A 224,518-nucleotide genomic window follows, 5' to 3' on the forward strand; every position below is an offset into this window, starting at 1 on the left:
AAACCTGACCGTTGGCTTCGCAGCGATAGTCGTAGGTCGGCATGGTTTTCCCCTCGTTTGTTGCGCAGATCGGCTCAGGGCTCCGTTGCCCGGCCGCGGATGGCGCACGATTGTACGAGCAAATCCGTCCCGCACTCAGCTCCTGCCGCGCTGCGCCGCGCCGCTCGGCGCCCTCGCCGGCAGAAACTTGCGGACGGTATCCACAAATGGCAACACGATCAGGCTGTAGAGCGTCAGATAGCGGTGCGCGTCCTGCTCGGCGGTGCCGAAGCGGATGTCCTCTGGTGTGCTATTGGTGACGTAGAGCGTGCCGAACATCCAGTCCCAGATGGACAGGTTGGTGCCGAAGTTCTTGTGAAAATGTCGCGGCGCGTCGCTGTGGTGGATCTGGTGCTGCGCCGGGCTGTTGAAAATGTGCTCGAGCCGCGGGCCGAACGACAGCCAGACATGGCTGTGCCGCAGATTGGAGGCCAGCGCGTTGAAGATGAATACCAGATAGGTCACGCCGAACAGGGTGTAGCGACTGATCTCGCCGCCGCAGGCATACCAGAACACGCCGGCGTAGAGGCCGAGCAGCACCAGGTCGACCAGCCGGCCGACGATCTTCTCCAGAAAGTGCACCCGGCTGGCGGTCAACGGGACCATCACCGGTGCCGAGTGGTGGACCTTGTGGAACTCCCACAGCCAGCCGCAGTGAAACGCGCGATGCACCCAATAGCTGGCGAAGTCGCTGATGATGAACACGCCAAGCCCGTAGAGCAGCGACAGTGACAGATGCTGTCCCAGCTGCGGCCGCGCGCCCCAGAGATTGGTGAAGAATGCCGCGTAGTCGCCGGAGCGCAGGATGTATGGGTCGACCAGCGCAACCACAGGCACCACCAGCGCGACCTTTAGTACGCCCCGCGCGAAGTAGTAGCGATAGTCCAGGCGGGCCGATGGATGCCAGTGCACCTGCCAACCCCCGAGAAAGCGCCAGAACGACGCGGCCTCGGTCAGGCCGAGGCGCTTTCGATAGCGGAACAGCAAGTAGGCAACGGCATAGGACACCCCGAGGAAAAGCAGGCCGAGCCGACCGTTGAGGTCGAACAGGCTGCTGAACTGCAGCAGGATCGGGTCAAGAACATAGTGCTGGAATGATTCGGAAACGCCCACGCCCGGCCGCCTCGGAAAAAAGGTGGCGGATTATAGAAGCGTGCGGAACCATTCGTATATGCGAACGCTTATCAGACAAAAGTTGCAGACAACTTGCTCGTCTCGGCGCGGTTACCCATCAGCACGCGGCAATGGAAACAGCCCCGCCGTAGCCGGGCTGCGGGTGATTCGGCAGGGAGCGCCGGCCTTCCACGAAACGCGAACAGCGCTTACTTGCTCATCACCAGGGCAAAGCCCACCAGGATGCCGGCCAGGGCAATCAGCCAGCCGATCCGGTGGGCGCGATTCTTTTCTGCTTGCCGGACGGGGTCGACGGGCTTCTTCTTTCTCACGATGGGGCTGCCTCCGTTGAACACTGCTGCTGCGCAGCGCGCCTTTTTAGGCTGGGCAGCGCCAATTGTCCAGTCGGGGTGCCATGCGTCGAGCAGCCTGGCCGAGGATTATCCGAGCGGGCTTTGACCCGGATTCGCTTCTTCGCCGGAGTCGTCATCCGGCTCGGTATCGTTCTCGCCCGAATCCGGAACATCGCCGTATTCGTCGTAGTCCGGCGGCGTCAGGCCGTCCTTGAGCGGGTCGTCTGGGTCGATCATGGCAACGGGCCTTTGCTGGTGCGTGTACATAGCCTTGGAGCCGCCGATCGCGCCGGAGGTTCGCCAGAACCGGCAACACTCATCCATCAATCGGCCGCCGAGAGCGCTTCGATGATGCGGCACTCGCGGACCGACGACTCGCTGCAGCCCGCCAGGCGCTGCAGCTCCGCTTCGAGCCGCTGCAGGTCGGCGATGCGTTGACGTACCTGCACCAGATGCGTCTGTACCAGGCGATCGACGTCGGTGCAGGCATGTCCCGGCTGGTCGGCCAGCTCGACCAGGGTGCGGATTTCGTCGAGGGAAAACCCGAGCTCCCGCCCGCGCTTGATGAAACGCAATCGGGCGGCGTCCTGCTCACTGTAGGTACGGTAGCCGGACGACGTCCGCGCCGGCGCCGCGAGCAGCCCGATGCGCTCGTAATAGCGAATGGTTTCCACGTTCACCGCGGTGGCCTGACTGAGCTTGCCGATGGTTAGAGGCATGACTTGACCCTGTAGCTGCTACAGGGTTTAGCGTATCGCCATCGACAACTGGAGGCGATGTCATGGCGGGAAATTGTTGCGGCGGCGGTTGTGCCAGCACGGCGGCACGCGGGCGCTATCGGCGCATTCTCTGGATCGCGCTGCTGATCAACCTGGCGATGTTCGCTGTCGAGGTCGGCGCCGGCGTGCGGGCCGGGTCGGTGTCGCTGCTGGCCGACTCGCTGGACTTCTTCGGCGATGCGGCCAACTACGGTGTCAGCCTGTTCGTGTTGGGTCTGGGTGTGGTGATGCGCGCGCGAGCGTCGCTGGCCAAGGCGCTGACCATGGGTCTGTTCGGCGTGTTCATCCTGGTGGTCGCGATCGGCAACTTCATCGATGCCAGCGTGCCGCAGGCCACGACCATGGGTATCGTCGGCACGATCGCGCTGCTGGCCAACGTCGCCGTGGCGCTCATGCTCTATGCCTACCGTGAAGGCGACAGCAACATGCGCAGCGTCTGGCTGTGCAGCCGCAACGATGCGCTGGGCAATATCGCCGTAATGCTGGCGGCGCTGGGTGTGTTCGGAACCGGCGCGGGCTGGCCGGACCTGATCGTGGCCAGCATCATGGCGCTGCTCTCGATCAGCGCAGCCGTGCAGATCACCCGCCACGCCCTCGACGAACTGCGCACCGAACGATTGGCCGCCAGCGAACTGGAGCGAGGTGCCTGATTGCTGGCGTCACGACCCTCTATAGATCGCTCTACGGCCGGTTGCGCTCGCGAAGGAAGGCCACCGGCGCCGAGCCGTCGGCGTTCAGCTGGAGGATCTGCCGCGGCCTGCCCTGCTCGTCCAGCACCAACAGGCCGATGCCCGAGCCGTTCCACAGCCGCTCGCCGGCCTGACTGCGGTCCGGTACGCGCGGCACGACTTCCAGCCGACGCCGCTTGGTCAGCCAGTTCAGTGGCGACCAGGGCGCGTAGAGCCAGCGGTTGAGGCGATCGAACCAGTCCAGCAGGCGCCGCGGGAACTCGTTTTTCACGCCACTGCTGGTGATCTGCCACAGCTGAGGTGCGGTATCGCGACCGCGAATATGCACTTCGTAGACGAACGAGTAATGCACGTCGCCGGAGAGGACCACGTAGTTACCGGGCGTACGTGAATGGCGGAAGATGTTCATCATTACGTGGGCCGCGCCGCGGTGCGCCATCCAGTTCTCCGCATCCACCAGCAACGGCTGGCCGGCCCAGCTGAAAACCCGCTGCACCGCCTCGATCAGCTTGACGCCGAACATCGGCGCCGGCGACACGATCAGCACCGCCGGCTTGTCGAGGATGTTCTGCTGGAATTCGCTCAGCGCCTCCCAATCCATCAGGCCGGACGGTCGGCTGAGGTTGCGCTCGCTGCGCCAGCGCCGGGTGCGGGTGTCGAGCACCACCAGCGGCGGCTCGGTCGGAAGTTCATAGCCCCAGCCGTCGAGATGCAGCAGGGTGTCGATGAAGCGGTTCTGCTCGACGCAATCGAGCCAGCCGTAATCCACACTGGTCAACAAGCGCTGCATCTGTTCCAGCAGCCTGACGAATCGCTCCGGCTGGTTGCCCCAGGCCTGGCACAGCAGGTAGGCGATCAGCGCGTTGCCGATGATGCGCCGCGAGAATGGGTGCTCATAGGCGGTTTGCTCCCAGCGGGCCGACAGGTTCCAGTCGTCAGTGATGTCATGGTCGTCGAAGATCATCAGCGACGGCACGTGCGCCAACGCCCGCGCCACCCGCGGCAGGCCCTGGCGGAACGTCAGCAGGCAGCGCTCTTCGCAGCCATAGCGCTCGGCGTGCTCTGGCTCCAGCGCAGGCATGACCGGCGCGATCAGCGACCAGGGCGTCGGCGACCAGACCAGCAGGTACAGCGCCATGACTTCAGCCAGGCTGATGAGGTGGTTCTGGCCGTTGGCAGTGGTGAACACCGGCTTGTCGACGCCACCGAAGAAGCGCTCGCGCAGCGCCTCGTTGGATTTGAACGCCGGCAGCAGCAGCTCGCGGTGGTAGTAGGTCGCCGGATGCGCCATCAGCTCGTCGCTGTCATCCACGACGGCACCTTCGAGACGCTCGCCGTAAAGGCCGAGACGGCGCACCAGCGCATGGATGGCTACCAGCATCGGCCCGGCGACGTCGTCGGCATAGACCTGGTCGCCAGTCATCAGCAGCACGGCCGGGCGCGCCGCCGGATCGTCCAACGCATCGTGCAGCAACTCATCCACGCACAGCAGGCCATCCGCGGCGGCGTGGTGCGGTTTGCGGCAGGAGCCGTGCAACAGGCGGTCGAGCCGCGACTTGATGACGAAACTCGGCGCTGTTGCGTCGCCGTAGAGCAGATGCGGTGCCCAGTCGGCGATGCCCTGCTGCGTTGAGCCGGTGTGGATGAGCAAGTCGTAAGCGATCAGGCAGTCGCTGGGCAACGGCGCCGGTGGCACGGCCTGGATCAGGTGCAACACCGCGTGTTCACCGATTGCCAGGCGCTGGCAATCCAGCTCTTGCGGGGGTATGTGGCACTGCAGCTCCCCAGCCGGGCTTTCGAGCAGCAGCGAGAGCTTCAGCGATCGCGAAGCGACCAGCCACAACACGATCCGGCCAGGCTCGACCCGACGCAGCAGCGGACCGGCAAGCACGGGCGGGAGGTCATGGGTTGGGGGTATATCGCTCAAGGGTAGACCTGATTGCGGGAACGAGGACTCTCTGACAGTGGGCCGCTGCCGAACGCTCCGCGGTGGAACGGCCGCCAGCGTCGTCGATCAGGGCGCACCGAACATCGCCGTCCAGTAGATGGCCGCATCGCTCTGCGGATCGACCGCATAAGCGGCACCAAGCTCGGTGAACTGCGGGTTCATCAGGTTCGCGCAATGCCCTGGGCTGGCTAGCCAACCCTCCAGTACCTTGCGGGGGGTCGGCAGCGCGGCGGCGATGTTCTCGCCCACCAGCCTGCCCGTGTAGCCGGCCAGTTCAGCGCGATCGCCAGGGGTGCGCCCGTCCTCGCCCAGATGGCTGAAGAAATTGCGATTGGCCATCGCGCGGCTGTGCGCTTCGGCCGTGCTACCGAGCGTCTCGTTCCAGCTCAGCGGCCCGGCGGCGGCGAAGTCCTGCGTACCGCAGCGCCGGGCCGATGCCCGCGCCGTATTGATCTGTTCCAGCAACTTCTGCCCTTCGGCCTGCCAGTCGCCGAGGCGACCATCAAGCAGCGGCCGCGCCACCACGATGCGCCAGTCGCGACCTTCGCGGCTGACGCCGATATCGGTGAACTGAGGATCGAGGATCACCCGGCAGAAGCTTTCGCGCAGCGCCTGCATCGCCGCCTGGGCATCCCGCGGACCGGACAGCGTGATCGCCTGCACCGTGACCATCGGATAGCCAGCGCGGGACAAGGCATCCTGCAGGTCACCGGCGGCGCCGACCGGCAAGTTCAGCCGCGAGTCGGCCGTGAGTGGCGGCAATTCCTCGCTGGCCTTGCTGCCGCAGCGCTGCACCTCGCCACGGTAGGCATTGATCGACTCGACCAGCCGGGCCTCCTCGGCCGCAGCGGTGCCGGCAACGCAAAGGGTCGCCAGCAGCAGGACGGATGACAGAACACGCATGACAGTTCTCCAGCAATTCCCTGACGGAACGACGCGCACCCGGCGCGGAACAGGCGCCATGGTGCGCGACGCGGCCCAGCTTGTCATCACCAGCCAGCACAACGCCACCGGCTGGGCGCCTTGCCCTGCCTTGGCTATGATCGAACGCCATGAACGATCATCCACCGCTTCGCCAATCCTGCCCGCCCGGCACCTGCACCTGCCGGCGCGACGAACTGCTGGAAACGCCCGGAGCGGACGTGCGTATCCTGCGACTGACCCGTCACGAGGAACGCCGCCTGCTGGAGCGACTCGAGAACCTGCAGAGCCTGGAGGACCTCGAACGACTGCAGCAGCGCATGTTCGATCAGTTGGGCATTCGCGTCAGCGTGAGCCCTGGGCACAACGAAGTGCGCAGCATGCGCGGCATCGCCATCGAGTTCGCCGAGCAGCCAGGCCTTTGTCGCAAGACTCGCCCGGCCATCGCGGCCGCCATTCGCCGGGGTCTGGAAACGCATCCGGAAGTCGCGTGGCGCCTGCTCGATGCGCATGACTTGCTGGGTGGGCTCTGAGCAGCGTGCGTCCCACCACGATCACCCTGCCCTCGCTGTCATGCACGGTTTCATAGCCAAGCCTGCCGCCCGCCCCCCCTTCGAAAAAAAATCCGTTCCTGCCGCTTGACCCTCACGCAGCGTCAGCCCCGACGATCCCTGCCGTGCGAAACGAAAAGGAGACATCAATGTTGCTCAAGGTAGGCGAACTGGCCAGGCGCTCCGGCGTGACCGTCCGGACGCTGCATCACTACGACAACCTTGATCTGCTCAAACCGTCCGCACGCTCCGATGCCGGTTATCGGCTCTACGACCGCAAGGACGTCGAGCGCCTGCATCACATCCAGGCACTGCGTGGCCTTGGCCTGTCGCTGACCGACATCGGAGCCCTGTTGAACCAGCGCGCGGTTTCCCTGCCCGGACTGATCGACCAGCAATTGCTGCAGCTCGATCGCCAGTTGCAGAGCCTCCAGCGCCTACGCAGCCGATTGCACAGGCTGCGCGAGCGCTACGTCCTGGGCGAGGAACCCGCGCTGACCGACCTACTGGATACCCTGGGATCGATGATCATGTACGAGAAGCACTTTTCCGCCGACGAACTGGCCAGGCTGGCCTTTACCGAACGCCTCGACCAAGGCACCAGTGCGTGGCCCGCCCTGGCTGAGCAGGCCAAGGCACTGATGGAGGCCGGCGTACCGACGCAGGCTGAACAAGCACAGCGGCTGGCGCGTGACTGGATGATCCAGCTCGAGCGCGACACAGCGCAGGACCCGACCCTGCTGACCCGGCTCGACACCATGCACGCAGCCGAGCCAGGGCTGCAGCAGCGAACCGGCGTCAGCCAGGCCATGCGCGACTATGTGCTGGCGGCGTTCGCCGAACACCGCCTGGCGATCTACCGTCGCCACCTGACGGACGACGAGTTCGCCCGCATGCGCACCCATTACGCCGCAAGCTTGCGCCAATGGCCGGAACTGCTCGCGCAGCTTCAGCGCTGCCGTAGCGAGCGTCTCCCGCCGGAGCACGAGCGGGTGATCGCACTGGCACGCCGCTGGGGTGAGTTGTTCAGCGCCTACGCCGGCCCGAACGCCGACACCCAGCGCCGAATCCAGCAGGCCGAGCAGCAGGAACCGGAGTTGCAGGCCGGTACCTGGGTAGCGCCCGAGCTGATCGACTACCTGCGGCAGGCCATGACGGCCCTGATGCAGCACGCCCGCAACTAGACAGACCGCCGGCGACGAGCCTGCGTGCCGGCCACGCAGGCTCCCCCGTTCGGCCGGCAACAGATCGTCGCCAACGGAGGCGTTGCGCATGGACGCTGCGCGGCAAGTCTTTACAATGCACGACCTCGAAACACAGCCGGTCCGTGCCCATGTCCCTTCCCAAGCACCATCTCGAACTGCTCGCCCCTGCCCGTGACGCCAGCATCGCCCGCGAGGCCATCCTGCATGGCGCCGATGCGGTGTACATCGGCGGCCCCAGCTTTGGTGCCCGGCACAACGCCGAGAACAGCGTGGCCGACATCGCCGAGCTGGTGAAATTCGCCCATCTGTTTCACGCGCGGGTATTCGTCACGCTTAACACCATCCTGCACGACGACGAACTGGAAGCCGCGCGCGCACTGATCCAGCAGCTGTACGAGATCGGCGTTGACGCGCTGATCGTGCAGGACATGGGCATCATGGAGCTGGATATCCCGCCCATCGAGATCCATGCCAGCACCCAGACCGATATCCGCACGCTGGAACGGGCCAAGTTCCTCGACAAGGCTGGCTTCTCGCAGCTGGTTCTCGCCCGCGAGCTGAACCTGCAGGAAATCCGCGCGATCTACGACGAAGTGGATTCGACCCTGGAGTTCTTCATCCATGGCGCGCTGTGCGTGGCGTTTTCCGGGCAGTGCAATATCAGCCACGCGCAGACCGGGCGCAGCGCCAACCGCGGCGACTGCTCGCAGGCCTGCCGCCTGCCCTACACGCTGAAGGACGATCAGGGCCGCGTGGTGGCCTTCGAAAAGCACCTGCTGTCGATGAAGGACAACAACCAGAGCGCCAACCTGAGCGCGCTGGTGGATGCCGGCGTGCGCTCATTCAAGATCGAGGGGCGCTACAAGGATGTGAGCTACGTGAAGAACATCACCGCTTACTACCGCCAGCGCCTGGACGGCATTCTTGCCGAGCGCCCTGACCTTGCCCGCGCCTCCAGCGGCCGCACCGATCACTTCTTCGTGCCGGACCCGGACAAGACGTTCCACCGCGGCAGCACCGACTACTTCGTCACCGACCGTAAGATCGACATCGGTGCCTTCGATTCGCCGACCTTCACCGGCCTCGCCGTGGGTGAAGTGCTCAAGGTCGGCAAGCATGACCTGACCGTGCAGACCCGCGAGCCGCTCTCAAACGGCGACGGCCTCAACGTGCTGATCAAGCGCGAGGTGGTGGGTTTCCGTGCCAGCGTGGTCGAGCCGCTGAAGCAGTTCGAGGAGGACGGTCAGCCGTTCTGGCAGTACCGCGTCGAACCCAACGAAATGCCCGCCGCGATGCGCCAGGTGCGTCCGAACCACCCGCTCAACCGCAACCTGGACCACAACTGGCAGAACGCACTGCTCAAGACCTCCGCCGAGCGCCGCATCGGTGTGCGGTGGCTGGCAAAATTGCGCGCCGATGAGCTGGAGCTGCATGTCACCAGCGAGGAAGGCGCCTATGCCACGGCCACCCTGCCCGGCCCCTTTGGCGAAGCGAAGAAGCCCGAGCAGGTGCCCGGCCAGATCGCCGACCTGCTGAGCCAACTGGGCACCACCATCTACCACGCCGAAGAGGTCGAGGTGGATGCGCCGCAGGCGTTCTTCATCCCCAACTCGCAACTCAAGGCGCTGCGCCGCGAAGCCATCGAGGCACTGACCGAAGCGCGCGAAGCCATCCGCCCGCGCGGCGGGCGCAAGCCGGTCAGCGTGCCGCCGCCGGTCTATCCAGAATCGCACCTGTCGTTTCTCTACAACGTCTACAACGAGAAGGCCCGGACCTTCTATCACCGTTACGGTGTGCAGCTGATCGACGCGGCGTACGAGGCCCATGAGGAAACCGGCGAAGTGCCGGTGATGATCACCAAGCACTGCCTGCGCTTCTCCTTCAATCTGTGCCCGAAGCAGGCCAAGGGCGTCACCGGCGTGCGCACCAAGGTCGCGCCGATGCAGCTGGTGCACGGTGACGAGGTGCTGACGCTGAAGTTCGACTGCAAACCCTGCGAGATGCACGTGATCGGCAAGATGAAGGGCCACATCCTCGACCTGCCGCAGCCGGGCAGCGCCGCCAGCGTGGTCGGGCACATCACGCCGGACGACTTGCTCAAGACCATTCGCCACAAGCCGGCGTAACCCGCTGGCCGGCGGCACAGGCGTTTGTCATGGACGCCTGTGCCGCTGATCGAATCTCGTCGCGAGAAGCTACGGCGATGCGACGCCGTATGAGCGTCACGTCCTGAAACGCAGAGCCATATGGTTGAGGTCGGTGGCCAGTCTGGCCAGTTCATCGCTGGCGACCGCAGTCTGATCGGCGCCAGCCGCCGACTGAATGGAGAGGTCCCGTATGGCCATCAGGCTGCGGTCCACTTCCCGAGCGACTTGTGCCTGCTGTTCGGCGGCTGTCGCGATCATGACGGTGCGCTCGTTGATGATCGCTACCGAGGCGGCAATGTTATCCAGCATGGCCCCTGCCTCACGAGCCACACCCAAGGTTCTGCCAGCCTCTTCCGTACTCAGGGCAGTAGCCTTGACCACGCTATCGGTACCGGCCTGGATCGCCGCAATCATCAGTTCGATTTCCTGAGTCGATTGCCCCGTACGGTGAGCGAGCGCCCGAACCTCATCGGCGACCACGGCAAAGCCACGCCCCTGGTCTCCGGCACGTGCTGCTTCGATAGCGGCATTTAGGGCAAGCAGGTTGGTCTGCTCGGCGATGTTGCGTATCACATCGAGCACCTTGCTGATATCCCGCGCCTGTCCAGCAAGACCCTCGACATGCCCGCCGGTGTCACTGATGCGCGCCGATAGGCTATCGATCGCCTTGACCGTATCGTTGACGTGATGGCGGCCCGCCTCGGCAGCAGCCGTCGAGTCACGCACGCTGTCAGATGTCGAGGCCGCATTGCTCGCTACCTCTTCAATGGCAGCCGTCATCTCGTTGACCGCTGTCGCCGCCAGCTCAACCTGCTCATTCTGCCGCTGCAGGCCGCGTTTGCCTTCGTGTGCAACGCTGGTCATCTCTTCCGTTGCCGTCGCCAGCTGGGTCGAGGAATCGCCTATGTGCTTAAGCGTCGCGCGCAACGTCGCCTGCATCGTGGCCAGGGCGGCCAGCAGGCGGGCAGGCTCGTCGGTACCTTCCATTTCGATTGGCTGGCTCAGGTCAGCCCCGGCGATGCTTTCAGCCACCTGCACCGCTTGCCCCAGCGGCTTGGTAATGCTGCGCGTGAAGCCGATCGCCAGGCCCAACGTAGCCAGGATCGCGAAACCCATCGCGCCAAGCAGGACCCACAGACTGCGGGTGTAAACCGAACCCGCCGTTACGCTGGATGCCTTGGCGCCCTCGTCGTTATAGGCCGTCAATGCCGCGAGTGCCTCGTTGATATCCGTTCCCTGCTGCCGCATGTCACCGTTGAACAACGCGATAGCAGCAGGCGCGTCGTCACTTTCGAGCGACGCCAGCAGACGATCGAGCGACTGGCCGTAACGCTCGACGGCACCCTGCACGCTCCGTAGCAGCTGCCGTTCACGCTCGTCGATGACCGGCGAGGCCAGATACGCGCCGATCTCCTGTTCGATATGTGACCGGCGCTGACCGATTTCACTACTGGCCGCGGAGGCTGAGCCATCCTCGGCCGGAATGAGGGATCGCCCCACCGTCAATCGCAGTTCCAGCACATCCGCCCGCAGCCGACCAGCATCTCTAACACCGGCCAGCCAGTTGGTCTCGATGGTCTGCTCCGCTTCTCGCAGCGCCTGGACCTGAACCAGTGAAAAGCATCCGACAAACAGCAACAGCAATGCGATGGCCGAGAAGCTGGCAGCAGCTCGGGTAGATACGTTCATTGAGCGGAACATGGGAGGCACCGTGAGGGGAGGCTTCGGAGCCGGGCGGCCCAAAGTGATACAGAGTGTTTCACCGGCCCAATAGCTGTACAAGATCCATCCATCGATATCACTACGACATCAGACCAAAGAAGTAGAAGCCCGTCTCCCACTCTGCGGGCGCCGATGCCCCGTCGCGCTTAGTAAATACGGAACCATCCTGCGGATCGCAGCGCCCAACAGCCAGTAGGTATGCACCGTCCCGCCCGTGGCCGAGAGGCCAATGGAAAACAACCTCAACTCGTGCACTCGACAAGATAGGTGAAGCCATGCCCCAGATACTGATTGCCGCGTTTGACCACTATGCCGAAGCGGAGCAAGTCAAAGCCGAACTCGTGAGAGAGGGTGTCTCCCATGACGACATCCAGCTGTCGGCGTCCATGAATCCCAAGCAGGTCGATAGCAGCCGCGTGGAGGTGGTTGGCGAGGAGCCCGCCCCGGATGCCACCGCGGCCGAACATATCGGCAATTTCTTCCGCAAGGTCTTCGGCGATGGTGCCGCCGCCCACGCTGGTCGTTACCCCGAGGCGGCGCGCCGCGGATCGACGATCGTGACGGTATCGCTTGAGGATGAAGCGCGGGTGCCGGCGGTGGAGCGGATCATGGAGCACAACGGCGCCATCGATATCGACGAGCGCAGCGCAACCTGGGGCGACGACGCCACGCCGGTCACCGCCAGCACCGAGACGCTGACCACCGGCTACCCGGACGCCACCTCCATCAGCGTCGACGAACGCGAGCTGGACGGCACGGCGACGCCTGAGCGCGGCCAGGAGTTCGCCAGCATCCCCGGTCGCACCGAGAACGAGAAGGCCGCGCGGCGCGACAACACCGCCGGGCGCGTGCGGATCATTCCGCGCTGAGCCGGCGCAACATCACCTGGAGCGTCAGCGCATTTTCCAGCGCGGCGCCGCTGGCGGTGTTGTCGAAGATGCACCAGCAAGGCACACCCAACCTCGCGCAGTCTTCCAGCTGTTCGGCCAGGCTTTGCAGCCACTGGTCGGCGTAGGACGAGTGGTAGACGCGTGGCGAGCCGTGCAACCGGTAGTAGCGCATACCCAGCCAACCACCCGGCTGGCCGCCACCCGGGATTGGCGAAGGGTCCGCGGCGACCCGCGCAATACGCCAGTGGGCCAGCTGCGCATCGGCGGCGAGCCAGCTGGCATGCCGCGGCTCCAGCGCCAGGGCACCGCCGTAGCGCTTACGCAAGTCGGCAAGGAAACCCTCGACCAGCGGACGCTCGTAGACCAGCGACGGCGGCAGCTGCAGCAACAAGCAGCCAAGGCTGGCACCCAGCTCGCTGACTTCAACGAGAAAGCGCTCGAGTTCTTCCATGCCCCCGTGCAGGCGCTTGTCATGACTGATCTGTCGCGGCAGCTTGGCGCAGAAACTGAACCCGGCCGGCACGCTGGCGGCCCATTTGCGGTAGGTCGCCGGGCGATGCGGGCGGTAGAAGGATGAATTGATTTCCACCGCCGGCAGCCGCCGGGCATAGCGCTCCAGATGCGTGCCGTCTCCAGTGAACTCCGGCCAGACGCCACGCGGCAGACTCCAGCCGGCGCAGCCGAGACGAATGGCTTCGCTCGGGTTCATCGACACTTCACGCCTTCCGGTCCGGCGCGAAGTCGGCGCTGTGCTTTAAACTTCGGCGCTTCTCCGCCATATCCACATGGTTCACTCATGAAACATCGCCTCGTCACGCCCTTCCAGATCCTGATTCTGGTGCTGTCGATCTATGTGGTCGGTGCGCTGATGGCCGATCTGCTGCTCGATCTTCCCGACGACATCTCGACACTGCTTGGCTATCTGGACAACATCGTCTGCTTCTTTTTCTTTCTCGATTTCTGGATGCGTCTGCAGCAGGCCGAGAGCAAGCGGCAGTTCATGCGCTGGGGCTGGATCGATCTGTTGGCCAGCATTCCAGCCGGCGGCTTCCAGGCGGCGAAGCTGTTCCGCGTGTTCCAGCTTTTGCGGGTGCTGCGCGCGATCAAGTCGGTGCGACTGATCTGGCGAATCCTGTTTCGCAATCGCGCTGAGGGCATCGTCGCCTCCGCTGCCACCGCGACCATGCTGCTGGTGGCGTTCGGCGCGCTGACCATGCTGCTGGTCGAGGCGCCCAATCCACAGAGTTCGATCAATACGCCGGAAGAGGCGCTGTGGTGGGCGTTCGTCACCGTCACCACGGTCGGCTACGGCGATTTCTACCCGGTCACCACCGAAGGCCGTATCGTCGCGGTGCTGTTGATGGTCTCCGGGGTCGGGCTGTTCGGCAGTTTCGCCGCCTATATCGGTTCACTGTTCGTCGCCGACCGGAGCGCGGAGGACAACCGGCGATCAGCCGATGGCGAGATGCTGCAACGCCTGCTGCTGCAAGTAGAGGCACTGACGGAGGAAGTACGCAGCTTGAAACTGCAGCTGGAAGATGGTCGTTGCGGCGACGTCGAGCAACGGCCTGGCGGGCAATCCCCGCGGTAGCCTTCGCGCCGCCAGGTCGAAGGCTGCCAGCTGGGTGAATCAGTTGGCGAAATACGCCTGGGCGCGCGCCACTTCAGCCGGGGTCGGCTTGTACACGGTCCACTGATCGGCTTCTTTCTTCTTGTAGCGGACCTCGCCCTTCTCCACGTCGAACTCGTAGAACGGATAGACCTCGCGCAGGTTGTAGAAAGCGGCGGGTGCAAAGAAGAGGATGTCGGCGACCAGGTAGCCGCTGTTGAACTTCAGCGGAATAAGACCGTACATGGGTTCCATGCCGGGCTTCTCGGCGCGGAAGCGATACTGGCCGAAGCTGGTGGCCTTGTAGGTCTTGCTGACCGGATTCTTCAACACCAGCGGGGCGTCCTGGTTGATCTTGATTGCCAGATCAGGATCGGTGGCGCGAAGCGAAGTGGTGGCGGTACAGGCGGAAAGCAGTGCAGCAGTAATGGCTACTGCCAGAACGTGTTTGGCATTCATCGAATTGGTCCCTTGTGTGTCTGTCGAGCAGTGACAGCTCTATTTCAGTCCGGGCACAGCCGAACTGTTGGCCATCCATTGCGGCGCGCACTATAGGGCACCGAAGGACTAATGGCCAACAGCCATACCGACCAGCGGCAGGCTTTCTTGATCATGGTCACGCCGGCCTCAACGTCGGCTCAGAAACGCCACCGCGCCCTCTATAATCGCCTGCCGGCCGAGCAAATGGCCGTAGCGCGAGTCGTAACAGAACACTGATCAGCAAAGGCGTCGATCATGGCCAAGGCCGGGGGCAAGCAGTTCAAATCCGTCAGGCTCGAGCGCCTGGCGCGGTTCATCGAGTGGGCAACGGCGCGTTATCCGGATTTCGTGCCGAAGAAACACCATCAGGAAAAGTGGTTCGCGCCCTATATCGGCTACCCGATGCCGGGCCTTGGTCGGGCGGCGAAAGCCTTCTGGCTGGGCTTACATGCACCGGCAGTCGATCAGTTGATGGCCGAGCCCGCGGCGGATGAGCGGATCGAGCGGATCGTCAGCCGCGACCTTGGCGAGATCCCCTGCCACGTCGATGTGTTCGGCAGCGAGAAGACCTTCACCCTGGGCTCGCCCGCTCATCTGCTGGAGCCGGAGTGGGCGCTGCGCCTGGCCGACAGCCCACAGCGCGACGACTTCCCAGGCAATCTCCAGGCGGCCGTGCAGCAGTACGTGCTGGGCCGTCTGCAGTTGCTCGAGCGCCCCTTCGCCGAGATGGACGAAGAGGACCGCCAGCGCTGCCTGGCGCGTGTCCGCCCGGAGCTGTCGCGGCTCGAGGAGTTCCTGCAACACGCGGTCGCCACGGTGAACGAGATCCGCCACGAGCTGCGCTATCTGGTGACGCTGCACCATGGCCCGCTCGAGCTGGAACTGCAGCGGCGCATTCCTGCCGAGCAGGATCACCTGCTCAGCGACGCGGAAGTCGAAGCCTGGCAACGTCAGGACCGAGCCGACCTGCAGGCCAGCTTCGATCGTCTGCTCGAGCTCGCCGGCGACTTCGACCTGCAGCAGCTCGGCCACAAGCGGCTCACCGAACTGCTGATGCTCGAACCCGGCCGCATGCGCAAGGCTGTTCGCGCCGCCCGCCGCGAGCATGAAGAACGCATGGCGTTTGCCGTGCTGCTGGAGAACAACCCGCGCTTCGTTCACTACCACAAGCTCTATCCGGCGCGCCGTCTGACCCGACGCTGGATCGCCCTGCTCGGCCCCACCAACAGCGGCAAGACGCACCGTTCCATCGAGGCGATGGCAGCCGCCGAACACGCCATCTACCTCTCACCGCTGCGCCTGATGGCGCTGGAGAATCAGGAGCGCATCGAGTCGATGGGCGTGCCCTGCTCGCTGGTCACCGGCGAGGAGGAAATCATTCGCGAAGGCGCCACGCACTTCTGCTGCACCGTGGAGGAGTTTGCCCGCTTCCGCCATCAGCACTGGGACGTGGTGGTGGTCGACGAGGTGCAGATGATGGCCGACCCGCAACGTGGCTGGGCCTGGGTCGATGCGTTGGTCAGCGCGCATACGCCGAAGCTGATGATGACCGGGCCGGCGCTGATCGAGCCATCGCTACGCACGCTCTGCGAGCTCTGCGAAGACCAGCTGCAGGTGCAGCGCACCAAGCGTCTGTCGCCAGTGGAAGTATCCAAGCGCTCCACCACGCTGGAGCGCCTGGAACCCGGCTCGCTGCTGGTGGCGTTCAGCCGCAAGCTGGTGCTGGAACTCAAGGGCATGCTCGAGAGCGTCGGCAAGAGCGTCTCGGTGGTCTACGGCGCGCTTTCGCCGGAGGTGCGTCGCGAGCAGGCCCGCCGCTTCCGCGAAGGCGAGGCGGACATCATGGTCGCCACCGACGCGGTGGGCATGGGCCTCAACCTGCCGGCGCACACGCTGTGCTTCTATACCGACGAGAAGTTCGACGGCATCCAGAACCGTCAGCTCAAGGTGCAGGAGGTCAAGCAGATCGGTGGCCGCGCCGGGCGCTTCGGTCACCACGACAGCGGCGAGATCACCGCGCTGGACCCGCAGACGCTCAAGTCCATCCGCCGCCTGTTCAACAGCCCGGATGCGCCGGTGGACCTGAGTCAGTTCCAGGTGCGCCCATCCATCGATCACCTGTCCGCCATTTCCGAACTGATGGGCGAGCCGAGCCTGCTGCGCGCCTGGCTGACCTTCAACCGCAACATCAATTACGGTGAGGCGTTCATCTCGGTGCTGCCGGACGAACTGGCCGAATGGATCGAACTGATCGACGATCCGAAGATTCCGCTCTGGCTGCGCTGGACGTTCGCCTGCACGCCGATCCGCGGCGGCTTCGACAGCCCGGCCAGCCAGCATGCCCAGCGCTGGATCAAGCGCGTCGCCGAAGGCCACGCCATTCCGATGCCCAAGCTGCTGCTCGGCAGCGACTTGTCCAGCCTGGAAAGTACCTTGCACGTGGTGGAAACCTACCTGCACCTGTCCCGCAGCTTGCCCGAGCATTTTCCCGAGCACGACGACGGTGAAGACGCGCGCAAGCTGCTCAACGATGCCATCACCCGTGAACTGTCACGCCAGCGCAAGCCACGGGCAGCACGACGCGGCGGCCGCAAGGCCGGACGGCGACGCTGAGACTTTTCGCCAACCACGATCCAGCCAGGTCGGCCGCTCTATAATCGCCGCTTTGCTGCCGAACGCGAGCCTGCCATGCCGATCAAGTACGCCCGTCGTCTGACCGATCGTCGACGGACCGTCCATAGCAATCGCCAGCTTGGCCTGTGCCTCGCCTTCGTAGCGGGGGCCGCCAATGCCGGCGGGTTCATCGCCGTTCAGCAGTACACCTCGCACATGACCGGTATCGTTTCGGCAATGGCCGATAACCTCGCGCTCGGCGCCACCGACCTGGCCCTGGCCGGCTTCGGCGCACTGCTCTCGTTCATCCTCGGCGCGATGTGCTCGACGCTGATGATCAACTTCTCGCGGCGGCGCCGGCTGCACAGCCAGTACGCGCTACCGCTGGCGCTGGAAGCCGCACTGTTGCTGCTGTTCGGCATCCTCGGCGCGCGGCTGATGTTGGTTCCCGGGTTTTTTGTGCCGCTGACCGTGGTCCTGCTGTGCTTCATCATGGGCCTGCAGAACGCGATCATCACCAAGCTTTCCAACGCCGAGGTGCGCACCACCCATATCACCGGGATGGTGACCGATATCGGCATCGAGCTGGGCCGGCTGATCTACTTCAACCGCAATCGTCATGACGACATGCCACCGGTGCGGGCCAACCGGCAGCGCCTGCGTATCAACCTGCTGATGGTGATGAGCTTCTTCGTCGGCGGCTTGAGCGGCGCCATCGGCTTCAAGCATTTCGGCTTCATCGCCACGGTCCCGCTGGCCGCCTTGCTGTTGGCACTGGCGCTGGTGCCGATGGCTGACGATCTGCTGCTCGGCTGGCGCCTCTGGCGGCGTCGGCGCTAAGACACCGACGGTTTCCAACGCCCTCCTGGTCGGCAAGGCTTCATCGGTCACGGCGATGACTCGGACCGAGGCGACAGCAAGCACCATCATTTGTTCCCGCAGCGCGCCCGTAAAATGTTCGAATTTTTACTTTGACAGCGGCTTTTATTGCCTCTAAGTTTTCGTTTCCGAACAATTCCGAACCAACGCAGTGCTCGGAATAAAACAAAAACAAACGAACGAGGCTCCGCGCATGAGTACGCCCATCGTCCCGACGCTCAAGGGACAATGCATCGCCGAATTTCTCGGCACTGCCCTTCTCATTTTCTTCGGTACCGGCTGCGTCGCAGCGCTCAAGCTCGGCGGTGCCGACCTGGGGCTGTGGGAAATCAGCATCATCTGGGGCATCGGCGTTTCGATGGCGGTGTACCTCGCCGCCGGCGTCTCCGGTGCCCACCTGAACCCGGCCGTCACCATCGCACTATGGCTGTTCGGCACCTTCGAGCGGCACCGAGTGCCGGCCTACATCCTGGCGCAGGTGGCGGGCGCTTTCTGTTCTGCGGCGTTGGTCTACGGACTGTACAGCAGTCTGTTTTTCGATTTCGAACAGGCCCAGCAGATGGTTCGCGGCAGTGTCGAGAGTCTCGAGCTCGCCTCGATCTTTTCCACCTATCCGCACGCCTCGTTGTCGTTCGGTCAGGCATTTCTCGTGGAGGTCGTCATCACCGCCATTCTGCTGGCGATGATCATGGCCATCACCGACGACGGCAACGGTCTGCCCAGCGGCCCGCTCGCACCTTTGCTGATCGGCCTGCTGATCGCCGTGATCGGCGGCGCAATGGGACCGCTGACCGGCTTCGCGATGAATCCCGCGCGGGATTTCGGGCCTAAACTGATGACCTTCTTTGCCGGCTGGGGTGACGTGGCCTTCACCGGCGGGCGAGACATCCCGTATTTCCTGGTTCCGATCTTCGCCCCGATTCTCGGTGCCTGCCTCGGCGCTGCAGGTTACAAGGCTCTCATCTGCCGACACTTGCCAGGCGTCGGATCGGCCGCCTGCGATGCACCGAAACCCAAGGAAAAGGCCTCTGCCGAAATGGGCTCCGCCCAGCCCGATATCAGCAAAGTTCGCTAAGGAAACGACGCCATGAGCAATCAGAACAAGCAATTCATCGTCGCCCTCGACCAGGGCACCACCAGCTCCCGCGCCATCGTGCTGGACCGCAACGCCAACGTGGTGACCATCGCCCAGCGCGAGTTCGCGCAGATCTACCCGCAACCGAGCTGGGTCGAGCACGACCCCATGGAAATCTGGGCGACCCAGAGCGGCGTGTTCGTCGAGGCGCTGGCCCAGGCCGGCATCACCAACGAGCAGGTGGCGGCCATCGGCATCACCAACCAGCGCGAGACCGCCATCGTCTGGGACAAGATCACGGGCCGGCCGATCTACAACGCCATCGTCTGGCAGAGCCGCCAGAGCACGCCGATCTGCGACCAGCTCAAGCGCGACGGCATGGAAGAGCACATCCGCAAGACCACCGGCCTGGTGATCGACCCCTATTTCTCTGGCACCAAGATCAAGTGGATTCTCGACCACGTCGAGGGCAGCCGTGAGCGCGCCCGCCGCGGCGAACTGCTGTTCGGCACCGTCGACTGCTGGCTGATCTGGAAGATGACCCAGGGCAAGGCCCACGTTACCGACTACACCAACGCCTCACGCACCATGCTGTTCGACATCCACAAGCTGGACTGGGATCCGGTGATGCTCGAAACGCTGGATATCCCGCGCGAAATGCTGCCGGAAGTGCGCTCCTCGTCGGAGATCTACGGCCACGCCTATATCGGCTCCGGCCAGAGCACCGGCATTCCCATTGCGGGCATCGCCGGGGATCAGCAGGCCGCGCTGTTCGGCCAGATGTGCGTCGAGCCGGGGCAGGCCAAGAACACCTACGGCACCGGCTGCTTCCTGCTGATGAACACCGGAACCAAGGCAGTGCAGTCCGAACATGGCCTGTTGACCACCATCGCCTGCGGGCCGCGTGGCGAAGTGAATTACGCCTTGGAAGGCGCCATCTTCAATGGCGGCTCCACCGTGCAGTGGCTGCGTGACGAACTGAAGGTACTCAACGAGTCACTGGATTCGGAGTACTTCGCCACCAAGGTGCCGGACAGCAACGGCATCTACCTGGTGCCAGCCTTCACCGGCCTTGGAGCGCCCTACTGGGACCCACGCGCCCGCGGCGCACTGTTCGGCCTGACCCGCGGGGTCAAGGTCGACCACCTGATCCGTGCGGCGCTGGAGTCCATCGCTTACCAGACCCGCGACGTGCTCGATGCCATGCAGCAGGACGCCGGCGAGCGCCTGCGCGCCCTGCGCGTGGACGGCGGCGCAGTGGCCAACAACTTCCTCATGCAGTTCCAGGCCGACCTGCTCGGCACCCAGGTCGAACGCCCGCAGATGAAGGAAACCACCGCCCTCGGCGCGGCCTACCTGGCCGGACTGGCGACCGGTTTCTGGAGCGATCTCGACGAGTTGCGCAGCAAGAGCAGCATCGAGCGGGTGTTCGAACCGGCGTGCGGAAGTGAACAGCGCGAAGCGCTCTATCGCGGCTGGCAGAAGGCGGTTGACCGTACGCGCAACTGGGCCGAAGACTGATCTGACGGATAACAGGCCTGCCTCTGAAGGGTTTCGGAGGCAGGCCTGGCATGCGCGAATTCGAACAGGCAGCGCTTTAAACGAACGCCAGACTACGGCATGCTTCCCGCACAACAGCGAACAAGGAAGCCTCATGAGCCTGGCGCCCCGACAGCAGAACATTCTGGAACTCGTGCGCGAGCGCGGCTACGTGAGCATCGATGAGCTGGCGCGGCATTTCGCCGTCACCCCGCAAACCATCCGCCGCGACATCAATCAGCTGGGCGATGCCGGCCTGCTGCGGCGCTACCATGGTGGCGCGGCCTACGACTCCAGCGTACAGAACACCGCCTACAGCCAGCGCGCGCACCAGATGCGCGACGAGAAACTGCGCATCGCCGCCGCCATGGCCGCGCGCATCCCCGACCAGGCGTCGCTGTTCATCAATATCGGCACCACTACCGAGGCGATCGCCCGCGCCCTGCTCAACCATCGCGATCTGAAGATCATCACCAATGACCTGCACGTGGCGAGCATCCTCAGCACCAAGGAAGACTTCGACGTGCTGATCGCCGGCGGCAACGTGCGCAGCGACGGCGGCGTGGTGGGCCAGGCCACCGCCGATTTCATCAGCCAGTTCAAGGTCGATTTCGCCCTGATCGGCATCAGCGGCATCGACGAGGACGGCACCCTGCTCGACTTCGACTACCAGGAAGTCCGCGTCTCCCAGGCGATCATCCATAACGCACGCAAGGTCTTCCTCGCCGCGGACTCCAGCAAGTTCGGCCGCAGCGCCATGACGCGCCTGGGCTCGCTGGAACAGATCGACTGCCTGTTCACCGACTCGGCACCTTCCGAGGTCTTCGCCGAGCTGCTGTCCCGCCACAAGGTGCAAGTGGAGATCGCCGACTAGGTTTGGCAGCAGCTCGTGCGCGGACAAGTCCGCTCGCACCGGGATGCCAGAACGCTCGGATGACAGAACACTCGTAACGAATTCAAGCGCTTACGGGCAGGCTGAATCTAGCCGGGCGACGCTATGCGACCCCTCACGACTGCCGAACAGCGACAACCAACCAAAAGCACAAGGTTCGAATATTTTCTTTTTTATCTATTTTCGAACATTTTTACTTTCGCGCGGATTCTTTTGCGAATAGCATGTTCAAAACCGAACATGACCTTTCGTTTTCGAGGAGAAGCCCGTGCCCCATTCCGCCCAGCCCGTCTCCGAGCTCTATGACGTCGCCGTGATCGGCGGCGGTATCAATGGCGTCGGTATCGCTGCCGATGCAGCTGGTCGCGGGCTCTCTGTGTTCCTTTGCGAACGCGACGACCTGGCCAGCCATACGTCATCAGCCAGCAGCAAGCTCATCCACGGTGGTCTGCGCTATCTGGAGCACTATGAGTTCCGCCTCGTCCGCGAGGCACTGGCCGAGCGTGAAGTGCTGCTGGCCAAGGCACCGCATATCGTCAAGCCGATGCGCTTCGTATTGCCCCACCGTCCGCACCTGCGCCCGGCGTGGATGATCCGTGCCGGTCTTTTTCTTTACGACAACCTGGGCATGCGCAAGAAGCTGCCGGCATCGCGAGGTTTGCGTTTCGGAAGCGATAGCCCACTCAAGCCGGCGATCACCCGTGGTTTCGAATACTCGGACTGCTGGGTCGACGATGCGCGGCTGGTGGTGCTCAACGCCATGGCGGCACGGGAGAAAGGCGCGCACATCCATACCCGAACCCAATGTCTGAACGCCAAGCGTGCCGGCGGCATCTGGCATGTCGAGCTGCAGCGCGAGGACGGCAGCCGCTTCTCGCTAAAGGCCAAGGCACTGATCAATGCGGCCGGCCCCTGGGTTGCGCAGTTCATCGGCGAAAACCTGCAACAGCGCTCGCCTTACGGCATCCGCCTGATTCAGGGCAGCCACATCATCGTGCCCAAGCTGTATGAAGGTGAGCAGGCCTACATCATGCAGAACGAGGATCGGCGCATCGTCTTCGCCATTCCCTACCTGGATCGTTACACCATGATCGGCACCACCGACCGCGAATATCGTGGCGACCCGGCCAAGGTGAGCATCAGCGAGGAGGAGATCGCCTACGTACTGGGCGTGGCCAACACGCACTTTCGCAAGCAGCTCGAACCCAAGGATATCGTGCATACCTTCGCCGGCGTCCGGCCGCTGTGCGATGACGAATCGGATAACCCGTCCGCGGTCACCCGCGATTACACCCTGTCGCTGGCGGCGGAAGAAAAGCAGGCGCCGCTGCTTTCGGTGTTCGGCGGCAAGCTGACCACCTACCGCAAGCTCGCCGAGTCGGCGATGGCGCAGCTCAAGCCGTTCTTCCCGGCCATGGGTGAAAGCTGGACGGCGCACGCCCCACTACCCGGCGGCGAAGGCATGAGCACGGCCGATGCGCTGGCCGAAGAGTTGGTGGCCAAGGTGCAAGGGCTGAAACTGCCGCTGGCCAAGCGCTGGGCAACCCTCTACGGCAATCGGGTATGGCGCATGCTCGGCGAAGCGCGCTCGCTCGATGCGCTGGGCGAAGACCTCGGCCAGCAGCTGTATACGCAGGAAGTCGACTACCTGCGGCGCGAGGAGTGGGCAACCCAGATGGATGACATCCTCTGGCGCCGCACCAAACTCGGGCTGGCCTTCAGCGAGCCGGAAAAGGCTCGCCTGCAGCGTTACCTGACAGAGCGGCCGGTCAGCGAAAACACGCGCAGCAGCGACGCCGCCTGAGGCAGCCGCTCAGCCCTGCGCCGCGAGCTGCTGATTGATACGGGCAACGCTGGCGGCGATGCGTTGCTCGACATTCTGCATCTGCTCGTTCTGTTGCAGCAGCGGCACGCAGAGATTCAGTGCGGTCAGCACCAGCAGCTTGTCACCCGTGGCGTGGGGAAACTGCCGCTGGCTGTCGGCCAGATGCTGCTGCAGCATGGCCGCTGCCTCCTGCAGCAGAGCATCCTGGCTGGGCGGTGCGCGGAACGAATATTCGCGGCCGAATACCCTGAGCACCTGAACCCCATCCGCCGTCATGCGGCGCTACTGCCAGCTGCACGCTCCACCAGCGCCTGCAGCCGCGCCAGGGTAGCGCCCTGCCGGTCTTCCTGCTCCAGCGCAGCCAGTTGCAGATTGTCGTTTTCCTCACGTGCCTGCTGCAGCTGCTGCTCGAGCAAGACACAGTGCTCGCTGAGGCTCTGGTTGCGCTGCAGCAGATCGTTGATGACGTTTTCAAGTTGCGCAAGGGTGCTATCAAGCATGGAGCGTTTTCCGGGTCCGATGAAAAAGCGCGCGAGAGTACCCGAAAGGAAGGTCGCCGGGGGCCTTCATTCAGCCTTCAATGCCACGCGGCCCGGTCGCCAATACCACAGGTTTGCGGTAGCCTCGGCAGCCTGTCTGAAGAGGAGAGTCCCCATGGCACGCGCTACCGCCCGCCACATCCTGGTTTCCACCGAAGCCAAGTGCAATGAACTGAAAGCCGCCATCGAAGGCGGTGCCGACTTCGCCGAAGTCGCCAAGGAAAACTCCACCTGCCCATCCAGCCGTCAGGGCGGCGACCTGGGTTCGTTCGGCCCCGGCCAGATGGTCAAGGAATTCGACACCGTCGTGTTCAGCGCCCCGCTGAATCAGGTGCAAGGCCCGGTGAAGACCCAGTTCGGTTATCACCTGCTGGAAGTGACCAGCCGCCAGGACTGATTGAAGCGTCTCCCCGCGCCTGCTGCGTGGGGAGACGCCAGGCTGCGCCCTCCCTTCCCCTCGCGGTTCGTCATTTCCGGCCTATCCTCTAGAGCAGACCCAACTGCGAGGAAAGGCTCATGTTCCGAGTGACACGCGTCGCCCCCGACCGTATCGATGTCATCCTGTCCGGCAGGCTTGACAGTGACGCCATGCGCGCAGCGCTGGACGACCTGTTGTTCAAGTCCGAGGGCATCAATCACGGGCGGATGCTGTATCGCATCGACGAATTCGACCTACCGACCCTCGGTGCGGTGGCGGTCGAACTGTCACGGCTGCCGCAACTGTTTCGCTTCATCCGCCGCTTCGATCGCTGTGCCGTGATCGCCGGCAAGGACTGGTTGCGCCGGATCAGCGAAGTCGAGGGGCTGCTGATTCCCGGGCTGACCATCAAGGCGTTCGACTTGCATCAGGAAAGCGACGCCCTGACCTGGCTCGAACACGGCTGAACGCCCGCAGGGGTTCATCCGACCTGTGGCTACGAATGGGTTGCCCCGGTTCGCTGTCGAACGCTCACACTCGACAGCACGGAGGAACCGCCCCATGGGACTTTTCGACACGATCAAAGCAAAGCTTGGCCTCGGCGACGTCTCCAACGAGGCGCAGCGCAAGGCGGACGTTCCCCCGGCCGATGCCGGACGGTCGAACGCGGAGGGCATCACGCTGGACAACGACAGGCCCTCTACCACAAGCAATGCCACAACCGCCCCGAACATGGACCTGAACAGCCCGTCGGCCACACAAAAGGGGGTGAATGTCGTTGCACAGCTGGAAGGCAAGGCAGCTCAGCACCCGGAAGCTCTGAACTGGCGTACCTCGATCGTCGACCTGCTCAAGCTGCTTGGCCTCGACAGTAGCCTGGAGGCCCGTCGGCAGCTGGCGACCGAGCTGGGCTGCCCACCGGAGCAGATGGCCGATTCGGCTCAGATGAACATGTGGCTTCATCGCGAGGTGATGAAGCGCCTCGCCGAGCATGACGGCAGCATACCGCCTGAACTATTGGGTTGATTAGCGAAGGGCCTTCCGCATGGAAGGCCCTGATCGGGAGGGTTATGCGTTGCGGACCTGCTCGTCCGCGAGGAAATCTTCCTCGAGCAGTGCGTCACGGCCCGATGCGACGCCGTCGATCATTTGCGGTTGCGCACCGGAGCGCTTGCTGCGCAGCTTGCCAAACTGGTGACCGAGCGCGTTGTTCAGCTTATCGACGGCACCATCGAGTGCCAGCTCCAGGGACTCGGCCTTGTGCGTCACGGAAATCGGCTGCAGCCCCTTCGGTCGTGCTTCGATCTGGCAGCGCTTGTCGTGCGCGCCTGCCTTGTCTCCGTTTTCGTCATTGAGATGAACAACGACTCGCGTCAGCTCGTCATCGAAGCGATCCAGCCGGCTGGCGACACTGGCGCTGACCCAGTCGGCGAGACGGGCACTGCCTTCGATGTGGTTATCGCTGTGAACCTGGATTTGCATAAGTCGTCCTTACTTCCGCTTATGAGCACCACCGTTGCCGGTGGCTTGCTGATAGCTATGCCACCGTTTGGATCATTAAGCAATGCGCCAAATGTCGCCGAACCTTTCCTGGGCCATGGCGCGACACGGCGTTGCACTCCATAAGGTCGTGGGATCGCTGCCGTTCTCGGCATTAGTTTGAACAATGCCGACAGGGCAGCCTCGCCCGGAGAGTGCAGCGGAGGCAGAGCGAAGTGCTATTGGCGTGATCCAGGGCAACGAAAGACGCACCGGACGAAACCGTCCGGTGCGCGGTAGCGCAAGCGTCAGGCAGCTTTCTGAAACAGCTCACGCCCATGGTCGAGGTGCTGATCCACCAGCCATTTGCCGTGGGCAATGGACAGCCGCTGGGCCTTGTCCAGTTCGTCCATGAACGCATGTTCGAGTGGCAGCGGCATGCGTCGAGTGACGTGCCCATCGGGCGCGGTAATCCGGCAACCGCCGGCCCAGGGCGTCGAGGTGCCAGGATATTCCATCACTTCGGCGGTGATGATGTGATCGCGGTAGGTGCATTGCATCATGGTCATGATCGTTACCTCGCTATGTGCGGGCAGCCATCGATCATGCAGGTTGACTCGGGCCTGATGGCTGCCGGAATTCCCCCCTTGTCAGAGCGGGCCAGGCGGATAGGCTGGCCCTCGGTGCGTCACATCGGTATAGCACAGTCCGCCGACCGCGCCTGCGCGGATCGACGAACGTGCCGCTCATGCATCCAGCGAAGGGCCGATCAGTTTGGCCAGCTGGCTGTATACCCCGGGCGCCGCCACCAGATATGGATTGCCTCGCAGCAGACCGTCGTTACGGAAGAAGTCGTTGCGCAGGCCACCCGCTTCGGCCACCAGCACCAGCCCGGCCAGGCAGTCCCAGCTCTTGAGCTCGGTCTCGTAGTAACCAATCAGGCGACCCGCAGCGACGTAGGCGGTCATCAGCGCGCCGGAGCCGTTGCGGATGAACATGCCGCCTTCGGCCAGCAGTTTTTCCAGAAACGGAATGAAGTGTTCCTTGCCGCGCGGATGGAAGGTGCCAGCGCCGGTCAGCCCCTCGCACACGTGGGTCGCGGTGCTGGCTCTGAGCGGCGTCTCGTTGACGTAGGCACCGCGGCCGAGGCAGCCATGGAAGAGTTCGTCGTGATTCGGATCGGCGATCGCGCCGACGTGCGGTTCGCCGTCGACCAGCAGGCCGATGGAGACGCACCAGTTGTGCAGGCCGTTGACGAAGCAGGCGGTGCCGTCGATCGGGTCGATGACCCAGACGCAACGTGCCTTAAGGTCGGCCGAGCCGCTCTCCTCGCCGAGAAAGCCGTCTTCGGGAAAACGTTCGGCGAGCCGCCCGCGAATGAAGTCCTCGATGCGCTTGTCGGCGATGCTGACCACGTCCTGGCGATCGCTGCCCTTGTGCTCCACATCCAGTGTCTCGCGCTGACGGTAATAGGTCATGCCGAGCTGCGCAGCTTCCAGTGCAAGGCTCTTGGCGCAGGCGTAGCGGGCGTCGATGTCGAGGTTGCTCATGGCGGGTTTCCCGGGCAAAAGCGGCATTCTAGACAGGCGTGGAGCACAGCACGAGGGCGGCGGGCGCGGCGAGCCAGTCTCAACCTCGAGCTTGGCGGACGCACCGCTCGCTTCAGGCGCGACTAATCGAAGCGCCGGCGGTCCCAATTGCGAGCAACGGCTCACGTATCCACGCAGACAGGAGAATATCCATGGGCTTGTTCAATTCGATTCTGGAAAAGATCGGCATCGGCCGGACGCACGCCACGCCTGACAGCAGCGCACCCACGACCCCGCCGGAAGCGTCCACCGGCGGCGCCGGGGCGCCCACGACGCCTGCCGTGGATCAGGTTGACGTGGCGGCCAAGCTCGACGGCATGGCCAACAACCACCCGGAAAAGCTCAACTGGCGCACCTCCATCGTCGATCTGCTCAAGCTGCTGGGCCTGGACAGCAGCCTCGCAGCGCGCAAGAAGCTGGCCACCGAACTCGGCTGCCCGGCGGACAAGATGGGCGACTCGGCGCAGATGAACATGTGGCTGCACAAGGCGGTGCTCAAGCGGCTGGCCGAGAACGGCGGCAACGTGCCGGCCGATCTGCTGGACTGAGCGGGAGGAACGCAAGCTGCGGTCGCTGCCGCAGCCTGCGAGGCGATCAGTGCTCGTGCAGACGCACGTTCAGCTCGTCGACGATGGGCGCCCATTCGGCGTCCTCGACCCATTCGTCACGCAGGAGCGCGCGCTGCGACTCGTTCCAGAACGGCGCATCAGCCAGACGGACATCCTCCGGCAACCGACCGTGCTTGGCGATGAAGGCATCGATGCTCGCCGGATCGGATTCCAGGCCGAGCTGTTCGAACAGGGTGCCGAGGTCTTTGTTGGGCAGTTCCATGGGATTCTCCTTGGGCTTGGTCAATTGAACGGACGCCACTTGCGCGCTCCGTGACTTGCCTATTCAGAGACTCCGCGGCTGACTACAGTTCCGCTTCGCCCACCTGGAGCCATTCAATGGACCTATTGCTCTGCGGCAGCTTCGATAGCGACGAACGCGATGCCTGGCTCGCCGAACTGCAACGCGCCCTGCCCGATGCCTGCTGGCACCTGCAGATCACGCCAGAGAATGCCGAGCGCATCGTTGCCGCCGTGGTCGCCAACCCGCCGCCGGGCGCGTTGCAGGGCCTGTCCAGACTGTGCCTGATCCAATCGCTGTGGGCCGGTGTCGATCGGTTGCTGGACGACCCCAGCCTGCCGGACGTGCCTCTGGCGCGCATGGTCGACCCGGCCATGAGCACGGCCATGGCGGAAACTGCCTTGTGGGCGACACTTTCGCTGCATCGCCGCTTCTTCGACTATGCGCAACAGCAGCGCGATGGCGACTGGTACCCCCTGCCGCAGCAGCGTGCCGACGAGATCGAGGTGACCGTGCTGGGCATGGGCCAGATGGGCCGGACCTGCGCACGGCGGCTGCTGGAAACGGGTTACCGGGTGACCGGCTGGAACCTGCACGGCGGCGCCTTCGCCGGCCTGGTGTTGGAACACGGCCTGGAAGCGCTGTGGCCGCTGCTGGCGCGCAGTGACATCGTGATCAACCTGCTGCCTCTTACCGCACAGACCGCCGATCTGCTGGACCGACGGTTCTTCGCCGCCATGCGCCGCGGCGCTGCTCTGGTCAACCTCGCCCGGGGCGGGCACCTGGTGGAAGCCGACCTGCTAGAGGCGCTGGACAGCGGCCAGCTCGCCCGTGCGGTGCTGGATGTGTTTCGCCAGGAGCCGCTGGCGACGAACCATCCGTTCTGGTGCCACCCGCGCGTGACGGTCCTGCCGCATATCGCCGCCGCGACGGACATGCGCAGCGCCGCGTCGATCGTCGCGCAAAACCTGCAGGCTCTGCGCGACGGCCGGCCGATCAGCTATCTGGTGCAGCGCAAGCGCGGTTATTGAGCCGTGGCTTGCGCCAGCACAGCGGCTCAGTCGTGGCTGAGCGCGCCGATGCGGTGGATCGAGAGGTCCGCCCCGTTGAATTCTTCCTCCTGGCTGAGGCGAATGCCCATGGAGTGCTTGAGCAGGCCGTAGACGCCGAAGCCACCAACCAGTGCCACCAGCATGCCCAGACCGCTGCCGATCACCTGGCTGATCAGGCTGACGCCGCCGAGCCCGCCCAACGCCGCCTGGCCGAAGATGCCGCAGGCGATGCCGCCCCAGATCCCGCACAGACCGTGCAGCGGCCATACACCCAGCACGTCGTCGATTTTCCAGCGGTTCTGCGTGGCGGTGAACGCCCAGACGAACAGCGCCCCGGCAATCGCGCCGGTGGCCAGCGCGCCGACCGGATGCATCAGATCGGAGCCGGCGCAAACCGCCACCAGCCCGGCCAGCGGGCCGTTGTGCAGGAAGCCCGGGTCGTTGCGGCCGGCCAGCCAGGCCGCGGCGGTGCCGCCCACCATCGCCATCAGCGAGTTCACTGCTACCAGGCCACTAATGCCCTCGATGGACTGCGCACTCATCACGTTGAAGCCGAACCAGCCGACGATGAGAATCCACGAGCCCAGCGCCAGAAACGGGATATTCGACGGGGCGAAGGCCACCAGCCGGCCGTCGCGGTAGCGGCCGTTGCGACGTCCGAGCAGGATGACCGCACCAAACGCCAGCCACCCGCCCATGGCATGCACCACCACGGAACCGGCGAAGTCATGGAAGGGCGCACCGAACTGGTGCTCCAGCCAGGCCTGGAAACCGAAATTGCCGTTCCAGATCAGCCCTTCGAAAAACGGATAGACGAACGCCACGATCAACAGCGTCGCGCACAGCTGCGGACCGAAGCGCGCACGCTCGGCGATGCCGCCGGAGATGATCGCTGGAATCGCCGCGGCGAAGGTCAGCAGAAAGAAGAACTTCACCAGGGCATAGCCGTGGTCGGCGACCAACTGGTCGGCCGGATGCATGAACGTGACGCCATAGGCGATCCAGTAGCCGATGAAGAAGTACGCCAGGGTCGATACGGCGAAGTCGGTGATGATCTTCGACAAGGCATTGACCTGGTTCTTCAGGCGCACGGTCCCGACTTCGAGAAAGGCGAAGCCGGCATGCATGGCCAGCACCATCACCGCGCCCATCAGGAGGAACAAGGTATTGGAGCCATGGACCAGGGTTTCCACGGCGCTGTTGAGGTTTTCCATGGGTTACTTCAGCCTCAGCGGGTAATACGCACCAAAACGGTAATCGTCGGGGTGCGCATGCACCGAGATGCATCACTTCACCGTGAGCGACTACCGTCACCTGCAGCCGGAGCCTGCCTCGGTAGAATTGCCGAGGCACCATGAAACCTTTGTTTTCAACGGGTTATGGAAACTGCCGGGTTTTCATCATGCGCCATTGCGGGGCTTGCACGACGACTGCTGCACCAAGCCGTAGCAATGCCTGTACCAAGCGCAGCGCTGAGCGCTGCCGAGACCGGCTTCAGCCTCATCGATCGACCAGGGCTCAGAGCGCCGACAGCGCGCGGTACTCGTCCTGGGCAAGCTGGTCGGTCATGCCGCTGATGAAGTCCTGCAGCATGCGGTTGCGGTAGTAGAACTCCCACAGCGGGCGATCGGCCGACGTCTCGGCATGGGGCTTGAGCGCCTCGTGATAGGCCTTGACCAGCTGATTGGGCAGCCGCCGCGCCAGCATCTGCAGATGCGGCTCGCTGCGACAGCCGCCCAAGGTAAGCGCGTCGAACACCGGCGCCGGCACACGCAGCAACGGCGCATAGAAGTCCAGCAGTCCCTGGAGGATGCGATAGCCCTGCAGCTGCAGCGTTTCCACCTCGCGGTGGCAGAACACCTTGTCCATCGCCACATCCTTGAAGGTCTGCACGATGGCGTTGGGCAGGCTTTCGTCCTCGAGCAGGGCGCGGTCCAGCGTGCCGTGGTAGACCGCTTCGATGTTGTCGATGAACTGACGGGCAGCGTGCTGCACCAGCGGGTGGATCATGTTCACCCGCAGCCAGATGAAGAACTCCCCGGCCTTGTTGATCGGCTCCTTCTGCGCCCGCTCCAGGGCGTAGCTGACCATGCTGCGGAAACTGCGCTCCGGACCGGGCACGGGCGCATCGACGTCGCCATGCAGGGCGAACTTGTCCAGCAGCAGCTGTGCCAGCTGCTCGATGCTGAAGATACCCTTCTCCACCGAATCCTCGATGTCAGCCAGGCAGTAGGCAATGTCGTCCGCCGCCTCCATCACGTAGGCCAGCGGGTGGCGCGTGCAGGGCTGCATCTCGAGGGCCGCCTGCAAGGCACGTACGAAGGGTTCTTCGGAAAGGTAGAAGCCGGGCTTCTTCTGCAGATAGGCACCCGGCGTGCCTTTGTCCGGTCGCGGCATGTAGGCCGGGCGGACGTACTTGAGCAGCCCGGCGGTCTGGGTGTAGGTCAGGTTCAGGCGCTGCAGCGACACCACCAGACGAATCGCCTGGGCGTTGCCTTCGAAGTGGTTGAGGTCATTGAGCATGCGCTTGCGCAGCGCGGTGTCGCCCTGCCCTGGCGGCACGGCAGCGGCGAACAGTTCATCCAGGTGACGCTCGAACCATTCGCCGATGGCGTATTCCCCGAAATGGCCGAACGGCGGATTGCCGATGTCATGCATCAGGCAAGTCATCTCCACCAGACTCTCCAGTGCCGTCTCCAGCCCATCCAGGCCGAACGCCGCGGCACGGCTGCCAAGCTGTTTGTAGAGCGTACGGACGATGAAGCGGCCGGTCTGCTGCACCTCCAGCGAGTGGGTCAGGCGGCTGCGCACCGCGGCGTTGCGCTCCAACGGAAAGACCTGCGTCTTCTGCTGCAGGCGCCGCACCGCCGCGGAATTGATGATGCGCCCGCGATCGCTTTCCAGCTGATCCAGCACGGCATCGAGATTGCAATCTTTGGCCCGCAGGCCCGCCTCGGCCTTGCCATAGGGGCGCTGGCGGGAGATTTTGTGCTTGAAGTTCACGGAAGCCGGCATGCATCGTTCTCGCGGCGTAAAAAGAATAGCCATCGAGCCTAACGCGAGCCTTCCGGGTTTACCATCGCTGCCCCTTTCATCGCCAACTACGGCGACGGAGACCATTCGTGAGTCGAGCAGATTTCCATCAGAACAACGCCGAGCGCGCCCGCGCCGAAGCCCAGCGCCTGCTGGGTCAGCAAGCTGCCCTTGGCTCGCGCTGGCTGGCCTGGGTCGCAACCGAGCTGTATCAGCTCAGCCCGCCGGAATACACCGCCATGGTCCGCCGCGAACTGGAGCAGCTCAACCGAGCGCAGCAGCCGTGACCCAGCAGACGTCACGCACCGTGCTCGGAGCCTGGGCCGTTGACGGCCCGCTGCTGTGCCGTCAGTTCTCGCCGCTGGCGGACAGCCGCAAGGCCACCGCCATGGACAAGCAATTCAGCGACGGCCCGTTGTGGCTGGGCCCGGATGGGCTGCAAGGGGATCGGATCGCCGATCGACGCTTTCATGGCGGGCCGGATCGCAGCCTTTGTCACTACCCGAGCCAGCATTATCAGTACTGGTCGCAGCGCTTCCCGCAGCTGCGTTCGCGGCTTGGTCTCGGCGCCTTCGGTGAGAACCTCGGTAGCCAGGCGCTGGGAGAGGAGCAGGTATGCATCGGCGATCTCCTTCGCTGGGGTAGCGCGCTGATCCAGATCAGCCAGCCGCGCTCGCCCTGCATCAAGCTGGACAAGCGTCATGGCGTGCGTGGCCTGGCACGGGAGCTGTCGGCGAGCGGCCGCACCGGCTGGCTCTACCGGACCATCGAGCCAGGCAGCGTGCGTTCTGACGACACGTTGCAGTTGCTCGATCGCCCGCACCCGCAGATCAGCGTCGCGCACCTGTGGCGCTGCTTTCTCGATCAGAATCTGGCTGAAGACAGCCTGCAGCAACTGGCGAAGCTACCTCCTCTGGCCTTGCATTATCGGGCGATCTTCCGCCAGCGCTACGACGCCCTTCGTGGCCGACGCGACCAGCACAGCCTGTTCGACTGATACCAAGGGGTCTGCTCCGTTTCGTGCGCGGCAAATGGCGCCATGCGGCGTTGCGGGACTTGGCAAGGGAACCACCATTATCTGCGTCCCGCGCCTGCGGAACGCCGCCCGGCCATGGCGCTATTTGGCGCAGCAACGCGGCTTGCGACGAAACGGGAACAGACCCTAAGCAAAGCAATGCGTGCAATGCAGCCCAGCAGTGCCATACTGCAGCGGTCATGGAAGACACAGGCCGGAAGCAGGCTTCGCTCCAGCAGCGACAGTCAGGCCTTTGCACATCAGGACATGTCCAGCCAGCAATCAGAGGTGAACACCATGAGCAAGGGAATGGACGCAAAGAAGAACGGCAAGAAAAAGCCGATGAAAACGGCGCAAGAAAAACGGATGGCCAAGCGCGACAAGAAGAGTGGCTCCGGCACTACGCTGCTCGGCGCCCACGCTGCCACCCATTGAGCCTGATCGCTGCGACGCCCGGTCTGATACCGGGCGTTTCAGACCCTGGCCAGGCGCAGCCGGCCGAACAGCCAGCCTCCCCAGACATTGACTGCCAGCCCGATCATCACCAGCAACGCACCGGCCAGCTGCAACAGGGCCAACCGCTCGCCTAGCAAGATACTGGCCGAGGTCAGCCCCACCACCGGCACCAACAGCGAAAACGGCGCCACCTGGCTGGCCGGATAGCGCGACAGCAACCGGCTCCACAGGCCATAACCGAGAATGGTCGCGCCGAAGGCCAGGTACACCAGAACCAGAATCGTCTGGCAGCCGATACCACGCAGCGCCGCTTCGATCACGCCCGGGCCTTCCAGCCATAACGACAGCGCGAGAAACGGCAACGGCGGCACCAGGCTGCCCCACACCACCAGCCCGACCAGATTCACCTTGCCGACCTTGCGCGTGACGATGTTGCCCAGCGCCCACATCGAGGCGGCACAGATCGTCAGGAGAAATCCGCCAAGGGTCATGCCCAGCCCACTCTGCGCGCCGATCAGTGCGAGGCCGCAGGCCGCGATCAACAGGCCCAGCAGATTGGCCGCCCGCAAGCGCTCGCCGAGAAACAGCGCAGCGAAGAACAGCGTGAAGAACGCCTGGGACTGCAGCACCAGCGACGCCAGGCCTGCGGGCATGCCGTGCTTCATGGCGGTGAAGAGAAAGGCGAACTGGCCCAGCGAGATGGTCAGCCCGTAGGCCAGCATCCAGCGCAGCGGCACCTGCGGCCGTCTGATGAAGAACACCGCCGGCACCGCCGCCAGCATGAATCGTAGGGCACCGAGCAACATGGGCGGCACGTCGTGCAGGCCGACCATGATGACCACGAAGTTCATTCCCCAGACGACGATGACTACCAGTGCGAGCAGCAGGTCCCGAGGCGACATGACGACGCACCCTGTTACGAAAACATCCATTAGAGCGGCGCGATGGCTGTACCGCTCCATACAGTGAGCAGCGAATTGGCCGGCACAGTCCGGCTTGGCCGTCGATCGGCCCAAGCTCATCCTCGCCCAGCACCGGCGACGAAACCCGCGGTGACGCTATAGAATTCGCGCCTGGTTCCCTCACATCAGACGAGTACGAGCATGGGCGCACAGTGGAAAGCGAAGCATAAGGAAGCGGCGGCGAACGCCAAGGGCAGGATCTTCGGCAAGCTGTCGAAGGAAATCATGATCGCGGCCCGCAGCGGTGCCGACCCGGACATGAACCCGCGCCTGCGTCTGGTGGTCGAGCAGGCCAAGAAGGCTTCTATGCCCAAGGACACCCTGGAGCGCGCCATCAAGAAAGGCGCCGGCCTGACCGGCGAGGTGGTGAACTACGAGCGCACCCTCTACGAAGGCTTCGCTCCGCATCAGGTGCCGCTGATCGTCGAATGCCTGACCGACAACGTGAACCGCACCGTTGCCGAGATCCGCGTGCTGTTTCGCAAGGGCCAGCTGGGCTCTTCCGGGTCGGTGAGCTGGGATTTCGACCATGTCGGCATGATCGAAGCCGCACCCGCAGGCGACGCCGACCCGGAAATGGCCGCCATCGAGGCTGGTGCTCAGGATTTCGAGGCTGCCGACGATGGCGCCACGCTGTTCATTACCGAGCCGACCGACCTCGATGCCGTGTGCAAGGCCTTGCCGGAATTCGGCTTCACCGTGCAATCGGCGCAGCTGGGCTATCGACCGAAGAATCCGGTCAGCCTTTCCGGTGCCGAGCTGGAAGAGGTCGAAGCCTTCCTCGAGGCCATCGACGCCCATGACGACGTGCAGAACGTCTATGTCGGCTTGGCGGGCTGATGGCCCATCGTCTTTACTAGGCCCTGTTGGCGTTCGGTTCGCGGCCACGCCGTGACCGGATGTCACCGACCAACCCAAGCAGCCGGCGAGTACTCATCATGAGCAGCAACAAACCCACCACGCCCTACAGCCAGCGCGAGCAGGGCTATCGGGAAAAGGCACTGAAGATGTATCCCTGGGTCTGCGGGCGGTGCGCTCGGGAGTTTTCCGGCAAGCGCCTGAGCGAGCTGACGGTCCATCACAAGGACCACAATCACGACAACAACCCCGAGGACGGCTCCAACTGGGAGCTGCTCTGCCTCTACTGTCACGACAACGAGCATTCCCGCTACACCGACAACCAGTACCAGGCCGAAGCCCGGCCCGGCAGTGATCTGGGCCCGAAGGAAACCTTCAAGGCCTTCGCCAACCTGGCCGACCTGCTCAAGGGCAAGCAGGGCTGATCGGCCAGGCCGGATGCCTCCTTCTATTTGACCAGCAGAACCGGAACCGACACCTCGTGGATCACCCGGCTCGCCACCGAGCCCAGCACCAGCCCGGTGAAGCTGCCCAGGCCGCGAGTGCCCATCACGACCGTGTCACAGCCCAGCCGCTTGACCGCATCGTTGATCTGTTCGGCCACGTTGCCCAGCTGGGTGTGGGTCTCGCATGTCAGCCCACCGGCCTGCAGCATCGCCGCCGCCTCGTCGAGCACGCTACGGGACTTGGCCATCAGGCTGTTGTTGAGCTCATCGATCATGGCCGAGGTGACGTACTCGCCATAGATGATCGGCTCGTGTTGAACATTGACCACGTGGACCTGCAGCGCCATCCCGGTGTCCCGGGCCAGATCGACGACATACTGCAGGGCGCGCTTGGAGTTGTCCGAACCATCGTATGCAACCAGAAGCCTGCGCATTTCCTGTCTCCGCTGTTGGGTAGGTTTTCAGCTTAGACCAGCTACCGCGGCGTTGTGGCCACTGCTTGCACTTGTCTTGATCTGGCACAAGCGCGCATCATCCCGCGCCCCGTTTGCGAGCCAGAGGCGCACTATGAATCCCGATCAACGTCCCGTTTTCGGCGTCGGTGACGCCTCGTTCCAGGCAGCCGGTGGCGAAGCCGGCCTGCAGCGGCTGGTGGCCGATTTCTATCGGGTGATGGACGAAGCGCCCGAGGCCGCGAACGTCCGCGCGATGTACCCAGCGGACGTCAGCGAAGCCGCCGATCGACTGGCCAGCTTTCTGTGCGGCTGGTTGGGTGGGCCGAAACGCTACGCCGAGAAATATGGCGCCATCAGCATCCCGCAATTTCATACCCGCTGGCCGGTCGGCGAAGCCGAACGCGATGCCTGGCTGTTCTGTATGGAGCAGGCGATCGCCAGGCAACCCTACAGCCCGGACTTTTCCGAGTACCTGCTACGCCAGCTGCGCGTGCCGGCCGAGCGTATCCGCCAAGTGCAGGCCGCCTGCCCTGCCCAAACGGGCCACGGCTGAATACATCGGCGACGCCTGCCGCGCGGCGGCAATGAAGCCAAAGAGCCGCAAACCGAGCGCACCCTCTTGGCTGAAATCCGCCGCCGAGGAGAACCGAGCCCTCCCCCTTGCGTCATACAAGCATGGGTAGACCAACGCGACACCCGTTCGCTGCGCAACCGGAGCTGGCTCGTTCGATGAAAATCCGCTTCGCGTCCATCAATCAGCAGAAGATCCGCGAGGTTCGCGAGATCCTCGAGCCCAGTGGAATCGAGGTGAAGCCCTTCCCGATCCGCATCGAGGAGTTGCGCACCGAGGACCTTTACCAGCTGGTCAGCGACAAGCTGCTGGTGGCGTTCAAGATGATCGGCAAGCCGGTGTTCGTCGAACATACCGGGCTGTTCATCAACAGCCTCAACGGCTTTCCCGGCGGCCTGACCCAGATATTCTGGGATCGCCTGCAAGCCGAGCGCTTCTCCGAGCTGATCGGAAGGCTCGAGGACCCAGCGGCCGAAGCGCGAACCCTGATCGGCTACTGCGATGGGCGCAAGCGGCACTTCTTCGAAGGCGTGGTTCCGGGCCGCATCTCGCCGTCGCCCGCCGGTCATGGCGGCTTCGAGTGGGACGACGTGTTCATCCCCGAAGGTCAGAACCAGACGTTCGCGCAGCTGGGCACGCAGAAGAACGGCCTTTCCATGCGCCGCCGGGCGCTGGATGCCTTCGTTGCCTTTCTGCGGGAGTCCTGAAGCACATGGACCAACTGCGTGATGCCTACCGCAACAACCGGCTGATTCTCTTCGTCGGCTCCGGCGTCTCGGCCAACATCGGTCTGCCGCCATGGAAAGAGCTGATCGACGAGATCGCCGTGCAGCTCGACTACGACCCGGAGGTCTTCAACACCTACGGCAATTTCCTCGCCCTGGCCGAGTACTACCGGATCAAGAAAGGCAGCATCGGCCCGCTACGCAGCTGGATGGACCGTGAGTGGCACCGCAACATCGAGATCCGCGACTCCGAGATCCACCGGCTCATCGTTCATGGCCGTTTTCCGGCGATCTACACCACCAACTACGACCGCTGGCTGGAATATGCCCATGACGCCTACGCGGTGGACTACATCAAGATCGCCAATGCCAGCGACCTCACCAAGGCGCGTGATGGCGTCCGGCAGATCGTCAAGTTCCATGGCGATTTCGATGACGATGCCTCGATCGTGCTCGACGAGACCAGCTATTACCAACGGCTGCAATTCGAAACGCCATTGGATATAAAACTGCGCGCAGACACGCTGAGCAAGGCTGTCCTGTTTATCGGTTACAGCCTGTCGGATACGAATATCCGCCTGCTTTTCCACAAGCTGTCGAAGATATGGAACGAACATGAAACGTTGGGCGTTCGCCCTATTTCATATGTCTTCTCGCACAAGCCGAACCCGGTTCAGGAAGAAGTGTTGCGACAATGGGGGATTCGCATGATCGCATCAGAGGATGACGAACCTGGCATTGCACTCAGGAACTTTCTGCAACAGTTGGTAGAAAGCTAACTCAAGAAACAGAACAAGCGAAACGGCAACGGTAGAACAACTAGCGCGACGCCGTCGAGGCGCCGCGCAGGCTTCGATCAATAATTGAAGCCGATACCGATACTGTAGAGGAACACGCCGTCATCATATCGATCCTGCGCATCGCTGCCGCTCTTGAACAGGAACTGATATTCCGCCATGGCGGTAATGAAGGTCTTGTCCTGCACCCAATACTTGAAGCCAACTTCCGGCCCCGCCATGAACGTCTCGTCCACCCGATCACCGTAGACACCGCCGATGCTGGCACCAATGAAAGGTCGCGCCTTGCCGGTACCGAAGTGATAGTCATAGAAGACCCGGGTCGAACCGTCGAACTTCACGCTCTCACCCTCGGTATCGCGCGCATTGACGGTTTGCCTTACACCCCACAGGGACGCTTCGCTCAAATACTGACCCCAACTTCCCTGTACGGAAAACACAGTATCGTCAAAGTCTTTGTCGCTGCTTCCTGCGCCACCCAACGTGATTTCCTTGTCGCCGGTCATGGGTGCCGCTCCGGCAATAGCCGGAAGCATTGCGACAACCATTAAGGAAGTTTTGAAAAGTCGATTCATGACGGCACCTCTTATGCTTGTTTTCAATTACGCATTAACTCTGCGTAGGGGTGAGACAAGCATGTAAACCGGATGGTTGCCGAAAGAATCGACGAATGACCTGCATTTCATCAGAAATCACAGGAAAGTGCTTTAACAGGATGATTCTTATCGATTTATGACCTAAACAAATATCAATAAGCCATCAATTCCAATACGGTCAATTACGGCTTTGACTCTTCAGCGCGCCACATCCGCATCTTCCGTATGTACTTCGGACGAGTGCTCGTCAGACTGTCGGTCGAAGTAATGGCTGAAAGCCAGATATATCCATACCGGCATCAACGCAAGCCCGACGACTACGCACGTCCAGGCCAGCACAGCACTGCCTTCGGGATCCGGAAACAGCAAGCGCCCGATGCCGACCAACAGGGTATATACGGACAGTGCCGTGACCGCGACGGCGAACAACCTGACGCCCAGCGCCTTGAGTGATTCCCTACGATCAAAGCCACAGCGCGCCGCGGTTTTGCCCCAGAACCCGAAGGGCCGAACACGCCGATAGAAGCGGTCAAGGGTTTGCGTATCGGTTGCAGGCGTGACGAAGCTCACCAGAACCGCCGCACTGCAGGTCACGAGCGACATGATGCTCAGACGGACCCACTCGCGCTCCGGATCCGTGCCGAGGAAGTACAGCAGCAGGGGCGCGGTGATCAGCGAAAACACCATGGCCGTCAGCTCGGAATACAGGTTGATCCGCTCCCATAACCAGCGCAGCACCAGCACCGAGCCCATGCCGGCTCCAAACAGCAGCGAGATGAACCAGGCGGTCTGGATCGAACCGAGGTTAGCCATGATGATCATCGCGATCAGCAGGATGAGCACGTTGGACAGCCGCGCCACCAGCACCAGCTCCTTGTCCTTCGGCTTGCGCTTGAGCAGTTTCGGCGCAACCACGCCGCCGTAGACGTCGTTGCTCCAATAGGAGGCGCCCCAGTTCAGATGCGTGTCCACCGTCGAGGCGAGCGCCGCCAGCAGCCCCACCAGCATCAGGCCACGGAAGCCCGGCGGCAGCAACTCATCGATGCCGGTGACGAACAGCGCCTCGCGAGCGGCAGTGAAGCCGTCCCCGCTCATGTCTTCGGGGCTGAACGGATAGAGCACCAGCAGGCCGATGGCGATCGCCAGCCAGAACAGGCTGCGCAGGAAGATCTGCAACCAGGTGAACACCAGCCCGGCGATGCGCGCTTCGCGGTCGGTCGGACAGGCCATGCTGCGCTGTGCCAGATAGCCGGTGCCATCGGAGTTCATCTGAAACAGCCACTGCAAACCGACGATCATCAGGAACGGCAAAAGCGCCTCGCCAGCATTGCTGGGCGGTGCGAACGACAGCATCTTGCTGGCCTGCTCGCTACCGTACAGCTCGACGACACGGTCGGTAAGGCCGCCTAGCCCGCCGGCGGCATCGACCACGAACCAGGCGTAGGCCAACGTGCCCAGCATCGCCACACTGAACTGCATGACGTCGGTCTGCACCACCGCGCGCAGGCCGCCGGTGATCGAGTACATGGCGGTGAATGCCAGAATGAGCAGAATCGAGATGAGGTTGTTGGTACTGGTGGTCAGCTGATCGAGGTCCGTGATGCTCTCGCCCAGTTCGATGCCGCTTGCCTGAACCGCGCTCTGAATCATCCCGTAGGTGCCGCCCGGCAGCCATTCGTGCCAGGGCAGGAATACCTCGGCGATACGGATAGCGGCGACCAGTACCATCGCCAGCACCACGCAGTTGATTACCGTGCCGTAGTAGATCGCCTTGAACAACCGCAGCGGCACCACGGCTGGACCGCTGTAGCGCACACGTGTCAGCTCCGCATCGGTCAACACGCCAGCACGGCGCCAGCCAGAGGCAAACACCCAGGCCAGCAGCAGAAAGGCCAGACCGTAGATCCATAGCCGCCAAAGCGCAAACACACCGGCGGTGGCGACCAGGCCGCTGACCAGCAACGGCGTGTCGGCTGCGAATTGCGTCGCGGACATCGACACACCCGCGCGCCAGCCTTTGATGGTTCGGCCGGCCAAAAAGTACTCATGCAGACTCTGCGATGCCTTGCTGCGGGCGCGCATGCCCGCCGACAGGCCATAGAAGACAAACGCGAGCACGATCACTAAGTCCAACATCTTGTTATTCCTGTCGTTGGCGTACCTAAAGGGTGAGAGCCCGACGACCTGGGAAAAGATGCAGTGAGCGGATGAACGGCATGCCAGCGGGACAGGCTTTGGCGAACAAGTGGCAGGCGCTAGACTGGCGTGATCGAAAACGCCCCGGACGTCCATGCCTGTACTTGAGTACCAGCGCTTACCCCAGCCGCAGAAGCCTCTGCTGGTCAAGTTCTATCGAACCCACCACAACCGCAACCGGGTGCGCCCCGAAGCCAGTTGCTGGGTTGCCAGATGTGGCGAGATCATCGCCGGCCTTTGCCTGACGCCGGTTGCCGATGGCCATTTTCTGACCGGACTACTGGTCAGCCCTGCCGAGCGCGGCCGCGGGATCGGTCAGGGGCTGGTGCGCCGGGCGCTGCGTTGCGTCTCGGGGCCGGTCTGGCTGTTCTGTAAACCGGAGCTGCAAGAGTTTTATGCCCGGCTCGGTTTCAGCGAGGCAGTACAGCTACCGCAAATGCTGGAAGATCGTCTTGCCCGTTATCGCCGCAGCAAGACCTTGATCGCTCTGACTCATCGCCAGAAGGAAGACGCCATGCCCGACGCCACCCTGAATATCGCAATTGCCTGCCTGTTCGACGAACACGGACGGTTGCTGGTGGTACGCAAGCGCGGTACGCGCTTCTTCATGTTGCCCGGCGGCAAGGCCGAGCCAGGCGAAACCGCCTTGCAGACGCTCAGGCGGGAGCTGGCCGAGGAGCTGGCGCTCTCCCTGGAAGATCGAGATCTTGAGTCGCTAGGACAATTCCGGGCGCCGGCAGCCAACGAACCGAACCATCAGGTCCAGGCGCAAGTGTTCGTTGGACGCCTTCCGCACCCCGTCAGCGTTCAGGCAGAAATCGAAGAGATGGGCTGGCTGGATCTGGAACCCTGCCACCGTGATGACGTTGCGCCACTGTTACGGACGCAGGTTCTGCCGGCCTTGCTCGAGCGCGCAGCCGCGCGCGCATGATCTGCCGAGCGCCAGCTCAAGGAGAGATCGGATCGCTGGCCGGGAAGGTTTCCTCGATGGCCTCGTCGAGCTGCTCTTCGTCCGCCTCGTCGGGGCGCCGGGCTGCATCGTCCCGGTCCTCAGGCGACTGGTCATGCTGCTGATCACCGTTCATGTTGACCTCCGTGATGGCTGTTGAGCCTTAGGCCGTGCGAAGGCAACTCGGTTCAGTCCACTTTTCTCAAGGCAAAAAAAGGGGCGGGATACGATCCCGCCCGCCTCCTTCCCTGTTCCCTTGATCCCTTCTCATCGTCCTGATGGCACCGCGTCCTGCGATGATCCCTGACCTTCATCCTGAAGGCCGTGCTAATCCCTGAGCACGTGGGCGATATTAATGATCGCAGGGCCAAGGACAACTGCGTCAGGTCGCCACATTGCCCGCATCCCGCGCCGAACAAACGACTAAAACCCCTTAAAAATCAAATACTTACCAAGATACTCACAAGTGAGTAGCGGTTCAGCGAGGCTGCTACGTTGGCTTTGCTTACATCGCTTGTAAGTGAATGCTTACAAACGATATCGAAGAAGTGGAAACTCAGGACGATTGGCTTAAGTCGATCGCACGAAGCCATTACCTTCTGGGCAAGCGTACGAACAAGCCGCTGCGCCGACCGGGGCCTCCGGCCGGCGCAGCGTTGCGCTCACTGGAAAAGCGCGTCGCTGGACAACCCGTTGCGCTCGAGAATCTCGCGCAGGCGGCGCAACGCCTCGACCTGGATCTGGCGCACGCGCTCGCGTGTCAGGCCGATCTCCTGGCCGACTTCCTCCAGCGTCGAAGCCTCGTGTCCACGCAACCCGAAGCGACGGATGACGACCTCGCGCTGCTTCTCGGACAAATCCGACAGCCACTGATCGATACTGGCCGACAGATCGTCATCCAGCAGCAGCTCGCATGGGTCGGTTGGTCGATCGTCGGTCAGCGTATCGAGCAATGTCTTGTCGGTATCCGGTCCGAGCGAGACGTCCACCGAGGTGACCCGCTCATTGAGGCCGAGCATGCGCTTGACCTCGCCGACCGGCTTCTCGAGCAGGTTGGCGATCTCTTCCGGGCTGGGTTCGTGATCGAGCTTCTGCGTCAGTTCGCGAGCTGCACGCAGATAGACGTTCAGCTCCTTGACCACATGGATCGGCAGACGAATCGTCCGGGTCTGGTTCATGATGGCCCGCTCGATAGTCTGCCGGATCCACCAGGTCGCGTAGGTCGAGAAACGGAAGCCGCGCTCCGGATCGAATTTCTCCACCGCACGGATCAGCCCGAGATTGCCCTCCTCGACCAGATCAAGCAGGGAAAGGCCGCGGTTAACGTAGCGCCGGGCGATCTTGACCACCAGGCGCAGGTTGCTCTCGATCATCCGCTTGCGCCCCGCCGGATCGCCTTTTTGCGCAAGACGCGCGAAATGCACTTCTTCTTCGGGCGTCAGGAGGGGAGAGAAACCGATTTCGTTGAGGTACAACTGGGTCGCATCTAGCGCACGGTTGTAATCGATGAACTTGTGTTGTTTGCTGGATGCGGCCTTGGGTCTGCCTGCACCGGCAGCCTTGGTCACTTTGTCTTTCTGGTCGAAGTGGATGGGCGTTTCCATGAGCAGAACCGCATCGTCGACGTCAAACTCCAGCGCTTGGTCTTTAAGTGCCATTATTCTTGTCCTGTTCCGAGTTCGACAACAGGCCCAAGCGACGCGGGTCCTTGGCTACGCTCAAGCCTAACCTAGTGCTGGAACAGGCAGGCGACAGGTCAACGTCTTGGCAGATATTGCAGCGGGTCTACGGGTTTACCCTGGCGACGAATTTCGAAATGCAGCTTCACCCGGTCGGTTCCCGTCGATCCCATCTCGGCAATACCTTGCCCAGCCTTGACTTGTTGGCCCTCCCGCACCAGCAGCCTGCGGTTGTGTCCGTAGGCGCTTACATAGGTATCGCTGTGCTTGATGATCACAAGTTCGCCGTAACCCCGTAATCCACTGCCGGCGTACACAACAGTCCCATCAGAAGCAGCTAGAACAGGCTGTCCTAATTCCCCAGCGATATCAATTCCTTTATTCAAACTACCGTTTGAGGAAAAACGACCGATGATCGTGCCGTTCGCCGGCCATGCCCAACCGCTCGCCGAGCGGGCTACAGGGGTGACTGGCGTACGTGCCTGCGGATTGGATGGCGGGCTTGGCTGAGTGCTGATCGCCGGCTGACGGGGAACCGGGTTGGCGACCACCACCGGGGAAGATGGCGCCGGCTTGGGTGCTGGCTGGGGCCGTGGCGCGGCGGCCGCTACTCGAGCGCTGCTGCCACTGAAGCGGATCTTTTGTCCGGGATAGATAACATGCGGTGGCTGGATGCCGTTCACCCGTGCCAGCTCACGCCAGTCCCAGCCGAAGCGGAACGCGATGGACCAGAGCGTATCGCCGCGCCGCACGATGTACTGGCCGCTGGTGACCTTGTCACGCTGGTTGCGGTCGACGACCTGAACGCCGCCGCCCTGGGGCGATGAGGCACAACCGACCAGCGTTCCGGCTATCACCAGAACGCCGAGCATCGAACGGACCATGGGGTCGCGCATCCACCGCGGTACTGCTGTGAGCCTCAATGCCCGCTCCCTTTCATAGACAAGTGCGTCAGACGCCTTCAGTCATCGGCTGGCGCCGGCCGGCAAACCACTCGAGCCCCAGGACCAGAACGATACCACCCACGGCCAACAGTACGGCCAGCAGCAGCTGAGGGTCCTGCCCGGTCAGGTCGCCATAGGCGCCAGGCAGCAGATTGTGCTGCAGGACCGGAACGTTCTCGCCACTGGAATTGGTGCGCCAGGTCAGCGTTTCCTTCCATGGCCAGACCTTGTTCAGCGAGCCGAGCATCAGTCCGGTCAGAAACGCCAGGGTCAGGTCGCGCCAACGCTTGAGCAGCCAACTGAGGAACTTGGCGAAGCTCAACAAGCCTACCAGGCACCCCGCGGCGAAGACCGCCATCACACCGAGATCGAACCCCTTCACCGCGCCCAGAACCACCGGGTACAGCCCCAGCAGCACCAGGATGAAACTGCCGGAAATGCCCGGCAGGATCATCGCGCAGATGGCAATCGCGCCAGCAAAGAAAAGGCTCAGGCTGCTGCTGCCCCACTGCACCGGCGCAGCTACGGTAATCCAGTAGGCAAAACCGATACCCAGGCAGAAGCTCACCAGACGCGACAGGTTGCGGCGCTGAATTTCCTTGCCCACCAGATGGACAGAAACCAGGATGAGGCCGAAGAAGAAGGACCAGACGGGAATCTGATGCTCTTCCAGAAGATAGGTAATCAGCCTGGCCAGGCTGAGAATGCTGGTCAGGATGCCGGCGAACAGCACCAGCAGGAAGCTTGCATTGGCGGTTTTCCAGGCCTCGGCGAAACGCCCCCGCAACAACGGGCCGACCGCATATGGCACGGCGCTGATGGAGCGCAGCAACTCATCATAGATACCGGTGATGAACGCCACGGTACCGCCCGAGACACCGGGCACCACGTCCGCAGCCCCCATCGCCATGCCTTTGGCGTACAACAAAAAAGCGTTTTTCATGCTTCCTTCCGCTGAATGATCAAATCACGGGTCCATTGAGCAGCGGCACGAAACGTACGGTATCCAGAAGATGGCGCGAAAAGCCGTTTTCCTCTCGAATGATCAGCATGAGTTGCTGGACCTCGCCGGCACCCACCGGAATCACCAGACGCCCGCCGGGCGCCAGCTGATCAAGCAAGGCCTGCGGCACATCGGTTGCCGCCGCGGTGACGATGATGCCGTTGTAAGGCGCCAGTGCAGGCCAGCCCTCCCAACCATCGCCCCAGCGAAAGACCACATTGCGCAGCTTGAGTTCGACCAGTCGTTCCTTGGCCCGGTCCTGCAGCGCCTGGATGCGCTCCACCGAAAACACCCGCTCGACCAGCTGAGCCAACACCGCGGTCTGGTAGCCGGAGCCGGTGCCGATCTCCAGTACCTTGTCCAGCGGACCGTCGGCCAGCAGGAGTTCGCTCATCCGGGCGACCATGAACGGCTGGGAAATCGTCTGGTTATGGCCTATCGGCAACGCGGTGTCTTCGTAGGCACGGTGTGCCAGCGCCTCGTCGACGAACAGATGACGAGGGGTACGGCGGATCACTTCGAGCACATGGGCGTTGGACAGCCCTTCTTCGTAGAGCCGCTGAATCAGACGGTCACGTGTGCGCTGTGAGGTCATCCCCGAGCCGTGCAGCAGGCTGTCTTGTCCGCGGTGTATCACAGCACGTTCTCCAGCCAGCTCTCGAGACCGTGGAAGGCCTCACGGAAGGTTCGATCAAGCTGCAGCGGGGTTATGGAGACATAACCCTGCATGACTGCATGGAAATCGGTGCCCGGACCGCCATCTTCGACATCACCGGCCACGGAAATCCAGTAGCCTTCCTTGCCACGCGGATTGGCCTGCTTGACCGGCGGTTTGGCCCTGCTGCGATGGCCCAGACGCGTCAGCTGGATGCCGCGGATATGGTCCAGCGGCAGATTGGGCACGTTGACACTGAGGACGGTGCGCGGCGGAAGCTCCAGCTGGTCGTGCTTCTCCACCAGAGCCCGAGCGATGTAGGCAGCGGTTGGCAGGTTGTCCGGCAAACGGGAGACCAGCGAGAAGGCGAAAGCCGGCCGACCGGTGAAGCGCCCTTCGATGGCCGCGGCAACCGTTCCTGAATAAAGCACGTCATCGCCCAGATTGGCACCGAGATTGATACCCGAGACCACCATGTCCGGCGTTTCCTCGAGCAATCCGTTGAGGCCAAGGTGAACGCAATCGGTGGGCGAGCCATTCAGGCCGATAAAGCCGTTGGGCATGGTCACGGGATGAAGCGGGCGGTCCAGGGTAAGCGCGCTGCTGGCGCCGCTCATGTCCTGGATCGGGGCAACCACCTTGCACTCGGCATAGCCGCCCAGCGCGTCATAAAGCGCGGCGAGCCCGGGTGCATACACCCCGTCGTCGTTGGCGATCAGAATACGCATCAGATGTCCGTCTGCCCTGCCAGGCTGACCAGCTCACGCACCACGGCGGTGGCGAAGCATCCGGTCGGCAGGACGAATTCCAGTTGCAGAATGTCAGGCCCGGGATAATGCCACGACAAACCGCTGATGGGGAGGCGGAGAATGCGCCGTTCGTGCTTCATCCCTGCCTGCGCCAACCAATTGGCGACAGCCGATTCATTTGTAGCGACGGCGTCTTCCAGTGCCTGTATTTCGTCACCTGCTGGCGACCCCCCAACGCCCCATAAAGGGCCGGTCGGATGCAGATCCAGAATCCTCAGGCGCGGGTCTGCGCACTCGTCCGGCCCGGCGGGGAAAAAGCTGCGACTGTCGGTGAATGCCAGCAGATCGCCCACTCGTGCCTGATCCCAGCTGCCATCAGCAACCCGTTCGGCGAGCACACGGTTGAACAGGTAACTGCGGCCAGCCGAAAGCAGGCGCGAACGCATGTTGCGCTGCTCCGGCAGCTCTCCTTTCGCCGCGAAGTGGCGCGCCCCGTGGAGGTTGCCACCTTCATAGCCGAAACGCTGCAGGCCGAAGTAGTTCGGCACCCCCTGCAGCTTGATCCGCTCCAGCCGCGCGTCGAGCTGCGTATGATCGGCATGCAGCTCGGTCAGACGCAGACGAAACCCATTGGCCGAATGCGCGCCGCGCTGCAACTTGCGCTGATGACGAACGCACTGGAGCAGCCGCAGGCTGCCGTCTTCGGCGGCGCTCAGATCGGGGTCGGCCTTGCCCGGCAGATGCAGGCTGAACCACTGCCGGGTCAGCGCCTGGCGGTCCTTCAGGCCCGCATAGCTGATCATCTTCAGCGCCACGCCAGCGGCGCGGGCGATACGTTTGGCGGCTTCCTCGGTGTTCAGATTGCGCTTTTCAACCCACAACCAGAGGTGTTCACCCTCGCCGGACAGCGGGATATCGAGCACCTCATCGACCTGAAAATCCTCGGCGACCGCTTTCAGCACCGCACTGCCGCAAGGCTCGCCATGGGCACGCGGCCCGAGCAGCTGATCTTCGGTCATGCGCGGACCAGCAAGGCAACCGCGTGAACGGCGATCCCCTCCTCGCGCCCGGTGAAGCCGAGCTTCTCGGTGGTGGTGGCCTTGACGTTGACCTGATCCAGCTCCACCTGCAGGTCTGCGGCGATCAGCGCACGCATGCTTTCGATGTGCGGCGCCATCTTCGGGGCCTGGGCGACGATCGTCGCGTCGACATTGCCGACCATGTAGCCCTTGGCCTGCACCTGCGCCAGCACATGGCGTAGCAGCACGCGGCTGTCGGCGCCCTTGAATTGCGGGTCGGTGTCCGGGAAATGCTTGCCGATATCACCCAGCGCTGCGGCACCGAGCAGCGCGTCACTCAGGGCATGCAGCAGTACGTCGCCGTCGGAATGGGCGAGCAGCCCGAACCGGTGTGGAATCCGCACGCCGCCAAGCGTGATGTGGTCGCCTTCGCCGAAGCGGTGCACGTCGTAACCGTGGCCGATACGCATAGATCAAACACCCTGGAATAACTCGAGGCGGCGATTCTACAGGAGGCGGATGTCCCTGAGCGGATCGCCGCGGCGCGCCCGTACATCGACGCCGCCGATAACCACCATCAGCCGAATCGATCTTGTATCGTCAAACACCGATATATAGTTCGCCTCAAACCGATATAGGCAGCTGAAGACCATGCCGGACGACTTCGACGACATCATCAAGGCCCTCGCCCATCCGCTGCGCCGCGACATCCTGCGCTGGCTCAAGGAGCCGCAACGCTATTTCGCCGAGCAGCACCATTCGTTAGAGAACGGCGTGTGTGCCGGTCAGATCGATCAGCGCGCCGGCCTGTCGCAGTCAACCGTATCGGCCCACCTGGCGACCCTGCAGAAAGCCGGATTGGTGACCAGCCAGAAGGTCGGCCAGTGGCATTTTTTCAAGCGCAACGATGCCCTGATCCAGACCTTCATCGAGCGCATCGGCCAGGAACTCTGAACTTACGAACCACCACCTGAACAGGAGCGGTATCGCTATGCCCACACTCTTCGACCCGATCAAGATCGGCGACCTGGAACTGAACAATCGCATCATCATGGCGCCGCTGACCCGCTGCCGAGCCGAGCCCGGCCGCGTGCCAGGCGACCTGATCGCCGAGTACTACGCCCAGCGCGCCGACGCTGGCCTGATCATCAGCGAAGCCACCTCGGTCACGCCGATGGGTGTGGGCTATCCGGACACTCCGGGCATCTGGTCGGCCGAGCAGGTTCAGGGCTGGAAGAAGGTCACCGATGCCGTGCATGCCAAGGGCAGCAAGATCGTCCTGCAGCTCTGGCATGTCGGCCGCATCTCCGACCCGATCTACCTCGACGGCCAGCTGCCGGTCGCGCCCAGCGCCATCAAGCCCGCCGGGCACGTCAGTCTGGTCCGCCCGATGAAGGATTACGAAACGCCTCGCGCCCTTGAGATCAACGAGATCCCCGGCATCATCGAGGCCTACCGCAAGGGTGCCGAGAATGCGAAGGAAGCCGGTTTCGACGGTGTCGAAATCCATGGCGCCAATGGTTACCTGCTCGACCAGTTCCTGCAGGACAGCACCAACAAGCGCACCGATGCCTACGGTGGCTCGCTGGAGAATCGTGCACGGTTGATGCTCGAAGTGACTGACGCAGCGATCTCGGTGTGGGGCGCGGGGCGCGTCGGTGTGCACCTGGCACCGCGCGCCGACGCCCACGACATGGGCGATTCCAACCGTGCCGAGACCTTCGGCTACGTAGCCCGCGAGCTGGGCAAGCGCGGCATCGCCTTCATCTGCACCCGCGAGAAGGCCGGTGAAGACAGCCTCGGCCCGCAGCTCAAGCAGCTCTTCGGCGGCGTCTACATCGCCAACGAACGCTTCACCAAGGAACAGGCCAACGCCTGGCTGGCGGAAGGCAAGGCCGATGCGGTGGCCTTCGGTATTCCGTACATCGCCAATCCGGATCTGGTCGAGCGTCTGCGTCAGGACGCACCGCTGAACGAGCCGAAACCCGAGCTGTTCTACGCCCAGGGCCCGGCTGGCTATACCGATTATCCGTCGCTCTAAGCTCCTGGCGATGGAAAGGCCCGAGCGGCATGTCCGCTCGGGCCTTTTTTATGTCCTGCCGTCCCTGGCAGTAGACGTGCGCAAGAGGCTGCGCGGCCAACGTCCTACGCCTTCAGCGCGCGCTGTGCGGCCTCGTAGGGTGGAAAACCGCGAAGCGCTTTCCACGCGAGCAGGGTCATGCAAAACACCCCGGTGCCGACCGAAACAGCCGCGTGGATGAGGCTGTGCCGTCATCCACCCTACGCGCTCAGTGCTTCGGCATGATGGCGCAGGTGATCGTCGATGAAGCTGGCGATGAAGTAGTAGCTGTGGTCGTAGCCCGGCTGGATGCGCAGGGTCAGCGGGTGACCGGCCGAATCCGCAGCGGCGCGCAGCGCCTGCGGCTTGAGCTGGCCGTCCATGAAATCATCGCGATCACCCTGGTCGACCAGAAGCGGCAAGCGCTCGCGGGCCTCGGCGATCAGCGCGCAGGCATCCCACTCCCGCCAGCGCGAACGATCCTCGCCGAGATAGCGGCCGAAGGCCTTTTCACCCCAGGGACAGTTGATCGGGTTGCTGATCGGCGCAAAGGCCGATACCGAGCGATAGCGGCCAGGATTTTTCAGCGCGCAGATGAGCGCCCCGTGTCCGCCCATGGAGTGCCCGCTGATGCCGCGGCGGTCGGAGACCGGGAAGTTGGCCTCGACCAGTGCCGGCAGTTCCTCGACGACGTAGTCGTACATCCGGTAGTGCTGGGCCCAGGGCTCTTGCGTCGCATTGAGATAGAAGCCCGCGCCCAGGCCGAAATCCCAGGCGCCATCGGCGTCATCCGGCACGCCTGGGCCGCGCGGGCTGGTGTCCGGCGCGACAATGATCAGGCCGAGCTCGGCAGCAAGCCGCAGCGCCCCGGCCTTCTGCATGAAGTTCTCTTCGGTGCAGGTCAGGCCGGACAGCCAGTACAGCACCGGCAGCTTCTCGCCCTGTTCTGCCTGTGGCGGCAGATATACGGCGAATACCATGTCGCAGTTCAGGGCGTTGGAGCGGTGGCGGTAGCGCTTGTGCCAGCCACCGAAGCTCTTGTTGCTGGAAACGATTTCAAGGGTCATGAGCGGCCTCGCGCAAGGTGGAAACCGCGCAGGCCTCCACCGGTCGAGGTGGACAAGCCGCCGAACGGCATTGCCCACCCTGGGGTCAGAAGTGGATGACGGTACGGATGCTCTTGCCTTCGTGCATCAGGTCGAACGCTTCGTTGATCTGCTCCAGCGGCAGGTTGTGGGTGATGAAGGTGTCCAGCGGAATCTCGCCGCTCTGCGCCTTTTCCACATAGCTCGGCAGCTCGGTACGCCCCTTCACGCCGCCGAACGCCGAACCGCGCCATACGCGCCCGGTGACCAGCTGGAACGGACGCGTGCTGATTTCCTGGCCCGCGCCGGCTACGCCGATGATGGTCGACTCGCCCCAGCCCTTGTGGCAGCACTCCAGCGCCGCGCGCATCAGCTGCACGTTGCCGACGCATTCGAAGGAATAGTCGACGCCGCCATCGGTCATCTCGACGATTACTTCCTGGATCGGCTTGTCGTGGTCTTTCGGATTGACGAAGTCAGTGGCGCCCAGCTCTTCGGCAATAGCGAACTTGCCCGGGTTGATGTCGATGGCAATGATCCGGCTGGCCTTGGCCATCTTCGCACCAATGATCGCCGCCAGACCGATGCCACCCAGGCCGAAGATCGCCACGGTGGCGCCCTCTTCCACCTTAGCGGTGTTCAGCACGGCACCGATCCCGGTGGTCACCCCGCAACCGAGCAGGCAGACCTTTTCCAGCGGAGCTTCCTTGGGAATCTTGGCCACCGAGACTTCCGGCAGCACGGTGTACTCGGAGAAGGTCGAGCAGCCCATGTAGTGGTAGATCGGCTCACCGTTGTAGCTGAAGCGCGTGGTGCCATCGGGCATCAGGCCCTTGCCCTGGGTGGCGCGCACGGAGCTGCACAGGTTGGTCTTGCCCGACTTACAGAACTTGCACTCGCGGCATTCGGCGGTATAGAGCGGAATCACGTGATCGCCGACCGCCACCGAGGTGACGCCCTCGCCCACCGCCTCGACGATGCCGCCACCCTCATGCCCGAGGATGCAGGGGAATACGCCTTCCGAATCCTCTCCGGAGAGGGTGTAGGCGTCGGTATGGCAAACACCGGTGGCGACGATACGGATCAGGACCTCGCCAGCCTTGGGCGGGGCGACATCCACTTCAACGATCTGCAGGGGCTGGTTGGGGCCGAAGGCAACGGCGGCGCGCGATTTGATGGTCATGAACATCACTCTCGACTGATGCAGGAAAAACAGAGAGTGTAATTCACGACTCCGTGGGGATTGACCGGCGTCCAAGGAAACATTGTTGCGGTACAGGGACAATCAGCAAACATCAGGCTAGGATTCGTATCTGTTTCACTGCTGTACCCATTTTGCGGAGCCAACATGAATCGCTGGGAAGGCCTCGATGAGTTCGTCGCCGTGGTCGAGTGCGGCAGTTTCATGCGCGCCGCCGAGCGACTGCGTATTTCTACCTCGCACGTCAGCCGCCAGATTGCTCGTCTGGAAGAGCGCCTGCAGGCCCGCCTGCTCTACCGCACCACTCGCCGCGTGTCGCTGACCGAGGCCGGCCATACATTTTTTGCACGCTGCCAGCGATTGATCGAGGAGCGTGACGATGCCTTCCTCGCCATCAGCGACTTGCACAGCGCGCCGACCGGCCTGCTGCGCATGACCGCCGCAGTCGCCTACGGCGAGCGCTTCATCGTGCCGCTGGTGAACGAGTTCATGGCGCGTCATCCACAGCTGCGTGTCGATATCGAGCTATCCAACCGCACCCTGGATCTGGTCCAGGAAGGCTACGACCTGGCCATTCGCTTGGGCAGACTCGGCGAGTCACGCCTGGTCGCGACGCGCATCGCGCCACGCGCCATGTACCTGTGCGCCGCGCCGGGCTACCTGGAGCGCTATGGCCGCCCGCACACGCTCTCCGAGTTGGCCCGGCACAACTGTTTGATCGGCACGAGCGACACCTGGGTATTCCAGGTCGATGGGCGCGAGCAGCATTTCAAGCCCAGCGGCAACTGGCGCTGCAACAGTGGCGAAGCGGTGCTCGACGCCGCCCTGCGCGGCTTCGGTCTTTGCCAGCTGCCGGACTACTACGTGCAGAAGCCGTTGCGCGACGGTGAGCTGGTCTCGCTGCTGGAACACAACCAGCCGCCAGACACCGCGGTCTGGGCTGTCTACCCGCAGCGACGTTACCTGTTGCCGAAGGTGCGCCTGTTGATCGAAGCACTCAAGGACGGTCTCGCCCGGCGTTCCGAATATGCCGAAAGCGCGAGCTGAGCGCCGTTGGACCGCGCGTCCGAGGTCGGCATCGAGGTGGAACCCGCCCCTGCCCGCCACGTCGTACGTTGTGTAGCTGCGACGCTTGGCGCCGCCAGCGCCTAACGCGCGCAGCGCTGCAAATCAGGAGGAGACCATGCAGGTTCTGGTGAACAGTAACCACAGCATCAGCGTTACCGCCGACCTCGAAGAACGGGTCAAGGCGACGGTCGAGACCGAACTGGAACGCTTCGATGACCATCTGACCCGAATCGAAGTGCATCTGAACGACGAGAACAGCAACAAGAGTGGGCCGCACGACAAGCGCTGCCAGATGGAGGCGCGGGTCAAGGGCCATGAACCCCTCTCAGCGACCCACAAGGCCGAGACATTGGAATTGGCTATCAACGGGGCAGCGGAAAAGCTCAATCACGCCCTCAGCCACGCCCTGGACAAGTTCAACCGCCACTGACCTGGCCACCGATGGCCATTGAACGCGCCATCGTCACTTCTGCGAGGGACCGAACCACACCACTGGAGGCCACGCATGAATCGACTGCTCGATCGTGAAACCCTGACCCAACTGCTGAAACACCGGGACGGCCCCTGCCTTTCGCTGTACCAGCAAACGCATCGCAGTTTTCCGGAGCGCCAGCAGGACCCGATCCGCTTCAAGCAGCTGGTCAAGCAACTGGAGGATTCGCTCAGACAGCAGGGCCATGCCGACCAGGTGCAAAGCCTGCTCAAGCCCTTCTACGCGCTGATCGATGACAACGATTTCTGGAACCACAGCCTCGATGGCCTAGCGGCGTTCGGCGCAAAGGACTATTTCCAGGTCTATCGGCTGCAGCGCAGCGTGCCAGAGATGGCTGTCGCCAACGACCGCATGCATCTCAAGCCGCTGGTGCGCATTGCACAATCGGCCGATCGCTACCAGATTCTCTGCCTGTCACGCGACTCGGTGCGCCTGTTCGAGGGCAACCGGGATGCTCTGGATGAGGTGCCGCTGCATGAAGCGGTGCCCAGAACGCTGGCCGATGCACTCGGTAGCGATCTGACCGAGAAAGGTCAGAGCGGCTTCCCCCAGGGCTACAGTCGCGCCAGCGAACGGGGCGATCCGATGCAGGTCGAGGCTGGCGGCAGCGGCAAACAGGCGGAGATCGACCGCGACCGTGACCGCTATTTCCGCGAGGTCGATCGCGCAATCACCGAACACCACTCCCGGCCGTCCGGCCTGCCGCTGATCCTCGCGGCGCTGCCGGAACAACAGCCACACTTCCGCCGCATCAGTCACAACGAGTACCTGCTACCGGAAGGCATCGAGAACGGGCAGCGCGCCTTGGGCGTCGACGAACTGCGGGACAAGAGCTGGATGGTGATGCAGCCGCGCTATCTGAAGCGGTTGGAAGGCTTGCTGAATCAGTTCGGCGCCTCCCATGGTCAGGGCCTCGCCTCGGACCAGCTCGAAGACATCGGTCAGGCGACCCGCCAGGGTCGGGTTGCCACGCTGTTGGTCGAAGCAGAGCGGCAGATCCCCGGACGGGTCGACAAGAACGAGGGAAGCGCTGTTTCGGCCAGCGCCGAGGCTGCGAACACGCCCGACGTGCTGGACGAGCTGACCATCTGGACGCTTGAGCAAGGCGGTGAAGTCGTCGTGGTGCCGACCGAGCGGATGCCGACCGGCACCGGAGCAGCGGCAATCTACCGCTTCTAACGAGGCTGGCGGGCAACGCTGGTTGCCCGCCGCGCTTCAGGCGTGACGCTCGCCTTGCCAGCAGCGCTCCAACCAGGCGAGATCTTCAGGCCGGGTGACCTTGAGGTTATCGGCGCGACCTTCGATCACGCGCGGTGAATGGCCGGCCCACTCCATTGCAGACGCCTCGTCGGTCACCTGCAGCCCACCGGCGAGCGCCGAGTCCAACGCCGCGCGCAACATACCCAAGCGGAACATTTGCGGCGTAAAGGCTTGCCAGATGACGCTGCGGTCCACCGTTTCCACGACCCGCCCCTGCGGCCCTACACGCTTGAGCGTGTCCCGCGCAGGCACAGCCAGCAGTCCCCCAACCGGATCATCGGCAAGCTCGACGAGCAGGCGATTCAGATCGTCGCGCGCCAGATTGGGTCGGGCGGCGTCATGCACCAGCACCCAGTCGTCCGCGCTCGCTCCCGCCTCGGCAAGGCGCTGCAGGCCGTTGAGTACCGAATCACAACGCTCGCGCCCACCCGCCGCCCGCAGGATGCGCGCATCCCTGGCGTAGTCCAGGTTCGACCAGTAGGGATCGTCGGACGCCAGACAGACCACCAGTCCGGCCAGGGCCGGGTGGTCGATGAAACGATCGAGGGTATGCTCGAGAATGCAGCGCCCAGCCAACCGCAGGTACTGCTTGGGACGGTCTGCACGCATGCGACTGCCGATCCCTGCTGCCGGAATGACGACCCAGAATTTCGACAACTGGACTTGGCTCATTCGACGAACTGGTAGAGGGTTTCGCCCTCTTTGACCATGCCCAACTCCTGACGCGCACGCTCCTCGACGGTTTCCATGCCCTGCTTGAGCTCCAGGACTTCAGCTTCGAGGATTCGATTGCGCTCCAGCAGCCGCTCGTTCTCGCCCTGCTGGTCGGCAATCTGCTTGTTCAGACTGTTGACCTGCGCCAGGCTGCCCTCGCCCACCCAAAGACGGTACTGCAGCCCGCCGAGAAGCAGGATCAGCACGACGAACAACCAGTAGGGGCGACGCATAGCAGGCATGAAACGACTTCGGCGGCAGTTCGAATGAGGAAGACAACACAGCAACGACTATCTTGGCGCGGGAGTGATCGCCCACCAAGACGATGCCGATTGAAACAAAAAAGGGCGACTCGCGCCGCCCTTTTTTAATGCTGCAGGATCAGCCGCGGAATTCGGCACGACCGTTGTACGGTGCCTTGCCGGCCAGCTGCTCTTCGATACGCAGCAGCTGGTTGTACTTCGACACGCGGTCGGAGCGGCACAGCGAACCGGTCTTGATCTGACCAGCGGCAGTGCCGACGGCCAGGTCGGCGATGGTGCTGTCTTCGGTCTCGCCGGAACGGTGCGAGATCACCGCGGTGTAACCGGCCGCCTTGGCCATCTGAATGGCTTCCAGGGTTTCGGTCAGCGAGCCGATCTGGTTGAACTTGATCAGGATCGAGTTGCCGATTTTCTCGTCGATGCCGCGCTTGAGGATCTTGGTGTTGGTCACGAACAGGTCGTCACCGACCAGCTGAACCTTCTCGCCGATCTTGTCGGTTAGTGCCTTCCAGCCAGCCCAGTCGGACTCGTCCATGCCATCTTCGATGGAGATGATCGGGTAGCGCTGGGTCAGGCCCGCCAGGTAATCCGCGAAGCCCTCGGCGTCGAACACCTTGCCTTCACCGGCCAGGTCGTATTTGCCGTCCTTGTAGAACTCGCTGGAAGCGCAGTCCAGGGCCAGCGTGACGTCACTGCCCAGTTTGTAGCCGGCCTTCTCGACCGCCTCGGCGATGGCACCCAGCGCATCCTCGTTGGAGGCCAGGTTCGGCGCGAAGCCGCCCTCGTCGCCCACAGCGGTGTTCAGGCCACGAGCCTTCAGCACGGCCTTCAGGTGATGGAAGATCTCGGCACCCATGCGCAGCGCGTCAGCGAAGGTCTTGGCGCCAACCGGCTGGACCATGAATTCCTGGATGTCGACGTTGTTGTCCGCGTGTTCGCCGCCGTTGATGATGTTCATCATCGGAACCGGCATCGAATACTGGCCAGGGGTGCCATTGAGGTCGGCGATGTGCGCGTAGAGCGGCACGCCCTTGGCTTGGGCAGCGGCCTTGGCAGCCGCCAGGGACACGGCGAGGATCGCGTTAGCGCCGAGCTTGGCCTTGTTCTCGGTACCGTCGAGCTCGATCATGGCGTGGTCCAGGGCCTTCTGATCGGCCGGATCCTTGCCCAGCAGCAGATCGCGAATCGGGCCGTTGACGTTGCCCACGGCCTTCAGCACGCCCTTGCCCAGGTAGCGGCTCTTGTCGCCATCGCGCAGTTCCAGAGCCTCGCGCGAACCGGTGGATGCACCGGACGGCGCGCAGGCGCTGCCGATGATGCCGTTATCGAGGATCACATCGGCTTCCACGGTGGGGTTGCCACGGGAGTCGAGAACTTCACGCCCCTTGATGTCGACGATCTTTGCCATTGTTGTTAACACTCCATAGATAGCTGCAAGGCTTTCAAGCAGTTTCGATTGGCGGGAAATTCTTGACCAGATCATCCAGCTGCTTGAGCTGGGTGAGGAAAGCTTCGAGCTTGTTCAGACGCAGCGCGCACGGACCGTCGCACTTGGCATTCTCCGGTTCCGGATGCGCCTCCAGAAACAGCCCGGCCAGCCCCTGGGACAGGCCGGCCTTGGCCAGGTCGGTGACCTGGGCACGCCGCCCACCAGCCGAGTCGGCGCGACCGCCCGGCATCTGCAGGGCATGGGTGACGTCGAAGAACACCGGGTATTCGAACTGCTTCATGATGCCGAAGCCGAGCATGTCGACGACCAGATTGTTGTAGCCGAAGGACGAGCCGCGCTCGCAGAGGATCAGCTGGTCATTACCAGCCTCCTCGCACTTCTTCAGGATGTGCTTCATCTCCTGCGGTGCGAGAAATTGCGCTTTCTTGATGTTGATCACCGCACCGGTCTTGGCCATCGCCACCACCAGGTCGGTCTGCCGCGAGAGGAAGGCCGGCAGCTGGATGATGTCACAGACATCGGCCACCGGCTGCGCCTGCCACGGCTCGTGTACGTCGGTGATGACCGGAACGCCAAAGGTCTTCTTCACTTCCTCGAAGATCTTCATCCCCTCTTCCAGACCGGGGCCGCGGAACGAGGTGATCGAGGAACGGTTGGCCTTGTCGAAGCTCGCCTTGAAGACGTAGGGAATGCCGAGCTTCTCGGTCACCCGCACGTATTCTTCACAGGCCTGCATGGCCAGGTCCCGCGACTCGAGGACGTTGATGCCGCCAAACAGCACGAACGGCTTGTCGTTGGCGATGTCGATGTTGCCTACGCGAATGGTCTTCTGGCTCATGCCTTCTTCGCCTTGTATTCCAGCGCTGCGTTGACGAAGCCGCTGAACAGCGGATGACCGTCGCGCGGCGTGGAGGTGAACTCAGGGTGAAACTGGCAAGCGACGAACCATGGATGATCCGGAGCCTCGACCACTTCCACCAGCGCACCGTCTCCGGAGCGCCCGGTGATCTTCAGTCCGGCTGCCTGCAGTTGCGGCAGCAGGTTGTTGTTCACTTCATAGCGATGACGATGACGCTCGACGATGCGCTCCTGGCCATAGCATTCGAACACCTTCGAGCCCGGCTCCAGACCACATTCCTGCGCACCGAGGCGCATGGTGCCGCCGAGGTCGGAGCTATCGCTGCGGGTCTCCACCGCGCCGCTGGCATCTTCCCACTCGGTGATCAGACCGACGACCGGGTGACCGCTGTCCTTGTCGAACTCGGTGGAGTTGGCATCGGTCCAGCCCAGCACATCGCGAGCGAACTCGATGACCGCCACCTGCATGCCCAGGCAGATACCCAGATAGGGGATCTTGTTCTCGCGGGCATAGCGCACGGTGGCGATCTTGCCTTCAACGCCGCGCAGGCCGAAACCGCCCGGCACCAGAATGGCATCGACGCCTTCCAGCAGGCCGGTGCCCTGGTTCTCGATGTCTTCGGAATCGATGTAACGCAGGTTCACTTTGGTCCGACTCTGGATGCCAGCGTGGCTCATCGCCTCGATCAGAGATTTGTAGGCGTCCAGAAGTTCCATGTACTTGCCAACCATGGCGATGGTGACTTCCTTCTCCGGATGCAGCTTGGCATCAACGACACGATCCCATTCGGAGAGATCGGCGCCACGGCATTCGAGACCGAAACGTTCGACGACGTAGTCATCGAGACCCTGAGCATGCAGGATGCCCGGAATCTTGTAGATGGTGTCGGCGTCCGGCAGGCTGATTACCGCGCGCTCTTCGACGTTGGTGAACAGCGCGATCTTGCGCCGCGAAGACACGTCGATGGCGCGATCCGAACGGCAGACCAGCACGTCGGGCTGCAGGCCGATGGAGCGCAGCTCCTTCACCGAATGCTGGGTTGGCTTGGTCTTGGTCTCGCCGGCGGTGGCGATGTAAGGCACCAGCGTCAGGTGCATCAGCATGGCGCGCTTGGCGCCGACTTCGACACGCAACTGGCGGATGGCCTCGAGGAAGGGTTGCGACTCGATGTCGCCCACGGTACCGCCGACCTCAACCAGGGCCACGTCAGCGTCGCCGGCACCCTTGATGATGCGACGCTTGATCTCGTCGGTGATGTGCGGGATGACCTGGATGGTTGCGCCCAGGTAGTCGCCCCGGCGCTCTCGGCGAAGCACGTCTTCGTAGACGCGACCAGTGGTGAAGTTGTTGTTCTGGGTCATGCGGGTGCGGATGAACCGCTCGTAGTGGCCCAGGTCGAGGTCGGTCTCGGCGCCGTCATGGGTGACAAACACCTCGCCGTGCTGGAACGGGCTCATGGTGCCCGGATCGACGTTGATGTAAGGGTCCAGCTTGAGCATCGTGACCTTCAGGCCCCGCGCCTCCAGGATGGCCGCCAATGAAGCCGAGGCGATGCCTTTCCCCAATGAAGAAACAACACCACCCGTGACGAAGATGTAGCGCGTCATGAAAAACCCTAGAAGTCTGCGTTAAGCGGCCGGCGCCGCCGGGGGAAAGCGAAGGTGCCATTGCGCGGATCGGCAATAGCGCAACTGCCGCGGATTCGAAGAAACCGCAGAAGCTGTATTGAGACGGGAGCGTAGTCTACCGGAAAGCCCCTATCAGCTCAAACCACTTAGCAGCCCGGCGCGCACCACTTCAGGGCACACCGACCAGCGCTCAGTTGCGGAAGGTTGGCCACGGCGACCAGTTGTTCATCGCAATACAGCAAGGGCAATCGGCCACGGGCAAACGCAGGAACCCCAGCTTCATTCAGCAGGCGCTTGAGGTCTCGCCGGCCGCGACCGGACACATCCATCACTTCACCACCGGTTCGATAGCGAATCTGCAGCCTGCCAATGGGCGGCGCCCCCTCCAGCCGAAGCGAGCCATTGCCGGGAAGCTGCAGCTCGTCGGACGGGTCGAGCCAGTCGACTGGCCCGCCAACAGACGCAAGCCAGCCGTCCGGCAGCCACCAGACGCGCTCGCCACTGCGCTGCAGCTCACCACCTGCCAGTCGCCAGCGAGGCGTGGCATCCGCCCTGGCGTCACGCAGACACTCCCAGCCGGCCCAGTGATTCTCATCCGGCGCCAGGGCTCGCCCTGCCAACCAATGACGCAGCGCATTGCGCTGCCGCGCCGGCGTCAGCTCGCGCAACGGCGCAAGAGCAAGACTCGGCAGATTCAGCCAGTCGAAATTAATGTCGGCTTGGGCATCCGCGAGATCCTGCTGCGCCAGCTCATCGAGCAGCTGCTGCGCGTCAGCCATATGCACTGCCGTGCGTGCCAGGCTGGATGAAACCTGAGGCCAGCGCTGCTGCAGCAGAGGCAGGACCTGCCGACGCAGAAAATTGCGTGAATACTCCAGCTGCTGATTGCTGGGATCCTCGACCCAGGAGAGACCATTGGCGCGCGCATAATCCTCCAACTCGGCCCGGGAGACATCCAGCAACGGCCGAACCAGGCTGCCGCGCCCCATCGATCGCACACCCGGCATCGCCGACAGCCCGCGCACACCGGCGCCGCGCAACAGGCGGAACAGCAGCGTCTCGGCCTGGTCATCGCGATGCTGCCCGGTCAGCAGCAGCTCACCCTCCCCTACACAGGCGCTGAACGCCTGGTAGCGGGCATCGCGCGCAGCCCGCTCCAGACTGGCACCGGGAACAACCCGCACACGCACGATTTCCAGCGTGACGCCGAGCCGGTCGCAGACTCGCTGACAGTGTGCCGGCCAGTCATCACCAGCGGCTTGTAGGCCATGATGCACATGGATCGCACGAATCAACGGCAGCGCCTGACGCTCAGACAGCCGCGCCAACGCATGCAGCAAAACGGTGGAGTCGAGACCGCCGGAAAACGCCACCCACCACGCCGATGAGCCGCGCCACGGAGCAAGACGGGAAAGGAGAAGAGAATCGAGGGACATGCGGGCGCTTCGAAAATCGAGAATGCCGGCAAGCATAAGGCTCAGGAGCGAAAGCCGCGAGCGAAGGCCCGACAGCGAATCCTGGCGTGCCTCGCTCAGAGAGGCGAAGCACGCACAGGGATGACTCAGGCGATACCGTAGCTCATCAGACGCTCATAGCGACGCGCCAGCAGCGCATCGGTATCCAGCGACTTGAGCATGTGCAACTGGCTGTTGAGCTGCTCGCGCATGGCCGCAGCCATGACGGCCGGATTGCGATGCGCGCCGCCCAGCGGCTCGGGGATCACCTTGTCGACGATGCCCAGATCTTTCAGGCGCTCGGCGGTGACACCCATGGCCTCGGCGGCCTCCGGCGCCTTCTCGGCGGTACGCCAGAGAATCGAGGCGCAACCTTCCGGCGAGATCACCGCGTAGGTGGAATACTGCAGCATGTTCAGCTGGTCGCAGACGCCGATCGCCAGCGCACCGCCAGAACCGCCCTCGCCAATCACGGTGGCGATGATCGGCGTCTTCAGTCGCGCCATCACGCGCAGGTTCCAGGCGATGGCCTCGCTCTGGTTGCGCTCTTCGGCATCGATCCCCGGGTAGGCGCCCGGAGTATCGATGAAGGTCAGGATCGGCATCTTGAAGCGCTCGGCCATCTCCATCAGACGGCAGGCCTTGCGATAGCCCTCCGGACGCGGCATACCGAAGTTGCGACGCACCTTCTCGCGTACTTCACGGCCTTTCTGATGACCGATGATCATCACCGGCTGGCCGTCCAGACGCGCCGTACCACCAACAATGGCCGCGTCGTCGGAGAAATGGCGGTCACCGTGCAGTTCTTCGAACTCGGTGAACAGGTGATTGATGTAATCGAGGGTATAGGGCCGCTGCGGGTGGCGAGCCAGACGGGCGATCTGCCAGCTGGTCAGGTTGCCGAAGATGCTTTCGGTGAGCGACTCGCTCTTGTCCTGCAGGCGGGCAATCTCATCGCCGATGTTCAGCGAATTGTCGTTACCAACCAGGCGCAATTCTTCGATCTTGGCTTGCAGGTCGGCGATCGGCTGTTCGAAATCCAGAAAGTTCGGGTTCATAGGCATCCGTCATGCGTCGACGGCCAGGCGGCCGGGAGGCTGTTCCGTTTTTTGCGCCTTACCTTACGGGAGCGGCGCATTCAGGTCGAACAAAAATTGTTCTGAAACCATGACCCGGTCAGCACCGGGCCGTTCAGGCCTGACTCGGAAAGCACATGTCGATGAACTTTCCGGGCCCGGCCCTCTATCGGTATTGCAGGAAGACGTTGTCGCGTCCGAACTGGTCACGCAATGCCTGAATCAAGTTGTCCGCCGGATCGATTCGCCAGTCCTCGCCGAACTGCAGCAGCGCCCGCGCATCGCGACCGGTGTACTCCAGCGTGATCGGGCAAGCGCCGCGATGGCGGCCGCAAACCTCGGCCAGCCAGCGCATGCGTTCGCCCTTGAGCGCCTCGCCGGCGACCTTGACCCGCAGGCTCTCGGCCAGACCGGTACGCGCTTCCTCCAGACTCATCACACGCTTGGCGCGCAGGCGCAGGCCGCCGGAAAAGTCGTCGTTGCTCACCTCACCTTCCACCACCACCAGGGCATCGGTCTGCAGCAAGGCCTGCGCCGTGTTGAACGCCTCGGCGAACAGCGAAGCCTCGATGCGCCCCGAGCGGTCATCCAGGGTGATGAAGCCCATCTTGTCGCCTTTCTTGTTCTTCATGACCCGCAGGTTGACGATGAGGCCGGCAATGGTCTGTTCTCCGCGCGCCGGGCGCAGGTCGACGATGCGCTGACGAGCGAAACGACGCACCTCCCCCTCGTATTCATCGATCGGGTGGCCGGTGAGATAGAGACCGAGGGTGTCCTTTTCGCCTTTCAGACGCTCCTTCAGCGAAAGCTCGCGCGCCTTTCGGTGATTGGCGTAGACGTCGGCCTCCGGCTCGGCGAACAGGCCGCCGAACAGGTCCATGTGGCCGCTCTCGGCGCTGCGTGCGGTCTGTTCGGCGGCCTGTACCGCCTCTTCCATCGCCGCCAGCAGCACTGCGCGGTTGCGGTCGATGTTGGCCTGGTAGGCCTTGGCCTCTTCGAAGAAATACGGTCCGAGGCGATCCAGCGCACCGGAGCGGATCAGTGCTTCCAGGGTGCGCTTGTTGATGCGTTTGAGGTCGATGCGCGCGCAGAAATCGAACAGGTCTTTGAACGGACCGCCCGCGGCGCGGCATTCGGCGATGGCCTCGACAGGCCCCTCGCCCACACCCTTGACCGCGCCCAGGCCATAGACGATGCGGCCGTCGTCATTGACGGTGAACTTGAACTCGGAGACGTTAACGTCGGGCGGATCGATGCGCAGCTTCATGCTGCGGCATTCCTCGATGAGGATCACCACCTTGTCGGTGTTGTGCATATCCGCCGAGAGCACGGCTGCCATGAACGGCGACGGGTGATGAGCCTTGAGCCAGGCCGTCTGGTAGGACACCAGGCCGTAGGCGGCCGAGTGCGATTTGTTGAAGCCGTAGCCGGCGAACTTTTCCACCAGGTCGAAGATGTTGCCCGCCAGGTCCGCATCGATCCCATTATTGGCGCAACCTTCGATGAAGCCGCCGCGCTGCTTGGCCATCTCCTCGGGCTTCTTCTTGCCCATGGCGCGGCGCAGCATGTCTGCGCCACCAAGGGTATACCCGGCCATGACCTGAGCAATCTGCATCACCTGCTCCTGATACAGGATGATGCCGTAGGTGGGCTTGAGTACCGGCTCCAGCCCGGCGTACTGGTAGTCCGGGTGCGGGTAGGAGACTTCGGCCCGCCCGTGCTTGCGGTTGATGAAGTCATCGACCATGCCCGATTGCAAAGGTCCGGGACGGAACAGCGCCACCAGTGCGATCAGGTCTTCCAGGCAGTCGGGCTTGAGCTTTTTGATCAGCTCCTTCATACCGCGGGATTCGAGCTGGAATACCGCAGTGGTTTCCGCCTTTTGCAGCAATTGGTAAGTCGGCTTGTCATCCAGCGGGATGAAGTCGATGTTGATCGGTTCCAGGCCCTTCTTGGACTGTTCGCGGTTGATGGTTTCCAGCGCCCACTTGATGATGGTCAGCGTGCGCAGGCCGAGGAAGTCGAACTTCACCAGGCCGGCCTGCTCGACGTCGTCCTTGTCGAACTGGGTCACCAGGCCGCCGCCTTCCTCGTCACAGGCGATCGGCGCGAAGTCGGTGAGCTTGGTCGGCGCGATCACCACACCGCCGGCGTGCTTGCCGGTACCGCGGGTGATGCCTTCGAGCTTGAGCGCCATATCCCAGATTTCGCGGGCGTCCTCGTCGACGGCGAGGAAGTCGCGCAGCGGCTCCTCCATCTCATAGGCCTTCTCGAGGGTCATGCCCACCTCGAAAGGGATCATCTTCGACAGACGGTCGGCAAGACCATAGGACTTGCCCTGGACCCGCGCCACGTCACGCACCACCGCCTTGGCCGCCATGGTGCCGAAGGTGATGATCTGGCTCACCGCATTGCGCCCGTACGCCTCGGCTACGTAATCGATGACCCGGTCGCGGCCGTCCATGCAGAAGTCGACGTCGAAGTCGGGCATGGAAATACGCTCGGGGTTGAGGAAGCGCTCGAACAGCAGGTCGTAGGCCAGCGGATCGAGGTCGGTGATCTTCAGCACGTAGGCCACCAGCGAGCCGGCACCCGAACCGCGGCCCGGGCCGACCGGCACGCCGTTGTTCTTGGCCCACTTGATGAAGTCCATAACGATCAGGAAGTAACCGGGAAAGCCCATCTGAATGATGGTGCCCAGTTCGAACTCTAGGCGGTCGATATAGACCTGCTTCTTCGCCTCGTAGTCCGGCGTGTCCTTGGGCAGCAGGACTTCCAGGCGCTCCTCCAGGCCCTCAAACGAGACCTGACGCAGGTAGTCGTCGATGGTCATGCCTTCGGGTACCGGGAAATTCGGCAGGAAGTAGGTACCCAGCTGCACTTCGATGTTGCAGCGTTTGGCGATCTCGACGGTGTTTTCCAGCGCCTCGGGCAGGTCCGCGAACAGCTCGGCCATCTCCTCGGGCGTCTTCAGGTACTGCTGATCGGAATAGGTGCGCGGGCGACGCGGATCATCCAGGGTACGGCCTTCACCGATGCAGACGCGGGTCTCGTGCGCCTCGAAGTCATCCTGCTTGAGAAAGCGCACGTCGTTGGTCGCCACCAGCGGCGTGCCGCTGCGCTCGGCCAGCGCCACGGCGGCATGCAAGTGTTCTTCGTCGTTGACCCGATTGGTGCGCTGCACTTCCAGGTAGAAGCGATCGGCGAATACCTCACGCCATTCGGCGAGACGCGCTGCCGCCAGCGCATCATCGCCATTGAGCAGGGCCTGACCAATTTCTCCCTCCTTGGCACCGGACAGCGCGATCAGCCCTTCGGCTGCTTCTTTCACCCAATCGCGCTCGATGATGACCAGATCGTTGCGCTGGCCTTCAGTCCAGCCGCGAGAAATCAACTCGGTCAGATTGCGATAACCCTTGGGGTTCATCGCCAGCAGCGTCAGGCGGCTGAGCGGACCATCCTCGTCGCAGCCGGCCAGCCAGATATCGGCGCCACAGATCGGTTTGATTCCGGCACCCTGGGCCGTCTTGTAGAACTTCACCAGCGAGCACATGTTGCTCATGTCGGTCACCGCCACCGCCGGCATTCCGCCCGCCGCCACCGCCTTTATTAGCGGCTTGACCCGTACCAGGCCATCGACCAGCGAGTACTCGGTATGCAGACGGAGATGGACGAAGGAAGCAGGCATGTACAGACCTTGAGCTGGCAGAACGACAAGCGCGGGATTGTACCGGAAAGCAATCGTCCGCTGGCGAACGTACCGACCGCCCGAGCCATCGCAAACCGTGACCGCAGAAGCGCATGAAGGCAGAGCGGAACCTCTGCCCGTGGCAGCCGGTGAGCCCTAGACCAGCAGGACGCTGGTCGGAACCTCTACCTCGCTGCTCACCTGTTCGAGCATCGCGCGGACGGGTGCAAACGAGCGACGGTGAATGGGCGTTGGCCCGAGACGACGCAGCGCTTCAAGGTGGCTCGGCGTCGGGTAGCCCTTGTGGCCGGCCAGCCCATAGCCCGGATAGCACAGATCCAGCGCCTGCATTTCGCGGTCGCGGCTGACCTTGGCCAGGATGGACGCGGCCGCGATGGCCGGAACCTGTGCGTCACCCTGGATCACCGGCGCGCTGGGCACGGCCAGCTTAGGGCAGCGATTGCCGTCGATCAGCGCCAGCCGCGGTGTGACGCTCAGTCCTTCGACCGCACGCTGCATGGCCAGCATGGTGGCATGCAGGATATTGAGCTGGTCGATCTCCTCCACCTCGGCGCGTGCGATGCACCAGGCGACCGCTTTCTCCCGAATTTCGTCGAACAAGGCCTCTCGGCGAGCCTCGGTCAGCTTCTTCGAGTCATTCAGCCCTTCGATCGGCCGTGCCGGATCGAGGATCACGGCCGCCGTCACCACAGGACCACACAGCGGCCCACGGCCCACCTCGTCGACACCGGCAACCAGCTCTTCCACGAGATTGAAATCGAGCCCGAACTGCATCAGCGTGCTTCCACCAACCGCAGAACCGCATCGGCGGCCTGACCCGAGGCGTCACAGCGCAGCGTGCGATGGATGCTGTCGAATCCCTCCGTCTGCACTTCGCCATCATCCAGCAGGGGCGACAACGCCTGGGCCAGCGCCTCCGGTGTCGCCGCATCCTGCAGCAGCTCCGGCACCAGCAGGCGCTGCGCCAGTAGATTGGGTAATGCGACGTAAGGGCTTTTCACCAATCGGCGCAAGATGCGATAGGTCATCGGCGCCACGCTGTAGGCCACCACCATGGGCCGCTTGAATAGCAACGCCTCGAGCGTGGCGGTACCGGAGGCGATCAGCACCGCGTTGCAGGCGGCCAGCGCCTCGTGGGATCGGCCGTCGAGCAGCGTCAGCGGCAAGTCGCGGGCTGCCAGCATCTGTTCCAGCTGCAGCCGGCGCTCCGGGCTGGCGCAGGGCATGACGAAACGAATGCCGGGACGCATGGCGCGCAACCGCTCGGCAGCGCTAAGGAACAGTTCGCCCAGACGGGATACCTCACCACCGCGGCTGCCCGGCATCAGCGCGACGATCATGCCCTGCTGCGGCAAACCGAGCGCCTCCCGTGCGGCTGCGCGGTCGGCACAAAGCGGAATGGTATCGGCCAACGGATGGCCGACGAAGCGCACCGGCACCTGATGCTCGTCGTAAAACCTGGCTTCGAAGGGGAACAGCGTCAGCATCAGATCGCAGGCTTCGCGAATCTTCAACACTCGCTTCTGCCGCCACGCCCAGACCGACGGGCTGACGTAGTGGACCGTCTTGATCCCGGCTCGACGCAGCTTGAGCTCGAGCCCCAGATTGAAATCCGGGGCGTCGATGCCGATGAATACATCTGGCCGCTGCGCGATCAAAGTGCTCACCAGACGCTTGCGGCGAGCAAGGAGCTCCGGCAATCGGCCAAGCACTTCGACGAGCCCCATCACCGCCAGCCGTTCCAGCGGAAAGTAGGACCGCAGCCCTTCAGCCTGCATGCGCGGACCACCTACGCCGATGAACTCGACATCGGCATGTTGCGCCTTCAGCGCCTGCATCAGGCCCGCGCCGAGAATGTCACCAGAGGATTCCCCGGCAACCAGCGCAACCCTGAGCGGTCTGCTCATTTCAGCGGGTGATGCCACGAGTCGAAGCCTGGATCGAGTCGCGGAAAATCGCGACCTCGGGGAATGCCGCTGCACTCTCGGCCAGTTCGCTGAGCGCTGCCTCGACCGTCAAGCCTTTGCGGTAAACGACCTTGTACGCATTGCGCAAGGCATGCACGGCTTCGGCGCTGAAGCCGCGACGACGCATGCCCTCGAAGTTCATGCTGCGCGCCTCGGCCGGATTTCCGAACACGGTGACGAATGCCGGCACATCCTTGCCAATCGCCGTCCCCATACCGGAAAAACTGTGCGCACCGATATGGCAGAACTGATGTACCAGGGTGTAGCCGGAAAGAATCGCCCAATCCCCAACGTGCACGTGCCCGGCCAGCGCGGTGTTGTTGACCAGGATGCAATGATTGGCGATGACGCTGTCGTGGCCGATGTGCGCATAGGCCATGATCAGGTTGTGATCACCGATGGTGGTTTCGGAACGATCCTGCACGGTGCCGCGATGGATGGTGACACCCTCGCGAATCACGTTGTTATCCCCGATCACCAACCGCGTCGGTTCGCCCTTGTATTTGAGATCAGGAGTGTCTTCGCCGACCGAGGAGAACTGATAGATGCGATTGTTGCGACCGATGCGGGTCGGTCCCTTGATGACCACGTGCGACGCGATCACCGTACCCTCGCCAATTTCGACATCCGGGCCGATGATCGACCAGGGCCCTACCTGGACGTCATCCGCCAGCCGAGCCGCGGGATCGATAATGGCGCGAGGGTCGATCAAACTCATATTTCCTGTTCCGCGCAGATGATTTCAGCCGAGCAGACCGGCTTGCCATCGACGGTAGCGCGACAATCGAACTTCCAGATGCCGCGCTTGTTGCTCAGGAAGGCCGCCTCGAGAACCAGTTGGTCACCTGGACGAACCGGCTGGCGGAAACGCAGCTTGTCAGAACCGACGAAATAGTAAAGCGTGCCATCGGATGGCTTGACGCCCATCATCTTGAACCCCAGCAAGCCAGCCGCCTGGGCCATCGCCTCGATGATCAGCACGCCCGGCATGATCGGATGCTGCGGGAAGTGACCGTTGAAGAACGGCTCGTTGATGGTGACGTTCTTGTAGGCGCGAACGCGCTTGGCCTCGATATCCATCTCCGTCACCCGGTCCACCAGCAGGAAGGGGTAACGGTGAGGCAAATATTCGCGAATCTCGTTGATGTCCATCATGTCAGGAAAGCGCCTGTAAGAAAGTAAAGGGCCGCCTGCGCCGAAAGCTCGCGCCAGCATTCACAGACAGCACCCCGAAAAAAACCGGATCAGACGGTAAGCTCAGGCATCAGAAGTCGGATTCAGATCCTGAGTCACGGCTGCCAGGCTTTTCTCCAGCTGCTGCAGCCGGCGAGCCATGTCGTCCAGCTGACGAATACGCGCGGCACTCTTTCTCCAATCGGCCGCGCTCTGCATCGCAGTGCCCGATGAATAGCTGCCGGGCTCGGTGATTGAACGAGTGACCATCGTCATACCGGTGACGAACACGTTGTCGCAAACCTCGATGTGGCCGACCATGCCGACGCCACCGGCGATCATGCAGTTGCGCCCGATCTTGGTGCTGCCTGAAATCCCCGCACAACCCGCCATGGCGGTGTTATCACCAACCTGCACGTTGTGCGCGATCATGATCTGGTTGTCGAGCTTTACGCCGTTGCCAATCAGGGTATCGGAGAGCGCACCGCGGTCGATCGTAGTGTTGGAACCGATCTCGACGTCATCCCCAATACGCACGCCGCCGATCTGAGCGATCTTCTGCCAGGCACCTTTTTCCTTGGCGAAACCGAACCCCTCGCCGCCGATCACCGCACCCGATTGAATGACGACACGCTTGCCGATCAGAACGTCGTGGTACAGCGTGACCCGCGGCGCAAGGCGTCCACCCTCGCCAATGCGGCAGCGTGCGCCGATGAATGACTGCGCACCGATCACCACATCCTTTTCGATGACCGCGCCGGATTCGATCACCACATAAGCGCCGACGCTGGCAGACGCATCGACATCTGCATCATCGGCCACTATTGCCGTGGGATGGACCCCAGCGCGGACAGCCGGACGCGTCTCGAACAGATGGGAAGCACGTGCGTAGGCAAGATAGGGGTCACTGACGACGATCGCCGAACCACCGAAACTCCCGGCATCCTCAGCTGACAGCAATACCGCTGCGGCGCGGCTGGTCGACAGATACTTGCGGTACTGGGCATTGGCGAGGAAGCTCAGCTGCGTTGGCCCCGCCTCCTGCAGCGTCGCCAAGCCATCGATGACCTGCGCAGCGTCGCCGCGCAGACTGCCACCCAACACCTCGGCCAGCTGACCGAGCGCGAAAACTGCACCGACCATATCAGCGCAGCTGATTCATGCGCTCGATGACCTGGCGGGTGATATCGAACTGCGGTTTGACATCCACCACGGCACCGCGCTCGAACACGAGATCGTAATTGCCCTTCTTGATCACCTCTTCGACAGCCTGGTCCAGCTTCGGCTTGAGCTGCTTGAGCATGTCGCGGTCAGCCACGGCCTTGGCCTCGTTCAGCTCCTTGGACTGGAACTGGAAGTCACGAGCCTTCTGCTTGAATTCGAGTTCCAGACGCTCGCGCTCGGCCTGCTGCATCTTGTCGCCATCCTTGACCAGACGGTCCTGGATACGCTTGGCATCGCTTTCGAGCGACTTGAGTTTGCTCAGCTGGGGGCCGAACTTCTTCTCGGCATCGACCGCATAGCGCTTGGCCGCGTCGGACTCGAGCAGTGCCATCTGATAGTTCATGACGGCAATCTTCATTTCGGCAAACGCGGGAGTCGCTACCAGCGCGGCAACGACGAGAAACAGTTGAGTCAACTTACGCACGGTAAACACCACTCCTGAAAGAAAGCACTGAAGCATGGCGCCCCAATGTTAGAACGTTTGTCCCAGCGAGAACTGGAATACCTGGGTGTCGGCCTCGTCCGGCTTGACCACCGGCATCGCCAGACTGAAGCTCAGCGGACCCATCGCGGTGATCCAGGTCAGCCCAACGCCCACCGAACTGGCCATGTCACCAAAGTCGATATCGCTGCAGTTCTTCGATTCCGAAGGACAATTGGTGTTGTAGACATTACCCACATCCCAGAACACGGAAGTACGCAGCGAACGCTGATCCTTGACGAACGGCATCGGGAACAGCACTTCAAGACCACCCTGAATCAGCACGTTACCACCGAACGGCAACGGGTCCTGGTCCGGGTCGGCAATGGTGCCAGGCCGCGAACCGTCGCTCGGAGTACTGCGCGGGCCAAGACTGCTATCTTCGAAACCTCGGACGGAATTGAAACCACCCGCGTAATAATGCTCGTAGAACGGCAGGCTTGAGGTCGAGCCGTAGGCATCGCCATACCCGAGGCGGGTGTGCATGCGCAGGGTATAGTCCTTGGTCATCGGCACGAACAGCTGGCCGTTGTAGTCGAGCTTATAGAACGACAGATCGCTTCCGGGGATGGTCGTTTCGAAAACCAGGCTCTGCGAGTGACCACGTGTGGCCAGCACGCCGCGATTGAGGGTCGATTCCGACCAGCCGGCCGATGCCTTGAAGTTGAGGAAGCTATCGCCCTCCTCTTCCATGAACGTGAAGATCTCGTCCACCGTATAACGACCGGTGTCCAGATCATCCTGCTGCAATGTAAGGCCGAAGGACAGGCGCGATGTTTCGCTGATCGGATAGCCGATATTGATACCGCCACCCAGGCTGTCCACCGAATAGCTGGATACGTCGTAGTCCAGCTCATCGTAGTCGGTGGTGCGGTAGAAAGCGTTGTAGCCCAGGCTGACGCCGTCTTCGGTCCAGTAGGGGTCAACGAAGCCGAAGTTGTAGCGCGACTGGTACTCGCTGCGGGTCAAGCCCAGCGAAACACGGTTACCGGTACCGAGGAAGTTGTTCTGACTGATCGAGCCACCAAGGATCAGGCCGGCGTTCTGCGCGAAGCCGATACTGGCCATGATCGAGCCGGACGGCTGTTCCTCGACGCTGTAGTTCACGTCGATCTGGTCGTCGGTGCCAGGCACCTGCGGCGTTTCGACGTTAACCTCCTTGAAGAAACCCAGGCGCTCGAGGCGAGTCTTGGATTGATCGATCAGATAGGTCGACGCCCAGCCACCTTCCATCTGGCGCATCTCGCGACGCAGCACTTCGTCTTCGGTTTTGGTGTTGCCACGGAAGTTGATGCGATTGACGTACGCGCGCTTGCCCGGATCGACCACGAAGGTGATCGAGACAGTATTGTCTTCGTCATGGGCTTCCGGAACGCCATTCACGTTGGCGAAGGTATAGCCCTCGTTACCCAGCCGCCGCGTGATGAGTTCGGAAGTGGACGTCATCACCTTGCGGGAGAATACCTGCCCTTCCTTTGCCAGCAATAGCGCCTCGATCTCTTCCTGCGGAACCTTGAGATCGCCACTGAGCTTGACGTCGCGGACCGTGTAACGCTCACCTTCGTCGATATTGACCGTCACATAGACGTGCTTCTTGTCCGGCGTGATGGATACCTGGGTCGAGGTGATATCCATGTTGATGTAGCCACGGTCCAGGTAATAGGAACGCAAGCGTTCCAGATCGCCGGACAGTTTCTCGCGGGCATACTTGTCGTCGTTGCGGAAGAAGGAAAGCCAGTTGGTGGTCTTGAGCTCGAACAGGTCGACCAGATCCTCGTCCGGAAACACCGAGTTACCGACAACGTTGATGTGCTTGATGGCCGCGACCGAGCCCTCATTGATCTTGATTTTCAGCGCGACACGATTGCGCGGCTGGGCGACCACTTCGGTTTCGATGGTGGCCGAATAACGACCCTGAGCGACATATTGGCGCTGCAGTTCGTTGCGCACGCCTTCGAGCGTCGCACGCTGGAAAATCTCGCCCTCGGCGAGCCCTGACTGCTGCAGCCCAGACAGCAGATCCTCGGTCTTGATCGCCTTGTTGCCCTCGATCTCGATCGCCGAAATAGATGGGCGCTCGACTACGCTGATGACCAGCACGTCGCCGTCACGACCAAGCTGGATATCCTGAAAGAAGCCGGTACGAAAGAGCGCGCGGGTCGCTTCAACGAGACGGCTGTCGTCTGCAGCCTCACCCACATTCAACGGCAGCGCACCAAAGACGCTGCCGGCAGAAACCCGTTGCAGACCATTGACGCGGATATCGGAGATAGTGAAGGACTCAGCGTGAACTTCGGCGATCATCAATGCGGAGATAACCGCAGGTAGCAGCAGACGTTTCATGAAGTCCTTTCTTATTCAAACCTGATGAATGAACCGGCAATTGGGCACGGCGACACTATGGATTCGGCGTTACAGACGGCCAAGGTCGTTGACCAACGCAAGCAGCATCACGCCAACCACCAGGCTGATGCCGATCTGTACTCCCCATCCCTGCACCCGCTCCGACAATGGACGACCACGCACCCACTCAACGAGATAGAAGAGCAGATGCCCGCCGTCGAGCACCGGGATAGGCAATAGATTGAGAACCCCCAGACTAATGCTCAGGTAGGCGAGGAAATTGAGGAAATCCCCCAGACCGGACTGGGCAGAAGCGCCCGCCACTTTAGCAATGGTTATCGGGCCGCTCAAGTTTTTTACCGACAGCTCCCCGAACAGCATTTTCTTCAGTGAATCGAGCGTCAGCAGACTCATGGTCCAGGTGCGTCTGACACCTTCAGCCACCGCTTCGAGCGGGCCGAAGCTGACCTCGCGCAACATTTCAGCTGGCCACTCCCCTCCCTCGACGCCAGCTCCAAGATAACCGCGCCGCACTTCGCCCTCGCCGCGGGTGGCCAGTGTTAGCGATACATCCAAGCGCTGCCCTTGCCGCTCGACCTGCAACGAAACTGGCTCGCCAGGCAGAGTCCTTACTGCATCGATGACCTGCTGCCAGTCATCCAGAGGCTGCTGATTCAGGCTGAGCAGACGATCACCGAGACGGATTCCCGCTGCCTGCGCCGGCCCCTCTGGGTCCAGCTGCGCGATCACCGGGACAATCTGCGGCCGCCATGGCCTGATACCGAGCGAGGTTATGGGATCGGGCTCCTCGACCCCCTTCAACCAGTTCTGCAGGGAAATCTGCAGATGTCTCTCGCTGGAGCCGCCCACATCACGCACCGTAACGTCGAGCTGCCCGCTCTCCCCCAGGCGCCTCACCAGCTGCAGATTGACCTCACCCCAACCGCTAACCGGCTTACCGTTGACCGCAACGATTTCCTGGTCAGCGGACAACCCGGCCTGAGCAGCGAGACTGCCCGGCTCGACCGCGCCGATAACTGGACGAATCTGCTCGCTACCAAGCATGGCCAGCAGCCAGAAGAACACCAGAGCCAGGAGGAAATTGGCGAGCGGACCTGCGGACACGATGGCAAACCGCTGACGGACGCTCTTTCGGTTAAACGCGCTGTCGATCAGCGCCGGCGGCACGTCCCCCTCGCGCTCGTCCAGCATCTTGACGTAGCCACCCAGGGGTATCGCAGCGATGACGAACTCGGTGCCCTGACGGTCATGCCAGCGGAACAGCGGGCTGCCAAAGCCGACGGAAAATCGCAGCACCTTTACACCGCAACGACGCGCAACCCAGAAATGCCCAAACTCGTGGAAAGTGACCAACACCCCGAGCGCCACGAGGGTACCAATGATCATGTAAAGCGCGCCCATAACTATCCTCCGGGGGTGGGTCTGGTGCTGATATCGCTGCCGGCCGCAGGCCAGCAGACCCCTATCGCCCGTTGCGGTCGAGCCACTGTCCAGCACGTTCCCGTGCACATCTGTCAGCCGCCAACACATCTTCGAGGCAGCCTACGGCCACTGGCGCCTCACGGCTCAATACGTCGTCGATGATACTCGCGATCTCGGTGAAACGGATGCGTCGATTGAGAAACGCCTCGACCGCCACTTCGTTCGCCGCATTCAGCATCGCGGGTGCGGTACCACCGTTTTCAGCTGACTGACGAGCCAGCTGCAGGCAAGGAAACCGCGAATCGTCCGGCGCCTGGAAGTCGAGCCGACCGATCTGCAGGAGGTCCAATGCCGAGACTCCGGACTCGATCCGCTCCGGCCATGCAAGCGCATGTGCGATCGGGGTACGCATATCCGGATTTCCCAGCTGCGCCAGTACCGAGCCATCGACGTAATCGACCATGGAATGGATGACACTCTGCGGATGAATCACTACCTCGACCTGACTCGGGTGAGCGTCGAACAACCAGCAGGCTTCGATCAGCTCGAGCCCCTTGTTCATCATGCTGGCCGAGTCCACCGATATCTTGCGTCCCATCGACCAGTTGGGGTGGGCACAAGCCTGTTCCGGCGTCACATCGATAAGCCGCTCCGGCGCAAACTCGCGGAAGGGCCCACCGGACGCAGTCAGCAGGATACGTCGTACGCCAACCGAACCGAGCCCTTGGGAATAGGCGGACGGCAGACACTGGAAGATCGCGTTGTGCTCGCTATCGATGGGTAACAGCACGGCCCCACTGTCGCGCAACGCCCGCATGAACAGGGCACCGGACATCACCAGCGCCTCCTTGTTGGCGAGCAGCACCCGCTTACCGGACTGTACTGCGGCCAGCGTCGGCTTCAGGCCCGCAGCACCCACGATGGCGGCCATGACCACGTCCGTCTCGGGATGTGCTGCGACCTCGCTCAGACCGCCCTCGCCACTCATGACCTGAGTCGTCAGACCATCTTCGCGCAGCTGCTGCTGCAGAGCTCTGGCCTGGGCCTCGTCAGCAGCCACCGCGAAGCGCGGACGATGGACAAGACAGAGCGCCCTCAGCTCGGCAAGACGGCTGAAACCGGTGAGTGCGAAGACAGCGTAACGATCCGGGTGACGCGCAATGACATCCAGCGTGCTGAGACCGATCGAACCAGTAGCGCCAAGAACGGTTACCTGTAACGGTCGATTCACAGCGCGCCCCAACCTGCTAGCCACAACAGCACAGCGAACACCGGGATCGCAGCGGTGAGGCTGTCGATACGATCCATCACGCCGCCGTGCCCCGGCAGCAGCTGGCTGCTGTCCTTGATGCCGGCACTGCGCTTGAACATGCTCTCAGTCAGATCACCGACGACCGATATCGATACCACAAGTGCGGCGCCGAGCAGAGCTAGAACCAGTTCGCGAGCCGTCCAACCGCGATACACACCGACCGCGAGCGTGACGAGCAAGCTGGTCAGCAGCCCGCCAACCAGCCCCTCCCAGCTCTTGCCAGGGCTCACCTTCGGCGCCAGCTTGCGCCTGCCGAAAGCCTTGCCAGAGAAATAGGCGCCGATATCCGCCACCCATACCAGAATCATCACTGCCAGAATCAGCCAATTGCCCAGTTGCCATTGCTTGAGCACCACAAGACCCTGCCAGGACGGCAAAAGCACCGCCAGGCCGATCAGCAGGCTGCCGCCACGACCGCCCCACAGGCGACTGCTCTCCGGGTAGGTCAGCACCAGATAGGTTGCGACCAGCCACCAGAGCACAGCCAGGGCCAGCATCCAGGGCGCCAACGATGGAAACTGGTAGAGCACACCAAGCAGCAGTGCCACCAACAGCGCGTATCCGACCCGTAACCCCTGACCGGCAAAACCAGCCAGCCGGGCCCACTCCCACGCCCCCAAGACCACAACGAGGCCGATGAAAAGCGCGAAGGCGAGTCCTTGGAGAAGAAAGAAACCTACGATCGCAACAGGCAGAAGTATCGCTGCGGTGATGATGCGCTGCTTCAGCATTCGACCTTGACCTCGCTTTCGACCTGTTCGCCGGTCTTGCCAAAGCGCCGCTGTCGTGTAGCGAAATCCGCGAGAGCCTTACGCATGGCGACGTGCTTGAAGTCCGGCCAGTAAAGATCGGAGAAATACAGCTCCGCGTAAGCCAGCTGCCACAACAGAAAATTACTGATGCGCCGTTCGCCGCCGGTTCGGATGCAAAGATCCGGCAAAGGCATGTCCCCCGTCGCCAGATAGCTTTGAAACAAGGCTGGGGTGATTTCGGCAGGGTTCAGCCGCCCGGACTGAGCCTCGCTGGCAAGATGCTGAGCCGCCTGCAGGATGTCCCACTGACCACCGTAATTGGCGGCCACCTGGAGCACGAAGCGGTGATTGGCTGCAGTCATTTCCTCGACTTCGAGCATTGCCGCCTGCAGTTCTGGATGGAAACGAGTGCGGTCTCCGATGATGCGAAGCCGAATGCCGTTCTCGTCAAGCTTGCGCGCCTCGCGACGCAAGGCAGAAAGGAACAGCTCCATCAACGCGCCAACCTCGTCGGCCGGACGCTGCCAGTTCTCGCTGGAGAAGGCGAACAGTGTCAGCACCTCGACACCGGAATCGGCGCAGACCTCGATCACCGCTCGAACAGCATCGACGCCCGCCTTGTGCCCGGCTACACCAGGCAGCAGGCGCCTCTTCGCCCAGCGGTTGTTGCCATCCATGATGATCGCTACGTGACGGGGAATTTTCCGCCCGGCAATCTGCCTGACCTTTTCCATGAACAACTCTACTTGCGCTAGAACACGCTGCAAACAAAAGAAAAAGCTGCCAGCAACAGCTTCCAGGCACCGCTGCCGCCGCCCACAGCGACCGAAGTCGACTGCGGCCACGGCGGCAACTATCCAATAGCGGTCAAACAGCCATCAGATCGCTTTCTTTGGCCTCGAGGGCCTTGTCGATCTCTGCGACGTACTTGTCGGTAAGCTTCTGGACGTCATCGTGGCCACGGCGTTCCTCGTCCTCGCTGATTTCCTTCTCCTTGACCAGATCTTTCAGCTGAGCGATGGCATCGCGACGGATGTTGCGAACCGCAACACGAGCATTCTCGGCTTCGGCCCGCGCCTGCTTGGTGTAACCCCTGCGCGTCTCTTCGGTCAGAGCCGGCATCGGCACACGGATCGTGGTACCCGCCGTAGCCGGATTGAGGCCCAGATCAGAGGTCATGATGGCCTTTTCGACGGCCTGGATCATGCTCTTGTCAAACACAGTAAGCGCCAGCGTGCGGGAATCCTCGGCCACAACGTTGGCCACCTGGCGCAACGGCGTATCGGCGCCGTAATAGGAAACCATGACGCTATCGAGGATGCTGGGATGAGCCCTACCGGTGCGAATCTTGGCAAAGGCGTGATCCAGCGATTCCAGGGTTTTCTTCATGCGCTCCTGCGCGTCTTGCTTGATCTCGTTGATCATTCGTTCGATTCCTCGATCAGTGTTCCTTCGGCGCCACCCAGCACAATATTGAGCAGGGCGCCGGGCTTGTTCATGTTGAACACACGCAGCGGCATGTTGTGATCGCGGCACAGGCAGATGGCGGTCAGATCCATTACCCCGAGCTTGCGATCGAGCACTTCATCGTACGTGAGCTCGGCGAACTTCTCGGCGTTCGGATCCTTGAAGGGATCAGCCGTATAGACGCCGTCAACCTTGGTCGCCTTGAGCACGACATCCGCCTGGATTTCGATCGCGCGCAGGCAGGCCGCCGAATCAGTGGTGAAGAACGGGTTGCCGGTTCCGGCAGAGAAGATCACCACTTCGCCGCTCTTGAGATGACGCATGGCCTTGCGGCGGTCGTAATGGTCGGTGACACCGACCATGGAAATGGCAGACATGACCAGCGCCGGGATATTCGAACGCTCGAGCGCATCACGCATGGCCAGCGCATTCATGACCGTTGCGAGCATGCCCATATGATCACCGGTAACCCGATCCATTCCCGCTGCGGAAAGCGCCGCGCCACGGAACAGATTACCCCCACCGATCACCAGGCCGACCTCGACACCAATGCCCACCAGCTGCCCGACTTCCAGAGCCATGCGATCAAGCACCTTGGGATCGATTCCGAAGTCTTCGGAACCCATCAAGGCCTCGCCGCTTAATTTGAGCAGAATGCGTTTATAGCGTGGGTTGCGTGCACTCATCTGCTGAGCCATTGGCGTTCTATCTCCTGCGGCGTGGTGTGACTAAGACTGGCCGAACCCGGCCAAAAAATATCTGCGCTTTGACAGCGCAACCAGCGGTTGGTGCCAAGCGACGAATATAACGTGACGAAAAAATTTCGGCCGCCCCATTCGACAAAGAGGCCGCACGCGTGAGCGGGCAGCCTCTTCGGGAACCGGCTAGCAGTCCTTACTTCTTGGTTGCAGCCACCTGAGCGGCAACTTCGGCAGCGAAGTCGACCTCGGCCTTCTCGATGCCCTCGCCCACTTCGTAACGAACGAAGGATACGATTTCGGCACCGGCTTTCTTGGCCAGATCGCCAACTTTGACTTCCGGATCCTTGACGAACGGCTGCTCAACCAGGCTGGCTTCGGCCAGGAACTTGTTGATGCGCCCCTTGATCATGTTCTCGACGATGTTCTCAGGCTTGCCGGCGATCTTGTCAGCGTTCAGCTGCAGGAAGATTTCCTTTTCCTTGGCAACCAACTCTTCGGAAACGTCGGCAGGGCTCAGAACGGCGGGGTTGCTGGCGGCTACGTGCATAGCGATGTCCTTGGCCAGCTCGGCGTCACCGCCTTTCAGAGTCACCAGCACACCGATGCGATGGCCATGCAGGTAGGCGCCCACCACATCGCCTTCAACGGCAGTCAGGCGACGGATGTTGACGTTTTCGCCGCACTTGGCGACCAGCGCCTCACGAGCGGATTCGCGAGAAGCGATCAGCGGAGCCACTTCGGTCAGCTTCTGCTCGAAAGCCTCGTCCAGGCTTTCCTTGACGAAGGCCTTGAAGTCATCCTGCAGAGCCAGGAAGTCGGTCTGCGAGTTGACTTCGATGATCACACCGCGGCCACCCTCGACACGAACGGCGATCGAACCTTCGGCAGCGATGTTGCCCGACTTCTTGGCAGCCTTGATGGCGCCGGAAGCACGCATATCGTCGATGGCCTTCTCGATGTCACCACCGGCGGCAACCAGAGCCTTCTTGCACTCCATCATGCCCTGACCGGTACGCTCGCGCAGTTCTTTGACCAAGGCTGCAGTGATTTCTGCCATGTTGGGAATCCTCTCAATTTGGTTTCTAAACCACTCACCCTTCGCACGGGTGATCAATTCGCAAGAGACAAAAAGGGGGCCTAGCCCCCTTTTTGTTCATCGGGTGTCACGCTGCAATGCGCCGCACTTAGCCCTGAGCCGCTTCGGAAGCCACTTCCTCGACGAACTCGTCAGCACCGCCAGCTGCATTCTGACGGCCGCGCAGAACGGCATCAGCCATGGAGCCGAGGTAGAGTTGCACGGCACGGATGGCGTCATCATTACCAGGAATGATGTAGTCGACGCCTTCCGGGCTGCTGTTGGTATCGACGATGCCGATAACCGGGATGCCCAGCTTGTTGGCTTCGGAGATGGCGATGCGCTCGTGGTCGACGTCGATGACGAACATGGCGTCCGGCAGGCCGCCCATGTCCTTGATGCCGCCCAGGCTGCGCTCGAGCTTCTCGAGGTCGCGGGTGCGCATCAGCGCTTCTTTCTTGGTCAGCTTCTCGAAAGTACCATCCTGAGACTGGGATTCCAGCTCACGCAGACGCTTGATGGAAGCACGGATGGTCTTGTAGTTGGTCAGCATGCCGCCCAACCAGCGATGATCGACATACGGCGAGCCGCAACGAGCAGCTTCTTCGCGAACGATCTTGCCAGCGGAACGCTTGGTACCGACGAACAGAATCTTGTTCTTGCCTGCAGCCAGCTTCTCAACGAAACGCAGGGCGTCGTTGAACATCGGCAGGGTCTTTTCCAGGTTGATGATGTGGATCTTGTTACGCGCACCGAAAATGTATTTGTCCATTTTCGGGTTCCAGTAACGGGTCTGGTGGCCGAAGTGCACACCGGCCTTCAGCATATCGCGCATGGTGACTTGAGACATGATAAGTCCTCGAATAAGTCGGGTTAGGCCTCCACGCGTCCCGATATCCAACTCTTTCGAGCACCCAGGATACCGTGTCGACACGTGTGTGGGGTTAAGCGCAACGGGGTGTCCCCGTCGAGCGGCGCGTTTTATAGCATAAAGACCACCGACAGGCTACTGCTTTGGCTAACCGCCGCACGCTCAGCTGCCTGAGCGGCCCTTACCTGCAGGGCATGGGCGCTTTGGTTTATCATCGCAGCTTTCCGTTTATTGCCTTCGCCTGCGGGCGCACCAAGAGGTTTGCATGACAGTCACAATCAAGACGCCCGAAGATATCGAGAAGATGCGCGTAGCCGGGCGTCTCGCTGCCGAGGTTCTCGAAATGATCGGCGAGCACGTCAAACCGGGCGTCACTACCGAGGAGCTCGACCGCCTGTGCCACGAGCATATCGTCAACGTCCAGCAGGCCATTCCCGCCCCGCTGAACTACAAGGGCTTCCCCAAGTCGATCTGCACTTCGATCAACCATGTCGTCTGCCATGGCATTCCCAATGACAAACCCCTGAAGGACGGTGACATCCTCAACATCGACATCACCGTTATCAAGGACGGCTACCACGGCGACACCAGCAAGATGTTCCTGGTCGGCAAGGTACCGGAATGGGCCGAGCGCCTCTGCCAGATCACTCAGGAGTGTCTATATAAAGGCATCGAACTGGTCCGTCCCGGCGCCCGCCTCGGCGACATCGGCGAGGTGATCCAGAAGCATGCCGAGAAGAACGGCTTCTCCGTGGTGCGCGAGTATTGTGGTCACGGTATCGGCAAGGTGTTCCATGAAGAGCCGCAGGTGCTTCATTACGGGCGCGCCGGCACCGGTCTGGAACTCAAGGAAGGCATGACTTTCACCATCGAGCCGATGATCAACCAGGGGCGTCCGGAAACCCGCCTGCTCGGCGATGGCTGGACCGCCATCACCAAGGACCGCAAGCTCTCGGCGCAGTGGGAACACACCATTCTGGTGACCGCCGATGGCTACGAGATCTTTACCCTGCGCAGCGACGACACCATCGCCCGCACCTCGGCCTGAAATCCGCAGCCGCAGCCCAACCGGAGGATGTCCGTATGCCCCAGGTCGACCCGGAACTGTTCGATCGTAGCCAGTTCCAGGCGGAACTGGCGCTCAAGGCCAGCCCCATCGCTGCCTACAAGAAGGCGATCCGCCAGGCGCGCCAGGTGCTCGACGAGCGCTTCAGGGCCGGCCGTGACATCCGCCGGCTGATCCAGGACCGGGCCTGGTTCGTCGATCAGATCCTGTGCTCGGCATGGAACCGCTTCGAATGGGACAAGGGCACCGATATCGCGCTGGTTGCAGTCGGCGGCTACGGACGGGGCGAGCTGCATCCCTATTCCGACATTGACCTGCTGATTCTGCTAGACGAAAGCGACCAGGAAGTCTTCCGTGATTCGATCGAAAGCTTTCTCACGCTGCTCTGGGATATCGGCCTGGAAGTCGGGCAGGCGGTACGCTCTGTCGCCGAGTGCGCCGACGAAGCACGTGCCGATCTGACGGTCCTCACCAACCTGATGGAAAGCCGCACGATCGCCGGGCCCGAACGCCTGCGCCAGGCCATGCTCCAGGTCACCAGCCCTCAGCAAATGTGGCCGAGCAAGGAGTTCTTCCTGGCCAAGCGCGAAGAACAGCGCGCACGCCACGCCAAGTACAACAACACCGAGTACAACCTGGAGCCCAACGTCAAGGGCTCCCCGGGTGGACTGCGCGACATCCAGACGATCCTCTGGATCGCACGCCGTGAGTTCGGCACGCTGAATCTGCAGGCCATGGTGGATCAGGGCTTTCTCACGGAAGGCGAACACAGCCTGATGACCGCTGCGCAGGAGTTTCTCTGGAAGGTCCGTTACGGCCTGCACATGCTCGCCGGACGCGCAGAGGACCGCCTGCTGTTCGATCACCAGCGCAGTCTTGCCGCACTGCTCGGCTACGAGGACAGCGACGCCAAGCTGGCTATCGAACGCTTCATGCAGAAGTACTACCGGGTGGTCATGAGCATTGCCGAGCTGGGCGATCTGGTCGGCCAGCATTTCGCCGAAGTGATTCTCTGGGAAGGTGAGTCCGGGCCGATCGTGCCGTTGAACAGTCGCTTCCAGGTCCGCGACGGTTATCTGGAAGTCAGCAACCCGGCGATCTTCAAGCGTACGCCATTCGCCATCCTGGAAACCTTCGTGATGCTGGCACAGCATCCCGATATCCAGGGTGTGCGCTCCGACACGATCCGCCTGCTACGTGACCACCGCTACCTGATTGACGACAGCTTCCGCGAGGACCTGCGCAACACCAGCCTGTTCATCGAGCTGTTCAAGTGCAAGGAAGGCATTCACCGCAATCTGCGGCGCATGAATCGCTACGGTATTCTCGGCCGCTACCTTCCCGAGTTCGGCCATATCGTCGGCCAGATGCAGCATGACCTTTTCCACATCTACACGGTCGATGCGCACACGCTCAATGTCATCAAATATTTGCGCAAGCTGACCAAACCAGGCGTTGCAGAAAAGTACCCACTAGCCAGCAAGCTGGTCGAACGCCTGCCCAAGCCTGAGCTGATCTACATCGCCGGCCTCTACCACGATATTGCCAAGGGCCGCGGCGGTGACCACTCCGAGTTGGGGGCGGTCGATGCCGAGCAGTTCTGCAGCCGACACAAGCTCCCGGCGTGGGACACCCGACTGGTGGTCTGGCTGGTGGAAAACCACCTGGTAATGTCCACCACGGCTCAGCGCAAGGACCTGTCGGACCCACAGATCATCAACGATTTCGCTCAGCTGGTTGGCGACGAGACGCACCTGGACTATCTCTATGTGCTCACTGTTGCCGACATCAACGCCACCAATCCGACGCTATGGAATTCCTGGCGCGCCAGCCTGCTGCGCCAGCTGTACACAGAGACCAAGCGCGCACTCAAACGTGGATTGGAAAACCCGCTGGGTCGCGAAGAACAGATCCGCCAGACGCAGCGCGCAGCACTCGACGATCTGGTACGCCACGGCACTGATCCGGACGATGCCGAGCAGCTCTGGGCGCAACTGGGCGACGACTACTTCCTGCGCCACACCGCTACCGACGTTGCCTGGCATACCGATGCGATCATCGAACACCCTGCCGATGGCGGTCCGCTGGTGTTGATCAAGGAGACCACCCAGCGCGAATTCGAGGGTGGCACGCAGATATTCATCTACGCGCCGGACCAGCATGATTTCTTTGCCGTGACCGTGGCGGCCATGGACCAGTTGAACCTGAACATCCATGACGCGCGCATCCTGACGTCCAGCAGCCAGTTCACCCTGGATACCTATATCGTGCTGGAGGCCGACGGCAGCCCGATCGGCAACAATCCGGAGCGCATCGAAGAAATCCGCAAAGGTCTGATCGCCGCGCTGCGCAACCCGGATGATTACCTGACCATCATCCAGCGGCGCGTTCCTCGGCAGCTCAAGCACTTCGCCTTCCCGCCGCAAGTGACCATCCACAACGACACTCAGCGGCCGCAGACGATTCTCGAGATCATTGCCCCGGATCGGCCAGGCCTGCTGGCGCGCGTCGGCCAGCTGTTCCTCGATTTCGATTTGTCCGTGCAGAACGCCAAGATCGCTACCCTCGGCGAACGCGTGGAAGACGTGTTCTTCGTTACCGACGCGAACAATCAGCCACTTTCCGATCCGCAGTTCTGCCTGCGCCTGCAACAGGCGCTGGTCAAGGAGCTGCAACAGGAGAACGAGCAACAGCCCTCACCGAGCAGCATCGTCATCTGAGGCTGGGGCGCGCGTCCGACCCTCTGGAACAGGGCTTGTCGCGCCTCAGTCCCAGGGCTTGCCGCGCGTCTGCTCGACAGCAGGCAGCTTCTGCTGCATGGCAGCCTTGGCTAGCATGTGCGCACTGACCGGCGCGGTCAGGAACAGGAACAGGGTGATCAGCAGCTCGTGCACGCTCAGGCCGTCGTTGTGGCTGCTGAAAAAGATCATCGAGGCGATGATGATGCCACCAACCCCGAGCGTCGTTGCCTTGGTCGGCCCGTGCAAACGGGTATAGAAATCCGGCAGCCGGTACAGGCCAATCGCACCGATCAGAGCGAACAGGCTGCCAACGACCAAGAACAGACTTACCAGCGCTTCAATCCAGAATGGCATGTCGCCTCCTCAGTCGATGATGTCGCCGTGCAGCAGGTGTTTGCCCACGGCCACGGTACTGACAAAACCCATCACGGCAATCAGCAGCGCAGCCTCGAAGAACAGGTCGGAGGCCAGCCAGACGCCGAACAGCACGATCAGCGCCAGCGCGTTGATATAAAGGGTGTCGAGTGCGAGCACCCGGTCAGGCATGTCCGGGCCCTGCACCAGGCGGACGACGTTCAGCACGGCGGCCAGTCCCAGCACCGCCAGGCAGAACGGAATCACGTACGCGAGCATTCGAAAATCTCCAGCAGCGGGGCTTCATAGTTGCGCTTGACCTCGGCGACCAGGGCATCGATGTCCGGTGCATCCAGGGCATGCACCATGAGCATCTTGCGATCAGGACTCAGGCAGGCGGAGACCGTCCCAGGTGTCAGCGAGATGATGCTCGTCAGCGTAGCCAGAGCGAATTCGTTGTCGATGGCCATCGGGATCTCGACGAACGCTGGCCGCAGGCTCTTTCGGGGCCCGAGCACCAGCTTGGCGACGTGCACGTTGGCCACCACGATATCCCGAAGAACTTTCAGCGTGAACAGCACAAGCTTCACAGGCTTGCGCACGCGAGGCACTTCGATGAGAAAACCGCTCACGAGCAACGGTATCGCCCAGCCGAGAAACAGTCCAAGCAACAGCTGCCCGAAACTCAGGGTGTTGTTGAGCAGCAACCAGAGCAGCGTCAGCAACAAGGTCAGGGCCGGATTCGGCAACCAGCGCGCCTTCATGCCGCACCTCCCTGAACGATCTGCAGATAAGGCCGGAGGTCCAGCAGCTGTGCAGCCGTGGCCTGCATGAATGTCTGCAGCGGCCCGGCCGCGGCAACCAGGACCAGACTGCCGAGCAGCAGTCCCGTGGTGGCCAGCAGGCGTACAGGATCCGCCTTGTGCCCCTGGGCTAGTGCGCTGGCCCGCCAGAACACCAGACTGCCGGCCCGGCTCAGTGCGATAAGCATACCCAGCCCGCCAACCAAAACCACCGCCCACAGCGCTACCGCTTCCGCGCCGGGCTCGATCGCGCGAAGCAGCATCAGCTTGCCGAGAAAACCGGAGAACGGCGGCAAGCCCGCCACGGAAATCGCGCCGATGAAGAACAGCGTGCCGAGCAGCAGCGGTTGTTGCAGCGCAGGAGCTGTAATCAGATCGGTTCCCAGGTCACCGCGCTGACGCGCAATCAGATCGGCAAGCAGGAACAACGCACCGGCAATCAGGGTGCTGTGCACAAGGTAATAGAGCGCTGCCGCGAGGCCCGCCTCACTGCCGAGCGCTATGCCGGCCAGCAATGTACCTACCGAAACGACCACCAGATAGGCGAGCAGCACCTGCAGATTGCGCGCAGCCAGTGCACCGACTACCGCAGCACCAAGCGTCAGCAACGCCAGCGGCCAGAGCCAGGCATCGACCATGTGGCTCAACTCCCCCGCCTCGTTACCGAAAATGAGCGTGAAGACCCGCACGATTGCGTACAACCCAACCTTGGTCATGATGGCGAACAGAGCGGCGACCGGCGCGGTCGCAGAGGCATAGGCGCGCGGCAACCAGAAGTACAACGGCAGGATCGCGCCCTTCAGCGCGAACACCACCAACAGCAGGTAGCCAGCCGCAGCCAGCAGAGGCCCATCCGCGGGATCGGCGGCGCTTACCCGCGCAGCCAGGTCGGCCATGTTCAGCGTACCGAGCAGCCCATAGAGCATGCTCACACCAATGAGGAACAGCGAAGACCCGAGCAAATTCAGCACGACATAGTGCATGCCGGAGCGCACCCTGCGCTGGCCGTGCCCATGCAGCAACAGGGCATAAGATGAAATCAGCAGGATTTCGAAGAAGACGAACAGGTTGAACAGATCCCCGGTCAGGAAGGCCCCGTTTATGCCGAGCAACTGGAACTGATAGAGCGCGTGAAAGTTGGGGCCTCGCTCGTCATCACCGCGGCAGGCATAAAGCACGGCGAAACCGGCGAGCACTGCGGTGACCAGCAGCATCAGCGCGCTCAGGCGGTCCAGCATGAGGACGATGCCGAACGGCGGCTGCCAGCTGCCCAGCGCATAGACACGCAGTTGCCCGTCGTCCGCCAGCACCAGCAGCCAGATCGCGAGAGGCACCAACGACCAGGTCGCAAGCAGCGACAGGGTGCGTTTGCTCGAGCGTCCTAAGTAATGGGCGAACAGCAACAGGGCTCCGGTAAACAGCGGCACCAGCAGCGGCAGAATCAGCGCATGATTCATTGGCGCGGCTCCTGACCATCGACATGATCGGTCCGCAGCTCGCCAATACTGCGCAGCGCCAGAACCACCACAAAAGCGGTCATGGCGAAGCCAATGACGATCGCGGTAAGCACCAGCGCCTGGGGCAAGGGATCACCATACTCGGCACTTCTGCCGATCACCGCAGGAACACCGGTAGCGAGCCGGCCCATTGAAAAAATGAACAGGTTGACCGCATAAGAAATCAGCGTCAGCCCCATCACCACGGGAAAGATGCGAGCACGCAGAAGCAGATAGACACCGCTTGCTGTCATGACCCCCAGGGTAATCGCGAACAACGCCTCCATTACAGCACCTCCCTGTCCGAGTCGTCCTGGCTCACCTGGCCAATATTGGAAAGGATCAGCAACGTCGCCCCCACCACCACAAGATAAACCCCCAGATCGAACAGCATTGCCGTGGCCAGCTCGAACTCACCGACGAGGGGCAGATGGAAATGACCGAACGACGAGGTGAGGAACGAATAGCCGAACACCAGACTCCCCAGCCCGGTCAGGCCGGCGATGAGCAGCCCTGCTCCGCAGAGCCTGTGGTAACTGATGGGTTGCCGCGCCTGCGCCCAGCTGACTCCGTGGGAGATGTACTGCAGGATCAATGCGACCGCCGTTATCAGACCGGCGATGAACCCGCCGCCAGGCAGGTTGTGCCCACGCAGGAAGATGAAGACCGAAATCAGCAGCGCCATCGGCAGCATCGCCCGGGCCAGGAGATCCAGCACCATGGGGTGCCTGTCGACGGACCAGAGCCGACCACCGTAATCGCGAACCGGGTGAGGCAGGCGCAAGCCCTTTAGCAGCCCGAAGATGCCGACCCCCGCGATTGCCAGCACAGCAATCTCGCCAAGGGTATCGAAGCCGCGGAAATCGACCAGAATGACGTTCACCACATTGGTGCCGCCCCCGCCAGACACACTGTTTTCCAGAAAGAACGAGGCAATGCTGTCATAAGGCCGCGTCAGCACCGCATAGGCCAGCAGCGCAACCATGGTGCCGCAGCCCGCCGCCAGCACGAAATCACGAAAGCCACGCAGGCTGCTCGACTCGGCCGGGGTACGGTCCGGCATGAAGAACAGCGCGAGGATCAACAGGATGATGGTCACCACTTCGACTGACAGCTGAGTGAGCGCCAGATCAGGCGCCGAATAGCGGGCAAAGCCCAGCGCCACCATCAGCCCGACCACGCTGAGTACCATCAGCGCCACCAGCCGTCGGCGATGAAACAGCACGGTCAACAACGAGGTGAGTGCCAGAATGGCCATGCCCAATACAGTGATGCCATCCAGCGGCGTCAAGGGAACCGGACCGTGCAGAGTATCCAGAGGCGTCAGCGCGAACACTACCAGCACCAACGTGCTGAACAACATCATAGCCAGGTAGCGCTGCAGCGAGCCGTTGTCCAGCAGGCAGGTCAGATGGCGAGCGCCGAGCGTCAACCCGCCCATTACCCGTTCGAACACTTCCAGCGAATCCACCGAGGGGAGTCCCTCGTACCAGCGGAATGCCCACTTGCGCAGTGAATAGATGACGATGCCTCCGACCAGCGCAACAAAACTCATCGCCAAAGGCAGATTGAAACCGTGCCAGATCGACAGGCTGTACTCCGGCACGACACCGTTGAGCGTGCCAGACACCGCCGCAGCCAGAAGCGGCCCTACCGTGAAAGCCGGCAGCATGCCGACCAGCAGGCAGAGCAGCACGAGGATCTCCACGGGAATCTTCATGTAGCGTGCAGGCTCGTGAGGCGGGTACTTGGGCAGGTCGATGGGCTCGCCGTTGAAAAACACGTCGTGTACGAAGCGCAGCGAATACGCCACGGAAAAGGCGCTCGCAAGCGTTGCCACCACCGGAATCGCCCAATAGAAGCTGCCCAGCAGATGCTGATCGAGTGTCTCGGCGAAGAACATTTCCTTGCTGAGGAAGCCATTGAGCAGCGGCACACCTGCCATCGCCAGAGAAGCCACCATGGCGAGTGCCGCCGTATGCGGCATGTACTTCCACATGCCGTTGATACGTCGCATGTCGCGCGTGCCGGTCTCGTGATCGATGATTCCTGCGGCCATGAACAGAGAGGCCTTGAATGTGGCGTGGTTAATGATGTGGAAGATTGCCGCCACTGCCGCCAGGCGGGAATCGAGGCCGAACAGCAAGGTAATCAGGCCCAGGTGACTGATGGTGGAATAGGCGAGCAGTCCCTTCAGGTCGTGCTGGAAAAGCGCCATCACAGCGCCGATCAACAAGGTCGCCAGCCCGGTGATGCTCACCAGATAGAACCACCATTCGGATTCCGCCAGTGCCGGATAGAGTCTTGCTAGAAGAAATACCCCGGCCTTGACCATCGTCGCTGAATGCAGGAAGGCCGATACAGGCGTAGGCGCAGCCATTGCCTGCGGTAACCAGAAATGGAAAGGAAACTGCGCCGACTTGGTGAATACGCCGAGCAAGACGAGAATCAGCGTCAGCGGATACAGGGAATTACCGCGAATCAGATCGCCCGATGCCAGAATCGTCGTCAGCTCGAAGCTGCCGACGATGTAGCCAATCAGCAAGACCCCAGCGAGCAGCGCCAGACCGCCACCACCGGTAATCGCCAGAGCCATGCGTGCGCCCTGGCGGGCGTCGGCCCGATGGCTCCAGTAACCGATCAGCAGAAACGACGACAGGCTGGTCAGCTCCCAGAACATCAGCATCAGCAGCAGATTTTCTGACAGCACGACGCCGAGCATGGCCCCCATGAACAGTAGGAAGAAGCCATAGAAGCGGCCCATCGGATCCTTCTTCGACAGGTAGTAGCGTGCGTAGAGGATGACCAGCAGGCCGATGCCGAGAATCAGCAAGGCAAAGAGAAAGCCCAACCCATCGAGACGCAGGCTGAGGTTGAGCCCAAGCCCGGGCAGCCAGCTGTAGTGGACGATTTCCGTCTGACCGGCAAACACATCGGCACGCTTGGAAAGCAGGAGGATCAGCGCCGTCAGCGGCGCGATACCTGCGCCGAAGGCGCATGCGGAGCGACCAAAACGCTCCAGAAGCAGAGGCAGGCAGATGCCCAGGAATGGCAAAGCGATAATCAGCGCAAGCGCCATGAACGAGACCCCTTAAGCCGCCGATCCGGAGGCATTCTTATCCTTGGCAGGCGAAGTAACTGCCTGAAGCTGCACACAAATGTGCGCCCGATTATCCATACGGATGATGCCGTCGTCATGAATTCATGTATTTCGAAAAACAAAAGGCGCCGCCTCCGCTCCTTTCGGAACGGAAGGCGGCGCCTGGACGTACAGCGCTATTCGCCGGTCTCGATGGTCAAGGCGCCACGCGACTTGTCCCACTGACGGTCAGGATGCGGACACGTTGGCCGACGCGAAACACCTGGTTGGGCTCCACGGCTTGCACGTAGGCGCGGACATTTCCGTCATCCTCGCGCACGGTGATCTCGACGCCCTGCGTACGGGTAATTCCCTCTTCCGCCGCCGCTCCGAGCATTCCGCCGGCCACCGCCCCGATGACCGCAGCGACAGCACTGCCGCGACCGCCACCCACCCCACTACCGGCCACCCCGCCTACTATCGCTCCGGCACCGGAACCGATCGGCGTCTTGGTTCCCTCGATCTTCACCGGCCGTAGCGACTCGATGGTGCCGTAACGCACGGTCTGAACGGCACGCGCCTCATCACGAGAATAGGTATCTCCGGTCAGGCTGGAGGCACACCCGCCCAAGGTCAGCGCCACGGCAGCAAAGGAAGCAACGAAAAAGGAATTGCGCATAGAAAATTCTCCTGCAGACAGCTGTTCGTTCCGGCGGAAGCGGCAGCTGGTGGCGACAAAAAAGCGCTTGGCATCTTCAGCGTCCTGACTCAGCATCTAGCAACAAGCCTAGGTATGCGAGTCGAACCGGCCCTGCCGGGTTCCTTCCAGCGAGATTACCCCCATGGATTACTTCATCATAGCCATCACCACCGTGGCCGGCCTGGCTTTTCACGGCTGGCTGATCGTACGCTTCCGCCGCTGGGCAGACCGCGATCTCGCGCTATCGATCGCCGGTGGCGATCCCGCGAAGCGCGCCTGGATGCTGCAACAGCTTGCCGAAGCGAAAGCCCAAAAGATCCGTCGCAAGGAGCTTCAGCCCTGGCTGGAACAACAGGCCCAGCGCTATACCGAAGCCTGAACCTGAGCCGACTCCGGCTCGAACGGCCAGCAACATCACCAGGCCGCCCGTAGCCAGGCATCGCCACCTGATCAGGGGGCGAGACGTTCGCGCTGCCAGCTGTTGGCGACCAGACGATATTCGAGCCGGTCATGTAGACGGCTGGCACGCCCCTGCCAGAACTCGATGCGCTCTGGCAGCAGGCGATAGCCACCCCAGTGCGGCGGACAATGGGGGGCCTTGTCCAAGAAGCGCTGCTCGGTCTCAGCCAGCAACCGCTCCAGCTCGGCCCGATCACGGATGACCTGACTTTGCGGCGAGGCCCAGGCACCCAGGCGGCTACCCAGCGGGCGCACCTGAAAATAGGCATCCGACTCTTCAGGGCTCACCTTCTCAACCCGCCCTTCGATTCGCACCTGGCGTTCGAGCGTAGGCCAGAAGAAGGTCATGGCGGCAAAGGGCGCCTCTTGCAGTTGCTGGCCCTTCGCACTGTCGTAATTGGTAAAGAAGGTAAACCCACGCTCGTCCAGCGCCTTGAGCAGAAGAATCCGGCAGTGTGGCCGACCCTCGGCATCCACGGTGGCCAGCGACATCGCGTTAGGCTCGACCGGTGCTTGCTCGGTCTTCATCGCCTCACCGAACCACTGCTGGAACAGACCAAAGGGCTCGGCGGGCGCATTGACCTCGCTAAGACCGTCACGGGTATAGTCACGGCGCATATCGGCCAGGGTCTGAATCATCGAGGGGCTCCTTTGATGGAAAAGCGGATTCCAGCGTATCAGGCGGCTGGCAAGCAGACGACCGAAACCGGAACCTGACACCCTTGAAAGCATATCCGCGTCAGGGCTCGATACGCTTGATTCAAGGCAACCTCGCCAAACGAAAACAGGCCCACTTGCGGGCCTGTTTGGTCTGACAATGCAGCGCCTTTACTTCTTCGCCACCTCGGCCTGGGCCACCTGGGTTGCAGGTTGTGCCGGCTGATCGTATTGAGCGACAAGTGCGAGCATAGTGGTTTGCGGCGCCAGCACCATCTCGACGCGACGATTCAGGGCTCGCCCTTCCTGGCTGTCGTTGGCTGCACGCGGCTTGTCAGAGCCCAAACCCCGAATTCGCAGCCGGTCATGCTTGAGACCGCTCAGACGAAAAATGGCGGCCACGGCCCCTGCCCGCTCGCGGCTGATGGTCCGATTGACTTCATCGGAGCCCGTGCTGTCGGCGTGCCCCAGGACCACCACAGAAGTCTTGTCATCCTTCTCGACCAGCTTCGCCACCCGGGTGATCGGTCCGAGCGTCACCGGCAGGAGCATTCCCGGCCGATCTGGGTTGAACGAGGAATCCACCGGGGCGGTCACGATCAGCAGACCGTCACGCCGCTCGACCTCGAAGCGGCTGTCCGCGAGCGCTTCACGCAGGCGCGGCTCGTAGTCGTCGAGCCAGGCCGAATCGACCTTCGGCACCACTGGAGGCTCCACCTCACTTGGCTTTTCATTCTTCGAGCTGCAACCGGCAGCCACGAGCAAGCAGAGAATCAGCGAGGCGCTCTTCAGAAGGTTCATGAGCCAGGGTTCCATCACCAGATGCGTTCAGGGAAAAGCGAACGGACGTAGCCAGATCACACGTGAGTTCGATTCGAAATTGTGGACGCAAGTCCCTCTTTTGGAAAGCCTGCCTGACCAGAAGTGACGAGTGGTTCAACCCAAGCAAACTACAACGCTGCGAGCCAGAGACTGCGCGCGCGGATCCATCAGCACATAGGGCCCAAGCGTGTTGGTTACGAACCCGAACGCCAGTTCGCGTTCCGGATCGGCGAACCCGACGCTACCGCCCGCCCCGGGGTGGCCGAACGCCCTTGGGCCCATACCGAACGTGGCGTTGGCCAGATCAGGCTGATCGAGCCAACAGCCCAGCCCGAACCGGGTCTGCGCCAGCAGGACGCGATCTACCCCAATGCTCTGCTCGCGGGTCATTTCGGCCAGCAGCGCGCGATCCAACAACTTGCCCTGCAGCAAGCCGGTATAGAACCCGGCCAGCGACCGTGCATTGCCGTGGCCATTGGCCGCCGGCTGGGCCATGCGTCGCCACTCGGGCTTGTTACCGCTGCTCATGATGGATGGCGGATTATTGAAAGCACGAGCGCTGACAGAGTCAGGTTGCGTCATCAGCGCCTTGAACAATCGCTGTGCAGCCGCATCGCCGAAATCGTTCTTGAAGCGCGTCAGATAAGCGACCCGATGCGCTTCACCGTCATCCAGGCCGACATGAAAGTCAAGGTCGAGAGGCCGTGCCGTGCGCCGGACGATCGATTCGCCTGGCCCGCAGCCATCGACACGACGCAACAGTTCCCCGACCAGCCAGCCATAGGTCATTGCGGCGTAGCCCTGGTCAGTGCCTGGTGCCCACCAGGGCTCCTCGGCAGCGAGGGCACCGGCCATGGCGGCCCAGTCGTACAGAGCCTCCGGCGGCATCGACTGGCGTATCGCCGGTAGCCCGGCCCGATGACAAAGCACCTGGCGCAGTGTGATCGCGGCCTTGCCGCCGACCGCGAACTCGGGCCAGATCCGTGCGACCGGGTCATCCAGCTCCAACTTGCCTTCCTCTACCAGTTGCAGCAACGCGACTGCGGAGAAGGTCTTGGTGCAGGAGAACAGATTGACCAGCGTATCGCTGTGCCAGACCTGCTCACCCTGATTGTCCGCTGCACCGGCCCACAGATCGACGACCGTCTCGCCGCCAATCTGCACGCAGAGCGCGGCGCCGCGCTGCTGAGTGCCATCGAACAATGCGGCGAACGCATCGCGTACCGCTTCGAAACGAAGATCGAAGAATCCCTGAACCTGCACGCTGTCACCTCTCGAATCCGAAGTCCGCCATTCTGGCAACCGCATCGGGCCAGGAAAACCTCACGACGCCACGCTGATGCCTGCTCATCGCAGCCGCTTATCCCGCGCCGGCTGGCTAGTCGATCTCGCGCCGAAACGGCGGCAGCGCATTGAGAATCGCTTTGCCGTAGCGCTGGGTCACCACCCGCCTGTCCAACAGGGTGATAGCACCGCGATCCGCCTCGGTGCGCAGCAGCCGACCACACGCTTGCACCAGCCGCAGCGAGGCATCCGGCACTGCAATCTCCATGAAAGGGTTACCGCCACGCGCTTCGATCCATTCGGCCAGTGCAGCCTCGACCGGATCGTCCGGCACGGCGAACGGGATCTTGGCGATCACCACGTGCTCGCAATAGGCACCGGGCAGATCGACCCCCTCGGCAAAGCTGGCCAACCCGAAGAGGACGCTCGACTCCCCATCGTCCACCCGCGCCTTGTGCTTGTTCAGCGTCTCTTGTTTCGACAGGTTTCCTTGAATGAGCACCCGGCGGCGCCAGTCACGCTCCAGGCCATCGAACACGTCCTGCATTTGCCGGCGTGAGGAGAACAGCACCAGCGTGCCGCGCGATCCCTCGACCAGCTGCGGCAACTCGCGGACGATGGCCGCAGTATGCGCGGCGGCATCACGTGGGTCGGCGTTGAGATCAGGGACGCGGAGCACTCCGGCGTCCGCGTGATGGAACGGGCTCGGAACCACCGCAGTTACCGCAGCCTTGGGCAGGCCGGCGCGCATCCGATACCGGTCGAAGCTGTTCAACGCCGTCAACGTCGCGGAAGTCACCAGAGCACCGAAGGCGACATTCCAGAGGTTGCGGCGCAGCGTTTCGGCCGCCAGGATCGGGCTGGCGTTGACCTCGATATCGAACAGCGCGCCGCCTTCGGCCAACGTCAGCCAGCGCGCCATCGGCGGGCTGTCTTCCGGATCCTCGACGGTAAAGGCCGTCCACAGGTCCCAGTTGCCCTGCGAGCGCGTCAGCAGGCTGCCGAACAGCGGGTACCACTCCTCGGCCTGGTGGCTGGCGATGCCGCTGCCGGTCTCACCATCCATCGCTTCCTTGAGCAGTTCGGCGATGCGAGTGAAGAGATCGGTCAGCTTGGCGAATCCTTTCTTCAATTCGGTGCCAAGTTCGACCAGGTGCTCCGGCACCACGCCACCGACGAAACGGTGTCGCGGCCGCTCGCGTCCCTCCATGTCCTCCCCGGCCTTGAAGTCGGCCACCTGCTCGCAGGCGCTGAACATGAACTGCTGCTGGGTACGCAACTCCCGGGCGATCTCTGGAATGCCTTCGACCAAGCGCCCCAGCTCGCCCGGTAGCGGATGCTGGGCGAGCAGCTTGGTCAGGTTCTTTTCCACCTGTCCCAGCCAGTCGGCCGTCGAGCGCAGCCGGGTGAAATGCGCGAAGTGGCCGATGGCCTTGTCAGGCAGGTGATGGCCTTCATCGAACACGTAAATGGTGTCGCGAGGGTCGGGCAGCACGGCTCCGCCGCCGAGCGCGAGGTCGGCCAGTACCATGTCGTGGTTGGTGACGATGACATCCACCTTGGTCATGCCCTCGCGCGCCTTGTAGAAGGCACACTGCTGGAAGTTGGGGCAATGTCGCCCGGTGCACTGGCTGTGATCAGTGGTCAGTTGTGACCAGTCCGCATCGCCCAGCTCTTCCGGCCAGCTGTCCCGATCGCCATCCCAGCGATTGCCGGCCAGCTTTTCGATCATGCTGGTGAATAACTTCTGGCTGCGCTCGTCGACCTCGATGCGAAAGCCTTCCTCTTCGAACAGCTGCGCGGTGGCGCTCTGCGCCTGGCCTTCCTGCAGCAGCATGTCCAGCTTGGACAGGCACAGATAGCGCCCCCGCCCCTTGGCCAGAGCGAAGCTGAAATTGAGTCCGCTGTTGCGCATCAGATCAGGCAGGTCCTTGTGCACGATCTGCTCCTGCAGCGCGACAGTCGCGGTGGCAATCACCAGCCGCTTGCCGGCAGCCTTGGCCGTCGGAATCGCGGCCAGGCTGTAGGCGACGGTCTTGCCGGTGCCGGTACCCGCCTCGACGGCAACGACCGCCGGCTCGCTGCTGCGCCGACCTTCATCGTCGACCTTGACGGTGCCCAGCACCTTGGCCACTTCGGCGATCATCAGGCGCTGGCCATAACGGGCCTTGAGCCCCTTGGCTTCGAGGAAACGGGTATAGGCGCCCTGGATCTGGGACTTGAGTTCGGTGCTGAGCATGGGCGCGGAGCTGTATATATTTTCAGTACTTCGATCGGGCGGCTATGATAGCGCGCGTTCGCTCAACCGCCACCGGAGATTTGCCCATGACGCCTTTCGCCATGCTCTACGCACTGCACGTACTCGCCGCGACAATGTGGGTCGGCGGCATGTTCTTCGCCTGGATGGTGCTGCGACCAGCGGCCGTGGCGGTGCTGCAGGCACCGGAGCGGCTGCGGCTGTGGACCGATGTATTCCGCCGCTTCTTCGTCTGGGTATGGGTCGCGGTGCTGGTGCTGCCGATCAGCGGCATCGGCATGTGGCACATGCGATTCGGCCCGCTGGAGAACGCGCCGCGCTATGTGCACATCATGACGGGGCTGTATCTGGTGATGCTGGCGCTGTTCCTGCGCATCCAGCTGCTGCAGCTACCCTCGCTCAAAAGGGCCATCGAAGGCGAGCAATGGCCAGCGGGTGGCGCTGCGCTGGGAAAGATTCGCCGACTGGTGGGCGTCAACCTGATCCTGGGCCTGTTGGTGATTGCCCTGGCCAGCGCGCGTCCGCTCTTCTGACTGCACAAAAAAACAGCCGGGCGCGGAGCCCGGCTGGATCATTGCTCACCCGACCAATCAGGGACGCGCTTCGACCTCGGCTTCCACGCGACGGTTGATCGCACGGCCTTCCTCGGTGGAGTTGTCGGCGACCGGGCGAGACTCGCCATAACCGACTGCATTTACGCGATTGCCCTCGACACCGAGCTCATCCACCAGCACGTTGCGCACGGCGTTGGCACGACGCTCGGAAAGACGCTGATTGTAAGCGTCGGTGCCGACCGAGTCGGTATGGCCTTCCAGTACAGTAGTGGTCTGGCCATACTCCTTCATGAAATCGGCCAGGTTCTGTATGTCGCTGTAGCTGTCCGGCTTGACCACAGCGCGGTCGAAGTCGAACTTGACGTCCAGCTCGACGCGCACCGGCGCAGCAGCGGGCTCCGGTTCAGGCTGGGTCTGCGGCATCGGCTCGACCGTTTCAACGACCGCAACGGTTTCCTCTTCCATGCCGTTGGCCCAACAATAGGCCGCTGCGACGCCACCACCGATCAGCGCACCCCAACCGGCGTAGCTGCTGCTTTCGATGGCCCCCAGCGCGGCACCGGTCACGCCACCTACGGCTGCACAGGTCGGCCAGTCCTGCTTCTGCACGCCTGCACAACCTGCCAGGAACGTGGTCATGACAATAACGGGTACTGCTGTCCGTAATGTACTCATCGATCAAAACCTCCAGTATGAACATTCAGCCAGAATCGCCACGCATGGGAATCCAGGCGGCTCCGGTTACTTTCAGACTAGGCCGACAAACGGCACCGCGCTAGTCTTCACCTTTGAAACGAGGATTCTCTGTTGAGCGAAAACCCTGTACCGCTGCACACACCACAGCAAGCGCTTGCGGCAATGCTCGACCACTACGCTCCAACGCGCGTGTTGCTCGTGGGGCGCAGCGATCAACCTGCTCTGACTGCCTACACCGAATGCCATCCGGAGTGCCAGCTTGATCGCGCCGATCCCGCACCGCTGCCTGAAGATCTGGCCAGCCAGCGCTACGACCTGGCTATGTTCGTCGACTGCCTCGAACACCTCTCCAAGCGTAACGGCCTGGAGCTGCTCGGCAGCATCCGCAATCTGAATACCAGCCGGATGGCGGTACTCGTCGATCTCGACGCATGCGAATGGCTGACTACGGACTTCTATGCACTGGCACTGCAGGTCAGTGAACGCTTCCAGCGCGACGAACAGACCTTGACGCTATTCACATACGACCTACTGCAATACAAGCAGGTTCCGGACTGGCTCAATGCCAGGTTCTGGGCCAATCCGGAAATGTTCGGCAAGTACTGGTGGTGACATGAGCGAACCGCGTCCAACCGACCTTAACTGCCCTTGCGGCAGCGGTGATGCCCTCGCCGAATGCTGCGGGCGCTATCACGCCGGCGTGGCTGCGCCGAGCGCCGAGCTACTGATGCGCTCGCGCTACAGTGCTTATGTATTGGGGCTGGTGGACTATCTACAGGCCACTACGCTCCCTGCACAGCAGGCTGCGCTGGATGTGGAAGGGATGCGTCGCTGGAGCCTGGAGAGCACCTGGCTGGGGCTGGAGGTGAACGAGAGCAGCGTACTGGGCGGCAAGCCCGAGCACGCCCTGGTGACCTTCACCGCGCGCTGGCACGACCAGAGCGGAGAACATGCCCACCAGGAGCGCTCGGCTTTCGTCCAGCGCGACGGGCGCTGGTACTTCATCGACCCGACGGTACCGCTCAAGGAAGGTCGCAACGATCCCTGCCCCTGCGGCAGCGGTCTGAAATTCAAGAAATGTTGTGCGGCTTATCTCTAGACCGCGTCTAACCCTTCCCTGGCGCCGCTGAGCAATTGCAGCGGCACCGGTTTCGATGGTTATTTCTCGACGAAGGCTCGCTCGATCAGGTAGTGCCCCGGATCGCCCATGCGCGGCGAGACCTTCAGGCCGAAGCTGTCCAGCACCTGGCTGGTTTCGTCCAACATGCTCGGACTGCCGCAGATCATGGCGCGATCGTCCTCGGGATTGATTGGCGGCAGGCCGATGTCGCTGAACAGCTTGCCGCTGCGCATCAGATCAGTCAGGCGGCCCTGGTTCTCGAACGGCTCACGGGTCACGGTCGGGTAGTAGATCAGCTTGTCCTTCACCGCTTCGCCGAAGAACTCGTTTTGCGGCAGGTGTTCGGTGATGAACTCGCGGTAGGCGACTTCATTGACGTAGCGAACGCCGTGCACCAATACGACCTTCTCGAACCGCTCGTAGGTCTCCGGATCCTGGATCACGCTCATGAACGGCGCCAGGCCGGTGCCCGTGCTAAGCAGATAGAGGTGCTTGCCGGGCAACAGGTCGTCCAGGACCAGCGTGCCGGTCGGCTTGCGGCTGATCATGATCGAATCGCCTTCCTGCAGATGCTGCAGCCGGGAGGTCAACGGGCCGTCCTGCACCTTGATGCTGAAGAACTCCAGGTATTCTTCGTAGTTCGGGCTGGCAATGCTGTAGGCCCGCATCAGCGGGCGGCCCTCGACCTCCAGGCCGATCATGACGAACTGACCGTTCTCGAAGCGCAGGCCTGCGTTGCGCGTGGTCTTGAAGCTGAACAGCGTGTCGTTCCAATGATGCACACTGAGAACGCGCTCTACGTTCAGATTGCTCATGCTACGGCTTCCTCATTGTGTCGCGACGGACATCGTTACGTGGCGCCAGTGTAACGACGCCTGTTATATTCGTTAAACAGATAATAAAGATATATGTTATCGGTTATATAGATATGCATTTTACGCTCCGCCAAATCGAAGTGTTCGCCGCTATCGCACGCCAGGAAAGCGTGTCGCGGGCTGCCGAAAGCCTGTCATTGTCACAGTCGGCCACCAGCACCTCGCTGGCGGAGTTCGAACGCCAATCGGGCTGCCAACTCTTCGACCGCGCCGGTAAACGCCTGTGTCTCAATGCACTTGGCCAGCAACTCCTGCCACAGGCTGTCGCCCTGCTCGACCAGGCACGTGCCATTGAGGACCTGCTAAACGGCAAGAGCGGGTTCGGCTCGCTGGCGGTCGGAGCAACACTGACCATCGGCAACTATCTCGCCACGCTGCTGATCGGCAACTTCATGCAGCGCCACCCGGAATGCCGGGTCAAATTGCACGTCCATAACACCGCGCATATCGTGCATCAGATCGCGCAACACGAACTTGATCTTGGTCTGATCGAGGGTGACTGCCAGCATCCCGAGCTGGAAGTCCAGCCCTGGATCGAGGACGAACTGGTGGTGTTCTGCGCGCCGCAGCACCCGCTGGCGAAGCGCGAGGTGGTGGACCTCGACGAGCTATCCAGGGAAGCGTGGATTCTTCGAGAGCAAGGGTCGGGAACGCGCATGACGTTCGAGCAGGCGGTGCGCCACCGGCCTGGGAAGCTGAATGTGCGACTCGAACTGGAACATACCGAGGCAATCAAGCGCGCCGTGGAGTCGGGCCTCGGCATCGGTTGTATCTCGCGGCTGGCGTTACGCGATGCCTTTCGCCGCGGCAGCCTGGTTCCGATCGTCACGCCGGCGCTGGATCTGCGACGCCAGTTTTATTTCATCTGGCACTCGCACAAATACCAGACAGCCGCGATGCTCGAGTTCGTCGAGCAATGTCGGGCGCTGACTTCCGGTATTCGCCGCAGCGACCAGATACAGCTGCCGCCGATCGCCTGAAGCGCCGGCGGTGCAGCTGGTTCAGCTGGTGGGGATGGACCCCATCTGCTGCAGCAGCAACGCTGCCTGGGTCCGGGTGCGCACGCCGAGCTTACGGAAGATCGCGGTGACATGGGCCTTGATGGTCGCCTCGGACACGTTCAGCTCATAGGCGATCTGCTTGTTCAGCAAACCATCGCAAACCATGGTCAACACGCGGAACTGCTGCGGCGTCAGGCTGGCCAAGCCGGCGCTGGCGGCTTTGGCTTCGTCACTGACATTGGCTACGTCCTGAATATTGCTCGGCCACCACACGTCGCCATCGAGAACGGCCCGCACCGCCTCCTGGATGGTTTCAAGCGAACTGGACTTTGGAATGAAACCGCTGGCGCCGAACTCGCGCGAGCGCGCAACGACCGCTGCATCTTCCTGCGCTGAGATCATGACGACCGGAAGGTGCGGATACTGCCCCCTCAGCAGCACCAAGCCGGAGAATCCGTATGCTCCCGGCATGTTCAGATCCAGCAGCACCAGATCCCAGTCGGCGCTCTGGGTCAGAAAACCTTCCAGCTCGGCGATGCTGGCCGCCTCTACCAGATGGACATTCTCACCCAACCCCATGGTCAGGGCTTGCTGGAGGGCACTACGAAACAACGGGTGATCATCGGCGATGATTATTTGGTAAGCAGCCATTGGCAGACCTGTAATTTTTATTGGCGCTTTTTCATCGGCTTGAGCAGCCGATGCCGACAAGATGACGGCAAAGACCCGAGAAGTCGCCCCGGGGACGGTCCGATGTGAATATTCTGGACGGATTGGCGAAAAATATCGGCCGCCCGTCGCGACAAATCAAGCGGCGCAAGCATGCCCACCCAGGAATAAGTGGTCAAGCGCAACGCTTTGTAGCAAAGTCTGCGGCTTTCTCCGAACGAGCCGAAACATGCGTAGCCAAGCCCTCCGTGCCGATTTCCTGATGTTGATCACCGCGATGATCTGGGGCACCGCCTTCGTTGCGCAGCGCGTCGGCATGGACAATATAGGCCCGTTCCTTTTTACCGGGCTACGCTTCGCCCTCGGCGCCCTCGCACTGCTCCCGCTGGTGATCCACCAGGGACGGACGGCGGCCCGGCATGAGCCTTTTCTGCAGCGCGGCCTGTTGCTGGGCGGCATGAGCATGGGCTTGGCGCTGACGGTGGGGATCAATCTGCAGCAGGTTGGGCTGTTGTTCACCAGTGTGACCAACTCGGGATTCATCACCGGGCTCTACGTCATCGTCGTGCCGCTGCTGGGCCTGGCCATTGGCCACAAGACCGGCCTCGGAACCTGGCTCGGTGCCTTCCTGGCGGTCGCCGGCATGGCCTTGCTTAGCATAGGTGAAGACTTCACTGTAGCCTCCGGCGACTGGATCCAGCTCGCTGGCGCCTTCGTCTGGGGCGTGCACGTACTGCTGGTCAGCTTCTTCGTCAGCCGTCACGACGCCATCCGCCTCGCATTCCTGCAGTTCGCGACCTGCGCGCTGGTCAGCCTCCTGCTGGCGCTGGTGTTCGAAGAGATCGATCCCGCGAACATCTGGCTCGCCGGCCCTGCCCTTCTTTATGGCGGGCTCTTCGCAGTGGCGGTCGGCTACACGCTGCAGGTGGTCGCCCAGAAACATGCAATCGCCAGTCACGCGGCGATCATTCTTTCGCTCGAAGCGGTGTTCGCGGCCATCGCAGGGGCGCTGTTCCTCGATGAAAGCCTGACATTGCGCGGCTATCTCGGCTGCGTATTGATGTTCATCGGCATGCTGGCAGCCCAGCTATGGCCGCGCAGGCCCGAGCCGGCCGGCCAGACCTCATGACCGTTGCGTCAGTACCTGATGTGCGGCGTTCTGCAGATCCGGCGCGCGATGGTACTTGGCCCCAAGGTAATGCTCGGTGAATACATCGAGCCAGGCATCCAGCGTGGTCGCCGCCCCTGCATCGCCTGCCAGCTCCAGACAGAGTGCGGCGACCTCGGCGGTGCACAGGTGATCGCCGCGCTTCGAACGTCGCAGTCGGTACCGTGACAACGCCTCGGGCTGCAGGCTCAACACCGGCAGCCCGTCGAGATAAGGACTCTTGCGGAACATCTTGCGGGCCTCGGTCCAGGTCGCATCGAGCAGAATGAACAGGGGACTCTTGCCTGGCAGCCGCTCGACCTGCTCGACCACCCTGTCCGAAGTCGCATACTCGCCCGGAAAGACCACCACGGGCTGCCAACTAGGATCGGCGAGCAGCGCCATTAGCCGCGGGTCCGCCCCTGTGCGTTGCCAGGTGAATGCGAAGGTGTCGGCCACCACATCGGCGATCAGCCAGCCTGTATTGCTTGGCTTCAGCGGCTCGATGTCGTGCATCAGCAGACAGACACCGCATTGGCTGGCGGCCCGCGGCAGCCAAGCACACAGACAGTGACTATGCGGTACGCGGCAGCGCGTGCAGCGCGGTGCGCGCGAACCACGTGCAACGAACGGCTTGAGGCTTCTCGCCAGGCGCTCCTCGCGCAGGCGGGCTACGGCATGGGGCATCGATCGACTCGGGCAGATAAGTAAGCGTGCCAGTCTACCAGCCTGCGCCGCAAAGGCCGCAGGACCGGGAATGAACCGTGCACCGGCCTACCGGTCGAAATAGCGCAGCCAAAAGGAGACCGCCATGTACCGCCTGACCGCCCTGCTCGCTCTGAGCATCGCATTTCCCGTTGCTCACGCCGCTTCGCTGCAGGAGCAGCAGCTCAGTCAATTGCTCGATCAGGTTGCCCGCCAGAGCAGCGTAGGCACGCCTCGCGCGATCAACGAGGACATCCTCGACCAGGGCTATACCGTGGAAAACAATGTCCTGGTCAACCATCTCAGCGTCCAGCCACGACACGCCGCGCAGATGCGCGACAACCCCGCCGACGTACGTAGCCAACTGGCCGCCAGCGTCTGCGGGAATGAAGGGTTGCGCAAGTTGATGAGCCAAGGTGCCGAGCTGCGTTACGACTTCAGCGAATACCAGAGCAACAAGCCCATCACCAGCGAGCGCTACACGGCCGCAGACTGCGGCCTGTAGTCGCTGGCGGGGCCTTGGGTGAACTTATCCGCGCAGTATCTGCGGATCACCCTTGCCAGCCACCGCCGCAGCCTCCTCTCGGGTCAGCAGGGCTGTGCGCGGCACGTTGCGCAGGCGCGCGCAAGCAGCGAGCACGTTGGCCCAGCTGGCGCGGTTGGCGAATTGCATGCCGAACTCATCCAGCGTGCCGCCACGATTGCGATAACCGAGCGCCGAGCATTTGCGCGCATCAGGCAGGATGGGCCATAGGTGTCCACGTGCCACTTCTGGCCGCATGTGAGTCAGCAGCACGCGCATTTCCATCGAATCGGGGAACAGCTGCGCCACCACACCATCGCTGGCGCGCGCCTCGACCTCCCAATGATCGCGCGGCCCGCGGAAGCAACCCGGCTCCTGCAGGTATACCAATCGATAGGCACAGTCGGCTTCCTTGAGCCGCTGGGCAGCGCGGAGCATTTCGCCCAGTTGGTAGCTGCCATTGGCGATCAGCAGCAGCGGTTCGTTACCCGCCACTTCCTCCACCACGATGGCACCGTCGCGCGCCAGCTGCTCGGCCTGGGCACGATCGAAGTAGCACGGTCTGTCACGCTTGGGCATGACCAGACAGGCCAGCTCGCCACGCGCCTGGTAGATCGACGGGAGCAACGCCAGGGCGCTGTTGTGATCGGCCGGAAACAGCACGCGGACCATGTCGCTCATCTCACCGAGCAGGGCCTCGCAGAAGGTCGTGTCCTGGTGTGATTGCTGGTTCTTGCCGTTCTCCCAGGTGTGCGAAGTAGCAATCAGGGGCCAGCCGAGCCAGCCAGCCGGCCGGCCTATCTCCTTCTGTTGGCGCGAGAAGATGATGCTCTGGCGCACCACGCCAAGCATCTTCACGCAAAAGGCTTCGTAGCTGGCAACCAGATTCAGCCCGCCCTGATTGGCAAGGCACGCTGACACCACGGCTTCTTCGTTAAGTGCGGTAATGATGGCGCCATCGATTGCTTCCAGCTCGCTTTCCGGTTCGATCACGCGGTGCTTGAGCGCCTTGAGCACGCCCCCGAGGCGATTGCTCGCCAGCTCATCCGGGTTGCCGACCCGAGGCCGCAATGCCGGGTTGGCCTCGGTAAGTTCGACGAAGAAGCGATCTACCGCAGCCATCGGCGAGCAGGCATCGTCTCGGTAGCTGAGTTTAGGAATGACCGGTGCTGGCGGCCGGCGCGCCGCCAGTGGATTGTCCCGCTCGAGCACCCGGCCCTGGCGGCTGCGAACGAACAACTCCAGAGCGTCATCGAGATCCTGCTGCGCAACGAAGAGGCGCGCCGCATGTTCGTTGAACAGTTCGCGCGAAGTTTCGTCCAGGCGTGGATTATCCGGCAGCGGCAGGTTATGAGCGGCATTGCTCCCTGCACCGTAAAAGCCAAAGCCTTTAACCGTCTCGGCGATACCGTATGGCATCGGCAGCGGATAGTTGAGGATACCCCGCTCCTTCTCCTCCACACGGCGCTGCAGGCGCAACTCCATTTCCCAGAGGGTCGCGACGAAGGCGGCCGGATCGCGACCGTCGAACGGCATCGGATCGAAGCCACACTGACTCAGATGCTGGCGGAAATCCTCAAGGCCCTGCTCCGTCCCCAGCGCCGTACGCTGTTCGATGCGCCTGCCATTGGCGATCATCACCGGCAGTGCTACGCCACAGTCCTCGGCTCGCCACCAGCGTGGTATCCAGTCGCTTCCGCGTTGCTCCTCGGCCGCACCATCGGAAAGAAACGCCACCAGCGTCTCACCCGGCAGCGGCATATGCGCATATTGCAGTTCGGCGAAGCCCAGGTAGCCCCCTTCGGCAATGCCACCCGCGGTGTGCGGATTGACATGGCTGCCCAGCGGCGCGAGCGGGCTGCCATCGGCCGCCTGACGATAGCCGTAGAAATCCTGCAGCAGACGATTGATGCGCTTTTCGCCGTCGCCGTAGGCCTGCGTCTGCTCGGGGTGCAAGTTGCCTGTCAACAAATTGAGCGCGTCGACAGCCGCCACGCAATGGCCCTGCCCCATCAGCCAGGCACGCGTGCGGCCGGTCAGGGCATTGAGCGCCAGGTAACCGGCGTATGCCGGCACCATGTTCAACGCCCCGCCGGTATGGCCTTCGGGGTTTCGCTTGAAGTCGTCGGCAGCTAATGGCGTGCCATCCAGATTCGCCTTCTGCGCATAGGTCATGTGGACTACCAGCCAGAGCCCGGCGCTGGCGACTCGATCGACGGCCTGCAGCAACCGGTACACGCTGGCCAGATCCGGCTGGTGCCCAGCCTGTACCAGCTGGTGGGCCAGACGGAACACCGCCGCCTGGGTCTGCGCGGCATGCTCGAACGGACCGAAGCCACCACGCCAGGTGGCGAACTCCGGTTCGGCTTGCGCGTGTTGATCCAGCTCGACGAGGCTGGGCAGTAGCTGACTCATGGGTTCACTCCGTTGGTAAGCGGGATGTGCTGTAGTCTAGGCAGGGCTCGTTTCGCTATCTCTGATATGTATCAAGTGGTCACGGCAGCCGAGCGAGCACAGTGGACATCATCGTATAGACAGGAAGGCAGTATGGCTTTGCTCAGTTTTCTCGGTGCCATTCAACAGGTGACCGGCTCTTGCTACCTCATTGAGACCCACGACGGCGTAAGGGTTCTGCTCGAATGCGGCATGCACCAGGGCCGTCGCGAGGAGGAAAGCGATAATCGCGGGCCGTTCGCTTTCGACCCCAAGAGCTTGCATGCCGTCGTGCTTTCGCATGCGCATATCGACCACAGCGGCCTGCTGCCCCGACTCGTGGCGCAGGGCTACCGAGGCCCTGTGCATTGCACCGACGCCACGGCCGAGCTGGTCGAGCTCATGCTGCTGGACTCTGCTCAGATCCAGGAAAAGGACACCGAGTGGGAAAACAAGTGGCGGGCACGCATCGGCAAACCGATGATCCAGCCGCTGTACACCCGTGAAGACGCCGAACGGATGCTCGCCCAGCGCAACCCCCATGCCTATGGCGAGACGTTCGAAGCCGCCCCTGGCGTCGCGGTGACCTTCCACGACGCCGGGCATATTCTCGGATCAGCCATCGTGCAGATGGATGTGCGCGATCACGGCAGAACCCGTCGCCTGGTGTTCTCGGGTGACCTCGGGAACACCTGCTCGCCGTTGATGCACGCGCCTGCCGTGCTCAAGGAAGCCGACGTCGTGCTCATGGAGTCGACGTACGGCGACCGTGACCATCGCAGTCACGAAGCGACCATCGAAGAGTTGGCCGCTATCCTGCAAGAAGCGCATCGCGATGGTGGCAACGTACTGATGCCCTCGTTCGCAGTCGGCCGCACCCAGGACCTGATCTACTACCTGGGCCGCTTTTACCGCGAAGGACGGTTGCCCCAGCAGGCGGTATTTCTGGACAGCCCAATGGCGATCAGGGCCAACGCCATTTACGCGCACTACAAGGATCAGCTGGATCTCAACGGCCTCGATTCGTCCATGAGCGGTGTCAGTGGCAAGCTCTACGCCGAACGCTGGTTGCCGATTTTGAAATCGACTCCGACCCCTGAGGAATCCATGGCGATCAACCGCTTCAAGAGCGGCGTGATCATCATTGCCGGCAGTGGCATGTGCACCGGCGGGCGCATCCTGCATCATTTCAAGCACAACCTATGGCGCGGCGAGTGCCACCTGGTGATTCCAGGGTTCCAGGCGCGCGGCACACTTGGCCGCGTGATCGTCGACGGCGCCAAGAGCGTCAAGCTGCTTCATCAGCGCATCGCGGTGAATGCCAAAGTGCATACCCTCGGCGGATTTTCCGCCCACGCCGGACAATCCGAATTGATCGACTGGGTGAGCAACTTTGAAAATCGCCCGGAACTCTACCTGGTTCACGGCGAGCTGGAGAAGATGCTGATCCTGCAACGGACCATCCGCGACCGCCTCGGCTGGGAGGCACGGATACCGGAACCCGGTGACCGCATCGCACTCTGAAACGCAGCAGGTCGGGCCGCCGGCGGCCCGGCCTGCCAGCAATCGGCTTGAGCCTGCCGAGTGCACCCTATAGCCTGAACGCGACGCTCATACATGGAGATGTTGTATGTCCTTTGAACCGGATGACTACCTGTCGCGACACTTCCAGACCAGCGGCGCCGACCTGGAAAGCAAGCTCGACGAGCTGGCCGGAATGGTGGTCCCCGCCAACAGCCCAAACCTACCGCTGTACCGAGAAATGCTGGTGACCGTCGTTCGCATGGCGCAGGCCGACCGCAGCCGTTGGGATGCCAAGATCCTGCTGCAGACCATGCGCGAGATGGAGCATGCCTTCGGTCGCCTCGACCAGTTCAAGCGTCGCCGCAAGGTCACGGTATTCGGCTCAGCGCGCACACCGGTCGAACATCCGCTCTACGCTCTGGCACGTCAGCTGGGCGCGACGCTCGCTCACTTCAACTTCATGGTCATAACTGGCGCCGGTGGCGGCATCATGGCGGCTGCCCATGAAGGCGCCGGGCGCGACAACAGCCTGGGCCTGAACATCACACTGCCCTTCGAACAGCATCCGAACGCAGTGGTTGGCGGCACCGAGAATCTGCTGTCGTTCCATTTCTTCTTCGTCCGCAAGCTGTTCTTCATCAAGGAGGCCGATGCCCTGGTGCTCTGCCCGGGGGGGTTCGGCACGCTGGACGAGGCACTTGAAGTGCTCACTCTGATTCAGACTGGCAAGAGTCCACTGGTGCCGATCGTACTGCTCGACGAACCGGGCGGCACTTACTGGAAGGATGCGTTGCGGTTCATGCGCAGCCAGCTGGAGGAGAATCGCTACATCCTTCCCAGCGACATGCGGCTGATGCGGCTGGTGGAAAACGCCGACGAGGCGGCGAAGGAGATCGCCAATTTCTACCGCAACTTCCACTCCAGTCGCTGGCTGAAAGAGCACTTCGTGTTGCGAATGAACCATCCGCTCAATCAACAGGCGATGGAATACCTGAACGAGGAGTTCGCCGACCTGTGCGTGAATGGAGGCTTCGAACAGCAGAACTGCTGCGAGCTGGAACTGGACGAACCGGAACTGCAGCGCCTGCCGCGTCTGAGCTTCGCCTTCAACGGGCGCAACCACGGTCGACTGCGGGAGCTCACCGACTATATCAACGAGCCCGGCAACTGGGCGCGTCCGCTGGCCAGCGAGGATTGAGGGACAACGGTGCAACCGAAACGCCGCAAGGCAAGCGCTGAAGCGCAACGACGTGACGTTTGCCGAGCGCGTTAGCAGTCAGCCGAGCTGCCACCTCGCAACAATCGGCTGATCAGCTCCAGGGGATAGCCACGATAACTGAGAAAACGACCCTGCTTGGCGCGCTCTCGCGCATCGGCAGGCAGGCGGCCGGCGAATTTTCGCTGCCATAGCTCACGCAACTGTGCATTCCAGTCGAACCCACTGTCACGCAGCGCCTGCTCGATATCCGCTCTAGACAGCCCGCGCTGAGCGAGCTCTTCGCGGATGCGCAACGGCCCGTAGCCGGCATTGGCCCGGCTTCTGACAAAGCTTTCGAGATAACGGGACTCGGACAGCAGGCCCTGTTCGCAGAGACGATCCAGAGCCTGCTCAATCAGATCAGGCGGGGCGCCACGCTGGCGCAACTTGCGGGCCAGCTCGACACGACCGTGTTCGCGGCGAGCCAGCAGGTCCATCGCAGCCCGCCGCACCGCGACGGGATTATCGAGCACGGCGGCCATGCGGATCAGAGGTCGGCGTCAACCAGGTCTTCGCTGACCGCGTTCGCCTTGCTGCCACCGGAAACCACGAGCAGCTTGTCGCGGATCTGCTGCTCGATCTCGCGGCCGATCTCCGGATTGTCTTCCAGGAACTTGGCGGCGTTGGCCTTGCCCTGGCCGATCTTGTTGCCCTTGTAGGCGTACCAGGCACCGGACTTCTCCACCAGCCCCTGCTGCACGCCGAGGTCGATGATCTCGCCGTTGCGGTAGATACCCTTGCCATAGAGAATCTGGAACTCGGCCTGGCGGAACGGCGGGGCCACCTTGTTCTTCACCACCTTGACGCGGGTTTCGCTGCCGACCACCTCGTCGCCTTCCTTCACCGCGCCGGTACGGCGGATATCCAGACGAACCGAGGCGTAGAACTTCAGCGCGTTACCGCCGGTGGTGGTTTCCGGGCTGCCGAACATCACGCCGATCTTCATGCGGATCTGGTTGATGAAGATGACCAGGCAATTGGCGTTCTTGATGTTACCGGTGATCTTGCGCAGCGCCTGGGACATCAGGCGGGCCTGCAAAGGAAGCAGTATTTGGAGGGGTTCAGGTAGGGTCGCTCTTACGAGGCCAACGCGCTGCAAAGCCATACTGTTCATGCCTTTCACCCTTGCGGAAGCCAAATCCCCATCTACGCTTCCTATCTGAACCAACTTCAGGTAGGAACGTGATGAGCGGGAAGCTGGAAAATTTCCTGAATGGTATCAAAACCTGCTGCCCGAAGGACATCCTGACCTGGGTGGAAAAGCATCCTCCAAAGCGTCGGGCGCCCTTCATCCGCGAATTTTTCATGATCGCTCACGACCTTGATCCGGAATGGCATCGGAACTCTGGGGTGATTACCAATGCATGTCGGACATTTCTCTTTCATCGCCGTAGTGCAATATCAAAAACCACAGGCAAGCCGGTCAAAGAAGTTACCGTAATCTCTGACTACACAGCAGTTAGTCATTACTTAAACAGGCTTCAAAAAGCCAAGAAACTGCCTAGCAATGCGCTGATCCCCCCAATCCCCAAATCGTCAGACGTATTCTCGGAAAAAGAATGCAATATCCTTGGTTATCTGACTTTGGAACATGCCGTTCAAGCAGCCTCCATGGAAATCGCTCTGAGCGAAATTGCACAACAAATCGAAAAACATAGAGCTGTCATTCTCTCCAAATGCAAACATGTTGTTGCAGAAAGTTTTGCGCGTTATTTAAAAACCCCAGACATTATTCGCAGAAGCGATGTAATTGCTATTCGACTAACAAAGGACAACTTAGATCCTAACCTGAGAGGCTTTGGCACCGGCCAACATATTAGTTTTTTCTCACCTTCCCACCCAAATGGCTTCATTAACTCTGTTGCGTACCTAGCCACAGAACAAGACGGCCTTTTTACTCGCAAATCATTTCCTGGATCACATCACATTTATTCCTGGTCTTCAATGAAAATTAAATCATACTTGGGAATCACTGACGAATTTGCTGTTGCGGCGATGTGCATCATTATTGATGAGCTTGGAATTAACGTCATCGACTTGGCAAACGCCCAAGTAAAGAAAACGAAAGATGGGCAATTCGTCACCATCCGCGAGGATGGCGGGATCACCGTCACTACCCTTAAACCCCGGGCTAACAAATTAATTGAGCGCCATGCACCAAAAGCTTCGAACGAGATTAAAGTCGATGCAGAAAGTATAGACGCTAATACTACGCTATGGATGCTGTTACAAATGAGAACTCAGCACTCCAAGGCTTTGAACTCCAACTATCTTTTCGTCATGGATGGGTCTAGCCCCACTCGTCAATGGGATGAGCATCTCTACCGTATCTTAGACACGAGACGAAAAAGCACTTTCAAGGCAATCATTGATTCGCTTCCCCCATGGGTAGCTGAAGCTAAGCCTACCATGCCCAAAATCAGAGTTTCACGTGGCCTGCTTAAGTGGATCGAGAGCGGTGGCGACACTCTGGAAACAAGTCTATACCTTGGCAACTCGTTACTGACTGCCTTGCGAAATTACGTACCACCGTCAATCCAAGAGTTTGTATACCGAAAAAAACTCCGTGACCATCAAAATATTCAGCTACTTATAGCCGAAGAAATCTCCCCCTCTACAAGCCACCCCAGTAGTGAAAGTTATGAGATATCCCAAGCCCAGCTCATTAACGCCGTGAAGCAAATCAGAGCCACCCCCCTCCAAGCAGCAGAAAGTAATCCAAACCATATGATTTACTTTCTCTGCTCGCCTCAAACGATTGAGCTTGTCGTCTCATATGCAACATTCGGGAAAGACAACAATCTTATTTCAACATGCAAGACGATTATCACAAAGATCCAAGAAGAAGGCAGTCGCAAAATGATTAAACTGCTTGCCGATGCCAAACCTAAACGCATGGACTTTGCTCTCCTCGAGGTATCCGTTAATGAATAACGAGGAAGCTCAAAAAATCATACCATCGGCACCGTCATCCCAAGCCGTTCTTCCTAATTGGATTCACCCTGTCTCCACAAAGACAGAATGGTATGTGCCAAAAACCGGAACAAGAGTGTCCACCTCAGATGATCCAAACACTAGACACTATGTAAAGATTAGCTTCGACTATAAGCTATTCGACGAGTCATCCACAGCAGACCCAGTGTGGAACTTGTTTATCAGGGACTTACAGTCATCAGCCATTGCCCTGATTGAAAGCTCAAAATCGAAACGACCGAATGCACTTGCTTCATTTGTGAGGACAGCCTTTGAAATTGCCGATCATGTGTACGAGGCACGGGCTCGCTCAAGCCAGGCTCCTAAGATCGTAACCTTGGCTGACATCACTCTGGACGATGTGAAAACCTTCCTAGAAGCCCATGACTTAAAATTCATGGGCATAAATATTGCCAAGCTTGATTCAGAATTAGGATCAGCATCCAGAGGACTGACAAATATTGCTCCCTTGATCTCAAATATGGGGATCCCCCCTATTACTAAAAAGATCATTATTCAGAAGCTCAAGAACAACAAGTTTGATATCTGCCGAGAATTCGTCTGCACCTATGCTGCAAACGAAGAGGATGACGAAGATAGCCTCAGCATTTGCACACTACAAAACAAATGCACCAACCTAGCTTACCTGCACTCCACAAAGGAACAGCAATCTCATCCTTTTGAGGTTGGAGCAGATGATATTTCAGACATTCTAAACAACATGCCCGGGAAATTTATCGAGAAAAACCAAACCCCATTGATGCCTACAAACGTAGCATTCCACTACATCAGCAACGCGATTGTCTTTCACCGCGACTATGCACCACATATCCGAAAATACATTAAAAGGCTTGACGACTACTACAACAAGGAAATTATTGGACGGTACGCGGCCAGCACAATCAGATCAAACGTACACACCTTCAAGAAACAGACCTTAGAGGCGATACCAATCCCTAAGGCATTACGACACCTCAATATCAGAACGTATGGGAAATGCGGCAGAACCAGAGGTGGAATCAGCTGCAATTCTATTTTGCGAGAGCACATTTCTACTGACGAGCTGATTGATTTCTACGCCATTACAACCCGAATCCTGATACATACTTTTTCAGCTTGCCGCGTGTTGAGCGCCTCCTTGCTTGACGCCAATTGCCTAACAATATCAAAACTGGATGGCTTATGGGACTTGAAACTTAAGATCCCGAAAGCCAGCAACAGCCATGAGCTTGAAATTATTAAGCGACCAATCCCTAAAATCATTTGGGACTTTATTTACGAATATATCGAGTTTATGGAGGATCGCCATCCAGGGATGACTTCAATCTGGCCCTCTGGCGCACAGAAAGGGAAAGACCGAAACGAGACAACTTTTCGTAAAATACTTGACCAATACTCTGATTGGATTCAAACACCAACCACAGGCGAAACACGATGGTATGCACGTCCTCATCAATTCAGACGTTTCTTCGCAGCCTTCTTCTTCTACTTGAGCGGAAGCACTGAAATTGAACCGTTGCGATGGATGATGGGACACATCGAACCGAATGTAACACTCTACTATGCTGACATCTCGAACCAACCTGAATGGGAGCGAGATACTCTCGAATTTCTAACTGACTTCTTGGAGGGCCACGTAGGCAAGGATGTCTTGGTCGACGAAGAATTACTTGACGTTTTCTCCAAATGTGAACAAGAAGTAAAACTAGGGGATCACACTTTGTTGTCTGAACACCTCCAAGAACTGGCAAACCATCACGACATCAAGCTAAAGATTATGAACAACCAAAAAATCTTTATATATGCGAGCAGATAACATGAACCGCTATTCGAAAGGCGAAACATCAGCAGCTAAACTAAAGGAAAAACAAGCCAAAACACAAAGCCTGCTTAACAAAATTATACTGCTTAGGAAAGCAGTTCGAGACAATCAAAAAATTCCGACACTAGACGCACTCAAGAGCAAGAGGGGCATCCCCTTCAAAGCCGCGTTAGCGTGGGAGGACGCCACTCTAGAAGTATCATCCTGCTCATACAACACCTCACAAGAACCCTACAACAAAGAATATGCAGAACAACTTTCTGTAGCCCTCAAAGCATATAACAATTTGGCCACCGTCGCCGAAGCGCCCCCACATCAAAAACGAACGACAAAGCGCTCACAGCAAGAAGAAATCACCATTTTAAAAAACCAAATCGATTACCTTACCAACACAGTTGCTGAAATGTACCGCGCATACATTCAATTAACCTCAAGAGTAGACGAGCAAACGCGTCAAGACCTTAGATACCAGCAAGTTCTAAAGAGCCATACCCAAGCCCTTGATAGAGCGCACTTAATGCTGGTGAAACCATGATACATACAGCAAAATCTCCCCATCTTGATTTTCTTTTCAACCATGGTCATACCCCCCCACCACTACCTCTTCTATTTGACTCAAAGGGCAATTTTTGTTGGGAGATCAACAACTACCTAACACAGTATGGTGGCGGGCCCAACAGCTACGGAGCACGCCCGTCACCCAAGACCGTATTTAGTCGAGCAGAAACATTAAATGTCTTTCAAGGCTATCTTGAGTCTAACAAGCTAACCATCTTCGACGTCACCGACGAAACATTGTACGACTTTGTTACACACAAACAAAAACTTGAAAAGTCAAATTCCACCACCTTAAAAAGAATTGTTAGGTACATACTACTCCTGCTGGAACACACCCAACAGGAAAACAAATTTTCAAAGCTCCTCACAACCGACACTGGCGCCCATGAGTTTCAGATTAACGCTACAGAAGATCATTACAATTTCCAGAGGCGAAAGGTACGGTTTCTAACACACCCATGTATAGAAAACCTGAAAGACACACCAACCGAACCAATAAGCTTTATTCGTAACAACGAGCTAAGCGCGTGGCACGATGCTATTCATGACTACACATCCAATCAGTACATCATTGATAGATGGTACGTGCTTTCCACCCTTCTGGAATTTACAGGATGCCGGATCGAAGAAGCGATAAATATCCCCGCGAGCTCAATCATTCACGCCTTCAAAAACAACGATCTCGTCAGAAACATCCCAGTTCTCAAAGGCAAGTACAAGGGATGCTTGCGGAAAGTTTTGATCCCTAGACCTGAGCTACAAGAATTATACAAGTTCGTATCGCTTACCCATAGCCTGCATCCACACAGCCTGCTTCATGACAGAATATTTGTTAGCGAAGACAGCGGCCTCCCAATGTCACGCACGACCTTCAACTCGTATTATCGAGTGGTTGCCAATTCATCCAAACACAAGGATTTACTTCAAGGAGTTTCTTACCACAATTTCCGCCACCGCTACTTCACAATTCTGGTTGCGAAAAACATCAGCAAACTTTCGAAAATATCCCAGGTGAACATCTTGGATGTGGCAATGGCAATTGTGCGTAAGGATTCATACCATGCTTCTAAGGACACCCTTTCGACCTACATTCACCTTACACAAGATCCAGAAATCCAGGTTATTCTCAAAGCAGAACCTAACGCTTCTGCGACTCTAACGGCAATAGAAAAACTTTTGAAGACAGACGACGGTAGATCACCCGAAGAGAAGCTGGCCGGAATAATGGCATTGATCAACGCCAAGTCTCCCTGAGATTTGCATTTCTTGGCGCCTGCGAATACAGTAAAACTGATCTCTAAAAGTAGGAATAACTATGTCGAAAAAGTCGATATGGACGGACGTATGGACATCGACTCTAGGCCTGAATATACGTGGTTTTAGGCACTCGCCATACAAGTCCATATGGACATCAAGCTGATGTGGACAGAAACGCGATCAATGTCCATATTCTATGTATTCTCGCTCTTCATCCTTGGGAGACTGTGGCGGAGCGGCCCGGTCACTGTTTTTCATTTACCGCTACTGGCGAGGATTGAGGCTTTTCGTGTTGAGGTTAGCAAGGATTCCGGTTCGTCGCACACGGAAAGAGTTGAACGCTTGGAAGGGAAGTTGGCGCTTTCAAGAAGGAGCTTGAAATGGTTCGTGCGCAGCGTGACCGAAGTGCTTTCGCAAAATCTACAGTTATGGGAGCGCGTGAGGGAGTTAGAGCGTAAGCGTCCGACCAACTCGACTTGTATTAGATTACCCACCTAGAAGTTTATCGGTCTGGTCAGAGTTGGTTCCGAGACCTTTGAACAGGTCTGAACATTGTCCGCTTGGGAAATTTCTAGCAGAACGGAAATCGCCCAGAAACACCGTTACCGGCTACCTTCGCACGGGTAGGCGGTAATGGTATAGAGAATTCAACTCTGCATCGGGTGAACGCTAGCGCCTTGTATTCAAAGCTTGCTCGTGGTCTTCGCTAGCGCGTAAACGTTGAGCTGAATACGGGGCCGAGCGCTCCAATTGGCAATGTATCTGCGAGCTCTTCAATCCGACCGGCCAAAAGCATGTCACTCCGGCTTGGGTAATGACGTAGGAGGAAGCGAGCATCGCGCCGAACACGTTCGGGTAGAGATGTGTCACGAGAAAGCTCGACCAGAAAGTCGTGTGTCTGTACCACCGCCCGGGTGCGTTCGTAGGGCATGGTCATTTTTCCCTCCAGGCATGCATAGCTTAGGGTCTCGATCTCGGCTTATGAGATCGAAGGTCTTTACTTCGGCAGATGCAACGCCGCAGAAAAGATCGTGTGATTGTTCAGTTGTCCGTCTGGTAGCTGGTCTGCTGAGACGGAATACGTTCGGCCTCCCTCCACTAGATACTCGTACCCAAGTTCCTGACCTTGCTTGTTACGGATCGCGGCGACCTCCAGCAACGGCTCCATCAGCCAGCGGCCCGTCTTATTTATATGAGCTGGGGTCACGAGTTGAGCCTTTTCCAGCCATGCATAATCATTTACCGCAGCCACGATCTGCTCAAGCAGAGCCGGTGTGGGAACCATCAGCATGCTTCGAAAGGCTTCCCTGTTATCTTCCTCGACCATTTGGAGGTAGAACCAAGGGCACGCCATATCTTGCTCGATAAATGACCAGAATTGCACGCCATCTGGGCTATGGGAGAGCCTAGGAAACAATTCCGCATTGCGATTTGTTTTAAACACTCTTCGCTCACTGATGAGATATAGTCAATAGTTAATGTTGCTGCGGTTGTTTTATGTTTAATAACGCTTCATGTTTTAACTTTTCTGGGGCGTGAAGTTTGCGTCAAGAATCGTTTTCTTATGGGTTTTGGATCATCGGGGCAGCCGTTTCGTTAGACTTGGTCGGTAATTCGTAGCGGTGTGACCGCCGCCAAGCTTAGGGTGCATAGTTAATTGCGTGAAATTTGGATGTTTTTAGTAAAAAAATAGTTAGCCGCACTGGCCTCCTATTAATCGAATCTTAATGCTGTAGTCCATATGGCGTTCAGTTTCATGTAGGTCCTTTGGTTTGAAGTTGCGTCGAGAAAAATTAACGATTTCTGAATCAGAGAATCCATACTCCTGCATCCTCTTCAATGTGCACGAACATAGTGCAGGTGATGTCCCTTGTGCTTTAGAAGCGGACTCGCACCTTTTAACAAGCTGCTGAATTCCAGTTTCCCCAGCAATGGCTCCTGACTGCAGAAGCATTGCAAGTGCAACAGAAGCAGTTATGCCAATAGCCCTCATGTCTATATATCCTTTTTTAACTGATTGCTTATCGGGAATTAATCGTTTTTATTTGAGTTACAGCGGATTGAGAGGCCGGCATTTGTAGGAAGGTGACCCTTCAATTCGGTGGAGGGTGGCGCCATCTCATGGGGGCATGTTTTACCAAATTCACAGTATACTGTGAAGACCTGGAGCGGCGCCGCCCAGATAGTCCTCCCTTTTGGGGGGCATCTGTGGAAGTCGAACTGGCGTTCGGAAAGGTCCTGCGCAGACGTCGTGTCGAAGCAGGGCTCACCCAGGAGCGATTGGCTCATGAGGCAGAATTGCAGCGTAACTATGTCAGCCTGATGGAGCGGGGCATCCATCAGCCAACGATCACCACCTTGATCAAGCTGGCCATCCCCTTGGGCTGCACGGCAGCTGAGATCGTCGACGAGGTGGAAAGGATCGTGGCAGACCAACGCTCAACACCTGCTGTTTAGGTCTATCAGCGTTCGATCTTTCAGAAGACGCACAGGTCCTAGAAGGCTTCCATGTCTGTCGCACAAGCCATCTCAAATCGAGTCAAGCGCATGAAGAAGGGCAAGCCTTTCGTGCGCAACCTCTTCGCAGAGTTGGGTTCGCGTGCAGCGGTCGATAAAGCACTCTCCAGGCTGGTGCAAGCAGGCCGTCTGGAGCGCGTAGCTCGTGGCGTTTATATGCGACCAAAGCTGAGTACCTACGTCGGCTGGGTAAGACCGAGCCCGATTACCATCATGCATATTCTCGCCAAGGCGAATGGTGAGACGATTCAGATACACGGAGCTGAGGCCGTGCGCAGGTTGGGGCTCAGCACGCAGATGCAGGTGGTGCCGGTCTACTACACCAGCGGCAGAACCCGAGAAATCAAGGCCGGCAATGCTGTGGTTCGTCTCAACCATGTTTCCAGTGATCGTTTGCAGCATGCCGGGAACAAGGTAGGCTTGGCGCTCACGGCGCTTTACTACCTCGGTAAAGATGGGGCGTGTCCCCATGCGCTTTCCAAAATAGCCGATACCCTGAGCCCGGACGAATTGACCACGCTGCTTGCCTGCAGCATGCCCAAATGGATGCGGGCGGCATTGGCTACTTTCGCTGAAGAAGCATCACTGGCGGTGTCTTCGGGAAGCTAGCCAAAGCACCCAGCACACCAGACCGAATGGATCGCAATGTGGTGTTGTGACCATTCGCCCTCAAGCCGGGTGCAACTTCATCGAAGCTATGTATTTGTGTTGTAAAGTTAAATGCAAAGGCAGTACATTTGCGTGACTTTTTTGACGAGGCCCTGCCATGTCACGCCTTAAGGACGAAACCCTTTCGATCCGCACCTCCGCTGAGATCAAGCAGCTTTTGCGTATGGCGGCTGATCGCGAACGCCGCTCGGTGGCATCGATGGTCGAGATTTTGGTGCTGGAGTACGCGCGCAATCATGACTTGAGTCTGAACCAACCAGGCGGGGAGCCCAAGACGAATGCTTGATGTGGCTCTGATTCGCCACAAGTAGCCGCCTATCCGCCACATCGAAGCCTCTATGACGGCAGGACTGATTCATGACCATCACCGAACACCAGATCGAGCAGGACCTGCTCGCCAAGCTCGGCGACCTCAAGTACAGCTATCGCCCCGAGATTCGCGACTGCGCCGGGCTCGAAGCCAACTTTCGCGAAAAGTTCCAGCAGCTCAACCGCGTCAACCTCACCGATGAGGAGTTTGCGCGCCTGCTGGAAGAGATGGCGGTTGCAGGAGCTGAGTGCAACACGGGATATTGCTCATGCTGCTACCTCCTTCGCGGCAATGGGATTACCGCCTGCCGCGTCCTGTCGGCGCTCGACCATGCGCATGGCAACCAATAATCCTGAAAGCAGGGTCAGGGCTGCCACCACCCAAAGCGCCACAGACAGTCCCTGCCAGTCAGCCAGCAATCCGGCGAGCAGCGCACCGACCGCATAGCCCAGGTCGCGCCACAGGCGATAAACGCCCACCGCCGAAGCACGCCATGTCGGGTGCGCCACGTCGCCGATGGCTGCCAGCAAGGTGGGATAGACCATCGCTGTGCCCGCGCCGAGCAGCACGGCGCCGAGGGCAAACCCCGTGAACTGCCCGGCCAGCGCCGTCACCCCGATACCTATGGCCTGCAGGGCCATGCCCCAGACGATCAGCCACTTGCGGCCGACCCGATCGGACCAGGCGCCCGTGAAGATCTGCCCTATCCCCCAGACGGCCGGATAGATCGCCACGAGCACGCCGATCTGGCCGAACGTCATTCCGGCGGCAGCGAACAACAGCGGGAACAGCCCCCAGGCCATGCCATCGTTGAGATTGTTCACCAGCCCGGCCTGGCTCACGCTGGAAAGGTTGCGATCACGCAATGAAGTACGGAGGAAAATCTCGTCCTGACTCAACCCCATCCCCTCGACAGCAGGTTGGCTGCGCGCCTCCAGCGCCACATGCTGACGCGTTTCCTGCACCAGCAACACGGACAGCAGCAGCCCGGCCAGTACATAGACCACCCCCAGGTAGAAGGGCTCTGGCCGGAGGCCGAACTCGGCGGCGCACCATCCGGTCAGCAGTGCGCTACCGGCGACGGCCAGGTAGCCGGCGAACTCGTTCAAGCCCATGGCCAGGCCGCGCCGCCTGGGGCCGACCAGGTCGATCTTCATGATCACCGTGGTTGACCAGGTCAGCCCCTGGCTCACCCCGAGCAGCACATTGGCCGCGAGCACCCAGCTCCAGTCTGGCCCCCACATGAGCATGAAGGGCACCGGCACGGCGACCAGCCAGCCGGCCACCAGCACCGGCTTGCGCCCGAAACGATCGGAGCAGCGTCCGGCGAGATAGTTGGTCAGCGCCTTGCTGATCCCGAAGGCAACGATGAAGGAGAAGATCGCCGTGCGCGCCACCAGCTGGAACTCTTGCTCAGCCATGGCCGGGAGAATGCTGCGCTCCAGGCCGATCATGGCGCCGACGAAGGCGTTAACCAGTACCAGCAGGCCAAACTGGCCGAGGTTTTCCCGCAGGCCCAAGCGAACGCCTGTCATCGACTAACTCCACACCTCGGAACTGAAACAAATGCGGCGAGCCCTGACCAGGACTCGCCCCGACAGCGCCACGAATCAGACCACCAGCGGCAGCAGACGCACGGCCCCTTTGGGCAGGCCGGTTTCGATGGGCAGGCGCTCGTCACGCGACCATTCGTTCCAGGAACCGAGATAGATGCGCAGCTTGTCGAAGCCGGCCAGCTTCATGGCAACGTAGGTATTGGCCGCCCGTGCGCCCTTGAAGCAATAAATGATGATCTCGTCATCAGGCGTCAGGCCTCGCTCGGCCGCCAGGGCGCGTACCTGACTAGCCGACTTGAATGCCGCGACCGGTTTGCGGGTATCCATCAGCTCGTACCACTCGAGCCAGACCGCACCGGGGATGCGCCCCTTGCGCGGAGCGAAGTCCTTGCCGTAGGGCGAGGAGCTTTCCCCCAGCCATTCATCCTTGTCGCGATTGTCGAGCAGCTTGATCGTTGGATCGGCCAGTGCCGCCAGCATCTGCTCCGTGGTTACCAGCAGCTCAGCCTGCGGCAGAACGGGGAAGCACGCCGCTGCGGGGGTTACCGTCGCGATGTCGACCGTGCCGCCGAATGCCTTCCAGGCCCGCAGACCACCATCGAGGATGCCGACCTTCGGGTAGCCGAGGTACTGCAACAGCCAGAAGCCGCGGCACGATCCGCCATAGCGGGTATTCAGCGCATCTTCGTAGACGATGGCGACTTTCTCGCCATCCAGACCGGCGTTGCCGAACAGCTCGGCGAATTGCGCCTGCAAGGCCTGCAGCCCCTCGGGGCTGGTTTGCGCCAGGTAGGAAAAGACATCCGGCACATTGACCGCGCCGACGATGTGCCCGGCCTGATAACTTTCGGGGTCGCGGATGTCGATCAGCACGGCCTTGCCAGCTTGCATCAAGGCTGCCGCTTCGTCGGGCCCGAAAAGCACTTTGTTGCTCATGGTTCCATCCTCTCCGGTTTGCTCCGGCCAGCCTGAAACTGGCCGAGAGCATGGGCTGCAGCAGGAATCAGTAGCTCTTGTACGGCAGGAACTTGCCGGACAGCACCACGTTGACGCGGTCGCCCTTCGGGTCGGCCTGGCGCTGGATATCCATGGAGAAGTCGATGGCGCTCATGATGCCGTCACCAAACTCCTCGTGGATCAGCTCCTTGATGGTGGTGCCGTAGATGCTGACGATCTCGTACCAGCGGTAGATCAGCGGATCGGTAGGCACGGCGCTCGGCAGCGAGCCCTTGTACGGCACGATCTGCAGCCAGGCCACCGCCTCGTCGGGCAGATCGAACAGTTGGCCGAGGGTTTCCGCCTGGGTCTTGTCGAAGGTCATTTGGCCCAGGCAGCCGGCAGTGGTCCACTCCTTGGACAGGCCGATAGCCTCGGCCACATGGCTCCACTTCAGGCCTTTGCTGACCTTGGCGGCCAGGATCAGTTTGGTCACTTCTTCGCGGCTGGAAATCATGATGCGTTCCTCATTCGGTTCGGTGTCCGGGCAGCGCCGCACTGGCGACTGCCCGCAAAATGGTCGCAGGGCGTTGCGTCAGTCTCAGTCGGCCAGGCCGATGCTGAACGGGATCGGGTTGCGCATGGTGTTGGCCACCGGCGAGTAGAAGTTGGCGTGCTTGACGATCTCATCCAGCTCCTCGCGGCTCGCATCGCCCTCCACCAGCACCTTCACACGGATTTCCTGGAAGCCCATTTGCGCAGGCTGCATCTCCGCGCCACCGGCACCCCAGGCCGCCGGGTTGCCGATATCGCCCTCGAGGAAGATTTCCAGCTTGCTCAGCTTCACCTGCTTCCAGGTGGCCACCGCGGTGATGCCCACGGCCAGGCAACCACCCAGGCCGGAGAGGACGATCTCGCCCGGGGCCGGTGCGGTGTCCTCGCCGAACAGGTGCAGCGGCTCGTCGACCACTACCGGCTGGTGATCACCGACATAGCTCAGGCTGCGGTACATGCCCTGCATGACGGAGTGGACCTTGTTGGTGCCACGGGTGGCCGGGTTGTTGCGGCCCTTCTCAGCGAAGGCCATCAACCCGTCGCGATCGATCGGCTTCAGGTAGGTCTTCACGGTGGTCGGGCAAGTGGCGGTTGCTGCAGACATGGCATTCTCCATCGGGTTTTGATCGAGCAGTTGGGCTGCTCTTTTGGACTCGAATGCTCTTTTGCAGCAGGTGTGCCAAGTCATGCCATGCCGCCGAAATCTGATTTTTATTTCTTTAAAATCATATACTTAACCAATTCAGGCACCCCTCCCAACAACCAAGTTTTCAGCAAGCCTTGGGTATAGTCGGCAGCTGACATTGTCGACATTGACGACAATGTCAGCTCACGAATTGGCTCAGGTTGCTGGTTGGTCTACCCGGGCGGCACCCATGTTCGCGATGGCACGGAGGCTCACCAGTAGCGCCAGTTGACCAAAAACTCGGCTAGCCTTCGTGACTCAACCACCGCTCACAAGCGGGAGACGAGCATGGTCAGCAAGAACACGATCTGCCTCTGGTACGACGGCACCGCAGAGGACGCAGCGAAGTTCTAGGGGTTGTAAGCCGGAACCGCCGAAATTTCCGTTAGCCAGAGGGGCAACTCGCGTCTGAACCTCAGTCCCGCCCATCTTGGCTCATCACCCAGCTTGCGTAGCACAGCACCCTTTAGATCAGCGGACATGGCGCAGAGCCGTAGGAAGAGCTGCAAGCCGTAACTACACGAGAGATTGGTCAAGCATAGGCAACCCACCCCATGCCGATTGCAATGCCTATCCCGATAGCCATCATCCCAGGCAGGCAGCGCAACAGGAAGTCGCGCCCTGCGACCCAGGCGAGGAGGCCAGTTTTGAAGCACAGGTTAGAGAGAATCGCCAGGCCGATCGCGTTAGCGGCTACCTCGGCGCCCAGTTTCCCATTCCCAAACAGGCGCAGGGTCGACAATGCGATGGCATCAAGTTCGGTCAGCCCGGACACGGCGGACGCCAGGTAGAGCCCGCGGGTTCCCGCCCAATCGGACAGCCACGAGGCTAAAAGTAAAATGATGGCATACATCGCACCGAAGCTCAGCGCAACCCGTAACTCGGTCGGATTGGCAACTTCCGGCAAAAGAAGTGGCCCCCCCGTCCGCGAACGATGCCAGACGAACAGTACCGCCAAGCCGCCTGCCACCAGGTTGCCGACCAACACTGGCCAAAGGGTCGCCATCAAGGAGGGCGCGATGGCAACGGCGATCATGCCCAGGCGCACGGACAAGACCAGATTGGCCATGAGAATGACGATCGACGACGTCAGCGCCATGGTCGGCGTCTGGCGGGCATGACGGGCGTACACCAGGGTAGTCGCGGTGCTCGACACCAGTCCTCCCAGCAGACCGAGCAAGGGCGGGCCAAAGCGATCTCCGACCGCACGCATGGCCAAATAGCCGGCGAGGCTCAAGCCGGATATCAGGACGACCATCATCCAGACGTGGTGAGGATTGAAAGCGCCATAGGGTCCATAACCGACGTTGGGCAGGAGCGGCAGCACGATAAAACTCAGCGTAGCGAACTGCAGGATCGACACCAGGTCGCGGGAAGTAATCCGTGAACTCAAGCCGCGCAGTTCGGCCTTGAAATGGAGCAGCGCTGCGGCAGCAATGGCTAGCATAACAGCATAACGACCGTGGCCGAGCCAAACCATCGCTCCGAGGGTGAACGAAAGCAGGATGGCCATTCGTGTGGTGGGGCCAGCGTGGCTCTCGCTCTCCCCGGTCGCGGTCTGACCGAAAACCATGATGCCCGTCATGGCCAGCAAGGCGGCAGGGAGAAACCACGGCGCCCCGACGCTCTGGCCGACGAGGGCGGCGATGGAGCCGAACAGCGCGGCCAAGGCCGAAGTTCGTAACCCCATTGCCGAACCGGCGCGTTCACGCTCAACCCCGATCAGAAGGCCGATGGCCAGGCTGGTCAGAAAAGAGATCAGATGCTCGTTGACGTTAGGGTCCATTGGCGCTTCCCGTAGTTCACCTGACCAACTGTCGGGCAGATGGAAAAATAATTGTTGAAATATGAGGTAGTAACGCCCATCACCTGCGGGAACTGACCTACGCCTTCGAGGAGATGGGGCAGGCTTGGGCCAACCGCCTGATCGAACTGCTGGTCGCCGCTTGCCATGAGGTCGATCAGGCGGCGGCGTGCTGACGCCCGAACGCCTTGCGTCCTGCCGCAAGGATTACGACGCCATTCTCGCGGACGGCGAGGCAGCCAATCCGCGCGCACCGCCTTCCGGCAAACGCGGGCTCGAGGCCGGCGTGATCGAAGCGGTGCGGCGATTCCGGCTTGACGGTCATGCCGCAGACGGGGTCGGTGATCGGGTGGTGCTCGTGCATGGCTGTGTCTCCCTTCTTGTATGGCGGCGCGCCGGCGGCGATCGGCTAAACGAGGAATTTCGCCGTGGCTTGTTGCAGATTGGACGCGAGCGATTCCAACTGGCGCGCCGCGTCGGCGATGTCTTCCACCGCCTGGCTGTTGCGCCGCGACAACTGGGCGATCTGTTCGACGTTTTCGGCCACCGCCCCGGAGGCCTGCCGCTGCTCGGCCAGGGTCGACGAGATCGCGCCGACGGCGACGATGACGTCCGCCGACCCCTGCCGCATGTCGGCCATCGAACGCGCCGCCTCGCCCGCCTTCTCCACCCCGGCGCCGACACGCTTCGTGCCGGTGTCCATGCCGTCGACGGCGCGGGCCGTAAGGGCCTCGACGCCTTTGATCATGTCGGTGATTTCCTGCGTCGATTGCGTGGTTCGTTCGGCGAGCTTCCTGACCTCATCGGCGACGACGGCGAAACCTCGGCCCTGTTCGCCGGCGCGGGCCGCCTCGATCGCCGCGTTCAAGGCCAGCAGGTTCGTCTGGTCCGCGATCTCCCGTATGGCACTGACAATGGCGAAAATCTGCTTTGAATCGTCGCCGAGTTGCTGCACGCTCGATGCCGCCTGCTGCACCGTAGCGGCGATTTGCTCCATCTCCCTGGCGGCATCCAGGACGATGCGCTCGCCTTCGGAAGACAAGGATCCCGAGCGCGCGGCGATGCTCTCGGCGTCCATCGCGCTTGCGGAGATCTGCCCGATGCGCTGTGTGATCTGCTCGACCGCCTGCGTCGTGTTCGACGCCGCCTGCGCCTGTTCCGCCGAACTGGCGGCCACCCCGCGGCTGGCCGCGGCAAGCTGCTGCGCCGACATCAGCAGGGCATCGGCACCGCGCCGTACCTGGCCGACGGCGTCCCGAATGCTCGTCTGCATGCGCAGCATGGACGCCATCAGGCTGCCGGCATCGCCCGGCAACGTCTGGACTTGAAAGGCGAGGTCGCCCTCGGCGATGCGCCGCGCGATCGCCGCCGCTTCGGCGGGCTCGCCGCCCAATTGCCGCAGCAGACTGCGGATGATCGCGTAGGACACCGCCAGCGAAAGACCGCCGCCCAGGGCGATGAGGATGCCGAAGACGCGCAGGGTCCCCCCGTAAAGGTCGTCGCTCTGGGCCATGGTTTCGGCGGCGACGCTGCGCGCGTGGTTCTCGATCTTCTGCAGCAAGGCCTCGGTCTTGGCCAACGGTCCGGTTTCGATCCCCGCGACCAGGTCGTCTACCGCATGCCCGGCGAGGTGATTCGACGGATCGAAGGTTGCCAGCGCCTTGCGGTACTTCTCGCCGATGGCGCGATGCGTTGCCAGCAGGTCGCGCACTTCGTCCGTCGCCATCCGCTGCGCATCCATCAATTCGGCGCCCTTGGCGAGAAAGGCCTGCACCTGTTTCTCCTCGCGCTCGAAATCGGCCACGTGGCGGTTGAACGTTGCCTTGTCGTGGCCGCGCAACAGGATGTTCTTCCAGCCGATCATCTGGCTGTGCAAGTGCGTCTGCGCGCGCTCCAGGGCGACCAGTATCTCCATCTGCCGCCCCTCGGTTTCGAGCGCCGAGCGCAAACCGCCGTGCAGGTAATGCAGGCCGAAAAATCCGGCCCCGCCCAACGCCAAGAGGCTGCCCAGGCTCAACGCGGCAAGCAGCCACAAACGCGAACTGGTCTTCGCAAGCATGATTTCTCCCATGATAACTACTCAGGTAGGCCGGAATAGCATCGCTATTCCGGGTTTGAGGACAGGCAGGCGGAGCCGATAAGAGAGGGCATGAATGAACTGCCCGATCTCGACCGACTCGGCCACGCCGAGAAGAACGATCTGATCCGTGCGCTGTTTGCGCAGGTTCAAGCACTGACGATAACGCCTGGCAGCCCTTCGGCGAGTGCAAGCGAAGCCGGAACCAACAGGATTAAAATGCCAGATAGGTGTTTTCTGCTGTGCATTGCTACTTCTTGCTCTCAAGTTTGCCTCAGCTAGATTCGAGGTGGCCGAATCAAAGCCATGGCGCAGTGGTTAGCTGCGATTCTAAAACGTCTCCCTACCTACCAAGCTGACGTCCTGCATGATTGAAACACATGGCGGCCGGCCTGTTGACTCGCTCCGCAAATGTAATTTATTCGTCATCTTGTCAGCAGGTAGGGGTTGTAAGCCGGAAACCCAGTGTTTTGCGACCTATCTGCAACAGTCATGTGCACCAACCTCTGGATGGCCTCAAAATTGTGCGGAAAACCATGTCGCCATGCGCTACCATACGGAAACCTATTTTTAATGGTTATCCGCCTATGTTGGTTGGCTACATGCGCGTGTCGTCGGACTCCGACCGCCAGAGCACGGACTTGCAACGCGATGCGCTGCTCGCCGCCGGCATCGATCCGCGCCATCTGTTCGAGGATCGAGCATCCGGCGCGAAGGATGACCGTGCCGGCTTGGCGCGGGCGCTCGAATTCGTCCGGCCTGGCGATGTGCTGGTCGTGTGGAAACTCGACCGGCTCGGCCGCTCGCTGTCGCATCTGCTCGCCATCGTGACCTCGCTCAAGGACAAGCGGGTGGCGTTCCGCTCGCTGACGGAGAACCTGGACACCACGACGCCCTCGGGCGAGTTCCTGTTCCAGGTGTTCGGCGCACTCGCGCAGTATGAGCGCGCCTTGATCCAGGAGCGCGTCGTCGCTGGCCTGACCGCCGCGCGCAAACGCGGCCGGATCGGCGGGCGACCGCAGGCGATCACCGGCGAGAAGCTCGACGCCATCGTCGCCGCGCTGGACGGCGGCATGTCCAAGGCGGCGGTATGTCGCAATTTCAGCGTCAAGCGCACCACCTTGATTGAGACCCTGGCGCGGATCGGCTGGACGGGCTCCCGTGGAGCGTCATCACGATGATCGGCAAGAGCGAGCGGTTGACCATCCTTTCGGATGCCGAGCAGGAAGCCCTGTACGGCCTGCCGGATTTCGATGATGCACAGCGGCTGGAATACCTGGCACTGACTGAAACCGAACTGGCGCTCGCCAGTAGCCGGCCCGGCCTCCATGCTCAGGTCTATTGCGTCTTGCAAATCGGCTACTTCAAGGCCAAGCGTGCCTTCTTCCGTTTCGACTGGAGCGAGGTCGAGGACGATTGTGCCTTCGTGCTGAGCCGCTATTTCCACGGCGAGCCGTTCGAGCGCAAGGCGATCACCAAGCACGAGCACTACACCCAGCGCGAGCGGGTTGCCAAGTTGTTCGGCTACCGGCCGTGGGCAGCCGACTTCCTGCCGCAACTGGCGCAGCAGGCCGAGCAGATCGTGCGCCGTGACGTGACGCTTGGGTTCGTCGCCGCCGAGCTGATCGTCTGGCTCAACGGGCACAAGATCATCCGGCCCGGCTACACCACCCTGCAAGAGCTGGTCAGTGAAGTCTTGTCCGCCGAACGTCGGCGGCTGGGCAGCCTGCTGGCGGAAGTGTTGGACGAATCAGCCAAGGCCACGCTGGCCCAGCTCCTGGTTCGTGACGACACCCTGTCGCAACTGGCGGCGCTCAAGCAGGACGCCAAGGATTTCGGCTGGCGTCAGATGGCCCGCGAACGCGGGAAGCGCGCCACGCTGGAGCCGCTGCACGGGATCGCCAAGGCGCTGCTGCCCAAGCTGGGTATCTCGCAGCAAAACCTGCTGTACTACGCGAGCCTGGCGAACTTCTATACCGTCCATGACCTGCGCAACCTGAAGGCGGATCAGACCCGGCTCTACCTGCTGTGCTATGCCTGGGTGCGTTACCGGCAACTCACCGACAACCTGGTCGATGCGATGGCCTTCCACATGAAGCAACTAGAGGATGAAAGCAGCGCGGGCGCGAAGCAGTCCTTCGTCGCCGAGCAGGTACGACGCCATCAGCAAACGCCGCAGGTTGGCCGCCTGCTGTCGCTGTACGTGGACGACAGCGTGACCGATCCGACGCCGTTCGGTGAGGTGCGCCAGCGCGCCTACAAGATCATGTCCAGGGACGCGCTGCAAAGCACCGCGCAGCGCATGAGCGTCAAGCCGCTGAACAAACTGGCGCTGCACTGGCAGGCGGTGGACGGTCTGGCCGAACGCATCCGACGCCATCTGCGGCCGCTGTACGTCGCGCTCGACTTCGCCGGCACTGATCCGGACAGCCCGTGGCTCGCGGCGCTGGCCTGGGCTAAGGGCGCGTTCGCCAAACAGCAGCGCCTGTCGCAACGGCCGCTCGCCGAATGTCCGGCGGCCACGCTGCCGAAACGCTTGCGGCCGTACCTGCTGACCTTCGACGCCGATGGCAAGCCGACTGGCCTGCACGCCGACCGCTACGAGTTCTGGCTGTACCGCCAGGTCAGGAAGCGCTTCCAGTCGGGCGAACTCTACCTCGACGACAGCTTGCAGCACCGGCATTTCTCCGACGAGTTGGTTTCGATGGACGGGAAGGCCGACGTGCTGGCACAGATGGACATCCCGTTCTTGCGGCAGCCGGTCGATACCCAACTCGATGCGCTGGCGGCCCAGCTGCACGCGCAATGGCTGGCGTTCAACCGCGAGCTGAAACAGGGCAAGCTGACGCACTTGGAATACGACAAGGACTCGCAGAAGCTGACTTGGCGCAAGCCCAAGGGCGAAAACCAGAAGGCGCGCGAGCAGGCGTTCTACGAGCAACTGCCGTTCTGCGATGTCGCTGATGTGTTCCGCTTCGTCAACGGCCAGTGCCAGTTCCTGTCGGCGTTGACGCCATTGCAGCCGCGTTACGCGAAGAAGGTAGCGGATGCCGACAGCCTGATGGCGGTCATCATCGCGCAGGCGATGAACCACGGCAACCAGGTCATGGCGCGCACCAGCGACATCCCGTACCACGTGCTGGAAAATACCTACCAGCAGTACCTGCGCCAGGCGTCGCTGCATGCTGCCAACGACCGCATCAGCAACGCCATTGCCGCGCTGCCGATCTTCCCGCATTACTCGTTCGACCTCGATGCGCTGTACGGCGCCGTCGATGGGCAGAAATTCGGCGTCGAACGGCCGACCGTGAAGGCGCGCTACTCGCGCAAGTATTTCGGGCGCGGCAAGGGCGTCGTTGCCTACACGCTCTTGTGCAACCACGTGCCGCTGAACGGTTATCTGATTGGCGCGCATGAGTACGAGGCTCACCACGTGTTCGACATCTGGTATCGCAACACGTCCGACATCGTGCCGACCGCGATCACCGGCGACATGCACAGCATCAACAAGGCCAACTTCGCCATCCTGCACTGGTTCGGCCTGCGTTTCGAGCCGCGCTTCACCGACCTCGACGACCAGTTGCAGGAGCTGTATTGTTGCGCCGACGATCCGGCGCTGTACGAGAAGTGCCTGATCCGGCCGGTCGGCCAAATCGACCGGCAACTCATCGTCAGCGAGAAGGCGAACATCGACCGGATCGTCGCCACGCTGGGCCTGAAGGAAATGACGCAGGGCACGCTGATCCGGAAACTGTGCACCTACACCGCGCCGAATCCGACGCGGCGCGCGATCTTCGAGTTCGACAAGCTGGTGCGCAGCATCTACACGTTGCGCTACCTGCGCGACCCGCAACTCGAACGGAACGTACACCGCTCGCAAAACCGCATCGAGTCTTATCACCAGCTACGCTCGACCATCGCCCAGGTCGGCGGGAAGAAGGAATTGACCGGCCGTACCGACATCGAAATCGAGATCAGCAACCAGTGCGCCCGGCTGATCGCCAACGCGGTTATCTACTACAACTCGGCCATCCTGTCGCGGCTGCTGACGAAATACGAGGCGGCCTGCAACGCCAGGGCGCTGGAACTCATCACCCAGATATCGCCGGCGGCCTGGCGGCACATCCTGCTGAACGGGCATTACACCTTCCAGAGCGACGGCAAGGTCATCGACCTCGATGCGCTCGTGGCGGGGCTGGAACTGGGGTGACGGAAATTTCGGCGGTTCCGGCTTACAACCCCTTCTACGCCGAGACCTTTCCGGACAGTGCAGTGGGAGCCATCGTTCGCGCTCCCGGCGACTATCCCGCCGGCAAGCAGGGCGATGTCCTGGTGGTCGAGTTCACCGTGCTGGGCATTCCTTGCATGGGCCTCAACGGCGGCCCGGGGATCAAGCACAACGAGGCTTTCTCATTCCAGGTTGCCACCGACGACCAAGCCGAAACCGACCGCCTGTGGAACGCGATCGTTGGCAACGGGGGCCAGGAAAGCGAATGCGGCTGGTGCAAGGACAAGTGGGGGGTGTCGTGGCAGATCACGCCACGCGTCCTCATGGACGCGCTGGCCGATCCCGATCATGAGGCGGCCAAGCGCGCATTCGACGCGATGATGCAGATGAGCAAGATCGACATCGCCGCGATCGAAGCGGCTCGGCGCGGCTGACGCTCGACGGGCGCCGGCTTGCGCCCTCCGCGAACGGCCGCATCGAGTCGACTGCGGCCTCTCTCGACCGGCAGCAGTCGGCCGATTCTGTTGAAAAAGTCCCTCTACGATTTCTGCGTGCGAAAGTAGGCCGCTGACGTTGAAATCTGAAGCAGCTCCGCACCGAGTCTGCTTCAGAATTCGCGTAGCAACGCCAAAACCGTGCGTTTTTTGAACGATTGAAAGCGGCTCCAGCAAAGACCGCCTTTTTCAACAGAATCGGCCGATTTCTGCCTGTCGCCACTGGCCACTTCGGGTCAACACCTACCCTTCTCTCTCCTTTCGTTCATAGACCAGGGCTGCTAACCGCCCCTGGCTATCTACCTCACGCACCCCGTCCTGTAACAGCTCCTCAGAGCACATCAAGCGGCATCTTCAGATAACGCACCCCATTGCCCTCAGGCTCAGGCAGCACGCCGGCCCGGATGTTCACCTGGATCGAGGGCAGCAGCAGGTTGGGCATGTCGAGCTGCGCGTCGCGCTGGTTGCGCATGGCAACGAAGTCCCCCTCGCCCACGCCATCATGCATGTGAATGTTCGCCGCGCGCTGCTCGGCCACCGAGCACTCGGCAATCGGCTTGCGCCCAGACGGCGGGTAGTCGTGACACATGAACAGGCGGGTCTCTCCCGGCAGGGCGAGAAGGCGGCGGATCGAGCGATATAGCTGGGCGGCGCAGCCTCCCGGGAAGTCGCAGCGGGCGGTACCGACATCCGGCGGGAACAGGGTGTCACCGACGAATACCAGACGCTCTTCGATCTGGAACGCCAGATCCGCCGGCGTATGCCCGGGCACGTGCAGAGCGCGGGCACGCAGTTCGCCGATGGTGAAGGCCTCGTCGGCCTGGAACAGGTGATCGAACTGGCCATGCTCCGCGCAGTAGTCCGCGGGCAGATTGTAGATGCCCGTGAACACCCTCTGCACGTTACGGATCGCCCCGCTGGCGCCGATCCTGCCGCCCAGGCGCTGACGCAGGTAGGCGGCAGCGGACAGGTGATCGGCATGGGCATGGGTTTCCAGCAGCCACTGCACCGCGAGCCGTTGCTGTTGGACGTAAGCGAGGATTCCATCGGCCGCCCGGGTATCGGTGCGTCCGGATTTCGGGTCATAGCCGAGCACCGAATCGATGATGGCGCAGGGCGTGCCCGGCCCGGCGTGCACCACATGGCTGAAGGTCGAGGTCTGCGCGTCGAAAAAGCTTTCCACATGCGGCTGCATGGCGGGCTCCGGGGTTCAGTGAAGCGGAAAAAGGGATATGAGCGTCTTGCCCAGCAGCATCAGCGCGGCCAGGCCGGCGAGCAGGGCGAAACCCAGTTGCAGGTAGCGGGCAGGCACCCGCGGGGCCAGCAGACGGCCGCCGAGCATCCCGCAGCCGGACCCGGCGATGAACATCCAGGCCGCGGCGGACAGGCTGCCGCCGGACCAGAGGAAACCGGCAACCGTACTGGCGGAGATCAGCGCGATCACCATCAGCGAGGTGGCAACGATGCCGTGCATGCCGAGGTTGCTGAACTGGCGCACCCCGGGGACGACCAGGAAGCCGCCGCCGACGCCGAGCAGGCCGCTGAACAGCCCCGACAGGCCACCGATGGCGGACAAGCTGAAGAAGCACCGCGAATTCCAGCGCAAGCGCCCGGTCTCGGTGTTGAGCATGCAGTTTCTGCGCAAGGCCTCGGGTACCGCGCCCGGCGCAGGGCTGGTCAGGGCCTGGCCCGCCATGCGCCCGGCGATCAGCAGCAGCACGGCGCAGAACAGCAGCATCAGCGCCGCCACCGGCAGAACGGCCGCCAGCCGCAGCCCGAGCGGCGCGCAGAGTGCGCCGCCGAGCGCCATCAGCAGCGCTGCCTTGTAGCGCACCAACCCGCGGCGGAGGCCATCAAGACCGCCGAGGAAGGCCGAAGCACCCACCGCGACCAGCGCCACCGGCGCCGCTTCGGGCAGGCTGTAGCCCAAGCCGAGCACCAGCGCCGGCACGGCCAGCACCCCGCCTCCCCCGGTCATGCCCAGCGCCAGGCCCACACCCAGGCCGTAAAGGCTTTCCAGCAACATGCGTCCTCCTGCGCCTGAGCGGCGCCCGTCGCCGATCAGTAGCGGTACTGCATCTGTACCCAGAACTTGTCGGTATCCACCGCGAACTCGTCGGCGTCGTAGCGGGCGTACTTGGCCATGGCCACCAGGTTCTTCACATAGGGGATCGGTCGGCTGTAGGCCACGTCCAGCTCCTGGCCGTAGCTGTCGCCCCCCTGGTCGGCCCGGAAGTCGTGGTACCAGGCCTGCAGGCTGCCGCCCAGCAGGGGCACGCTGCCGCCGACATAGCTGTCGCGGATACCGGCTGCCGGGGTGATGAGGAACAGGTCGGCCCAGCCCTGGAACTGGTGCTTGGTCGCCAGCGGCGTCTGGAAGGCGCGATTGCCGGCACCTTCCTCCCCGCCGAGCACCTCGTAGCCGACCTTGGCCAGGTAGCCGCCCTGCTGGTAGCCCAGCTCGCCGAGGAAGTAGTGGCCGTTCAGGTCCAGCGGATTGTTGCCGTAGTCGCGCTGGCGGGCATATTCCAGGGTGTAGCTGAAGCCCTCCCGCGCGCCGGCGAGACGCACACCGCTGGTACGGCTGGACTGGCTGCCCGGCGCCGCGGTTGGCGCCACCGCCAGGTTGTCGAGGCCGAGCAGGTAGCTGTAGGCGGTGACCTTCAGCTCCGGGCGCCAAGCATAGGCGACGTTGAACAGGTGACTGTGCCCCTCGATGTTCGCCGGATTGGTCGGATAGCCGTGCTGGCCGTCGGGGCCGAACGTGGTGTTGATGTTGTCGAGGTAGGCGTAGGTCAGGGTCAGCTGGTCCAGCGGCTTGAGCTGGCCAAGGAAGCCGTCGTAGGTCTGCTCGTTCTGCCGCCAGGCGACACCGCCGACGAAGCGCTGATTGTCCAGCTCGATGCGCTGGCGGCCGGCCACAGCGCTTCCCTGCGCATGGTCGTAGCGCAGCAGTGCCTGGTTGATTTCAGTACCGTCGGGGTCGCCCACCACCGAGTAATTGCCGCGACCATTGCGGGTATCGTTGAAGCGCTCGTCGCCGATGCGGTTGAGGTTGTCGACCTCGAGCACCCCGGAGAAGCCGTACCAGCTCCCGCTCTGGAAGCCGGCGCGTGTGCGCAGGGTCTGTGCGTTGGCATGGTCGAGGGCGTTGTCCTGATCGACGTGCTCGTAGCGATAACGCAGATCGAGGATCGGCTTGCCCTGGGTAAGCAGGTTGGCAAGGGCTTCTTCGGGCTGGGCTACAGCTGGCGCAGTCGAGGCCAGCAACAGGGGGCACAGCAGAGTGTTGGCACGCATGGGGGCTTTCCTGGCAAGTTTTTCAGGGCGCACCTTTCCCGTGCCGCCAGTACCGGAGTTCTGGCGGCCGCTGATTAGCGGATCGGGAAGGGGCGTTACAGGATGGTCAGTCAGGCGACGACGCGCATCCTGGAGGTCTGTGGTTGCTCGGGGCCGGGCGGCGGCTCGTCACTTTCCAGCCCCGGCCGCACGATCAGCGGCTCGCCACCGGCCTGCGCCGGCGCCCCGCTCTGCTGGATGACCTTGGAGCGGCGCACCAGGAAGTCCACCAGGTGGTTGCGGATGCGGTAGAACTGCGGGTCGTGGTGCATGGTTTCGCGGCTGCGATCACGCGGCAGGGTGTTGATGACGATCTCGGCCACTCGCGCATGGGGGCCGTTGCTCATCAGCATGATCTTGTCGGCCAGCAGGATCGACTCGTCGACGTCGTGGGTGATCATGAACACCGTCTGCCGGGTGGCTGAGCAGATCTTCAGCAGCTCGTCCTGAATCACACCGCGAGTCAACGCATCCAGCGCGCCGAACGGCTCGTCCATCAGCAGCATCTTCGGCTCCACGGCGAAGGCGCGGGCGATACCGACGCGCTGCTTCATGCCACCGGAAAGTTCGCTGGGCTTCTTCTGCGCGGCGGCCTTGAGGCCGACCATGTCGAGGAAGCGGGCGCCATGCTCGGCGATCTGCTTGCGCGACCACTCCGGGTAGCGCGAGCGCACGGCGAAGGCGATGTTCTGCTCCACGGTCAGCCAGGGCAGCAGCGCGTGGCTCTGGAACACCACGCCACGGTCCAGGCTGGGACCGGAGATTTCCTTGCCGGCCATCACCACCCCGCCGCTGCTGGCCTCTTCCAGGCCGGCTATGACGTTGAGGATGGTGCTCTTGCCGCAACCGGAGTGACCGATCACACAGATGAACTCACCCTGCTGGATGCTGAAGTTGATGTTCTCGAACACCGGCGGCAGATCGTCGCGATAGCGCTTGGTCAACCCTTCCACCTTGATGAAGGGGACGCTGTGCTTGTGAGCTTCATTCGACATAGGTCACCTTCTTTTGCAGGCTGGCAAACAGGAGATCAAGGAGCATGCCGATCACGCCGATCATCAGGACGGCGAAGATCACGTTGCCCAGGGACAGGTTGTTCCACTCGTTCCAGACGAAGTAGCCGATGCCGGTACCGCCGATCAGCATTTCCGCGGCGACGATGACCAGCCAGGCGATGCCCATGGAGATGCGCATGCCGGTGATGATGGTCGGCGCGGCAGCCGGCAGGATCACCTGGAAGGCCTTGCGCAACGGACCGACCTCGAGGGTGCGGGCGACGTTGAGCCAGTCCTTGCGCACCCCGGCGACACCGAAGGCGGTATTGATCAGCATCGGCCAGACCGAGCAGATGAAGATCACGAAGATCGCCGAGGTGGTGGAATCCTTGATGGTGTAGAGCGCGATCGGCATCCAGGCCAGCGGCGAGATGGGCTTGAGCACCTGGATGAATGGATCGAAGGCCTTGTAGAGCAGCGGCGACATGCCGATCACGAAGCCCAGCGGGATCGCCACCAGCGCGGCGATCAGGTAGCCGAGCCCCACGCGCCCCAGCGAATGGGCCAGCTGGATGCCGATGCCCTTGTCGTTGGGACCGTTGTCGTAAAAGGGATCGCTGAGCTGCTTCCAGGCCAGGCCGGCGAATTGCGCCGGGGTCGGCATGCCGTTGACCTCCTTCGTTTCACCGCTGACGGTCTGCCCCATCAGCAGGGCGTACTCCTCGTCCATCGCGCTGGTGGCGGCTTGCTTGCCAGGCAGGCTCGCCACCTGCCAGACCATCAGCAGCACCAGCAGCATCACGAAGGACAGCAGCGCGGCTTTCATACGTATCGATTTGCCCATGACGTTCTCCTTAGCTGCGCTTGATGGCGAAGCCATCCAGATAGGCCTGCGGCTGGCGCGGATCGAACGGCCGGCCCATCACCGAGAAGCTCTTGTAGCCGGACGCCGGTTCGGCATTGGCCTCGCTCATCGCCAGGCTAGCCATCTGCCGGCGGGCGTCGGTCATAAGGAACACCTGCTCGGCGAGTGCGCTGAAATTCATCTCACCCTTCACGTACCCCCAGCGCTTCATCTGGGTCAGCATCCAGGTCGCCATGGAGTACCAGGGCATCGCATCAAAGCCGGCGCGGTCCGGCTCGTTCTGCACCTTGCCCAGGCCGTCGGCATAGCGCCCGGTCAGCGCCTGGCGAATGACGATCTCCGGCTGGTTGAGGTAGTTCGGCGTGGAGATGGCCTGGGAAATCGCCGGCAGGTTGGCAGGATCGTTGGCGGCCGTCGCGGCATTGAGGATGGCGCGGTACAGCGCGGCGAAGGTGTTCGGGTTCTGCTCGATGAACGCCTGCGAGGTGCCGAAGGAGCAGCACGGATGGCCATCCCAGATGTCCTTGGAGAGGATGTGGATGAAGCCGATGCCGTCGTACACCGCGCGCTGGTTGAAGGGATCCGGGCCGAGGAAACCGTCGATGTTGCCGGCGCGCAAGTTGGCGATCATTTCCGCCGGCGGGGTCACCCGCAGTTGCACATCGCGATCCGGATCCAGGCCATGCTCGGCCAGGTAGTAGCGCAGCAGGAAGTTGTGCATGGAAAACTCGAAGGGGATGGCGAACTTGAAGCCCTTCCAGTTGTGCGGATCGCGGTTGTCCTTGTGCTTGAGTGCCAGGGTGATGGCCTGGCCGTTGGTGTTCTGGATGGTCGCCACGCGCATCGGCTGGGCGCTGGAGCCGAGGCCCATGGAGATGGCCAGGGGCATCGGGGCGAGGAAGTGCGAGGCATCCAGTTCGCCATTGAGCATGTTGTCGCGAACCAGCGCCCAACCGGCAGTCTTCTGCAGGCTAACGTTGAGCCCCTGCTCCCTATAAAAGCCCATCGGGTCAGCCATGATCAGCGGCGTGGCGCAGTTGATCGGAATGAAGCCGATCTTCAGGTTCTTCTTCTCCAGCGGACCCTTTTCCTCAGCCATCGCCTGCAGCGACTGCAGCGGCAGCACGCTGGCGATGGCCGCCATCGCGGTGCCCATGCCCACCGCCTTGAGGAAACGGCGGCGGGTGGCATCGTGAGGGAACAGCGCGCGCACGGCGGCTGCCTCGACGAAATCGCGGGACAGGGCTTCACTGTCGCGGCCGCGGGCCAGACGCTCCCGCTCGGCCTGCAGGTCATGCTCCTGCTGGCTGCCGTGGGCCCCGCAGGTGCAGCCCGACAGGCTGCTGTGCTCCGAATAGGGGCGGTAGAAATTCTTATCGGTCATGGCTGTGCCCTCTTTTGGCTCATCCGATCAAGCTGCTTTGGCCTGACCTACACGCAAGGTTGAAGCGGTACGGCCGTCGACCAGCTGCTCCATCAGCAGGCAGCTGTCGTCTTCACGCACCACAAGCCACTCGCCCTCAGCACAAGGCGTGCCATGCATCTCGATGGGCAGGGAGCGGGTCTTCAGGCGGATCACTGGCTGGCTGTGGGCGTAGCTCTCGCCAGCCCTGCCGAGCACGGCATGGGCAATCGCCCTCGCCTGCCGAGCGATCGGTTCGATGAAGCGGCAGGCTGCGCCGTCCAGACTGACACAGTCGCCCAGCGCGTAGACATCCGCGGCACTGGTCTGCAGGGTGCAGGGGTCGACCCGGATGCCCTTGTCGAAGGCCAGCCCGGCAATCCGCGCCAGACGGTCATCGGTCACCAGGCCGGTGGCGGCGACGACCTGATCGACGACCAGGCTCTGGCCGCACTGGGTGGTGATGAGCTTGCTGCCATCGTCCTGGGCGCTGATGCCTGCGACCTGGACAGCACCGAGATAGCTGACGCCGAGGCGCTCCTGGCTCTGGCGCAGGCGCTGTGCCGCAATCTCAGGCAACAGGCCCGCCAGCGGCAGGGCAAGGCGGTCCAGCAGGGTCACTTGATGGCCGGCGCGGGCGAAGTCCTCGGCCAGTTCGCAACCGACCATGCCGGCGCCGACGATGGCCACCCGCTGCGGCGCCTTGGCCAGCTGTGCCTGCAGGCCGCTCCAGCCGGCCAGGTCGTTGACTCGCCAGCACAGCGCCGGCGGAAGCGCGGCCGGCAGTGCAGGACGCGCGCCCTGGGCCAGCACCAGCTGGGTGTACGCCAGGGTGCCGCGGGTGGTACGCAGTTGGTGGAGCGCCGGGGCCAGGCCGACCACGAAGGTCTCCGTGTACAAGCGCACCCCCAGGCGGCGGGCGGCGTCAGCCGCCGTCTCGCGGACCAGTGCCTCGGGCGTTTGGCCGCGGCTCAGCGCCACCGACAGTTCCGGCTTGTGGTAGAGGTCGCCCTTACAGGCGCTGATCAGGGTGATCGGCACCTCGGCATCCAGCTCACGCAGGGCTTCGACGGTGGCCCAGCCAGCTAGGCCGGCGCCGACCACCACTACTCCCCTGCCCTGCGGCGCGCCCTGCACCGCACAGGCGGGCGCGGCATCGCGTCTGACGAAAGGCTCGAAGTCCAGCTTGGTCACGCCGCACAGCGGGCATTCCCAGTCTTCGGGGATGTCCTCGAAGCGGGTGCCGGGGGCCAGGCCGCTGTCCGGATCACCCATCTCCTCGTCGTAAATCAGGCCGCAGGCGCGACAGATGAACTGCCGCCAGGCTTGGGTGATGGCGCTCATGCCGGCATCTCCTCTTTCATCAGGCGGGCCATCTCCCAGCGCAGATGCTTGATCGCCGGAGTGACGATGGCGACGAACTGCGCCTCGCGGATGCGCCGCTGCGGCGCGGCGCTCTTCAGGTAGCCGCGCGCCCCCTGGTGCATCAGGGATGACTGCGAGGCGCGCAGGGCCAGCTCGGCGCCCTGGGTGCGGGCGTCGAGCACCTCCAGCATGAAGTCCTTGCTGCCGTCGAAGGGGCTTTGCGCCAGCTTCATGATCCGCCCGCCCAACTCGTCGAACTCGGCCTGCAGCTCGTCCGGGCGGTCGTGCAGGAAGCGGTTGACGTGGCCGAGCACCGGCTCGACCTCGCGGATCGAGTCGAGGCTGCCCTGGACGATGCCGGTGGCCATGCCGGCTTGCAGCAGCACGAAGGCGGCGCGGATGCGGGCGATGAACGGGCGGGCCGGGTCGGCGATCATGCTGTCCTCGCCGACGAAGTAGTCATTGAGCTGGATGCGCCAGGTGCTGGTGCCCTCCATTGCGGAGAACTCCGGGCAGGCCTTGAGCTCGGCGCGCTCGTCGAGATCGAGCAGGAACATGATCTCGTGGGAGCGCGAGCCGTCGTCGCGCTCCACCGCGGCGATCGCGCCGCAGTACTGGCCCTTGGCGATGTGGCTGACCCAGGGCAGCGAACCACTGACCTTGTAGCCGCCCGGCACCTTGCGGGCGCGCAGCAGCATGTTTTCGATGCCGGCCAGCGACTTCATCGGGTTGGACAGCGCGGTGCCGCCGAACGTCCGCCCCATGGCATGGTCGTTCAGCCGTGACAGCAGCGCCGGGTTGCCCGACTGCTCCATGTACAGGCCGCAGACGTCGTGGCACCAGGTCAGGAAACCGGTCGAGCCGCAGGTTCGGCTGACCTCCTGCATAGCCGCCAGCGACAGGCCGAAGCGGCCGCCGTGGCTGTCGAGATGCACACCCAGTGCGCCGCTCTCGCCGAGGGCAGCCATGATATCGAGCGGGTAGTAGCCCTCGTGGTCGATGCGGTTGACCAGTTGGGCCAGCGGACCGCGGGCGATACGGCCCACGTCGGCGAGCACGCGGGCATCGTCGGTCCAGGCGGTGGTTGTGGTGGGAACTGCGATTGCAAGACTGTTCATGGCATCCTCCGGCTAGGCGTGTGCTGGATCAGTCGGCCAGGCCGATGCTGAACGGAATCGGGTTGCGCATGGTGTTGGCCACCGGCGAGTAGAAGTTGGCGTGCTTGACGATTTCGTCCAGCTCCTCGCGGCTCGCATCGCCCTCCACCAGCACCTTCACGCGAATCGCCTGGAAGCCCATCTGCTCAGGCGCCATCTCGGCACCACCGGCACCCCAGGCCGCCGGGTTGCCGATATCGCCCTCGAGGAAAATTTCCAGCTTGCTCAGCTTCACCTGCTTCCAGGTGGCCACCGCGGTGATGCCCACGGCCAGGCAGCCACCGAGGCCGGAGAGGACGATCTCGCCCGGGGCCGGCGCGGTGTCCTCGCCGAACAGGTGCAGCGGCTCGTCGACCACTACCGGCTGGTGATCACCGACATAGCTCAGGCTGCGATACATGCCTTGCATAACGGAGTGGACCTTGTTGGTGCCACGGGTGGCCGGGTTGTTGCGCCCCTTCTCGGCGAAGGCCATCAGCCCGTTGCGATCGATCGGCTTCAGGTAGGTTTTCACGGTCCTCGGGCAAGTGGCGGTTGCTGCGGTCATGGCATTCTCCAGCGGATCTGGTGAGCAGCGCGGCTGCTCCATCGGGTGTCGAATGCTTGATTGCAGGGGGCGTGCCAAACCGCACAAACCACAGAAAACATCAATAGAATCAATAGATTGAATCCAATACCCCCGACTTTCGAACGCCTCACCAGAGGAGCGGACAGCGGTTTGCACAGAGCCAATTGGCAACATTGTCGACATTGTCGACAGGTCCCGACGCAGCAAAACTGCAGAGACAGAAACGCTCAGGGCAGCCCGTGGTCTGCCCTGAGGGAGGAAAACGCGGGGAGAGTCGGGCTGCGGCCTACAGGCCGAGCTTCTGCCAGCGGTAGTTGAACTGGCGCGAAGTCAGACCGAGAAGCTGGGCTGCACGCGACTTGTTGCCCCCGCACTGGAGCAGCGCCTGCTGCAACGCATCAGCGGAGTGCGAGCCAGCCGGGGCGTAGGGGCGCATTGGCAAGGACATCATCAATGGCTCTGCCTGCAGCCGGCTGCTGACCGGCTGTACCTGCACCTCCTCGACCGTCTCGCCAGTGTTCAAGAAGGGTTCGAGATCGCCGGCATTCAGCGGCGACTTATCGGCCAGCAAAACCACACGCTCGATGACGTTGGACAGCTCGCGGATGTTGCCTGGCCAGGGGTGATTCTGCAGACGGGCGATGGCATCGGAGGTCAGGCTGATGTTGCGCTGGTTGGCCTGGTTGACCCGGTTGAGAAAGTGCATGGCCAAGGCTGGAATGTCGCTACGCCGCTCGGCTAGCGACGGCAGGTGGATCGGGATGACATTGAGTCGGTAGTAGAGGTCCTGGCGGAACTGGCCCCGCGCGACCTCGATCGCCAGGTCACGGTTGGTCGCTGCCACCAGGCGCACGTCGACCGGGATTTCCCGCTTGCCCCCCAGGCGGGTGATGGTGCCTTCCTGCAGGGTGCGCAGCAGCTTAGCCTGCATTCCCAACGGCAGCTCGCCAATCTCGTCGAGAAAGATGGTGCCGCCGTCAGCTTGTTCGAACCAGCCCGCACGCAACGCCGTGGCACCAGTGAAGGCACCACGCTCGTAACCAAATAGCTCGGACTCGAACAGGGTATCGGGAATGGCGGCGCAATTAACCTTGATGAACGGCTTGTCGCGGCGGGGACTGGCCAGGTGCAGGGCGCGGGCGAACAGCTCCTTGCCGCTGCCAGACTCACCGAGCAGCAGCACGCTGGCAGTGGCACTGGATACCCGCTCCAGCTCGGAAATCGCCCGCAGCAGTTCGGGGGAAGTACCGACGATGCCATAACGGGTTGCATCGGCATGCAGGGCACGGGTCAGCATGTCGTTGCGCTGTTCCAGGGCCAGAGTCTTCTCCTCGATGTAGCTGTGCAGATGCAGCATCTGTCCGGCCAGCGTCGCCAGGATGCGCAGTATGGTCAGGTCGTCGGCCAGCGGCCGGGCTCGCATGCGGATGCGATGGCAGGCCAGCACGCCGACAGTCTTCTGGCCGATCTGGATCGGCAGGGCGATGAAGGACACTGGCCCTGCCGGCAGCTTGCTGCGTTCGACCATGCGGCCGAGGAAGATCGGCTCCTTGTCGATGTCCTGCACGATGGTCACCTGGCCATGCGCCAGCACCCTGCCGGTAACACCCTCGTCCAAGGCATAGCGGCCGAGCACCACCTCCTCCTTGGTCAGGCCATACGCATAGCGAATGGTCCCTCCACGCCCATCCTCATCGAGCAGGACGATCCGCCCACGATTGAGGCCCAGCAGCTCGGAAAGCAGGTGGAGCATTTCCTTGAACACCGGCTCGACGGCGAGGCTCTTGCCCGCCAGGGCCATGACCTGCTGCAGCAGGAGCATTTCCTGTGAGCGCCAGAAGGCAGGTGAGCTATTGAGGTCGTCGATTTTAGAGTTATCTGGCATGCGGACTTGGATCTCTTTCATGAAGGACGCAGTGCATTACCGAGTATCTGGGGAATACGCTAAGGGCAATGCCGGGCTATTTGACGAACAGCAAGAATCACGCCAACGAGCAGAGGCATACCTACAGCGCCATCGGCCAAGCCGTTGGAGTTCATCTGCGCACCGTGCCGCATTGGGTCGCAGCCGGGGAGCCCCAAGGCAAAGAGGTCTCTATCGAGGGTGGCCAACGCGGGGCGCTGCCAGGGGAGCACCGCAGCCTGACCTCCGAGCAAGAGTCACTGATTCGTACCCTGCTGCTCGACTGTAAGCGTCCTGAACCGGCTGCTGTTAGGTTCCCCCCCCCGGCTTTCTCTGTCGGAGACGGACTGCAGGGCTGAAGAAAGTCGTACGGTGCAACGAGTGCGACGCCAGCACAGCTGAGACAGGGCATGGCTTATTGCAGGCGCATTGGCGCGATGGCGAGGCCGAAGGCATGCGCCTGTGCGCATCGTGCTTGGGCTACGCGATGGCCACGCTCAAAGAATCCCGGCGGGGGAGTCACATGTTTGATGACGCTGAACCACAAGCATTGGCACCTGCCGCACTGGACACCGGCCCCTCTGATTGAGATGAACCTACTCGCAGCTCTAAACTCCACTCCGCCGCCCCAATCAAGCCCCTCACTCAGCCTCTACCACGGTGTTTTCAAGGTAACCAAGCCCCTCGACTTCGACACGCACCACATCCCCTCAATGGCCAGGGCCGCCACACCTCCCACCCGCTGCTCCTCTCGCGGCGACAGGAAGCGTTGAGCGAGGTCGTCCAGGACGACAACGCAGGCCTCTCCAGCTGCAGCCCCAATTGCGGCCCCCGCTAGGGTCCCACCAGGGCCAGCCAGTGAGCCCACTGCCCCACCTACCGCAGCGCCTGCTATTTGGCTGCCTTTGTTCAAAAGCGCTTCATACTCTTTCATGCCCGTCCCTGTTTAGTTAGTGCTTGGAGCAAGCAGGTGGTCTCGAATGCGTAATACTGTAGTTGTGGAGCACCCAGCGTGCCTAGCCGTGGCCCGGATGCCCAGGCCAGCACCCAGCAGCTCCTTGGCCCGCTTGTGGCTGTTCTCTGACGGTCGTGACAGTGACACGCCCTGGTCAAGTTGAACGCAATCCGTGGTCAACGCCAACCCAAATTGGTGGTCAAGAGGAGTGCAATTTCGCACATACCTGAGGACTGCTCACCACATCGCTTGCGTCGGTAGTAGCTTCCGCACTTTCCCCGTCTCTCACCGCTAAACAGCGCTTTCCGGTAGCGGACTTTAGAGCGGCTTGATACTGGTCAGCATGCAGAAATTCTGCCCATGTAGCGTCACGACCGGACAAGCCACTAGGGTGGCGGTCAGGAAGGCAGGCAAACGGAACACGGCGAAGCACCTCGAAGGCGCCGGCCACTTGCCATCCAACTGGGCGCGGCCTTTAATCGGCGGATCTGGAAAGGAGACGGATAGTCGTCGCCATAAGAAACAGGGAAGTCCGTTGCCAGGTCGGTCGATGGCGATCCGGCATTACTTCAAGTGATCTTTCACGCATGAATTTCATACCTCAATTACTCTCCTAAGGAGACGCTGAACAATTAGCCAATTCTCACCGTCCCCCTTTTTCAACCCGGTTTTTTCAACCTACCGGCCTTATTCTGCGTTTCTTGGGCCGATTTCTACCCTGATTTTGCTGATTAGCGGGCCAGCCCCGCCTTTCGGACGGACTTATCCCGCCGTCCGTTGCAAATACCGCTTGGCCAGTACCAGATTGGCCAACCCAAACAGACTGAACAACTGCGCCGTATTCTTTTCCAGTCCACGGTAGCGAACCTTACGATGATTGAAGCGCACCTTGATCACCTGGAAGGGATGCTCGACCTTGGCACGCAGCTGCGCCTTGGCGTATTCGACTTTGCGCTTGACTCGGTACAGCACGCTGTCTTTGCCGTGATGTTTGTAACTGCTTGGCCGTGCTGCAATCGACCAGACAACGTCCCGTTCAGCATGCTCCGGTCGCTTGGCCGCACCAGTGTATCCAGCGTCACCCGAAACATAGGTTTCGGCGCCGTGCAGCAACTGATCGACCTGGGTGACATCCGCCACGTTGGCGGCAGTCCCTACCACGCTGTGCACGAGTCCCGATGTGGCGTCGACACCAACGTGGGCCTTCATCCCGAAGTGCCATTGATTGCCTTTCTTGGCCTGATGCATCTCAGGATCACGCTTACCTTCTCGGTTCTTGACCGAGGGCGGCGCGGCGATCAGGGTAGCGTCGACGATAGTGCCTTCCTTGAGCAGCAGACCCCGGCTGGCCAGATGCTGGTTAATCGTTTCAAACAGCACCCGCGTTAGCTGATGGGTTTCCAGCAAGCGGCGAAATCGCAACAAGGTAGTGGCATCCGGTGCCGACTCACGGCCCAGGTCGATGCCGATGAAACCACGAATGGCCTGGCTGTCGTAGACGGCATCTTCGGTACCTTCATCGGAGAGACCGAAACACTGCTGCACGACATACATGCGCAGCATGCGCGACAACCCAATCGCAGGGCGTCCACGCTTGCCTGTGGTGTCGCTATAGAACGGCGCCACTTGCGCCTCCACTTGTGCCCAGGGCACCAGCTGTTCAAGGTCAGCCAGGAAGCGATCTCGGCGAGTCTGCTTTTTCTTGCCGGTATATTCGAGTTCGGAGAAGGTCTTCTGCACGCGCGTAACAAAGCTCATGGAGGGGGCTGGTTGAGGGGGCTCAGTGTGCCAAGGGTGGGGGCGGCTGGCTATTTATGCAGTGTCTCCCTAAGAATCCATGTGGTTCGGGTGCGGCAAGCGTCTTTCTCGTTCGCCGCGCCATGCGAACCGTTGAAATTGGCGTCTTGCTTACGCCGGCGCGGTGTCCTGGCTATCGGTGCGCCGATGGATGAGGCGATACAGGGCCGGCAGCACCAGTAACGTCAACAGCGTCGAGGAAACAATGCCGCCAATGACGACGGTTGCAAGGGGTCGTTGCACTTCCGCACCCGTTCCGACGTTGACGGCCATCGGGACGAAACCAAGGCTTGCAACCAGCGCAGTCATCAGTACCGGGCGTAGCCGCGTCATCGCGCCGTTCACGATGGCATCGTGAATCGGCGTGCCTTCGTGGTGCAGCTTGCGAATGAAGCTCACCATCACCAGGCCGTTGAGCACCGCCACACCGGATAGGGCGATGAATCCAACCCCTGCCGAAATCGAAAGCGGAATATCGCGTAGCCACAATGCGGCAACGCCGCCTGTCAGTGCCAATGGCACGCCGCTAAAGACGACTGTGGCGTCCCGGCCCGAGCCGAAGGCCATGAACAGAAGGCCGAAGATCAGAACCAGTACAGCCGGCACGACGACGGACAGCCGTTGGCTCGCCGAAATGAGTTGCTCGAACGTGCCTCCGTAATTGACCCAATAGCCCTCTGGCAGTGTGATTTCGCGGCTTACGCGCTCACGCAGTTCTTCCACGAACGACCCTAAATCGCGTCCGCGCACATTGCTGGTAATGACGATCCGGCGTTTACCGTTCTCGCGGCTGATCTGATTGGGGCCGGGTGCCACTTCGATTGACGCAAGCTGGCCAAGCGGTACGTAACCGGCTTGGCCCGGTGCGGCAGCAGTGCCGCTCGGGACGGGAATGGGTAGTGTCGCCAGTGCTTTAGGGTCTTGGCGCTGCGCTTCGGGCAACCGAACCACAATATCGAAGCGGCGATCGCCCTCAAACACCTGACCAGCGACGGCACCACCAAGAGCGATTGCCACCGTCTGCTGTATGTCAGCGATCGCCAGACCGTATCGAGACAGTGCATCCACGTTCGGCGTGATCGTCATCAGCGGCAGGCCCGTAATCTGTTCGAGCGCCACGTCAGCAGATCCCTCGATACTCTCGGCCACGGCTTCAATCTTGGAGCCTAGTTGGGCCAGTTGCTCCATGTCATCGCCATACACCTTGATCGCCACCTCGGCTCGAACACCCGCGATCAACTCATTCATGCGCATCTGCACGGGCTGAGTGAACTCGTAGTTGTTGCCGGGAATGGTGTTCACCGCCTTTTCCAGCTCGGCAAGCAATACGGCTCTCGGTTTGCGCGGATCGGGCCATTCGCTGCGATCCTTGAGCATGATGAAAGTGTCAGCTACCGAAGGCGGCATGGGATCAGTCGCAACCTCGGCAGTACCGATCTTGGCAAAGACTTCCTCAACCTCTGGAAACTCCTTGATCCGCGCTTCCAACTGGCGCTGCATGCCAATCGCCTGGGTCAGACTCGTTCCGGGAATCCGCATCGCGTGCAAGGCGATGTCGCCTTCATCCAGATTAGGGATGAACTCGGTGCCAAGGCGCGTTGCAAGCAAACCAGACAGCACTACCAACACCGCTGCCGCCGCGACGACGGCGACTCTCAGCCTGATTGCCTTCTGGAGAAGTGGCGCATAGAAGCGGCTGATGCCCCGCATCACCTTGGTTTCCTTCTCGGAAACCTTGCCGGTGACAAACAACGCGACCGCAGCGGGCACGAAAGTCAGGGACAACACCATCGCACCAGTCAATGCGATCACGACGGTAAGAGCCATCGGATGGAACATCTTTCCTTCCACACCCGATAGCGCGAATATTGGAAGGTAAACCGCCGTGATGATGAACAATCCGAACAGGGCAGGCTTGATGACCTCTGCACTGGCGCTCGAAACCAGCGAGAAACGCTCATCGCGGGTCAACAGCCGACCGAGCTGGTGCTGTCGTTCGCTGAACCTGCGTAAGCAGTTCTCCACGATGATGACCGCGCCATCGACAATCAGGCCGAAATCCAGTGCGCCCAAGCTCATCAGGTTGGCCGAGATTCGGTTTTGCACCATGCCGGTGATCGTCAGCAGCATGGCGAGCGGAATGACCGCTGCGGTTATCAGGGCTGCGCGCAGGTTGCCTAGCAACATGAACAGCACGGCAATCACCAGCAACGCGCCTTCCAGAAGATTCTTCTGCACGGTTGCGATGGTGCGATCAACGAGTTGAGTGCGGTCATAAACCGCGTGCGCTCGGACTCCCTCGGGAAGTGTCGCGTCGATTTCAGCGAGCTTTTCTACCGTGCGCTGTGCAACCGCTCGGCTGTTCTCGCCAATCAGCATGAATGCTGTTCCCAGCACGACCTCCTTGCCGTCTTTTGTGGCCGCGCCGGTTCGCAGTTCGCTACCTTCCAGAACTTCCGCCACGTCGGACATTCGGAGTGGCAGCCCATCGCGCGTTGCCACGACAATCTTCCGCAGTCGCTCGATGTCGCCTACCTGTCCGGGGATGCGGATCAGGTACTGCTCGCCGTGACGTTCGATGTAGCCGGCACCGACGTTGGCGTTGTTCCGCGCAACGGCGTTCAGCACGTCGTTCATCGTCAACTCGTAGGCCAGTAGCTTGACCGGATCGGGTGTGATGTGGAACTGACGCACGTAACCGCCGATGGTGTTGACCTCGGTGACGCCTTTCAGATTGCGGAGCTGCGGACGCACCGACCAGTCTTGCAATGTGCGCAGCGCCGTCGGTGTCCATATTTCCTCGTAGCCCTTTTCGGGTTCCAAGGTATACATGAATATCTCGCCCAGGCCGGTTGCCACCGGCCCGAGAGAAGGATTCAGGCCCGCCGGAAGTTGCGAAGATGCCTGCTGCAAGCGTTCGGCGACCTGCTGGCGGGCAAAGTAAATATCAGTGCCGTCCTCAAAGACCGCAGTGACTTGCGACAGGCCGTAGCGGGAAATCGAGCGGGTGTATTCCAACCGGGCGAGGCCAGCTAGCGCCGTCTCAACCGGAAAAGTGACGCGCTGCTCAGCCTCCATTGGCGAGTAGCCCGGCGCCTCAGTATTGATCTGTACCTGGACGTTGGTAATGTCCGGTATCGCGTCGATCGGTAAGCGGCTGTAGTTCCAGATGCCCAGCCCGGACAGGGCCAGCACCAATAGAAGCACGAGCCAGCGATGCGCGATGGACGCGCGAATGATACGTTCGAGCATATCCGCGCCCTCAGTGATCGTGGCTTGCGCCAGACTTTTCGATGTCTTGGCGTATCAGGAAACTTTGCTCGGCCACGTAGTTTGTGCCGGGCTTGAGTCCGTTAGTCACTTCGGCGTATTCACCATCGCGCTCGCCAAGTTCGAGCATTCGGACTTCGTATGTCTCGCCAACCTGTGCGAAAACCACGGTGAAGTCTCGGAATCTCTGCAACCCGGACTCCTTTACCGCCAGTGATACCTTGCGCGTGCCTACTGTGACCTCGGCCGCCACGGTCATGCCAGGGCGCCAGCGCCCCTCCGGGTTCGGGATGCTGACGCGGGCAATGACGCTTTGGCCGCTGCCAGCCACCGGCAACAATCGCTGGATCTTTCCGCTGGCTTCGGTCTTCCCGGTGGCTGACCGGATTCGTACCGGCTGCCCTGGCTGTAGGGCTTCGGCATCGGTGCCGATGGCGCGCAGGTCGATCCATACGTAGGACGGGTCAGCCAACTCGAACAGCGCACCTGCTTCAGCCACATCACCGACGTTCGTGTTGCGTGCGAGCACCACGCCGTCGAACGGTGCGGTAATCGGGTAGGTGCGCATGCTGTCGTTGCCCTCCACGATGGCCAGCGTCTGGCCGCGGCGGACTCGCTCGCCCTGTTGCACGTTCACTGACCGCACGATGCCAGGGAAGCGTGCGCGAACCGCTGCGTGTCTGTCGGCATCCAGAACAACGGTTCCCATCAGCCGCACAACGTCTCGGATGACTGCCGGCCCCGCTGATTCGGTCTTGATGCCAGCATCCTTGGCGATACCAGCCGGAATGCTTACGCGACCCTCATAGGATTCATAAGACCAAGTGGACTTCTTTCCCGCGTGTTCGGCGGTCACGGCGACATCGAAAGAATGCGGCTCGGTCACTTCACCGCTGCCGACCAGATAGTTGCCTTCTGGCCTGAACGTGAATTGGTTGACCTCGCCATCCAAACGGGAGAGCTTGATCGTTGCGGCAACATCAGCGGGGGCAACTGGCTTGCCGTCACGATAGGCGTAGAGCCTGTAATGCGGGGGGGCGTTGGTTTCGTAGATGGTGACCTCCAAAGCGAAGTCACCGTCGCGGAGTAGCCGCCCATTGTTTGGGCCGCGCTCATAGCTTCCGCTGGCTTGGGCACTGGCCGCCTCTTTGGGCTTGTCGCCGCCAGGGCTGCATGCGGCGGCAAGTACACAAAGGAGCAGCAGGGAAAGAATGCGAATCATGGTGCGGTGTCCTCAACGGTGGCGGTGAGGCGTTCCACCTCGACCAGCAGAAGGTGATAGCGGGTGGCGGCTTCCACAGCTCGCGCACGCAGGTCGAATAGCGTTCGCTGCGCTTGAGCCAACGACAAATAGGAGAATCGGCCTTGCTCGAAGCCGCGACGAGTCGTTGCCAGGGCGCTTTCAGCCATAGGCAGCATTCGTGCGCGTAGCGACTCAGCCTCTGTCCGTGCGCGCGTGAGTTCTTGATACTTGTCGAACAGCGCCTGATGGCGCTCAAAACGTTCGGCGTCACGCCTCGCTTCAAGCGCAGCAAGCTCCGCATTGGCCTGGGATACCGCGTATCCAGAGCGCGTCGGGCTGCCCAGCGGCACCGAGATCGACATCACTACGCCGTGATCCTTGTAGGCTTCCAAACGCCGAATGCCCAAGCTGACGTCGATGTTGGGTTTGGCTTCGGCCTCCGCGAGCCGGCGGCGGGCGCCGATGGTGTCGGCCCGCAAACGCGAAGCCCACAGTTCCGGCGTCATGGGCAAACGGGCGGCCAGCGTCTCGAATGGCGCCACGGTCGGCAAGGTTTGGAGGTCGCCGACGACCTCGCCGAAGTCGGGGATCGTTGCCCCCCAGCTTGCGGCCAAAGTCATCTTGGCGCTTGCCAGTTCGTGTTCAGCACTCTCCCGATTCAGTTGGGCCTCAGCGACTGCAATATCGGCAGCCTGCAAATCTGAATCAGGATTGCGTGCGGCTTTTACCCACGCAGCAACCTCTTGCCGCGTGCGTTCCGCTTGCTTGATGCGTTCCTCGGCATAGGTCAATCGCTGTTGCCTGGCGAGCACTTCAATGAAGCGGGCCGTCGTTGAACTAGCCAGGTCTATCCGCGTTTTGGTGGCCTGGTGCTCTTGTTCTCTCAGCTCGGCTTGTCCCAGCGTTTGGCGAGCCTCACGCTTGCCGCCGAGTTCTATGACCCGACCGATGCGCAATGTCGTTTCAGCCGAGCGGATACCTCGCAGGTTGCCGTTCCCAGCGACGTTCTCAACCTCGCCGCCAATGGTGTAAGGCGGTGGCAGGGCTTCGCGCTGTGTGCGCGCTCGGACGGCCTGGAGCTGCGCCGTTTCGGCGGCGATGGATGGGTGGGCGGCCAGTGCTCGGGAGACTGCCTCCTCCAATCGCAGGGGTTCGGCGGCCAGGGCTGCGGATGTACCGCAGGCTCCGACAAACACCAAGGCTACTAAGCGGATCAAATTCATGAAAATCCTCACGACGACGACAGGTGGCGAGCAAACGATTCCGCGTCATGGCTGCTCGCACACGCCTGAGTGGAGTCGTCATAAAACCGATCATCCATCGGTTTTTCAGGCAAAAAAACACAGCACGCGCGCATATGGACTTACCTCGTCATCACAGTGATGAGAGATTCGGTCACGGAATGCAGCCAGCCGGTAGATAGGCTGCAAAACGCCAGAACAAGAATGCCCAGCATCGGCCCCAGGTATGAGACAGACGAGTGCTTGGACGACAGCAACGCCTCGACACGCTCAGGGACGAAATCGGAAAAGAACGCCATAGCCAAAGGCATCTGTTTCTTGGCGTGTTGCCGAAATATCTTTTCTACTGCAACGATGGTTTCGGCTACGGCGACAGGGCATCCCACTTCGTTTGCAGCAGCGAAATCACAACGCTGTTCCAAGGCGAGTTCCAGATCGCGCAACAGCCGGCGACGAGTGCCCGGCAACTGGATGCTCGACAAGACGACAGCGATCAGGCGATGCAGCACATCTCGATTGGCGATATGAGCCTGTTCGTGCGCCAGCACCACGCGCAATTGCGTTGGGTCGAGTCGCCGCATCAACGAGGTTGAAAGCAGGATGTGGCCATTCCCGACGCCACAAGCCAGCGCCATAGGCTGATCGACATCAAGCACGCGAAGTTTGTCTGGATGCCCCGGACGCCAGCTCAGGCGCACCATCGAGGCAAGGGTTCGACGAGCACGCCAAAGGCCAACTGCGGCCCGTAAAGCCAGCCAAACCGCGTATCCCGCCAACAATGCCAATGCTCCCCATAGCCAGGCACTTTGCCCATTGCCGCTCGGGTGCCAAACGCACAGGTGCAGCAGCGTGTCAGCGTGCGCAGAGCAGGCAGCGGCAAATCTGGCCGAATCATCAAACATCGACGGCATGGCGATGGTCATGGCCGTATAGGCAATACCCGCCAATGCGGGTGTTACCAGCATCCACCAAGACACTCTTGCTCGCTGATAGGGGGTCTTTCCCGACAGCGCACGGCGTAATGGGCGCTCGCAGGCTCCAATCAGCAGGGTAAGCGTTACTGCCAGCACGAAGCCGGATAGCAATGCGAACTGAAGTAGTGGGCCATAACTCGTCATCACGGCTGATCCAATTCAGCGCGACGACGGGCAATCAACTCCTCCAGCCTCTTGAGCTGGTCATCATCCGCCCTTGCAGCAAGATCGACAAAGGCGCTCAACAACGCATCCGGCTGCGGGCCTGCGACACGACGCACCGTGGACTCGACCAGCTTCTGGATCAGTTCCCGGCGAGATACTCGTGCCGAGTATTCGTAGGCATGGCTGATCTTTTCGCGCTGGAGCATGGCCTTGCGAAACAGACGTTCTAGCGTGGATTGCACGGTGTTCAAGGAAATCGAGCGAGACTGCCCAATGCGCGCGTACACCGCCTTGGTGTCGGACGGGCCGAAGCGCCAGATGTCTTCGAGCACGGCGATTTCCAGATCGCCAAGTGTTGGTACGCTGTGGTTGGTCAATGTTGTCGGCTCCGAGCTTTGACTCGAACTCAAGAGTATCCACCACAAAAAACCGACCGTCAATCGGTTTATTGTGCGACCCCGTGCCGGACACTGCTATCGTAGGAAGTTAACCAACGGCAGGCCCACGCTGCCGTCCTATCTCCCAGGACACGCCGCCGCCGCGCACCGTAGCGGCAAGCTGCTGGCCCAGCCGCTGCTCGACCACCGGCCGCCACGGCACCAGACTGAACCCCTTGCCGTCATCGAGCATGGCGTAGCGCCCACTGGCGAGCATGACGCTGCGCCGGTAGATACCGGCCACGCGCTGACCGTCACCCGCAGGCCGATGTTCCAAGCCGGTTTCGGCCGCAATGTCCTTGGCGGCCTGCGCCAGCTCCCGATTGCGCAGCGTGCCCAGCAGGTTGCGCGCGAGGATCACGCGCTGCCCACGCCGCTCGGCCAGCCCCTGTTCGGCCAGGAAGTCGGCGCGCTGCTGCATTGCCTGCTTGGCCTCGCCGCCAAAGCCCAGGTCGCCCAGGCCCGAGCCGCCGCCGATCAACTGCTGGTCAAGCCAGGTGGCCCCGATAACGCGGGCCTGCCGCTCGATGGGCAGGTGCGATTTCAGTTCCACGGCCACGCCGCCCAGGCGCTGCGCGTCGTAGCGGCGGCCCTGTTCGGCCAAGTCGTCCGGCACCTTCCATAGTCCCTCGGCCACGCGCTCCACGATGCCAGCGCGGCGCAGGGCTTCCAGCCGGCGGACGTGGGCCGCGACGACTTCCTGCGGATCGCGGCCCGGTACGGCCTGACCCTGCGCGATGGCGAGGTGATGATCGGTGCGGTACAGGCCACCGCTCGCCAGTCCGGCGATGTTCTTGTCGGCGGCGCGCACGTCGGCCGATCCCTTCACCTCCACCACGGCACCGGCTGGGTAGTTCGCCAGCTCGTCGCGGGCGTTGAGCGCGACGTAGTGGGCCTTGCCATCCACCCCGTCGATGACCAGATAGCCCCGGTCGCGCAGTTCGTCGGCCAGCCCCTTCGCGGCCACGCGGCCGAGGATGGTTCGGCCATCCTCGCCCGGCTCGAACACCGCCAGCTCGCGCGGCTGGCCGCTCATGGCCCGCTGCATGGTGCGGATGATGTCGCCACGCTCGCCCAGGGCGCGCAGGGTCTTTTCGGCGTCGGTATGGACCGCCCAGGTGCCCGGCTGCGTTTCGTCGGCCAGGCCCAGACGCTGCAAGCGTTGCAGCCGGCCGATCAGCAGCAGGCGCTGGCGTTGCAACCTCGGCTCGTTGAGCCGTTCGACATGCACCAGGCCATCGTCGCCCAGCTCGCGCTTGAGCGTGCGATCCAGGCTCGTCCACCGCTCCTGTTCCACCTCGCGCTGCAAGGTCTGCTGGATCTCCAGCTCGGTGCGTGGCCCCAGCCACTCGGTCGCCAGTTCGGCCGCACGATGGCGGAAGCCATCGGCGATGTAGTCGCCCGCGATGATGAGGTCTTTGCCGGTGTCATCGCGCCCGCGCACGACGATGTGCGTGTGCGGGTTGTCGGTATTCCAGTGGTTGACCGCCACCCAATCGAGGCCCGTGCCCAGGTCGGCCTCCATGCGGCCCATGAGGTGCCGCGTGTAGGTGCGCAGGTCTTCGAGTTCCGGGCCATCCTCGGGTGAGAGGATGAAGCGGAAATGGTGTCGGTCGTCGGCGCAGCGTTCCTTGAAAGCGTCGAGGTCGGCGGCATCGGTCTGCGGCCCGTAGGCTTGGCCCGGCTCGCCATCGCGGCCCACGCCGTCGCGCTCGATGTAGCGCAGGTGCTTGGCGAGCGACTGCGGGCTGGCCTGGCGCTGGTTGACCAGCAGCGTCTTGATGGTCACGCGCCGCGACATGGGCGTCAGCTTCGCTCCGGCGAAGCGCGCGGCCGTGTGGCCGCGCCCCAGGCGCGAGCCGGGCCGCTGGCCGTTGCCCCTCCCGGAGCCGCTGGCAGCGCCAGGACGGCGCACCGACGACTTGCCGCTACTGGCCTTGCCTGCCTGCTTGAGCACCTTGGAAACGAAGCTCTGGCCCCGGTTCTTCGGTGCGCTGGGGCGGATGCGGAAATCATCGTCGCGGCGGTCGGTCATGGCTGCGCTCCCTGCAAGCTCTGGCGTGTCCGGTCGTGTGAAGCACGCGGACAGCCCTGCATTGGCGCGGGCCTCGCGCCCCAAGCGGCACGGCGGCGAAGCCGCTCCGTGCCGCGCCACCCCATGTGCAGACTGGCTTTCGACGCGGCCCGGTGCCGCGTCCTTTTGTCTTGCCTTCCGCCTTTGCCCCTCGCTGGCGCTCCGGGCAGCGGCGGCCCGGCGGTGCTGCTGCGCGAGCAGCCAGCGCGCCGGCGAACGCGGCGACGGCCATAGGCCGGGCGCGTTCGAGGCAAGACGCCTGCACGTTGGACGGCTGCGCCGAAGGCAGCGCGAAGTGCGGTGCGAATGCACCCGCACTGCACGCGCGACGACACGGCGACGGCCAGCAGAGCGACACGCCCGATGGCACGACAAGATGCACGGCAACGTGCAGCGAGTCGGCGGCCATCATGGGCGGGATTCCAGCCAGACTGGATGCGCGACCCCGATCACGGCGGATGCGCTGACCGGCCCGAAATACCGGCTGTCGAACGACGCCGGGTTGGTCACACTCAAGAGGAACAGTTCGCCGGATTCGAGGCGGCGGCATTGCTGCCAGGATGGCAGCGGCCGGCCCCAGCGGTCGGCAGGCAGCACGGCGGCCGAAGGCACGCCGTCGATGCGGACGACGCGGCCAGTGCTGCACACCTCCTGCGGCGCGACGGCGCCCACGCGCTTGAGCAGCGGCACGCGCGCCGGCAGGTAGCCGCGCTGCGCGGCCAGCGCGGCGGCGTCTGGCGGCAGCGTGGTCAGGACGATGCTGCCCACGGACAAGGGACGTGGCGGCGAGTCGGTGCCGTGGCCTTGCGGATCGACGCGATACCAGCCGACCGCCACGCTGTCGGACGGGTTGTAGATCAGGCGCGGCAGCGGATGCACGAAGGACGCCCAGGCGAGCGCAGCGAGGCCGCAGGCGGACAGGCCCGCCAACACGAGGCGAGCGCGCAGGCGCGAGCGAGGATGCGGCGGGATGCCGGTTGCGCTGGCAACGGCGGATGGAAGCGTCATGGCAGCGTCCTCCCGGTTAGCCAGGCAGCGTGCCGCTCGGCGGTGTATTCGGGCAGCGGCAGGCGTGCAGCGAGCCGGTTGGCGAGCGTGCGCCAGTACGCGGGCGAGACAGCGGCGGGCGCGATGCCCAGCGCCTCGATGGCGTCGATGCACTCCAGCACCGCGCGCACCTGGTTCTCCCCTTCGGCGTGGAGCAGCAAGCGCGCCCCCGGCTGCACGCCGGGGATGCGCTGCGCTGCATCCAGCGGCGTGCAAGCCTGCATCACCATGAGCTGCCAACGCACAGTGCCGTAGTCGTTGGCCTGCCAGCGGATACGGCACAACATGGCGCCCGGCAGGAACACCGCGCAACGGCGCCAGCGGTCGAGCTGGTGCGTGCGCGCAGGTTCGCCGAAGCGCAGGTAGAGCTTGAAGCGTGGTTCGATGTAGGCCAGCGCCACGCGCGTCAGCGGCGCGCTGGCAGGCTGGCCGGCAAGTGCAGCCGTAGCCGCGCCAGCGGCAGGCGAAGCGGATGCAGTCATGGTGCGTTCTCCCTGCGGTGCTCTGGAAACTCCCGCTCCAACAGGCCACGCAGCAGGTCGGCCACGGTCACGCCTTGCGTGAAGGCCGACACCTTGATGCGTGCCCGCATCGCGGGCGTGATATCGAGAGTCAGACGGGCGGTGTAGAGGTCGCCCTTGCCCAGCGCATCGGCGTCGCCCTGGCGAATCCACGCCTCGGCGTGCGGATTCGCGGGCGGACGCGCGCCGATGCCGACGCGCTTTGCCGTGCGCTTGCTGTTCGATGGCGGCTTCGCGGTCATGTCGGCCACCGCAGCAATTCGTCCACCAGCGCAGTGATTTCGCGTGCGGCGGCGCTGTCGGGTGCCGTCTCGCGTGCAAGCCGGCCAGCGGCCACGCTATCGGCGAACACGATGCGCTGATGCACTTCCGCGCGCAGCGCAGGAAGCGGCTGGTCGGCGAGTGCCTGGCGTGCTTCGCGCCCGATCACGGTGGTACTGACGCGCCGATTGATGACGAAGGCCGCGCGCAGCGCAGGCCGAAATACCTGCGCCTCGCGGATCAGCGCCACCATCTCAGCGCTGGCCCACAAGTCGTAGGGGCTGGGCTGCACCGGGATCAGCACGCGCTCGGCCGCCAGCAGCGCGGAGCGCGCCAAGGCGGCGATGCGCGGCGGGCCGTCGATGACGACGTGATCGGCCCGCCTGGCGAGTTCCGGCGCCTCTTGGTGCAGCGTTTCGCGTGCGAGGCCCACGGCGCTGAACAGCCGTGGCAAGCCTTGCTGGCTTCTGCGCTGCGTCCAGTCCAGCGATGAGCCCTGCGGGTCAGCGTCCAGCAGGACGACGTGCTGGCCGCGCATCGCCAACTCGCCGGCGATGTGCGTGGCGAGCGTGGTCTTGCCGACGCCGCCTTTCTGGTTGAGCAGTGCGACGATCATGGCCTGGCCCTCCATGCTGGAAAGCCGGGCTTTTGCTGCTGCGTTTGTGGCCGCGGGGTGGTTGTCCACCGCAGCGGCGTTTCCCTACTAAAAGTTAGAGAAACTAAGTTAGGGAAGTTAGAGGACGCGCAAACCCAGTGCTGGCGCGGGTTTGCGGCCGATCGGCACGCCTGATAGCACGATAGTCCCACGCCTGATAGCACGATACCCCGCACGCCTGATAGCACGACACCATTCACAGGCTTTCCCGGAGTTATCCCCGTGCCGTCTGCGGCACGGGCCGGAACGTCAGCAGTTCCATGCCGTTGTCGGGCATCCGCTCGATGCCCAGGACGTAACCGGGCAGCGACTGCCGCGCGACGAGCGCGCGCAGATCGCAGGCGAAGTCGTAGGGCTTCGCGGTGCTGCCGGACTTCTGGTGCAGATAGCGAAAGTCGAACTGCCAGCCGTATGCCTGCTTGCCGCCGTGCTTGCGCACCAGGCGGTACAGCCACCGCTCGATGCCGCCGGTGAGCCGGAAATACGCCGGGTCGATGGTCAGCACCAGCGCGGCGTCGAGCACGCCGGCAAAGAACCAGTCCGGCAGGATCAGCTCGATGCCCAGCGGCGTGCCGCTGGCATCGGCCAGTTCCTTCCATTCGTTGATCCACGAAAAGCGGTGCAGGCGCCGGCCTGTTGTCTCGCGGATGGACGTGGCCACCGTGGTCGATTGCAGGCGATCCAGCGCGGCCTTGAGGCGCTGGTAGTCTCGCAGCGACTTGCCGCGCCCGATGAAGCGCAGGATCTCGTAGGGCGTCGCGCGCATCAGCCGCGACGGGCGCAGGCCCGCGTCCTTCGCTTCCACGATCTGCGAGGCCGCCCATATCAGCACGTCCGCATCCCAAATCGTGGCGATGCCGTGCTCCTGCGTGCCCTCTACGCGGATCGTCACGTTGCCCGCGCGGAAGTCGATGGGTTTGACCCGCTTGGACTTGCCGAGCGAGAAGAACGGATAGGCCATCAAGTCCTGGCTGTCGCGCGGCGCCATGTCGCCGGGCAAGGCGCGGAACAGGTCGAGCTGTTCGCGCTCCTGCAACGACCGCTGCCGGAACGGCAGCGCGGAGCTGGACATGGTGATGGCCTGCCGCGCGCCGCCGATCAGCGCGCACGGCTGTCGGCCGAGTGGTGCTCGGCGTACTCGGGATCGGAAGTCGTCTCGAAGCTGCGATCGGCGGCCCAGGCATCGAGGTCGGCCACGGCGTACATGACGCGCCGGCCGAACTTGCGAAAGCGCGGACCACCACCGATCACGCGCTGCTTTTCCAGCGTGCGCGGCGACAGCCGCAGGTACTCGGCGGCTTCGTCGTTGGTGAGATAGCGTTGGGGCTGCGCGGCAGCGGTCGAGACAGTGGCGGCAGGCCGCAAAGGAGCGGGACGCATGGTGTGAACCTCCATAGCTTTCAAAGCTCCGGCCACACAGCGCAACCGGATGGAGGCAGTCTCAGAAAACCAAGCTGTCCTGCTCAGGGCCGTTTTGCGTCGTCCTCAAAACGACCCTTCTCAAGCGGCGGAAGCTGTGCTAGGCGGCGATAGCCGCCGCGCATCAGCGCATCGCCGCGCCGTACCAAGCGGCGTACCTTGGAGCGCAGGCCGCCGTCGCTGTACCAATCGGCTGCGGCATCGCCGCCGAACAAGCCTTCGGCCACCTCGCGCAAGGACGCACCCGCTAGGGTTGCGTCGAGCGCCTGCAAGGTGTGTAGCTCAAGCAGCGCGGCGGGTGCCGGCCTGGGCTTCGCAGAAGCCAGGGCCGCGCCGAGCGCATGGTTGCGCGCAGGTGCGGCGGCGCCGCCGCGGCGGGCATAGGCGACAGCCATCCCGTCTTCCAGGCCGGGCGCCAGCGCGAAGCGCAGGCAATGACCTGGGCTGTGCGCCATCAGCGCCAGCCCTTTGCCGTCATGGAGCAGTTGCTTGTGCCCGGCAATGCGCCAAAACGTGAACGCGGGAGCATACTGCGGCGGATCGGCGTCGGGATAGAGCTGCACCACGGCCACATGGCCGGGCAACCAGGCTGGATGCGCGTCGCGCGCATCCAACGCCGGATCTTCCAGCAGGCGCAAGCCCCAGCGATGCGCCGCCTGCTGCGCGGCTTTCGGCCGGCGATGATGGCGCAGCCAGTCGAGCCGGTAATCGGGGTTTCTGCGCAGATATTCCCAGGCCGTCCCAAGGTCGTCCAAGTGCAGCACGTACAGATACGCGGCAGTCGGATACCAGTGCTCGGCGCTGCGATCGACCATGACGCAACCTCCCTGCGAACAGGACTGGCCGCGACGGAAGAACTACGTGCTACATCGGTGTCATCAGAGCGAAATGGGTTAAGGGAATAGTTGGGCTGTCAAGTCCGACTGGCTCCGATGCGTTGCGGTATTCGTCTCAATGCTGCGGCGGCAGCGTCCCTCCCGTGGGACGCCGTACAGGCCAGCCTGCCGCAGTCCGCGTCAGGCATCATGTCCGTGTGGATCAGACTGGCGCGGCTACGCCGCAAGAATCTCGATTGAGACCTGCCCGGTATGACACCAGACTGAAAAAGTCACAGTAGGCTGTGTTCAGTCCGGGATAGCCCCGTCGCGCTCGGCCAGCCGGGTGTATTCCGACAGCGTGCGCGTGGGCCGGAAGTAGCGGTCGCGCATCACGGGCTGCTGATGCGGCCCGACGATGCCAGCCAGCTCGGACAGCTTGACGGTTCCTTGCGCCGGCATTCCGATTCCCAGGTCGATGAGGCCCCAGGCGGTGTCGCCATCGGCGGGATCGAGTGCGGCCAGCAGCCAGGTCACATGCGCGTCCGGCGTGAACAGCCGCACCACGGGCACCGGGTCGATGGCCTGGCCGGCGGCACGAGCCTCGCCGTTGGCGAGCAGTTGCGCGCGCTCCGGGACGGTGGCGAGTGGCTGGGGCATGGTTGGCAATCCCACAAATCCAATGATGCACGGATGCGGTTTCACGCCCAAGCGCAGAACCGCCAAACCGGATTTACGCCTTCGTGTGCAAGCACGGATGCGCTTGCGTGGCTTTGCTGGAACCAGCAAATGCGGATTTCCGTAAAGGCACGAAAACGTAGAACACCAAATGAACACTATAGATTGTAGCCCTATAGGGCGCAATGGGCTGTCATCTTGGTTTTTCGAGGGAAACCATAGGTGGCGGCTGGGAACTCATTGGCGAAGGCGTTGAAGACAGTCAGGAAGGCGCGTGGCTTGAGCCAGGAAGCCTTCTCTGACGTGTCCAGCCGCACCTATATGAGCACCCTCGAACGCGACCTGAAAAGCCCGACCCTGCATAAGCTGGCCGAGCTGTGCGAGGTGATGGAGATCCACCCGCTCACGCTGCTGACGCTGGCCTACGCGGGCGACAGCCCGCACAAGGCCGACGAGCTGCTGGCGCAGGTGCGCCGGGAGCTGGAGGCGGTGCTGAAGGAGCGCGGCGCGGCGAAGCCGCGCGCGTGACGTGGTGATGTGCTGCGAACAGCAGCACAGCGCCCCGCCGCGATGGGCGGGGCGCTGCGGCGGTCACGCCGCCTGGGGCTTGCTGCGCGACCAGATCAGGTCGTGCGTACCGTCCTCGCCTTCGATCAGGCGGGCATAGACCGGAGCCGGGAACGAAGGATCGTCGAGGGTCACGGACTTGTATTCCCGCCCGGCCTCGCTGGTCTTGTTCCACGCCGCGCCGATGTCGTGGCCGGCGGCTTGGAGGCGGAAGTCGGGGGCGTTCTCGCTGCTGCCCTTGTCGTTGGGAACCAGCTTGACCTTGACGTTGAGCGTCAGGGTGCGCAGCGTGCCGGTGAAGCCGTCTTTGTCTGCGGTGAAGGTGCCGATGTTGGCCATGATGATTTCTCCTTTCGGTTGAACAAGGTTCGCGCCCATCGCGTCCTTGTTGTGATCCGGCCGGCGGGGGACGGGCTGGCTGCACCGCTTGCGGTCGAAACGCAGTGGAGAGCCTGGAGGCGAAAAGAATTTGCTGCGCGAGGAAGCCGCGCAGCGGCGGGGAAATTGTTTTCGCCGGACGGTTGCAGCCATGAAGCCCGAGGCGCAGCCGCGCCCCCGCCAGGATTCACAACGAGACAAGGACGCCTTGGGCCGAACCGCTCCGAAAGGAGATGGGGCCGACTCGGCATCCCCGCCCGAAGGCTTCTCCGGCTCGCCCGCTGACGCGGGCCAGGTCAACCCCGCAACGACAGGCGAGAACGCCCCCGCCATACCTTGCGGCGCCGGTCTTGAGGCGTGGCGTGGAAGCTCCATAGCGATACCGGGCGGGTTGTCCGTGAACCGTCCTTCGTGACGTGATGGGCAGGAACCGCCAGCGTTGAGGACGGCACGCACCTGCACAACCTGCCGCAGCAAGCGCCAGCGTGTTCGCCAGCGTCCCGTCCATCGCGGCGGGACGTTGGGCGGGCCGATCCGGCGCAGCCGGTTCGGCAGCATCGAGGGGCGCCAAGCATCGCGCGGCGGGGATAGCTCGCAGGGCTTTCCCCTGGAGGCAAGCGAAGCGCGCAGCGCCGCAGGTGCGAAGGCGTGAGGGATTGAAGCCGAATGGCCGTGACGGCAAAGACGGCACGGGGCGTAGCCCGAAAGCCCGGCGGCGCTATGCGCCGACACGCCCAGGCCGTTCCAGATTTCTAAGCAGGAAACGCGGACATGCCTCTGATGAAATGGGCGCGGCCCTACGCTGCGAGGTATGCACGCGGCAAGCCGAAAACCGCTGGTGATTCCCGCGCACGGCGGGCGCTACGGCTTGCAGGCCCATACGGGCCTGCCATTACCGGGCGGGAAGCCCGGTCACGTCAACGCCGCCGTCTGAGCTGCCGCGAGGGCGGCGGCGTGCCGATTCGGCTGGTGGCCTTGAACACCGGGCGCGGCCACTGCCGCGCCCGGATTTTGCGTCCACCGCGCCCAGGACGGTACGGCCTGGGCGCGGTGCTGATCGCGGTTATTCCTTCGTCTCGATGAGCCACCACACGGCACGCGGCAAGGCGCGGCCCGTGATGGGGTGAATGTCGGTGAGGTCGGCGCAGGCCGTCCAGCCCGAGGGCGGGCGGTAGCCGCGCACGTCGCCATCGCCGTTCCAACGGCGGGCGCGTACCGTGCCAGCGGCGTAGATCGCCGCCATGCGCGGGCGGCTAATGGTGGTGCGGGTCATGGGGGCTTCTCCTTCCAGCGAAGCGCCCCGGTCGAGGCCGGGGCGCTTGCCTTCGGCGCGGGTCAAGCGGCCAGCGCCTCGGCGGGTTCATCCGCTATTGCCTCGGCATCCTCCGGGGCGTTCTGCTCCGGGCCTGCCTCTTGCGCGGCGTCCTGCGGGCCTGCGGCCTCGAAGATGGCGGGCATCCAGCCCGTGCCATCGGCCAGCCGCTCGGCTTCGCTGGCAATGTCGGCCTTCTTCAACTTCGCCAGCCGGTTGGCCTGCTCGGGTGCGTACTCGCCCACGGCATCCAGAATCACGGCCTTGGAAACGTGCTTGAAGTAGCCTTCTGCGGTCGGCTTCCACCATGCGGCCATGTCGAGGCCCACGGCCTGCGCCAGTTCCTCGCCGGGTTGCTGCACCGTGGCGCGGGGCGTCACCACGTCCACCGTGGAAGCCACGCACACGGCCAGCAGCCGCACCAGTTCATCTTGCGACTTCGCCAGCAGCGCGGCGAACAGTTCGCGGACCATTCTTCGGCATCGTGCCCACTGGTTCAGGTGTGGCCGATACACATCTACCAGGAGCAGGAGGTGAAAGGGACGGATCGGTTTGCTGATGGAAGCGCGTAATTTCCACCATAGCGATCTGCGGATGGGGGTCGGCATATACGCGTATCAGCGTTTGCACCGTATGCTGGGCCAACTCCGCAACCTGTTGGGGATTCTGGGACTCCCGAAGCAACCAGTTGATGCGCGTCCCGCGCAGTTTTCGCGGTCTCACTATCGGTATGCCAAGCTCGCGGCAGATGCGCGTAACGTTCGTGAACTGCGTCGCCTCTTCTAGGATTCGTCCCCCGCTACGTATAAGCGGAAAGAGCAAACCATCCGGCTCATTGGGAAACCATTCGGAACGCCATTCGAGATAGCGCTCGAACCACTCTCGATAACTGGCAAAAATCTCGAATAGCACTTCTCCTTCCCGTCGTTTTTTGTAGGTACGTACCTGGTAGCCGTCTAAGTGGCTGGGGTAATGAAACTGCTCAACCCGCAGGGTATGTGCTTGCTGGAGGTTCATACCGGTCTGGGCGATGAACATCAGCAATTCACTCTCGATCCGTAAATTGACGATGGGGAAACGGGTCCGCAGTGTCCGATCTGCATCGTGGGCGGCACGCGCCGCCAGGGATGCTTCGATTTGCGCTTGGTTTTGCGGCCTGGTACGGCGGGCCGCTACTTTCTCGGGGCTCTGCAATCCCGACCATAGTTCCAGCACTTGGCCGGTGCGTAACGAAATACACACTGGGAGGGGGGCCATTGTCCCCCTCCAGGTCAATGCCTCGCATACGTCAGCTAGAAGGTGTCCGAATGCGAAGGTGTTTTGCAGACTCTGCTTGTCCGCTTTGCTCGTATGTACCTTGCCTTTGCCGCGCGGCTTGCGAATACGTGTGCTCTTGCTCAGGCTTGCTTGGCGGTCCAATGCTCGGTCCAGCATCGTCGCCGTGAGCCTGGTGAGATCGTACAGGGACCCATCGCTGAAATTACGTTCGACTCGATGACGCTGGAGCAAGTGATCGGTCCAACGAATGAACGTGTCGGCCGCCGTCTCGAGACTGAGATTCACGTTTTCTGAATCGATCCAGGCAAAGAATCGACGCAATGCACTGATCTTGTTCTGCACCGAGAAGCGACTTCCGCCACCAGCAAGGTCGTCAGTCATGTGCTCATGCAGCCGCGTCACCAGCTCGAAACGTTCCGGCAAGGGACTGCCGAGTTCGCTCTGCGCGATCTGGCGGCCCACATGCTTCACCTTTGCTGCTGCACCTCCGCGAAACAGCAGCGGCCGGAGGTCCCAGGGCGTTTCAGTGGCCCCATACTCAAGCATCGGGAAAGTGAGGTCGAATTCGGAACTATCCATCGTACCGCGCCCCAGCGCCGATCCCGCTAAATGCCGCCATGAAGCTATTTGAGAGGGCTTGTTTGATCGGCAGTGCCTGTACGAATCGGATGTATTTGAAGGTGGTGGCTTCAGAGTTAGGCCCGTGGAGCAACGCGTCGCTGACCGTCGCAATTACAATAGCGACATCGGCACAAGCCGATAGCGCCAGACGTGCCAATTCGGTACCGAAGGTGCAGCGCGACTGATGGAAGCGGAATTTACGGAGCACCTGTAGTTCTGCTTTGACGCCCCGTTTTCGAAACTCGGACATCTCAACATTCACAGCAGATGACTGATCGGTGCCGCGCCTGCCATAGGCGTTACCAAAGCGGGTCACGAACAGCAAGTCACGATTCTCGGGCGAGGCTTTCGCCTCTCGTTCCATCCTCCGCCAGCCTTTGGCATATTCCAGCAATTCATCACGCAACGCTTCGGGTATCCAGACCTGGCCAGTCACACCGAATTTCGTGTGCACTGGCGGAGCTGCGCCTGGACCAACTGCAAGGCGTAGAAGCCCTTCAGCGGAAGGGTCGGGGGCGGCGCGCTCCAGAGATTGAATCTTGAGATCACAGATGCTGCCGAGCCGCATCCCGGTAAAAAATCCAAGGGCCAACATGAGGTAGAGCTCGGGCGTGGCGTTCTCTGCGGCGAAATCCAGAATTGCATCGCGATCGGTCTCCGAGACTGGCAACAGCCCATCTTCAAGCGTTTGGCCTGGGCGCTTACGGTTCGGGATGCTGAGGTCGGTGGTGGTTCCGCTGATCGTTCGCTCGAACCCCACCCGGTCGAAGTATTTAACGACGTAGGGCTTTTCCCGCCACAGCTGGACGTGTGGAGAAAGAAGCTCCCTATGCCTTACCCACCGATAGAACATGATGCAATTGCGCATGTACTCAGACGCCGTGGATGGGCTGATCTGGCCGGCATCGCGCATCTTGATCAACGCCCCTCGGTATAGCACCAGGCAGCGGTCAGCTTTGCGAGCGGGAAACTCGAACCACTGCAAATCACGAGATTCAAGAAATTTAGCGTAATTGAGAAGGCCATTCATGTTACTGGCAATAGACGATGTCATCGCGCACTTTCTTGTGGCGACCAACGCCAAGCAGGACGTAGATGGTGCTCCTGGTCTCGAAAAAGCCATCGCCTTCATACCTCAGCTGCAAGGAGCTCCTCACCCAATAGCCCGGTGGAAAACGGCCAGCTGAATCTTCGACTACCTCATTAGCGTGGATCAGCCGAGCAACGAATCCATCAGCTTCAATTTGCTGACGCGCTTCATCGGACATTTCTAACTCGACGAGAGTCCAGTCCTTGACCAGGCAGTACTGCTTCTTGGTATTTCGCCTGTGTAACTCGTGCACGATTTCGTCCCGGCTCAGATCGGTGCCGTTGATTGCGGAAGCTTTGCCATATAGGAAATCTGCTATTTCGAGTGCTTTTTGACTTTCACTAATGTCCAGAAACTCGAGCTTCATGGCGTATCTCGTGTGATTTGCACGGCATCTAGTGAAGCTGTCTGGATGTCAAAACAATGCTCGACTTCCTCAAGCGCTGAAGTGCCATAAGCGATATGGATCAGCTCGTTGTCGGCTGATCTGGCTATGTCAATTTGTCTGATAGGTTCGAGCTGCCACCGTCCCGCGCCGTTCATCCACGCTGGACTCATTAACTGGAGCTCGCTGATACGTGCACCAGGCCCTTTCAAATTCGCCATTTCCAGGAACGTCGGCAGGTCATTGGGCATGACTGTCTTCGCGTACTCAACGCCGCCCTCAGTCACCTTCACCGTTGCGTGGAGCCACGGGCTCGCAATTTCACGCTCAACGAGCCTCCAGTGATGATGGTCGGGCCCGAACACGGGCGCCAGGTTGTAATAGGCGCTCTCGTGGGTTTTGAACATAAATGATCTTCCGAAATGCGTTCTATAGGACGTAGTGCTATAGGGCGCATTCTGGCTCCATCGTTGTTTTTATGCAACGGGAAAAGGGATGGATTACAGACAAGCGCTAGGATCGAGTCTGCGGAGAATTCGTAAGGCTCGCGGGCTTAGCCAGGAATCGTTCATGTCAATTAGCAGTCGAGCACACATCTCGATGCTGGAACGAGGGCTGAAAGGGGTCACTATCGAGAAGATGATAGAGATCGCTGAGGTTATGGGGGTTCACCCCCTCACAGTGCTGCTCGACTCGTTCAGTAGCTACGAAGGGGTGACGTCAGAGAGGCTTTTAAAACAAATTGCCCAAGAGCATGAAGAGCTCGGAGGGGACTAGTACTCCAAACCTAATGATAGCTCACCCATCTCCGTGCAGCTGGAGGTTACCAGCGGTGTGCGAAAGCCGTACGTTTTTGAATCTTAATTCACGCCTCAGGATCAGAGGTATAAACTGTACTCAATAGCAGGAGCCGCATCACACACTCAGTGCAAATAAAACCACCCAAGACTAACGCGTTTTTAGATCTACATAACTATATTAAATAATTAAGCCTGAAATAATAAAACCTAGCTTTAAAGGCTAGGCTTTATTATAAAGGGTATATCAGCAACTATCAGTGACGACCGACTTTCACCCACCGACAGATATATTAGTCGTCAGCCGGCTCTTCTAGAGCGGATAGGTTGGCAGATGTTTCAGGCTGTGGCTTCGACATCAGCTTGTCGCGAATCATGCCTTCCAGCTTGTCCATGGTAGCCTTGTTTTCCATAAGCCACTTCATGGTATTAGCTTTACCTTGGCCAATTTTATTACCCTCGAAGGAGTACCAGGCGCCAGCCTTTTCAACGAAATTATTTGCAACAGCTAGATCAACGATCTCACCCGCCTTGCTGATGCCATGGCCGTAGAGAATCTGGAATTCTGCTTGCCTGAATGGAGCAGCGACTTTGTTCTTGACAACCTTGACGCGTGTTTCACTACCGACCACTTCGTCGCCTTCCTTCACCGCGCCGGTACGGCGGATATCCAGACGCACCGAGGCGTAGAACTTGAGCGCGTTACCACCGGTGGTGGTTTCCGGGCTGCCGAACATCACGCCGATCTTCATGCGAATCTGATTGATGAAGATACACATGGTGTTGGAATTTTTCAGGTTACCAGTAATCTTCCGCATCGCCTGAGACATCATTCGCGCGGCAAGGCCAACATGGGAATCGCCGATCTCCCCTTCGATCTCTGCCTTTGGAACAAGCGCAGCAACGGAATCGACAACAATTACGTTAACCGCACCCGAACGAGTCAATATGTCTACGATCTCAAGAGCCTGTTCACCGGTATCTGGCTGCGAGCACAGGAGGTCATCAATGTTTACACCGAGTTTAGCTGCGTAGATTGGATCAAGAGCATGTTCGGCATCCACGAATGCACAGGTCAAACCTTGACGCTGAGCTTCGGCAATAACCGAAAGAGTGAGGGTAGTTTTACCAGAGGACTCTGGCCCGTAGATCTCGACAATACGACCACGCGGCAGACCACCCACGCCCAAAGCGATGTCGAGACCAAGGGAACCTGTCGAAACAACATCGATATCCATTGTCCGGTCTGAGCCGAGCCGCATTATGGCGCCCTTGCCAAACTGTTTCTCTATCTGAGAAAGAGCCATTTCCAACGCTTTGTTTTTTGCCTGATCCATTCTCACCGACCACTCAAATTAGGAATTAATCGAATACTACTGATTAGCTTAGGGAGTATCCCTTGGTAGGGAAGGAAGACTTCCTAAGTGAACCAAAACTACGCTGCAATACGTGATACTGCATCCTGCAGACCGACGTGGGCATCGCCCATCTCGCCTTCGATCTCGGCCTTGGGCACCAGCGCGGCCACGGAGTCAACGATGATCACGTCGACCGCATTGGAGCGCACCAGCATGTCGGTGATTTCCAGGGCCTGCTCGCCGGTATCCGGCTGCGAAACCAGCAGGTCGTCGACGTTGACGCCCAGCTTGCCGGCGTAGTCCGGGTCCAGCGCGTGTTCGGCGTCGACGAAGGCGCAGGTGGCACCCATCTTCTGCGCCTCGGCGATCACAGAGAGGGTCATGGTGGTCTTGTCGGACGATTCGGGACCATAGATCTCGACGATTCGACCCTTCGGCAGGCCGCCAATGCCCAGCGCGATATCCAGGCCCAGCGAGCCTGTGGAGATGGCCGGAATCGCCTGACGATCGTGATCGCCCATGCGCATCACTGCGCCCTTGCCGAACTGCTTTTCAATCTGGCCCAGGGCTGCAGCCAAGGCGCGCTTCTTGTTCTCGTCCATCGAATCCTCACTTGATCAAGAGGGCCGGAGGCCACAACAACTGTATAAGTAGCCAGTATTAGAACATAGGCGATTTTGCTCGCCTAGTCCCGAAGCGGTTTTTCTCCGAGCGCCAGCGCGAGCAATCCATGCAGCGCAGCGGCCACCGTCTGCTCGCGCACCGATTGCCGATCTCCGCTGAACAGCTGGCGATCGACATACAACCGGGAGCCATCGGCCCAGGCGATCCAGACGGTGCCCACCGGCTTTTCCGGCGAACCGCCACCGGGACCGGCGATCCCACTGACTGCGACGGCAAAGCGCGCGCCGCTGCGCTCCTGAGCGCCACGCACCATGGCCTGCACCACCTCGGCACTGACCGCGCCGACCTCCTCGAACAATGCCGTCGGCACTCCCAACTGAAGCGTCTTCTGCGCATTCGAATAAGTGACGTAACCGGCCTCGAACCAGGCCGAACTACCTGCAACGCGGGTAATGGCCTCGGCAATGCCACCGCCGGTACAGGACTCCGCCGTAGTGACCTGGGCATGCTGGCGCTGTAGCGCATCGCCCAGCCGTGTGGCCAGTTCAGTAAGATCCATCGAGGCTCCGGCAGGCTTGGAAAACTGGTCGATACCCTACACCAGCGCGAGATGAAGAGCAGCCCGACAGGTTCATCCAGGGGCGAACGGTTGCACCGGCTCGTCAAGCATCCTGACGTACCGGCAGCGTGACGCTCGCACCCAACCGCCCTGCACGCCTGTGCACTACCTTGTCGCCATACCGCTGGATAGGATCGGCAAGGGTTCGCTTGACGAAAAAGGCGAACAGCACCAGTACGCCCAGCAACAGCGCCATGTACAGCGGGCCAGGCACGGTGAGCGCCGCAGGACCGAACCCGAGGCGCTCGGCAAGAGCGAATAACGACGGATGCGACAGGAACACGACGTAGCCGATCCCGCCGAGCGGAGCAAGCCAGCGCAGCCAGGCGCCGGTGGCACGAGTGGCGCTCAGGAAGATCGCAACCCCCACGCTGTAACTGACGAAGTAGCGGTACCAGGTCTCGCCCAAACCGGTGTCACGCGAATAGGCGAACACGCAGATCGGTAGCAGGAACAGGTAGAACAGCGCCACCGCGAGACGGGCGTAACGCCCGGTATCGGGCGCACGGCCATTGTCCGTTGCCCGCCATAGCGCACCGAGAAAGCAGACGCTGAGCATCAGAGGCAAAGCCACCGGCAGCTTCACCTCGAGCTTGTAGCGCAGCACGGCGAGCAGCAGCGTGAATGCGTATTGAGCGAGCAGAAACGTCAGATCCCACTTCGCCGAGCCTCCCAGGCGCAAGGCGAACAACAGGACACACAACACATAGAAGGTCAGCTCGATCTGCAAGGTCCAGTACAGCCCGATCACGTTCTCCACGAACACGAATCCCTGCAGCATCGTCGCGTTGATCGCGACCACCCCCGGACTGAACACCCTCGCGGGATCGTCCCAGGGAAACATCACCCCGAGAAACAGCGAAAGCCAGTACAGGGGAAACAGCCTGAAGAAACGCTGGTAGGCGAACGCCGCTATCGGCCGCTCATAACGACTACGACTCTGATACAGCGCCGCGACGATGAAGTAGCCGCTCAGCGCGAACAGCACCAGAACACTGGTCTTGCCGACATCCAGCACGGTCTTGCTGGCGAGGAAGAGGTAGTTGCTCATCTCGTCCAGCTGACCATCACGTTTCATCTTCGCAATGAGGTGGGAATAGGCGACGCACAAGGCCGCCACGCCGCGCAGGGCATCGAGCCCGAGTAATCGAGACATGTCTGCTGCTCACTTTTGATGAAGGGAACGTCGCCAGCCCTACGGCGGCACGAACTGACGCGAGGGATTGGTGCCCGCGGACGGCGACAGGCTGGACGGCAGGAGGCCGTAGGACGAATGCCGGGTGTGGCAATGGCAAGCTACCGCCACAGGCGGAGTGGCCTGGGAGGTCGCGCGAGCAGTGAGGCGTCGGCACCTTGTTGCAGCACGCGCCGGGTGGCGGCCACAGTGCTCGACAGGTCCGAAACTAGCGGCAGATTCGCGTCGAATCAACATGTTCCGTCCAGCTACCGACAGATGACGCGCCGCGCTCGCCAATCGGTTGCCGACATGCATCTGCCTGGGCCCCGCCCCGTGATAACCTTGCCGGTTTTCGGCGGAACCGCGCAATGTGCGCGGCGGCGCGCACGCGCCGCCACCGATTCCGCCATCAACGAATACGCACCGCACGACGATGACCAAGCCCAACGCCGATCTCTCTGCCCACACCCCGATGATGCAGCAATATTGGAAGCTCAAGCGCGAGCATCCAGACCAGCTGATGTTCTACCGCATGGGCGATTTCTACGAGCTGTTCTACGACGATGCCAAGAAGGCCGCCGCGCTGCTGGATATCACCCTGACCGCGCGCGGGCAATCGGCGGGCACCGCGATTCCCATGGCGGGCATCCCGTTCCACTCCGCCGAAGGCTATCTGGCGCGACTGGTCAAGCTTGGCGAATCGGTGGTGATCTGCGAGCAGATCGGCGACCCGGCCACCAGCAAGGGGCCGGTGGAGCGCCAGGTGGTGCGCATCATCACCCCCGGTACGGTGAGCGACGAGGCGCTGCTCGACGAGCGCCGCGACAACCTGCTGGCGGCGGTGGTGGGCGACGAGAGGCTGTTCGGCCTGTCGGTGCTGGACATCGCCAGCGGCCGTTTCAGCGTGCAGGAGCTCAAGGGCTGGGAAACCCTGCTCGCCGAACTGGAGCGCCTGAGCCCAGCAGAATTGCTGATCCCCGACGATTGGCCACAGGGCCTGCCGCTGGAGAAACGCCGCGGTGTGCGCCGTCGCGCGCCCTGGGATTTCGATCGAGACTCGGCCTTCAAGAGCCTCTGCCAGCAGTTCTCCACCCAGGACCTCAAGGGCTTCGGCTGCGAGAGCCTGACCCTGGCGATCGGTGCCGCCGGCTGCCTGCTGGCCTACGCCAAGGAAACCCAGCGCACCGCCCTGCCCCACCTGCGCAGCCTGCGTCACGAGCGCCTCGACGACACGGTGATCCTCGACGGTGCCAGCCGACGCAATCTGGAGCTGGACGTCAACCTGGCCGGCGGCCGTGACAACACTCTGCAATCGGTCATGGACCGCTGCCAGACCGCCATGGGCTCGCGCCTGCTGACCCGCTGGCTGAATCGCCCGCTGCGCAACCGCGAGACTCTCGAGGCGCGTCAGGACTCGATCACCTGCCTGCTCGAGCATTACCGCTTCGAACAGCTGCAGCCGCAGCTCAAGGACATCGGAGACCTGGAACGCATCCTCGCCCGGATTGGCCTGCGCAACGCCCGTCCGCGCGATCTGGCGCGCCTGCGCGACGCGCTCGCTGCGCTACCACAGCTGCAGGCGGGCATGCAGGACCTGGTGGCACCGCATCTGCTCGAACTGGCGAAAAGCATCAGTACCTACCCGGAGCTGGCCGAGCTGCTGGCGCGCGCCATCATCGACAATCCGCCGGCGGTGATCCGCGACGGTGGCGTGCTCAAGACCGGCTACGACGCCGAGCTGGACGAGCTGCAATCGCTCTCCGAGAACGCCGGCCAGTACCTGATGGACCTGGAGACCCGCGAGAGGGCGCGCACCGGCTTGGCCAACCTCAAGGTCGGCTACAACCGCGTGCACGGCTACTTCATCGAGCTGCCGAGCAAGCAGGCCGAATCCGCGCCGGCCGACTACATCCGCCGGCAGACGCTCAAGGGCGCCGAGCGCTTCATCACCCCTGAGCTGAAGGAATTCGAGGACAAGGCACTGTCGGCCAAGAGCCGCGCCCTCGCCCGCGAGAAGCTGCTCTACGACGAACTGCTGGAACTGCTCATCGGCCATCTGCCGCCCCTGCAGGAAAGCGCCGCCGCCCTGGCCGAACTGGACGTGCTGAGCAACCTCGCCGAGCGCGCGCTCAATCTCGATCTGAATCGCCCGCGCTTCGTCGAGCAGCCGTGCATGCGCATCGAGCAGGGTCGCCATCCGGTGGTCGAGCAGGTATTGGAGACGCCGTTCGTGGCCAACGACCTTGGCCTCGACGATGCCACCCGCATGCTGGTCATCACCGGGCCGAACATGGGCGGTAAATCGACCTACATGCGCCAGACTGCGCTGATCGTGCTGCTGGCACAGATCGGCAGCTTCGTCCCGGCAGCCGCCTGCGAGCTGTCGTTGGTGGACCGCATCTTCACCCGCATCGGCTCTTCGGACGATCTCGCCGGCGGGCGCTCGACCTTCATGGTGGAAATGAGCGAAACCGCGAATATCCTGCACAACGCCAGTGATCGCAGCCTGGTACTGATGGACGAGGTCGGCCGCGGCACCAGCACCTTCGACGGCCTGTCGCTGGCCTGGGCGGCAGCCGAACACCTCGCCAAGCTGCGCGCCTTCACGCTGTTTGCCACCCACTACTTCGAACTGACCGTGCTGCCGGAAAGCGAGCCGGTGGTGGCCAACGTGCACCTCTCGGCCACCGAGCACAACGAGCGCATCGTCTTCCTGCACCACGTGCTACCCGGTCCGGCGAGCCAGAGTTACGGCCTGGCGGTGGCGCAACTGGCAGGCGTGCCGGGCGAAGTCATCCAGCGTGCACGCGACCATCTGTCGCGCCTGGAAACCACCAGTCTGCCCCACGAAGCGCCGAGAATGGCACCCGGCCAGCCAGCGCCGCCCATGCAGAGCGACCTGTTCGCCAGCCTGCCGCATCCAGTGCTCGAGGAATTGGGGCGGATCAATCCCGATGATGTAACGCCGCGCCAGGCGCTGGAGCTGCTATACAGCTTGAAATCACGCATTTGATACGCCGCGAAAGCTGCTAGAATCGCGCGCATTTTTTTGATAAGCGGCATTTGCCTGTGCCGCCTACTCGCAGGGGCGTCACCGTAACGCCTACCTGACACGCCTGAGGAGATAGCTAGACATGACCTTCGTCGTCACCGACAACTGCATCAAGTGCAAATACACCGATTGCGTGGAAGTCTGCCCGGTGGACTGCTTCTACGAAGGCCCGAACTTTCTGGTGATTCACCCGGACGAGTGCATCGACTGCGCCCTCTGTGAGCCCGAGTGCCCGGCCCAGGCGATCTTCTCCGAGGACGAGGTACCGGAAGACCAGCAGGAATTCATCGAGCTGAACGCGGACCTGGCGGAAGTCTGGCCGAACATCACCGAGAAGAAGGATGCACTGGCCGATGCCGAAGAATGGGATGGCGTGAAGGACAAGCTGCAATATCTGGAGCGCTGATCAGCGCTCGTTACACAAAAATGCCCGCACGAAGCGGGCATTTTTATTTGTGGGGCAAGCCGTTTAGGCCTTGTCGATACCTTTCTTCAAGGTGTCCTTCGCCTCCCCCTTGAGCTGCTGGCCTTCACCCTTGACCTCCTGGCGCTGGCCCTCGCCTTTCATGCGCTCATTATCGGTCGCTTCGCCCACGCCCTGCTTGATCTTGCCGACGGCTTCGTTGGTATTGCCCTTGACCTTGTCTTCTGCGCTACTCATGGCGAACTCCTGACTTATTCGTTAGTGACATAAGGTGGACCGTCCGCGCGAAGCGTTAGTTTCGCCCAGCCATCGGGGGGAGCGGTCATGCCTGGCGCGAAGGCATCAACCGGCGCAGCAAGGGCCGACCCGCCAGATGCAGAAACACCGGCGCGCCGGCGATGAGGTAAAAGTAATAAGTCACGAAACGCCAGATCAGGATGGCCGCCGCGGTGGTCGACTTGCCTACCATGGGCGTCAGCAACGCGGCCGAGGCCAGTTCCGCGCTGCCGGCGCCACCGGGCAACAGGCTGAGCTGACCGGCGGTGAGCGCCAGTAGCTGCACGAGGAAGGTCCAGGCCCAGGCGAGTTCGCTGCCCAGCCCCTGCAGCGTCAGGTAGAGCACGCTGAAGCGCAGCAACCAGTGCAGCGTGGTGAGTGCGAACACCGTGAGCAGGATTCGCCGTGGCAGGCGGAAGCATTCGACCAGGGCGTTGCGGAAGCCCAGCACCTTACGCGCCCAGCGCCGCTTGCGCGTTTGCTTCATGCCGAGGCGCGTCACCAGCCAGCCGTTGAGCAGGAAGACCTGGCGGTGGAAGCGGCCGAGCAGCGCCAGCAGCACTAACACTCCGATCAGCAGCACCGCGCTGAAGCCCAGCAGGCTGGCGATGTACGCGTTGAGTGCATGCGTCAACGCGTAGAACAGCACACCGACCAGTGCGCAGGCGAAGAACAGCAGATCACTCAACTGCTCGACGGCATAAGTCGCGGTGCCCTTGGCCGGCGCCACGCCCTGGCGCATCAGCAGTGCCATCAGCGTCAGCGGGCCGCCAGCGCCGCCGGGTGTCGCACAGATCGCGAACTCGGTTGCCACGACGATACCGAAAGCGCGGCGCTGGCCCAGCTGCCGGCGCCCGAGCAACAGGCGCAGGCGCAGCGCGTTGAGGTTCCAACCGACAAGCACCATGCCCAGCATGATCATCAGCAGGCCGCCGGGAAACTGCCAGAGACGCTCGAACAGCCCCCTGCCACCAAGCAGCAACGGCACGAGCGCAGCGGCAGCCAGGGCGCCGCCCAACAACCACCAGCGTCGATTCATGCCACTGCACTCAACGATCCGTACTCTTCCAGCCAGTCTATCTTGGTTACCGGCCGGCGCCCGTCATCGAGCAGCCGAAGCAGCACGTCCTTCCAATAGCGCCGTGAAACTTCGTGGCGCATATCCACCGGATGCAACCCGAGCCGCAGCAACGGGGCCTCTCGATGACGACGCAGCTGATGCTCGCTGACCAGCCGGGAAAGTCCTCGACGCCAAGCGCTGCGAGCACTCCAGACAAGTCCCGGCGCGACGATGGGCGCGAATTCCGGCAGCCGGAACAGATGCCCGGGATCGCTGGTATAGACCAACCCGCTGTCCGCCAGCGCACGCCGCGTGCCGGAGCTCATCAGCCACGCCGGCGCGACGAAGCCATGCAATGGCCAGCCGTGGCGGCGAAACAGCTCCATGCCATGGTCGAGGCGTTGCCGCGCGCTCGCCGTGTCCAGGCTGTAGAACTCGCCCTCGTGCGTATAGACACGGCGCATGAACCAGTCCCGCGGATTGCGCGGTGCCGGCTCCAGGTCGGCGTGGTAGCAGCCATGCAGCACCAGTTCGTCGCCCCGCTGCAGACGACGGTCCAGCAGCCGGCGGAACTCCGGCTGCCGCTCCAGCGGATTGCGTCGATGAAAGTCCGGCACCACCAGCCAGGTAATCGGGACGCCGCCAATGGCATCCACCGCCTCGACGAACGGCCGATAGTCCGGCCAGGTTTCCGCGGCGACGTCATGCAACACCAGCGTCAGGGCACGATCAGCCATGCACGGCTACCGGCAGATCCGCCGTGCCCAGCACCGCGTGGTAGTGCGCCAGCAGCCCGGCGACCACCGCATCCCATGCATGGTGGGCTTCGACATGCTGGCGCGCCTGATGGCCAAGCAACCTCGGCTCGTCCTCGAACAGTTCGCGCACGGTATGCGCCATCGCCCTGGGGTCGAGCGGCTTGCAGAGTCGCCCGCTGTAGAACGGAACCAACTCCGGCAGCGCCCCAGCCCGCGCCGCGACCACCGGAATACCGCAGGCCATGGCCTCCAGCGCGACCAGGCCGAAGGTTTCCTGATTTCCGGCGTGCAGTAGCACATCGCTGCTGGCCAGATAACGCGCCACTTCGATGGCCGGGCAAAAGCGATCGATGACCGTGACGTTGTCCGGCACCCGCTGCGGCATGCTCGAACCCACCAGCAACAGGTGATAGGGCTTGCCGAGCTGACGCGCGGTCTCCAGCAGGATGTGCAGGTTCTTCTCCCGCGAGCCGCGGCCGGCGAACACCATCAGCCGCGCATCGTCCGGCAGACCCAGTTCACGGCGGAGCTGCGGGTCGCGCCGGTCGGGGTTGAAGGTCTCCAGATCGACCCCCAGCGGCTGCACGAAGACGTTGCGCACGCCCAGGTGGGTCAGCTTGTCAGCCATCACTTCACTCGGCGCCAGCACGCGGTCGAAGCTGCCGTAGAGTCGCGAGACGTAGCCATTGAAGTTCGTCCCCAGCCAGCTACCGATACGGTTGCTGACCAGCAAGGGCAGGTCCGAATGGTAGAAACCGATCACCGGCACCTCCAGCCTGCGCCCGGCCTCGAGAGCCGCCCAAGCGGTCATGTAAGGATCGCCGACCTCGATCAGATCAGGCCGCAACGAACGCAGCAGATTGCACCAGGGAGCACGGCGAATCGGGAAGCGATAGCCCTTGCCGAACGGCAGGATCGGAGCGGGTACCTGATACAGACCGTCGTTGTGGCTGTAGCAGTCGCCCGGCACCAGAATGCTGTGGCGCACCCCGGAGTAGAGCTGCAAGCGCCGGTGCTTCGCCTCGAGGTAGGTGCGCACGCCACCACTGGCCGGCGCGTAGAACATGGTCATGTCCGCGATGTGCAAGGTACTTCTCCGTTCGGTCCGTTGCAGAAAAACCGGCTGCTCGCCGACGGGGCGCCGCGGCGGCGACCCGCTCCGCCATCCATGCGGAATAAATCGGTAATGAAATAAATGACCGTTACGCAGGAGGGACGTTCGCGCCAAGCTCGGCTCAGGCGTCTGGCTGCTTGTCGCCCGGCTCCTTGCCTTCCACCGACGCGTGCTCGATGACTGCATTGAGCTCGGCACCGAACAGCAGCACCGCGGAGGAGATATACAGATAGAGTAGCAGCACGATAATGGCGCCGATGCTGCCGTACGTGGCGTTGTAATCGGCGAAGTTCTGCACGTAGATACCGAAGGCGATCGAGGCCAGGATCCACACCAGCACGGCCAGCACCGAGCCCGGTGTAATGAAGCGGAATTCCTGCTCCACATCCGGCGTCACGTAGTAGAGAAGCGCCACCACGAGCATCAGCATGACCACGATCACCGGCCAACGCAGCCAGGTCCAGAGCAGGACCACCAGATCGCCCATGCCCACCTGGCTGGCCAGCCACTCCATCGCTTGCGGCCCGATAATCATCAGCCCGGCAGTCAGAAGGAGCAGCACCGCGACGCCTATCGTATAGGCCAGCGAGAGCAACATTAGCTTCCAGCCGGGTCGCCCCTCCTCCACATCATAGGCGCGGTTCATGGCGATCATCAGCGACCTGAAGCCGATCGAAGCCGTCCACAACGCCACGAGAATACCGAACGACAGCAGCCCCGCCTGCTGTTCCTGCAACTGGTCGATGACCGGATTGATCTGTTCCATCGCCATTGGCGGCAAGGCCAGCTCGGCCTGCATGCGCAACCAGTCGAAGAAATTCTGCAGATCGAGAAAGCCGAGCAAGGCGATGAGGAAAACCAGGAAGGGGAACATCGCGAACAGGCCACGATAGGCCAGCGCCGATGCATAGGTCGACATGTCATCGGCGCCGAATTCCTTGAAGGTGCGCTTGAGCAAGGTAAAGGCCCCGATGCCACGGGTGTCCAGCATGGCCATTGATGTTCCCCGATCAGTGAAGTTGGCGGTCTAGAAAATGGGACGACCGCACCGCCGGAGAGTTCGCTGCTAGTCGCTCGCGAGCGGCTCCACGCGGATCGCACCTTCGTGCAGCACCGCTCGCCATACCCGCTCGGCAGGAGCGTGCAACAGGGCTTGCGCCAATGCTGGTTCCAGGCGCGTGCGCAGCCGCCGGCTGAGGTCGCGCGCACCGAAGCGCGAGTCGTGCGCGTGGCAGATGGCGCGCTTGACGGCCTCGTCGACCTGCAGCCGTACGCCCTGCCGGTCCAGGCGCTGCGCCAGCTTGCCCAGTTCGACATCGAGCACCGCCATCAGCCGGTCACCCTGGATGCTTTCGAACTGCAGCGTGCGGTCGATGCGATTGAGGAACTCCGGATCGAAATGCCGATGCAACGCCTGCCCGAAGCTGCGGCTTCGCAACATGGAACGGCCCATACGCGGTATCGGCCAGCGCTCCCATCGCGCAGCCTGCCGTGCGCCGACATTGCTGGTCATGAACACCAGCGCATTGCGGAAATCGAGGGTCCGGTTGCCAGCAGCCAAGGTCAGTCGTCCGCTATCCAGTACATTGAGCAGGCTGCGCACGACTTCCCGACTGGCCTTTTCCAGCTCGTCGAACAGCACGATACCGGGCCGGCTGAAGCTTCCCGCGATGGCCTCGGCGTCGAACAGGGTCGTGCCTTCCTTGCTGCCCACGTAACCGGGCGGGGCTCCGGTGAGTGCGGCGGCGCAGTGCTCCTGGGCCAGGGTATTCATGTCGATGCGGCAGAAGGCGTCCGACTTGCCACGAATGGCCTGAGCCAGCAGACGGACGATCTCGGTCTTGCCAACTCCGGTCGGGCCAAGGAACAGATTGACCGTCAGCGGACGTTCGGGATCGCCGATTCCGGCCTTGACCACGCAAAGCATCGCCTCGATTTCGCTCAGCACCGCGTCCTGACCAACGATACGACTGCGCAGCAGCGCCATGACGGTCTCGACGTCGAACAGGAAGCGCGACGCCGACTTCGGCGCGTGGCCCTCCCGGTCGCTGGCTTGCGCGAGCTGGGTACGGTTGTGCTCGATCAGTTCATTCACGAACGGCATGGGCATTCCGGTGCGGAGTGTTGAACGTGCGCCCCCTCAACCATCGGAGCGAAGGGGCGCGGGGAATGAGGGCGATTAACGCTGCGCCTCCTATCTGCTCTCCAACGCGCAAAGCCTGGATCGCAAAGAAGGCGAGCAATCGCGAGAAGTCAGCACTGGCTTGCCACTCCCTCCCATTCGGAGAGAGGGTCGGGGTGAGGGCACTATGCCGATGGCAAGCAAGACCCTGGAGCACTTGAGGCAATCCTTCAACCCAGCGTCCGCTCCCGCCCCGCATGCGGCAGTTCGTACACCGGGCAGTCGGCGACGCCGACAGTGGCTCGGGTCAGGGCCTCGACGTTTTCCTGCGCCTTCTGCGCATCCAGCACCCAGGTGCGGTAGAACTCGAACGGACAGTAAGCCACGCCCCTGTCACCGTCACCCGAGTTATAGACGCCGGTGTAGCCGCGGTGCAGCAGCTTGAACAGGTGGTTCTGCGACTGGTCGTTGGCACGGGCGTCACGGATCTGCGAGATGGACAGCTGGGCGTACTGGATCCCCATTTCCTCCTCGCCGCACTCGCCCAGGGTGCGACCGTCGAAGCCGATGATCGCCGAGTGGCCGAAGTAGCTGTAGACGCCATCGAAGCCCGCGGCATTGGCCACCGCCACGTAACAGTTGTTGGCCCAGGCCATGGTCTTGGACATCAGCACCTGCTGCTCCTTGGCCGGGTACATGTAGCCCTGGCAGCGCACGATCAGCTCGGCGCCCTTCATCGCGCAGTCGCGCCAGATCTCCGGGTAGTTGCCGTCGTCGCAGATGATCAGGCTGATCTTCATGCCCTTGGGGCCGTCGCTGACGTAAGTGCGGTCACCCGGATACCAGCCCTCGATCGGGCACCAGGGAATGCACTTGCGGTACTTCTGCACGATCTCGCCCTGATCGTCGATCAGCACCAGCGTGTTGTAAGGCGCCTTGCCCGGGTCTTCGTTGCGCTCGCCGGTGAGCGAGAAGATGCCCCAGGTCCGTGCCTCGCGACAGGCGGCCGAGAAGATCGCGGTTTCCTCGCCGGGAATGGTGGTGGCGGTTTCCATCATCTCGCCGGGGTCATACATGATCCCCATGGTGCTGTACTCGGGGAACACCACCAGGTCCATGCCCGGCAGGCCGAGCTTCATGCCCTTGATCATCTCGGCGATCTTGCGCGCGTTGTCGAGTACCTCGGCGCGAGTGTGCAGACGCGGCATCTTGTAGTTGACGACGGCTACGCCGACGGTATCGGGACTGCTGGAAATATCACCGTGACGCATGGGTCTCTCCCTCTTTCGGGTTCTGTCGTGGTGAGCGGTGGCAAAGTAGAGCGTGCCCACCCCATGAGCGGGTTGGCGCTGGCGCGACCGAGGCTGCAGGCTAGTGGCTGATCATCCACGGCCGGTTCGACGGGCTGGCCTTGAGCGCGTGGGGATTGGCCTTGGTCGGCACCACCGGCTTGCTCGGGCCGCAGCAGCTGCAGCCGGCCGGGTGGCGCTTGCTGGCGGCATACTCGGCGACTGTCTTGGGCGCGTGGCTGGCGCGCTCATTGGTCTCATGCGCCGCGCGGGTGCTGCCGGCCATGGTTGCCAGGCCGGGGGCGGTGCGAATCACTCGCGGGCTGGGCGTGCCGCAGGCCGGGCAATCGCAGGGGTCGCTGCGCACACTCATCGGGCGCAGGGCGGTGAAGTCACCACAGGCGTCGCAGTCGTATTCATAGATCGGCATCGCATCATCCTCCGTGTCCCTCCATCCGGGCGGGCCAGGCCGCCGTCCAGAGCACCTGCCCCGCCCGGATGAACGAACTCATTTGTCGTAGGCGATCGGCAGGTCGATGCTGCCGTCGAGGAACCGGGTCGGCCCGGACGCGTTCGGGTGGATGTCGAACTCGAAGATCTCGGTCGGCAGCCAGAGCGTGGCGCAGGCATTGGGTATGTCCACCACACCGCTGATATGGCCCTGCACCGGCGCCGAACCGAGCAGCGAGTAACCCTGCGCCGGTGTGTAGCCGAATTTGGTCAGGTAGTTGATGGCGTTCAGACAGGCCTGCTTGTAGGCGATGTTGACGTCCAGGTAGTGCTGCTTGCCGCTCTCGTCGACTGAGATGCCTTCGAAGATCAGGTAATCCTTGTAGGTCGGCACAATGGGGCTGGGCTTGAAGATCGGGTTCTTGATGCCGTACTTGGCCATGCCCCCCTTGATCAGCTCGACCTTCATGTGCACCCAGCCGGCCATCTCGATGGCGCCACAGAAGGTGATCTCACCGTCACCCTGGCTGAAGTGCAGGTCGCCGACCGAGAGCCCGGCGCCGTCGACATAGACCGGGAAGAAGATCTTCGAGCCGCGCGAAAGGTCCTTGATGTCGCAGTTGCCGCCATGCTCGCGGGGCGGCACGGTACGCGCGCCCTGGGCCGCGGCCTTGTCACGGGCCTCGCCGGTGAGCTTGCCCATGTGCGCGGTGGCGGCGAATGTCGGATTGGCCAGCGGCGGGACGCGGTTGGGATTGGTGTCGATCAGGCCCTGCTCGCGCTCGTTCCAGGTCGCCAGCATCTTGTGGTCCGGCAGGCAGCCGATCAGGCCGGGATGGATCTGCCCGGCGAAACGCACGCCCGGGATGTGCCTGGAGCTAGTGAACAGGCCCTGAAAATCCCAGATGGACTTCTGCGCATGAGGGAAGTGGTCGGTCAGGAAGCCGCCGCCGTTCTGCTGCGAGAAGAAGCCATTGAAGCCCCACATCGAGTCCTGCTTGGCACCGATGTCGAGCAGATCCACCACCAGCAGGTCGCCCGGCTCGGCACCCTCGACCCCGACCGGGCCGGACAGGTAGTGCACGGTGGTGAGGTCGACGTCGCGCACATCGGATGCATCGTCGTCGTTCTTGATCGCGCCTGCGGTCCAGTCGTAGGTCTCGAGAATGAAGTCGTCGCCCGGCTTGACCCAGCAGGCCATCGGAATGTCGGGATGCCAGCGGTTGTGGATCTGCTCGTTCTCGGTGGCAGGCTGATTCAAGTCGACCTTGATCAGGGTATCGGTCATGACGAAGCTCCTTTGCGTTGGAAGGACATCAGCGTTGCGCTGAACACGGAGCTAGTCTTTTCCGTCGCCAGCTTTTCCGAAATACGTTGGATGACGTATGCGCGGAGCCAGAAAATGCGCGGCTTGCAGCTCTGTTGACCAGGCAGGAGAAGGCCGGCGTGCAGGGAATGCACACCAGCCTGAGGATCATGAAAAAGAGAAGAATTGCGTCGTCCCATCGCTCCGTGAAAGGCCCTTGGCGCGCGAACCAGTTTGCACGGCGCGACCAAGGGCGCCCACGGAATAGCGCGCTTATACCGACAGGTAACGGCTGATGGACGCCTCGTCGGCATTGGCTGCGCTTTCCTCCAGCACGAAGCGGCCCTTCTCGATGACCAGGAAGCGGTCGGCAATTTCCATGGTGAAGGACAGCACCTGCTCGGAAACCACGATGGTCAGATCGCGAAGCGAGCGGATCTCCTTCAGCGTGCGCGCGATGTCCTTGATGATCGACGGCTGGATGCCCTCGGTCGGCTCATCCAGCAGCAGTACCTTGGGATTGGTCGCCAGGGCCCGGGCAATCGCCAACTGCTGTTGCTGGCCGCCGGACAGGTTGCCGCCCTTGCGCTTGCGCATGTCATGCAGCACCGGGAACAGCGCGTAGAGATCATCCGGCACCTTGCCGCCTGCGGCTGCCGGCAAACCCGTTTGAATGTTCTCCAGCACCGTCATGCTGGGAAAGATCATCCGCCCCTGGGGCACGTAGGCCACACCGCTGGCAACCCGCTGATGGGTCTCCAGCCCGGCGACTTCCTGCCCGTCCACCTGCACGCTGCCTGCAGTCTGCGGGACGATGCCCATCAGCGTCTTGAACAGTGTGGTCTTGCCCATACCGTTGCGGCCCATGACCGCGACGATTTCCTGCTTTTCGACCTTGAGATTGAGATCGTGAAGGATCTGACTCTGGCCGTAGCCCGAAGCGAGGCTGCTGATCTGGAACATGCTGAACTCCTTTTTGTACCTGTTTGGGTGCGACACGCGGGCCAGGGCCCGCACCGCCTCAATGCCCCAGATAAACCTCGATGACCTTGGGATTGCTCTGCACCGCTTCCATGCTGCCCTCGGCCAGCACCTTGCCCTGATGCAGCACGGTGACCTTGTGCGCGATGCTCTTGACGAACTCCATGTCGTGCTCGATCACCAGCACCGAGCGGCCCTGACTGATGCGCTTGAGCAGTTCGGCGGTCTGTGCCCGCTCACTGACGCTCATGCCGGCCACCGGCTCGTCGAGCATCAGTAACTCCGGGTCCTGCATCAGCAGCATGCCGATCTCCAGCCACTGTTTCTGGCCGTGGGAGAGCAGTCCCGCTTCGCTGTACAGCTGCTCGCTCAGACCGATTTCCGCCGCGATTTCCTCGACCCGGGCGATGACCTCGGCGCTACGTTTGAAGAACAGCGCGCCGAACACCTTGCGTCCGGCCGGATAGGACATCTCCAGGTTCTCGAACACGCTGAGGTTTTCGTAGATCGACGGGTTCTGGAACTTGCGCCCGACCCCGGCGCGAACGATGTCGAACTCCTTCATCTTGGTCAGCTCGCGCCCGTCGAACTGGATCGAGCCGCCGGTGGCGCGGGTCTTGCCGCAGATCAGGTCGAGCACCGTGGTCTTGCCGGCGCCGTTGGGGCCGATCACCACGCGCACCTCGTTGCGGTCCAGATAGAGGTTCAGGTCGTCGACCGCCCTGAACCCGTCGAAGGAAACGGTCAGGCCCTCGATGGCCAGCACCGGTTTGGGCATCTGAAATCCACTCATGGCGTGCTCTCCAATTGCTTGGCGGGAACCGCATCAATCGTTGCACCGCCCACCCCCGCCTGCTCCGCTGGCGGCGTGGGCTTCATCGATGGCTGGCGCCGATCCGGCAGCCGCAGACGCGCCAGCCAGGGACGGGCATGGCTTTGCCAGAGGCCTGCCAGACCGTTGGGGAAATACATGACCACCGCGATGAACAGCCCACCCATGAAGTACAGCCAGAGTTCGGGGAAACTCTCGGAGAACACCGTCTTGCCGTAGTTGACCAGCAGCGCGCCGTACACCGCGCCGAGCAGCGACATGCGCCCGCCCACGGCGGCGAAGATAACCATCTCGATCGACGGCACGATGCCGACGAAGCTCGGCGACATGAAGCCCACCTGCAGGGTGAACATCGCCCCGCCGATGGCCGAGAAGCTCGCCGCCACGCAGAACACGAAGATCTTGAAGCTGGCCACGTCGTAACCGGAGAAGCGCACCCGCTCTTCCTTGTCACGCATGGCCATCAGCAGGCGCCCGAGCTTCGAGGCGAGGATGAAGCGCCCGATCAGGATGCAGCCGATCAGCAGCGCCGCGTTGACGAAGTAGAGGATGGTCTTCGCCTCGTCAGTGCGAATGTCCCAGCCAAGCAGCGTCTTCAGGTCGGTGATGCCGTTCACCCCGCCGGTCAGGCCCTGCTGGCCGATGATCAGGATGGTCAGGATCGCCGCGATGGCCTGGGTGACGATGGAGAAGTACACGTCACCCACCCGACGCTTGAACATCGCCACCCCGATGATCAGCGCGAGAATCGCCGGCACCGCGACCACGGCGAGCAGGGTGAAGCCGAAGCTCTGGAAGGGTTGCCAGAACAACGGCAGCTCGGTGATCTGGTTCCAGTCCATGAAGTCCGGGATACCGGGCGTGGACTGGATCCTGGTGCTTTCCGGGTCGGATGCCTCGAGCTTGAGGAACATCGCCATGCAGTAGCCGCCGAGGCCGAAGAAGATCCCCTGCCCCAGGCTGAGAATGCCGCCGTAGCCCCAGCAGAGCACCAGGCCCACGGCAACGAAGGCGTAGGTCAGGTACTTGCCCACCATGTTCAGGCGGAAGCTGTCGAGCAGCAGCGGAAACACCAGCAGGAGCAGCGCCGCGAGGATCAGCAGACCGATGCCGCCCTGCTTTCCGCCTAAGAATTTATCGAGTGTCGAGTTCATGCCTTGGCCCTCACGTCGTTCGCCATCGCCACCAAAAAACTGTTCATCATTTGCGCACCTTGGCCGTGAACAGCCCCTGCGGACGCAGCATGAGGATCAGGATCACTGCCGAAAGGGTCAGCACCTTGGCCATCGAGCCGCTGATGAAGAACTCGGCGATCGATTGCGTCTGAGCGATGGAGAACGCCGAGGCGATGGTGCCGAACAGGCTGGCCGCGCCGCCGAAGACCACCACCAGAAAGGTGTCGACGATGTACAGCGAACCCGAGGTCGGGCCTGTCGAGCCGATGGTGGTGAACGCCGCGCCGGCGACCCCGGCCACGCCGCAGCCCAGGACGAAGGTCATGCGGTCGACCTTCTTGGTGTTGATCCCCACCGAACGCGCCATCACCCGGTTCTGCACCGTGGCGCGCACCTGCAGGCCCCAGCGCGAGCGATACATGAGGACGAAGATCGTCGTGGTGAGCAGCAGTGTCAGCGCCATCACGAACAGCCCGTTGAGCGGAATGTCGATGGTGTCGGTGGGCATCCAGGACCCCATCAGCCAGTCCGGCAGCGTGGCGCTGACCTCGCGCGCACCGAAGATCGAACGGAACGCCTGCTGCATCACCAGTGACAGGCCCCAGGTCGCCAGCAGGGTGTCCAGCGGGCGATGGTAAAGCTTGCTGATCAGCGCCCATTCGGCGAGCCAGCCCAGCGCACCGGCGATCACGAAGGACAGCACGATGGCGACAAAGAAGTAGTAGGGCTGCAGCTCAGGCAGGTACTTGAGCGTCAGCACCGAAACCAGATAGGTGGTGTAGGCACCCACGGTGAGGAACTCGCCATGGGCCATGTTGATCACGCCCATCTGACCAAAGATGATCGCCAGTCCCAGAGCCATCAGCAGCAGCACGCAGAACACCGACAAGCCGTTGAAACCCTGCATGGCCGCGATGGCACCAAACTCCGATAGCCATTCCATGATGATGTCTCCTGATGGCAATAGAGAGCGCCGCGGGCCGGCCGGCACGCGGCGCAGAGAGGGTTACTGGTAGCCTTTCGGGAAGGGGTTCGGCTCGATCAGATCGGACTCGTAGACCACTTGGAACTGGCCGTCGGCCTGCACCTGGCCAATGCGCGTCTTGCTCCACAGGTGCTGGTTTTCATGCACCTTCACGTAGCCTTCCGGCGCGGTGTTCAGCTCCAGCCCAGCGGAGGCGGCAACCACCTTGTCGACGTCGAAGCTGCCGGCCTTCTCGACCGCGGCCTTCCACAGCCATGGGCCGAGGTAGGCGGCCTGCGTGACGTCACCGATCACCGCGTCGCTGCCGTACTTGGCCTTGAACGCCTTGACGAATTCGGCGTTGTTCGGGTTGTCCAGGCTCTGGAAGTACTTCATCGAGGCGTAGAAGCCAGCCATGTTCTCGCCACCGATGCCCAGCAGTTCGTCCTCAGTGACCGAAAGGGTCAGCAGGGTCTGCTTGTCCGCGGTGATGCCGGCGGCCTTGAGCTGCTTGTAGAAGGCGACGTTGGAACCGCCGACCACGGCAGCGAAGATCACGTCAGGCTTCTTCAGCTTGATCTTGTTGGTCAGCGAGCCGAACTGGGTGTTGCCCAGCGGGTAGTACTCCTCGCCCACCACCTTGCCGCCGAGCACGTTCTCGATGTGCTTGCGGGCGATCTTCATCGAGGTGCGCGGCCAGATGTAGTCCGAGCCGAGCAGGTAGAAGGTCTTGGCGCCCTTCTCCTTGGCGACCCAGTCGAGGCCCGCGAGGATCTGCTGGGTGGCCTCCTGGCCGGTGTAGACGACGTTCTTCGACTGCTCCAGGCCTTCATAGAAAGTCGGGTAGTAGAGCAGCCCGTTCTCCCGCTCGAAGATCGGCAACACCGCCTTGCGCGAGGCCGAGGTCCAGCAGCCGAACACCGCGGCGACCTTGTCGCGCTCCAGCAGCTTCTTCGCCTTTTCGGCGAAGGTCGGCCAATCGGACGCACCGTCTTCCTGCACCACCTTGATCTGCCGGCCAAGGATGCCGCCTGCCGCGTTGATCTGCTCGATGGCCAGCCGCTCGGCCTGGATCGAGCCGGTCTCGGAGATGGCCATGGTGCCCGTCGCCGAATGCAGCTGCCCGACCACCACTTCCGTATCGGTGACTGCCAGGCCGGTGGTGTTGACCTCGGCGCTGGCGCTCGAGGCGAAGATGCTCATTGCCAGCATCGAGAGTGCCGCAGCCCCCTGCGCAAGCCGGCGGGGAAGGCGGCGTGACGAACCCGTCAGTTTTGAATCCATGATGATTGCTCCTGTCTCGGTGGGCCGTGCTTGGCTTGCCGCAACATTGCTGCTGCGGGCCGGCATCGGGTCGGGAGCAAGAATGGGCTCGGCTGTCTGGCCGGGGTATACGCAGGATGACGTAAGCAGGTACGTCATCTGACGTATCCGTAGCAGGTGCACTACTGGTGCATCCTTGCGCCGGTATGGAGCACGCCAGCAGCCGGCAACCCTCACCTGCCGATCACGGCAGCGCTGCGCCGGCATGCGCATCGGTGCTTCGCCGCGGGTCATCAGCAGTGCCGAACGGGGGCACGGAAGTTGCTCAAACCAGGGAAACGACAACCAGCCGGGGCCGCCAGCGTGCAGATCACAGGCACACAGCGCATCGTCAAGATTCGCCGCGACTACAACAGCTGGGTCGCCGACGAGACGCTGGAAGACTACGCCCTGCGTTTCACCCCCAAGTCGTTTCGCAAGTGGTCGGAGTTTCGTATCGCCAACACCGCGCTCGGTGCGGTGTCGTTCCTGGCCCTGGAGGCCATCGGCGGCACGCTGGCCCTTTCCTACGGTTTCACCAATACGCTCTGGGCGATCCTCGCGGTGGCGTTGGTGATCTTCCTCACCGGGTTGCCGATCAGTTACTACGCGGCGCGCTACGGCGTGGACATGGACCTGCTGACCCGTGGCGCCGGCTTCGGCTACATCGGCTCGACCATCACCTCGCTGATCTATGCCAGCTTCACGTTCCTGTTCTTCGCCCTCGAAGCAGCGATCATGGCGCTGGCGCTGGAGCTGTATTTCGGCATCCCGCTGGCGCTCGCCTATGTGGTCTGCTCGATCATCATCGTGCCGCTGGTGACCTACGGCATCACGCTGATCAACCGCCTGCAGTTCTGGACGCAACCGGTCTGGCTGATCCTGCTGTTGCTGCCCTACATCTTCGTCATCGCCAAGAACCCCGAGGCACTGAGCGATCTGACCAGTTTCGCCGGCCGCGAAGGCGACGGTGGCTCGTTCAACCTGCTGTCCTTCGGCGCCGCCTGCACCGTGGCGCTGGCACTGATCACACAGATCGGCGAGCAGGTCGACTACCTGCGCTTCCTGCCCGAGAAAACCCGGCAGAACCGCGTTCGCTGGTGGCTGGCGATGCTCGCCGCCGGCCCCGGCTGGATCATCCCCGGCGCACTGAAGATGCTCGCCGGCGCCTTTCTCGCCTTTCTCGCACTGCAGCACGAAATCCCGGTGGACAAGGCGGCCGAGCCGACACAGATGTACCTGGTGGCCTTCAGCTACGTGTTCGCCTCGCCGGAATGGGCGCTGGGCGCCATGGTGCTGTTCGTCATCGTCTCGCAGGTGAAGATCAACGTGACCAACGCCTACGCCGGCTCCCTGGCCTGGTCGAACTTCTTCGCGCGCGTCACCCACAGCCATCCGGGGCGGGTGGTCTGGCTGGTATTCAACGTGTCGATCGCGCTGATGCTGATGGAGCTGGGCGTGTTCGAGGCCATCGAGCAGGTGCTCGGGCTGTACGCCAACGTGGCCATCGCCTGGATCGGCGCGCTGGTCGCGGACCTGATGATCAACAAGCCGCTGGGCTTGTCGCCACGGCAGATCGAATTCAAGCGCGCGCACCTCTACGACATCAACCCGGTGGGTGTCGGCGCCATGCTGATCGCCTCGCTGCTGGCGATTCTCGCCCACAGCGGCGTGCTCGGTGCGCTGGCTCAGGCAGCCTCACCGATGATCGCGCTGGGCACCGCACTGGTCTGCGCACCATTGATCGCCTGGGTTACCGGCGGGCGCTTCTATATCGCCCGCGAACGTCAGCCAGAGCTGCTCTACCCCTACACCGAGCGCGGCAAAGTCGCCTGCGTGCTGTGCAGCAACGCCTTCGAGGAGCCGGACACCGCCTTCTGCCCCGCCTACGGTGCGCCGATCTGCTCGCTGTGCTGCTCGCTCGATGCGCGCTGTGGCGACCTGTGCAAGCCGCACGCGCGGCTCTCGGCGCAGTGGGACAACTTCCTCCGCTGGGCCTTCCCGCAGGTATCCATCCCACGCCTGCACACCCGCCTGGCGCACTACCTCGGTGTGCTCGGCCTGATCATCGGCCTGCTTTCGCTGGCGCTCTGGCTGATCTACAGCCAGGTTTCGCCGAGTGTCGCAGCCAGCCCGCAGGAGGCGGGAGAAACCCTTTATCAGGCGTTTCTGAAGGCATTCCTGGTGCTCTCGCTGTTCGCCGGGATTCTCGCCTGGTGGGTGGTGCTGACCCGCGAAAGCCGCCACGTCGCCCAGCAGGAGTCGGACCGCCAGACCCACCTGCTGATGCAGGAGATCGAAGCCCACCGCAAGACCGACGAACAGCTGCAGAAAGCCAAGGAAGCGTCCGAGGCGGCGAATGCCGCCAAGAGCCGCTATGTGACCGGCCTTTCCCACGAGCTGCGCACCCCGCTGAACAGCATCCTCGGCTATGCGCAGATCCTGTTGCGCGATGGCGAGCTGCCGACGCGACACAAGGAAGCGCTTGGCACCATTCATCGCAGCGGGGCTCACCTGCTCTCGCTGATCGACGGGCTGCTCGACGTGGCCAGAATCGAAGCCGGAAAGCTCAATCTGGAGCCATCCGAGATCGCCTTTCCCGAATTCCTCCTGCAGGTACGCCAGATGATCGCGCCACAGGCCGAGGAAAAGGGCCTGCGCTTCCACTTCGAAACCCAGGGCCGCATCCCGGCCGTCGTACGCGGCGACGAGAAGCGCGTACGGCAGATTCTCATCAACCTGCTCGGCAATGCGGTGCGCTACACCGACGCCGGCAGCATCACCCTGCGCGCCAGCTACCTGCGCGAAACCGCGACCTTCGAGATCGCCGACACCGGTGTCGGCATCGCCCCCGAACAGGTGGAGCGACTGTTCCAGCCGTTCGAGCGCGGCAATCCGTTGCGTCAGGACAGCGGTCTCGGCCTAGGCCTGACCATCACCCGCATGCTCACCGCGTTGATGGGCGGCGAGCTGTCGATGAAGAGCGAGCAAGGTCGCGGCAGCGTTTTTCAGCTGCGCCTGTTCCTTTCCGAAGTGCGCGTGCCGCAGGCGGTGGTCCATGTCGAACACGACATCATCAGCTACCACGGCCCGCGCCGCCGCGTGCTGGTGGTCGACGACCACATCGAACACCGCCAGGTGCTGGCTGGCATGCTCGAGCCACTGGGCTTCGAAATACTCATGGCCAGCAACGGCCAGGAGGCGCTCAGCCAGGTGTCGCTACACAACCCTGACCTGATCCTGATGGACCTCTCCATGCCGCAGCTCGACGGCTGGCAGACCGCCAGGCTGATTCGCCGCTCGGTGGGTTCGACGGCGCCGATCATCGTCATTTCTGCCAATGCCTTCGTCGACGGTGCGAGCGTCGCTGTCGATTGCAGTGACTACCTGCCCAAGCCGGTGCATGCCCCGGTGCTGCTGGACAAGATTCGCCAGCATCTGGCGCTGGACTGGCTCAGACGCGATGCGGACGCCATCGCTTCGATGGCCGCTGCCCTGCCGCTCGATGCCCTGCATGCGCTGCAGCAACAGGCCTCGCTCGGATATGTGCGCGGCGTGCTCGAACTGCTCGACCAGCTCGAACGCGACCTGCCGGCCGCCGCCGCGCAGCTCCAGGAACTGCGCCAGCTGGCCAGACGCTTCCAGCTGAACGAACTGGGCCAGCGTCTGGATCAGGCCATGACCAACGAGACTCAGACGAACATGGAGGACAGCCATGCATCCAACTGATCATCCGCAAAACCAGGGCATCGTGATGATCGTCGATGACGTGCCCGACAACCTCGCCCTGCTCTCCGGCGCGCTCGACCAGGCCGGCTACATGGTGCTGGTGGCGCTGGATGGCCTCAGCGCATTGGAGCGCATGCAGCGGCTGAAGCCGGACATCGTTCTGCTCGACGCCATGATGCCCGGGCTGAACGGTTTCGATACCTGCCGCCGAATCAAGGCACAGGTCGAACTGGAGGACGTGCCGGTGCTGTTCATGACTGCCCTGACCGAAAGCGAGCACGTACTCGCCGGCTTCGAGGCCGGCGGCATCGACTACGTGACCAAGCCAATCCACCCGGAACAGGTGGTGGCCCGAGTCGCCGCGCATCTGCGCACCGCGCGCACGCTACAGAGTGCTCGCCAGGCCCAGGCTCCGGCCGACGAGAAGCAGATCCAGGCCACCCTGACCGAGCGCTTCCAGCTGACCGGGCGCGAGGTCGAGGTGCTGCACTGGGTGTCCTGCGGCAAGACCAATCGGGATATCGGCGACATCCTCGGGCTCAGCCCGCGCACGGTGAACAAGCACCTGGAGCACGTCTATGTGAAGCTCGGTGTGGAGACCCGGACCGCAGCCGCAGCCATCGCCATGTCCGCCGGCACTCGCTGACCGTACGCGGCATACGCAACCGTGGCACCGGGAACGTTTTCAATGTGCGCCCTGTCACATAAAGGCAGATTGGCATCAGCCCATTCCGGGTTGATTCGCTCGACGAGCGAGAGCCATAACCCGCAGAGGATGACAGGATGTTTTCCAGCTATCTCTATGAAGCCGCACTCATCTATGGCCTGGTCTTCACTTCGGTGGGGTTCGTGCTGGGCATGTTCTACAACAATCGCAAGGTCTTCCAGCTGGAAGACAAGGTGCAGCGCCTCAAGCGCACCGTGCGCCACCTACAGCGCAAGGTCGAACCGCCTGCCGCCGCGTCGAGAAGCGTCCAGCGCGCGCGCAGCAGCGCAGGGTTGAGCAGCGTCCGCTGAGCCGGCCGGCACCTGTCCACGCTCGGTCAACTACGCCAGCGGCTCGTGCTAACTCGAACCTTCAGGGCCTTTAAAAAATGCTGGGAACTTTCCCGACCGACGGAAATGGGCTGCAGGCCACGTCCGCTGGGGCCCTTTTGACCTGCGGCAATAAAGCGCTCATCGGTGCAACAAACGTTGAAACTTTTTTTTACACCTTCACGTCCGAGCCATAGGAGCTCAGGGGAAGCCGGCCAAGGTGGCCGAAACCCGAGCGAGCAGCCACTGATGGACCGAGGATGTCGCAACGCCGACCAGGATGGATCGTCGGTCGCGTGACGCCAGGACTGAATGGATGACTCGCCCCGCCAAACGGCGGCCTGAGCAGCAATGCACGAACGCTGAGCAGGGAATAGGGAAGATGCTTTTCAATTCGGTGGAATTCATCGCCGGCTTTCTTCCGGTGGTGTTGATTGGATTCTTCGTGCTGACCGGATCGGGCCGACAGCGGCTCGCAGTGATCTGGCTGACCATCGTCTCGTTGGTGTTCTACGGCTGGTGGAACCCGGATTACGTACCGCTGCTGGTCGGCAGCATGCTGGTCAACTATCTGCTCGGTGGCTACCTGCGCCAGCACCCCTCGCGTCTGGTGCTCGGGTTGGCGGTCGCAGCCAACGTGTTGCTGCTGGTCTACTACAAGTACACCGGCTTCCTGCTCGGCACGCTGGATGCGGCTTTGGATCTAGGTTGGCGGGTGGAAGACATCATCCTGCCGCTGGCGATCTCCTTCTTCACCTTCCAGCAGATCGCTTACCTGGTCGATGCCCATGACGGTGTGGTGGAAGAACATGACTTCGCCAACTACTGCCTGTTCATCAGCTTCTTTCCGCAGCTGATCGCCGGACCGATCACCCACCACGCTGAAATGCTCGCGCAGTTCAACGACCGCGACAGCTTCCGCGCGCGCATCGACAACCTGTCGCTGGGCGCCACGGTGTTTCTGCTCGGCCTGTTCAAGAAGGTGGTAATCGCCGACACCCTCGCGCTGAAAGCCACGCCGGTCTTCAGCCTGGCCGCCGACGGCACCATCCCGGCGTTCTACGACGCATGGACCGGCGCGCTGACCTACACGCTGCAGATCTATTTCGACTTCTCCGGCTACAGCGACATGGCCATCGGGCTGGCGCTGCTGTTCGGCATCAGCCTGCCGGCCAACTTCAACAGCCCGTTCAAGGCGCGCAATGTCATCGATTACTGGTCGCGCTGGCACATGACGCTGACGCGTTTTCTCACCGCCTACATCTACAACCCCATCGTGCTGCGCGTGACCCGTGCGCGCATGGCGGCCGGCAAGCCGCAGCCGCGACGGGGCAAGATGACCGTCGGCACCTTCTTCGCACTGGTCGCCTACCCCACCGTGTTCACCATGTTCATCTCCGGCATCTGGCACGGCGCCGGCTGGCACTTCGTCGCCTTCGGCCTGCTGCACGGTTTCTACCTGGTGGTCGCCCACGGCTGGCGTGCCTGGAAGGCGCGTCAGGGCTGGAAGCTGGACAGCGACATCTGGTGGCACAAGGCCGCGGCCGTCGCGCTGACCTTTGGCTGCGTGGTGGTGGCGATGGTGTTCTTCCGCGCCAGCGACGTGCCGACCGCCATGGCGATCCTCGCCGGCATGCTCGGCCTGAGCCCGACCAGTACGGCGATGGATCGCTCCGACTTCGTCTATATCGCGGCGTTGCTGGTCTTCGTCTGGGGCATGCCCAACGTGCAGCAGTGGATGGGCCACTTCCGCACCGCGCTCAACTTCCAGCCCCAGCCGCACTGGACCGAGCGGCTGCTGCCGATCAGCGCCTGGCGGCCGACGGCGATCCACGGCATGGCAGTAGGCATGCTCGGTTTCTTCGCCCTGGCGATCGCCCTCTCCATGGCACCGACGGAGTTCCTCTACTTCCAGTTCTGACCACGACAAGGAGTCTCAGGTATGCAACAGCTCTCCTGGCTGCCGACACACCCGGACCTATCCGGTGCCATCGGCCAAGCCAAACGCATCGAAGATCCGCTGCAGCGGCTGCATGAAGCCGTCAAGCTGGCCGCTCATCAACGGGATTTCACCCTGACCGCACGACTGGACAAGCTGGCTGCCGCCGGCATCGAGCAGCACGCCGCGGCGGCACGCCTGACTCCACTGCGGGTGGCACTGCTGTCCTCACATACGGTCGATCACCTGCTGCCGGCCATCCGCGTGGCCGGGCTGCAACGGCACCTGGCGCTGTCTCTGCATGTTGCGCCCTACGGCATGTACCGCCAGGTGCTGCTGGCCGATGACCCGGCGCTGAACGCCTTCGCCCCGCAACTGGTGCTGCTGGCGCTGGACGCCCATGACGCGCCACTGCAACTGCCCTTGCACGCAGGCCAGGCGGAGGTAGATGCCGCCGTCGCGGAGCGCGTCGATGAGCTGCGCCTGCTCTGGCGCCGGGCCCGCGAGCGCTATGCTGCGCAGGTGGTGCAGCAAACCCTGGTGCCAGTGGCGCCGCCCTTGTTCGGCTCTTACGAAGCACTGGTGCCGGCTTCGCCGCGGGCAGTCATCGAACGGTTGAATGCCGCTATCCGCGCTGCTGCCCGCGAGGATGGCGTGCTGCTGCTCGATCTGGCCTGGCACGCAGCCGCCTATGGCGACGGCCTGGCCGAGCCGGTGCGCTGGCATCAGGCCAAGCAGCTGATCAGCCCGACTCTGGCACCGCTTTATGGCGAGCACTTTGCGCGTATCGCAGCGGCCACTGCCGGGCTGTCGCGCAAATGCCTGGTACTCGATCTGGACAACACCCTATGGGGCGGCGTGATCGGTGATGACGGCATCGACGGTATCCAGCTCGGCCAGGGCAGCCCCAGCGGCGAGGCGTTTCTCGCCTTTCAGCGTTATGCCGCGCAACTGGCGCGCCGCGGGGTGATTCTCGCGGTGTGCAGCAAGAACGACCTGCACGTTGCCGAAGCAGCCTTTGAACATACCGAGATGGCACTCAAGCGCAGCGATATCGCAGCCTTCGTCGCCAACTGGGAAGACAAGGCCGGCAACCTGCGGCGCATCGCGAGCATGCTCGATATCGGTCTGGACAGCCTGGTGTTCGTCGACGACAACCCCGCCGAGCGCGACATCGTGCGCCGCGAGCTGCCGGAAGTCGCCGTACCGGAGCTGCCCGACGATGTCGCCGATTACCCCGCGCGCATCGCCGCCGCGGGCTATTTCGAGGCCGTGTCCTTTACCTCCGATGACGCCGAACGTGGCCGCAGCTATGCGCTGAATGCCGAACGCAAGGCCGCGCAGAGCCAGGCCACGGACATGGAAGGCTACCTGCGCGGGCTGCAGATGGTGCTGCGCGTCAGCCGCATCGGCACCGCCGAGCTGGCCCGCGCCACCCAGCTGATCAACAAGACCAACCAGTTCAACCTTACCACCCGCCGCTATACCGAAGCCGAAGTCGAGCGCATGGCCAGCGATCCGCAAACCATCGCGTTGGCCCTGCGGCTGGAAGACAAGTTCGGCGATAACGGCCTGATCAGCGTGGTGCTGGCGCGACCGGATACAGCTATCGAGGCTGACGAACTGCTGATCGACAGCTGGCTGATGAGCTGCCGCGTGCTGGGGCGTGAAGTCGAGATGGCCGTGCTGGAGGTGCTGGCCGATGCGGCAGCAGCTGCCGGCTGGGGCGCACTGGTCGGCGAATACCGCCCCACCGAACGCAACGGCATGGTTGCCGAACACTATCCGCGGCTGGGCTTCGAGCAGCGCCCCGCCCCTGCCGACGCCATCGCCGATGCAAGTTTCTGGCGCTACGAGCTGGCCTCGCGCACTCCCATCAACCATCACATCCAGGTGCAAGCATGAACGAAAAGGACATTCTCCAGGCGCTGACCCAGGTCTTCCACGACGTGTTCGACGATGACGATATCGTCCTCACGTCCGAAACCACCGCCGACGACATCGATGGCTGGGACAGCCAGACCCATGTGCTGCTGATCGTGGCCGCCGAGCAACGCTTCGGCATCAAGTTCCGCACCGCCGAACTGGAATCGCTGAAGAACGTTGGCCACTTTGCCCAGTTGATTCAGACCAAACTCGGAGGGCGTTGAGTCATGGCCAGATCCGTCGATACATGCCCGGACGGCGTTGCCGCCGGGGCCGAAGCAGGCCAGCGGCGGATACGTGCCGGCTATCTGCTGGGAATGTTCGCCGGGCTGTTCGGGATGCTCGGCGGCTTTGCCGCCCTGCTCGCCTGGCTCAATCACACCGACAACCTGCCACCACCGGCCTTCTCCAACAGTCTGTGTGTGGACGAAAAGCTGCACTTTCTGCGGCACAACCCCATTGCCGATCCGAACCTGCTGATCGTCGGTTCCTCGGTCGCCTGGCGCCATGTCGATGGTGACGTGCTGATCGAGCAGGCCCCGGGCCTGCGTCCGCTCAACGGTGCGTTCTGCGGCCTGCACGCCAACCAGTCGACCTATGTCGCCAACTGGCTGCTGGACCGCGAACCGAGCGTCCGCCAGGTGGTGATGATCGTCGATCCGCTGGACTTCGCCGGCTGCTGGAAGGTGCCGGATGCGGTGTTCGACCGCGAGGATGCCGATCACTACGTTTATCAGCAGGCCTCACGCTGGGGCTACTACATGCGCTACTTCTCGCCGCGTTCGCTGCTGCGCAACGCGCAGACGGTCAAGGCGCAACGGGCCAACGAGATCGAATGGGACCCGCTGGTATTCACCCGCCACGGCGACGGGCCGCTGGAACCGCAGGGTGATCGCGGCCTGTTCTACGGCAAACCGGACGCGCTGGATGACAGCTGCTTCGTGGCACTCGCAGACTTCTCCGCACGCCTGGAACAGGACCAGCGCGAGCTGCTGGTGGTTTCCACGCCCCTGCATCCGCAATGGAAAGCCAAGGTCGATGCCGATGGCAGCTTTCTCGCCCGCTTTGACGCCAAGCTGAACGCCGCCATCGCCGGGCATGACGGGGCTCAGTATTGGAACGCCGATCGCGAATGGGTTGCTCCACCGGCCGCCTTCGTAGATGCGATCCACCTGCGCTGGTCAGCCGTGCAGGACTTTTCCGTGGCACTGGCCGAGCAACTGCAGGAAGCCAGACAGGAGATGCTCAGCAAGGCGGGACTGGCCAAAAGCGGCGCATACGACGCGCCCTGAGCGACAAGCGAACCGCTGGAAGCGGTGATGGTCCGAGAAGGAACATACAAACAAGAACGTAAGCCAGGAGTTGAATCATGCATTCTCATTCTTTGCTGTGCTTGTGCCTGCTCGCCGCATCCATCACCGCCCCCGCCGTCAGCCATGCCGACATCCTCGCCATCAAGGCGGAGAACGACATCATCGCCTCGGGCAGCGATGGTCACTACACCAATGGCCTGGAAGTCATCTGGGGCTTCGAACCGGACGACCAGAGCTGGACGCGGCGCTTCGCCGATCTGTTGCCCGGCTGGTCGGGCGATGCCGTCGACAACGTCGCCTATCGCTTCGGCCATCAGATCTACACGCCGGAGGAAATCGAAACGCGAGCGCTGATCGATGACGACCGCCCCTACGCCGGCCTGCTCTTCGCCGGCATGTCGATGTTCTCCGATACCCAGTACGACGGCTGGCGCGCGGCGCAGGGCCTGCACCTGGACGTGGGCATAGTCGGCCCGGCCGCTGGCGGCAAGCGCCTGCAGCGTGCCGTGCACAAGGTGACCGACAGCGACGAACCCAACGGCTGGGATAACCAGCTGGAGAACGAAGCCTTCGTCAATCTGGGCTATCAGTATCGCTGGTGGCTGCAGGAACGCTTTGCCGGGCTCGAGCTGGAATACGGCCCGAGCGTAGGCTTCGCCCTCGGCAACCTGTACAGCTACGGCTCGGCCGGGGTGGGCCTTCGCCTGGGCCAGAACCTGCAGCGCAGCTTCAGCATCCCGGCGGTGGCGCCAGCGCAGAGCGGTAGTCAATTCTTTCGCCCCGGCGGTGACTTCGCCTGGTATGGCTTCGCCAATCTCGAAGGGCGCTATATGGCGCACAACATGCTGCTGGACGGTAATACCTTCGAGGACAGCCATTCAGTGGACCGCCGCGAATGGGTCGGCGACGCCAAGCTCGGCGTGGCGTTGACCTGGAGCCGCTGGCAGCTGGCCTTTGCCAGCGTCTGGCGCAGCCGCGAATTCCAGGGACAAAAGGAGCACGATCAGTTCGGCTCCATCACCCTGTCGACTGCACTCTGACCATCCTTCGCCGTGGATCGGCCAGCACCTCGCCGGTCATGCCTATGCCGGCGTCAGCTGCAAACGCCGCCCCAGCTGACGATTCTCGGCCCATAGCTGGCTACCTTGCAGCTGGACCATGCGTTCGCCCAGCTCATCCCGCCGCTCAATCAGTTATCGGGCTCAGCGGCAAAGAGAGCGGTAGTTATCCGCCGCACCACCCTTGTGCCAGCGGCCGATCGTTTTCTTCCGTCGTTGACGCTTCGGCGCCCGGTCCGGGCATGTATCATTCCGCCCCAGGGGTCTGCACCCGCCACGCAGTCGCGCTCACCGCTCAGAGGTTGCGGCGATATACACACACGCAGAATCGGGAAGCTTCATGTTCCGGCTGGATCTCCAACGCCTGACCCTCCTGCTAGCGCTCGTGGCAGGCCTGCTCACCTTCGCCAACAGCTTCTTCGCCGGCTATACCACCCAGCGCGACCAGCTGTTCGAACAGACACTGGAGGCCAACAGGGCTTATGCGCGCAAGCTGGCCGACACCACCGACCGATTCTTTCTCAACAGTCGTCGCGAACTCGCCTATGCCGCGCAGGCGCTTTCCTCGAAGTTCGAGGATCCCGTGGCACGGGACAGCGAAACGGAGCGACTCAAGCTCAACAGCGATCAGTTCAACAGAGCAGTGATCGTCAGTGCTGCCGGTGAGATCGTTTCAGCTTCCCCGGAGAGCACCGCGCTGGTAGGCCTCAAGGTCAACAGCGTGGGTGCGCGGCGCGCGCTGAGCGAGCGCATTCCGCTGATCAGCGAGCCCTACATCGCCACGGACGGCACCTATCTGATCGCGGTAACGCATCCGATCTTCGACCCCGACGGGCACTATCTCGGCTTCATCAGCGCGTCACTATTCCTGCGCGAGCGCAACGCACTGCACGGCCTGCTTGGCGTGCACTACTACCGCGACGGCTCCTACCTGTACGTTGTCGACAAGCAGGCCAACCTGATTTTCCATGAGGACGGACAGCGGGTGGGCCAGAACGTGGCCTCCAATGCGGTCGTTCAGCAGGTGCTGACCGGGCGCGAAGGCAGCCAGCGAGTCACCAACACCCTCGGCGTCGACATGCTGGCCGGCTACGCCCCGGTGCCGAGTACCGGCTGGGGCATCATCGCGCAGCGCCCCACGGCCGCGATCACCGCCAAGCTCGAACGCTTGGCGCGCACGACCCTGATGAACGCCGTGCCTTTCGCGCTCGTATCGCTGGCCGTGTTCTGGTGGCTATCCAAACTCATATCCGCGCCCATCCGCGCATTGGCCGATACCGCCGAACACTGGAGCGCTCCGGAAGCGGCCAACCGTATATCGCGGGTCAATTCCTGGTACTTCGAGGTCTCGCGCCTGAAGGTCGCCATGCTTGCTGGCGTGTCCCTGCTGCAGCAAAAGATGGGCGCGCTGGAAGCAGCGTCCATGACCGATCCGCTGACCGGATTGCGCAACCGCCGCGGGCTCGAACTGGCGCTCAAGCAGTTCGAGCTGCTCGACCAACACTATGCCGCGCTGGCCCTGGACATCGATCATTTCAAGCAGGTCAACGACCAGTACGGCCATGACGTAGGCGACGACGTTCTGCGTTACCTCGCTGCGGTACTGCGGGAGTGCTCCCGCCCCAGCGACGTCCTCTGCAGGATGGGTGGAGAGGAGTTTCTGGTGCTGCTACCCGACACGGACGCCGCCGGTGCACGCATCGCCGCAGAGCGCCTGCTGGTTCGCCTGCGTTATACGAACAGCCCAACCGGTGCGCCGGTCACCGCATCCATCGGCATCGCCTGCAGCACCAGCCATGACTCGCCAGACGCGACCTTCAAGGCCGCGGACGAAGCGCTCTACCAGGCCAAAAGAGCCGGCCGCGACCGCGTGGTCCTCGCCTGCAACTGAGCGCCGAGCAGCCGCCGAATGTGACCCCCGAGCCGCTTGGCGGCCGCCGCTTATCTGCGCTGCGCGGCGCGCTGGTTGCGTGTCGCCGCGTGCTCGATCTGCCTGCGCCGCTACGCCAGCTCAAACTGCCGTAGCGTGCATTCAGTTGAGATCACCTTCTATTTGATAATCGTTTTCGTTGAGATTAGGATGCCCGCCCTCGCTCCCTTCCCTCAAGGATCTTTCGATGCGGCGCCTTCTCCTCCCGATGCTCGCGATTCCTGCCCTCACCTGCCCTGCCATGGCTTCAGCCAACGACGAACCGCCCACTGAACCGCTGGCGCTGGAGGAGATGCAGGTCACCGCCTCGGCCGAGCGCGCCGACGGCCCCGTGCAGGGCTATCGTGCGACCCGCTCGGCCAGCGCCACCCGCACCGACACCGCGATCCACGAAACCCCGCAATCGATCAGCGTCGTGCCGGCGCAGGTCGTCGAAGACATCGGCGCAACGCGCCTTGAAGATGCGCTCGACTATGCCGGCGGCGTGGAGCGTGGCAACAACTTCGGCGGTCAGGGCCTGACCGAATTCCTCGTGCGCGGCTTCAGCACCCAGGAGTTCTACCGCAACGGCTTCGCGGTGAACCGTGGCTATCCCAACATGCCCGACGCCAACGCGCTGGAACGCATCGAAGTGCTGCGCGGCCCGGCCTCGATGCTGTACGGGCGCGGCGATCCGGGCGGCACCTTCAACATCGTCAGCAAGCAGCCGCAGGCGGAGCGGCGCACGGTGCTCGGCAGCCAGGTGAACACCGACGGCCTACGCCGCGGCACCCTAGACACCACCGGCGCACTGGACGAGAGTGCCGCGTTTACCTATCGCCTCAACCTCGTCGCCGAAGGCAGCGACAGCTTCCGCGACCACGTCGAAAGCGAGCGCTACAACATTGCGCCAGTGCTGCGCTGGCAGCTCAGCGACGACACTGCGCTCATCCTCGAAGGCGATTACCTGCACAATCGCCATCCGCTGGACCGCGGCCTGACCCGCTACCCCAACCAGGCCGGCGACCTGTCACGCGATCGCTTCCTCGGGGAGGAGAGTGCCGGCAAGCTGACCAACCAGAACGCCACCACGCAACTGCGCCTGGAGCACCAGCTGGACAGCCAGTGGATGCTGCGCGGCGGCATCCAGTACCTCGACGGCAGCCTGGACGGCGGCGCGGTGGAGAACAATGGCCTGGCCGCCGATGGCCGCACGGTCGGACGCAACTACAGCGAGCGCTGGCTGAACTGGAACGACCTGGCGGTGCAGGCCAATCTGGAGGGTCACTTCGATGCCGCGGGTGTGGTCCACACGCTTCTGCTCGGTGTGGAATTCGACGACTTCAACTACGACTCCCAGATCGATCGCTCGGGTGGTGCGACCGGCGACTTCCCGATCGACCTCTATGATCCGGTCTACGGCCAGCCGCTGCCGGCGCTGACCCGCACCACGACCTACGATGACGAGAACCTGAAGTCCTACGCGTTCTTCCTGCAGGACCAGATCACCCTCACCGAGCGCCTGACAGCGCAGGTCGGCGCGCGTCTGGAACGCTTCGAGCAACGCTATGAAAACAAGCTCACCCCCGCCGGCAGCTGGGACCAGGCGCACAACGCCGTCTCCCCACGTTTCGGGCTGATCTACGACCTGACCGAGGAGTTGGCCGTCTACGCCAACACCTCGCGCTCGTTCAAGCCCAACCGCGGCGCCGACCGCAGCAGCCAGGCATTCGACCCGGAAGAAGGCATCGCCCACGAAGTCGGCGTCAAGTACGAGCTGCCAGAGCACGACCTCAGCGTTACTGCGGCGCTGTTCCACATCACCAAGGAAAACGTGCTGACCAGCGATCCGGTCGACAGCAATTACCAGGTTGCTGCCGGCGAAGCGCGCAGCCGCGGGTTCGACATCAGCGTAGCGGGCAACATCACCCCGCAATGGCGCATGATCGGCGGCTACGCCTACGTCGATGCCGAAGTCACCGAAAGCTCGAGTGCATCGATGCCGGTCGGCACGCGCCTGGCCAACGTGCCACGCCACAGCTTCAACCTGCTGGACACCTACGAATTTGCCGAAGGTCCGCTGGCCGGGCTCGGTGTCGGCATGGGCGTCAAGTACGTCGGCGACCGCAAGGGCGGTGCCACCAGTACGGCGTTCGACATGGATGCCTACACCACCGTCGACCTGCTTGCCTACTATCCGCTGACCGAACGGGTTCGCCTGAACCTGAACCTCAACAACCTGTTCGACGAAGAGTACGAAGAGCGCGCCTGGGGCAACATCTGGGCCTACCCGGGCGCCCCCCGCACCCTGCAGGCAGGCATCGCGATCACCCTGTAGCGAAGAGCGGCGCAGCCTGTATGGCTGCGCCTCGCCTCCCCTACTGGCGCCGGATCTCTTCGCGACTGTGCTTAGTTATTCGCCATTGGCGTTGCTCGGCCAGAAGGACCGGCAAGACGCTGCGAATTAGCATCCGCTATTCCGCGATAATGAGCCGCACACCGCGAGCGAGGTTTTAGCTATGCCCGATCTGACCTTGGAAAAGAAGAAGGCCTACTACGCGAAGGTCCGCCAATCGAACTATGCCGCCAGCCTGCGCCTGGAAGGCTTCGATACCACACCAGCTGACGCTAAACGCAAACTCCCAACTCGCGAAGCTGCCCTGGGAGCCTTGCGCGCTCGGCAGGCCTGATGCTCGATAAGTACGGTGTCGGTCAGGATCCTCTCTGCTATCCAGGCACCACGGTTCTACGCAACCGCCTAGACCTGACCGATGACCAAGCGCTTCACGCTGCTGAGCGCACGCTTTCCGAAATCGCTGCAGGCTCCATTGACTTCGTCCTTCCTCCCTACTATCTCACCTATCTGCAACGGATCCACCGCACTCTCTTCGAAGATGTTTACGAATGGGCGGGAGAACTACGTACCGTGGACATATCGAAGGGCGGTACGCACTTCTGCAACGTCACCCGAATCGAGCCGAAGGCTACGAAGCTCTTCAGACAATTGGAGGCGGCCAACTGGTATGAAGGGATGTCAAGGGACACTTCGGGGACACAGCCCTAAATGAAAAAGGGCTAGCCGAAGCTAACCCTTTGATTTCATTGGTGCCGGAGACAGGAGTCGAACCTGCGACCTTCGCATTACGAATAAGCGCCACTTCCCTCGGCAGAAGCTGGAAGCCAGTAAAATCGGGCGGTCAGCTAGCACTATTTGTTGGTTAATATCCGCTACTTGGATTTTTTGGGGCGCAAGGGGACACTTCCCCAATCCGAAGCTGCTCGCCACACAACAAGCATCACGAGTCGGCTCATCAGTCAGATAGCGAGAAGCACCTCATGGCACACGTCAGCCGCTCAAAGGCGTCACTGAGAATAATCGGCGACAGCCTGAATCCCTCGGAGGTATCGAAGCTACTCGGCCGAGAAGGGACAACGATGTATGCCAAAGGCGAGATATACACAATCAAAGCCACAGGTAGGACCGTAACAAGAAAATCAGGTCATTGGTCGCTGTCCGCTCGAGCTCATGAGCCTGAGGATATTGATGGTCAAGCAAAAGAGATACTTGATCAGCTCACAGATGACCTCGATATCTGGAGCAAGCTATCAGAGTCCTACAGCTGTGACCTCTTCTGCGGCTTGTTCCTGCGGGAGAGTAACGAGGGATTGGACATTCATCCTTCAACGCTAAAGCGCCTAGCCGACCGAGGCATATCACTTTCGCTGGATATCTATGACGGCTCCTGATATTCAGCTGTGGGCTTACCTGCCTACGTCACCTCCCTCGGCTGAAGCTGGGAGCCTGTAAATACGGGCCTTCTATACGTACCCGCTATTGGCTAGTATCCGGTACATTGTGTTTTGAGGTCGGAAGTGGGGCTCCCCTTCTGCCTTAGTCGTGGCGTTCCTGGGACATCCCAGCACGCCCACCCCAGCATGGAAGCTGCCCATGACTAAATTTCTCCTTGCCCTGATCGCCACCCTGCCACTGATCTGCTCTGCGGAAATCTACAAGTGGACGGATGAGAATGGGCGCGTCCACTTCGGCGACAATCCAAAGGACAAGGATCAAGCCGAGCAGCTCTCGCTCAAGATCAACTCCTACGAAAGCGCCAGCTACGAATCCTTCACGCCAGCCCAAGGCACGGCATCGCGACGCGTCGTCATGTATTCAGCAGTCTGGTGCGGCTACTGCAAGCAGGCCCGCCAGTATTTCCAGCGCAACGGCATCAGCTTTGTTGAACACGATATCGAGAAAAACCAGAACGCCCGCAGAGCCTATGATGCGATTGGCGGCAATGGCGTGCCCGTTATATTGGTAGGAAACAAGCGATTGAATGGATTTACCGTTGCAGATTTCCAGAGTATCTACCCGTAACACGTCTCCAACAGAAAATAAATCTGCCCCCTTTTCCTCAAAATAAATCAGCAGGAATTGCGGACTGATAGCCCGCATAAAGCACATGGAGGTAAAATCCTTGAGCAAAGACATTAAAATCACCATTTCCGATGCCTCAAAAAAATCCTGGACCTTTACCAACACCAAAGAACTACTGAACTTTATCAAAGCCGAGGTAGAGTTCTGGCGCCGTAATCGACCAACTGATCAAGCAGCTCGCAATCCACATATATTCATCAATGCCAGCACTATCCTTGAGCAGGGACTAAAGATTGTCGAACAATGGAACAACGACACTCACCATTGGGACGATGCAAAATCACAACAAGAAATCAGAAACCTTAAAGCTGGTCCGTGGAGTGGATTAGAAAACCGTTGGCTTTGGAGCGGCCACGCATATGCAAACAAATACGTCGACTGCTATTCTCACTATGGAATCAGCGCAGCGACAGCATTCATAAACTTTATATTGAATAAACAAGCTGGCGAAACCAGCAATTATTATGGTTTCATCGGAACAACACTGGCATACGAATTCTTAAACCAAGACTCGGACCTTCCTAAGCGAAGAACCGCAGAAAGAAAATCACTCTCCCAGCTTAGAACCACACTAGATACCACTACTTCAGAGCTCGTTGGACAAACGGAGGAGTTTAAAAGGCAATTTAAGGAATGGCTCGACACAGAGAAAAACGATTGGGAACAATGGAAAACCGAAAGCGAGCAGGATCGATCAACTCAACTTGGTGAGCAGCGCGATAAATTTACGGACTACATGGAAACTTGCAAGGCAAGAATCCTTGAACTTGAAACCTTATATCAAGAAAAACTTAGGCTTGAAAAGCCAGCTTTATATTGGCGAAACGCCGCAAGAAAATATGGGATTCAAGGTGGACTATGGTCCCTCGCATTAATCGCATCAATCTTGCTCGGATTGATATATGCGCATGATTTCTTTACAGGATGGCTTCAAGGGAAAGAAATCGACCTTAAGCTTAACACCATACAAGGCGTCGTTATTTTCGGCTCGATTATCGCCACTTTCGCCTTTTTAGCGCGCACACTTGCAAAAATGACTTTCAGCTCATTTCATCTAATGCGAGACGCTGAGGAGAGAGAACAGTTAACCTACTTATATCTCGCTCTCAGCGAGAAAAGCGCTATCGACCAATCCTCTCGGGATATAGTACTTCAAGCATTATTTAGCAGATCTGAGACTGGCCTATTATCTTCAGACTCAGGCCCAACAATGCCTGGCATCGCTGAAGCGCTAAGAGCAACCGAAAGGCACAAATAGTTAAGTCGACATTGATATTTTAAGAGTGATCGTTCCCCAGGAGCGATCATTACCGCTTCGGTATAAAGCGGCCCGCTGATAAAAACGTAAAAACTCTGCTCCGCACCTACCTACGCACGCTCATTCCTTCGCCAAACCCACCTCCGAGCCGCTTCCGCTGTTATTTGCTGCCCGCGTTTTGTTCTGCCAACTTTAGGTCCGCTTCGGCGTTGGCCGAGCTGATCTGGCCCGACTCAGGCGCGGTCTTTCCGCTTACCAGCCAAAGGGCATCGGGGCCGCGCCCCGGGCGAACGCCTCGCCGATCTGGTGCAGGTCTGGTACGAATTGCATGGCGCCACGCTCAAGGACCAGAAGCGCTACGGACGCACCCTGGCGATAGTCGATGCCCTGGGCAACCCGATTGCCTCCAGCTTTACCGCTCTGGATTTCAGCCGCTACCGGGCCGAACGCCTCAAGAGCTGCACCCCGGCAACGGTGAACCATAAGCATCGCTACCTAAAAGCCGTGTTCAACGAGCTGATCCGCCTGGGCGTCTGGCATGAAGCCAACCCGGTCGCCAAGCTGCGGCAACTGCGTGTCGATGAAACCGAGCTGACCTACCTCACCCTGGACGAGTGCCGGTTGGTGCTGGATGAATGCGCCGCGTCGACCAATAGCCACACCCTGCCCGTCGCCAAGCTCTGTCTGGCTACTGGTGCTCGATGGGATGAAGCGGAATCGATCACCCGAAACCAACTGCTGAACGGGCAAGTTCGCTTCGCCAGAACGAAGAATGGCCGCGTGCGGACCATCCCCGTACCGGATGATCTAGTGGACCTGATGCTTGAGCGTGGCTACCCAGGATCGGGCCGGCTGTTCAGCTCCTGTCGATCGGCGTTCCGCAAAGCCTACGAACGCACCGGCCTGCACACACCCGGCCAGCTGACCCACATCCTGCGGCACACCTTTGCCAGCCACTACATGATGCAGGGCGGCAACATTCTCACGCTGCAACGAATCCTGGGGCACGGGGATATCAAGATGACGATGCGGTACTCGCACCTAGCGTCGGATCACTTCGCGACCGCCCTCACCCACTCACCGCTCGCGTTGCTGGGACAAGAAAGGGACACTTCGGGGACACCGGCCCAAAAACAAAAGGGCTAGCCGAAGCTAACCCTTTGATTTCATTGGTGCCGGAGACAGGAGTCGAACCTGCGACCTTCGCATTACGAATGCGCTGCTCTACCTACTGAGCTACACCGGCGCCAGGCGGCGGATTATCGGGGGTTCTGCGGTCGGACTCAAGCCCGGCCGCATCAAACCCTTGCCTCCGGCTCGTACGTCAGTGTGGTCGCGAAGCGGGCTGACCGTGATCGCGCTCAAGGTCGTGCTTGACCTGTCCGGCCAGCTGCTGGCCCTCGGCACTGGCCACTTCATAGCCTTCCTTCGCCTTGTGCTTGAGCCGGTCGGTCAGCTGGTCGCTGGACTGGCCCATCAGCTCGTCTTCGCGCCGGGTCGGCGGTACGGTCGCCGCGAGCAGCGCTCCCAGGGCGATACCCATCGCGCCGAGCGCCAGTGGTTGCTCGTTGAGCAACTGCGAGAAGCCGCCGCGTGCCCGATCCGCCGTATGCCGCAGGCTGTCGGCGGCCTGCCGGCTGCTGTCGCTTACCCGATGGCGAGCGTTGCCCAGGGTGGTGGAAGCATCGTGGCGCATCTGCGCAGCCTTGTCCTTGATGCCGTTGCCCTGCTGCTTCAGCCCGGAGGCCTTGGCCGAGAGCTTGTCGGTCATCGAAGGACCGGTCGATGTACCGGCGCTGTAATCCGGACGGCGGTTCTGCCCCGCCATCAGCCAGGCCAGGCCGATCCCGGTCAGCAACGTCGGCACCGGATTGGCCTTCACCGTATCACTGAGATTGTGCAGAAATTCGCCGCCACCGCCCTTGGCATAGCCCAGCGCGGTGTCGATCATCTGCCCCGGCGACAGCTTGCTTTCCAGGGCATGGACGATGTTGCCGATCTCCGCCCGCTGCTGGTCGATCTCGCGCTCCAGCGTGTCCGGGTCCTTGCGTGCTTCGACGTCTACCTGATTGTGCGTGCTCATGCGTGCCCCCTGACGACTTCTTTATCCTTGTGCAGCGAATGGATGGTGCGGTCGGGCTTGAAGGATGAAGCTTCGAACTTCTTCTTGCCCGCCGACACCATGATCAGCCCGATGACGACCACTACGCCCCCTACGATGAGGGCTGCCAACCAGGGCTCCATCAGGGTGCTGAGGAAGTAGACCGCCGACATCAGCAGGATGATGAATCCTGCCAGCAGGACCGCGCCGCCGGTGGCCACGCTCGCCGCGCCGGCCTTGGTGGCTCGCATGGACTCGCTCAGTTCGGCCTTCGCCAGAGCCAGTTCCTTGGTGAACAGGGATGGCACTTCACGGGTCAGCTGGCGCAGCAGCCCGCCCACCGAGCTGTCCTGGTCCGGATGGCCCGTCTCGTAGGACGTATTGAGGTTGCGTTGTTCGTTCATCGATTTAGCCCTCCGGTTGTGCCTTTTCCGTTGTTGCCAAGGCCGTTGGTACTGCCCGGGGTCGTCGGCATGTCTGCGTTGCTGACGCTGCCAACCGTGCCACCCGGGGCTCCGCTGGAAAGACGCGAATCCAGCTCGGACTGGCTGGGCAGGGTTTCAGCCGTCACATCGGCCGGGACGCCCAGCGGCGACGACGGATGCGGTCGCGCCGCATCCGAATGGCCGTAGTCAGTGGTGGGTTCGCGAGCGGCGGTTTTTTCCGAACGATGGCTCGAGGCGCGGGCGAAGCGTGTCAGACCAAAGCCCAGCGCAACGCTGCCGGCGATGAAAAGGGCCGGATTGCTCCGGGCGAGCCGGTTGACCTCGCCGACCAGCTCATCGACGCTCTTGCCACGCAGATTGTCAGCAAAGTCGACCATGCCTTGAGCCACGTCGGAGACATAGTGCGACAGGCCGGCGCGATCCTGGCTTTCCAGCTCGGAGGCAGCCGCCTTGGCACTCTGCGCGATCTTCTCGAGCTCGTCGGCGGCGGTGCCGCGATAGCTATCAAGCTGCGCCTTGCCCTGGTTCTTGATCTGCTCACCGGCCTCGCGTGCCTTGGCCTTCACGTCACTGCCATTTCCGGCCTGAGCGGAACGGTCGCTGTGCATGGATGGCTGGCCGGAGGAACTGCCTGTCTGCGGCGAGCTGGTCCCGGCTTGGCCGCCGTAACCTGTGATCTCTTCGTCGGGTGTCGTCATGTTGTCCACCTTTTATAGGGTCAGAGGATTTGGCCGGATGACCACGGTCCGTAGCACGACGACGGGGTTGCCGCTGCCGTGCATGTTTCGGTGCGCACATAAATGGTGACCGGACCCCCTATTTCGAGTTCCGTCGCTCTGGCTGGATGGTTCAAGACTTTGGCGCCAGCATCGCCGGGGATGCCCGCCGCCAGCGGAGGGGTAGCTTCAATGCTGAAATGCTGGCTTATCGCCTGATGCGCAGGCGCAGCCAGCATGGCTGCTGGGCTGCAGGCGTGATCGGGGAGAACAGGCGAAACGGCAGGAACCGGAACGTCATGACCGTGTGGTCAGTTCATAAGCCGGGACCGTCGCAACGGCGGGCCGACGAAGTGCAGTGCGGTTCTATACGCCAGAAAAACAGAAACGGGCCCGAAGGCCCGTTCTGGTATCGCTGGTTCGCGGTGTTACAGCGGACCGATGCTGGTGCAGCTGTTTGCGGCTTTGGCGTGCTTCTGCAGAACCGGCAGCTGCGGACGGTACTTGCCACTGCTCACGTCCAGGGACATGGCGTACTCGCCCCACCAGGGACCGGCAGCCCAGTAGGTGCTCGGGATGCAGTTCTGACGCAGGTAGGCCAGCAGGTTATCGGTTGCAACGATGGCCGAGGGCGAGAAATCCGGTACGCCATGCTCACCGATGTAGCCGCGCAGTTTGTGCTGCTTGAGCCAGTCGACGAAGGGCTTGACGCGATTGACACCAACCATCGGGTCGAACTGCTCGGTCTTGTCGAAGTAGTTGCCGGAGAAATCCTTGTCCACGTACATGTGTGCTTCGTACACCAGGTTGTTCTTCGGATCACGCATCCACGGGTTGCTGACCAGCTGGGTGTTGTAGTGCGGCCAGTGGAAGGCGCTCGACCAGCGATCGCCCGCTACGTAGATCCAGCGCTTGGAGTCGACGGTGCGGATTGCCTGAGCAGCGGCCAGGGCAGCTTGCGGCCAGAGCCCGTTGGTGGAGTGCGGCTCGTTCATCAGACCGTAGCCCTCGACGGCAGGATGATTGACCACCTGCTGCACGATCTGCTTCCACACCGCGGCGAAGGAACTGATGGGTACTTCTTTGGAGCCGATCAGCTTGCCGTAGTAACGGTAGTAGTTGTGCAGGTCGAGAATCACCTTGACGTTGTGCTTCTGCGCGAAGTCCAGCGACTGCTTCAGACGGGCGAGCTCCTCGGCATTCAGCGGCGAGTTCAGCTTGGGCTGGATTCGCTCCCAGAGGAACGGCAGGCGAACCAGCGGCATGCCCAGGTCGGAGTACTTCTTGTAGTACGACTCGGCCGGATAGGTGTAGTTGGTGCCGTGCTTGCCAGGAACAACCGAGGGACCGAAGCCCGCGCCGGACAGGTTGACGCCGACCAGCAGCGGCTTGCCGTTGGTGGTGTCAGGTGCGGTGGGCGCCGGTGCCGGAGCCGGGGCGGCTTCTACTGGCGGAGTAGTCAGAGCAGGAGACGAAGGAGCGCTGGTCGATGTGCTGACCACCGAGATGGTCTTCGGATAGCCCAGGGTCGCGCCGTTGATCACCGCACCGTCGAGGAAAACGCTCATGTTGCTGCCCACCACTTGAGTGCGCAGCACCTTGCGAGTCTGGCCGTCAGCGAGCTTCACCAACGCGCCCGTCTTGAATGCTGCCACGTTGGCGCTGCTTGCCTGGATGGAGAAGCCGGCAGCAGTACGGAACATACCGTTGAGCCAATGGGTGTTGGTGTAGTTGTTCAGGTTGCTGGTGGCGATGACCGAAGTGGTCGGAGCAGTGGGGGCCGGAGCCGGGCTGGTAGTGGAAGTTGTAGCCAGCGACAACTTGTTCGGTGCACCGACGACACTTCCGTTAACTGCTGCACCTTCTAGATAGACGCTCATATTGGCGCCGACAACTTGTACCTGGGTAACTTTGCGAACCTGGCCATCTGCCAGCTTGGCTGTCGCTCCAACTTTGAAAGCAGCCTTGTTGGCATCACTTGCCGGAATGGAGAAGCCCGGCGACTTGCGCCATACGCCATTGAGCCAATCGGTATTGGTGAACGCGTTGATGCTGGTCGAGTGCGCGGTGACGGTAGTCGGTGAAGTGACCGGAGTGGTGGAAGTTACCGGTGCCGTTACGGCCGTACTACCGATGGTGACCACCTGCGGTGCACCAACCTTGTTGCCGTCCAGCTTTGCACCTTCCAGGAAGACGCTCATGTTGCTGCCGACGATCTGCGCGCGGCTGATCTTGCGAACCTGACCGTCCGCCAGTCGTACCGAAACGCCGGCCACGAACGCGGAGCGGTTCGCCGAGGTGGCAGGAATCGAGAAGCCGGCGCCGGTGCGCCAGACACCGTTCAGCCAATCGGTGTTGGTGAACGCGTTGATCTTGGCGGAAACCGATACGGCAGCAACCGTTGCTGCAGCGGCATAAGGCGTGGTTACAACGGCGGTACCACCCAGAAGAACAGCGGCGGCGATGGAAGCGACGAGTGCCTTGCGGGCACCGAAAAACAGGTTGGTGGACATTGAGTCTCTCCGGAACTTACTGCTTCAAAGGCGGAGCCTTCAAAAAGAAACGGGAGGTCGATAAGTCGTGGGGCGTTGCTCTTGAGGAGTGCCGCGGTGTCACAACAAACGAACCGTTCAACAAGAAATTTCCCGCCGTCCACCCCCTGAACAAACCGGCAAATCGTCTTGCGTGGCGGCTTTATAATAGGTTCGAAAAATTAATGGAAATTTTTTTGTCAGTAATAGATCGCCAGAAAATCGCCACAACCTGCAAATAACATTAAGTTGCCATTACTCATATGGCGATAGCTGTCGAATTGATATTACGTTTAACCGCCCTAGTTGGTTACCTGGCGCCAAAATGAGCGTCGGCTTTTTGAACTTTGGTGGTCGCTAGAGGGATTAACCGCTATCAAAGCTTGCCGACGAACGGTATATAGCGGAGAAGCAAAACAGCCCTTCGTGTCGGATAAAAAACCAAGTGCCGGAAACAACCGATCTTCGTCGGCTGATGGCTGTCGGAAGCCTTACCGAACGACGAAACGGAGGCACCATGAGCCAGAAGTACAAAGTGGGCGATCACGTCAGCTGGAATTCGGAAGCAGGACGGGTCAGCGGTCACATCACCCGAGTGCACACGGCAGACACCGAATTCATGGGCCGCACACGGCGCGCCAGCCCGGACGCGCCGCAATACGAGATCAAGAGCGACAAGACCGACCATGTCGCAATGCATAAAGAGTCGGCGCTCAGGAAGCTGAGCTGAGGCATGGTTCAGCCAGCCACGGTGTGGACCATCGGCCACTCGACGCGCTCGCTGGAGCAGCTGGTCGAGCTACTGCGCCACCATCAGATCGAGGCCATCGCCGACGTCCGCCGCTTTCCCGGCTCAAGGCGCTTGCCGCAGTTCGGCGAGGCAGCCCTGCGCGAAGGTCTGGAAGCGCACGGGCTGCACTATCAATGGATCGAGGAACTGGGCGGCAGACGGCGGCCTCTGAAGGATTCGCCAAACCTGGCCTGGCGCAACAGCTCGTTTCGCGGCTATGCCGACCATCTGCGCAGCGATGAATTCGACCGCGGCCTGCAGCGCCTACTGGAAATGGCGGCGCAACGACGCACGGCGATGATGTGCGCCGAGGTGCTCTGGTGGCGCTGCCATCGTTCGCTGGTCTCGGACGTGTTGAAAATGCGCGGTATCGAAGTCCTGCATATCCAGGACGAGAAGCCGCCGGCCGCCCACCCGTTCACCGCCCCTGCCCGCCTGGTCGACGGGCAGCTGAGCTATGCGGAGGGCAAAGGCGAGTCGTTGAGAAAGGAAGTCGGCAGCGGGCAGATCAGTCTGGTTCTGTAGCAGCCGCTGGGTGGTCACTGCGACCACCCGGCTATGGGGTTGGCTCAGGCGCGTTCGATGCGATCGGGGTGGATGACGATGCGGCCCTGCTTGTAAAGACCACCGATGGCCTTCTTGAAGTTGCCCTTGCTGACGCCGAAGCGGCGGACAATTTCCTCGGCCGGACTCTTGTCACTGACATCCAGCGAGCCCTGGTTTTCCTCCAGTTTCTGCAGAATCAGCGCCTGCAGCGCATCGGTCGCTTCACTACCCACCGGCTGCAGGCTCAGGCTGATCTTGCCGTCGGGCCGCAGCTCCTTGATATAGCCACGCTCGCGCATGCCTCCACGGAGAAACTTGAATACCTCGTTCTTGTGGATAAGCCCCCAGTGCTGGCCGTTGATGATCGCCTTAAAACCAAGATCGGTCGCCTCGACGATCAGCAGGTCCACCGCCTCTCCTACCTTGTAATTCGCCGCGGTCTTGTCCAGGTAGCGATCCAGGCGTGCCGTGGCGGTAATACGCCGGGTGCGCTTGTCGACGTAAACGTAGACCACGCAGTAATCACCGACCTGCAGCGGCCGCTTCTCCTCCGAATGCGGCAAGAGCAGATCCTTGGGCAGGCCCCAGTCGAGGAACAGGCCAACGCGGTTGATCTCCGCCACCTTCAGACTGGCGAATTCACCGACCTGCACCTTGGGCTTTTCGGTGGTGGCGATCAGCTTGTCCTCGCTGTCGAGGTAGATGAAGACGTTCAGCCAGTCATCCACCTCGGTCGGTGTGTCCTTGGGGATGTAACGGTTGGGCAGCAGGATTTCGCCGTCCGGGCCGCCGTCGAGATAGAGGCCGAAACCGGTGTGCTTGACGATCTGCAGGCTGTTGTAGCGTCCGATGGCGGCCATGTGGGCGGTCCCGAATATAAAGGCGGCGATTCTAGCGCCTGTCAGCGTGGCAATGCATAGGCGATCACCGAATCACCGGCTTTGGTGCCCAGCGAGCCATGTCCGCCGGCGACCACCACCACCATCTGCCGACCCGAGCGGCTCTCGTAGGTCATCGGCGTGGCCTGACCGCCGGCTGGTAGACGCGCTTTCCAGAGTTCGCGGCCGGTGCTGACATCGTAAGCACGCAGGTAGTAGTCCAGCGTGCCGCTCAAGAACGCCACACCCCCGGCGGTGAGCATTGGTCCGCCAAGGCTCGGCACGCCCATCTTGAACGGCAGCGGGATCGGCGCACGATCGCGCACCGTGCCGTTCTTGCGCAGCCAATGCGTCTTGCCGGTACGCAGATCGGCGCCGGCCACGTAGCCCCACGGCGGCGCGGTACATGGCAGGCCAATGGGCGATACGAAAGCCTTCAGCTCAACGGCGAAGGGCGAGCCGAAATTCTCGTTGAGGAATGGCTCCTCATCGGACACGTAAGTCGTCTCGGCGTCCTCGCGCGGAATCAGGCGGGAAGTGAATGCCAGATAGGCCGGCGCGCTGAACACCATCTGCCGCACCGGATCGACCGCTACCCCACCCCAGTTGAACACGCCGAAATTGCCCGGATGCACCAGCGTGCCCTGAGTGGAGGGTGGTGTGTAGCGCCCTTCGTAGCGCAGGGAGTGGAACTGGATATGGCACATCATCTGATCGATCAGCGTCGCGCCCCACAGGTCCTTGCCCTGCAGCTTCGGCGGCTCGTAGGACAGCGCCGAGGCCGGCTGCGTCTTGGCGACCCAGTCGCCCTCGGCCGCGCCCTGCGGCGCCGGCACCTCGCGTACCGGCAGGATCGGCTCGCCGGTGCGACGGTCCAGCACATAGATGTCGCCCTGCTTGGTCGGCGCCACCAGCGCCGGGACCAGGCCCTCTTCGGTCTGGATATCGACCAGGCTCGGCTGCGCCGGCACGTCCATGTCCCACAGATCATGTCGCACGGTCTGGAACACCCAGCGCAGCTCGCCGCTCTCCAGGTCCAGCGCAACGATCGAAGAAGAAAAGCGTTCGCTGTTCTCGCTCCGTCGACCACCCCATTGATCGGGCACCTGATTGCCCAGCGGCACGTAGATCAAACCCAGCGCCTCGTCTGCACTGGAAATGCTCCAGCTGTTCGGGCTGCTGGCGCTGTAGGTTTCACCCGCTGCAATGGGCGCGGTCTCGTCTGGATTGCCGGGGTCCCAGTTCCACTTCAGCTCGCCGGTGTAGACGTCATAGGCACGGATCACTCCGGAAGGCTCATTGGCGCGAACATTGTCGTTTACTGCCCCGCCGATGATGACCAGGTCACGCGCCACCACTGGCGGCGAGGTCGAGTAGTAGAAGCCCTCCTTGACGTGGGGCATATTGGCCCACAGGTCCACCTCACCGTTATCGCCAAAACCGGGACAGATCTCACCGGTCTTGGCATCCAGGGCGATCAGCCGCGCGTCGGCGGTGGGCATGAACAGCCGCTGGCGACAGCTCTGCGCCTCGTTGCCGGCCGGCGCGGCGTGGTAGGACAGCCCACGACAGGTCAGATGCTGGCGGTTGACCGAATGCGGCACCTTGGGATCGAAGCGCCAGCGTTCCTGTCCGGTCTCGGCGTCCAGTGCGATGACGAAGTTGTGCGGCGTGCACAGGTACAGGCTGTCATCGATCTTCAGCGGCGTGACTTCGTAGGTGGTCTCGTTCGGATCTTCGGGGCCGCGCAGGTCACCGGTATGGTAATGCCACACCGGCTCCAGACGCTCGACATTGGCTGGCGTGATCTGCGCCAGCGGCGAGTAGCGCTGGCCATGCTGCGTGCGCCCATAGGCATGCCAGTCGCCGGCCGGCACGCTGTCGGTAGCGGGCGCTTCTGCCAACGGTGGCGGCAGCATGCCCTTGATGTCATGGCTGTCGTGGCCGATTGCATAGACCGCCGTACCGCCCCACAGCAGCACCGCCAGCAGCAACGGCAGTGCAGCACCACCCCACGCACCCCAGCCGAAATGCTGCCAGCCCAGTCGCTGCACAACCCAAGGCATGAGCAGCCACAACCCGAGCGGCGCGATGATGCTGCCGCGAGGAGCCAGCTGCCACCAGTCGGGGCCCACCTCGTACAGTGCCCAGCCGAGCGCCCCGAGCATGAGCAGTGCATAGACCCACAACGCCGCGCGTCTGCGCATCAGCAGGAGGACGCCCGTCAGCAGAAAACCGCCAGCCACGACCGCGAAATACCAGGTGCCTCCGAGACTGATGACTTTCGCGCCGCCGGCAGCCAGCGCCAAGCCGATGACGATGCAGAACAATCCGCTGATGACCACAGCCACGGCATTTCTCCCTCGATCTTGTTATCGAACCCGTACAACCCCGTTCAGGGGGCCGCCATCAGCGGCCGCCTGAAAAGTGGGACAGGCAATGCGCGGGAATGCTCCGCGCCGATCGAAGATCGCTGCATCGACCGCGGTCAGCCACCACGGCCATGTCGATCAGAGACGTCAGCGGGATTCGAGCCCGACCTGCAGCAGCTTGCCATTACCGGCATCGGTGAGCAGGTAGAGAAAGCCATCCGGCCCGACGCGGACATCGCGTATGCGCGCGCCCATGTCCTTGAGCAGACGCTCCTCACCGACGATGCGATCGCCGTCCAGGCGCAGACGGATCAGTGACTGATCCACCAGAGCACCGATGAACAGGCTGTGCTGCCAGGCCGGGAAACGCTCGGCGTCATAGAACGCCATGCCACTGACGCCGGGAGATTTCGTCCAGACGTGATGCGGCGGCTCGGTGCCAGGCACGGTTTTGCCCTTGGCTTCGGGGATCGGCAGCATGCTGTAGTTGATGCCATGGGTCGCCAGCGGCCAGCCATAGTTCTTGCCGGCTTGCGGAATGTTGATCTCGTCGCCGCCCCGCGGGCCGTGCTCGTGGGTCCAGAGCACTCCGCTCCAGGGGTTGAGTGCAGCGCCCTGCTGATTGCGGTGGCCATAGGACCAGATTTCCGGCCGCGCACCATCCTGGCCGACGTAGGGGTTGTCTTGCGGCACACTGCCGTCGGGCCGGATGCGCACCACCTTGCCCTGGTGCTTGTCGAGGTCCTGCGCAGTGGAGCGCTGATTGTTCTCACCCAGGGCGACGAATAGATGGCCGTCGCCATCGAACACCAGCCGCGAGCCGAAATGCACACCACTGGACAGCTTCGGCTGCTGGCGGAAGATCACCTCGAAGTTCTCCAGCCGGGACAGATCCTCACTGAGCCTACCGCGCCCTACGGCTGTTCCGGCCATGCCCTGTTCGCCGGCTTCGGCATAGCTGAGATACACCAGCCGGTCGGTCTGAAAGTCCGGCGACAACCGCACGTCCAGCAAGCCACCCTGCGAGCGGGCGAATACATCCGGCACCCCGGCCAGCGGCTCGGAAAGATGGCCATCCAGATCGACTAGACGCAGATGCCCCGGCCGTTCGGTCACCAGCATTCGCTTGCCGTCCGGCAGAAAGGCCAATCCCCACGGGTTCTCCAGACCGGTGATGATTTCTTTCACCCTGACCGTGCCAGCCTCGCTGGGATATTCCTGCGGCTCGGCGACGAGCTGGAGCGAAAACGCACAACCGACGCCGAACAGCGCGGAGCGAATGACGTGACGATACATGGCGTTCCTCCCAAGTGGCCTGACGCGGCAAGCTCCGCGCCACAACGCTCTATTGAAGACCAGCGCGGCGCGGCAAGCGTTGCGAAAACGCTTCAGGAAATGACCACCTGTAAAAAGCTGAACAAAATTTGATCAAATCTGTATAATGCCCGGTTCGACTGATTGAAGGAAAAGCGATCCATGGCCACCAAGACCACCACCGCCAAGCGCAAGCCCGAACCTGCTACCGAAACCAGCCAATCCCTTGCCGCACAGATGGCAGCCTTTCTCAAGGCTGGCGGCGAAATCCAGACCATCCCCAATGGCGTGAGCGGCCAGACCCAAGGCCCGTCCCGCCAGATCACCATCAGCAAGAAGTGATCGACTGATCCGAACCGCTTTCGGCGAGCCGTTCCATGGCTCGCCGCGTTCTGCCTCCCTCCTGATCCTTTTCGAGCATCCCATGACCGACCCCGTGCGCCTTGCCAAACGCGTCGCCGAGCAATTCGGCTGTTCCCGGCGCGAGGCCGAGCTGTATGTCGAGGGCGGCTGGGTCACCGTCGACGGTGAGCTGATCGAAGCGCCCTTCGTCAAGGTCGGGCCCGAACAGCGCATCGAGCTGAAGGCAGGCGCCACTGCCCGCGAAGTCGCCCCCGTTACCCTGTTGCTGCACAAGCCGGCCGGCCTGGCGATCGGTGTCGAGGCGGAACGCATCCGTCAGGTGCTGCTGGATCGCGAACACTGGCAGGACGATCCCAACCGCATCGAGCCACTGCAACGTCACCTGCTGCGGCAACACCATCTGCTGCCGCTGGATGATGACGCCAGCGGCCTGGCGATCTTCACTCAGCAGCGCGAAGTGATCCGTGTGCTGACCGGTGCACGGGACAAACCGGAGCAGGAGTACATCGTCGAAGTCACCGGCGAGGCCGAAGAAGGCGGCCTGGCGCTGCTGGCCAAGGGCATCGGTCATCGTGGCAAGATCCTGCCCAAGGCCAAGGTCAGCTGGCAGAGCGAGAGCCGCCTGCGCGTGGTGGTCAAGGAGCCCGCGCCGGGCGATGTTCGCATGCTCTGCGAGGCCATCGGCCTGCGCGTCATCGCCAGCAAGCGCATCCGCATCGGCCGGCTGTCGATGGCCAAGCTGCCGGTGGGGAACTGGCGCTTCCTCGGCGAGCACGAACGCTTCTGACGCCTCGGCCCGAGCCGGCCCGCAGCGCCGGTCGGCGGAGCGCACTTGCCTAACGGGCAACTGTGAACCAGTCTTTGCCGCGTATCGCGGCAAATCGCCACGACATCTCACCCGAACACAGGATCGTGATGCGGACTCTTCTGCTCTGGCTGTTGATCTGCTTTTCAGCTCCGGCACTGGCAGCCGAGCCCGTCGCCGTCTGGGCGTACCAGCCCTCTCCCCCGTTCGCCTCCGGGCAGGGCCGCGGGCTCTCCGAGGCGCTGGTAGAGCTGCTCAATGAACACCCGAGCAATCAGGATCGTTTCGAGTTTCGCCTGAGTCAGCTGCCACGCAAGCGCCTCGACGCCCGGCTCGCCGCCAACGAGCCAGGCATCCTGCTCTGGGCCACACCGGAATTCTTTCCCGAGCACCTGACCACCGGCGCCAGCTGGACGCCTCCGCTGCTCTGCGACATCCAGGATTTCGTTTCCCGCCGTGACGCACCGGTCGACTACGATGGGCCACGCTCACTGCACGGCAAGCGTCTGGGCGGCATCCTCGGTCACCGCTACCGCGAGTTGCAGCCCGACATCGACAAGGGATTGATCCGCCGCGAAGACGTGCACAGCGACCTGCAGAACCTGAACAAGCTCCTCTCCGAGCGCATCGATGTGGTGCTCATGCCACGCTCTTCCCGCCTGTTCTATAGCCTGACCGAGACATCGGCGGACCAGCTGTACGTCTCGCCCAAGCCGCTCTATGTCTTCGATCGCCATCTGCTGATGACTGCCAGCCTGCCCGCCGAAACCACGCAATTCATGCAGCAGATGATTGCCGACCTGCCCCACAGCGCACGCTGGCTCAAGCTGCTCAGGCGCTACGGCCTGCACGAGATGAGCGCGCCCTGCTCCAGATACTGAGCGAACGTAAGCGCCACTGGCGAATCGAAGCTGGCACACCGCATACTGGCGAAAAGAGAACGGAGTACCAATTCAGCCATGAAAAAGGCATTGCTGTTCGGCCTGTTTTTGGCCCTCGGCGGCTGCGCCAGCCAGTCCTGCGATCGCGTCTGGAGCAACAGCTGTCGAGCCGAGCGCCTGCTTTACCAGAACGACCTGATGCAGGCGAAGATCCTGATCTCGGTCGGCAACGAGGATGGCTACGAGCTGGCGCAGGCCCTGCTCGATCGCAGCGCGCGCCTCGACCGGCGGGGTGAAACCGAGTTCTACCAGGCGCTGCTACTGATCCGCCAGGGCCCGGAACCGTCCGAAGTGCTGCAACTGCTGGAGCAGGCCAAGCGCAAGGGTCATCCCCATGCGGTGGCGTTGCTCTACAAGATCTATCAGGAACCCTACCTGCTCGCCGAAGCCGATCCGGAAAGGGCCGAGGGCTACCGCCAGGCCTATGGCGAGCTTGATGTCGCGCGCAGCGGTTACCCGTCGTTCGAAAAGTCGCTGGAACTGGTCGACCAGCTGGTCGCCCCGCCGCCGCCTGCCGCCGAATATCAGGCCCCCTGTCCGCAGCATTGCCTGGAGCAGGCCCGCTGACCCGTCATTGACACTTGTCGCGCCGCTCAGACGGCGCCGCTTACGGTGCAGGGGTCTGCAAGATGCGTGGCTCCTGCTCGCCGTCAGCCACCGCACGGGCTTCCTGCTCGGAGCCATAGGGTCCACCGATGATCGTGCCGTCCAGCTCCACGACCCAGCACACCGCCCAGGTCGGGCGCCAGGCCTTGGGTACGTCGTCGCCGCTGAGATGCTTGATCTGAGTGCTCATGGCTGCTCTCCACTGCTGTAGGAATGTGCACCGCCGCGCGCTACGCGGCGGGCGCTTATTCTGAAGACCACGGCATGGCCGACTTTGCTCGCCCACGGCAAGCAGATCCACCTTCGATCGAACCACCGCCAGCGCCTTGGCTCTACGGAAAAGGCGCCGACCGCGAGGAACCGAGGATGCGTACCACCCGACTGCTTGTGCTAACGCTGCTGATCGCGACGCTGCTGGCGGGCTGCAGTCGCGCCACGCTGGTCTATCGCAACCTCGACACGCTGATCCCCTGGACGCTCAACGACTATCTGGATCTGGACCGCACCCAACAGCGCGAACTGCGCGGACGGCTACGCGAGCACCTGGCCTGGCACTGCAGCACCCAACTGCCGGAACTCCTTGCCAGGCTCGACCGGCTGGAGCACAGCAGTGCCGACGGCCCACTCGAGCCGAGCGATCTGGAGCCGCACTACCGCGGCGTACGCGATGCCATGCACAGCATCGCCGTGGAGGTCACGCCGACCGCCACCGATCTGCTGCGAGCATTGAACGACGCGCAAGTCGAGGAACTGCGCGAAGCGTTGGACGAGAACCGCCGCGAGCACCGCGAGAAATACCTCGAGCCGCCGCTGGAACAGCAGATCCGCGAGCGCGCCGAGCGCATGCAGGACCGCCTGCAGTACTGGTTCGGCCCATTGAACGCGCAGCAGCGCCAGCGAGTGCTGGCCTGGGCGCACACACTGAGCGAGCAGAATAGCCGCTGGCTGCGCAACCGCGAGCAATGGCAGACGATGCTGCTGGCCGCCGTCGAGCAGCGCCACGGCGCCGATTTCGATAGGCGTATCGCTCGGCTCTTGCAGGATCGCGAAGCGCTGCTCAACGAAGACGACCGCGCCGCGCTGCAACGCGCAGAACAGGCCGGTCTGGAATTGGTGGCCGACCTCCATCGCCTGGCCGACGACAGCCAGCGCGACCATCTGAGCGGACGGCTGACGCAGCTGCAGAGCGACTTCGGCAGTCTGAAGTGCCTGGCCCAGGCCGGCTGACGAACGGGTCTCAGCGTCCTGTCGAGGTCAGCCGGCGCAGGGCTTCGCGCTGCGCCGGCTCGTCGAGTTCGAGCAACCACTGCGGCTTGCCCGCCACCAGCACCGCCAGCGGCACGCCATCGCGGTAGAGGATGCGGTTGCCCGGCAGCGCCGGCACCTTGCTGCCCGGCAACAGCGTCCCCAACTGATTCAGCGGATCGACCGCCGAGACCGCCAGCAGCTCGCCTGCCAACGGCCGCTTTCGCACCTCGCGCAACAGCGCCAGCGCTTCCGGCAGGGCGAACTGCTCGCCCGCCACGCCTGCGACGAAACGCCCGCCGCGGATCTCGCCACGCGCTTCCAGCCGGTGGTAGACCCGCAACAGCTCGCGCCAGGGCGGCAGCCAGTCCGCCTCGCGCGCCAGCAGTCGCCAGAACACCACGCCGTAACGGCGCAGCAGCACGCGGGCAATGTGCTCCAGCGCCTCAGCCGAAAAGCCGGAGCGGCCGGTCGTTTCCTCGCCCTCGGCGGGTTTGCGCACCAGCGCCCAGCGGCCCGCATCGGCCATGCCGCCGATGAAGGCGCCTCCGAGGGTTCGCCGCGCCGTGCGCGAACGCTTGCTGGCCGGCGTCAGCAGCGCACGCAGGCCGGCGAAGCTGTCGGCGTTCACCAGCCCGACTGCCACCAGTTCGCCCAGGGCGTCCTCCAGCTCGCTGCGCAGCAGATGGGCATCGTACTGCAGTTCGTCGAAGAACAGCGCGCCATGGGTCTGCAGGCAATCGAACACGCGCTGCGCCCGCGATGACAGTTCCGGCGCGGGCGCGTCGCTGGCCAATGCATGCCAGGCACCGAGCTGGCGCCGCGGCAACAGTACGATGGGCGTGCCACGTACCGGCCCGCCGCTGGCCTTGAGACGCCCGCACAGCCGCGTCCAGACAATGCGACCGGAGCGGCACAGCTCATCCAGCCAGGTGCTGCCGTAATCCTTCAGACGGGCCGGCAGCAAATCGCTTTCCCAGGCCGTCGCTGCCGCCTGGAAGCCTTCCAGCTGCTCGACCAGAGTGCCCAGCGCCTCGCGCCCCTGCATGCGGGTGCCCGCCGACAGATGCTGCCAGTCGGCGAGAAAGCGCATGCAGTCGGCAAGCTCCACCGGCTCGATCTCGCGGCGCAGGAGCTTGACCGTGTAGCGATGGATGCGCGCCAGCAGGTGCCGCTCGCACCACTCGTCCTCGCTCGCTCCTGGGCTGAAGCGCCCGCGCAGCACATAGCCCTGGGCCTCCAGGCGGGTCAGCGCCAGCGCCACCGCCGAGGCCGGCAGGGCCAGCGGCCGAGCGATCAGCGGCACCGGCAGCGGCGCGAAACCGCTCAGGCGGGCGCGGATCAGTTCCACCAGCGCCTCTTCTTCGTCGAGCAGCTGGTCATAGCCGGCCGGCAATGGCAGACACGGCTCGCAGGCCGCCTGCGGATAGATCGAACGCAGCCAGGCCAGGCGCTCCAGCGGGGTCCAGAGCGCGCGGTCGTGAGCCACCTGCAGGCGTGTCGCCCGCCCCGCGCGGGCCAGCTCGGCGAGCCATTGCAGCCAGTGCGGCTGCCCCGCCGCCTCGGCCTCGGCGATGCAGCCCAGCGCCGTCAGCGCCTCGTGCAGCTCGTCGCTGTTGCGCGCCTCCGGCCAGGCCTCCGCCCCCACCGCCGCTATCGCCTCGGGGTCCAGCGCGCCAAGGTCGTCGGCCGATTCCGGATCGCTCC

Annotated in this window: 217 protein-coding genes, 1 tRNA gene and 6 pseudogenes (2 of these 224 only partly in view); 81 read left to right on the top strand and 143 right to left on the bottom strand. The window is 62.2% G+C overall.

The window, feature by feature from the left end; all coding sequences use genetic code 11:
* From ACX1DW_RS08655 to ACX1DW_RS08675, 5 genes are all read right to left on the bottom strand, one after another.
* Positions 1-43 carry the 5' portion of an FmdB family zinc ribbon protein gene (locus ACX1DW_RS08655; RefSeq protein ID WP_063543918.1) on the bottom strand. The gene continues 206 nt to the left of window position 1, outside the view, so only the first 43 of its 249 coding nucleotides appear in the window; the start codon lies at positions 41-43; the stop codon falls past the left edge of the window.
* A 92-nt stretch (positions 44-135) separates the two neighbouring features.
* On the bottom strand, positions 136-1,152 hold the full coding sequence (locus ACX1DW_RS08660) for a sterol desaturase family protein (RefSeq protein ID WP_458993232.1): 1,017 nt from the start codon (positions 1,150-1,152) through the stop codon (positions 136-138).
* A gap of 209 nt (positions 1,153-1,361) precedes the next feature.
* Positions 1,362-1,484 carry a cytochrome c biogenesis protein ResB gene (locus tag ACX1DW_RS08665; protein WP_218276905.1) on the bottom strand — a complete coding sequence of 41 codons (123 nt, stop codon included), beginning with the start codon at positions 1,482-1,484 and terminating at the stop codon, positions 1,362-1,364.
* Between the two features lie 108 nt (positions 1,485-1,592).
* Complete coding sequence (locus ACX1DW_RS08670) at positions 1,593-1,742, bottom strand: hypothetical protein (protein ID WP_172974163.1); 150 nt, start codon at positions 1,740-1,742, stop codon at positions 1,593-1,595.
* Positions 1,743-1,828: 86 nt separating this feature from the next.
* A complete protein-coding gene (locus ACX1DW_RS08675; protein WP_102840899.1) occupies positions 1,829-2,224 on the bottom strand; it encodes a MerR family transcriptional regulator in 396 nt (131 codons plus the stop codon).
* A gap of 62 nt (positions 2,225-2,286) precedes the next feature.
* Between ACX1DW_RS08675 and ACX1DW_RS08680 the strand changes: the two genes are divergently transcribed.
* Complete coding sequence (locus tag ACX1DW_RS08680; RefSeq protein ID WP_458993233.1) at positions 2,287-2,934, top strand: cation transporter; 648 nt, start codon at positions 2,287-2,289, stop codon at positions 2,932-2,934.
* A gap of 31 nt (positions 2,935-2,965) precedes the next feature.
* On the opposite strand, the gene ACX1DW_RS08685 is transcribed toward ACX1DW_RS08680, so the two are convergent.
* Positions 2,966-4,864 carry an alkaline phosphatase D family protein gene (locus ACX1DW_RS08685; RefSeq protein ID WP_458993398.1) on the bottom strand — a complete coding sequence of 633 codons (1,899 nt, stop codon included), beginning with the start codon at positions 4,862-4,864 and terminating at the stop codon, positions 2,966-2,968.
* Between the two features lie 123 nt (positions 4,865-4,987).
* On the bottom strand, positions 4,988-5,824 hold the full coding sequence (locus ACX1DW_RS08690; protein ID WP_458993234.1) for a CAP domain-containing protein: 837 nt from the start codon (positions 5,822-5,824) through the stop codon (positions 4,988-4,990).
* A gap of 149 nt (positions 5,825-5,973) precedes the next feature.
* On the opposite strand from ACX1DW_RS08690, the gene ACX1DW_RS08695 reads away from it, so the two are divergent.
* The 3 genes from ACX1DW_RS08695 (at position 5,974) to ACX1DW_RS08705 (ending at position 9,724) form a co-directional block, all read left to right on the top strand.
* Positions 5,974-6,375, top strand: a complete 402-nt coding sequence (locus ACX1DW_RS08695; RefSeq protein WP_095461156.1) for a hypothetical protein — start codon at positions 5,974-5,976, stop codon at positions 6,373-6,375.
* Positions 6,376-6,542: 167 nt separating this feature from the next.
* A complete protein-coding gene (locus tag ACX1DW_RS08700; protein ID WP_458993235.1) occupies positions 6,543-7,577 on the top strand; it encodes a MerR family transcriptional regulator in 1,035 nt (344 codons plus the stop codon).
* A gap of 149 nt (positions 7,578-7,726) precedes the next feature.
* Complete coding sequence (locus ACX1DW_RS08705) at positions 7,727-9,724, top strand: peptidase U32 family protein (RefSeq protein ID WP_458993236.1); 1,998 nt, start codon at positions 7,727-7,729, stop codon at positions 9,722-9,724.
* A 96-nt stretch (positions 9,725-9,820) separates the two neighbouring features.
* Here the strand turns inward: ACX1DW_RS08705 and ACX1DW_RS08710 are convergent, their stop codons facing one another.
* Entirely contained in the window at positions 9,821-11,446 is a 1,626-nt protein-coding gene (locus ACX1DW_RS08710; protein ID WP_458993237.1) for a methyl-accepting chemotaxis protein, read from the bottom strand.
* A 296-nt stretch (positions 11,447-11,742) separates the two neighbouring features.
* Here ACX1DW_RS08710 and ACX1DW_RS08715 point away from each other — a divergent pair, with 296 nt between their 5' ends.
* Positions 11,743-12,336, top strand: coding sequence for a hypothetical protein (locus tag ACX1DW_RS08715; protein ID WP_133455868.1), 594 nt, complete (start codon positions 11,743-11,745; stop codon positions 12,334-12,336).
* On the opposite strand, the gene ACX1DW_RS08720 is transcribed toward ACX1DW_RS08715, so the two are convergent.
* Entirely contained in the window at positions 12,323-13,066 is a 744-nt protein-coding gene (locus ACX1DW_RS08720; protein ID WP_458993238.1) for a DUF72 domain-containing protein, read from the bottom strand. The genes ACX1DW_RS08715 and ACX1DW_RS08720 overlap by 14 nt on opposite strands.
* Before the next feature lie 87 nt (positions 13,067-13,153).
* Here ACX1DW_RS08720 and ACX1DW_RS08725 point away from each other — a divergent pair, with 87 nt between their 5' ends.
* Complete coding sequence (locus ACX1DW_RS08725) at positions 13,154-13,948, top strand: ion transporter (protein ID WP_125868532.1); 795 nt, start codon at positions 13,154-13,156, stop codon at positions 13,946-13,948.
* Positions 13,949-13,987: 39 nt separating this feature from the next.
* Here ACX1DW_RS08725 and ACX1DW_RS08730 read toward each other — a convergent pair whose 3' ends face one another.
* Positions 13,988-14,425 carry a hypothetical protein gene (locus ACX1DW_RS08730; RefSeq protein ID WP_063543892.1) on the bottom strand — a complete coding sequence of 146 codons (438 nt, stop codon included), beginning with the start codon at positions 14,423-14,425 and terminating at the stop codon, positions 13,988-13,990.
* Between the two features lie 276 nt (positions 14,426-14,701).
* Between ACX1DW_RS08730 and ACX1DW_RS08735 the strand changes: the two genes are divergently transcribed.
* The 6 genes from ACX1DW_RS08735 to glpD all read left to right on the top strand — a co-directional run bounded on the left by ACX1DW_RS08735 (position 14,702) and on the right by glpD (position 23,248).
* Complete coding sequence (locus tag ACX1DW_RS08735) at positions 14,702-17,059, top strand: helicase-related protein (RefSeq protein ID WP_458993239.1); 2,358 nt, start codon at positions 14,702-14,704, stop codon at positions 17,057-17,059.
* Between the two features lie 75 nt (positions 17,060-17,134).
* The gene (locus ACX1DW_RS08740; protein WP_014819958.1) at positions 17,135-17,899 is read left to right on the top strand and encodes a YoaK family protein; all 765 of its coding nucleotides are present in this window, start codon (positions 17,135-17,137) and stop codon (positions 17,897-17,899) included.
* A gap of 232 nt (positions 17,900-18,131) precedes the next feature.
* A complete protein-coding gene (locus tag ACX1DW_RS08745; protein ID WP_044314141.1) occupies positions 18,132-19,013 on the top strand; it encodes an MIP/aquaporin family protein in 882 nt (293 codons plus the stop codon).
* Positions 19,014-19,025: 12 nt separating this feature from the next.
* On the top strand, positions 19,026-20,534 hold the full coding sequence (glpK, locus tag ACX1DW_RS08750; RefSeq protein ID WP_458993240.1) for a glycerol kinase GlpK: 1,509 nt from the start codon (positions 19,026-19,028) through the stop codon (positions 20,532-20,534).
* A gap of 133 nt (positions 20,535-20,667) precedes the next feature.
* Positions 20,668-21,426 carry a DeoR family transcriptional regulator gene (locus tag ACX1DW_RS08755; RefSeq protein ID WP_230358220.1) on the top strand — a complete coding sequence of 253 codons (759 nt, stop codon included), beginning with the start codon at positions 20,668-20,670 and terminating at the stop codon, positions 21,424-21,426.
* Positions 21,427-21,712: 286 nt separating this feature from the next.
* Positions 21,713-23,248 carry a glycerol-3-phosphate dehydrogenase gene (gene glpD, locus ACX1DW_RS08760; protein ID WP_458993241.1) on the top strand — a complete coding sequence of 512 codons (1,536 nt, stop codon included), beginning with the start codon at positions 21,713-21,715 and terminating at the stop codon, positions 23,246-23,248.
* 9 nt (positions 23,249-23,257) lie between these two features.
* On the opposite strand, the gene ACX1DW_RS08765 is transcribed toward glpD, so the two are convergent.
* On the bottom strand, positions 23,258-23,545 hold the full coding sequence (locus ACX1DW_RS08765; protein WP_458993242.1) for a cell division protein ZapA: 288 nt from the start codon (positions 23,543-23,545) through the stop codon (positions 23,258-23,260).
* Positions 23,542-23,769: a hypothetical protein gene (locus ACX1DW_RS08770; RefSeq protein WP_014819952.1), complete on the bottom strand. Its 228-nt coding sequence runs from the start codon at positions 23,767-23,769 to the stop codon at positions 23,542-23,544. The genes ACX1DW_RS08765 and ACX1DW_RS08770 overlap by 4 nt, the downstream gene beginning before the upstream one ends.
* 154 nt (positions 23,770-23,923) lie before the next feature.
* Between ACX1DW_RS08770 and ACX1DW_RS08775 the strand changes: the two genes are divergently transcribed.
* The 3 genes from ACX1DW_RS08775 to ACX1DW_RS08785 all read left to right on the top strand — a co-directional run bounded on the left by ACX1DW_RS08775 (position 23,924) and on the right by ACX1DW_RS08785 (position 25,252).
* Complete coding sequence (locus tag ACX1DW_RS08775) at positions 23,924-24,205, top strand: peptidylprolyl isomerase (protein WP_003299288.1); 282 nt, start codon at positions 23,924-23,926, stop codon at positions 24,203-24,205.
* Positions 24,206-24,324: 119 nt separating this feature from the next.
* Entirely contained in the window at positions 24,325-24,693 is a 369-nt protein-coding gene (locus ACX1DW_RS08780) for a SpoIIAA family protein (RefSeq protein ID WP_063543880.1), read from the top strand.
* A gap of 94 nt (positions 24,694-24,787) precedes the next feature.
* Positions 24,788-25,252, top strand: a complete 465-nt coding sequence (locus tag ACX1DW_RS08785; protein WP_125849878.1) for a DUF3597 domain-containing protein — start codon at positions 24,788-24,790, stop codon at positions 25,250-25,252.
* 42 nt (positions 25,253-25,294) lie between these two features.
* Here the strand turns inward: ACX1DW_RS08785 and ACX1DW_RS08790 are convergent, their stop codons facing one another.
* From ACX1DW_RS08790 to ACX1DW_RS08800, 3 genes are all read right to left on the bottom strand, one after another.
* Positions 25,295-25,708: an HPF/RaiA family ribosome-associated protein gene (locus ACX1DW_RS08790; protein ID WP_394375677.1), complete on the bottom strand. Its 414-nt coding sequence runs from the start codon at positions 25,706-25,708 to the stop codon at positions 25,295-25,297.
* Positions 25,709-26,013: 305 nt separating this feature from the next.
* Entirely contained in the window at positions 26,014-26,274 is a 261-nt protein-coding gene (locus ACX1DW_RS08795) for a hypothetical protein (protein ID WP_063543874.1), read from the bottom strand.
* 177 nt (positions 26,275-26,451) lie between these two features.
* Positions 26,452-27,255, bottom strand: a complete 804-nt coding sequence (locus ACX1DW_RS08800; RefSeq protein ID WP_110777589.1) for an inositol monophosphatase family protein — start codon at positions 27,253-27,255, stop codon at positions 26,452-26,454.
* A gap of 191 nt (positions 27,256-27,446) precedes the next feature.
* Here ACX1DW_RS08800 and ACX1DW_RS08805 point away from each other — a divergent pair, with 191 nt between their 5' ends.
* Positions 27,447-27,842: a DUF3597 domain-containing protein gene (locus ACX1DW_RS08805; protein ID WP_458993243.1), complete on the top strand. Its 396-nt coding sequence runs from the start codon at positions 27,447-27,449 to the stop codon at positions 27,840-27,842.
* 46 nt (positions 27,843-27,888) lie between these two features.
* Here the strand turns inward: ACX1DW_RS08805 and ACX1DW_RS08810 are convergent, their stop codons facing one another.
* Positions 27,889-28,125: a DUF2789 domain-containing protein gene (locus ACX1DW_RS08810; RefSeq protein WP_133455880.1), complete on the bottom strand. Its 237-nt coding sequence runs from the start codon at positions 28,123-28,125 to the stop codon at positions 27,889-27,891.
* A 116-nt stretch (positions 28,126-28,241) separates the two neighbouring features.
* Between ACX1DW_RS08810 and ACX1DW_RS08815 the strand changes: the two genes are divergently transcribed.
* Positions 28,242-29,174: a 2-hydroxyacid dehydrogenase gene (locus tag ACX1DW_RS08815; protein WP_458993244.1), complete on the top strand. Its 933-nt coding sequence runs from the start codon at positions 28,242-28,244 to the stop codon at positions 29,172-29,174.
* A gap of 26 nt (positions 29,175-29,200) precedes the next feature.
* Here ACX1DW_RS08815 and ACX1DW_RS08820 read toward each other — a convergent pair whose 3' ends face one another.
* Positions 29,201-30,409 carry an ammonium transporter gene (locus ACX1DW_RS08820; protein WP_208217920.1) on the bottom strand — a complete coding sequence of 403 codons (1,209 nt, stop codon included), beginning with the start codon at positions 30,407-30,409 and terminating at the stop codon, positions 29,201-29,203.
* Between the two features lie 304 nt (positions 30,410-30,713).
* Positions 30,714-32,210 carry a dGTPase gene (gene dgt / locus ACX1DW_RS08825; RefSeq protein WP_458993245.1) on the bottom strand — a complete coding sequence of 499 codons (1,497 nt, stop codon included), beginning with the start codon at positions 32,208-32,210 and terminating at the stop codon, positions 30,714-30,716.
* Between the two features lie 107 nt (positions 32,211-32,317).
* On the opposite strand from dgt, the gene ACX1DW_RS08830 reads away from it, so the two are divergent.
* The 3 genes from ACX1DW_RS08830 to ACX1DW_RS08840 all read left to right on the top strand — a co-directional run bounded on the left by ACX1DW_RS08830 (position 32,318) and on the right by ACX1DW_RS08840 (position 33,678).
* On the top strand, positions 32,318-32,515 hold the full coding sequence (locus ACX1DW_RS08830; RefSeq protein ID WP_458993246.1) for a hypothetical protein: 198 nt from the start codon (positions 32,318-32,320) through the stop codon (positions 32,513-32,515).
* Positions 32,512-33,225: an MOSC domain-containing protein gene (locus ACX1DW_RS08835; protein ID WP_458993247.1), complete on the top strand. Its 714-nt coding sequence runs from the start codon at positions 32,512-32,514 to the stop codon at positions 33,223-33,225. The genes ACX1DW_RS08830 and ACX1DW_RS08835 overlap by 4 nt, the downstream gene beginning before the upstream one ends.
* Before the next feature lie 315 nt (positions 33,226-33,540).
* Entirely contained in the window at positions 33,541-33,678 is a 138-nt protein-coding gene (locus ACX1DW_RS08840) for a hypothetical protein (protein ID WP_156924007.1), read from the top strand.
* Between the two features lie 38 nt (positions 33,679-33,716).
* On the opposite strand, the gene ACX1DW_RS08845 is transcribed toward ACX1DW_RS08840, so the two are convergent.
* On the bottom strand, positions 33,717-34,601 hold the full coding sequence (locus tag ACX1DW_RS08845) for an EamA family transporter (RefSeq protein ID WP_458993248.1): 885 nt from the start codon (positions 34,599-34,601) through the stop codon (positions 33,717-33,719).
* A 201-nt stretch (positions 34,602-34,802) separates the two neighbouring features.
* Here ACX1DW_RS08845 and ACX1DW_RS08850 point away from each other — a divergent pair, with 201 nt between their 5' ends.
* On the top strand, positions 34,803-35,501 hold the full coding sequence (locus tag ACX1DW_RS08850) for a YebC/PmpR family DNA-binding transcriptional regulator (protein WP_011912745.1): 699 nt from the start codon (positions 34,803-34,805) through the stop codon (positions 35,499-35,501).
* A 98-nt stretch (positions 35,502-35,599) separates the two neighbouring features.
* Positions 35,600-35,944 carry a YajD family HNH nuclease gene (locus ACX1DW_RS08855; RefSeq protein WP_011912744.1) on the top strand — a complete coding sequence of 115 codons (345 nt, stop codon included), beginning with the start codon at positions 35,600-35,602 and terminating at the stop codon, positions 35,942-35,944.
* A gap of 23 nt (positions 35,945-35,967) precedes the next feature.
* On the opposite strand, the gene ACX1DW_RS08860 is transcribed toward ACX1DW_RS08855, so the two are convergent.
* Positions 35,968-36,399, bottom strand: coding sequence for a universal stress protein (locus tag ACX1DW_RS08860; RefSeq protein ID WP_014596319.1), 432 nt, complete (start codon positions 36,397-36,399; stop codon positions 35,968-35,970).
* Between the two features lie 133 nt (positions 36,400-36,532).
* On the opposite strand from ACX1DW_RS08860, the gene ACX1DW_RS08865 reads away from it, so the two are divergent.
* The 3 genes from ACX1DW_RS08865 to ACX1DW_RS08875 all read left to right on the top strand — a co-directional run bounded on the left by ACX1DW_RS08865 (position 36,533) and on the right by ACX1DW_RS08875 (position 38,495).
* Complete coding sequence (locus ACX1DW_RS08865; protein WP_458993249.1) at positions 36,533-36,973, top strand: group II truncated hemoglobin; 441 nt, start codon at positions 36,533-36,535, stop codon at positions 36,971-36,973.
* A 176-nt stretch (positions 36,974-37,149) separates the two neighbouring features.
* A complete protein-coding gene (locus ACX1DW_RS08870) occupies positions 37,150-37,698 on the top strand; it encodes a non-canonical purine NTP pyrophosphatase (protein ID WP_063543848.1) in 549 nt (182 codons plus the stop codon).
* A 5-nt stretch (positions 37,699-37,703) separates the two neighbouring features.
* Positions 37,704-38,495 (top strand): SIR2 family protein, encoded by a 792-nt coding sequence (locus tag ACX1DW_RS08875; protein WP_063543846.1) that lies wholly within the window; start codon positions 37,704-37,706, stop codon positions 38,493-38,495.
* A gap of 77 nt (positions 38,496-38,572) precedes the next feature.
* On the opposite strand, the gene ACX1DW_RS08880 is transcribed toward ACX1DW_RS08875, so the two are convergent.
* Both ACX1DW_RS08880 and ACX1DW_RS08885 read right to left on the bottom strand, forming a co-directional pair.
* Positions 38,573-39,088 carry a hypothetical protein gene (locus ACX1DW_RS08880; RefSeq protein ID WP_102840870.1) on the bottom strand — a complete coding sequence of 172 codons (516 nt, stop codon included), beginning with the start codon at positions 39,086-39,088 and terminating at the stop codon, positions 38,573-38,575.
* Positions 39,089-39,307: 219 nt separating this feature from the next.
* Complete coding sequence (locus ACX1DW_RS08885) at positions 39,308-41,245, bottom strand: sodium:solute symporter family protein (protein WP_458993250.1); 1,938 nt, start codon at positions 41,243-41,245, stop codon at positions 39,308-39,310.
* A 154-nt stretch (positions 41,246-41,399) separates the two neighbouring features.
* Here ACX1DW_RS08885 and ACX1DW_RS08890 point away from each other — a divergent pair, with 154 nt between their 5' ends.
* On the top strand, positions 41,400-42,236 hold the full coding sequence (locus ACX1DW_RS08890) for a GNAT family N-acetyltransferase (RefSeq protein ID WP_133455889.1): 837 nt from the start codon (positions 41,400-41,402) through the stop codon (positions 42,234-42,236).
* A gap of 16 nt (positions 42,237-42,252) precedes the next feature.
* On the opposite strand, the gene ACX1DW_RS08895 is transcribed toward ACX1DW_RS08890, so the two are convergent.
* From ACX1DW_RS08895 to ispF, 8 genes are all read right to left on the bottom strand, one after another.
* Positions 42,253-42,390, bottom strand: coding sequence for a hypothetical protein (locus ACX1DW_RS08895; protein WP_166082484.1), 138 nt, complete (start codon positions 42,388-42,390; stop codon positions 42,253-42,255).
* A 526-nt stretch (positions 42,391-42,916) separates the two neighbouring features.
* A complete protein-coding gene (gene rpoS / locus ACX1DW_RS08900) occupies positions 42,917-43,912 on the bottom strand; it encodes an RNA polymerase sigma factor RpoS (protein ID WP_063543840.1) in 996 nt (331 codons plus the stop codon).
* A gap of 98 nt (positions 43,913-44,010) precedes the next feature.
* A complete protein-coding gene (locus ACX1DW_RS08905; protein WP_133455890.1) occupies positions 44,011-44,817 on the bottom strand; it encodes a peptidoglycan DD-metalloendopeptidase family protein in 807 nt (268 codons plus the stop codon).
* Positions 44,818-44,884: 67 nt separating this feature from the next.
* Positions 44,885-45,820 carry a polyprenyl-phosphate transporter gene (locus tag ACX1DW_RS08910; RefSeq protein ID WP_458993251.1) on the bottom strand — a complete coding sequence of 312 codons (936 nt, stop codon included), beginning with the start codon at positions 45,818-45,820 and terminating at the stop codon, positions 44,885-44,887.
* A 19-nt stretch (positions 45,821-45,839) separates the two neighbouring features.
* A complete protein-coding gene (locus ACX1DW_RS08915) occupies positions 45,840-46,475 on the bottom strand; it encodes a protein-L-isoaspartate(D-aspartate) O-methyltransferase (RefSeq protein ID WP_063544007.1) in 636 nt (211 codons plus the stop codon).
* Positions 46,476-46,513: 38 nt separating this feature from the next.
* Positions 46,514-47,263 carry a 5'/3'-nucleotidase SurE gene (surE, locus tag ACX1DW_RS08920; protein WP_063543836.1) on the bottom strand — a complete coding sequence of 250 codons (750 nt, stop codon included), beginning with the start codon at positions 47,261-47,263 and terminating at the stop codon, positions 46,514-46,516.
* A complete protein-coding gene (truD, locus tag ACX1DW_RS08925; protein ID WP_125868518.1) occupies positions 47,263-48,303 on the bottom strand; it encodes a tRNA pseudouridine(13) synthase TruD in 1,041 nt (346 codons plus the stop codon). The genes surE and truD overlap by 1 nt, the downstream gene beginning before the upstream one ends.
* Positions 48,300-48,773, bottom strand: a complete 474-nt coding sequence (ispF, locus tag ACX1DW_RS08930; RefSeq protein WP_063543832.1) for a 2-C-methyl-D-erythritol 2,4-cyclodiphosphate synthase — start codon at positions 48,771-48,773, stop codon at positions 48,300-48,302. Before ispF ends, truD begins: the two co-directional genes overlap by 4 nt.
* Before the next feature lie 181 nt (positions 48,774-48,954).
* Here ispF and ACX1DW_RS08935 point away from each other — a divergent pair, with 181 nt between their 5' ends.
* Positions 48,955-49,257, top strand: a complete 303-nt coding sequence (locus tag ACX1DW_RS08935) for an ArsR/SmtB family transcription factor (RefSeq protein ID WP_063543830.1) — start codon at positions 48,955-48,957, stop codon at positions 49,255-49,257.
* A gap of 37 nt (positions 49,258-49,294) precedes the next feature.
* Positions 49,295-50,344 carry an alkene reductase gene (locus tag ACX1DW_RS08940; protein ID WP_208217912.1) on the top strand — a complete coding sequence of 350 codons (1,050 nt, stop codon included), beginning with the start codon at positions 49,295-49,297 and terminating at the stop codon, positions 50,342-50,344.
* Between the two features lie 239 nt (positions 50,345-50,583).
* On the opposite strand, the gene fghA is transcribed toward ACX1DW_RS08940, so the two are convergent.
* Together fghA and ACX1DW_RS08950 are read right to left on the bottom strand one after the other, a co-directional pair.
* A complete protein-coding gene (gene fghA, locus ACX1DW_RS08945) occupies positions 50,584-51,429 on the bottom strand; it encodes an S-formylglutathione hydrolase (RefSeq protein ID WP_458993252.1) in 846 nt (281 codons plus the stop codon).
* Positions 51,430-51,514: 85 nt separating this feature from the next.
* Positions 51,515-52,630, bottom strand: a complete 1,116-nt coding sequence (locus ACX1DW_RS08950) for an S-(hydroxymethyl)glutathione dehydrogenase/class III alcohol dehydrogenase (protein ID WP_041771927.1) — start codon at positions 52,628-52,630, stop codon at positions 51,515-51,517.
* Positions 52,631-52,795: 165 nt separating this feature from the next.
* On the opposite strand from ACX1DW_RS08950, the gene ACX1DW_RS08955 reads away from it, so the two are divergent.
* The 3 genes from ACX1DW_RS08955 (at position 52,796) to ACX1DW_RS08965 (ending at position 55,388) form a co-directional block, all read left to right on the top strand.
* Entirely contained in the window at positions 52,796-53,695 is a 900-nt protein-coding gene (locus ACX1DW_RS08955; RefSeq protein ID WP_458993253.1) for a LysR substrate-binding domain-containing protein, read from the top strand.
* Between the two features lie 136 nt (positions 53,696-53,831).
* Positions 53,832-54,146, top strand: a complete 315-nt coding sequence (locus tag ACX1DW_RS08960; RefSeq protein ID WP_102840862.1) for an HPF/RaiA family ribosome-associated protein — start codon at positions 53,832-53,834, stop codon at positions 54,144-54,146.
* 75 nt (positions 54,147-54,221) lie between these two features.
* Positions 54,222-55,388, top strand: a complete 1,167-nt coding sequence (locus ACX1DW_RS08965) for a baeRF3 domain-containing protein (RefSeq protein ID WP_270052810.1) — start codon at positions 54,222-54,224, stop codon at positions 55,386-55,388.
* A gap of 36 nt (positions 55,389-55,424) precedes the next feature.
* On the opposite strand, the gene ispD is transcribed toward ACX1DW_RS08965, so the two are convergent.
* The 23 genes from ispD to rpsB form a co-directional block, all read right to left on the bottom strand.
* Positions 55,425-56,141 (bottom strand): 2-C-methyl-D-erythritol 4-phosphate cytidylyltransferase, encoded by a 717-nt coding sequence (gene ispD / locus ACX1DW_RS08970; protein ID WP_458993254.1) that lies wholly within the window; start codon positions 56,139-56,141, stop codon positions 55,425-55,427.
* On the bottom strand, positions 56,138-56,416 hold the full coding sequence (gene ftsB, locus ACX1DW_RS08975) for a cell division protein FtsB (RefSeq protein WP_063543813.1): 279 nt from the start codon (positions 56,414-56,416) through the stop codon (positions 56,138-56,140). The genes ispD and ftsB overlap by 4 nt, the downstream gene beginning before the upstream one ends.
* 148 nt (positions 56,417-56,564) lie before the next feature.
* On the bottom strand, positions 56,565-57,854 hold the full coding sequence (gene eno, locus ACX1DW_RS08980; protein WP_102840859.1) for a phosphopyruvate hydratase: 1,290 nt from the start codon (positions 57,852-57,854) through the stop codon (positions 56,565-56,567).
* Positions 57,855-57,888: 34 nt separating this feature from the next.
* The gene (gene kdsA / locus ACX1DW_RS08985; RefSeq protein WP_133455898.1) at positions 57,889-58,734 is read right to left on the bottom strand and encodes a 3-deoxy-8-phosphooctulonate synthase; all 846 of its coding nucleotides are present in this window, start codon (positions 58,732-58,734) and stop codon (positions 57,889-57,891) included.
* On the bottom strand, positions 58,731-60,362 hold the full coding sequence (locus ACX1DW_RS08990; protein ID WP_133455899.1) for a CTP synthase: 1,632 nt from the start codon (positions 60,360-60,362) through the stop codon (positions 58,731-58,733). Before ACX1DW_RS08990 ends, kdsA begins: the two co-directional genes overlap by 4 nt.
* 167 nt (positions 60,363-60,529) lie before the next feature.
* Positions 60,530-61,819 carry a tRNA lysidine(34) synthetase TilS gene (tilS, locus tag ACX1DW_RS08995; RefSeq protein WP_458993255.1) on the bottom strand — a complete coding sequence of 430 codons (1,290 nt, stop codon included), beginning with the start codon at positions 61,817-61,819 and terminating at the stop codon, positions 60,530-60,532.
* Between the two features lie 125 nt (positions 61,820-61,944).
* Positions 61,945-62,895, bottom strand: coding sequence for an acetyl-CoA carboxylase carboxyltransferase subunit alpha (locus tag ACX1DW_RS09000; RefSeq protein WP_014819915.1), 951 nt, complete (start codon positions 62,893-62,895; stop codon positions 61,945-61,947).
* A 184-nt stretch (positions 62,896-63,079) separates the two neighbouring features.
* Complete coding sequence (dnaE, locus tag ACX1DW_RS09005; protein ID WP_458993256.1) at positions 63,080-66,601, bottom strand: DNA polymerase III subunit alpha; 3,522 nt, start codon at positions 66,599-66,601, stop codon at positions 63,080-63,082.
* A 156-nt stretch (positions 66,602-66,757) separates the two neighbouring features.
* Entirely contained in the window at positions 66,758-67,396 is a 639-nt protein-coding gene (gene rnhB, locus ACX1DW_RS09010; protein ID WP_152481077.1) for a ribonuclease HII, read from the bottom strand.
* A complete protein-coding gene (lpxB, locus tag ACX1DW_RS09015) occupies positions 67,396-68,529 on the bottom strand; it encodes a lipid-A-disaccharide synthase (RefSeq protein ID WP_458993257.1) in 1,134 nt (377 codons plus the stop codon). Before lpxB ends, rnhB begins: the two co-directional genes overlap by 1 nt.
* A 1-nt stretch (position 68,530) precedes the next feature.
* The gene (gene lpxA, locus ACX1DW_RS09020; protein WP_063543797.1) at positions 68,531-69,307 is read right to left on the bottom strand and encodes an acyl-ACP--UDP-N-acetylglucosamine O-acyltransferase; all 777 of its coding nucleotides are present in this window, start codon (positions 69,305-69,307) and stop codon (positions 68,531-68,533) included.
* Positions 69,304-69,744, bottom strand: a complete 441-nt coding sequence (gene fabZ, locus ACX1DW_RS09025; RefSeq protein ID WP_063543795.1) for a 3-hydroxyacyl-ACP dehydratase FabZ — start codon at positions 69,742-69,744, stop codon at positions 69,304-69,306. The genes lpxA and fabZ overlap by 4 nt, the downstream gene beginning before the upstream one ends.
* Before the next feature lie 102 nt (positions 69,745-69,846).
* Complete coding sequence (gene lpxD / locus ACX1DW_RS09030; protein WP_458993258.1) at positions 69,847-70,905, bottom strand: UDP-3-O-(3-hydroxymyristoyl)glucosamine N-acyltransferase; 1,059 nt, start codon at positions 70,903-70,905, stop codon at positions 69,847-69,849.
* 1 nt (position 70,906) lies between these two features.
* Entirely contained in the window at positions 70,907-71,410 is a 504-nt protein-coding gene (locus ACX1DW_RS09035; protein WP_063544005.1) for an OmpH/Skp family outer membrane protein, read from the bottom strand.
* A 48-nt stretch (positions 71,411-71,458) separates the two neighbouring features.
* Positions 71,459-73,810, bottom strand: coding sequence for an outer membrane protein assembly factor BamA (bamA, locus tag ACX1DW_RS09040; RefSeq protein WP_156244559.1), 2,352 nt, complete (start codon positions 73,808-73,810; stop codon positions 71,459-71,461).
* Between the two features lie 69 nt (positions 73,811-73,879).
* Complete coding sequence (rseP, locus tag ACX1DW_RS09045) at positions 73,880-75,232, bottom strand: RIP metalloprotease RseP (protein WP_133455905.1); 1,353 nt, start codon at positions 75,230-75,232, stop codon at positions 73,880-73,882.
* A gap of 61 nt (positions 75,233-75,293) precedes the next feature.
* Positions 75,294-76,484 (bottom strand): 1-deoxy-D-xylulose-5-phosphate reductoisomerase, encoded by a 1,191-nt coding sequence (ispC, locus tag ACX1DW_RS09050; RefSeq protein WP_458993259.1) that lies wholly within the window; start codon positions 76,482-76,484, stop codon positions 75,294-75,296.
* Entirely contained in the window at positions 76,481-77,296 is an 816-nt protein-coding gene (locus ACX1DW_RS09055) for a phosphatidate cytidylyltransferase (RefSeq protein WP_458993260.1), read from the bottom strand. Before ACX1DW_RS09055 ends, ispC begins: the two co-directional genes overlap by 4 nt.
* The gene (uppS, locus tag ACX1DW_RS09060; protein ID WP_102840848.1) at positions 77,290-78,051 is read right to left on the bottom strand and encodes a polyprenyl diphosphate synthase; all 762 of its coding nucleotides are present in this window, start codon (positions 78,049-78,051) and stop codon (positions 77,290-77,292) included. Before uppS ends, ACX1DW_RS09055 begins: the two co-directional genes overlap by 7 nt.
* A gap of 133 nt (positions 78,052-78,184) precedes the next feature.
* Positions 78,185-78,742, bottom strand: coding sequence for a ribosome recycling factor (gene frr, locus ACX1DW_RS09065; RefSeq protein ID WP_458993261.1), 558 nt, complete (start codon positions 78,740-78,742; stop codon positions 78,185-78,187).
* Positions 78,739-79,482 carry a UMP kinase gene (gene pyrH, locus ACX1DW_RS09070; RefSeq protein WP_102840847.1) on the bottom strand — a complete coding sequence of 248 codons (744 nt, stop codon included), beginning with the start codon at positions 79,480-79,482 and terminating at the stop codon, positions 78,739-78,741. Before pyrH ends, frr begins: the two co-directional genes overlap by 4 nt.
* A 196-nt stretch (positions 79,483-79,678) precedes the next feature.
* A complete protein-coding gene (tsf, locus tag ACX1DW_RS09075) occupies positions 79,679-80,542 on the bottom strand; it encodes a translation elongation factor Ts (RefSeq protein ID WP_102840846.1) in 864 nt (287 codons plus the stop codon).
* Positions 80,543-80,669: 127 nt separating this feature from the next.
* A complete protein-coding gene (gene rpsB, locus ACX1DW_RS09080) occupies positions 80,670-81,410 on the bottom strand; it encodes a 30S ribosomal protein S2 (RefSeq protein WP_063543775.1) in 741 nt (246 codons plus the stop codon).
* A 286-nt stretch (positions 81,411-81,696) separates the two neighbouring features.
* Between rpsB and map the strand changes: the two genes are divergently transcribed.
* Both map and ACX1DW_RS09090 read left to right on the top strand, forming a co-directional pair.
* Positions 81,697-82,479 carry a type I methionyl aminopeptidase gene (map, locus tag ACX1DW_RS09085; RefSeq protein ID WP_110777623.1) on the top strand — a complete coding sequence of 261 codons (783 nt, stop codon included), beginning with the start codon at positions 81,697-81,699 and terminating at the stop codon, positions 82,477-82,479.
* Positions 82,480-82,514: 35 nt separating this feature from the next.
* The gene (locus tag ACX1DW_RS09090; RefSeq protein WP_458993262.1) at positions 82,515-85,217 is read left to right on the top strand and encodes a [protein-PII] uridylyltransferase; all 2,703 of its coding nucleotides are present in this window, start codon (positions 82,515-82,517) and stop codon (positions 85,215-85,217) included.
* Positions 85,218-85,262: 45 nt separating this feature from the next.
* Here ACX1DW_RS09090 and ACX1DW_RS09095 read toward each other — a convergent pair whose 3' ends face one another.
* The 7 genes from ACX1DW_RS09095 to ACX1DW_RS09125 all read right to left on the bottom strand — a co-directional run bounded on the left by ACX1DW_RS09095 (position 85,263) and on the right by ACX1DW_RS09125 (position 91,649).
* Positions 85,263-85,592 (bottom strand): Na+/H+ antiporter subunit G, encoded by a 330-nt coding sequence (locus tag ACX1DW_RS09095; protein ID WP_458993263.1) that lies wholly within the window; start codon positions 85,590-85,592, stop codon positions 85,263-85,265.
* Between the two features lie 9 nt (positions 85,593-85,601).
* Positions 85,602-85,871 carry a K+/H+ antiporter subunit F gene (locus tag ACX1DW_RS09100; RefSeq protein ID WP_063543767.1) on the bottom strand — a complete coding sequence of 90 codons (270 nt, stop codon included), beginning with the start codon at positions 85,869-85,871 and terminating at the stop codon, positions 85,602-85,604.
* Positions 85,856-86,356, bottom strand: a complete 501-nt coding sequence (locus ACX1DW_RS09105; RefSeq protein WP_458993264.1) for a Na+/H+ antiporter subunit E — start codon at positions 86,354-86,356, stop codon at positions 85,856-85,858. The genes ACX1DW_RS09100 and ACX1DW_RS09105 overlap by 16 nt, the downstream gene beginning before the upstream one ends.
* Positions 86,353-87,852 carry a monovalent cation/H+ antiporter subunit D gene (locus ACX1DW_RS09110; RefSeq protein WP_458993265.1) on the bottom strand — a complete coding sequence of 500 codons (1,500 nt, stop codon included), beginning with the start codon at positions 87,850-87,852 and terminating at the stop codon, positions 86,353-86,355. The genes ACX1DW_RS09105 and ACX1DW_RS09110 overlap by 4 nt, the downstream gene beginning before the upstream one ends.
* On the bottom strand, positions 87,849-88,178 hold the full coding sequence (locus ACX1DW_RS09115; RefSeq protein ID WP_063543761.1) for a Na+/H+ antiporter subunit C: 330 nt from the start codon (positions 88,176-88,178) through the stop codon (positions 87,849-87,851). The genes ACX1DW_RS09110 and ACX1DW_RS09115 overlap by 4 nt, the downstream gene beginning before the upstream one ends.
* Positions 88,178-90,970, bottom strand: coding sequence for a monovalent cation/H+ antiporter subunit A (locus tag ACX1DW_RS09120; protein ID WP_458993266.1), 2,793 nt, complete (start codon positions 90,968-90,970; stop codon positions 88,178-88,180). Before ACX1DW_RS09120 ends, ACX1DW_RS09115 begins: the two co-directional genes overlap by 1 nt.
* A gap of 217 nt (positions 90,971-91,187) precedes the next feature.
* Positions 91,188-91,649: an outer membrane lipoprotein gene (locus ACX1DW_RS09125; RefSeq protein WP_125868501.1), complete on the bottom strand. Its 462-nt coding sequence runs from the start codon at positions 91,647-91,649 to the stop codon at positions 91,188-91,190.
* A gap of 163 nt (positions 91,650-91,812) precedes the next feature.
* Between ACX1DW_RS09125 and ACX1DW_RS09130 the strand changes: the two genes are divergently transcribed.
* Entirely contained in the window at positions 91,813-92,049 is a 237-nt protein-coding gene (locus ACX1DW_RS09130) for a hypothetical protein (RefSeq protein WP_063543755.1), read from the top strand.
* 71 nt (positions 92,050-92,120) lie between these two features.
* Here the strand turns inward: ACX1DW_RS09130 and pdxH are convergent, their stop codons facing one another.
* The 4 genes from pdxH to dinG form a co-directional block, all read right to left on the bottom strand.
* Positions 92,121-92,768, bottom strand: a complete 648-nt coding sequence (pdxH, locus tag ACX1DW_RS09135; protein WP_125868499.1) for a pyridoxamine 5'-phosphate oxidase — start codon at positions 92,766-92,768, stop codon at positions 92,121-92,123.
* A gap of 189 nt (positions 92,769-92,957) precedes the next feature.
* Positions 92,958-93,587, bottom strand: a complete 630-nt coding sequence (locus ACX1DW_RS09140) for an OmpA family protein (protein ID WP_125868498.1) — start codon at positions 93,585-93,587, stop codon at positions 92,958-92,960.
* 135 nt (positions 93,588-93,722) lie between these two features.
* Positions 93,723-94,871, bottom strand: a complete 1,149-nt coding sequence (locus ACX1DW_RS09145; protein ID WP_133455914.1) for a serine hydrolase domain-containing protein — start codon at positions 94,869-94,871, stop codon at positions 93,723-93,725.
* Positions 94,872-94,986: 115 nt separating this feature from the next.
* Positions 94,987-97,131 carry an ATP-dependent DNA helicase DinG gene (gene dinG, locus ACX1DW_RS09150; RefSeq protein WP_133455915.1) on the bottom strand — a complete coding sequence of 715 codons (2,145 nt, stop codon included), beginning with the start codon at positions 97,129-97,131 and terminating at the stop codon, positions 94,987-94,989.
* Positions 97,132-97,217: 86 nt separating this feature from the next.
* Here dinG and ACX1DW_RS09155 point away from each other — a divergent pair, with 86 nt between their 5' ends.
* Positions 97,218-97,682: a CopD family protein gene (locus ACX1DW_RS09155; protein WP_133455916.1), complete on the top strand. Its 465-nt coding sequence runs from the start codon at positions 97,218-97,220 to the stop codon at positions 97,680-97,682.
* 57 nt (positions 97,683-97,739) lie between these two features.
* Here ACX1DW_RS09155 and ACX1DW_RS09160 read toward each other — a convergent pair whose 3' ends face one another.
* Complete coding sequence (locus ACX1DW_RS09160) at positions 97,740-98,342, bottom strand: OmpA family protein (RefSeq protein WP_063543743.1); 603 nt, start codon at positions 98,340-98,342, stop codon at positions 97,740-97,742.
* 168 nt (positions 98,343-98,510) lie between these two features.
* On the opposite strand from ACX1DW_RS09160, the gene ACX1DW_RS09165 reads away from it, so the two are divergent.
* Complete coding sequence (locus ACX1DW_RS09165; protein WP_458993267.1) at positions 98,511-99,011, top strand: DUF6231 family protein; 501 nt, start codon at positions 98,511-98,513, stop codon at positions 99,009-99,011.
* A gap of 1 nt (position 99,012) precedes the next feature.
* Positions 99,013-99,498 (top strand): YchJ family protein, encoded by a 486-nt coding sequence (locus ACX1DW_RS09170; RefSeq protein WP_063543741.1) that lies wholly within the window; start codon positions 99,013-99,015, stop codon positions 99,496-99,498.
* A 59-nt stretch (positions 99,499-99,557) separates the two neighbouring features.
* Here ACX1DW_RS09170 and fpr read toward each other — a convergent pair whose 3' ends face one another.
* The gene (gene fpr, locus ACX1DW_RS09175; RefSeq protein ID WP_019407133.1) at positions 99,558-100,334 is read right to left on the bottom strand and encodes a ferredoxin-NADP reductase; all 777 of its coding nucleotides are present in this window, start codon (positions 100,332-100,334) and stop codon (positions 99,558-99,560) included.
* 113 nt (positions 100,335-100,447) lie between these two features.
* Between fpr and ACX1DW_RS09180 the strand changes: the two genes are divergently transcribed.
* On the top strand, positions 100,448-101,374 hold the full coding sequence (locus ACX1DW_RS09180) for a LysR family transcriptional regulator (protein WP_063543739.1): 927 nt from the start codon (positions 100,448-100,450) through the stop codon (positions 101,372-101,374).
* 21 nt (positions 101,375-101,395) lie between these two features.
* Here ACX1DW_RS09180 and erdR read toward each other — a convergent pair whose 3' ends face one another.
* Positions 101,396-102,046, bottom strand: coding sequence for a response regulator transcription factor ErdR (gene erdR / locus ACX1DW_RS09185; protein ID WP_063543737.1), 651 nt, complete (start codon positions 102,044-102,046; stop codon positions 101,396-101,398).
* Between the two features lie 247 nt (positions 102,047-102,293).
* On the opposite strand from erdR, the gene ACX1DW_RS09190 reads away from it, so the two are divergent.
* Positions 102,294-103,193, top strand: coding sequence for a DMT family transporter (locus ACX1DW_RS09190; protein ID WP_458993268.1), 900 nt, complete (start codon positions 102,294-102,296; stop codon positions 103,191-103,193).
* Here ACX1DW_RS09190 and ACX1DW_RS09195 read toward each other — a convergent pair.
* Positions 103,188-103,898 (bottom strand): tRNA-uridine aminocarboxypropyltransferase, encoded by a 711-nt coding sequence (locus tag ACX1DW_RS09195; RefSeq protein ID WP_458993269.1) that lies wholly within the window; start codon positions 103,896-103,898, stop codon positions 103,188-103,190. The genes ACX1DW_RS09190 and ACX1DW_RS09195 overlap by 6 nt on opposite strands.
* 124 nt (positions 103,899-104,022) lie before the next feature.
* On the opposite strand from ACX1DW_RS09195, the gene ACX1DW_RS09200 reads away from it, so the two are divergent.
* Complete coding sequence (locus ACX1DW_RS09200) at positions 104,023-104,421, top strand: PA3611 family quorum-sensing-regulated virulence factor (RefSeq protein ID WP_102840831.1); 399 nt, start codon at positions 104,023-104,025, stop codon at positions 104,419-104,421.
* A 24-nt stretch (positions 104,422-104,445) separates the two neighbouring features.
* Here ACX1DW_RS09200 and ACX1DW_RS09205 read toward each other — a convergent pair whose 3' ends face one another.
* Positions 104,446-106,854 (bottom strand): phosphoketolase family protein, encoded by a 2,409-nt coding sequence (locus ACX1DW_RS09205; protein WP_458993270.1) that lies wholly within the window; start codon positions 106,852-106,854, stop codon positions 104,446-104,448.
* 132 nt (positions 106,855-106,986) lie between these two features.
* Here ACX1DW_RS09205 and ACX1DW_RS09210 point away from each other — a divergent pair, with 132 nt between their 5' ends.
* Positions 106,987-108,396 carry an MBL fold metallo-hydrolase RNA specificity domain-containing protein gene (locus tag ACX1DW_RS09210; RefSeq protein ID WP_102840829.1) on the top strand — a complete coding sequence of 470 codons (1,410 nt, stop codon included), beginning with the start codon at positions 106,987-106,989 and terminating at the stop codon, positions 108,394-108,396.
* 106 nt (positions 108,397-108,502) lie between these two features.
* Positions 108,503-109,594 carry an LOG family protein gene (locus tag ACX1DW_RS09215; protein ID WP_152481057.1) on the top strand — a complete coding sequence of 364 codons (1,092 nt, stop codon included), beginning with the start codon at positions 108,503-108,505 and terminating at the stop codon, positions 109,592-109,594.
* Positions 109,595-109,665: 71 nt separating this feature from the next.
* Here the strand turns inward: ACX1DW_RS09215 and recX are convergent, their stop codons facing one another.
* Positions 109,666-110,136 carry a recombination regulator RecX gene (recX, locus tag ACX1DW_RS09220; RefSeq protein ID WP_208217868.1) on the bottom strand — a complete coding sequence of 157 codons (471 nt, stop codon included), beginning with the start codon at positions 110,134-110,136 and terminating at the stop codon, positions 109,666-109,668.
* A 5-nt stretch (positions 110,137-110,141) separates the two neighbouring features.
* Positions 110,142-110,693: pseudogene (locus ACX1DW_RS09225) on the bottom strand (recombinase RecA family protein); the annotation flags it as partial.
* A 146-nt stretch (positions 110,694-110,839) separates the two neighbouring features.
* On the opposite strand from ACX1DW_RS09225, the gene ACX1DW_RS09230 reads away from it, so the two are divergent.
* The 4 genes from ACX1DW_RS09230 to ACX1DW_RS09245 are packed head-to-tail and all read left to right on the top strand — an operon-like array spanning position 110,840 to position 116,261.
* On the top strand, positions 110,840-112,588 hold the full coding sequence (locus tag ACX1DW_RS09230) for a hypothetical protein (protein ID WP_063543721.1): 1,749 nt from the start codon (positions 110,840-110,842) through the stop codon (positions 112,586-112,588).
* Complete coding sequence (locus ACX1DW_RS09235; protein ID WP_161612583.1) at positions 112,581-114,443, top strand: hypothetical protein; 1,863 nt, start codon at positions 112,581-112,583, stop codon at positions 114,441-114,443. The genes ACX1DW_RS09230 and ACX1DW_RS09235 overlap by 8 nt, the downstream gene beginning before the upstream one ends.
* A 1-nt stretch (position 114,444) precedes the next feature.
* On the top strand, positions 114,445-114,984 hold the full coding sequence (locus ACX1DW_RS09240) for a hypothetical protein (protein WP_161612585.1): 540 nt from the start codon (positions 114,445-114,447) through the stop codon (positions 114,982-114,984).
* Positions 114,981-116,261: a site-specific integrase gene (locus ACX1DW_RS09245; RefSeq protein WP_155736412.1), complete on the top strand. Its 1,281-nt coding sequence runs from the start codon at positions 114,981-114,983 to the stop codon at positions 116,259-116,261. Before ACX1DW_RS09240 ends, ACX1DW_RS09245 begins: the two co-directional genes overlap by 4 nt.
* A gap of 709 nt (positions 116,262-116,970) precedes the next feature.
* Here the strand turns inward: ACX1DW_RS09245 and ACX1DW_RS09250 are convergent.
* Entirely contained in the window at positions 116,971-117,201 is a 231-nt protein-coding gene (locus ACX1DW_RS09250; RefSeq protein ID WP_225002080.1) for a BPSL0761 family protein, read from the bottom strand.
* 60 nt (positions 117,202-117,261) lie between these two features.
* Complete coding sequence (locus ACX1DW_RS09255) at positions 117,262-117,708, bottom strand: hypothetical protein (RefSeq protein ID WP_063541684.1); 447 nt, start codon at positions 117,706-117,708, stop codon at positions 117,262-117,264.
* A gap of 764 nt (positions 117,709-118,472) precedes the next feature.
* Between ACX1DW_RS09255 and ACX1DW_RS09260 the strand changes: the two genes are divergently transcribed.
* The 4 genes from ACX1DW_RS09260 (at position 118,473) to ACX1DW_RS09275 (ending at position 120,110) form a co-directional block, all read left to right on the top strand.
* Complete coding sequence (locus tag ACX1DW_RS09260; RefSeq protein WP_033936531.1) at positions 118,473-118,721, top strand: helix-turn-helix domain-containing protein; 249 nt, start codon at positions 118,473-118,475, stop codon at positions 118,719-118,721.
* 51 nt (positions 118,722-118,772) lie between these two features.
* Complete coding sequence (locus tag ACX1DW_RS09265; RefSeq protein ID WP_063541682.1) at positions 118,773-119,390, top strand: DUF6088 family protein; 618 nt, start codon at positions 118,773-118,775, stop codon at positions 119,388-119,390.
* Between the two features lie 157 nt (positions 119,391-119,547).
* Positions 119,548-119,736, top strand: coding sequence for a ribbon-helix-helix domain-containing protein (locus tag ACX1DW_RS09270; RefSeq protein WP_063541680.1), 189 nt, complete (start codon positions 119,548-119,550; stop codon positions 119,734-119,736).
* A gap of 71 nt (positions 119,737-119,807) precedes the next feature.
* Positions 119,808-120,110 carry a PDDEXK family nuclease gene (locus tag ACX1DW_RS09275; protein ID WP_414485147.1) on the top strand — a complete coding sequence of 101 codons (303 nt, stop codon included), beginning with the start codon at positions 119,808-119,810 and terminating at the stop codon, positions 120,108-120,110.
* Here ACX1DW_RS09275 and ACX1DW_RS09280 read toward each other — a convergent pair.
* From ACX1DW_RS09280 to ACX1DW_RS09310, 7 genes are all read right to left on the bottom strand, one after another.
* Positions 120,027-121,295, bottom strand: a complete 1,269-nt coding sequence (locus tag ACX1DW_RS09280; protein WP_046622482.1) for an MFS transporter — start codon at positions 121,293-121,295, stop codon at positions 120,027-120,029. The two genes, ACX1DW_RS09275 and ACX1DW_RS09280, sit on opposite strands and share 84 nt — an antisense overlap.
* A 75-nt stretch (positions 121,296-121,370) precedes the next feature.
* Positions 121,371-122,252, bottom strand: coding sequence for a sulfurtransferase (locus tag ACX1DW_RS09285; RefSeq protein ID WP_161612586.1), 882 nt, complete (start codon positions 122,250-122,252; stop codon positions 121,371-121,373).
* 67 nt (positions 122,253-122,319) lie between these two features.
* On the bottom strand, positions 122,320-122,769 hold the full coding sequence (cynS, locus tag ACX1DW_RS09290; RefSeq protein ID WP_042939156.1) for a cyanase: 450 nt from the start codon (positions 122,767-122,769) through the stop codon (positions 122,320-122,322).
* An 84-nt stretch (positions 122,770-122,853) separates the two neighbouring features.
* A complete protein-coding gene (locus tag ACX1DW_RS09295; RefSeq protein WP_152664437.1) occupies positions 122,854-123,411 on the bottom strand; it encodes an OsmC family protein in 558 nt (185 codons plus the stop codon).
* Positions 123,412-124,024: 613 nt separating this feature from the next.
* On the bottom strand, positions 124,025-125,278 hold the full coding sequence (locus ACX1DW_RS09300) for an MgtC/SapB family protein (protein WP_458993271.1): 1,254 nt from the start codon (positions 125,276-125,278) through the stop codon (positions 124,025-124,027).
* A gap of 175 nt (positions 125,279-125,453) precedes the next feature.
* Positions 125,454-125,660, bottom strand: a complete 207-nt coding sequence (locus ACX1DW_RS09305; protein WP_046622489.1) for a hypothetical protein — start codon at positions 125,658-125,660, stop codon at positions 125,454-125,456.
* 45 nt (positions 125,661-125,705) lie between these two features.
* A complete protein-coding gene (locus ACX1DW_RS09310; RefSeq protein ID WP_161612590.1) occupies positions 125,706-127,355 on the bottom strand; it encodes a methyl-accepting chemotaxis protein in 1,650 nt (549 codons plus the stop codon).
* Between the two features lie 90 nt (positions 127,356-127,445).
* Here ACX1DW_RS09310 and ACX1DW_RS09315 point away from each other — a divergent pair, with 90 nt between their 5' ends.
* From ACX1DW_RS09315 to ACX1DW_RS09330, 4 genes are all read left to right on the top strand, one after another.
* Positions 127,446-127,655 (top strand): hypothetical protein, encoded by a 210-nt coding sequence (locus tag ACX1DW_RS09315; protein WP_161612591.1) that lies wholly within the window; start codon positions 127,446-127,448, stop codon positions 127,653-127,655.
* 305 nt (positions 127,656-127,960) lie between these two features.
* Entirely contained in the window at positions 127,961-128,554 is a 594-nt protein-coding gene (locus tag ACX1DW_RS09320; RefSeq protein WP_066690344.1) for a recombinase family protein, read from the top strand.
* On the top strand, positions 128,551-131,583 hold the full coding sequence (locus ACX1DW_RS09325; RefSeq protein ID WP_161612593.1) for a Tn3 family transposase: 3,033 nt from the start codon (positions 128,551-128,553) through the stop codon (positions 131,581-131,583). The genes ACX1DW_RS09320 and ACX1DW_RS09325 overlap by 4 nt, the downstream gene beginning before the upstream one ends.
* A complete protein-coding gene (locus ACX1DW_RS09330) occupies positions 131,580-132,035 on the top strand; it encodes a VOC family protein (RefSeq protein ID WP_161612595.1) in 456 nt (151 codons plus the stop codon). The genes ACX1DW_RS09325 and ACX1DW_RS09330 overlap by 4 nt, the downstream gene beginning before the upstream one ends.
* Positions 132,036-132,426: 391 nt before the next feature.
* On the opposite strand, the gene ACX1DW_RS09335 is transcribed toward ACX1DW_RS09330, so the two are convergent.
* From ACX1DW_RS09335 to ACX1DW_RS09460, 26 genes and pseudogenes are all read right to left on the bottom strand, one after another.
* Complete coding sequence (locus ACX1DW_RS09335; protein ID WP_042939162.1) at positions 132,427-133,290, bottom strand: MBL fold metallo-hydrolase; 864 nt, start codon at positions 133,288-133,290, stop codon at positions 132,427-132,429.
* 15 nt (positions 133,291-133,305) lie between these two features.
* Entirely contained in the window at positions 133,306-134,121 is an 816-nt protein-coding gene (locus ACX1DW_RS09340) for a sulfite exporter TauE/SafE family protein (protein WP_042939165.1), read from the bottom strand.
* A gap of 35 nt (positions 134,122-134,156) precedes the next feature.
* Positions 134,157-135,395, bottom strand: coding sequence for an alginate export family protein (locus ACX1DW_RS09345; protein WP_042939167.1), 1,239 nt, complete (start codon positions 135,393-135,395; stop codon positions 134,157-134,159).
* Between the two features lie 110 nt (positions 135,396-135,505).
* A complete protein-coding gene (locus ACX1DW_RS09350; RefSeq protein WP_046622323.1) occupies positions 135,506-136,429 on the bottom strand; it encodes an ABC transporter ATP-binding protein in 924 nt (307 codons plus the stop codon).
* Entirely contained in the window at positions 136,419-137,273 is an 855-nt protein-coding gene (gene ntrB, locus ACX1DW_RS09355) for a nitrate ABC transporter permease (RefSeq protein WP_046622320.1), read from the bottom strand. The genes ACX1DW_RS09350 and ntrB overlap by 11 nt, the downstream gene beginning before the upstream one ends.
* A gap of 10 nt (positions 137,274-137,283) precedes the next feature.
* Positions 137,284-138,678, bottom strand: coding sequence for an ABC transporter substrate-binding protein (locus ACX1DW_RS09360; RefSeq protein ID WP_046622317.1), 1,395 nt, complete (start codon positions 138,676-138,678; stop codon positions 137,284-137,286).
* Between the two features lie 27 nt (positions 138,679-138,705).
* Entirely contained in the window at positions 138,706-140,040 is a 1,335-nt protein-coding gene (locus ACX1DW_RS09365) for an FAD-dependent oxidoreductase (protein WP_042939174.1), read from the bottom strand.
* On the bottom strand, positions 140,037-141,179 hold the full coding sequence (locus ACX1DW_RS09370; RefSeq protein ID WP_042939177.1) for an acyl-CoA dehydrogenase family protein: 1,143 nt from the start codon (positions 141,177-141,179) through the stop codon (positions 140,037-140,039). Before ACX1DW_RS09370 ends, ACX1DW_RS09365 begins: the two co-directional genes overlap by 4 nt.
* Positions 141,180-141,207: 28 nt before the next feature.
* Positions 141,208-141,765, bottom strand: coding sequence for an OsmC family protein (locus ACX1DW_RS09375; protein WP_161612597.1), 558 nt, complete (start codon positions 141,763-141,765; stop codon positions 141,208-141,210).
* Between the two features lie 307 nt (positions 141,766-142,072).
* Positions 142,073-143,608 (bottom strand): sigma-54 interaction domain-containing protein, encoded by a 1,536-nt coding sequence (locus ACX1DW_RS09380; RefSeq protein WP_231098821.1) that lies wholly within the window; start codon positions 143,606-143,608, stop codon positions 142,073-142,075.
* Positions 143,609-144,635: 1,027 nt separating this feature from the next.
* Positions 144,636-144,761, bottom strand: a pseudogene (locus ACX1DW_RS09385) (recombinase family protein); the annotation flags it as partial.
* A 645-nt stretch (positions 144,762-145,406) separates the two neighbouring features.
* Entirely contained in the window at positions 145,407-146,402 is a 996-nt protein-coding gene (locus ACX1DW_RS09390; RefSeq protein ID WP_003282265.1) for an IS5-like element ISPsp6 family transposase, read from the bottom strand.
* Positions 146,403-146,552: 150 nt separating this feature from the next.
* The gene (locus ACX1DW_RS09395; protein WP_023114182.1) at positions 146,553-149,693 is read right to left on the bottom strand and encodes an efflux RND transporter permease subunit; all 3,141 of its coding nucleotides are present in this window, start codon (positions 149,691-149,693) and stop codon (positions 146,553-146,555) included.
* Positions 149,694-149,703: 10 nt separating this feature from the next.
* Positions 149,704-150,933, bottom strand: coding sequence for an efflux RND transporter periplasmic adaptor subunit (locus ACX1DW_RS09400; protein WP_031636927.1), 1,230 nt, complete (start codon positions 150,931-150,933; stop codon positions 149,704-149,706).
* Positions 150,930-152,177 (bottom strand): TolC family protein, encoded by a 1,248-nt coding sequence (locus ACX1DW_RS09405; RefSeq protein WP_031636928.1) that lies wholly within the window; start codon positions 152,175-152,177, stop codon positions 150,930-150,932. Before ACX1DW_RS09405 ends, ACX1DW_RS09400 begins: the two co-directional genes overlap by 4 nt.
* A 140-nt stretch (positions 152,178-152,317) precedes the next feature.
* A complete protein-coding gene (locus ACX1DW_RS09410) occupies positions 152,318-153,313 on the bottom strand; it encodes a M56 family metallopeptidase (RefSeq protein ID WP_031636929.1) in 996 nt (331 codons plus the stop codon).
* A complete protein-coding gene (locus ACX1DW_RS09415; protein WP_023114178.1) occupies positions 153,313-153,711 on the bottom strand; it encodes a BlaI/MecI/CopY family transcriptional regulator in 399 nt (132 codons plus the stop codon). The genes ACX1DW_RS09410 and ACX1DW_RS09415 overlap by 1 nt, the downstream gene beginning before the upstream one ends.
* Before the next feature lie 109 nt (positions 153,712-153,820).
* Positions 153,821-155,806, bottom strand: a complete 1,986-nt coding sequence (locus ACX1DW_RS09420; protein ID WP_161611854.1) for a relaxase/mobilization nuclease and DUF3363 domain-containing protein — start codon at positions 155,804-155,806, stop codon at positions 153,821-153,823.
* A gap of 447 nt (positions 155,807-156,253) precedes the next feature.
* On the bottom strand, positions 156,254-156,853 hold the full coding sequence (locus ACX1DW_RS09425) for a S26 family signal peptidase (RefSeq protein WP_023114176.1): 600 nt from the start codon (positions 156,851-156,853) through the stop codon (positions 156,254-156,256).
* Positions 156,850-157,374 carry a DUF2840 domain-containing protein gene (locus ACX1DW_RS09430; protein ID WP_023103957.1) on the bottom strand — a complete coding sequence of 175 codons (525 nt, stop codon included), beginning with the start codon at positions 157,372-157,374 and terminating at the stop codon, positions 156,850-156,852. The genes ACX1DW_RS09425 and ACX1DW_RS09430 overlap by 4 nt, the downstream gene beginning before the upstream one ends.
* Positions 157,371-157,655 (bottom strand): hypothetical protein, encoded by a 285-nt coding sequence (locus ACX1DW_RS09435; protein ID WP_023114175.1) that lies wholly within the window; start codon positions 157,653-157,655, stop codon positions 157,371-157,373. The genes ACX1DW_RS09430 and ACX1DW_RS09435 overlap by 4 nt, the downstream gene beginning before the upstream one ends.
* Entirely contained in the window at positions 157,652-158,290 is a 639-nt protein-coding gene (gene parA / locus ACX1DW_RS09440) for a ParA family partition ATPase (RefSeq protein ID WP_023114174.1), read from the bottom strand. The genes ACX1DW_RS09435 and parA overlap by 4 nt, the downstream gene beginning before the upstream one ends.
* A gap of 253 nt (positions 158,291-158,543) precedes the next feature.
* Positions 158,544-159,401 (bottom strand): replication initiator protein A, encoded by an 858-nt coding sequence (locus tag ACX1DW_RS09445; protein WP_023103960.1) that lies wholly within the window; start codon positions 159,399-159,401, stop codon positions 158,544-158,546.
* Positions 159,402-159,427: 26 nt separating this feature from the next.
* A complete protein-coding gene (locus ACX1DW_RS09450) occupies positions 159,428-159,709 on the bottom strand; it encodes a helix-turn-helix transcriptional regulator (RefSeq protein ID WP_003107109.1) in 282 nt (93 codons plus the stop codon).
* A gap of 83 nt (positions 159,710-159,792) precedes the next feature.
* Positions 159,793-160,563 carry a DUF2285 domain-containing protein gene (locus tag ACX1DW_RS09455; RefSeq protein WP_023114173.1) on the bottom strand — a complete coding sequence of 257 codons (771 nt, stop codon included), beginning with the start codon at positions 160,561-160,563 and terminating at the stop codon, positions 159,793-159,795.
* Positions 160,564-160,872: 309 nt separating this feature from the next.
* Positions 160,873-161,223 carry a DUF2958 domain-containing protein gene (locus ACX1DW_RS09460; RefSeq protein WP_023103962.1) on the bottom strand — a complete coding sequence of 117 codons (351 nt, stop codon included), beginning with the start codon at positions 161,221-161,223 and terminating at the stop codon, positions 160,873-160,875.
* A gap of 240 nt (positions 161,224-161,463) precedes the next feature.
* Here ACX1DW_RS09460 and ACX1DW_RS09465 point away from each other — a divergent pair, with 240 nt between their 5' ends.
* Positions 161,464-161,769 carry a helix-turn-helix domain-containing protein gene (locus tag ACX1DW_RS09465; protein WP_023103963.1) on the top strand — a complete coding sequence of 102 codons (306 nt, stop codon included), beginning with the start codon at positions 161,464-161,466 and terminating at the stop codon, positions 161,767-161,769.
* A gap of 63 nt (positions 161,770-161,832) precedes the next feature.
* Here ACX1DW_RS09465 and ACX1DW_RS09470 read toward each other — a convergent pair whose 3' ends face one another.
* The 7 genes and pseudogenes from ACX1DW_RS09470 to ACX1DW_RS09500 all read right to left on the bottom strand — a co-directional run bounded on the left by ACX1DW_RS09470 (position 161,833) and on the right by ACX1DW_RS09500 (position 167,279).
* On the bottom strand, positions 161,833-162,147 hold the full coding sequence (locus ACX1DW_RS09470) for a DUF736 domain-containing protein (protein ID WP_023103964.1): 315 nt from the start codon (positions 162,145-162,147) through the stop codon (positions 161,833-161,835).
* Between the two features lie 1,102 nt (positions 162,148-163,249).
* Positions 163,250-163,459, bottom strand: a complete 210-nt coding sequence (locus ACX1DW_RS09475) for a hypothetical protein (protein ID WP_023103965.1) — start codon at positions 163,457-163,459, stop codon at positions 163,250-163,252.
* Positions 163,460-163,521: 62 nt separating this feature from the next.
* Positions 163,522-163,962: pseudogene (locus tag ACX1DW_RS09480) on the bottom strand (chromosome partitioning protein ParB); the annotation flags it as partial.
* A complete protein-coding gene (locus ACX1DW_RS09485) occupies positions 163,925-165,355 on the bottom strand; it encodes a site-specific integrase (RefSeq protein WP_237730192.1) in 1,431 nt (476 codons plus the stop codon). The gene ACX1DW_RS09485 and the pseudogene ACX1DW_RS09480, both read right to left, overlap by 38 nt.
* On the bottom strand, positions 165,348-166,451 hold the full coding sequence (locus ACX1DW_RS09490) for a site-specific integrase (RefSeq protein ID WP_161611855.1): 1,104 nt from the start codon (positions 166,449-166,451) through the stop codon (positions 165,348-165,350). Before ACX1DW_RS09490 ends, ACX1DW_RS09485 begins: the two co-directional genes overlap by 8 nt.
* Positions 166,429-166,854: a DUF6957 family protein gene (locus tag ACX1DW_RS09495; protein WP_161611856.1), complete on the bottom strand. Its 426-nt coding sequence runs from the start codon at positions 166,852-166,854 to the stop codon at positions 166,429-166,431. Before ACX1DW_RS09495 ends, ACX1DW_RS09490 begins: the two co-directional genes overlap by 23 nt.
* Positions 166,851-167,279, bottom strand: coding sequence for a hypothetical protein (locus tag ACX1DW_RS09500; protein WP_161611857.1), 429 nt, complete (start codon positions 167,277-167,279; stop codon positions 166,851-166,853). The genes ACX1DW_RS09495 and ACX1DW_RS09500 overlap by 4 nt, the downstream gene beginning before the upstream one ends.
* Positions 167,280-167,442: 163 nt before the next feature.
* Between ACX1DW_RS09500 and ACX1DW_RS09505 the strand changes: the two genes are divergently transcribed.
* On the top strand, positions 167,443-167,649 hold the full coding sequence (locus ACX1DW_RS09505; protein WP_232964074.1) for a helix-turn-helix domain-containing protein: 207 nt from the start codon (positions 167,443-167,445) through the stop codon (positions 167,647-167,649).
* Between the two features lie 313 nt (positions 167,650-167,962).
* Here ACX1DW_RS09505 and recA read toward each other — a convergent pair whose 3' ends face one another.
* From recA to ACX1DW_RS09525, 4 genes and pseudogenes are all read right to left on the bottom strand, one after another.
* Positions 167,963-169,006, bottom strand: a complete 1,044-nt coding sequence (gene recA / locus ACX1DW_RS09510) for a recombinase RecA (RefSeq protein ID WP_046622304.1) — start codon at positions 169,004-169,006, stop codon at positions 167,963-167,965.
* A 125-nt stretch (positions 169,007-169,131) separates the two neighbouring features.
* A pseudogene (locus ACX1DW_RS09515) lies at positions 169,132-169,629 on the bottom strand (recombinase RecA family protein); the annotation flags it as partial.
* Positions 169,630-169,712: 83 nt separating this feature from the next.
* A complete protein-coding gene (locus ACX1DW_RS09520) occupies positions 169,713-170,210 on the bottom strand; it encodes a CinA family protein (RefSeq protein ID WP_458993272.1) in 498 nt (165 codons plus the stop codon).
* Positions 170,211-170,313: 103 nt separating this feature from the next.
* A complete protein-coding gene (locus tag ACX1DW_RS09525) occupies positions 170,314-171,426 on the bottom strand; it encodes an acyltransferase family protein (protein WP_458993273.1) in 1,113 nt (370 codons plus the stop codon).
* 454 nt (positions 171,427-171,880) lie between these two features.
* On the opposite strand from ACX1DW_RS09525, the gene mutS reads away from it, so the two are divergent.
* Together mutS and fdxA are read left to right on the top strand one after the other, a co-directional pair.
* Positions 171,881-174,460, top strand: a complete 2,580-nt coding sequence (mutS, locus tag ACX1DW_RS09530; RefSeq protein WP_458993274.1) for a DNA mismatch repair protein MutS — start codon at positions 171,881-171,883, stop codon at positions 174,458-174,460.
* A 121-nt stretch (positions 174,461-174,581) separates the two neighbouring features.
* Positions 174,582-174,905 (top strand): ferredoxin FdxA, encoded by a 324-nt coding sequence (fdxA, locus tag ACX1DW_RS09535; RefSeq protein ID WP_003285709.1) that lies wholly within the window; start codon positions 174,582-174,584, stop codon positions 174,903-174,905.
* A 63-nt stretch (positions 174,906-174,968) separates the two neighbouring features.
* Here fdxA and ACX1DW_RS09540 read toward each other — a convergent pair whose 3' ends face one another.
* The 14 genes from ACX1DW_RS09540 to urtA all read right to left on the bottom strand — a co-directional run bounded on the left by ACX1DW_RS09540 (position 174,969) and on the right by urtA (position 188,462).
* On the bottom strand, positions 174,969-175,160 hold the full coding sequence (locus ACX1DW_RS09540) for a CsbD family protein (RefSeq protein WP_133455935.1): 192 nt from the start codon (positions 175,158-175,160) through the stop codon (positions 174,969-174,971).
* An 85-nt stretch (positions 175,161-175,245) separates the two neighbouring features.
* Positions 175,246-176,238 carry a lysylphosphatidylglycerol synthase transmembrane domain-containing protein gene (locus ACX1DW_RS09545; protein WP_458993275.1) on the bottom strand — a complete coding sequence of 331 codons (993 nt, stop codon included), beginning with the start codon at positions 176,236-176,238 and terminating at the stop codon, positions 175,246-175,248.
* A complete protein-coding gene (locus tag ACX1DW_RS09550; protein WP_458993276.1) occupies positions 176,235-176,996 on the bottom strand; it encodes a DUF2334 domain-containing protein in 762 nt (253 codons plus the stop codon). The genes ACX1DW_RS09545 and ACX1DW_RS09550 overlap by 4 nt, the downstream gene beginning before the upstream one ends.
* Entirely contained in the window at positions 176,989-178,104 is a 1,116-nt protein-coding gene (locus tag ACX1DW_RS09555) for a glycosyltransferase family 4 protein (protein ID WP_458993277.1), read from the bottom strand. Before ACX1DW_RS09555 ends, ACX1DW_RS09550 begins: the two co-directional genes overlap by 8 nt.
* Positions 178,105-178,252: 148 nt before the next feature.
* Complete coding sequence (locus ACX1DW_RS09560; RefSeq protein ID WP_458993278.1) at positions 178,253-179,128, bottom strand: YihY/virulence factor BrkB family protein; 876 nt, start codon at positions 179,126-179,128, stop codon at positions 178,253-178,255.
* A gap of 69 nt (positions 179,129-179,197) precedes the next feature.
* Positions 179,198-180,235, bottom strand: coding sequence for an AAA family ATPase (locus ACX1DW_RS09565; RefSeq protein ID WP_458993279.1), 1,038 nt, complete (start codon positions 180,233-180,235; stop codon positions 179,198-179,200).
* 248 nt (positions 180,236-180,483) lie between these two features.
* A complete protein-coding gene (locus tag ACX1DW_RS09570) occupies positions 180,484-181,524 on the bottom strand; it encodes an aliphatic amidase (protein ID WP_458993280.1) in 1,041 nt (346 codons plus the stop codon).
* Between the two features lie 100 nt (positions 181,525-181,624).
* Positions 181,625-181,972, bottom strand: coding sequence for an FmdB family zinc ribbon protein (locus ACX1DW_RS09575; protein WP_046622437.1), 348 nt, complete (start codon positions 181,970-181,972; stop codon positions 181,625-181,627).
* A 78-nt stretch (positions 181,973-182,050) separates the two neighbouring features.
* Complete coding sequence (fmdA, locus tag ACX1DW_RS09580) at positions 182,051-183,280, bottom strand: formamidase (protein WP_336315552.1); 1,230 nt, start codon at positions 183,278-183,280, stop codon at positions 182,051-182,053.
* Between the two features lie 291 nt (positions 183,281-183,571).
* A complete protein-coding gene (urtE, locus tag ACX1DW_RS09585; RefSeq protein ID WP_336315551.1) occupies positions 183,572-184,261 on the bottom strand; it encodes an urea ABC transporter ATP-binding subunit UrtE in 690 nt (229 codons plus the stop codon).
* A gap of 58 nt (positions 184,262-184,319) precedes the next feature.
* Positions 184,320-185,072 (bottom strand): urea ABC transporter ATP-binding protein UrtD, encoded by a 753-nt coding sequence (gene urtD, locus ACX1DW_RS09590; RefSeq protein WP_458993281.1) that lies wholly within the window; start codon positions 185,070-185,072, stop codon positions 184,320-184,322.
* Complete coding sequence (gene urtC / locus ACX1DW_RS09595) at positions 185,069-186,265, bottom strand: urea ABC transporter permease subunit UrtC (RefSeq protein ID WP_208217795.1); 1,197 nt, start codon at positions 186,263-186,265, stop codon at positions 185,069-185,071. Before urtC ends, urtD begins: the two co-directional genes overlap by 4 nt.
* A 46-nt stretch (positions 186,266-186,311) precedes the next feature.
* On the bottom strand, positions 186,312-187,229 hold the full coding sequence (gene urtB / locus ACX1DW_RS09600; RefSeq protein ID WP_458993282.1) for an urea ABC transporter permease subunit UrtB: 918 nt from the start codon (positions 187,227-187,229) through the stop codon (positions 186,312-186,314).
* 63 nt (positions 187,230-187,292) lie between these two features.
* Entirely contained in the window at positions 187,293-188,462 is a 1,170-nt protein-coding gene (gene urtA, locus ACX1DW_RS09605) for an urea ABC transporter substrate-binding protein (protein ID WP_458993399.1), read from the bottom strand.
* Positions 188,463-188,876: 414 nt separating this feature from the next.
* Here urtA and ACX1DW_RS09610 point away from each other — a divergent pair, with 414 nt between their 5' ends.
* The 16 genes and pseudogenes from ACX1DW_RS09610 to ACX1DW_RS09685 form a co-directional block, all read left to right on the top strand.
* Entirely contained in the window at positions 188,877-192,281 is a 3,405-nt protein-coding gene (locus ACX1DW_RS09610; protein WP_458993283.1) for an ATP-binding protein, read from the top strand.
* Positions 192,268-192,927, top strand: coding sequence for a response regulator (locus ACX1DW_RS09615; protein WP_063541445.1), 660 nt, complete (start codon positions 192,268-192,270; stop codon positions 192,925-192,927). The genes ACX1DW_RS09610 and ACX1DW_RS09615 overlap by 14 nt, the downstream gene beginning before the upstream one ends.
* 137 nt (positions 192,928-193,064) lie before the next feature.
* Positions 193,065-193,298 (top strand): hypothetical protein, encoded by a 234-nt coding sequence (locus ACX1DW_RS09620; protein WP_015277635.1) that lies wholly within the window; start codon positions 193,065-193,067, stop codon positions 193,296-193,298.
* Between the two features lie 400 nt (positions 193,299-193,698).
* Positions 193,699-195,237, top strand: coding sequence for an MBOAT family O-acyltransferase (locus tag ACX1DW_RS09625; protein ID WP_458993284.1), 1,539 nt, complete (start codon positions 193,699-193,701; stop codon positions 195,235-195,237).
* Between the two features lie 21 nt (positions 195,238-195,258).
* The gene (locus ACX1DW_RS09630) at positions 195,259-197,160 is read left to right on the top strand and encodes an HAD-IIIC family phosphatase (RefSeq protein ID WP_458993285.1); all 1,902 of its coding nucleotides are present in this window, start codon (positions 195,259-195,261) and stop codon (positions 197,158-197,160) included.
* Positions 197,157-197,405 carry an acyl carrier protein gene (locus ACX1DW_RS09635; RefSeq protein ID WP_045633726.1) on the top strand — a complete coding sequence of 83 codons (249 nt, stop codon included), beginning with the start codon at positions 197,157-197,159 and terminating at the stop codon, positions 197,403-197,405. The genes ACX1DW_RS09630 and ACX1DW_RS09635 overlap by 4 nt, the downstream gene beginning before the upstream one ends.
* Positions 197,406-197,408: 3 nt before the next feature.
* The gene (locus ACX1DW_RS09640; RefSeq protein ID WP_458993286.1) at positions 197,409-198,473 is read left to right on the top strand and encodes a hypothetical protein; all 1,065 of its coding nucleotides are present in this window, start codon (positions 197,409-197,411) and stop codon (positions 198,471-198,473) included.
* A gap of 77 nt (positions 198,474-198,550) precedes the next feature.
* Positions 198,551-199,534, top strand: coding sequence for a lipid A deacylase LpxR family protein (locus ACX1DW_RS09645; protein WP_458993287.1), 984 nt, complete (start codon positions 198,551-198,553; stop codon positions 199,532-199,534).
* A 358-nt stretch (positions 199,535-199,892) separates the two neighbouring features.
* The gene (locus ACX1DW_RS09650) at positions 199,893-201,443 is read left to right on the top strand and encodes a GGDEF domain-containing protein (protein ID WP_458993288.1); all 1,551 of its coding nucleotides are present in this window, start codon (positions 199,893-199,895) and stop codon (positions 201,441-201,443) included.
* A 226-nt stretch (positions 201,444-201,669) separates the two neighbouring features.
* Complete coding sequence (locus ACX1DW_RS09655) at positions 201,670-203,799, top strand: TonB-dependent siderophore receptor (RefSeq protein ID WP_458993289.1); 2,130 nt, start codon at positions 201,670-201,672, stop codon at positions 203,797-203,799.
* A 181-nt stretch (positions 203,800-203,980) separates the two neighbouring features.
* The gene (locus ACX1DW_RS09660; RefSeq protein WP_200594994.1) at positions 203,981-204,151 is read left to right on the top strand and encodes a YhfG family protein; all 171 of its coding nucleotides are present in this window, start codon (positions 203,981-203,983) and stop codon (positions 204,149-204,151) included.
* Positions 204,151-204,501 (top strand): annotated as a pseudogene (locus ACX1DW_RS09665) (Fic/DOC family protein); the annotation flags it as partial. The gene ACX1DW_RS09660 and the pseudogene ACX1DW_RS09665, both read left to right, overlap by 1 nt.
* Before the next feature lie 296 nt (positions 204,502-204,797).
* Positions 204,798-205,208, top strand: coding sequence for a DUF4279 domain-containing protein (locus tag ACX1DW_RS09670; RefSeq protein WP_200599866.1), 411 nt, complete (start codon positions 204,798-204,800; stop codon positions 205,206-205,208).
* A gap of 202 nt (positions 205,209-205,410) precedes the next feature.
* A complete protein-coding gene (locus tag ACX1DW_RS09675; RefSeq protein ID WP_200599868.1) occupies positions 205,411-205,839 on the top strand; it encodes a glutaredoxin family protein in 429 nt (142 codons plus the stop codon).
* 100 nt (positions 205,840-205,939) lie between these two features.
* Positions 205,940-207,157: a DUF6161 domain-containing protein gene (locus ACX1DW_RS09680; protein WP_162621584.1), complete on the top strand. Its 1,218-nt coding sequence runs from the start codon at positions 205,940-205,942 to the stop codon at positions 207,155-207,157.
* Positions 207,158-207,424: 267 nt separating this feature from the next.
* Positions 207,425-208,303: pseudogene (locus ACX1DW_RS09685) on the top strand (phage integrase); the annotation flags it as partial.
* A gap of 24 nt (positions 208,304-208,327) precedes the next feature.
* Here ACX1DW_RS09685 and ACX1DW_RS09690 read toward each other — a convergent pair.
* The 5 genes from ACX1DW_RS09690 to ACX1DW_RS09710 form a co-directional block, all read right to left on the bottom strand.
* A tRNA-Thr gene (locus ACX1DW_RS09690) sits at positions 208,328-208,403 on the bottom strand.
* A gap of 78 nt (positions 208,404-208,481) precedes the next feature.
* Complete coding sequence (locus ACX1DW_RS09695; RefSeq protein ID WP_253747865.1) at positions 208,482-209,240, bottom strand: DUF3618 domain-containing protein; 759 nt, start codon at positions 209,238-209,240, stop codon at positions 208,482-208,484.
* Complete coding sequence (locus ACX1DW_RS09700; protein ID WP_270052860.1) at positions 209,237-209,662, bottom strand: phage holin family protein; 426 nt, start codon at positions 209,660-209,662, stop codon at positions 209,237-209,239. The genes ACX1DW_RS09695 and ACX1DW_RS09700 overlap by 4 nt, the downstream gene beginning before the upstream one ends.
* Positions 209,659-210,402, bottom strand: a complete 744-nt coding sequence (locus ACX1DW_RS09705) for a hypothetical protein (protein WP_200596693.1) — start codon at positions 210,400-210,402, stop codon at positions 209,659-209,661. The genes ACX1DW_RS09700 and ACX1DW_RS09705 overlap by 4 nt, the downstream gene beginning before the upstream one ends.
* 446 nt (positions 210,403-210,848) lie before the next feature.
* A complete protein-coding gene (locus tag ACX1DW_RS09710) occupies positions 210,849-212,933 on the bottom strand; it encodes a glycoside hydrolase family 5 protein (RefSeq protein ID WP_458993290.1) in 2,085 nt (694 codons plus the stop codon).
* A gap of 535 nt (positions 212,934-213,468) precedes the next feature.
* On the opposite strand from ACX1DW_RS09710, the gene ACX1DW_RS09715 reads away from it, so the two are divergent.
* Together ACX1DW_RS09715 and ACX1DW_RS09720 are read left to right on the top strand one after the other, a co-directional pair.
* Complete coding sequence (locus ACX1DW_RS09715; RefSeq protein WP_063541423.1) at positions 213,469-213,681, top strand: hypervirulence associated TUDOR domain-containing protein; 213 nt, start codon at positions 213,469-213,471, stop codon at positions 213,679-213,681.
* A gap of 3 nt (positions 213,682-213,684) precedes the next feature.
* A complete protein-coding gene (locus tag ACX1DW_RS09720) occupies positions 213,685-214,266 on the top strand; it encodes a DUF488 domain-containing protein (protein ID WP_458993291.1) in 582 nt (193 codons plus the stop codon).
* 44 nt (positions 214,267-214,310) lie between these two features.
* Here ACX1DW_RS09720 and ACX1DW_RS09725 read toward each other — a convergent pair whose 3' ends face one another.
* The 3 genes from ACX1DW_RS09725 to ACX1DW_RS09735 all read right to left on the bottom strand — a co-directional run bounded on the left by ACX1DW_RS09725 (position 214,311) and on the right by ACX1DW_RS09735 (position 218,833).
* Positions 214,311-215,147 (bottom strand): CvfB family protein, encoded by an 837-nt coding sequence (locus ACX1DW_RS09725; protein WP_458993292.1) that lies wholly within the window; start codon positions 215,145-215,147, stop codon positions 214,311-214,313.
* A gap of 41 nt (positions 215,148-215,188) precedes the next feature.
* Positions 215,189-217,516: a glucose/quinate/shikimate family membrane-bound PQQ-dependent dehydrogenase gene (locus ACX1DW_RS09730; RefSeq protein ID WP_458993293.1), complete on the bottom strand. Its 2,328-nt coding sequence runs from the start codon at positions 217,514-217,516 to the stop codon at positions 215,189-215,191.
* A 168-nt stretch (positions 217,517-217,684) separates the two neighbouring features.
* Complete coding sequence (locus tag ACX1DW_RS09735; protein WP_458993294.1) at positions 217,685-218,833, bottom strand: PQQ-dependent sugar dehydrogenase; 1,149 nt, start codon at positions 218,831-218,833, stop codon at positions 217,685-217,687.
* 180 nt (positions 218,834-219,013) lie between these two features.
* Between ACX1DW_RS09735 and ACX1DW_RS09740 the strand changes: the two genes are divergently transcribed.
* The 4 genes from ACX1DW_RS09740 (at position 219,014) to ACX1DW_RS09755 (ending at position 221,527) form a co-directional block, all read left to right on the top strand.
* Entirely contained in the window at positions 219,014-219,193 is a 180-nt protein-coding gene (locus ACX1DW_RS09740; RefSeq protein ID WP_267932459.1) for a hypothetical protein, read from the top strand.
* Between the two features lie 82 nt (positions 219,194-219,275).
* Entirely contained in the window at positions 219,276-220,001 is a 726-nt protein-coding gene (locus ACX1DW_RS09745; RefSeq protein WP_458993295.1) for an RNA pseudouridine synthase, read from the top strand.
* Positions 220,002-220,129: 128 nt separating this feature from the next.
* Positions 220,130-220,900, top strand: coding sequence for a PAAT family amino acid ABC transporter substrate-binding protein (locus ACX1DW_RS09750; RefSeq protein WP_458993296.1), 771 nt, complete (start codon positions 220,130-220,132; stop codon positions 220,898-220,900).
* 78 nt (positions 220,901-220,978) lie between these two features.
* Positions 220,979-221,527, top strand: a complete 549-nt coding sequence (locus ACX1DW_RS09755) for a hypothetical protein (protein ID WP_458993297.1) — start codon at positions 220,979-220,981, stop codon at positions 221,525-221,527.
* Between the two features lie 40 nt (positions 221,528-221,567).
* On the opposite strand, the gene ACX1DW_RS09760 is transcribed toward ACX1DW_RS09755, so the two are convergent.
* Positions 221,568-221,756: a hypothetical protein gene (locus ACX1DW_RS09760; protein ID WP_063541407.1), complete on the bottom strand. Its 189-nt coding sequence runs from the start codon at positions 221,754-221,756 to the stop codon at positions 221,568-221,570.
* Positions 221,757-221,932: 176 nt separating this feature from the next.
* Here ACX1DW_RS09760 and ACX1DW_RS09765 point away from each other — a divergent pair, with 176 nt between their 5' ends.
* On the top strand, positions 221,933-222,793 hold the full coding sequence (locus tag ACX1DW_RS09765; RefSeq protein ID WP_458993298.1) for a DUF6279 family lipoprotein: 861 nt from the start codon (positions 221,933-221,935) through the stop codon (positions 222,791-222,793).
* A 10-nt stretch (positions 222,794-222,803) separates the two neighbouring features.
* Here ACX1DW_RS09765 and ACX1DW_RS09770 read toward each other — a convergent pair whose 3' ends face one another.
* Positions 222,804-224,518, bottom strand: partial view of a DEAD/DEAH box helicase gene (locus ACX1DW_RS09770; protein WP_458993299.1) — the end only. Its footprint extends 2,605 nt past the window's final position; 1,715 of the gene's 4,320 nt are visible here — the last part of the coding sequence; its start codon lies off the right edge, out of view — the gene reads right to left on this strand; the stop codon is at positions 222,804-222,806.

It is taken from the genome of Stutzerimonas sp. KH-1 (assembly GCF_054483855.1).

What these genes read in the sequence shown, in the direction of transcription:
- ACX1DW_RS08915 (WP_063544007.1), bottom strand. Translation starts at nt 46,475, where the DNA reads ATGACCTCACAGCGCACACGTGACCGTCTGATTCAGCGGCTCTACGAA.
- cynS (WP_042939156.1), bottom strand. Translation starts at nt 122,769, where the DNA reads ATGATTTCCAGCCGCGAAGAAGTGACCAAACTGATCCTGGCCGCCAAG.
- ACX1DW_RS09475 (WP_023103965.1), bottom strand. Translation starts at nt 163,459, where the DNA reads ATGACCCGCACCACCATTAGCCGCCCGCGCATGGCGGCGATCTACGCC.
- ACX1DW_RS09500 (WP_161611857.1), bottom strand. Translation starts at nt 167,279, where the DNA reads ATGTTCAAAACCCACGAGAGCGCCTATTACAACCTGGCGCCCGTGTTC.
- eno (WP_102840859.1), bottom strand. Translation starts at nt 57,854, where the DNA reads ATGGCAAAGATCGTCGACATCAAGGGGCGTGAAGTTCTCGACTCCCGT.
- ACX1DW_RS09640 (WP_458993286.1), top strand. Translation starts at nt 197,409, where the DNA reads ATGGCCAGATCCGTCGATACATGCCCGGACGGCGTTGCCGCCGGGGCC.
- uppS (WP_102840848.1), bottom strand. Translation starts at nt 78,051, where the DNA reads ATGGAAAAGGTCAGGCAGATTGCCGGGCGGAAAATTCCCCGTCACGTA.
- pdxH (WP_125868499.1), bottom strand. Translation starts at nt 92,768, where the DNA reads ATGATTCAGACCCTGGCCGATATGCGCCGTGACTATACCCGTGACGGT.
- recX (WP_208217868.1), bottom strand. Translation starts at nt 110,136, where the DNA reads ATGGCCGCCGTGCTCGATAATCCCGTCGCGGTGCGGCGGGCTGCGATG.
- dnaE (WP_458993256.1), bottom strand. Translation starts at nt 66,601, where the DNA reads ATGCCTGCTTCCTTCGTCCATCTCCGTCTGCATACCGAGTACTCGCTG.
- ACX1DW_RS09360 (WP_046622317.1), bottom strand. Translation starts at nt 138,678, where the DNA reads ATGACCGATAAGAATTTCTACCGCCCCTATTCGGAGCACAGCAGCCTG.
- ACX1DW_RS09750 (WP_458993296.1), top strand. Translation starts at nt 220,130, where the DNA reads ATGCGGACTCTTCTGCTCTGGCTGTTGATCTGCTTTTCAGCTCCGGCA.
- ACX1DW_RS09520 (WP_458993272.1), bottom strand. Translation starts at nt 170,210, where the DNA reads ATGGATCTTACTGAACTGGCCACACGGCTGGGCGATGCGCTACAGCGC.
- ACX1DW_RS09340 (WP_042939165.1), bottom strand. Translation starts at nt 134,121, where the DNA reads ATGTTGCTGGAAAGCCTTTACGGCCTGGGTGTGGGCCTGGCGCTGGGC.
- ACX1DW_RS08885 (WP_458993250.1), bottom strand. Translation starts at nt 41,245, where the DNA reads ATGTTGGACTTAGTGATCGTGCTCGCGTTTGTCTTCTATGGCCTGTCG.
- ACX1DW_RS08910 (WP_458993251.1), bottom strand. Translation starts at nt 45,820, where the DNA reads ATGAAAAACGCTTTTTTGTTGTACGCCAAAGGCATGGCGATGGGGGCT.
- ACX1DW_RS09265 (WP_063541682.1), top strand. Translation starts at nt 118,773, where the DNA reads ATGTCTGTCGCACAAGCCATCTCAAATCGAGTCAAGCGCATGAAGAAG.
- ACX1DW_RS09335 (WP_042939162.1), bottom strand. Translation starts at nt 133,290, where the DNA reads ATGCAGCCGCATGTGGAAAGCTTTTTCGACGCGCAGACCTCGACCTTC.
- ACX1DW_RS08810 (WP_133455880.1), bottom strand. Translation starts at nt 28,125, where the DNA reads ATGGAACTGCCCAACAAAGACCTCGGCACCCTGTTCGAACAGCTCGGC.
- ACX1DW_RS08720 (WP_458993238.1), bottom strand. Translation starts at nt 13,066, where the DNA reads ATGAACCCGAGCGAAGCCATTCGTCTCGGCTGCGCCGGCTGGAGTCTG.
- ACX1DW_RS09645 (WP_458993287.1), top strand. Translation starts at nt 198,551, where the DNA reads ATGCATTCTCATTCTTTGCTGTGCTTGTGCCTGCTCGCCGCATCCATC.
- ACX1DW_RS08790 (WP_394375677.1), bottom strand. Translation starts at nt 25,708, where the DNA reads ATGCAAATCCAGGTTCACAGCGATAACCACATCGAAGGCAGTGCCCGT.
- ACX1DW_RS09570 (WP_458993280.1), bottom strand. Translation starts at nt 181,524, where the DNA reads ATGCGTCACGGTGATATTTCCAGCAGTCCCGATACCGTCGGCGTAGCC.
- ACX1DW_RS09315 (WP_161612591.1), top strand. Translation starts at nt 127,446, where the DNA reads ATGAATGAACTGCCCGATCTCGACCGACTCGGCCACGCCGAGAAGAAC.
- ACX1DW_RS08955 (WP_458993253.1), top strand. Translation starts at nt 52,796, where the DNA reads ATGAATCGCTGGGAAGGCCTCGATGAGTTCGTCGCCGTGGTCGAGTGC.
- ACX1DW_RS09715 (WP_063541423.1), top strand. Translation starts at nt 213,469, where the DNA reads ATGAGCCAGAAGTACAAAGTGGGCGATCACGTCAGCTGGAATTCGGAA.
- mutS (WP_458993274.1), top strand. Translation starts at nt 171,881, where the DNA reads ATGACCAAGCCCAACGCCGATCTCTCTGCCCACACCCCGATGATGCAG.
- ACX1DW_RS09400 (WP_031636927.1), bottom strand. Translation starts at nt 150,933, where the DNA reads ATGATTCGCATTCTTTCCCTGCTGCTCCTTTGTGTACTTGCCGCCGCA.
- rnhB (WP_152481077.1), bottom strand. Translation starts at nt 67,396, where the DNA reads ATGCAGTTCGGGCTCGATTTCAATCTCGTGGAAGAGCTGGTTGCCGGT.
- ACX1DW_RS08875 (WP_063543846.1), top strand. Translation starts at nt 37,704, where the DNA reads ATGGACCAACTGCGTGATGCCTACCGCAACAACCGGCTGATTCTCTTC.
- ACX1DW_RS09275 (WP_414485147.1), top strand. Translation starts at nt 119,808, where the DNA reads ATGACCATCACCGAACACCAGATCGAGCAGGACCTGCTCGCCAAGCTC.
- ACX1DW_RS09305 (WP_046622489.1), bottom strand. Translation starts at nt 125,660, where the DNA reads ATGCACGAGCACCACCCGATCACCGACCCCGTCTGCGGCATGACCGTC.
- fmdA (WP_336315552.1), bottom strand. Translation starts at nt 183,280, where the DNA reads ATGACCGATACCCTGATCAAGGTCGACTTGAATCAGCCTGCCACCGAG.
- ACX1DW_RS09345 (WP_042939167.1), bottom strand. Translation starts at nt 135,395, where the DNA reads ATGCGTGCCAACACTCTGCTGTGCCCCCTGTTGCTGGCCTCGACTGCG.
- ACX1DW_RS09760 (WP_063541407.1), bottom strand. Translation starts at nt 221,756, where the DNA reads ATGAGCACTCAGATCAAGCATCTCAGCGGCGACGACGTACCCAAGGCC.
- ACX1DW_RS09110 (WP_458993265.1), bottom strand. Translation starts at nt 87,852, where the DNA reads ATGAATCATGCGCTGATTCTGCCGCTGCTGGTGCCGCTGTTTACCGGA.
- ACX1DW_RS09505 (WP_232964074.1), top strand. Translation starts at nt 167,443, where the DNA reads ATGTCAATTAGCAGTCGAGCACACATCTCGATGCTGGAACGAGGGCTG.
- ACX1DW_RS08680 (WP_458993233.1), top strand. Translation starts at nt 2,287, where the DNA reads ATGGCGGGAAATTGTTGCGGCGGCGGTTGTGCCAGCACGGCGGCACGC.
- ACX1DW_RS09420 (WP_161611854.1), bottom strand. Translation starts at nt 155,806, where the DNA reads ATGACCGACCGCCGCGACGATGATTTCCGCATCCGCCCCAGCGCACCG.
- ACX1DW_RS09230 (WP_063543721.1), top strand. Translation starts at nt 110,840, where the DNA reads ATGAGCGGGAAGCTGGAAAATTTCCTGAATGGTATCAAAACCTGCTGC.
- ACX1DW_RS09155 (WP_133455916.1), top strand. Translation starts at nt 97,218, where the DNA reads ATGACGCCTTTCGCCATGCTCTACGCACTGCACGTACTCGCCGCGACA.
- ACX1DW_RS08860 (WP_014596319.1), bottom strand. Translation starts at nt 36,399, where the DNA reads ATGCGCAGGCTTCTGGTTGCATACGATGGTTCGGACAACTCCAAGCGC.
- parA (WP_023114174.1), bottom strand. Translation starts at nt 158,290, where the DNA reads ATGATCGTCGCACTGCTCAACCAGAAAGGCGGCGTCGGCAAGACCACG.
- ACX1DW_RS08730 (WP_063543892.1), bottom strand. Translation starts at nt 14,425, where the DNA reads ATGAATGCCAAACACGTTCTGGCAGTAGCCATTACTGCTGCACTGCTT.
- ACX1DW_RS09660 (WP_200594994.1), top strand. Translation starts at nt 203,981, where the DNA reads ATGCCCGATCTGACCTTGGAAAAGAAGAAGGCCTACTACGCGAAGGTC.
- ACX1DW_RS08960 (WP_102840862.1), top strand. Translation starts at nt 53,832, where the DNA reads ATGCAGGTTCTGGTGAACAGTAACCACAGCATCAGCGTTACCGCCGAC.
- ACX1DW_RS09395 (WP_023114182.1), bottom strand. Translation starts at nt 149,693, where the DNA reads ATGCTCGAACGTATCATTCGCGCGTCCATCGCGCATCGCTGGCTCGTG.
- ftsB (WP_063543813.1), bottom strand. Translation starts at nt 56,416, where the DNA reads ATGCGTCGCCCCTACTGGTTGTTCGTCGTGCTGATCCTGCTTCTCGGC.
- ACX1DW_RS09170 (WP_063543741.1), top strand. Translation starts at nt 99,013, where the DNA reads ATGAGCGAACCGCGTCCAACCGACCTTAACTGCCCTTGCGGCAGCGGT.
- ACX1DW_RS09450 (WP_003107109.1), bottom strand. Translation starts at nt 159,709, where the DNA reads ATGCGTCCCGCTCCTTTGCGGCCTGCCGCCACTGTCTCGACCGCTGCC.
- ACX1DW_RS09720 (WP_458993291.1), top strand. Translation starts at nt 213,685, where the DNA reads ATGGTTCAGCCAGCCACGGTGTGGACCATCGGCCACTCGACGCGCTCG.
- recA (WP_046622304.1), bottom strand. Translation starts at nt 169,006, where the DNA reads ATGGATCAGGCAAAAAACAAAGCGTTGGAAATGGCTCTTTCTCAGATA.
- ACX1DW_RS09670 (WP_200599866.1), top strand. Translation starts at nt 204,798, where the DNA reads ATGGCACACGTCAGCCGCTCAAAGGCGTCACTGAGAATAATCGGCGAC.
- ACX1DW_RS09000 (WP_014819915.1), bottom strand. Translation starts at nt 62,895, where the DNA reads ATGAACCCGAACTTTCTGGATTTCGAACAGCCGATCGCCGACCTGCAA.
- ACX1DW_RS09105 (WP_458993264.1), bottom strand. Translation starts at nt 86,356, where the DNA reads ATGAAGGCGCGCTGGTTGCCGAATCCGGCCCTGACCTTGTTGCTGACG.
- ACX1DW_RS09725 (WP_458993292.1), bottom strand. Translation starts at nt 215,147, where the DNA reads ATGGCCGCCATCGGACGCTACAACAGCCTGCAGATCGTCAAGCACACC.
- ACX1DW_RS09765 (WP_458993298.1), top strand. Translation starts at nt 221,933, where the DNA reads ATGCGTACCACCCGACTGCTTGTGCTAACGCTGCTGATCGCGACGCTG.
- ACX1DW_RS09695 (WP_253747865.1), bottom strand. Translation starts at nt 209,240, where the DNA reads ATGAGCACGCACAATCAGGTAGACGTCGAAGCACGCAAGGACCCGGAC.
- ACX1DW_RS08840 (WP_156924007.1), top strand. Translation starts at nt 33,541, where the DNA reads ATGAGCAAGGGAATGGACGCAAAGAAGAACGGCAAGAAAAAGCCGATG.
- ACX1DW_RS09390 (WP_003282265.1), bottom strand. Translation starts at nt 146,402, where the DNA reads ATGAGCTTTGTTACGCGCGTGCAGAAGACCTTCTCCGAACTCGAATAT.
- bamA (WP_156244559.1), bottom strand. Translation starts at nt 73,810, where the DNA reads ATGAAACGTCTGCTGCTACCTGCGGTTATCTCCGCATTGATGATCGCC.
- ACX1DW_RS09625 (WP_458993284.1), top strand. Translation starts at nt 193,699, where the DNA reads ATGCTTTTCAATTCGGTGGAATTCATCGCCGGCTTTCTTCCGGTGGTG.
- ACX1DW_RS08800 (WP_110777589.1), bottom strand. Translation starts at nt 27,255, where the DNA reads ATGAGCAACCTCGACATCGACGCCCGCTACGCCTGCGCCAAGAGCCTT.
- lpxA (WP_063543797.1), bottom strand. Translation starts at nt 69,307, where the DNA reads ATGAGTTTGATCGACCCTCGCGCCATTATCGATCCCGCGGCTCGGCTG.
- ACX1DW_RS08895 (WP_166082484.1), bottom strand. Translation starts at nt 42,390, where the DNA reads ATGAACGGTGATCAGCAGCATGACCAGTCGCCTGAGGACCGGGACGAT.
- ACX1DW_RS09095 (WP_458993263.1), bottom strand. Translation starts at nt 85,592, where the DNA reads ATGCCATTCTGGATTGAAGCGCTGGTAAGTCTGTTCTTGGTCGTTGGC.
- ACX1DW_RS08675 (WP_102840899.1), bottom strand. Translation starts at nt 2,224, where the DNA reads ATGCCTCTAACCATCGGCAAGCTCAGTCAGGCCACCGCGGTGAACGTG.
- ACX1DW_RS09560 (WP_458993278.1), bottom strand. Translation starts at nt 179,128, where the DNA reads ATGGCCATGCTGGACACCCGTGGCATCGGGGCCTTTACCTTGCTCAAG.
- ACX1DW_RS08775 (WP_003299288.1), top strand. Translation starts at nt 23,924, where the DNA reads ATGGCACGCGCTACCGCCCGCCACATCCTGGTTTCCACCGAAGCCAAG.
- ACX1DW_RS08735 (WP_458993239.1), top strand. Translation starts at nt 14,702, where the DNA reads ATGGCCAAGGCCGGGGGCAAGCAGTTCAAATCCGTCAGGCTCGAGCGC.
- ACX1DW_RS09575 (WP_046622437.1), bottom strand. Translation starts at nt 181,972, where the DNA reads ATGCCGATCTATGAATACGACTGCGACGCCTGTGGTGACTTCACCGCC.
- ACX1DW_RS08795 (WP_063543874.1), bottom strand. Translation starts at nt 26,274, where the DNA reads ATGACCATGATGCAATGCACCTACCGCGATCACATCATCACCGCCGAA.
- ACX1DW_RS08855 (WP_011912744.1), top strand. Translation starts at nt 35,600, where the DNA reads ATGAGCAGCAACAAACCCACCACGCCCTACAGCCAGCGCGAGCAGGGC.
- tsf (WP_102840846.1), bottom strand. Translation starts at nt 80,542, where the DNA reads ATGGCAGAAATCACTGCAGCCTTGGTCAAAGAACTGCGCGAGCGTACC.
- ACX1DW_RS09310 (WP_161612590.1), bottom strand. Translation starts at nt 127,355, where the DNA reads ATGCTTGCGAAGACCAGTTCGCGTTTGTGGCTGCTTGCCGCGTTGAGC.
- ACX1DW_RS09620 (WP_015277635.1), top strand. Translation starts at nt 193,065, where the DNA reads ATGTTTTCCAGCTATCTCTATGAAGCCGCACTCATCTATGGCCTGGTC.
- ACX1DW_RS09710 (WP_458993290.1), bottom strand. Translation starts at nt 212,933, where the DNA reads ATGTCCACCAACCTGTTTTTCGGTGCCCGCAAGGCACTCGTCGCTTCC.
- erdR (WP_063543737.1), bottom strand. Translation starts at nt 102,046, where the DNA reads ATGGCTGCTTACCAAATAATCATCGCCGATGATCACCCGTTGTTTCGT.
- ACX1DW_RS08880 (WP_102840870.1), bottom strand. Translation starts at nt 39,088, where the DNA reads ATGAATCGACTTTTCAAAACTTCCTTAATGGTTGTCGCAATGCTTCCG.
- ACX1DW_RS09245 (WP_155736412.1), top strand. Translation starts at nt 114,981, where the DNA reads ATGATACATACAGCAAAATCTCCCCATCTTGATTTTCTTTTCAACCAT.
- ACX1DW_RS08935 (WP_063543830.1), top strand. Translation starts at nt 48,955, where the DNA reads ATGCCGGACGACTTCGACGACATCATCAAGGCCCTCGCCCATCCGCTG.
- ispD (WP_458993254.1), bottom strand. Translation starts at nt 56,141, where the DNA reads ATGAGCCAAGTCCAGTTGTCGAAATTCTGGGTCGTCATTCCGGCAGCA.
- fdxA (WP_003285709.1), top strand. Translation starts at nt 174,582, where the DNA reads ATGACCTTCGTCGTCACCGACAACTGCATCAAGTGCAAATACACCGAT.
- urtC (WP_208217795.1), bottom strand. Translation starts at nt 186,265, where the DNA reads ATGAACTCGACACTCGATAAATTCTTAGGCGGAAAGCAGGGCGGCATC.
- ACX1DW_RS09485 (WP_237730192.1), bottom strand. Translation starts at nt 165,355, where the DNA reads ATGGATAGTTCCGAATTCGACCTCACTTTCCCGATGCTTGAGTATGGG.
- ACX1DW_RS09375 (WP_161612597.1), bottom strand. Translation starts at nt 141,765, where the DNA reads ATGACCGCAGCAACCGCCACTTGCCCGAGGACCGTGAAAACCTACCTG.
- ACX1DW_RS08705 (WP_458993236.1), top strand. Translation starts at nt 7,727, where the DNA reads ATGTCCCTTCCCAAGCACCATCTCGAACTGCTCGCCCCTGCCCGTGAC.
- ACX1DW_RS09755 (WP_458993297.1), top strand. Translation starts at nt 220,979, where the DNA reads ATGAAAAAGGCATTGCTGTTCGGCCTGTTTTTGGCCCTCGGCGGCTGC.
- pyrH (WP_102840847.1), bottom strand. Translation starts at nt 79,482, where the DNA reads ATGGCTCAGCAGATGAGTGCACGCAACCCACGCTATAAACGCATTCTG.
- ACX1DW_RS09205 (WP_458993270.1), bottom strand. Translation starts at nt 106,854, where the DNA reads ATGAGTCAGCTACTGCCCAGCCTCGTCGAGCTGGATCAACACGCGCAA.
- glpK (WP_458993240.1), top strand. Translation starts at nt 19,026, where the DNA reads ATGAGCAATCAGAACAAGCAATTCATCGTCGCCCTCGACCAGGGCACC.
- rpsB (WP_063543775.1), bottom strand. Translation starts at nt 81,410, where the DNA reads ATGTCTCAAGTCACCATGCGCGATATGCTGAAGGCCGGTGTGCACTTC.
- ACX1DW_RS08965 (WP_270052810.1), top strand. Translation starts at nt 54,222, where the DNA reads ATGAATCGACTGCTCGATCGTGAAACCCTGACCCAACTGCTGAAACAC.
- urtA (WP_458993399.1), bottom strand. Translation starts at nt 188,462, where the DNA reads ATGCTGGCAATGAGCATCTTCGCCTCGAGCGCCAGCGCCGAGGTCAAC.
- ACX1DW_RS09100 (WP_063543767.1), bottom strand. Translation starts at nt 85,871, where the DNA reads ATGCTCGCGTACGTGATTCCGTTCTGCCTGGCGGTGCTGGGACTGGCC.
- urtD (WP_458993281.1), bottom strand. Translation starts at nt 185,072, where the DNA reads ATGAGTGGATTTCAGATGCCCAAACCGGTGCTGGCCATCGAGGGCCTG.
- ACX1DW_RS08725 (WP_125868532.1), top strand. Translation starts at nt 13,154, where the DNA reads ATGAAACATCGCCTCGTCACGCCCTTCCAGATCCTGATTCTGGTGCTG.
- ACX1DW_RS09735 (WP_458993294.1), bottom strand. Translation starts at nt 218,833, where the DNA reads ATGTATCGTCACGTCATTCGCTCCGCGCTGTTCGGCGTCGGTTGTGCG.
- fabZ (WP_063543795.1), bottom strand. Translation starts at nt 69,744, where the DNA reads ATGATGGACATCAACGAGATTCGCGAATATTTGCCTCACCGTTACCCC.
- dgt (WP_458993245.1), bottom strand. Translation starts at nt 32,210, where the DNA reads ATGCCGGCTTCCGTGAACTTCAAGCACAAAATCTCCCGCCAGCGCCCC.
- ACX1DW_RS08815 (WP_458993244.1), top strand. Translation starts at nt 28,242, where the DNA reads ATGGACCTATTGCTCTGCGGCAGCTTCGATAGCGACGAACGCGATGCC.
- ACX1DW_RS09295 (WP_152664437.1), bottom strand. Translation starts at nt 123,411, where the DNA reads ATGTCTGCAGCAACCGCCACTTGCCCGACCACCGTGAAGACCTACCTG.
- rseP (WP_133455905.1), bottom strand. Translation starts at nt 75,232, where the DNA reads ATGGGCGCGCTTTACATGATCATTGGTACCCTCGTGGCGCTCGGGGTG.
- surE (WP_063543836.1), bottom strand. Translation starts at nt 47,263, where the DNA reads ATGCGTATTCTGATCGCCAACGACGACGGGGTGTATGCACCCGGGCTC.
- ACX1DW_RS08820 (WP_208217920.1), bottom strand. Translation starts at nt 30,409, where the DNA reads ATGGAAAACCTCAACAGCGCCGTGGAAACCCTGGTCCATGGCTCCAAT.
- ACX1DW_RS08865 (WP_458993249.1), top strand. Translation starts at nt 36,533, where the DNA reads ATGAATCCCGATCAACGTCCCGTTTTCGGCGTCGGTGACGCCTCGTTC.
- ACX1DW_RS09655 (WP_458993289.1), top strand. Translation starts at nt 201,670, where the DNA reads ATGCGGCGCCTTCTCCTCCCGATGCTCGCGATTCCTGCCCTCACCTGC.
- ACX1DW_RS09120 (WP_458993266.1), bottom strand. Translation starts at nt 90,970, where the DNA reads ATGGCGCTTGCGCTGATTATCGCTTTGCCATTCCTGGGCATCTGCCTG.
- ACX1DW_RS09285 (WP_161612586.1), bottom strand. Translation starts at nt 122,252, where the DNA reads ATGAGCAACAAAGTGCTTTTCGGGCCCGACGAAGCGGCAGCCTTGATG.
- ACX1DW_RS09380 (WP_231098821.1), bottom strand. Translation starts at nt 143,608, where the DNA reads ATGCTCCTGCTGCAGCAGGTCATGGCCCTGGCGGGCAAGAGCCTCGCC.
- urtB (WP_458993282.1), bottom strand. Translation starts at nt 187,229, where the DNA reads ATGGAATGGCTATCGGAGTTTGGTGCCATCGCGGCCATGCAGGGTTTC.
- ACX1DW_RS09270 (WP_063541680.1), top strand. Translation starts at nt 119,548, where the DNA reads ATGTCACGCCTTAAGGACGAAACCCTTTCGATCCGCACCTCCGCTGAG.
- ACX1DW_RS09430 (WP_023103957.1), bottom strand. Translation starts at nt 157,374, where the DNA reads ATGACTGCATCCGCTTCGCCTGCCGCTGGCGCGGCTACGGCTGCACTT.
- ACX1DW_RS09370 (WP_042939177.1), bottom strand. Translation starts at nt 141,179, where the DNA reads ATGAACAGTCTTGCAATCGCAGTTCCCACCACAACCACCGCCTGGACC.
- map (WP_110777623.1), top strand. Translation starts at nt 81,697, where the DNA reads ATGACAGTCACAATCAAGACGCCCGAAGATATCGAGAAGATGCGCGTA.
- ACX1DW_RS09445 (WP_023103960.1), bottom strand. Translation starts at nt 159,401, where the DNA reads ATGTCCAGCTCCGCGCTGCCGTTCCGGCAGCGGTCGTTGCAGGAGCGC.
- ACX1DW_RS08805 (WP_458993243.1), top strand. Translation starts at nt 27,447, where the DNA reads ATGGGCTTGTTCAATTCGATTCTGGAAAAGATCGGCATCGGCCGGACG.
- tilS (WP_458993255.1), bottom strand. Translation starts at nt 61,819, where the DNA reads ATGTCCCTCGATTCTCTTCTCCTTTCCCGTCTTGCTCCGTGGCGCGGC.
- ACX1DW_RS09280 (WP_046622482.1), bottom strand. Translation starts at nt 121,295, where the DNA reads ATGACAGGCGTTCGCTTGGGCCTGCGGGAAAACCTCGGCCAGTTTGGC.
- ACX1DW_RS08695 (WP_095461156.1), top strand. Translation starts at nt 5,974, where the DNA reads ATGAACGATCATCCACCGCTTCGCCAATCCTGCCCGCCCGGCACCTGC.
- ACX1DW_RS08710 (WP_458993237.1), bottom strand. Translation starts at nt 11,446, where the DNA reads ATGTTCCGCTCAATGAACGTATCTACCCGAGCTGCTGCCAGCTTCTCG.
- ACX1DW_RS09700 (WP_270052860.1), bottom strand. Translation starts at nt 209,662, where the DNA reads ATGAACGAACAACGCAACCTCAATACGTCCTACGAGACGGGCCATCCG.
- ACX1DW_RS09740 (WP_267932459.1), top strand. Translation starts at nt 219,014, where the DNA reads ATGGCCACCAAGACCACCACCGCCAAGCGCAAGCCCGAACCTGCTACC.
- ACX1DW_RS09455 (WP_023114173.1), bottom strand. Translation starts at nt 160,563, where the DNA reads ATGGTCGATCGCAGCGCCGAGCACTGGTATCCGACTGCCGCGTATCTG.
- ACX1DW_RS08785 (WP_125849878.1), top strand. Translation starts at nt 24,788, where the DNA reads ATGGGACTTTTCGACACGATCAAAGCAAAGCTTGGCCTCGGCGACGTC.
- ACX1DW_RS08780 (WP_063543880.1), top strand. Translation starts at nt 24,325, where the DNA reads ATGTTCCGAGTGACACGCGTCGCCCCCGACCGTATCGATGTCATCCTG.
- ACX1DW_RS09550 (WP_458993276.1), bottom strand. Translation starts at nt 176,996, where the DNA reads ATGGCTGATCGTGCCCTGACGCTGGTGTTGCATGACGTCGCCGCGGAA.
- ACX1DW_RS09365 (WP_042939174.1), bottom strand. Translation starts at nt 140,040, where the DNA reads ATGAGCGCCATCACCCAAGCCTGGCGGCAGTTCATCTGTCGCGCCTGC.
- fpr (WP_019407133.1), bottom strand. Translation starts at nt 100,334, where the DNA reads ATGAGCAATCTGAACGTAGAGCGCGTTCTCAGTGTGCATCATTGGAAC.
- urtE (WP_336315551.1), bottom strand. Translation starts at nt 184,261, where the DNA reads ATGTTCCAGATCAGCAGCCTCGCTTCGGGCTACGGCCAGAGTCAGATC.
- frr (WP_458993261.1), bottom strand. Translation starts at nt 78,742, where the DNA reads ATGATCAACGAGATCAAGCAAGACGCGCAGGAGCGCATGAAGAAAACC.
- ACX1DW_RS08770 (WP_014819952.1), bottom strand. Translation starts at nt 23,769, where the DNA reads ATGCTTGATAGCACCCTTGCGCAACTTGAAAACGTCATCAACGATCTG.
- ACX1DW_RS09195 (WP_458993269.1), bottom strand. Translation starts at nt 103,898, where the DNA reads ATGCCCCATGCCGTAGCCCGCCTGCGCGAGGAGCGCCTGGCGAGAAGC.
- ACX1DW_RS09545 (WP_458993275.1), bottom strand. Translation starts at nt 176,238, where the DNA reads ATGAATCGACGCTGGTGGTTGTTGGGCGGCGCCCTGGCTGCCGCTGCG.
- ACX1DW_RS09745 (WP_458993295.1), top strand. Translation starts at nt 219,276, where the DNA reads ATGACCGACCCCGTGCGCCTTGCCAAACGCGTCGCCGAGCAATTCGGC.
- ACX1DW_RS08990 (WP_133455899.1), bottom strand. Translation starts at nt 60,362, where the DNA reads ATGACGCGCTACATCTTCGTCACGGGTGGTGTTGTTTCTTCATTGGGG.
- ACX1DW_RS09180 (WP_063543739.1), top strand. Translation starts at nt 100,448, where the DNA reads ATGCATTTTACGCTCCGCCAAATCGAAGTGTTCGCCGCTATCGCACGC.
- ACX1DW_RS09055 (WP_458993260.1), bottom strand. Translation starts at nt 77,296, where the DNA reads ATGCTGAAGCAGCGCATCATCACCGCAGCGATACTTCTGCCTGTTGCG.
- fghA (WP_458993252.1), bottom strand. Translation starts at nt 51,429, where the DNA reads ATGACCCTTGAAATCGTTTCCAGCAACAAGAGCTTCGGTGGCTGGCAC.
- ACX1DW_RS09675 (WP_200599868.1), top strand. Translation starts at nt 205,411, where the DNA reads ATGACTAAATTTCTCCTTGCCCTGATCGCCACCCTGCCACTGATCTGC.
- ntrB (WP_046622320.1), bottom strand. Translation starts at nt 137,273, where the DNA reads ATGGGCAAATCGATACGTATGAAAGCCGCGCTGCTGTCCTTCGTGATG.
- ACX1DW_RS09140 (WP_125868498.1), bottom strand. Translation starts at nt 93,587, where the DNA reads ATGAACCTTCTGAAGAGCGCCTCGCTGATTCTCTGCTTGCTCGTGGCT.
- ACX1DW_RS09405 (WP_031636928.1), bottom strand. Translation starts at nt 152,177, where the DNA reads ATGAATTTGATCCGCTTAGTAGCCTTGGTGTTTGTCGGAGCCTGCGGT.
- ACX1DW_RS08670 (WP_172974163.1), bottom strand. Translation starts at nt 1,742, where the DNA reads ATGATCGACCCAGACGACCCGCTCAAGGACGGCCTGACGCCGCCGGAC.
- lpxD (WP_458993258.1), bottom strand. Translation starts at nt 70,905, where the DNA reads ATGGTCGGTGCAGTTTTCGCGCTCGGTCAGCTGGCCGAGGTGTTGGGT.
- ACX1DW_RS09325 (WP_161612593.1), top strand. Translation starts at nt 128,551, where the DNA reads ATGATCGGCAAGAGCGAGCGGTTGACCATCCTTTCGGATGCCGAGCAG.
- ACX1DW_RS08940 (WP_208217912.1), top strand. Translation starts at nt 49,295, where the DNA reads ATGCCCACACTCTTCGACCCGATCAAGATCGGCGACCTGGAACTGAAC.
- ACX1DW_RS09540 (WP_133455935.1), bottom strand. Translation starts at nt 175,160, where the DNA reads ATGAGTAGCGCAGAAGACAAGGTCAAGGGCAATACCAACGAAGCCGTC.
- ACX1DW_RS09350 (WP_046622323.1), bottom strand. Translation starts at nt 136,429, where the DNA reads ATGTCGAATGAAGCTCACAAGCACAGCGTCCCCTTCATCAAGGTGGAA.
- ACX1DW_RS09125 (WP_125868501.1), bottom strand. Translation starts at nt 91,649, where the DNA reads ATGCGCAATTCCTTTTTCGTTGCTTCCTTTGCTGCCGTGGCGCTGACC.
- ACX1DW_RS08845 (WP_458993248.1), bottom strand. Translation starts at nt 34,601, where the DNA reads ATGTCGCCTCGGGACCTGCTGCTCGCACTGGTAGTCATCGTCGTCTGG.
- ACX1DW_RS08755 (WP_230358220.1), top strand. Translation starts at nt 20,668, where the DNA reads ATGAGCCTGGCGCCCCGACAGCAGAACATTCTGGAACTCGTGCGCGAG.
- ACX1DW_RS09705 (WP_200596693.1), bottom strand. Translation starts at nt 210,402, where the DNA reads ATGACGACACCCGACGAAGAGATCACAGGTTACGGCGGCCAAGCCGGG.
- ACX1DW_RS09240 (WP_161612585.1), top strand. Translation starts at nt 114,445, where the DNA reads ATGAACCGCTATTCGAAAGGCGAAACATCAGCAGCTAAACTAAAGGAA.
- ACX1DW_RS08905 (WP_133455890.1), bottom strand. Translation starts at nt 44,817, where the DNA reads ATGGTCCGTTCGATGCTCGGCGTTCTGGTGATAGCCGGAACGCTGGTC.
- ACX1DW_RS09250 (WP_225002080.1), bottom strand. Translation starts at nt 117,201, where the DNA reads ATGACCATGCCCTACGAACGCACCCGGGCGGTGGTACAGACACACGAC.
- ACX1DW_RS08690 (WP_458993234.1), bottom strand. Translation starts at nt 5,824, where the DNA reads ATGCGTGTTCTGTCATCCGTCCTGCTGCTGGCGACCCTTTGCGTTGCC.
- ACX1DW_RS09160 (WP_063543743.1), bottom strand. Translation starts at nt 98,342, where the DNA reads ATGACCACGTTCCTGGCAGGTTGTGCAGGCGTGCAGAAGCAGGACTGG.
- lpxB (WP_458993257.1), bottom strand. Translation starts at nt 68,529, where the DNA reads ATGAGCAGACCGCTCAGGGTTGCGCTGGTTGCCGGGGAATCCTCTGGT.
- ACX1DW_RS09635 (WP_045633726.1), top strand. Translation starts at nt 197,157, where the DNA reads ATGAACGAAAAGGACATTCTCCAGGCGCTGACCCAGGTCTTCCACGAC.
- ACX1DW_RS09090 (WP_458993262.1), top strand. Translation starts at nt 82,515, where the DNA reads ATGCCCCAGGTCGACCCGGAACTGTTCGATCGTAGCCAGTTCCAGGCG.
- ACX1DW_RS09300 (WP_458993271.1), bottom strand. Translation starts at nt 125,278, where the DNA reads ATGGACCCTAACGTCAACGAGCATCTGATCTCTTTTCTGACCAGCCTG.
- ACX1DW_RS09435 (WP_023114175.1), bottom strand. Translation starts at nt 157,655, where the DNA reads ATGACCGCGAAGCCGCCATCGAACAGCAAGCGCACGGCAAAGCGCGTC.
- ispF (WP_063543832.1), bottom strand. Translation starts at nt 48,773, where the DNA reads ATGCGTATCGGCCACGGTTACGACGTGCACCGCTTCGGCGAAGGCGAC.
- ACX1DW_RS08850 (WP_011912745.1), top strand. Translation starts at nt 34,803, where the DNA reads ATGGGCGCACAGTGGAAAGCGAAGCATAAGGAAGCGGCGGCGAACGCC.
- ACX1DW_RS09115 (WP_063543761.1), bottom strand. Translation starts at nt 88,178, where the DNA reads ATGGAGGCGTTGTTCGCGATTACCCTGGGGGTCATGACAGCAAGCGGT.
- truD (WP_125868518.1), bottom strand. Translation starts at nt 48,303, where the DNA reads ATGACCGAAGATCAGCTGCTCGGGCCGCGTGCCCATGGCGAGCCTTGC.
- ACX1DW_RS09630 (WP_458993285.1), top strand. Translation starts at nt 195,259, where the DNA reads ATGCAACAGCTCTCCTGGCTGCCGACACACCCGGACCTATCCGGTGCC.
- ACX1DW_RS09565 (WP_458993279.1), bottom strand. Translation starts at nt 180,235, where the DNA reads ATGCCGTTCGTGAATGAACTGATCGAGCACAACCGTACCCAGCTCGCG.
- ACX1DW_RS09460 (WP_023103962.1), bottom strand. Translation starts at nt 161,223, where the DNA reads ATGCCCCAGCCACTCGCCACCGTCCCGGAGCGCGCGCAACTGCTCGCC.
- ACX1DW_RS09410 (WP_031636929.1), bottom strand. Translation starts at nt 153,313, where the DNA reads ATGACGAGTTATGGCCCACTACTTCAGTTCGCATTGCTATCCGGCTTC.
- ACX1DW_RS09235 (WP_161612583.1), top strand. Translation starts at nt 112,581, where the DNA reads ATGAATAACGAGGAAGCTCAAAAAATCATACCATCGGCACCGTCATCC.
- ACX1DW_RS08740 (WP_014819958.1), top strand. Translation starts at nt 17,135, where the DNA reads ATGCCGATCAAGTACGCCCGTCGTCTGACCGATCGTCGACGGACCGTC.
- rpoS (WP_063543840.1), bottom strand. Translation starts at nt 43,912, where the DNA reads ATGGCACTTAAAGACCAAGCGCTGGAGTTTGACGTCGACGATGCGGTT.
- ACX1DW_RS09470 (WP_023103964.1), bottom strand. Translation starts at nt 162,147, where the DNA reads ATGGCCAACATCGGCACCTTCACCGCAGACAAAGACGGCTTCACCGGC.
- ACX1DW_RS08950 (WP_041771927.1), bottom strand. Translation starts at nt 52,630, where the DNA reads ATGACCATCAAATCGCGCGCCGCCGTTGCCTTCGGCCCCAACCAGCCC.
- ACX1DW_RS09200 (WP_102840831.1), top strand. Translation starts at nt 104,023, where the DNA reads ATGTACCGCCTGACCGCCCTGCTCGCTCTGAGCATCGCATTTCCCGTT.
- ACX1DW_RS09190 (WP_458993268.1), top strand. Translation starts at nt 102,294, where the DNA reads ATGCGTAGCCAAGCCCTCCGTGCCGATTTCCTGATGTTGATCACCGCG.
- ACX1DW_RS09320 (WP_066690344.1), top strand. Translation starts at nt 127,961, where the DNA reads ATGTTGGTTGGCTACATGCGCGTGTCGTCGGACTCCGACCGCCAGAGC.
- ACX1DW_RS09490 (WP_161611855.1), bottom strand. Translation starts at nt 166,451, where the DNA reads ATGACATCGTCTATTGCCAGTAACATGAATGGCCTTCTCAATTACGCT.
- ACX1DW_RS08700 (WP_458993235.1), top strand. Translation starts at nt 6,543, where the DNA reads ATGTTGCTCAAGGTAGGCGAACTGGCCAGGCGCTCCGGCGTGACCGTC.
- kdsA (WP_133455898.1), bottom strand. Translation starts at nt 58,734, where the DNA reads ATGAGCCAGAAGACCATTCGCGTAGGCAACATCGACATCGCCAACGAC.
- ACX1DW_RS09425 (WP_023114176.1), bottom strand. Translation starts at nt 156,853, where the DNA reads ATGACGCTTCCATCCGCCGTTGCCAGCGCAACCGGCATCCCGCCGCAT.
- ACX1DW_RS09525 (WP_458993273.1), bottom strand. Translation starts at nt 171,426, where the DNA reads ATGTCTCGATTACTCGGGCTCGATGCCCTGCGCGGCGTGGCGGCCTTG.
- ACX1DW_RS08765 (WP_458993242.1), bottom strand. Translation starts at nt 23,545, where the DNA reads ATGACGGCGGATGGGGTTCAGGTGCTCAGGGTATTCGGCCGCGAATAT.
- dinG (WP_133455915.1), bottom strand. Translation starts at nt 97,131, where the DNA reads ATGCTCAGCACCGAACTCAAGTCCCAGATCCAGGGCGCCTATACCCGT.
- ACX1DW_RS08870 (WP_063543848.1), top strand. Translation starts at nt 37,150, where the DNA reads ATGAAAATCCGCTTCGCGTCCATCAATCAGCAGAAGATCCGCGAGGTT.
- ACX1DW_RS09130 (WP_063543755.1), top strand. Translation starts at nt 91,813, where the DNA reads ATGGATTACTTCATCATAGCCATCACCACCGTGGCCGGCCTGGCTTTT.
- ACX1DW_RS09650 (WP_458993288.1), top strand. Translation starts at nt 199,893, where the DNA reads ATGTTCCGGCTGGATCTCCAACGCCTGACCCTCCTGCTAGCGCTCGTG.
- ACX1DW_RS09215 (WP_152481057.1), top strand. Translation starts at nt 108,503, where the DNA reads ATGTCCTTTGAACCGGATGACTACCTGTCGCGACACTTCCAGACCAGC.
- ACX1DW_RS08715 (WP_133455868.1), top strand. Translation starts at nt 11,743, where the DNA reads ATGCCCCAGATACTGATTGCCGCGTTTGACCACTATGCCGAAGCGGAG.
- ACX1DW_RS09615 (WP_063541445.1), top strand. Translation starts at nt 192,268, where the DNA reads ATGCATCCAACTGATCATCCGCAAAACCAGGGCATCGTGATGATCGTC.
- ACX1DW_RS09210 (WP_102840829.1), top strand. Translation starts at nt 106,987, where the DNA reads ATGGCTTTGCTCAGTTTTCTCGGTGCCATTCAACAGGTGACCGGCTCT.
- ACX1DW_RS08890 (WP_133455889.1), top strand. Translation starts at nt 41,400, where the DNA reads ATGCCTGTACTTGAGTACCAGCGCTTACCCCAGCCGCAGAAGCCTCTG.
- ACX1DW_RS08745 (WP_044314141.1), top strand. Translation starts at nt 18,132, where the DNA reads ATGAGTACGCCCATCGTCCCGACGCTCAAGGGACAATGCATCGCCGAA.
- ACX1DW_RS09495 (WP_161611856.1), bottom strand. Translation starts at nt 166,854, where the DNA reads ATGAAGCTCGAGTTTCTGGACATTAGTGAAAGTCAAAAAGCACTCGAA.